The organism is Pseudomonas sp. NPDC088368 (assembly GCF_044753445.1).
GTDB classification, from domain to species: Bacteria; Pseudomonadota; Gammaproteobacteria; order Pseudomonadales; family Pseudomonadaceae; genus Aquipseudomonas; species Aquipseudomonas bambusae.
The window spans coordinates 1-227,530 of record NZ_JBIVNG010000004.1 but is presented as its reverse complement, the minus strand read 5'-3'; the positions used below and the strand labels follow the sequence as shown (position 1 = coordinate 227,530).

Sequence of the window (227,530 nt, the reverse complement as noted above, 5' to 3'; positions counted from 1 at the left end):
TCGAATCGCCGCCCTTGCCCAGAGCCATCACCGTGTCGCCTTCGTCGATGCGCCGCCGCTGGTCGTCGTCCACGTCGGCCTTTTCCAGCTTGATCAGGTGCATGTCGAAGCCAAAGCCCTTGCTCACGCGCAGGGTTTCCAGGCGCACCGGCTGTTCATCGACGGGGAACCGCACCAATTCATCGAGCAGCAGAAAAATCGTCGCACGGGCCAGTTGTTCGCTGATCTGCTGCACCTCGCCGGTCAACAGCAAGGCACTGCCGGGTTTACCGGGGGCGCCTGGTTCGACTTCGCGAAACACACGGGCGGCATGGGGGCCGGTCTGTTCGACCACCACTTGACCGCGGCTCAGACGATTGCGCGCCCCGCCCTCCAGATGCGCCTGTTCGGCGGTTTCCAGTTCGAGGGGAATGCCCAGCAAACGCTCCCACACCGCCAAGGCGCGGGTGCGTTCAATGCTGTCCATCGCCTTGAGGTTGTCCCCCATCAGGGTAAAAGTGCCGTGGGCCAGTTGTTCGCGGTATTGCTCGCTGCGCACCTTATTGGCCAGGTGCAGCGTCAGCACGCCGAGCAGCGCGACTAGCACCAGGACGCCAAGCATGCCGCCGTAAATGCGCAGGAAGATCGAATTCATCGCTCGGCCCGGGCGTAGACGCTCATTTCTTTCGCCGCTTCCGGTACGAACAGGTAACCCTTGTTGCGCACGGTCTTGATCAGCCGCGGGTGAATGGGGTCGTCACCGATTCTGGGGCGGATCTTGGAGATGCGCACGTCGATGGAGCGGTCCTGCCCGTCATAACCGACGCCTCGCAGGGCGGTGAAGATTTCCTCGCGGGATAAAATGCGCCCGGCGTTGCTCACCAGTAGCCACAACAGGTCGAACTCGGCGCTGGTCAGCTCGATGCTGCTGCCGTTTAGCGAGGCTTCGCGCAGGGCGTTGTCCACGACCAAAGGACCGAAGGTCAGCCGCCGTGATTCTTGCGCAGGGGTTTCAGGCGTGTCGCTGCGCCGCAACAGCGCATGAATGCGCGCCAGCAACACACGGGGGTGCACGGGTTTGCAGACGAAATCATCGGCGCCCATGTCCAGCCCCAACACCTGATCGCTGTCGTCGGTCCGGGCCGTCAGCATGAGGATCGGCCCGTCGTAGTCGGCGCGCACCTTGCGGCAAATGCTCAAGCCGTCTTCGCCGGGAAGCATGAGGTCGAGAATCACCAGATCCGGCTGCTCCTCGACAATGCGCCTCGCCGCCCGCGCGCCATCGCCCTCCAGGCTCACTTGCAGGCCATTGTTCTCAAGGTAATCGCGGGTCAGTTCGGCCAGCCGAAGGTCATCCTCGACGATCAGCACCTGCCAGGGTTCTTGCTGCACGTTCCGTGTCTCCTGGTTTCTTCTTATTAATAGAGGGTTCGTTGATCGTGGATGGCGACAAATCATAGGGCGCACTTGGCACCTGTGGGAGCGAATTTATTCGCGAATCGATGGGGCAGACGATACATCTCTGTAGTCTGAACAATTTTTCGCGAATGAATTCGCTCCCACAGGATGAACTCCACTGATGAATGAGAGGTGCATCGCCCTGTTTCTCAACATGACACGCGACATGCAAGACCACCTGCAACGCATCTCTGTTCACCCCGACGCCCGAGACAGAATTTGCACTCGCGCACAACCCGTAGAATTCTTTTTACTCGCGAAAAAACGGTGATCGACGGCCCATCCCAGTGGCTACGCGGCCTACGCGGGATTTCCCCATATCCCACACAAATTACACACAGCTTTATCCACAGGTCATGCGTTGCAATTAGTGTCCGAAACGCATTATCTTGTACCCCGTCGCTGATCGAGACCCTACATGTAGGGTTTCACTGAAAAAACCAAACACAAGTGACCGAGAGATTTCAAGCATTTTTCTCGCGCCCGATGGGTTGAATTATCCCCGTTTCACCGCCTGACCGCTCACACGCGAATGGCAGACACCAGGCTTCATGATCTGCGCGTTACGGTACAAGTGTTGCAACATTAAACCAGCATTCTGCTTCAGATTTTCCGGGTGACGAGCCGTAGAGCCGCACCCTTTTCGGACTTCAAAGCCAGGGTCGGCGCTCCTTCAGCCTTCCCATTCGTTATGAAGTCATTGGGTCGACGTTTGTCGGTCAACTGCTTCAAGACGGAACGGTGGGCATGTGATTCATGCCCAATAAACATTAGAGAACGTGGAGACACCCATGCAAACAGACACAACTCGCGAGAACTCGCCGGCCATCGCGCCGCAGACAGGTGCGACCCAGCAGGACCTGTCCGCGACCGCACCGGGTCAGCTGCGTGTGATCAAGCGTAACGGCACTGTCGTTGCGTACACCGATGACAAGATCACCGTTGCCATCACCAAAGCGTTCCTCGCAGTTGAAGGTGGCACCGCCGCCGCGTCTTCGCGTATCCACGACACCGTTGCCCGCCTGACCGAACAAGTCACCGCGACCTTCAAGCGTCGCATGCCTTCGGGCGGCACCATCCACATCGAAGAAATCCAGGATCAGGTAGAACTGGCGCTGATGCGCGCTGGCGAGCAAAAAGTGGCTCGCGACTACGTGATCTACCGTAACGACCGCTCCAAAGAGCGTGCTGGTCGTGGCGGCGAAGCCCCGGTTCAGGCTCACCCGTCGATCCGCATCACTGCCAAAGACGGCAGCCTGGTGCCGCTGGACATGGGCCGCCTGAACACCATCGTCACCGAAGCGTGTGAAGGCCTGGCTGAAGTCGACGCCAACCTGATCCAGAACGAAACCCTGAAAAACCTCTACGACGGTGTAGCGCTGACCGACGTCAACACCGCACTGGTGATGACCGCGCGTACCCTCGTCGAGCGCGAGCCGAACTACTCGTTCGTGACCGCCCGCCTGCTGATGGACACCCTGCGTGCCGAAGGCCTGGGCTTCCTGGGTGTCGCCGAAAGCGCCACTCACCACGAAATGATCGACCTGTACGCCAAGGCCCTGCCGGCTTACGTCGCAAAAGGTATCGAGTTCGAACTGCTGAACCCTGTGCTGGCCGAATTCGACCTGGAGAAACTGGGCAAGGCGATCAACCACGAGCGCGACCAGCAATTTACCTACCTGGGCCTGCAGACCCTCTACGACCGTTACTTCATCCACAAGGATGGCGTGCGTTTCGAACTGCCGCAGATCTTCTTCATGCGCGTGGCCATGGGCCTGGCAATCGAAGAGAAAGCCCGTGAAGACCGCGCCATCGAGTTCTACAATCTGCTGTCGTCCTTCGACTACATGGCGTCGACCCCGACGCTGTTCAACGCCGGCACCCTGCGTCCACAGCTGTCGAGCTGCTACCTGACCACCGTTCCGGATGACCTGTCGGGCATTTACCACGCCATCCACGACAACGCCATGCTGTCCAAATTCGCAGGCGGTCTGGGCAACGACTGGACCCCGGTCCGCGCGCTGGGCTCGTACATCAAGGGCACCAACGGCAAATCCCAGGGCGTCGTGCCGTTCCTGAAAGTCGTGAACGACACCGCTGTGGCCGTGAACCAGGGTGGCAAGCGCAAGGGCGCTGTCTGTGCCTACCTGGAAACCTGGCACATGGACATCGAAGAGTTCATCGAGCTGCGCAAGAACACCGGTGATGATCGTCGTCGTACCCACGACATGAACACCGCCAACTGGATTCCTGACCTGTTCATGAAGCGCGTCTTCGACGACGGCAAATGGACCCTGTTCTCGCCTTCCGAAGTCCCGGACCTGCACGACCTGACCGGTAAAGCCTTCGAAGAGCGCTACGAGTACTACGAAGCGCTGACCGAATACCCAGGCAAGGTCAAGCTGTTCAAGACCATCCAGGCCAAAGACCTGTGGCGCAAAATGCTGTCCATGCTGTTCGAAACCGGCCACCCGTGGCTGACCTTCAAGGACCCGTGCAACCTGCGTTCGCCACAGCAGCACGTCGGCGTGGTCCACAGCTCGAACCTGTGCACCGAGATCACCCTGAACACCAACAAGGATGAGATCGCGGTCTGCAACCTGGGCTCGATCAACCTGCCGAACCACATCGTCAACGGCAAGCTGGACAGCGAAAAGCTCAAGCGCACCATCGACGTTGCCGTTCGCATGCTCGATAACGTGATCGACATCAACTACTACTCCGTGCCGCAAGCCCGTAACTCGAACCTGCGCCACCGTCCGGTTGGCCTGGGCATTATGGGCTTCCAGGACACGCTGTACCTGCAGCACATCGCTTACGGTTCGGACGCTGCTGTCGAGTTCGCCGACCGCTCGATGGAAGCCGTCAGCTACTACGCGATCCAGGCTTCCTGTGATCTGGCGGACGAGCGCGGTGCCTACGAGACATTCCAGGGTTCCCTGTGGTCCAAAGGCGTGCTGCCGCTGGATTCGCAACAGATCCTGATCGAAGCCCGTGGCCAGAAGTACATCGACGTCGACCTGAACGAAACACTGGACTGGGCGCCAGTCCGTGCCCGCGTTCAGAAAGGCATTCGTAACTCGAACATCATGGCCATCGCACCGACCGCGACCATCGCCAACATTACTGGCGTTTCGCAGTCGATCGAACCGACCTACCAGAACCTGTACGTGAAATCGAACCTCTCGGGCGAATTCACCGTGATCAACCCGTACCTGGTTCGCGACCTGAAAGCCCGCGACCTGTGGGACTCGGTCATGATCAACGACCTGAAGTACTACGACGGTTCGGTTCAACAGATCGAGCGCATCCCGCAAGAGCTCAAAGACCTCTACGCGACCGCCTTCGAAGTGGACACCAAGTGGATCGTCGACGCGGCAAGCCGTCGTCAGAAGTGGATCGACCAGGCTCAGTCCCTGAACCTGTACATCGCTGGCGCATCGGGCAAGAAGCTGGACGTGACCTATCGCATGGCCTGGTACCGTGGTCTGAAAACCACCTACTACCTCCGTGCCCTGGCCGCGACCAGCACCGAGAAATCGACCATCAACACCGGCAAGCTGAACGCCGTTTCCAGCGGCGGCCACGGCCCGGACGACTCGGCGATCACCGCCCCACGTCCAGCCGAAGCAGCCCCGGCAGCCGGCCCGGCGCCAGTGCCAAAGGCCTGTGCCATTGACGAGCCGGATTGCGAGGCTTGCCAGTAATAAACACGCTGGACGCCGCACGTTTCTGAGCGGCGTCCGCGTTGTTGCCGAGTTTTTCGGCCTCCTCACGTACTGACGTACGCTCCGGGGTCCAAAAAACTCGGCGCCTGGCGGTCACTCGCTCAGACTCGCGCTCTTCATGCAGCGCCAGTAAAAAAAGCAAAATCAGGGGCTCAGTCCCCAAGACTTCATGTTCTTTGCGTGCAACGCCTGATACGCAACCAACACTCAAGATCCATCAGGTCAGTCATTACCACTGACCCTCACGCAGGAGACTCATCGTCATGCTGAGCTGGGACGAATTCGACAAAGAAGACGCCGCTGAACCCGCCAAAGGCGCCAACGCTGGCCACGCTTCGGAAGCTGCCATGGACAAACTCGACAGCGCCGGTGGTGCTGCCGCTCGCGACGCACGCGCCGTCAGTGCCAACGACTCCGCTGCCATCGCCCGCGCCAAAGCCGCGCTGGACAAACTCGACATCGCCGAGGGTCTGGCTGAACTCGAAGGCTCCGCCGCCCGCGTTGCTGTCGACGAAAAGCGCATGATCAACTGCCGCGCCGACCTCAACCAACTCGTGCCTTTCAAGTACGACTGGGCCTGGCAGAAATACCTTGACGGCTGCGCAAACCACTGGATGCCGCAAGAAGTCAACATGACCGCCGACATCGCCGTATGGCGTAACCCGGAAGGCCTGACCGACGACGAACGCCGCATCGTCATGCGCAACCTCGGCTTCTTCTCCACCGCCGACTCCCTGGTTGCCAACAACCTCGCGCTGGCCGTGTATCGCCTCATCACCAACCCTGAATGCCGCCAGTACATCCTGCGCCAGGCCTTCGAGGAAGCGATCCACACCCACGCCTACCAGTACTGCATCGAATCCCTGGGCATGGACGAAGGCGAGATCTTCAACATGTACCACGAGATCCCGTCAGTCGCGAAAAAAGCCGCCTGGGGCCTCAAATACACCCGCGCCATCTCCGACCCGGAATTCAACACCGGCACCGTCGAGACCGACAAAGAACTGCTGCGCAACCTGATCGCCTACTACTGCGTTCTGGAAGGCATCTTCTTCTACTGCGGCTTCACCCAGATCCTCTCCATGGGCCGCCGCAACAAAATGACCGGCGTCGCAGAACAGTTCCAGTACATCCTGCGCGACGAGTCCATGCACCTGAACTTCGGCATCGACGTGATCAACCAGATCAAAATCGAAAACCCACACCTGTGGGACGCCGAACTGAAGGAAGAAGCCTCGCAAATGATCCTGCAAGGCACCCAGCTGGAAATCGAATACGCCCGCGACACCATGCCTCGTGGGGTACTGGGTATGAATGCGGCGATGATGGAGGACTATCTGAAGTTCATCGCTAACCGTCGTTTGAGCCAGATCGGGTTGAAGGAGGAGTATCCAGGAACGACCAACCCGTTCCCTTGGATGAGCGAGATCATGGACTTGAAGAAAGAGAAGAACTTCTTTGAGACGCGAGTGATTGAGTATCAGACGGGTGGGGCGTTGAGCTGGGATTGATTTGATCCTGCGTGGAGTCGCATCAAAACCTGAACCCGTCTCATCAAAAATGAGACGGGTGCTACGAAAAGGGTTGCCAACTGGCAGCCCTTTTTGTCTTACCATGGTGGGAATGCAAGGGTTTGCACGTTTGGTTTTGGAGGTCTGCACCTCGCCTGATGGGCGACTCAGTGAGACCCTCCCGAGTGTTCATCGAACAGAACGGAGCCCGAGCAGCTTTGAAGCATGCCGCGTGGGCGAGGTACTGTCGCTTTCTAGGAAACATCCCGGTTGACTGAAAGGTCTGCCGGGATTTTGTCATTTAGGGGGATTTGAATTTTCGGGCTTAAAGTGGCGTCGACTTGTAGAATAGACCCCATATTTTTTTGATGCGCTCAGGAGTCATGGCAGCAATCGCCAGATACTGGGCGTCGTGCTTTGTATAGGGACTGATTTACCCATGGCTGACAAGCTGTCACTCGAAGCGCTGGAGTCCTGGCTCTGGGAATCCGCCAACATTTTGCGTGGTTCCATCGACTCCTCGGACTTCAAAAACTACATCTTCGGCCTGCTTTTCCTCAAACGTTACAACGATGTGTTCGAAGAGCGCGTTGCCAAGCTGAGGAAGGACGAGGGCCTGAGCTTTGGCGATGCCCAGGATGAGATTGAGGACAAATGGGGCAAGTTTCCGATCAGTGCCCGCTGGTTCGATCTGATCTCGCGTACCGAGAATATCGGTGAAGCCCTCGACAAGGCATTCGCGACCATTGAGGCCAACAACCCTGAACTGCAACACGTGCTGACCGCTACGCAGTATGGCGATAAGCGGGTGCTGTCGGATGCCACCTTGCAGCGTCTGCTGCGACACTTTAACCAGTACAAGCTGGGCAATGACGACCTGTACAAGGCCGACATGCTAGGCGATGCCTACGAGTATCTGATCAAGCAGTTTGCCGATGATGCAGGTAAAAAAGGTGGCGAGTTCTATACGCCCAAGGCCGTGGTGCAATTGGTAGTTGAGCTAATTGACCCGCAGCCCGGCCACAGTGTGTATGACCCCACCTGCGGGAGTGGCGGCATGCTGGTGGAGAGCGCCCACCATGTGTCCAACTTGTCCAATGGCACCTTGATGGGCAAGCCTAATGTTCTGCTGTACGGCCAGGAAAAGAACCTCGGCACCTGGGCCATCGCTAAGCTCAATCTATACCTGCATAACATGCATGCCGAGATTGAACGCGGCGATACGCTGGTCGAGCCCAAGCACCTAGACGGCGATTACCTGAAGACCTTCGACCGGGTGATTGCCAATCCGCCGTTCTCGGCAAAATCCTGGTGGGCACCGTTGGAGTGGAGCAACGAGAACGAGCAAGACAGTGGCAAGAAGCCCAAGGCTCCCAACTACAAGCAGGTCAGTGACCCTTATGGTCGCTTGGTCTATGGCGTCCCACCACGGAGTTATGCCGACCTCGCCTTTGCTCAGCATATGTTGGCCAGCCTCAAGGCCGATGGCCGCATGGGGGTTATCCTGCCCCATGGCGTGCTATTCCGCAGCGGTGAGGAAGGCAAGATTCGCGAGGGGCTTCTGTTCGGTACAGATGCGGCCAATGGTAATCAGCCCGGCGATCTGATAGAGGCAATCGTCGGCCTCCCGTCTGCCCTGTTCTACAACACCGGTATCCCGGCTTGCGTTTTGATCTTGAACAAGCAGAAACCCGTTGCGCTGAAGGGTAAGGTCATCATCATCGATGGCAGCCGCGACTACCTCGAAGGGAAAGCGCAGAACAGTCTGCGCGCTGAAGACATCACGCGCCTTGTGAGCACCCACAAGGCGGCATTTGAGCAGCAAGCTGAGGTCGAAAACTATTGCCGGGTAGTGACACTGGAAGAAGTCCGCAGCAACGACAGTAATCTCAATATTTCCCGCTATATCAACAACGGTGAGACCGAAGAAGTCGTGGATGTGGCCGCCACTTTAGAGCAACTGGCGGCACTTTCTAAGGAGGAGGCACAGATTGATGCGCGGCTGAACGGCTATCTGGCCGCGCTGGGGCTGTTGGAGGTTGAGGTATGAAACTGGGGGGTAAGTCTGGCCATCAGCAGCAGGCTACCGCTTCTAAGGATAACTATTCCTCTTGGCTGGTCGTTTCGCTAGCCGAAGTTACCAGGGAGTGTCGATCACGGAATAACGGCCAGCTGGATGACAAGCTACTTTGCGGGGTTCTTAAGTCTCACGGCCTTGTTCCGATGAGGGAGCGGGTGAAAGGTGACTCCACCGACCGCTGTAAACTCGTTGCTCCAAACGCATTTGCATACAACCCTATGCGTTTGAATATCGGATCTATCGCTCGGAACACTGCTGATCGCCGTGTAATGGTCAGTCCTGACTATGTTGTTTTTCAGACTGATCCTGAGCGCGTGTTACCGAACTACCTCGACCATGTTCGGTATTCAGGTCTGTGGAAAAGCTATGTTGGCGCTACTGGCGACGGCAGTGTTCGGGTGAGAATCTATTACGATCAGTTGTCAAACTTTCAGCTGCCACTCCCACCACTACCCGAACAGCAAAAAATTTCCACGATCCTCACAGCTGTTGACGCCAAGCTGGACGTAATTGCCCGCCAGATTGAAACCACACAGTCCCTCAAAATGGGCCTGATGAAAACCCTGTTTAGACGGGGTGTGGGCACGGAAAATGTCAATGGTAGCTGGATACCGCATACCGAGCTTAAGGACAGTGAGCTGGGGGATATCCCCGTGGGCTGGAAGGTTCGTACTCTCGAAAGCGTTGCGACTGTGGAGCGAGGAAAATTCTCTGCGCGCCCGCGAAATGACCCAAAATATTTTGAGAATGGAGATATTCCATTTGTTCAAACTGGCGATATTGCATCCGTACCTAGATACATAGAAAACGCGTCCCAATTCTTGAATGCTGATGGATTAGCGGTCAGCAAGCGCTTTCCGGCAGGCACTATTTTGATCACTATCGCAGCAAATATTGGTGATGTGGCTATCGCCAAAATCCCAATGACTTGCCCAGATAGCCTTGTCGGCATCAAAGCTAACTCGGATGAGTGCGATAACATTTGGCTTTACTATCAACTAGCGAATAACAAAGACTACTTCGACTCTAAATCAACGCAGAACGCACAAAAAAATATCAACTTGCAGGTGCTAAAGCCGTTCTTGCTCGCATTACCTAGCTTGACAGAGCAGCATCGCATCGCGGAGGTTCTCACCGCTCTTGATGACAAGCTTGAAGTGCTTGTATCTCGGCAAACCCAATATCAAACGCTTAAACGCGGCCTGATGCAAAAACTGCTAACCGGCGAGTGGCGGGTCAAGCTCGATAGTCCTAGCTGCATAGCCTGACTCTTTTTTCATGGACGAAATCATCACCATGACCTCGGATCCTGTGCCTGACCTTCAGCGCACCGTGCAGCGCAAGCTCGGGCGCTGCATGTTGCAGTTGCAGCAGTACGAACGGTTGCTCAAAGCCATGGTTGCCCATAGCGAGTTGAGTGGCCCTCCGGAACAGCTTCAAACGATTCGCGACGAAAAGGTTGCCTTTGCCCATAAGAAGACTCTGGGCTTCTTGGTGGGGATGCTGACCGAGAATTATCTGAAGCTTCCGGACTTAGCAGATGAGTCAGAGCAGACAGAGCCTATCGATCAGATATGGATCAGCTTCCGATGCCAGCTGGAGTTACCCGAGGAGCGCTACGCCGAGACAACGGCTGCGCTCAAGGAGCTGGTCGACCTGCGTAATGAGTTGGTACACCACTTTCTTCAGCGCTTCGACCTTTGGGGCTTGGATGGCTGCATAGCTGCGGAGACATATCTCGATGAAAGTTACGAAACTGTCGACGGCCATTACCTGACGCTGCGCGACTGGGCTAAATCCATGGATGAGGCTCGACAGCTCATGGTGTCCTTTATGGAGACCCCGGAGTACAGGGATTTCGCTATCAACGGTATTGGGCCGGATGGCACCGTACACTGGGCTAGCAACGGTATAACCAACTGCTTACGTGAAGCGGAAACCAAGCTGGCTCAGGCAGGGTGGACACCCCTTTTGGAAGCCATTCACTGGATAGCCAAGACCTACCCCGAGCAGACGCCCAAGCGCTATGGCTGCGGAAGCTGGCGTCATGTCATCCATGAATCGCAGCAGTTTGAAATTCGTAAGCAAAGCCAAGCCGATAAAGCCGCTACGGTGGTTTGGTATCGCAGTCGTCCGAGGGAAACCTCCAAGGAACAGGAGTAAGCAATGAGTCAGTCACCAGAGAAAGTCGGGGTCGAGCTGCCCGCTATCAACTGGCTGATCAAGCTGGGCTACACCCATCTGCCTGGTACCCAGGTACAGGTGGAGCATCGTCATCTGGCTCCGGTACTGGATGATGTGTTGCAGGCTCGGTTGCTCATCCTCAACCCATGGCTGGCGAGCGCCCCCGGTGGTATCAGCGCAGCGTTGATCGAGCTGCGTAAGCGCGTCAATGATGAGCTGTTGCCTGCCAACAAGGCGTTCTGGGAACAGGTGGTTCACCGTTCGGATATTCAGGTGAGGGATGTCGAGGGTAAGCCGCGCAGCGTGCGTTTCTTCGATGCCAGTGATGCCAGCAACAACGACTTCCATGTGGTCGATCAGTACGTGGGACGCAATGCGTTTGGGGATGTTTTCCGCCCTGACCTGTTGTTGTTTGTGAATGGCTTGCCGCTCGCCATCATCGAATGCAAAGCCAGCCATCACCGCTTGGACGAAGCTTTGGGCCAGTTGGATGGCTATCAAAGCACCTTCCCTACCCAGTTTGTATTCAACCAGGTCTGTGTAGGGCTTAATCGGCGTGAAGGGCTGTATGGCGCGATCCTGACCAAGCCTGCCTATTACGCCCGCTATCGGTTGCAGGCGCTGGAGACTACCGCTGTTACCGCCCTGTTAGGAGAAGCGCCCAGTGAGCAGGACAGTCTCCTATGGGCATTGTTTGAGCCGAGCCGCTTCCTGCAACTGATCACCCATTTTGTGCTGTTCGAAACCCGCGACGGCAAGACTGTAAAGAAGCTGCCGCGTTATCAACAATGGCGGGCCGTGCGCAAAACGGTGGAGCGCCTGCGCGCACCGAAACCTTCGGGCGGCGTCGTTTGGCACACTCAGGGCAGCGGTAAGTCACTAACCATGGCCCTGCTCGCTCGCATGCTACGGGCCGATAGCACGGGGTTGAACAATCCTACTGTGCTGGTGCTGACCGACCGTAAAGACCTCGATAAGCAGATTTTCGATACTTTCCACTCAGTAGGCATCAATGCCATTCAGGCCGTGTCGGTCGATGGCCTGCTGAAGATGCTGTCCAACGACTACGGCAGCGTGTTCACGAGCACCGTGCAGAAGTTCCAGGAGAACGACCAGCCCAGTGAGCAGGCCGCTGAGACGCCTGACGAAGAAGATGATGCCCTGCAAGCCACCCGCCACCGGCGGATTCGTGTGGAGAAGGACTTCTTCATCGTGCATGAGCGCAATGTCCACCACTTGGTGGTGGATGAGAAAGATGCTCCGATCAATGCCAAGTGGGAAGAAACCAGCCGGGAGAAGGTGCACTTCCGAGTGCTGAGCACCAAGCCCAACTTCTATGTGCTCGTCGATGAAGCTCACCGCAGCCAGTACGACTTTCTCGCGGCCTTTATGCGCGCCAGTTTGCCCAACGCCAAGTTCATCGCCTTCACCGGTACCCCGCTGCTGCAAGAGGACAAACACACGCTGGGCGAGTTTGGCGGTGGCGAGTACATCGACGAATACCGCCTGCATGAGGCAGTGGCGGATGGCGCAACCTTGCCAATCAAGTACCAGGATGCCTGGGTGGCCCTCTCAGCCAATTCTGATCTGGATGCCGCGTTCAAAGAGCAGTTCGCCGATCAGAATGAAGTTCGTCAGCACGAGTTGAAGCGTCAGCTGTTACGCCGTTGGCGTCAGGCCGGTGACCGCATGGAGCAGGTCGCCGAGCATCTGGTTGAGCATTTCCTCAGCAGCGTAAAGGCCAAAGGTTTGAAGGCCATGCTGGTGTGCGATGGCCGCGACATGGCGGTGCGCTACAAGGATCTGCTCGATGCGATCATGGCCAAACGGGTGAACGAAGGGCTGCCCACTTTTGACAGCAAGGTGGTTATTTCTCTGGCCAGCATCACCTCTTCCCGTACGGGCGCCTCTGCCATGGAAGAGGCGGCAGAGTATGAGGTCGACCTCGACAAGATCCAAAGCATTGAGGAACGGGTCAAGGCCGAAGTGAAAGCCGGAAATACCCCAGTGGCCATGCCTTCCGAGCAGATCGGCAACTTTGTCAGCAAACTGTTTCCCCTGCCCTACGGGGAAGAGGCTAAGGGGCTGGATGGCAAACCGCAGGCGAACAACGTCGGGCTGATCATCGTTTCTGACATGCTCCTGACCGGTTGGGATGCCCCGATTGTTGGCACCATGTACCTCGATAAGCCGTTAAAAGAACACACCCTGTTGCAGGCTATCGCACGGGTGAACCGCACGCTGCCCGGCAAAAATGCCGGTTACATCGTGGATTACCAAGGGGTGGTTGATAACCTTGATCACGCGCTGAAAATTTACGGCGGCGACGTGAAGCCTTCGCAGGTTTGGGAAGGTGTTGAAACCGAACTGCCCAAGCTGCAAGCCACGCTCGACCGAATCCTCAAGTTACTGCCGAAAAAGCATGACCCGATAGCGCAGCGCGAGGCCTACAAAGACGACACCGAGCGCTTCCTTGATCCTGCCACCCGACTGGATATGGTCGAAGAGTTCCTCGACCTGGTGAAGCAGTTCAACCGCTCAGTGGACATCATCCTGCCGGATGTTCGCGGCGTACCGTTCAAGCCCTATTTCACCCTGCTAGGTGAGATTCGCCTGATGCTGCGCGACAAGCTTCCCGGAAGTACCTACAAGGAACGCATCACCAAACTGGAGTCCGCGCTGCTGCAACAGCTGCTTGATGAGTACATCGCGGCCAGCCCGGCGAAGAGCCTGCTGGGTCATGAGGTGTCGATTCTGGATGCCAATGATATGGAGCGTTTAAAGAAACTGGCGAGCCCCGGCAGTCGCGCCCTAGTGATGAAAAACCAGCTCAAGCAAACCATCGTCACCGGCAAGGACAAGGATCCAGCATTCTTCGACAAGATCGCCGAGGAACTGGAAAAGCTGCTGGAAGAGGAAAAGGCGGGTCGCATTACTCAGGCCAAGTTCCTAGAGCAGCTGGAGCTGTTCAGCCAGCGTATTCAGGACAAGGACAACACCGGTTTTAATAAGCCAGCGCACTCGGCGGTGTACCACTACCTTGCCGCCCAACTGGCTGAGGGCACGGCAAGAGTGGCAACGACCAAGCTGTTTGAAGATGAAATGCTGAGCCGTGCACTGGCGACTGAAAACTGGAAAAAAATGCCGGATACGCACCCTGATTTTAGAGACCACTTGCGCGGAGTCTTGATGCCTCTGGCGGGGTGGGAGCGCTCAGTGGCGCGTGATCACGCCAAGCGAATCTTCGATATTTTGCTGAAAAACTAACGCGGCGTTACCCATGCCAGTCTTGAATTACGGTAAAACAACTATCGAGTGGTACTTCCAGCCCGATAGCAAACTCAAGCGCCACTACGTGACCGTGGAACGGGGTCGCCCCGTGCTTTTGCGTGGGCCGCTAGTGGATGAGCCCGAGCAAGAAGCTTTGGTGCTCCGCCGTGCGCGCTGGATTCGTGAAAAACTGGCACAGGTGAATCAGCCCCTTGCCAGCGAACCCATCGTGACGGGCAGTCGCCTGCGCTATGCCGGGCGTACGTACTTCACCGAGGTACGGCATACGCCGGACATCCTGAGACCTCGACTCAACTTCACAGCATCACGCTTCATCGTGGATAACCCGGATGCAGCAAGCATCCTACCCGACGTGCTGATGCCGTTGCTTGAGCGGTTCTACCGGGATCGTGCTCATGAGAAGTTGTTGGTACGAGTCCGTCACTGGCAGCGAGAAACCGGGCTTCAAGCCAATGGTGCTCGAATCCGCCACTTCCAAAGCCGCTGGGCCAGCTGCGATGCGAGCAACACCTTGGAGTTTCATCCTCGGATGATGGAGCTACCGGCCAGCGTCCAGGACTATATAATCGTTCATGAGCTGTGCCATACCGTGGAAAAGAACCACACCAAAGCATTCTGGGCGCTGGTGGCCAGCCATATGCCGGATTGGCAGAGGCAGCATCAGGTGTTGGAGCGGGCTGCTTTTGGTGCCACTGTATAGTGGAAAATTATGGTAAGAATCCAATAAATATATTTAAGAGAGTAGACGGATCTATGGCAAAGCGTGAGCTTCCACTTGAGATGGGGAATTTTGTCTGTAAGTTTGGCGATGCAAACTTAATAGATTATTTCGAGGAAATTGTCCTTCCTGCTTTTTCTGATAAAGGCCTGAGTAGGAAATATGGCCAGACATCTTATTTCTTTGAAAAGGTAAAGCTGGTTACGGTCGACGGTCGTGTTCTCCTTGCAGGAAGGATAATTAAGAACATGGTTTTAGAGAGGGAACAGGTCTACGAGGAAGGTAAAGGCCTATTGGCTGAAGCAGATGAGTTGAAATCATCTCCTTCAAGTGTTTTTGTTCTAATTCTCGATGTCCATAGGCTCTTGTATGTGAAAGAGACTAAGTTTGCGCCGAGCTTGGAGAACTTTAAGTCTACTGTAGAGAGTTTTCTGAAAATAAAGCATAAGGAATTTGTGGATGATGCATATGAGCAGAGGCGTGCCGAGGGAGAGAAAGTTACAAAGAAAAGTATCCTCGCCGAAAATTTCCCACCGAGCTTGGAGATTATTCCGCTGACATCAGCCAAGGGTATTGAAGAGTTTATTAAGCAGTACGATGTTCTTCGGTCTGTTACTTATGTCTTTTCTAATCGTAATGATGAACAAGACAATGAGGCGTTTTTTGATGCTGTTCAAAAGCAAAAAGACAGTGTCGGTAGTCAAAAAACTCAAGTCGTTCACAAGAGTACAGATGGATTAAACAAAGATAGCGTTATCGAGGAGGTACAAGCGGCGACAGCGCAAGGCACTCAGCATGTAAAGTTAGCTGGGGTGGATGATGCTGGAAATAAGCTGCTAGGAGATAATGAGAACTTTCAGATCAGGCAGAAAATAGCTTTTGCAACTAAGTTGCCGTCTAAAATGGCAGCAAAACTATTAGCGACATTTAATGATCTTGTCGGTGAAGGGCTGGTTAGGGTAAATGCGCCAGGGCAAAAAGTACTTGAGAAACTGAAAGCATATAGGGATGATTTGGATGAACTCTGATCTCTCACCTAAAGCTCTTTTAGAGGAAAAGTCACTTCTTGAGATATATAAAAAATCTCGGAGAATCCCTTTTAACTCCTTTAATTTCTGGAGCACCATCATCGTGGTTGTGATGGTGGCTATTCAATACTGCCTGCTAGATATTTCTATCACAGAAAAGTTGAAGATGGTTCGTGAGTTTTCTGTCATTGCAGTTGGGATCACAACAACAGTTCTAGGATTTCTATTAGCGGGCTTTACAATATTTGCCACTATCAGTCAGCCAGATATGTTAGTTGCTATGTCTCAACACAGGGAGCAAAAAAGTGGGCTATCATTTTTAAAGTATAATTTCTTTATTTTTATGAGGGTATTTATTTACTACATGGCCTATGCTGTTTTTTGTGTTTTTACTTTAATCTTTGCGATCAAGGGAGGAGTTATCCATTATTTGGTTAATATTTCTCCGATATCGCATGAGATTATTGAGTGGTTACTTGGCTTTTCGTATGTGGCGCTATACGGGGGGATGTACTTCTTGTTAATGCAACTGAAATCATTTATTTACAATGTATATCATTCGGTGATGACTGCTATCCGCTGGAAGGCCTCTTCGTAAGCTTGTCAAAATTTAATCCGGCCTTTCTATCTAGGATCAGTGGCATATTTATAAGTTGATTTATTGGTTCTAGACATTCGTCCCTATAAAGCAATTTCTCAGCGAGGCTCGGCCTCACTAGCGCCTGCAACGTCCCCTGCTCGATGGCTCTTTTCATGGCGCCCCTGCTCTCGCATCAAGCCAATACCCAGGGCTCTGGTATAGCGTAGGGGCATAGTCTGGAGACCAGCTCTAGCCGAGCGGTCACCGACCCTGGGTCAGCCGTGGGGTGTGATTGACCATAACGTCCAATTACACGCAGCCCGCCAATTCCAAACAGCCGGAACAACCTCGCTTTAGCTGTGGCCGCAGCACTAAGGCGTGTCGCGCAAAACTAGCGTTGCAAAACTGCTCACAGCGACGCACGCAATCCAAATCCGCTATCGCGTTGCTCGCTAACGTGGTGCCAGGCATGTCCCCCCAACGCGGATATCACGTGCTCGTATACCGACGGGTGCGGATGTTCATAAGAATTTGGCCCAGCAGCAGCGACGCATGCATGCAGGTTGGGCAAGCCCCGTATGAGCCTCTGTGAGAAATTTCGCTTAGAGCCGTGGTGCGGCAATACAAGCACTCCCACCCGGTCCCGCAACGCACCAAAGTGATTCAATAAAGCCAACAGTCTTCCTTGGTATGCAAGCTCAGCGTCGCCAGTAGCTAGCCAACCAATCTCTAGTTGTGATCTTGTGTGGGGTCTTCTGAGTAGGCTGAACGGAAGCTGAAGGCGGGTGATCATCGGTCGCTGTTGGGGGCCCGCATAGAGCGACATTGAGATACTGTTGGTACCGACCCACAACGCTCTGTAGCACTCGTTCAGCCGGGCACGACCTTTTTCATCACGCGCGTGGCGCACAATCGCTGAACGGGTCATGCGCCCTCCGAATTGAGCTTTGAGCGTCCCGATGAAAGCCTGCATTCGTTGCTTAGAAGGTTTATGGGCATAGGGGGCCAACAACCAGTCGAGCGGCACTCCGTTCACGTCAATGCTAACCGCAGCCCCTGCGGCAACATCCTGAACGGTCCCATTTCTCACAGATCGCTGCTTCACCGCTGACGAAGGCCATTTGATGCTTATGCCACCAACTTCACCCGCCTGAGGTCTCTCCCGTACGGGGTCGGGTAGACGCCATTCGCCCAACGGTCGGTCATCATCCACCGTCCGCACAAAACTGACCGTGCCAACACCACGCCTAATTAGCCATTTCGCAGGATCGACTACAAACTCCAGAAAGGTTCCGGATAGGCCTCCTTTCGCCAGATCACGGATTATGGCAACGGCGTAGTCAGCTGCATTTAGATAAGGAAGCACCACTTCAGCGACCGTAGTTGCCGCAAGCAACCGATCTACGCCGTTGACATGGTCACTGTCCAAGTGGGAGAGAAACAGTAGGTCAATTGGCCCCTGAGCCGCGACACCGAGAATCTCTTCGCTGAGGCGATCCTGCTGGTTGGAGCCGCAGTCATAGACCCAGCGCAGGGTCGCGTTTCCAGCCTGAAGTTGACCGCTGAACATCCCGCCTTGTCCGACGGGATGCTGAATCATGGTGACGTCCATGCGTACTTCTTCCCTACGTTGAATAACCACAAATCTGTCGCTGCCCTCTCCCTACTCAGAGAGCGCCCTCAACCCTTTCATCTACACTAAAGGTCCGCTGCACGACCCCGCTTGAACAAAGGGGCTTGTCGAACATGGACTCAGCCTTTGCGCGCCATCCACACGTCCTGGATAGCATCCCGCATCGCTTCAGAGGCGTTGAAGACGGTCGGACGAAAACGGTTACCAGCTCCAGTCGAGGCATTGATCTCGTATGCTTTTGGTGCATAAGCCGACCAACTATCCGGATCCGGTAGCGACCACTCGAATTGAAGCGGAACAAAGAACTGCGCGTCCGCATCTCCCCGGTAATCAGTGATCTGGACACCCCCGATAGCCTTGCCCTTAGCGATCACTCCAACGCCCGTGTGATACAGAAAAACAGTTGACCCTTTGCCTATGCGCTGCACCGCGTTCTTGCGTGAATAGTAGGCTGCTGCCTTACCTTTCTTGCCATCGCCGAGCATTTCACGCCATGCATCGTCCATGTAGGTGCGGTTGGTGTTAACGATGAAGACACCAGGGTTGGCCTCCATTATCAGATCCAGTTCGGGGTTGTAAGTGTCGAACTGAATGAACGGTTTGCCGCCTACTCGGTACAGCTTGTAGGTCAGGCTGTCGATATGAACACCCTTCTTCGACCAATACTGGATAGCTTCCAAAGTGTCGCGATCCACACCATTGGTTACCACAACGAAGCGCTGGTCTTGGTTGAACTCCTGCTCTTTCAGCGGCGTTTCAAGCCCAAAGTACTCTTGGTGACGAGCATTCAAAGCGCCCTGCAATCGCTGCTGCGCTTGCACCATCGCCTCTAGCTGAACGTAGGTGTAACGACCGAATTTCTGACCGTAGCGCATGACCTGAAGCAGATTCTCCGCGCTCGACTGCCACCGTTTCAGCTCGAAAATGAAAAGAGTACCTTTACGGTCTAGTGCCAGAATATCGGCCTCTTCCTGGAACTGCCGCTCTTGAGCCAGCAACATGAGCTGCTCTTCGGGAATCAACTCGACAAGGTGAGAAGCTAAGAACTCCTCAATGTGCTTTTCGCTAATCCCCAAGGCATCCGGGCGCTCGATAGGGACTCGACGACTGTCCACTAGGGCGGGCACAGTCAGCTCATAAAGCATTGGGGCTAATCCTTAGCGCCTTTATCTGCGGCGACAATGATGGCGAGATATATGAATAAAGCTTGTCCACCGAGTCAACATCTCAGGCGGCAAACATGCCATTATTATGGCATCACACTGACTAGTGTTAGCAAGTACACTCGCTCCGCTAGCCCCTGAAGACTATCACTCGGAAAATTCGTAAATGTTCTCGGTAGCCTGTCGTGCGCTATGTGGAGCTAGAGGGGATGATCTCCTCAGTGCCGCTCAAGGCACATAATCAGGAGAACAATCATGACCCAGAAATCCCAGGCAACCTCGCCCACACCGATGACTACCGAAGCTGCGGCCCGAATCCATTCCAGCGAAGCAAAGGGTAATGGCGGCCGGGTATCAAAGGATAGTTTCACAGCGCGGGCGACTCGCGCGGCTGAAAAGAACAAACGCTGATAAGGAAAACGCGGGGCATCTGCCCCGCCTCTTCACTAGGGACACCCGATGCATTCCAGAGGTCCTCTGCTCAAACTCGGACAATTGCTTCGCAACGTCTTAACCGATGCAGGATTGCGTCCGCTATTGAGCGAGCGCGGCATGGATAAAGACCTAGACGATGCGGCTATCGAGGCCCGTCCTGAATCCACCGCGGAGTTGATCGCCGAGATTGAGCAGGAATTACTTAAAACCGTGCACGCAGAGTGTGGCCCCTCTTGGCATCAGTGGTTGGACGCAGCTTGGCGTCACACCCGCGCAACCATACAACTCCTTGTACAAAACATTGATGAAATGTCTTGGGCTGATGATGAAGGCCAAGACCTTTACCGCGAGACGATTCAACTGCCGTTGTGCAAGGGCCTTCTTCAGTCGGCTCAGCATAGGATGCCAGGACCGCCTCTAAATGAACTGCTCGCGCGCCCCTTCCATACTTGGGTTGAATGGTTCTCTGCACAGTTGGCAATTGAGCAGGCAACCCTGGTAGAACGTCTGGAGCCATGCCTCAGCGTTGAAATGCGTAGCTTGCAACGGTGGCTGCAAGGCAAGCCAATCAAGAAAAGTTTCTGGCCGTTCCGAGAGAAACTGGAAGTGTGTGCAGATGGTGCTCTGCCGGAACGGAAAATCGAGCTTAGTACAGGTTGGCTGATCGTGGCGATTGCCCTGCAAAACATCCCTATCGGTTTGCGAGTAGCCGTCAGCCAATCGCTCCCGCATTCCCCCCCATCGCTTGACGATGTCATCAACCGCTTTGCTCAACGCCAAATGCAGTGGGCTTTTCACGGTATTCGTAAAAAGGCCATACCGCTCATCATTGAAATCGAAGAGTTATTTGCGTCAACAACAGCGCATGCGGAAACCATCCAACTAAACCTTCAACAGCTGCAACAGCTAATCAGGCAAGGCACAGAACACGAGCAAGCGCAGCTCCAATACCAGCATGACTGGCTGGATGCGCGACTGGCTGCTTTTACTCGTCCTCACAGTGAAGCCATAACGCTATACCTGCGAGCAGTCGAGCAGGCTTGGTGGCGAAAAGGAGCCAATCAGAAGGCACTGCTCACAGAGGCACTGCTTTTCGCTGTCGGTGCTGGCGAGCAGCGTGTTGCAAAACACTTCTGGGACAAGACTTTTTTACTAGGCCTCAACCACTGGCCAAAACGCCCATTTGATGAGCAACAACGCCGGAGCCTCGCCTTGGCCTTTGAGCATCGTTTCCAACCATTAAAAGCAAATGATCGCGTGCCACCAGTCATGGAAATGGTGGTTCTGGACAGCCCCTTTCGCGTCACAAGCGAAGCTCTTGAGGCTCCAAACCGAAAAGTTAAATACGCCGCTGGGCGCACACGACGAACACCGCTTATGCAGGCTGTCATGATGGGCACACTGGTTGACGTGCAGGCTCTCTTGGAACACGGTGGAGACCCAAACGACTATATCCCGGAGTCAGGTGAAGGGCCGATCAGTTATGCAATGCGCCGGGCCTGCGACCAGAAAGATCCCGCAATCATGTATCACTTGCTCAGCGCGGGACTGAACGTCGAAACGGTAAACCGCCCCGCCTCCACAAAAAAAGAAACTCCGATGAAATGGGCCATAGAAATGGCTGACGCTGCCGCCGTCGAACAACTACTGCAACTGGGTGCCCAGACTGAAAACTCCTGCGGATATCAAGCCTCGGCGCTGTGCTACGCAATGGCACTATTCCACCCCAGCAAACGACCAGAAACAGCATTCGCTATCGAGCAAGAACTTTACGTCAACGGCAAGACTTGCGGTGATGCGTATGACGCCAAAGAAGGTGTCGCAGTGGACGTTGATCTACCTAGCCGCCGTCTTTCCATGCTCAGCATGATGAAGAACCCTCGTTACCGAAACCTCTTCCAAGCCACTAAGGAATACTATTCACGCCCCTTGGAAGACAGACGCCAAGTCATCGAAGTCCTACTCAAGCACGGTGCCAACCCCAACCGTCGCTACCGAGTTCAACCGGAGCATTTAGCCGAGTGGACCCCAACACTATTCGCCGCAGAAGTTGGGGATCTAGCTCTGTTTGAACTCCTGCTAGGCCATGGCGGTGACGCAGCACTGACCCTTATGCCCGGCAGTAGTCCCTTGCAGACTTATGATGCGTTATGGGTAGCGGTAAGCCATAGCAGACGAGAAATTGTGCAATACCTAACCCAAAGGTTGGGGCCGGACACAAACTACTAGCGGCCCTACTTTAAAACATCATGTGCAGACAGCCCTCCCCCTGCCAACTCAGGCTAGTGGTCGAACGTGGCCTCGACCAACGGGGCGCCTTCCGGTCGACCAGGGGCGCTGGTGACCTACCCCCGAAAGGAGCCACGCCAGACGCGACTTCAATGAGAGAGGCAAATGACCATAACTGCAAATTACGCGCAGGCTGATGAGTAGCAAGAGCCTGGCGGGCTCGAATGCTCGGTAGAATGAGCCCAGCCGCTATCATCCTCAAATGGCGCTGATGAAAAAGAGACATCGATGTGACAGCCCCATGGAAGCAGCGGAAGCTGGCTCCCTCATTCAGGTGGTCGACTGATCATCCAAACCTGCCAGCCACGTGAGTACCTCGGGAGTGACCTTAACCGGGAATACCCAGTTTCGGTAAACCTGCTGGTAATACCCGCTGTGCATCCGGGCTTGAGTCTTGAGCAGGTCACGAATCTGCGGGCTGAATGCAAGCGAGCGAACGGCCAGCGATCCTGAGGGCAACACCCGTGCGGTAACCCACATCCCGTTGATGGTATATCGATACTCCACCAACCGGCACCTTGCGACCCCAGGAACGGACTCGGCAATGGGTATCGCATCTTCTTCGGTTGACCTGACCGGCGCGGGGTACACCCATTTTTTGTGCTCGACCCGGTGCAGAATTTCTTGGCGAATCGCATCCGAAGGTATTGCTTCCTGACTGCCGAGCAGTCTACTCAGGTCTATCTCCAGCGCCCAAAATCCAGCAATTTTTAAACGCTCCAGCTTTTCTTCATCCACGAATGAGGTCACTGCGATCTCAATCAACATGCGCTGCCCACCGCGTAGATCGACCAGGAGATCAGGCCTAAAATTGCCCATCCAAACTTCCTCCTGAATGGCTTCAAAATCCCACCAGCTGGACGAATCACCGAACGCTGGTGGATGATCAGGTAGATGCGGAACTTGAAGACCCATGGTTTCGCGAATCACCTGCTTGCCATAGAGATGCAGTAGCGTTTCGCGTCCAACGACACAACTGGTCTTATTGGAGCTGTGCGCAAAATGGTGTTCGTTCAGGGTGCCCTGACGGGCGATTAATGCCTCACCACATTCGACACACGTACAGGTGCAGGCAAGCCCACGCGGGACTTCTGCGACAGTGACCAACTGCTGCTGGCTGTTTAGGGCAACAAACATCGACATAATGGCGTCCTCCGGCGTTAAGAAGGACTCCAGAGTCACCAACGCTGACTTAATTAACCTCCCCCATACCCCCTTAAAAAGGGTTTTCGGGGTTTTGCGCCATGCTTGATTGGCCCGTACTAGAGCCGTTATGGACGAAAATATGCAAGATCGGCTTAAGCTGTTGCGAGAAGAGCTAAATGCTAATGCCCCTCAAGGAAAAGCGTACGACATCATTGGATACGTAGTTGATGCAACACTCAGGCAAAAGGCTGAGAACGCTACCGAAGTCGTCCGATTTAATCGCGACAATTTTGCCACTGCCTGCCACCCTAGCCGCGATGCAAGGCAAGTGGATGTTGGGAAATGGGTTCCAAAAACCCAAGATTTGCAGGCCGCGTTACAGCGACTGCAACGAGGGCATGCGGGCAAATCCCAAATTGTGCTCTGCGAAGAAATAGGCGGCGGACGAGGGCGAACAAACCAGTACTGGCTGGCCTTAGAGGAAAAACCCGCAATACCCGATCAGGCCACGCTAGCGACTCCAACACACGATCTGATCTACCACCGTTCAACCAAGGGCGAGGTGAAAACGGCACTGATACTGCGCCGACTGTTCAGGGACGGAGAGCTGCGAAACCGCAGCCCCAAAGGCCTGCTTTTCCTTGGAACTGTAATGCTGGCATCCACCATCTGGGTCGTGATGTTCGCCATTTCGCTACTGGGGATGTGGATGTCGAATCAACCCCTGAGTATCGGTCACCTCACCCAACTGATCGTCTCCAGCTCAATGTTCTGGCTGGTGTGGCAAATCGTCTATCAGCCTTGGTGGCGCTTGCTGGATGACCGCGTTGTGAGCGCGCCATTGTGGGTGGCCGCCTTGGCTGAAGATCCGTGTCAATTGGAGATGTACCGCCACGGCGGCGAAAAGTGGATCCGCCTGGTGCGCTTCTCGGCGAACTGCCCGCTCTGCGGTGGTGGTGTCACTCTGACCCACGGTAAACCGGACCAGAGCGTGCCGTTAGTGGGACGCTGCCTGGAAAGCCCTCACTACCATGTGTTCAGCTTCGACCGCAGTCACCTTCTCGGGACCTATATTGGTCCGCCACTGCCCGAGGCATTGAAGTTATCCACTCTAGAGAGCGCGTGATGAAGTCCAAACCTGTCGAATCGACCGTACTGACCTGAGGGTAATTTTTATCATTTGAGCAGGCTGCGCAAAAACCAATGCCAACGGCAGTAGACTTTGCTCCCTGCAATACATCGACACGAGATGAACAGAGCGCGAGCAAGCGTGCGGACCCCGGTGGCAGGCTATTCGTCCCAAGTCAGTGCTCTTGGAGGGCTCTGCTTCTAGCTTTGTCATGCGAGATCGCAGCTGTTGGGCTCATCTATCAGGTACCGACGCTGGCGTCGAACGCGCACCGAACATCCGCTGACGAAAAAGGCGGGGAGATATGCTCCCGATTAAAAGCGCCTAGCGGCATGAAGGGTTTGTGATTGACGCCACGATAGGTGTTTACGACGCCATTGGGAAAACACACCTGATAGTTGGGCTCTATGCCCTAGCCCATTTCACCGAACTGCACGGTCGCGCCGTCAACGGAGCGCAGATTTTTCATGACCTTGCGCAAAACAATACGGCCCAGTCGGGTGAGAGTGAAGCTATTCCATTGCAGAGGGTTCACTGCGAATTTGTTTGCTGTGGAGTGAAAAAGCCTTGGGTCTGCTAGCAAGACGGTGAACACCTGGGGTTCACGCAGGCGTCATGGGTGTCAGCAATTGCGCTTCGATTTGAAACGCATCCTCCACCGACAGACCGTTCATGATGTTTTCGATGATGGTTTCACGCAGGGCGCGAATACCGCTCGGATAAATATTGGCCGGGTCGTGGTAGTGGGCGGCCATCAGCTGTTTCGCCTGCTCACGGGCTACACGCCGAAGGGGCGTGACCGCTTTTTCGCTGTGCTGGCCGTACAGGTCAAAGGCCTGATCAACGGTAGACCAGTCGAAAGCAAAGCAGCGTTGTTGTTCAGCCGCGCAATCGTGTTGCCACATGGCACTGCCGGGGTACTGATCCCCAGCGCTGACGATGATCAGGGTCAAACGCGGCAGGTCGCGCTCCGCAACGAAATCGTAGATCACCCAGAGAATTCGCCCCATGCGCACCGGAATCAGGTTGGCCACTCGTTGATCATCCGGGTAGCGGGTTTGGGCGCACTCAATCAGTTGGCCATAAGTCAGGATCTGCCGGGCGGTGGCGAGTTCAATCAGCAGCGGATACAGCAGTCGGGCGAGTTGGACATCCAGTAAGGTACGGGCCATGGTGTATTCCTTGAAGGGTGTTGAGTGCGCAGCGCGGGGTCGCCTCCGTCTGAGCGTCGGCGCGATCCCATGCCATGAGTAATTGCCCCTATTCCAGGGCTAGCTCAATGGTGACTTTACCATTATTGGCTTCAAGCTTTACGATAGTGCACGCAGTGAGGCCAATACCCAACAGGACCTCCAATCCCTCTTTAACGCAGGTTTGGACCGCCAGCGGGGTCACGGCGCGCAACGCATCGGCGGCGTTGCCAGCGGGTCGGGCCACAGCCCCCACCGGGGCCGTGATCAGGGTCTGGGCAAAGTTCACCAGGGCTTGGACCCGCGAGGCCTGGCCCGAGTTGTTTTCGCGCCAGCGGCGCACCCCCTGTTCGGTGACGCCAGCCGCCTCACCGATTTTTTTGTAGGAGAGGTGGGTGTGGTTTTTGATGCTCTCGACCAAGGCGTCAGTACCGTGGATCAGATCACCCTCGGTGGTGAGTCGGTTCAGCGCGGCGTGGATAGCGTCAACCATGAGTCCTTCCTGTTTGGTAAACTGTTGATATACTATTTACGGTACGCGAGCCTATTTCAGTTGTCAATTACTGCATACCAACACTTTGGTTTACAGGCGCACAGTATTCATCCCATAAGGCGCAAGGTAGGCTGGGGCGTGACGCAAGGTCCGCAGGTACTTGAGACCACCCCGGTGGGCTGGCAGGCGCGGAGGAGACAGAGTCGAACCGCTGTGCGCATAACACGGTTTTGGTTAAACACCAGACAACGCCTGATCACATCAGTCATGCGCGTAACGAGCGCGCAGCGGCGATCATGTGTTTCATTCAGACATCCCGGAACAACTGGCACCCGTCTATCGATCTCAACGATGTGCTGACACCTCAACACACGGCGGCCCCGTCATCTCAGGAGGTGCCTGGCACCTGTGTGGATACCGGCCAGCGCTACGCACGGTAAATTGCGCGGACTCTGACTGTGGAACGCGCAACGTTTGCACACAGACCCCAGACCGGCTTTTCCCGAGGAGTTTTTCCCTTGGCACCGGTCAGGTCGCTACCCCGGATACTTACCCTGTTCAAAGTCACTGGGATGAGCCGAGCAACGTGACGCTTCTGCAACCGACCGCATTGGGCGTACGTACATTGTGATCACTCCCCCTTTTTCCCTCGCAACACGCCCGAAGCACAGGGGAATACTTGGCGTTGAACGCCACAACGGTAACGCGATTTTTTCATCGTAACCTCACCGCGTTACACAAAACATCGCTATAGCCTGCTTTCGACTGTCTGAACTATAGGAAACTATAAAATCTTGTTGGACCCTGGCTGCGTAAGCAGATCCACGGGAAGATCAGGGGGCGGTGGGGGGCTGACGGGGGCTGGATCTGGCGCTCACGGCCCCGAACGACCACCGCACATCACCACCGACTCTCAGGTTCGGGAACGGATAGACAGCTACCCTCTAAACCTATCGAGTATTTCATGCAGGGTGATCCACGGGCGGTCGAACTGAGAATGCTGTTGTTGGCAGCTTTCAGCATGGATAAATCGCTGCTCCGCTGCGACTAGCGCTTGCCGAGCTTGGCAAAATCGGCAGACCAAACCACCATCGAGAATGTGAAACGTCGTATTCCACTGCGTTAATTGCTGTTCCGCATCCATGGCATCAATCCTTCTGATGTCTGTAGCCCTCCTCAAACATATCCTTGCGTGGCGCCGTTTAAATGCTCAATCGGATACCCTCATTTGGAGGCTCACCGATGCTCAACGGCTAGTGGCAAGAAGCAGCGCTCACAGCGCACCGCTGTACCTGAATTTCATTACCAAGGGCGGAATCGGAATCATGCATGTAGAACGCTCTGGTCAGGCGAACTCACAGCTCATGAAACCTCCTCATCCTCGTCGGCGAGAGGAGCGTCCAGATCGATATCGACATTGCGGGTTAGCTCGCCGATACGCTGCAACATCTCAGAACTGATAGGCCTGAGACGATCCGGGTGAGCTTCGATGTCATCATCTAGCGCTTTGAGAGACGCCGCTATGTCGTCGTGCGATAGGATCAAGGCCATGCGATTGCTCCTTGGAAAACTGGCGGAAGTCTCGGTAAGTCGCACTAGCATAGACGCACGGGACGCTGAGTACCGGGCATTGCCCCCTGATATCGAATGGCGTGCATCGCAAGATTCTGCCCTTTGCCTGGCCGCAAGTGAGTCGGTGATATCCGAAGGTTGTTGCAGACCAAAAGCTCACGAACCGGCAGAAGACAGGACATGTGGCCCAGAAGATCAACGGACTGTAACAGGTCTCAGCGTACTTTGGAGCGGATAGCGCTCCTGGTCAAGACCACCATAAGACGCCTTTACGAGCACTGTCCCGACCCCCTGGTTTGATCAGCGGCCCAGCGGACTGATAGCCTTGATGGCAGACGATTATCTTTAGATGCTTCTCACCATTGAGGCTCAATGCGGTGACGGATATCCCGCTGGTCAGGTCATTGAAGGCGGAAAATGCTCGGCTGATTGCCTTGCTCGACGCCCATGGCATCGACTGGAAACCAAAGGCTGAAACGGCGCTGATCCCCTTAACGCCGATGGAGTCATCTCTGCTCAGCACCGAAGGCAAGATCGCTCTCTTTAGCAGCTTATTCAGGGGCCGCACCGACATCTATCCGTTGCGCTGGGAAAGCAAAGGTGGCAAGTCAGGCTACGCACCCGCGTGCGCGAACGAGTGGCGTCCTGGGATATGCGAGAAACCCCGCATCAAATGCGGTGATTGCCACCAACGCCAGTTGCTTGAGGTTACAGATGACGTCATCTTTCGCCATCTGGCCGGGGCCATTGTCGTGGGTGTCTATCCGCTGCTCAAGGACGACACCTGCTATTTTTTAGCCGCTGACTTCGACGAAGCTGAATGGCGGGATGACGCACGCGCATTCGCAGAGTCCTGCCGCGAACTGGGCGTCCCTGTTGCCCTGGAAGTTTCACGTTCGGGCAACGGAGCGCATGCCTGGATCTTCTTTGAAGATAAGGTGCTCGCCAGCGACGCTCGCCGTCTCGGCGCCGCCATCATTAGCCATGCGTGTGAACGAACGCGACAATTGTCGCTCAGCTCCTACGACCGGCTGTTTCCGAACCAGGACACGCTGCCAAAAGGTGGCTTTGGCAACCTGATCGCGTTACCACTGCAAAAGCGCGCAAGGGTCCAGCATCACAGCGTATTCGTTGACGACGATCTTAAACCGTACGCTGATCAGTGGGCATTTCTCGCCACTCTCCAACGTATGAGTCCTGACCGCATCCAACCCATCATTATCCAGGCCATTGGTAACCGCGACCCCGTCGCAGTGGCGTCTGTTGATGACGACGCCGGTGCCACCCCGTGGAAGGATCCGGAGCCAAGTTCACAACAGCTTAACGTCCAGATGCCTGCGACTCTGAACGTCACTCTGGCCAACCTGATTTATTTTGAAAAGGCGCAGTTGCCACAACCACTGGCCAACCGCTTGATCCGCCTCGCGGCATTTCAGAACCCCGAATTCTATAAAGCGCAAGCGATGCGGCTGTCGGTATGGAACAAGCCCAGGGTTATTGGGTGTGCACAGAATTTCCCGAAGCATATTGCCCTGCCTCGTGGCTGTTGGGATGACGTGAAGGCGCTGCTGGAAGCCCATAAGATCGCGCCGTTGATTGCGGATGAGCGCTTCGCCGGAAACCCTCTGGCGATCAGCTTCACGGGCACATTGCGCCCTGACCAAGAAAATGCCGTGACGGCCATACAAGCCTATGACACCGGCATCCTTTGCGCGCCAACCGCGTTCGGTAAAACCGTTACGGCTGCTGCGCTGATTGCCCGGCGGCGCGTCAATACCCTAGTACTAGTGCACCGGACCGAGTTGCTGCGGCAGTGGCAAGAACGCTTACAGGCGTTTCTCGGTGTAGGAAAGGAAGTTGTAGTCACCCTAGGTGGCGGCAAACCTAGGATCACCGGCCAGATCGATATCGCTGTCATGCAATCATTGTCGCGCAAAGGTGAGATCAATGATCTGGTCAAAAACTACGGTCAGGTCATCATCGACGAATGCCATCACCTGTCGGCAGTATCATTTGAAGCCCTGTTACGAAGCTCACCCGCGCGATACGTAATGGGGCTCACGGCGACGCCAATCCGCCGCGATGGGCAACAGCCAATCATCTTCATGCAGTGTGGCCCCATCCGTCATACGGCTTCGCGCCCGGCGAGTGCTCCTCATGACTTATCGGTCATCCCGCACCTGCTCACCGGCCCAATCCAGGTCCCTGAAGGCTCAGGCATCCAAGACGTGTTCAAGCGGCTGGCTGAAGACACCCAGCGCATGGCAGCTATCGTTTCTGCCGTAGTGCAGGCTTATCAGCAAGGCAGAAAGATCTTAGTCCTAACTCAACGCACCGAGCATGTTGAGAGACTTGACCTTGCGCTGCGTGAGCAGGTCGCGAACCTTTATGCATTGCATGGCCGCATGCCCAAGAAACAGCGGGCGTCGTTGCTCAGTGGGTTGGAGTCTCTGGACGAAGAAGCACCTCGCGTCCTCATAGCCACCGGTACACTCATAGGTGAAGGCTTCGACCACCCTGCGTTAGATACCCTGGTGCTGGCCATGCCCATTTCATGGCGAGGAATCCTCCAGCAATACGCCGGGCGCTTGCACCGCGTACATACCGCCAAATCCGACGTCCAGGTCATCGACTTCGTGGATGACGGTAACGTTGCCTTGTTGAGGATGTGGGAGAAGCGCAAGGCCGGGTACAAGGCCATGGGCTACCGACTGGTCGATTCTTCTACAACCCTGTCGCTGCTGTAGGCCCGCTGCGCAAAAACAAAGAACCGGAAACCTGCCTTGTTGAAAATGGGCCGTGCGAGCGGACCGATAGCCGCTACCCTAAAGCCGGTTTGATGTGATTCGACGCGCTAAGGAGACCGTCGTCATGGTGGAACAGTACGACCGCGCTAAACTGCTGGACGAGGTCTGGACAGAGGCGGTGACGATAGTTGCACCACGCTATCAGCTCTCTGATGTGGGCTTGAAGAAGCTCTGTGGCCGACTACAGATCCCCACCCCGCCTCGGGGCTACTGGGCACGGTTAAAGGCGGGCAAGTCCGTGCCGCCGCGCCCTAAACTCCGCGAGTACGTTGGTCACCCGATGAATCTGTTTCGCACGACAGCTCCGCATACCGTGGTTGAGCCTAAGCCGATAGATGAACGGCTCGTACCACTGCTGGCCTTTGAGCGAGCACCTGGCAACCAGATTATTGTCCCTGAGCACGTAAAACGGTGGCATCCGATGACCTCGGCAGCCCGCCTTGCGCTGAAGAAACCTGTCATCGATACCCGCGGTCAGCCCAGTACTCGCGCACCTGCATTAAATATTTGTGTGTCTCCAGCCCTGCAAGATCGCGCACTCAAGCTCATGGACGCCGTTCTAAAAGCACTGGAAACACGTGGTTGTCGTGTCGAACAAGGCAAGCAGCAGGTCGACATCCTGATCATGGGCCGGATCTATCATCTGCGCGCGTTCGAACCCTGCAAACGCAGTCCGTATGTGCCCACGCCTAAGCAGCTAGAGGACAAGGCTCGCGGGCGCTGGAGCTATTGGCCTAACTGGACATACCAGCCGACAGGACAACTCCACCTACTCGTCAATGAGGGGTATGCAGGCAAAGTCATCGATTCGCCAAACAAGCCGGTCGAAATGCAATTGAACACGTTGCTCGAACAGATCATGACTAACGCGGTGGAAGCGCTGGTGAACGCAGAGCAGCAGGCTATTGTCAATGAAAAGCGCCGCCAACTTCGCGAAGCAGCTGTCGAGCGACAACGCATTCAAAATGACGAACGAAAACGCTTAGCCACGTTGGAGTCCGACGCACAGAACTGGCGCCGCGCCCAGGCCATCCGCGACTATCTTGATGCCCTAGAACGCTCGTCGATATCGGTCCCGAAAGCAACGGATCGCACTGACTATGTGCAATGGGCTCGCGCCAAGGCCGATTGGCTGGACCCCTTGATAGGCGATGTGACGGATATACTGGACGAAGATATCAAGGTTCCTTACTAGGAAAGACTGTGATGACTGATCTATCAGAACCCTCCACTGAAAACGAGATCACCTTCGGCAAACTGCTCGCGTTAAAGGCCGAACTACAGCATCAGAAAAAAGACAACTTACGCGAGTGGAACCGGTGGTACAGCGCACTGGATGAAGAAACACGAAAAGCAGTGGATGAGGAGATCGCCAAGTTCTGCGACAGCATCCGGTCGCAATTCGGTAAATCTCAACGCTTTCAACCGCGCAAAAAGTAGCCGATTCAATACCGCCGGGCATGAGTATTCCTATTACCGGCCCGCATCATTTTTACGAAACACAGCCGCATTTACCAACTTACTACGCTCCCCCAAAAAAATAACGATCACTGCACTACTAACTTGCCGAGGAACAAGTAGCATATTACCCCCCGCTGCTGACCATGGTATTTCAATGAATCCCATTTCAACGCATGCCCATCACAGACTAGTCATTGCCACGAATGCCATATTTGACGTGCCGGTGACAGGTTACATCGTAGGAGCGCACTTTGAAGCGTGCTGCTGTATTGGTTCGATTTACCACCACAACGCGTCTCGCGCGGATGGATGGTTACGCGATGGTCATCGCATCAGGACTTCGGATGTCATTCAGGCCGACCGTCGTGAGGGACTCTGGACGTTTCGAACGCAAAGCGGCAGCTTTTACGTGATTGCCACGTTTGAGCGGAGAACGGGACGAGCCTCGTTGGGAATTTTTCTCAAAATTCTTAAAAAAGGCTTTCACATGACATCGCCGCGACTACAGTGAGCCGCGACGGCCCCGTTCGATATCAAGCGAACTCTCACCAAAGCAGGGCCGTGGTGATGTGATCGTAACGCTGGCCTTGCCCTAGTGTCCTGAGAAACAGTCGCCGCTGGTCAAACCTGGCCACTCTTTCACTATCATTGGACAACGCTCGGCGTCACTGGACCATCTCCCCGGTTCGCAAAAGGCTCCAAAGCGGTTCTAGTTCATTCGGACATGAACGCTCAGTCTGCGCAACCAACCAGCGACCGTGTCAGTACATCACAGGACTTAGCCAGGGCATTCGCACGGCGCGGTAACAGCATCCATCTGGTGGCAGTTTAGATCGGTATGCGCCACGGGGCGCGCGCACTGATCTCTAAGAAGAATCAGCAAGTGTTTTGCTCAACCCCAGTGATCGGTCGCTGCCTTGACACCTAGCGATCTTGGCACAAAGAGGGGCTGTAGCCATTCTCAGACAGTGACAATCAGGGGGGCAAACAGCCACAAACACGTGGGACACAGCCAACCGAAAGCGCTTCGCCAACGGGCTCTCTCAACCCCTGTTCTTGCCATCGTCCCCCCCCCCGGATCACGCACCTGCATGAAACCACTCCAGCGGACGGCTCGACCTTACTCGCACCTCCGAGGTCGATGCAGATGCGGGTACGAAAAAACTCACAGGGGGCGATTACAAAAAAAATTTCCCAATTTTTCATACGCAAATAAAGCCGAAAAAATTACCATATGCTATTGATATTTAATAGTTTTTTCACAAATGTCAATCAAGCAAACATTTTTTGTCAATACCATTGACGCAGCCAAAAAAATGTGAGTTTACGAGACGGAAAGCTATCCCTATGATGCCCGAAACCACCATTTTGGACGCATCCCATGAGACCGCCTTCCACCTTTGAAAACAGCCGAACCCAGACACCCAGCCGCCTCCTGAAGAAAGGAAAATACGGCAAGCACATCACCCATTTCCCATCCTTCAAAAACAAAAAGGTTGTGGTGTGCGAGAGCGAGCTTGAGGCGGATTTTTGCGTCTGGCTCGAATACGAAGAGCAAGTGGTCGCTTATGCGCCTCAGCCCGGTACTTTTACGTTTGTAGTGGATGACCGTGCGGTTCGGTATACCCCGGATTTTGAAATTACGTATGGGACAGGTGAGATCAGGTATGCCGAGATCAAGCCTGATCACATCGCCGAAGACACGGGCTACCTCAGGAAAGTAGGCGAGTTCAGGAAGGTGTGCGAGCTAGCAGGCTACGGATTCGATTTGATCACCGAGCGGGACATCCGCATCCAGCCAAAGCTGAGAAATCTTCAGAACCTCTATAACCGGATGCATCTGGTGACAGACACCGAGTTGGGCTACGCACTGGACAGCCTCAGGCAACCCTCCGTTTCTGCCAGCACTGTGCGTTCGTTGCTGGCGCTAACTTACCCGCCCTCCATGAAGTCGATTGCCAAGGCTGTGTTTAGCGGTCTCATGTTGGCCGACCTCGATCAGCCTTTCACGCTGGATACACGCATCGTCTCAGCATTCGCGGGAGCACATGATGCCTATTCCTATCGTTAACGAACGATACCGCTTGAATGGGGCGGAATTTGAAGTTGTTTCGACCGATCAAAAATACGCTCAATTTAGCGCCGTCATTGGCCAGCGGCAGATCTCGTTTACTCACTTCAAAGTGAACGACATGATTGAAAAAGGGGAGTTGGTCAAATCGCAATCAGCGCCCATCGATCAGAGTAAAGCGCCAATCCTGTTGGACATGAGTCCAGCAGAAAGAGCGAAGCATGATAGGAAAATCAGGTACACCCTTGGGGCGCTAGAGGCTCTCGGTAATACCCTGCCTCGTGAAGCAACGAAAGCTTACATTAGTGAGCTGGCAAAACAAATCGACGATCCCTCCCCTCCGAGCTATTCGACGCTGTATGGCTGGACAAAAAAATACAGACAATCGGGCAATAGCACCCTAGGGCTGATCAACAATAAGCACCTCCAGTTGCCTCGTGGGAAAAAACTGGAAGACAAAACAATCGAAATAACGGAAGACATCATCGAGCAGCACTATTTAATCAGAGAACGTCCCAGCGGGCAGTTTGTCTACAACATACTAACCACGGCCATTGCAAAAAATAACGAACACCGACCTTATACTGAGCAAATTAAGGCGCCCTCACGGGCTACATTTTTTCGTATGTTGTCCAGAATCGACTCATACAAGCTAAACCTCCTGCGCGAGGGAAGAGCATACGCTGAGAAAAAGAACAAATATGGGAGGAGCATTCGCAAGTCCCTGCACATGTACCAAAGAATTGAAGCCGACACTCAACAACTTGATCTGATTGTTGTGGATATTTACGGGAAGGTTATCGGGAGACCCTACCTTACCGCGTTCATCGAGTGCAAGAGCAGGATGATCATTGGGTGGGAGCTATCGATGACGCCACCTTGCGCGGCGAAGACGATGAAGGCGCTGAAGATGTCGCTGCGAAGCGATAATCCGATAGCCGGAAAAGGGGAAATTTACTACATCGACAACGGGTCGGAATTTCTGAATGAGTCATTTTTCAATTTCTTCCGCATCTACGGTTCTAAAGTGTTGCCTCTGCCACCGGGGAAACCTGACCAAAAAAGCTTCATAGAACGCTTCTTCCTGACTCTGAACTTGACCCTGATTCACAACATTAAAGGCACAACCAAATCAAGCCCTGCGAAACGTAGGGACTACGATTCTGCAAAAAATGCACGCTTGACTGTAGATGGGATCAGATCAACGTTTAAACGATGGCTAGACGAGTACTACCACCAGCATCCACAGAAAGGCTTATCCGCTACGCCACAAAATGTTTTTGACAAGTCGATGGAAAACGAACTTCCCCCCGACACTTACGCATTAAATGAATTAGACATTACCTGCCGCAAAACAAATGCAAGAACCATTTCAAACGGCAGGGTCACCATGTTCAACCTCCAGTGGTATGGGCCGGGATTGGCCAGACTGGATGACAAGGCGCGAAAATACAAGTGTAAGCCTTTGGTGCATTATGACGAATCGGACCTATCGACAGTATGGCTGTCCATCCCACAAGAACCTGGAGTAATGGTCCAAGCGAACGCCGTGGATCCGGACTATCAAAATGGATTGACGCTTTACGAGCATAAACTTGCCTGTGATGCAATCGATAAACAAGGCCTCGCATTTAGCAAACAAAAGGCTGCTCGCGCCCTGGCGGAAATTTATCTCAGCTTAAGTGAGCTTGAATACGAAAAACCCAAAAGACAAATAAAACAGGTACTGGCTACCACTACCAAAACCGAGGATATGAGCCATCATGCCCTAGACGAAAGCGAACTCGACGATAACCTCTCAGTTCCAGATACGTACATCGCTGCGATGCCAGACACAGCAGAGCCCGACGATGACTTAGAATTTTTCACACTAGAGTAAGCAGCATGACCCCAGAAATCCAGAACAAGATGACTGACTTTTCCAAACACATCGTTGCGCACTGTTACTACAAAGATGCCCTTGCCCAGATACACAAAAGCATTATTACTACAGCTACCCGTCGAGAGCCATCGTCTGTGCTGCTAACTGGGCCCTCAGGCGTAGGAAAATCTACAGTGTGTAAGTATATTGTGCAACAGATCGGTGGCCACAAGGAAGTCGAAACGGAGTGGGGTATTATCCAGACCGTCCCTGCATTCTACTGCGAATTACCGGCAGGCCCTACACTTAAGTCCCTAACTATCACCATGCTAGCTCAGCTGGGTTGCAGCCATCTAACTGGCGACACCCAAGCGTTACTGTACCGACTGGTCACGCTTCTGGAGACGTGTCAAACCAAAGTCATTCTGCTGGACGAGTTTCATCACTTACTCGCAAAAGGCGCTGAAAAAACGAAAAGTCTCGTGTGTGACTGGGTCAAAACTCTCATGAACAAGACCCTCATACCCGTGGTAATCGCAGGGATGCCTGCCTGCGAGTCCATCGTGGATGAATATCCGCAGCTTGCCCGTAGGTACCCGTTCAGGGCGAATCTGCGGCCGCTGGAGTACGCGTCGGCGGATAATCAATCCGACTACCTGAAAGTCCTGAAATCCCTAGGCACGCAAATTAATAAAATAGGCGGGTTCTCGACCTCAATCTATTTAACCGACCAAACGCTTGCAGCAAAAATCTTTGTTGCAAGCGGTGGAAACATGAACTCACTTCGACAGCTGCTTCATGAAGCCTTTCGGATTGCCTTGGAAAGAAACTCTGGCACGTTCTCCGAGCAAGACCTTGGCGACTCGTACGCGTCTCAATTTCTAGAAGGTTCATTGGTAAAAATCAAGAATCCTTTTGCTCTTGAACCGCACGAAGTGAGGAGCATCATTTCGAGGAGTCAACGATGAGCATCTTGAACTTTGTTCCTCGTGCTCGCTCGGAGGAAAGCCCGCGAAGCCTGCTCATTAGAACTGCATACCACAACGGCTTCAAATCGGTCGCAAAAATGATCGCGTCATTGAAAGGCGAACATAATGCCCGGCCTTTCGATTGGCAACTAAATAACTCAAGCATAGCGAAGTTGTTCGCAACGCTTGATACCAATGCACTATCCCCCTTGCCATTTTACAGCAGTGCCTCCCCCATTACGCGCGGCGCACCGGTGATCATAAATGATATCACCATACCATTAACGCTTCTCAAGACGAAAAAACACTCTATTTGTCCTGCATGCCTAGCTGAAGGTTGGCAAAAATACGTTCAGGACTTCGTGATTTTGGAGTCCTGCCCCTACCATCATTACAGTTACATAGAGCAGTGCCCATCTTGCATGCAGGACCTCTCATGGACAGAGTGCAATGGAGTATTTTGCAAGTGTGGATACGACCTACGAAACAGCCCAAAAACATACAAATTCTGTAAATTTGCGGATCAGCTCCTGCTTACTTTCAGAAACAAGAACCAAAATGTCTTTGACTCATTTTTGATAAATCTACAGGCACTCAGATACTTTTACAGCACCACCCATACAGAAGCGAAAGCGATTGCCGAGCTAGCCCTTGATATTGCCGTGAGCCGAGACCCAATGAAAGTCAAGGCTGCCATCCAGCGCTCAATCGATGAGCATGAGCCCGCGCCGGAGCTATTATTTGTGGCTCCGTGGCTGCTGTCGAATGACGAAGAAATCAGAAATATTGCTAACAGCTTCATGCGAAGCCCCATTGATGGTTCGATGCGGGAAACAAGCACCACCCAACTGGGAAAGTTTTGGCTGCGCCGAGACGAGCTGAATGCTGTTGGGATAAATCAATTAAAACTCCAAAACCTTTCAAAGCTTGAATTAATCACGAAAGTAAAAATCAAGACCAACACTCCATTCCAGTATCATTCAAACAACTGGGCGTCCGTGTTCGCATCACTGGGCTCAACTGGCACCCGAACAATTGCCACCAGTACGCCTGCCCATTTTGACGTAGATCAGGCGGCATTGTATCTAGACGTTTATCCAGAGGTAGTGAGGCGGGCTGTTAAGGCCGGCTTTATGACAAAAAATTTGAAAAAAGGCGCTTCTGGAAAAATGCTTATCGACGCAGGAGAGGTTTCTACCTTCCAGCGAAACTACGTTTTTGTAGGGCCGCTGGCCAAGCAGCTAAATAGTCCTAATACGACATTAGCAGCGCGACTCGCAGCAGTGGGAATCTTGCCTGTTTCTGGCCCGAACGTGGATGGGGGTTTGGTAACGATCTACGACAGGTGCACTCTGGACGAGTCTAAAATTTCGACAGCACTTACCGCTGAAACCTACTCAAATAATGCCGGGCGCAAGCTTCACACTATGAAACCCAGTGACGCACACATCAGTTCTACTGATACTGCTAAAATTTTGGGTATTGAGATGCAGCGGTTGAAATATTTGGAGAAAATAGGATTACTTGTTCAAGAAATCCCACCCCAGTTCGTGTGTGAGAATCGACGCTATTTTACCAAAAAATCGGTAAATTCGACTCAAAAAAAATTGAGTAACTCCATCACCGTTGAGAATCTAGCATCCGAGCTTGATCTCTCACCATCAACCTTTGATCGCCGATTCATAAAAAGTGGATTTTCAACTCCAATCGCCCTTGGCAAGCGTCTTCTAGTAAGCAACCGAGATGCATTTGCGATTCGCAAGAACCTTCAAACCTATTGCTCCTGTGACCAAGCAGACAAATACCTAAATGCTCCTAAAGGACATTCCTCCAATCTGATATCAACCGGACGCCTTCGAGCAGTACCTATTTCAGAATCTCGCATACATACCGTTCGTCTGATCAAATGGGCGGACATTCAGGCATTAGCCCTAGCTCTCTGACTTCCTCCCCCAAAATCAAAGATTTCTTTTGTTCTCAACCTATTCCAACCTGGGAGGGTTGACACTCCCTGTATTAGTAAATATATTATTTACTAATACCTGATCAAGAAAGAAAACTGATCAGCAATGCGCTTTACTCAATGTTGGGCTACAGTTCAGTTTTTATTGAGACGACCTACACATTTTCCATTTTTTAATGAGACTCAAATTTATTATATTTGAGACACTGCAATCGAACCCCAATGAACTCAGGGGGTCCATTTCAGACTTTATTGAGACTCCACGTCCTGCTTTCACTGTTTGAAATGAAAGGGGCTGCCAGAGATGGTGGCCCTTTTCTTTTGTGACGTTGAGATATTCTTTTCTTGATCGTTCCCCCGCTGCTTCGCGCGGGAACGATCAGCGCATACGGAACAGTCGCAGTCAAACGTAGGAAATTTCCTAGACAGCGATTATGGCCACTCAGTATCGTTCACGGATTTTCAACGCGTGGCGACGTTATGGATATCGACAAGACCAACAGCGATTGGAGTGAGCAGGAAATTCAGGCCGCAGTCGATGCCTACCTCGACATGCTGCAACGCGAAAAGAAGGGCCTCAAGATCAACAAAGCTCACGAGAATCGCGTGCTTAGGGAAGGGCCCTTGTCGGGTCGTACGAAGGGATCGGTCGAGTTCCGCATGCAAAACATTTCGACCGTTCTGATGGAGCTAAACCAGGAACGCATTATCGGTTACAAGCCTGCGAAAAACGTCGGCGCGAACGTTGTCCGGAGCATCCGCGAAGCTCTCGATGCTTATAATCACATGGCGTCTCCTGAAGACTTCGAACCTACAGCGGACGAGGCTGTACTCGAACAACGGGCGTTGAAGCTAGAAAAGCACCCGTTGAAGACGCCTCCGAGGGGAATTGAAAATCCGCAGCAATCACCCTCTACGGGCAAAGCTTACATTCGCGATCCTGAAGTCAGAGCCTGGGTACGACAGCAAGCTAAAGGCGTCTGTGAAGGCTGTGGCCAGCCCGCCCCCTTTCAAATCAATGAAACCCCATTCCTCGAAGTTCATCACGTTAAGCACCTGGCACATCAAGGCTCTGACCGCCCGAGCAACGCGGTCGCGCTCTGTCCGAACTGCCATCGTCGGTGCCACCACTCCAGCGATAAGCAGGCGTTCACCGATGCTCTCTATGACAGGGTCAAGCGGCTCGTCCGGGAGCCTTGACCTATGATGTTTCGTCAAGACGATGCCTTACCTCATCAGGGACCGGTCAACAACGCTAACGGATCGCATGGCACCAAGCGTCAAGACTGACCGTAGTAATCCCTGTATTTGTCACAGTTGAAGAACAACTCCAACCCTATGCACCACGCGACAACAAAGCCCCAAATGAAGAAGTCGTCGACCTGACTGTCGAGCATGAAGGTCGCGCTTGCACCTGCCATGATGAGCGCAAGGCCAAAATATTTGCGCTGCTGTTGCTGCCTAATTTTGTGGTTGAGCGGGTACCAACTGGTGAGTGTGAGAAAAAGGCCGGAGAGGAAAAGCATCAGGACTTTCCCTCTTGCTTGTCGCTGTAATCACGACCAAACAGCAACCCAAGCCCCGATGTCATCAGAGTAAGCATCACGATGAACGGAACTTCATCCATTACTGGCACCCGAAAAAACGCTGCGACGGCAACACCTGTCAATGTCAGCCCCACCGACTTCCTCAGAACTCGCAGTCTGAGCTTGAATAGCAATAGGTATTGGATCGTCATGCAGATCCCGAAAAGCATCGGGTCGGTCATCGAATCGTGACTCCACTCTGGGCTTCGATCAGCATAGATTTGGCTGAATGCTGCGGCCCGATGCCTCCGTTCATACAAGCCATCGAATGTACCCGCCGCACCAGTGAGGCGTCGGATTCTGCTGGGCTGGATTGGATTCAGGAATGCTGATTGGACGGAAACAGACGAGCCTTACTATTGTTTGGGAGAAGTCCTACGCGCAGGTGCTCATATTGAGGATGTCGAGCCGTGGGGCGGTCTTTATCCCTTCGTCCTCGCCCGATACTCCTGCACCATCTCCTTCGTTACATCCTCCTTAAAGCACAACGGCGAGTACCCGCCCGGCCGACTGTATGCACTGCGTTTCCCACACCTACTTCCATTACGGGCGGCGTTGTAGGGGCATGGGCAGTTGCCGGAGTAGTTGGCGATGGAGTCTTCGATGAGGATTTGGGCGATGGCGGCGTCGGTGAGGCGGGTTTCCTTGGCGTTAACGGTGAAGGCGCTGAGCAGTGCGAGTGCTGCGATGAAGCCGGTTCCTACCTTGGTCATGGCTGTTCCTTAGCGGTGCGGATGGATTTTCCGGACAGCGTTTTACCATGACATCATTGAGCCACCACAATGCTTTTTCGCTGTAGACTGTGATTGCATTCCTACTGCGGTGAATGAGGGTTCTTACAGACGGTTCGTTGTTTTCCGAGCCGAACTTTGCGAAGAACCTACTATCGCAGCCGCCAGCAAGCTGGACTGCTACACGTCAGCCATTTGTTATCGAAACCTCTTAATGGAAGTTTGAAAGCCCACGGATATGGCCAAGAAATCCTCTCTGTTTGATGACCTCTTTGTAATCGCCAGCAAATTGCCTTGGTGGGTGAGTCTTTCGATTGCGCTGATCTCAGGCGTTGGCCTGCACGCGGTAGCCTCGTCTACCCCAGCGCCCTTCTCTGGCGACCCTCATCAGTTTCAGTCGGTCGTTATCGGCAATATGACGCGGGTGGCGGCGGGCATCGGGCAGTACGCGCTGCCGTTCATTTTCGGTTGCGGAACCATCGCCTCGCTCTTCCGCCGTTTCCGATCACGCACGCTGTTGAAATCCGTCACCACCCCAGGCGGCAATACGTTGCTGAGCATCAGTTGGCGCGAGTTTGAGTTGCTGGTGGGTGAGGCGTTGCGTCGTCGCGGTTTCAAGGTGCAGGACACGGGCGGGCGCGGGCCGGACGGCGGGATTGATCTGGTGGCGCGCAAGGACGGTGAAACGTATCTGGTGCAGTGCAAGCAATGGCGCGCGGTGCAGGTGGGTGTGCCGGTGGTGCGCGAGTTATACGGGGCGATGGCGGCCGAGGGGGCTGTCGGCGGGTTCGTGGTGACGAGTGGGACGTTTACCAGGCAGGCGCGGGACTTTGCTTCAGGACGCAATCTGCAACTGGTGGACGGGGACGTATTGCGGCGGTGGATTACCGAGACGAGCAAGCCAAGTCCTCGGCCAACGATTGAAGTGGCGGTCGAGCGTGTTGAGCCTGCGGTCGTTGAGCCGGTCCAGCCCACAGCGGTGGTGCCTGAGCAGGTGCCTGAAGAACTGGTTGCAACACCGGCCGCGCCCAAGCCGCCCGCCTGTCCCCATTGCCGTAAACCGATGGTGATCCGCGTCGCTCGCACTGGCGCAAACGCCGGTGGCGATTTCTGGGGCTGTGGGGATTATCCGAAGTGTCGTGGCATTCGACCTATCTTTGCGCCGATGAAAAACATTTAATTCCCTGACACCCACATAACTTTTTCGCTAATCAATATTTAGCCGGGTTTCATTTGATCCTGAGGCGCTGGGTTCTTACAGTGGCCTCACCTAATCGAACTTGCACACGCAAGAAGGTTTATTTCAAATGTTCAAATCCATCGGCATTATCAGCGCACTCGCTGTGTCTTCATTGATGGCCTCCCCTGCCGTTTTCGCCGAAGAATCTCCTGCCTTCGTGGCCCGCAACGAAGCGCTGCAAGCAAACGTCGAGCAGCACGAAGAAGCCCTGGCCGCGAAGGCCAAGGAGCAGGACAAGACTCAGCAAGCCTCAACCTACGACCCTCAAGTGGAGAACGCCAAACACACCTGACCTGTACGCCGTTACCGTTCTGTCTTTTTCTTTGTTGTGTTTCTGTTGTTGCAACTCTCCGCGTCGTTGCTCCCGACGTGGGGCCCCAAAGCTCCAAACTTCAGCCGCTTTCCCTAGCGGCTTTTTTTCGGCCTTAAAAAGTGACGACCGTAATAATGCTGAAATCACGGGCGTCTGTTGTTTAATTCAAAACAGACTTGAAACCACGTTTCGCTGTCAGATCTTTTTACGGGCAAGCACGCCCTACGGTCATCGGTCTGGCAAACGCATTTCTACCCATCGCCTGCAAGCGTCAGGCAAAATGCGGACCTCTGTAGGAATCAGCCTTTGATGAGGTAGGAATGCGTCTGTTCACCTTGAAATCAGCCTTGATCTGCATCGCTCTGACGTTTGGCCTGAGCGTCGCGGGGGTTCAGGCTGCCACTGACACCAAGCACCCTGCCAAGTCGTCCAAAACCGCTCACTCGTCTAAATCCTCGAAGGCTTCGAAAAAGACTGCGCCCGCCAAACCCACAGGACAGAAGGTCTCGATGCTGGGTGGCAAGTTCGTGTTTTACCTGCCCAAGGACTACGTCAAAGGGCCGATGGAAGAGATCGATGATAAGGCGAAGGCTGCGGGGGTTACCGGCTCGCTGTACATGAACAAACCCGCCAAGCGTGTGGTGATCATCACGGAAACGCCGCTGCCCGACGGCAAGACAGTGCCGTCAAACGATACGGAAACCCTGGACGACATCATCGCGGAAACCCTCGTTCAGCAGCAGTCCAGCTACAAGGATTTCAGTAAGCTGGGTGAGAAGAAGATCGTCAGAAAAGGCCTTGGGCTGCGTCAGCTAGATATCTCAGGCAGCGTCGATGGGGGCAAGGTGCTGAGCACCACCGTCGCCGCGGCCTCCGGCAATCGCACGGCAATGGTCAACGTGATCTCGCTGGCGAAGGATGCCAAGGCTCACGGGGCACTGGTGAAGGGTGTGACGGGAAGCAAATGATGAGCGCTGCTTTTTGGGCAGCGATTGCTGCCTGAAAAGCAGCACCCAAAACTACTGATTCGTGTGCAGCCAGACTTCGATGTCTCTCAGCAATGAAGAAGCCTGTTCAATCGCATCCCTTGCCATAGACTCGCTAACAGGGTCTCCCGAATAGTCGCTCAGGTTGCGCTGCTTACGTAGCCCGTCCAGTGCGATCATCCGTTCCCGCGACAAGCCCATCGTTAACGGCAGTGTCTGGATCATGGTCTGATGGTGTCCCGGCTTGCTGGTCAAAGTGCGAAATCCATTAGCCTGTAGCACCGCGTTGGCGGACTGCATAACCGACTTGTACGCCATGTCGAATCGGCCCTCTGAGCTCATACCGAACAGCTGTGCATCTTCAAGGCTCCTGCGAGCTGCCGCTATTAGCCGGTCGACGTTTGCTGCGTCTTTCGGGATGCTCTCCAATGCCCTTTCAAGCAAGTTTTCCAACGTCATCGTTCACTCCTTGTGAGGATTCAGAACCGCCTCCGAACCGATGACGAACAGCTTAGGCTTGGCCAATACATCACGCACGAACCCACCCTGTTCTGCTAACAATTGGAACCACTCTCGTTCGGCGTATTGCTTTGGGCTGATCTCGCGGCCCAGGCTTTCCTGGAGTGGATACAGCTGGGTGACAAGCTCGCTGAACGACACGCTACCGATGACCATGAGATCAACATCGCTGTCGGAGGTCGCCTTACCGTTTGCGATCGAACCGTAGACGAACGCGATCTTGATCCGTTCGGACAATGGAGCGAGCGCTTGAGCGATGGCCTCCGGTAATCCGTCGGTCTTGCGCAATATGCTGACGAGCTCCGGATAAATGGGGCAATCCGGATTGGCTCGGTAATGCATCTGGTTGCCGACCGAAGCCTTCAACAGCACGCTCGCCTCTACCATCTTGCTGAGTTCTCGACTCAACGTGCCGGAGATCGTACCCGTCAGCCTTGCAATTTCGCGTTGGTGGTATTGCTGCTGAGGGTTCAACAATAGAAGCGCCAGCACCTTCCTTCGGTACTCGGAAAACAGAAAGGATGAAAGCATCGGGGGTCACCAAGGTCGCTGCTTTAAAGGCAGCAATTGAAGCCTTAAAAGCAGCACTTTTCAAGCGACGTCAATCAATCCGGCAACACCACCCTCACGCCCCCCGGATGCGCCTTGATCGCGGCGTACGGTACCACTGACCATTCCGGCCCTTCGCAGGCGCGCATGACGCGGGCGAAATAGGGGCCGACGTAGATGCCTGCTTCGGTGAAGTACCAGGACGGGAAGTCCCAGACGGATTCGTCGGTGTAGTCGCAGTCGTCGTCGGTTTCGGGGGCTTTCATGTCGTCGGGATGGGCCGCTTTCAGTTGGCTGACGAGCCAGGGCGCGAAGGCTTTGCTGCGGTAGTCCGAGTACGTGTCGAAGCTCACGCCGCCTGCTTCATCACGTTCATAGTGGAAGGGCTTGCCTTTGCCGACCCAGAGGACATCTTCCAGCGTCAGTTCCTTTCCGGTGGTCGCGTCGAGGTTAAGGGGCGAATCGCCGAAGTCCGGGTGTGCGCCGCCGCAATCGTAGGAGGTAGAAATGTTGAGGCTGACGACACCCGGCGTCATCAGTTCCGGGGTGACGGACTGGTCGAACTCACCTTCTGTGCGGCTGCCGCCGAGCATGCATTGGTGGTAGCTGACGACTTCATTCCACAGCCGCGAGCGCAGTTGTCGGTTGATTTTCTCGGCCTGCTCGGGGGCGTAACCGGAAGTGATTTCGAACAGGGTGATGCCTGATTCGGGCTCGACCCACCATTGCAGGTCATGCCCCATGAAAGTCTCTTTTTTATCGGCCTTGAGTTTCAACTGGCTGAGGCGCAAGTAGTCGTAGGGGGAATCCCGGTAGATGTCCTGCCAACCGGGCTCGGCGGTGGCATCAGGCGCGGTGATCTTCTTTTCGCTCAATTGCACCTTGTAGGATTTGCCCTTGGAACTGCTCCATTCCCCTGCCCAACCGGCGTCTGCGGATTTATGCAGATGAAGGGTGGGTAAGTCGGGGTTGTCGTCGTAGCTCAAGCCTTCGGTCAGCGTCAGATCCTGCCCGGTCTGTTTGCCGGAAAGCGCCAAATCCTTGTGGTACTTCTCATAGAAGTAGCGCCCGCTGATGTCGTCGGGCTTGGTCAGATCCAGCTCTACCACGATGGGCGATTTACCGAGGGTGCCGGTGAAGACGTGCAGGGCATCAGCGGCATTAGCGAGCGGTGCCATCAACGCGACGAGGCACGTCATCTGAGGGAGAAAGCGTTTCAGGGGCATCAGCCGATCCTTTGAAATGATGCGAATTCGGCGGCTAATCTGGCCGTTGACGCCGCATCTGACAAGGGATCGGAGAACGTTTTTTCCGAAGGTGTGAACCCGTCACTTTCTGCTTTCGACCGCCATGCGCACCGCGAAGCCGAACAGCACCGTGCCCATCAACCAGCGCTGCACGTTAGCCCACGTGGGTTTGGTGGCCAGAAACACCGCAATCGACCCTGCCGCCATGGCGACCATCGCATTGACCGTGAGGCTGACGCCGATCTGCGCGCTGCCCAATATCAGCGATTGGCTGAGCACGCTGGTGCCCGCTCCGACGGTGATGAATTGCGGCAGCAGCGAGAGGTAGAGTACCGCGACTTTGGGGTTAAACAGGTTGGTGAGCAGCCCCATCAGAAACAGCTGTTTATTGCTGTCCTGCGGCAAAGATTTAACCTGAAACGGCGAGCGACCGCCCGGTTTGACCGCTTGCCAGGCGAGGTACAACAGGTACAGCGCGCCCGCGATGCGCAAGGTGTCGTAGGCGTAGGGCACCGCCATGACCAGCCCGGTGATGCCGAATGCTGCGCACAGCATGTAGAAGATGAAACCGATGCCAACGCCGCCGAGGGAAATCAGTCCTGCCTTGCGACCCTGTGAGATCGATCGCGAGATCACGTAGATCATGTTCGGTCCCGGCGTCAGAACCATGCCCAGAGAGATCAGAGAAAAGGCGATGAGGTTCGAGAGTTCTGGCATGAGCGCTGTCCAGCCATTGTAGGAAATGACCCGCTCGAAGGCCGTCGAGTGGGGTTGTGCGCATTCCACGCCAATCCCCGAAGAGCGTCTATAGACAGATTCGGGAAAAAAGCACCCAGACAGATGCCAGGCTTAACGACAGCCGGTGGTGATTATTCGACCAGTAGTGGCTAATTGCTCTTCCCACCCTCAGGGAAGGGGGTGACACTCAGTGTCGTTCGTCGTGGCCGATGTTTCAGTCGGGATGCTGCGTCACTACCCGGTGAAGAGCTATGAACACCTCAGTCCGTAAAGGTCTTTCGTTTGCCCGGCGCATGCATGTGCCGCGCAGCGTGGGGATGGGTATCGGCTTTTTTGCCGTTGCCGCCGCGCTTTACCCGTCACACCCACCGATTTGGGTCTGGGTGGTGATGGTCTTGCATGGCTATGGATGGCCTCACTTGGCGTATCTTCTGGCCAAGTTATCGAAACAGCCCTACAAGGCCGAGCGCCGAAATCTGATGTACGACTCACTGGCCGGTGGGTTCTGGGCAGGGACGATGGGCCTTAGCCCCCTAGCCAGCGTGACCACCTTGTCGATGATGGCCATGAACAACATCGCGGCAGGCGGGCCACGGCTTTTTTTGCAGGGCGCTTTGGCGCAAGTGGTCGGCGGGCTGGTGGCCTACGGCATTTTCGTCCCCGATCTGTTTCCTGACATTAGCCAGATCCAGATCTACGCCTGTCTGCCGATGTTGGTGATCTACCCAATGGCGATTGGCCTGGTGTGCTATCGGGTCGCGGTGAAGCTGTCGAAAAGCAAGAAGGCGCTGGAAAAACTCAGCACCACCGACAGCCTGACCGGCCTGATGAACCACGGTGCCTGGAAAGACCTGCTGCGGGTCGAGTTCAACAATTGCCAGACACTCAAGCGTCAGAACAGCGTGGCGCTGATCGACATCGATCACTTCAAGACCATCAACGACACCTACGGCCATATCATCGGCGACAACGTGCTCAAGCAATTGAGTGGTGCCTTGACCGCGAGCCTTCGGGAAACTGATCTGGCCGGTCGCTACGGCGGCGATGAATTCTGCGTGATCCTGCCCGATACGACGCTCGCGCAAGCCAACGACATCCTCGAACGCCTGCGCCGAACGGTGCACGACCACGCCCACACCGCCCTTCCCGACCTGCGGCTAAGCCTGAGCATCGGCATCGCGGCCTACGGCCCACACCTCACCGACGCGGGTATGTGGCTGCATGAAGCGGACATGGCGTTATACGCCGCGAAAAGCACCGGGCGAAACCGAGTCAGTTCGGCGCCGCCCGGGGTGAGAGCGTGTGGGTCATTGGCGTTTGAGTGAGTCAGCGGCGAAGCCGGGCGATGGTTTGGAAGAGCGTGGGGATGGCGTTTTGCTGGAGGTACTTGTGGATGGCTTGGCGCAACGTTAGTGGGGTGTTTTCAGAAACGTTGGCCGTGCCTGGAGAAGACGGTCCAGTTGTTTGTCCATTTTTTTCGGACGTTGAGGCCGTATTTCGAGGTAATCTCGTTTTCAAGTCATAAACTTCTGTAGAAAGATGTTTGACCCAATTTTTTTGATTCGGTTGGAAATGAGAGAAGCGCGAGCCAAAGTCTTCCACGACTGTGCCGACTGAGGAAAACTTATTGACCATCTGTTCAACAAAATCAAAATTCAGATAATGCAACGCACTGTGTTTGGCATCTAACGCATTGCGCAGAAAACCGGTATCGAATCGCGTGCTCTGGAAGGCTTCGCTTTGTAGGATACGCGCTGCGGTGGCGGCATTCTTATCAGTAAATAAATAAGTCACTTCATGCCCCTCAGAGTCAAAGCTCATGCCCGGCGCCTGCGGCAAGATCCGCTGGCCATTATTATGCAACCGATAGAGAGCAAGGTTTCCCGCCAACTCGTCTACATATGCGAGGTCGACGCCTTGACCGCTTGCAAACTCGTAGACGTCAGCCATCATTTCTCGGTCCATTTTGGTCAGAAATGGCAGCGGATCTATCGCGTTCAACCACGTGGAACTATGGCTGACTGGAGGTTCGTTAAGCTGTCCCGCGAAAAGGCGCGCCATTAATAACGCTCGTCCGCTGATGGACACGGACGCTGCTTGCAAAGCCGGCGCAGTGGCAGGATGAGACATCGAGAGTGCTGGTGAGTCCTTACTTTTCGGCAGCACTGGGTAAGGGGGTGGATAGCCATCCGGAATTGAAATGCTCATGTGATTTCCTCGCATTGGAATCCGCCCTCGATTACCGAAGGCGGACATTTCAGTTAGTAGCTCAAGTTGAACCGCACTCGGTCTTCGCCGGAGGGCTGACTGTTGCGCGCGCCACCCGCTGCTGACCAATGCCGAATAACAGCAATCGATCCAGGTCTGAACAGCTCCCCTTTAAAGCGGTAGCTAGTACCTGAGGAATTAGGAGCAATCTCTTCACAACTATCGGGATTGCTTCCAGAGGCATAGCAGAGCTCCACACGCTCACCAACGCTTTGAGGGAATCCGGTGGTACTCCAATCGATAGATTCGAGCGTATACATCGCGCGCGGCCGAGTATCCATATAGCCGATCGGAAAACTTGCACCCCCAGCTCCCGGAGAAACAACTATTCGATAAGGCATTTTCGACTTCGTCACCGAAAACTCCCCCGCCATCCCCGACATCGACACAAACACCAATGCCAGCGGCAATAGTTTTTTATTCATGATTCACATCCTTATTTCTTGTTCTTTATTTATTCAGGCCGAACAACTCCCGTGAGCCAAACTCACCAAAAGGTTTCCAGTCCTGTTTGTTACGGAGCAAACTTCGTTATTGGATAACTAATCCATACTGACCTCCCTCCGTACGAACCCGGCGTCCATGCCAAACACTTCCACCCCACTCACCGTCGTCTTTCCCAAGGTGACGGGGCGCACTGATTCCGGGGCATTGAGCGCCGCCCGATGAATAACGAAATGGCCGCCTTGCTTTTCACCCACGGCATCGGTGGGCAGGACGACGGCGTTGGGGTGGCGGGCAATGAGGATCGACAGCCGTGCGCTCATGCCCAAACGCAACCTTCGACGGCTGTCTCGATCAAGCGGTGGCAGGCTTACCGTGACGTGGTAGGAAGCACCATTGCCGCGCATGTCGGACTCAATCGCCTGAGCGCCTACACCAGTGATCGTGCCGTGCAGCACTTCGTCGAAGCCGTCACCGCTGATCTCGGCGGGCATGCCTTCACGCAACTGGTTGATGTCGACCTCGTCCACCCTCGCCTGCACCTTCAAACGTTCGACGCTGGCCAGACCGAACAACGCCTGGCCCTGGCTCACCCGCGCGCCTACAGCGATGGGTCGGTCGTTCGAGGTAGACGGGCCGTCCGGCAGACGAAGGACAATGCCGGAGAAAGGGGCCCTGATCTCGCCGCGCTGTTCGAGTGCCAGCAATGCGTCATGCCGGGCACGCGCACTGGCGAGCTGCATGTCCGCGATTTGTCGACGCTCTCCCTTCCCTCGCTTGCCGACCTGAGCCAGCTCGGCTTGAGCCGCCGAGACATCCAGCGATTGCGTGCGCAGTTGCTGCGTCAGGCTGTCGACCTCCATGCGCGGCACAATGCCCTGTTCCAGCAAGGCCTGAGTCTCTGCGAGTTTGCGTCGGGTATCCGCCAGCCCCAACTGACCACTGCTTAGCGCCCGGCGTGCCCTGGCCATTTCGTCGCCGTCAGCCCAGCTCTCAAACACCTGCACAGCGCTTTCGGCCTTGAGACGTTCGGCCAAGGCTTCCCGAATCTGCAGGTGCAACAGGTCGGGGCTGATCCTGAGCAACAACTGATCTTGAGCGACGCGTTGATCGATGGCGAACATGTGCGCTTCGATATGGCCCTCGAAGGGCGCGATCAACGTCATGGCCTCTCCGGGCACGATACGTCCGACCAGACCGATGCGATGCTCCAGCGGAGTCGGCATGACCTCTACCCAGCGCTCCGTTGGCGCTGGCTCATCCTGCCTGCTCCCATAAAGGCCCGCACCTGCGATCAGCAGCGCCAGAACACCCGCCATACCCGCCCTCAGAGCAGCGGGTTTGAGTTTCAATACGTCAGTCATTGAGCGCGATCTCCCAGCTGTCCAGGGTCATGCCCAAGCGTTCATCCAGTCGGGTCTGGGCATTGAGGTAGGCGATCAGCGCATTGAGCACGGCATTCTCGGTGCGACGCAGGTCCTCCTCGAAACTCAAGACCTGAAAGGTGCTGGTGCGCCCGACGTGCAACCTTCGCCTTTCCACAGCCAGTTTTTGCTCGGACAAGCTGCGACTGCGAAGGGCAATTTCGTATTGCCGCCAATGGGTCTGCATCGTACGAATGGCATCGGTGACTTCCTGCTCCAGCGACTGTCGGGCTTCAGCCTGTTGCAGCGCCTGGGTGTCGACAGCGACCTGGGCATGAACCCGTCGCTGGCGTTGCGCAGGGTCGCCAATCGGAATGTCCAGTTGCACGCCTGCGTAGGCATTCCATCGCCTGTCCTGACGTTGCTGTGCATTCGACGAATTACGCTGGCGATCCTCGGCGGCTCCGGCGACCAGAGACAGGTCCCACTGTTGATGATTTTTGGCGATCAACAGGTCGATATCGGCCAGCTCCTCTGCAATGCGCTGTCGCAGGTAGGCGGGCTGACGTTGTCGGGCAATGCTCAAGGCGTGCTCGGGATCGATGTCGATACGCTCGGCGCTCAGATCATCACTGGCGTGCAGCGGTGTGGTGAGGTCAAGCGCCAACAATTTCAGCAGCGCCCGACGGCTCGCCTCCAGATGATGCGAGGCCTGTTCGGCATTGAGTTCCTGATAGGCCAGATCCGCCTCATTTTGCAGACGATCCACCTGCGCCATGCGCCCGGACGCAATCAACGCTTCGTTGACTCGCATCTGCTCGCGCGACCGCTCCAGCGCACGGGTCACAATCCGCAGTTGCTCTTGCGCCTTGAGCAGCTCGCGGTAGGCAGACACGATTTGAGTCACGCTTTGCGCCACCGACGCTTCCAACCCAAGCCGATGGCTGCGTTCGTTCAACCGCGCGCGCTGGCGTGGAGCGGTGACGACGTCCCGCCCCGCGTTCTTCAGTAGCGGCTGCACAACTTCGATGCCCAGGCCCCGCTGTTGCTGGCGGCCTGCGCGATCAGTCCGATCAACCCGTTGCGCCCAGGACAGGCTGAAGCGGGTTCCCCATTCCGTGTTGAGCGAGGCTTTCGGCGTCACGCTGACTTCCTGTCTGCGATCCTCGGATTCACGGCGTGCAAGCTGCCGAGCGCTTAAATGAAAGCGGGGAGAGAAAAAAGCCTCCGCCACCTGCACGTCGAACTTCTGCGCCACCCGCTGCAAGTAGGAGCGGCGAATTTCCCGGTTGGTGCGCAGCCCCAGTGCCACTGCGTCAGCCAGACTCAACTGCAGGCTGCCGACAGTGCCTTGCGACAAGGCCCATTGGCCGCCCTTCGTGGCAGACACGGGTATACTCGGCGCAGACATCGGGGGTTCCGGGCCCACCTCACTTCGCGCCTGATCAATCGAAAGGACGCTGAACACCATCATCAATGGCCGCGCATACCCCATCAGGCGGACAGGCCGGATACACCGGGCTGTCCGGCTTGGGACCGGGCAACGGTCCCAAGCGAGGTGTTTCACAGCGATGAACCCGCCGGTGGCTGAACGCGCTCCAATAGCTCGGCGGCGGACATCGTCCCGAGCAAGGTCAGGATCTCGTCCTCCATCTTGAGCGGCCCATACAGGGCTTCTTCACGGTCCAGATGACCTTGCTGAACGCTGCGATAACCCTCGGGATAGATGCTCTTCTCGATGGGCAACAGCCGGTCGTAATGCTCCAGCAAACCCCGGAAAACGATGCGTCTCTCCACCACACCCCGAGTGGTGGCGATTAATTTGATGAAGATGTCCGCGTCACTCTGGCGTACGGCCTGATAAGCGGCGTAACGCTCGACCAGCGTGTAAACCCCGGAGTCGTCGAACACCACACCGCACAGCGCTTCGCGCCTCAGGCCCGCGAACGGATTGATCGCCGCCGTACGACGATGGCTCTGGGCCAACGCAAATGCCACAGCCTGCTCGGCCTGCTGCAAGCGTTCCGGCGTCGTGAGCTTCTTGAGGTCTTCCAGGGCAGGCGCCTGTCGCCCCAGTTGCTCGACTTCCTCTTCAAAGGTCGCGAACACGCCACGGGGACCGAGCCATTGTCGGTGCATCCTGTGCAGGTCCTCCTTGCTGTACACAGCCTGTTTGTGAACCATTTCATGAAAGCGGTCCATTTCCAGATCGTCGCCGTGGTCGGTGATGCCTGGACGCCCCGCGGTTGCAGGGCTGTGGTCGCTTGAATTGCAGTCAGTCATTGAGGCATTCCTTTTTGTTGTTGAGTCGAGAATCTGTTCAGTTCGTACGGCAGGTGGATCAGTCATCCCTGAGCGCTACAGCGGGTGAGAGTCGTGCGGCCAGTGCCGCCGGGTAGCAGCCGAAAAACAGACCGGTCATCAGTGAGCTGCCGACCCCGAGCAGTAGCGCGTCGAATGACAGGTTCAATGGCCAGCCATTGAGTTGCGTGAATAACCAGGCGATGCCACAGCCGAACGCAGCCCCGAGCAGAGCGCCTACCACCGACAGGTGCGCAGCTTCGATCAGGAACAGTGACCTGATGTCCCGAGGCCGGGCGCCAAGTGCCATGCGCACGCCAATCTCACGACGGCGTTCACGCACGCTCATAAGCATGACGTTCATGACGCCCACCCCTGCCACCAGCAGGGAAATCCCGCCAAGCCCCGCAAGCAGCCAGGCGAAGATGTCGGCCTGACGCCTGAGGCCATCGAGCAGTTGGCGAGGAACCTGTACGTTCACCTCATGCCCGCGCAGTCGCTCCTGCAACTGTCGCTGGAGGGATTGGGCGGCTACGGACGCGTCCACGTTCGGCTGCACCCTGGCGATCACATGTCCCAAGCGGATGGATGAGGACAGTCGGGCCATGCTGTGTGCGGGTATGAAAACTGACGAATCGACGGGCACCGGGAGCAGCGGGTTATGAGGCTGAGGCCTCAGAATGCCGATGATCTGGAATTGATAATCGCCGAGACCCAGCAAGTCTCCGGGCCGTAGGGGACGCGTTTCGATGCCCAATGCGCTGGCAGCTTCGTCGCCGATCACCGCGAACAGCCCACTGCGATCCAGCCGCGAAATGAACCGCCCTGAAGCCAACTCAAGGCTCATGACAGGCATCAGCGCAGCAGAGGTTCCGATCACCGAGGCATCAAGTTCGGCACCGCCCGCCCTGACTTTGACGGCGTATTGGCTGACAGGCGCCAGCTGCATCAGCTCAGGCATCGCGAAGTGAACGGATCGAGTGTCCAAGGTGCCCGGCATTGGCGTTCTGCGCGAATCGAACCCCGGAAAACTCGCAACCAGAACGTCCGTGCCCAGCCCCTTGAAGGTCGCCATCGCGTCGTCCGATGCACTGCGACCGATGTTGAGCAGCGCGACGATCGATGCGCTCCCCACTGCGATGCCCAGCAATCCCAGCCAGGAGCGCTGACCCATCGCCAGCAGGTTGTGCACAGACTCGGCGACCTGCATGGCCCAAGGACCGAGTGCCAGCACGTCAGACCGCGACATGCCCGACACTCTCATACACACGACCTTGAGCCACTTCGACCTTGCGCTCGAAGCGTGCGGCCAAATTCGCATCGTGAGTCACCATGACCAACGTCACGCCTTGCTCACGGTTGAGCGTGAGGAACAGCTCCAGGATTTCGTTGGCACAACAGGGGTCGAGATTGCCGGTGGGCTCGTCCGCCAGAATCAGCGATGGCTGCCCCACCAGAGCTCTGGCAATCGCCACCCGCTGGCGTTGCCCTCCGGAAAGATCCGCAGGCCGATGCTCCGCCCGGTCGGCAAGTCCCACTGCCTGCAATTGTGCCAACGCCAACGCACGTGCCGACTTTCGAGGCACATTTCGATACGCCAGTGGCAGTGCGACATTGTCCAACGCACTCAAGCGCGGCAACAGGTTGAAGGCCTGGAAAACGAAACCTACGTGCCGGTTTCGCCAGGCAGCCAGATCATTGGCGGAAGCGGCCACGATGTCGTTTCCGACAAATCGTGCACTTCCCCGAATGGGACGTTCCAGCAAACCCAGGATATTCAGCAGTGTGCTTTTGCCAGACCCGGACGCACCGACTATCGCACAGGTGTCGCCGTGATCTAGCGTGAAATCGATAGTATCCAATGCGCATAGCGTCGCATTCCCCCGAACATACTGTTGGCTAACGCTGCGCAATTCAAAAAGACGTGATAAACAGGCTTTCAATTCATAACACATGACGTTTCCCTGTCATTGCCCTAAACAGTGCGCATTTATTATTTTATGAATGCCACACAAGCGTCTGCCGGTAATAGCAGCGCCCGTTAACGCCACCCAAGATACTTCCTATTATGCGCACTTGATTCACCGAAACAATCCGTCAAATGTAGGGGGTACTTGGGTTTTTCGTTTGCGTGGAACCACCACATGCAACGCCATGAGTTGAGCGCGGTTCTTCACATCATTCTTTTTCAGCAGTGCGGAAACATGATCACGGGCCGTGTAGTCGCTGATGCCCAACCGTTGGGCGATATCCTTGTTGGTGTAACCCAACAGCACCAGTTGCAAGACCTCATACTCCCGTGGCGTCGCCCGGTTCGCTCGTTGTCGCATAGGCTCTCCCTCCTGCATCGACTTGATGTCGCTTTTCGTGGATGCCGTCCCTGGCACTAAACTTCCCATCGGCGTCGACGGGCGTTTATTGAGCGTTAATTTGTCTTTTTTACACTTGAATTGGATATTCGGCATGAAGGTTATAATTTGCACCGCAAAAGGTAATTAATCCTACACTCCCTGAAGACAAATCCTTGATTTGGTCTTACAAAGGCACGCAACAGGCACAGTTCGGCTCATACGCAAACAAGGTTGCATATGAGGAGTGCGAGTCAGAGGTATAGACAGCGACAATAAACGGAACAATTCTCAAATACAATCACCCGTTACAAATCATGTGAGGACGCGAGCCTTGACTTGGGGTGAGACATTCATAAAACGAAGGGCGAATTGCACCAGAGTAAGTGCAAATCGCCGACGCTAAAAAAGGAAATGGATGACAAGAAATCAGGATGGTGCCTGACTGAACATCTTCATGGCCCGCTCACGAATCTCGTCGGGTGTGAGGTCTTCCTTGTGGGTGCCGATGAACCAGAGATGGCCAAACGGGTCGCGAACGCTGCCGCTGCGATCGCCGTAGAACATGTCCTGAACATCGGTGACGATTGTCGCCCCGGCGTCCACGGCACGTTTGAACTGTTCGTCGACATCGGGCACGTAAAGGTGCATGGCGAAGGATGTTTTGCCGTGAGGATCAGCGCTGGTGAAGCCACCCTGATCACAAGGGTCGGCAAGCATCAGGCGTGAGTCGCCGATCTGCAATTCAGCATGGCCGACACGGCCGTCCGGACTGTCGAGGCGAAACATCTCGTGGGCGCCTAATGCGTTTTTATAGAATTCGATGGCTTCGGCGGCAGGCGAAACGCCCAGGTACACGGTCAGGCTGTGCTGACCGTCGGGGATAGGTTTGACGCTCATGACGGTTCTCCTTGACTGTTCTGTGAGTCATTCGGATAGCGGTCAGGCAAGCGTAGTCCTGACCGGGGCGTCGCTCAACGACGCCCCGTCAGTCAGTGGCCGCAGCGTGCAGGCAGTGCGTCATCCACTTGCATGCCCTTGCGCATGCCGAAGAACATGGCGGTCAGCAAGCCCACGGCGCCCATGATCGCGCAGTAGCCGACGCACACCCATGGGCTCCACGGCATCAAAGCGATCAGCGCCAGCGGCGTGGTGCTGGCCCATAACGCGTAGCTGATGTTGTAGGTCAGCGAGATGCCGGACACGCGAATGTTCGCCGGGAACAGTCCGACCATGACCGACGGCACCACGCCGACGATTCCGCACGCCAGGCCCGCGACTGCATAGGCCAGGCTTATCGGCAGCCACTGGATCACCAGACTGGCATACAGCAGGCCCACGCCCACCGGCAGCAGCAGGCTGTAAAGGACCACTCCGCGCCAGGCGCCGATGCGGTCCACCAGCATGCCAGCGAGCACGCAACCGATGTTGAGGAAGACAATACCGACGCTGCTCAGCGCGAAGGTGTCGCTGGGGCTCATGCCGAAGCGTTGTTGCATCACTGTCGGGGTGATCACCACCAGGGTCACGACTGCCGAAGTCAGCACACAGGTCAGCAGCGCAGCAGGCAACAGCGATTGGCGGTGCTCCCGCACCACGGCGCGCAGGGGCAGTTCGGTCATGCCTTTACGCTGGGCATGCAAGGCAATGAACACCGGCGTTTCGCTCAACCAACGACGCAGCCAGACGCCGATCACCCCGAACACGCCGCCCATCAGAAACGGGATGCGCCAGGCGAAGTCGAGGATTTCTGCATGGCTGAACACCTTGGCCAGCCACGTCGCGGTCAGTGCTCCGATCAAGTAGCCGAACGTCAAACCGGCCTGCAACACGCCCAAGGCATAACCGCGATGGCCTTTAGGTGCATGTTCAGCGACGAACACCCAGGCACTCGGCACCTCACCACCCACTGCCGCCCCTTGCAAGATACGCAGGCCCAGCAGAATCAACGGCGCCCAATAGCCGATGTCGGCATAGGTCGGCATCACGCCGATCAGCAGGCATGGCAGGGCCATCATCATGATACTTAGGCTAAAGACGCGCTTGCGCCCCAGCTTGTCGGCGAAGTGCGCCATCAGAATGCCGCCCAGCGGACGGGCCAGGTAGCCGGTGACGAAGATTCCGAAACTCTGCAACAGCCGCAGCCACTCGGGCATTTCCGGCGGGAAAAACAACTGACTGAGGGTCAGTGCAAAGAACACGAAGATGATGAAATCGTAGATTTCCAGCGCCCCGCCCAGTGCCGCCAAGCCCAGGGTCTTATAGTCGCCCCGGCTGATCGGTTGTGGACGTGGTCGAAGAATGGCTGTCATGAGAGACCCCATTTGGCAGTTAGAACGGCAGTTAGGTGCGACAAAGGCGCGCAGGATAACAAAGCTGACGGGTTGAGGGCGGCTCGCAGACCACCGGCGTTACGTCACATCACAGGGCATACACGCCGGGCGTCATGCCGAACTGCGCACTGAACGCGCTGATGAAGGTGCTGACGCTGTCGTAACCGAGCCGTTGGGCCACACGGTTGACGCTGTCGCCCTCGGCCAGCAATTCAAGCGCTCGCTTCATCCGCGCGACAATGCGCCATTGCATCAGCGACATCCCGGTTTCAGCACGAAAGTGTCGGGTCAATCCGCGACGGGACATGCCGACCCGCCGCGCCCAGTCGTCGAGGCTGGTCTTGTTGGCGGGATCGGCGACGATGGTCAGGGTCATGCCGACCAGATGCGGGCTGCTGGGCATTGGCAGAAACAACGTGTTGGCGGGGGACACCTTCAACTCGTCAAACAACACGTCGAGTTGCCGATGCTGCGGCGCGGTGAGCTCACCCGAGTGATCATTCCAGCCGCCGATGCGTTCGAGCAAGGCGCTGGACAGCGACGTCATGTCGAACACCGTCGGCGTGTTAGGAAACAGCGGACACAGGTCGGGGCGCAGGTAGATCATCCAGCCTTTCGTGGCCTCGTGCACGCGCATGGCGTGGGCGACACCGGGAGGAATCCAGCCAATGTGCCGCGATGGAACGACCCAACTGCCGGTGTCCAGCTCGGCCGTCATGACCCCTTGCCGGACGGCCCACAATTGACCCTCACGATACCGGTGCAACGTTTCGTCACTGCCCGCCTGCAACAGTGCCGTGGTCAGCAGTGGTCGTCCATCCTGGATGCGGCGTTGCAACGGGTACTGTGCTGGCATGGCCCGATTTCCCTGTTGAGTGGCTTGCCGACGGTAGCAAGCCAAAGGGCATGGCGCCAGTTTCAAATGTCGGTCAGTGCACCGATTCCATTGGCATCACCCGTTCCATGTAGAGGCTGCGCAACGCGATGCCGCTGGGGTGCTCGTACGCCTCATCGCGAATCGCAACAAAACCCATCGCTCGGTAGAAATCAGCGGCGTTGAGCGAAGCGTAGAGGTAGAGCCGGGTGAAGTGTTCTTCGGCGGCAATCGTCTCCAGACCGTCCATGAGGCGTTTACCGACACCTTGACCGGCGTGCGCAGGTTCGACGAACACGGCAATCACTTCGCCGCTTTGCCGATCCAGAATGCCGTAGCCGAGCAACTGCCCTTCTTCTTCAGCGATCAATGCGCAACGGGTGGCCAACAGCCGAAGGTACGACTCGGGGGGTGGCGACTCGCTCCATATCTCGACCTGTTCGGGCGAATAGTGGCTGGCGCACAGCTGCCGAACCGCCCGAGTGCGCAGCGACCAGAGCAGGGGAATGTCCGAAACATTGCCGGGTTTGAGTTCGATCATGTCGCGATTCCGGAAGGAGAAAACGCACGAACGGTCGCGTCCGCGCACAGCCATTGAGCCAGAGCGACAGGATGCGCTTTTACATACGACGGTGAAAGGTCCGGGCCTCGTTTCTGGCCGCAAGCTGGCTCCTACGGCCTGCGGCCAGAATCAAAAGCCTGAAGGCGTTGCCCCTTCGCTGGACGAAGACCAAACATCCCGTCGGCGGATGCTGAGAAACGGATTAAAAACTCACCGTCGCGGACAATCTCGCCGTGCGCGGTGCGCCGAGGAACAGGTAGTCGTCGCCCAGGTATTCGCCCACGTCACGCCAGTAACGTTTGTCGAACAGGTTGTCGACCGTCAGACGAAACACGGTGTCGTAGCCCTCGAGCCTGGTGCTGTAGCGGCTGCCTGCGTTGAACACGGTGTAATCATCGACCTTCACCGAGCCTTCGCGGTTGGCGTATTTGCTGGAGCTGTACTGCATGCCGCCTAGCAGCGCGAGGCCCGGAATCGGCAGGCTGTAGTCAGCGGACAGGCTGCCACGGAATTTCGGCACGTTGATCGCCTGATGGTCTTCATAGGCCGCTGTGCCGCTGTCTTCCACGCGAGCCTTGATGGCGGCGGCACTCGCAGATATTTGCAACTGTGAAGTCAGCCAGCCGTTGGCGCTCAGTTCCAGCCCCGTGTTTTTCTGCTGGCCCTGCTGCACGAACGTCAGCGTGCCATCATCGTTGGACTTCGAATACTGGTAGGCCTGACGGGTCTGGAACACGGCCGCCGTGAAACTCATGCGCCGCCAGTCGTACTTGACCCCGGCTTCCAACTGACGAGAGATCGTCGGCGCCAGAATCTCACCGATGTTGGTGTCGAACACCGACGCCGTGGCGCCCAACGAAAGGCCTTTGCTGTAGCTGGTATAGAGCGAAACGTTGTCCACGGGCTTGTAGATCAGGGCGCCCTGAGGCAGAAAGATCGAGCGCTGCGTGTGGCGATTGTCGCTGCCGTCTTCGTTGTAGGCTTTTTCATCGAGGCGCACTTGACGACCGCCAATCACGGTTTGCCATTGCTCGCTGAAACTGATGCGGTCGGTTGCGAACAGACCGTACTGACGGCTGTCCAGACGGCGTTCGGTGTGGCCTACGGGCAGCTCGGACGGGGCGAAGCTTTCCGGCGTTTCGTTGATATTGCCGGACCCGATGTAATTGCTGAAATACGGCCGGGTATCGACCGTGCGGCGAAACGCGCTGGTGCCGAAGGTCAGCTCATGCTTGAGCCAGCCGGTGTTGAACAGGCCCGCCATTGCCGCTTCGATTTCATCGTTGCGGCGCGTGTCGTCGGGGCTGCGGAAGTCGTAGATGTCGTAGCCGCCATTGGTATTGAAATGGCCGGTCACCGGTGTCGCCGAGCAGTCGCTCTGGTAGTAGCAGCCATAGGCGAACGCGCTGTAATCGTCGATCACCACGCGGCTGCGCGAAGCGCTCAGGCTTCCTTTCCAGTCATCACTGAAACGGTATTCATAGCGACCACTCATGTTCAGCGAGTCGATGCCCACCGGGTTCGACCCGCTCTGGTAGCCCAGCAACTTGCGCGGCGAGGCGTCGTGGGGCAGCTCGGTTCCGCCGATGAGTTGATAACCCGGCACCGAGCGTTGCTCTTTGGTCTGGTACTCGACGTCCAACTGCAAGGTCGATTGATCGTTGATGTTCCAGTCGAACGCCAGCGAGGCGAAATCCCTCTGGCCATTGGCGTGTTCGACGTAGGAACGAATGTCTTCGTGGGCGACGTTGGCGCGCAGGCCAAACTGTTTTTCGCTGCCAAACCAGCCGCCGATGTCGGTGGCGATGTAACGCTCGCCGTGCTCGTTGGTGGACACCGTCACCGAACGCACGTTTTCCGGGCGTTTGGTCTTGTAATTGACCACACCCGCAGGCTCCGACACGCCGCTTTGCAAGCCGGACAGCCCTTTCAGCAACTCGACCTGCTCCTTGTTTTCAAGTGCCACGTTCTGCTCCCCGGTGATGCTGCGACCGTTGATGCGATAGCTGTTTGCCGCATTGAGGGAGAAACCGCGCACGACGAAATTTTCGTAATAACCGACTGGCGCGTAGCTGTCCCCCACCGACGCGTCGTTACGCAGCACGTCACTGAGCAACTTGGCCTGCTGGTTCTTGAGCATCTCCTCGCTGAACACCGAAATCGACGCCGGGGTGTCGCGCAAGGGGGCTTCATTGAAACCGCCCACCGACGCGCTGCTGGCCTGGTAGATCGACGCCTGCTCGCCTGAGACCTTCACGGCGTCGAGCGTCAGCGGCTCAGCCTCTTGTGCGGCCAGCCATGGCGAGACGAAGGCAATACTCAGCGGCAGCAGGCGGCGCGGAAAACCGGCTGCAGGTCGGCGTGGGGTGGTCATCGACAGTGAAGCTCCAGGAGGGATTGTTTCTCGGCGCACTTTTTACGTTCTGTATGGTTTTTTTACAACCTCGATACGTCCTCTTTGCACGTATGAAAACGCTCGAAACGGGGACGTCCACTCATCTACACTCGGCGGCCTATCTTGCAGGATATTTCCGTCATGACCCCTTCGCTGCTGCTTGCCGTTCTTGCCTCGGGCTTCATTTACGCCATTTCGCCCGGCCCCGGCGTGCTGGCGGTGTTCGGCATCGGCGCGTCCAAGGGGCGACGCGCGGGTGCGGCGTTTCTCTGCGGGCATCTGCTGGGGGATGTGATCTGGTGCAGCACCGCGCTGGCCGCGATCATCGGCGCCAAGGTCATCGGGTCAACCACCTTCGATGTGCTGGGCGTCATCAGCGGGTTGTTTCTGTTCTGGCTTGGCTGGCGAGCAATTCGCGCCAAACGCAGCAGCGAAGACGAGCCCAAAGCCCCGGCCCGCCATCCGTTCTGGCATGGCATCATGTTTGGCCTGACCAATCCGAAAGCCTACCCGGTGGCAGTCGCGACGTTCACCGCGCTGCTTTCCAGCCGGGTCGATCTGCTGAACTGGTCAATGCTGCCGCTGTTGATTCTGATCAGCACCTTGGGGGGTATCGCGGCCTACGGCATCATCATCGGCGTGGTCGGCGCGCGCCACGTGCGTACCCTGTATCAGCGCCACGAACTGACCATCACGCGGCTGTGCGGGGTGATGTTCATCGGGTTTGCGATTCACGCGTTGACCCACGCGGTGCCGGGGTTGTTGCCGCGCAAGCCCTGACGTTCAGCGTAATGGCGTGGCCGCCGCTTCTTCCGTCAGCCACGCCAAAAACGCCTTCACCTGTGGATCACGCTCACGACCCGGCACGCACACCGCCACATAACGCGGGCCAGGCAGGCTGACCTCCGGCCGGAACGCCACCAACTCTCCGCGCGCAACGCTGTCCGCCACCAGCACAGTGCTCGCCAGCACCAGCCCATGCCCGGCGACTGCGGCGCTCAAGGCGTAATGCTCGTCGTCGAACTGGCGAATTCGCGCCGTTCCCAGCCAGCGCTGGCTACCTGCCGCCTCACACCAGCTTTTCCAGTTGACCGAAAAAGCGCCCGGCATCGGCCAACGCAAATCGATCAACTCCACCCGACTCTCATCCAGCGCGTCCAGCAGACCGGGCGCGCCATAGACGCCGAAACACTCATTCATCAGGTCCTGCTGAAACAGGCTCGGGTCATCGCGGCTGACGGTTCGGATCGCAAGGTCGATGCTGGAATCACGCGACAGATCGACCAGTTCATTGCGCGTGTCGATGTGGACATTGAACTGAGGAAATGCCCGATAAAAACGGCCCAACCGAGGAATCAGCCACGCCGACGCCAGTGCAGGCGTGGTCGACAGCGTCAGGGTTTGAGAAGCCGTTTCAGGGCTGAAGCTTTCCAGGCTGCGACGGATGTCCAGCAACGCCTGATGGCTCTGGCGATACAGCTGCTCGCCCTCTTCCGTCAGCGCCACGCCCTGACCGGACCGAACGAACAGCATCGCGCCCAGCCAGGCTTCCAGCGTCTTGACCTGATGGGAAATGGCCGCGGGCGTCACCGACAGTTCCTCGGCAGCCGCCTTGAAACTGCCCAGCCGCGCCGCCGCTTCGAAGGTGCGCAACGCATTGAGGGGAAGGGTGGAAAACACGGAAAGCTCCCTGCATGAAATGAACTGATGCGGCGTCAATTTATCTCATTTCACCCGACGCCGACGATTCGGTAGGGTGACGGCCATCGTTCTTCACGCCTCAGGATAAAGCCCATGCAAGGCCCCACACGCAAGGTGGTTCAAGCCATCCTCTACGAAGTCATCGCGATTGCCGTGCTGTCGCCCACCCTTTCACTGATCTACGACGACGGCCTGGCCCATGCAGGCGCGCTGTCTGCCATGCTTTCGGCCAGCGCGCTGATCTGGAACATGGTTTACAACTCCCTGTTCGAATACTGGGAAGCCCGCCAGACCCGTCGCACACGAACCTGGGGCCGCAGGCTGCTGCACTCGTTGGGCTTCGAAGGTGGACTGGTGGTGATGCTGGTGCCACTGGTGGCCTGGTGGCTGGAAATCACGTGGTGGAGCGCGCTGGCGACCAACCTGGGTTTGTTCGTGTTTTTCTTCTTTTACGCGCTGGTGTTTCAGTGGGGGTTCGACCGGGTGTTCAACGTGCCCGCTTCGGCGCGCGAACCGGTGTCGGGTTGAGGCATCACTCGATTCGAAAATCGGGGTGCAGGCGTTTCCAGTGCGCGCGCAGTACAGCTTTTTGGCTGTCGATCATTTGACTGTCATTCAACGCCCCCAGCCATAACGCCCGCGCACTGTCCATCACCGCTCTGAGGTTGTAGAGCACCGGGCGCCAAGGAATGTCGCCATAGTCTGCCCATCGCTTGAAATGCTCCATGGAGACCTCGTACCAGTTTTTGGTCTTGGCCATGTTCAAGGCAAATTGGCTTTCGTCAGCGATATAACCTTTGGTCATCACGATGTCGTAGGCCGGTGACAGCTCTGCATGCCGGCCATCCCGGTAAATGATGCTCCAGTTCTTGAGGTGAGCATCGCCGTTCGCCAGCAGAATGTTGACCAACAGACGCCGTGCCATCTGAATCGCGTCCCGCTGCCCATGGATCGAATTCTGGTAAAGCAGTTTGCCGATCTGGTCGTAACTGGCCCTTCGGTATTTGTCATGGGCATACGCATAGAAGATCTGAGCAAAATCCTCCGAATGAACCCTCTGGTTTCCTGGCAACCGATCGTAGCGACGAATCCCATAAGCCTGCTGCTCGTCAGGCAGGTTGATCTGCGGAAAGGCCTCAATATCTGCCATCCTGATCAGCTTTATTTCAGGGATTTCGACACCGGCCAACGCCGCAAGCGTCATTGCCGTGTACTCGTTCAACGGAACAAAAGGGTGAACGGTTGAAGGGGTCTTGATGATCCAGTCGCCGGGCGCGTTGGGATCCCCAGTGATGTAACGACCGTCCTGATCACGCATGGAAAACTTCATCTGTACGCCTGCCAGCGAGAAATGGGCGCGGCTGTCAGGAATATCGATGACCGTCGGCTCGATTTTGCCATGGTGCCGTAAAGCCGACTGAGGAATATCGGCGGACTCCACCCGCTCGGCAATCAGCGCGCCGGGTAAATCACGACCTAGCCAACTGAGCAGCGGAAACTCATTGTCCCGATGCACTTTCATGGCTTGGGTAAGAAAGTCGCGCAACACGCCTTCTGGCAGCAGATTGCTCAGAACCGGATGCAGACGCTGAGCACTGATGTAGGGATGCCGATTCGCTACCTGCTGTGAGAAAACCTGTGGATCGGTGTGAGACAACGTCAGCGGAAACCGTGCGTCATTCCCGATGTAATCAGGTGCCAACGTGAACACGTTCTTGCCGTTGGAATACCCCGCCACATGCCCCACCAACTGCCCATGAAGCGTTAGCCGGAGGGCGGCGACTGTTTCCACTGCCATCAGATGTCTCCCCATGGGCTTTCGTCGTCATGCACGACAGGCGAGCGCTGGTCCACAGGTGGGCGATCCAGATTGGGGTACAGCGGCTCGACGTCCTCCGCAACATCGCTGGCGAGCACTTTTTCTACGCGATTTAGCCTCGATTTGGGAACCAGGACCAAGACCGCGTCCAAGCCTTCCGCGATCTGATCGAGGGTGGCGAGCCTGGGATTGCCACCGGCTTCGATCTTTCCGTACTGCTGACGGGTGAGGCCCGCGCGCAAGGTCATGTCCTGGATTTTCAGGCCCAGGGCCAACCGCTGTTTTCGGATTTGATCAAGCAGAGTGGTTTTCATGGCGCGGTCTCAATTGAGTGGTCTGCACATGCACTTTCATAAAGCTCAATCGCTGAAAAGAGCCATATAGGTTGCAAGAACCACTTTATGAGCCATACAGATGACATTCAAGCATTAAAGAGCCCTATATGGCTCATTATGATAAAAAGAGCCATAAAGGTTACATTTCATAAGCTATTACTGCGCCAATCCCACCTTCAGCAATTTCCCGTCCTCTTCATCCGTCAGCACATACAGGTAACCGTCCGGCCCTTGGCGCACGTCACGAATGCGGGCGTTAAGGTCGCCCAGCAGGCGCTCTTCGTGCACGACTTTGTCGTCCTTGAGTTCCAGGCGGATCAGCACCTGCGCAGAGAGCGCGCCGACGAAGATGTCGTGGTCCCACTGCTTGAATTTGTCGGCGCTGTAGAACGTCATGCCGCTGATGGCCGGGGATTTTTCCCAGACGTGGAACGGGTTGGTCACGCCTTCGACTATCTTGCCTTTGGATTCGGGAATCGGCTGGCCGTTGTAGTCGATGCCGAAGGTGGAAATCGGCCAGCCGTAGTTGGCGCCGCGTTCGATGATGTTGATTTCGTCGCCGCCCATGGGACCGTGTTCGTTGGTCCAGACTGTGCCGTTCCAAGGGTTGAGTGCGGCGCCTTGCTGGTTGCGGTGGCCGTAGCTCCAGATTTCGGGGCGGACATTTTTCTGACCGACGAAGGGGTTGTCGTCCGGGACCGAGCCGTCGGCGTTCAGGCGCACGATCTTGCCTTGCAGCTTGTCGAGGTCTTGGGCGGTGGGCCGGTTGTTGTTTTCACCCAGGGCGATGAACAGATAGCCGCCCTGATCGAAGACCATTCGTGAGCCAAAATGATTGCCCACGGACAACTTCGGTTGCTGCTGGAAAATCCGCGTGAAGCCTTCGATTTTGGTCATGTCCGCCGACAGCCGACCACGTCCCGCAGCGGTCCCGCCAGTCTGGCCATCCGCCGAGGCTTCGGCGTAGGTCAGGTAGACCATCCGGTCCTTGGCGAAGTCCGGAGACAGCACGATGTCGAGCAATCCGCCCTGCCCTTGAACCCACACTTTTGGTACGCCAGAGAGCGGTGCCGAAAGCTTGCCGTCGGGGCTGACCACGCGCAGGCTGCCCGTGCGCTCAGTGACCAGCATGCCTTTGTTGTCCGGCAGGAACGCCACAGCCCACGGGTGTTTCAAGCCCCCCACGACCTCATCCACCGTCAGTGTGCCCTCCTCGCTTTTGTAGGTGGCGGCTGAGGCTTGCAACGAGAGACTGAAAAAGGCTGTTGCACACAGCGTGGCGATCAGGGTCTTGCTGAACAGGCTTCTACGGGACATGGGCGATCCTTTTGCTGAGGTTTTTAGTTGCTGCCGCGCGCGTTGCTGGACGGGCGCGGTGACTGCTGACGAGTAGGGTAGCCGTTGCCAATGCCGCCGTTTTCCAGCGTGGGCATGCGCTGGGGCGACGTGTTCAAGTTCGAGTTGCGCGGGACCGGCGCAATGGGCTGAGTCCCTTGGCGGCTGTTGGGATTGGCGCGGCGAATGGCGCCGTCATCGACGTTGTTGTTGCTGCGGTTGGGGTAGCTGGCCGAGGCCAACAGTCGAGGGGATTGCGCGGAAGGCACATCGGCGTGAGCCACACCGACGCCCAATAGGGCAGTCAGGGAACACAGAGCAAGACGTCGCAGAAAGCTGTTCATCATTGACCTCGTGGGCATGATTGAGTGGCGAGTCCGGTATTGGATGGCGCGGGCGGCCCTAGGTTCGCCACGAGATGCGCAGAGAGATTCGCGGTGCGAGAAAGGATGAGCAACCGGTAGGGCATTTCACTTTGTAACGATGAGTGTCTGGGGAGAGCCTGGGAAAGTCTGGGAGAGCCTGGAAAGCGGGCAGTCGCCTGCCTTCGATGATCGGGGCCGGGATTGGGTGTAACCTCTGCCGACGAAAAAAAGCCGCCGAGTTCCGAACCTGCCATGTCCGACGCCCCCGCCCTCAAGGAAATCTTCAACCACGAACGGCTAAAGCACATTGCCGATGAAACCTTCGCGGTCTATCCGACATTTGATCGCAAGCGCTTTATCGCCCAGGCGACAGAGGGTCTGGACGGCCTGTCCCTCATGCAACGGCTGAACCGGGTCAGCCAAAGCCTGCACGCCGGACTGCCCCAGGATTATCTCGCGGCACTGGACATCCTCTATCAACTGGCCCCGCGCCTGAACAGTGCGTTCGTCAGCCTGATCCTCCCGGAATACGTCGCTTTGTACGGTCAGGAGGACTTTGAACGCTCGATGGAAGCGCTGAAGTTTTTCACTCCCTTCGGCTCTTCTGAATTCGCCGTGCGGCACTTCTTGCGCCGGGATTTCTCACGGGCCATTGAGGTGATGCACGGCTGGTCACTGGACGACAACCCGCACGTTCGGCGTCTGGCCAGTGAAGGGTGCCGCCCTCGCCTGCCGTGGTCGTTTCGGCTGGAAAACCTGATGGTCGATCCCTCGCCTTTGCTGGACATCCTCGACAATCTCAAGACCGATGACAGCCTGTACGTGCGTAAATCGGTGGCCAATCACTTCAACGACATCACCAAAGACAACCCCGAATGGGTGCTCGATCAACTGGAGGGATGGTCGCTGGACAACCCGAACAGCGCGTGGATCGCTCGCCATGCCTTGCGCTCATTGATCAAGAAAGGCGACGTGCGTGCACTGACGCTGATGGGCGCAGGCGAAAAAGCCCAGATTCGGCTGAGCGACTTGAAGGTGACGCCTGAGGCGATCAGCCTGGGCGAGCGTATCGAGCTGACTTTCACGCTGACCTCTACATCGAACGACGCCCAGCGCCTGATCATCGATTACGCGATTCATTACGTGAAAAAATCCGGCGGCACGTCGGCCAAAGTCTTCAAGCTCAAGACGCTGGAACTGGCCGCGGGTGCGTCGATGACCCTGCGCCGCGAACAGGAGGTGCGCAACTTCACCACCCGTGTGCATTACGCCGGACGGCATGACGTGGACGTCTTGATCAATGGTGAATGCCTGGGTCGCAGCGGTTTTGACCTGAACGTGTGACGAAGACAGCCGGTCGGCTGCTGCACAAATCTTCCAGACCTGAGGGTAGGCTGGGCGCTAACGTGTGCAGCCGTGCCTCTTTTTTCAGGAGTCTACATGCCCGAACGCAACTGGATCGATCTCAAGCAGGACGCTTTGTCCGGCATCGAGACGGTGCGCGCGCATTTCGAAGGGCATGCGTACGACCCGCATTGGCACGACAGTTATTTGGTGGGCATCACCGAGCAAGGCGTGCAGCAATTCAACTGCCGTCGTCAGCAGCACAACAGCACGCCGGGCAAAGTGTTTCTGCTCGAACCGGGCGAAATTCATGACGGACACGCGCCGGAAGCGGACGGCTTCACCTACCGCACGCTGTACCTCGACCCGCACTGGATGGACCGGGAGTTGCGCGCCCAATTCGAAGAGGCGCCGGACAACGGGCACGTCAGCTTTGCCGCGACCCTGGCCGACGACAACCGACTGGCCATCGCCACTGCGAACGCCTTCGAAGCCATGCACAGTGGCGAGCTGCGCATCGTACGCCAGACCGCGCTGGACAACCTTTTATCGAGTCTCACGGACCATTTGCGCTGGCGTGCGCTGATCAATCCCGATCCGCGCTTGCCGCTGGTGGCGCAACGGGCGCGGGATTATCTTCACAGTCATCTGCATCAGGACATCGGTCTTGACGATTTGGCGACGGTGACCGGCGTCGACCGTTTTCGCTTGAGCCGGGCGTTCAAGGCCGCCTTCGGATTGGCGCCCCATGCCTACCTCATTCAACTGCGCCTGACCCGCGCCCGCCGACTGCTGGCCCGGGGTGAACTGCCGGTCGATGTCGCGGCGGCGCTGGGGTTTGCCGACCAGAGCCATTTGGGCCGCTGGTTTCAGCGCGCCTACCGCATGACACCTGCCGACTACCGCAAGCGCTGCTCAAATCTTCCAGACTGACACCCGCCCGCGCCGCGATCATCACGGCATGATCCTTCGCTGCCGAGTTGTTCCCCATGCAAACCTTTCTGCCGTTCCTGCTGTTCGCGTTCGTCTCTTCGATCACCCCTGGCCCGACCAACATTCTGGTGCTGACCAACAGCTCCCGATACGGACTGCTGCGTACGCTGCCGATCGTCGTGGGGGGCTGCGCCGGGGCGGCGTTGCTGGTGTTGGTCGTCGGCACGGGGCTGGGCGACGTGCTGGCCCGTCATCATCAAGTGCAGACGGTGATGGCGTGGGTCGGCATCGCCTGGCTGACCTGGCTGGCGTGGCAGATTTTCAGCGCGCCCGCCGAGGCCATTGATCCTGACCAAGCGAGCACTGGGCCGCGACTGGGGCTTTGGAGTGCCGCCAGCCTGCAACTGGTCAACCCGAAAACCTGGATGATGGCGCTGGCCGTGGTGAGCGTGTTTGCCGGGACTGACGCGGATCGGATGCTGCGGGTGATGTGGCTGTCGCTGACGTTCTTTCTGGTGGCGATCCCGTGCATGGCGGCGTGGGCCTACCTGGGCGTGAGCGCTGCGAAGTTTTTCCGTTCGCCGCAGAGCATGAAACGGTTCAATCAAGTCATGGCATTGCTGCTGGTGGCATCGGCGTGGTTGACGTTGGTGGTGTGATTTAATGCCGGTCTTCAACACGTCTCCCGGACCCCGCCATGGCCCCTTTCTACGACGCGCGCGGCAATATCTACGCCGTGATTTCCCCTGAAGCCCTGCGTGCGCTGGGTGTTAATGTGCCGCTGTCTGCCGCCGACGCCGCGCTGGCGCGTCTAAGCTGGGCGCCTCAGGCGGTGGCGGCGATCTGTGACTGGCCTGAAGGCCAGCGGCCGGCGGGCAGCAAGGCTCATCGCTCCGACGGTCTCTTGGTCGGTCCGTTTCAGGACACAGCGCCGTTCGACGTGCTGATCGTCAACACTGACGCCACCCTCGCCGAGCGCAGTGGCAACGGGCTGACCATCTTCTCGCAATCCTTGGCCGACACCGGTCGCACACCGCTGGATCAGACGTTCACGCTACGGGTGCATCACGACAGCGCCGACTCCGCCAGCCCGGTGCCGACGCAAGCGATGCCCGCTGTGATCGACAACGTGTCGGGGTTCTGGCTGGACATCGGCACGCCGGGCTTTGGGGCGAAAGCGGTCGGGGCCATCGGGCCAGGCGTCAGCGAGACCACGCACAATGACGCGCCGGTCAATCGCGTCGAACGGCTCGCCACGCTGCACCCTCACTGGCACACCAGCGTGTTCGTCAGAGTTGGCAACCCTCATTGCGTGACGCTGGTCCCGGACGTGCAGTCCCTGCCCGGTTTCGAGGCGCTGCACGACGCCCCTCTCAACGATGCCCTGACTTGCATCGCCTTCGCTGCGGGCGAATTCGGTGATGGCGACCCCTGCCCAGCTGGCATCAACCTGCAATGGGCCACGCGCATCGCCCCCAACCGGATCATGGCGCGGGTGTTCGAGCGCGGCGAAGGGCCGACCGCCTCTTCCGGGACCAGCGCCAGCGCGGTCGCGTCGGCGGCCTGGCTCTGCGGCTGGGTCGAGGCGGGGCTGGTGGAGGTGGTGATGCCCGGCGGCACAGCACCGATCCGGCTCATCGAGCAGAACGGCCAATTGCACCAGGTCCAGCTGTTCGGCGCGGCCCATTCACAGCACTGACTTACTCCACCGTCGCGCTGTCCTTCCTGAAGACGGCGCAGTTTTATGTGGTCATTTGTGAATTCCAACGCAATCGAATGTGAAATTGCCACTATTCGGATTGCAACCGTCATGACGTTGACTATGCTCTGATCCAACGTGGCTTGGCGCTGACAGCGCGCCGTGCCCGGGCTGCAACAGTCATCGACTATGGAAGTCAGGCGCCGCATATGGACACGCTCGGTCACCCCGCAAATCGACTACCGCTGATCGCTTCGATTGTGATCAGACGACTGGTATTCACATGTTTTAACATTCCCCAACCCTTCTATTACGCGCCCGGCAGCCCTTTTCGGCAGTGCTCATTGCCGTGCGATGTCATACCGCCATGACTCATGCACGACGCCCTCAGGTCGATTTCCGTATCAGCCAATCAAGGAAGACGGTCGCGTTGACCGCGTTTTCGTAATTATCGAGGTGTCTGGCCCATGTTCAATTCCGTCCGCAAGGCTGTCGAAGCCGAGTTACAAGTTTCCACCGCCGCGCTGTGCCAGTCGAAGGCCAAGCTGGCGGCGATCAGTCGTTCCATGGCCATGATCGAATTCACGCCGGATGGCATCATCCTCGACGCCAATGAGAATTTTTGTCTCACCATGGGCTATCAGCCGGGTGAGCTGGTGGGCAAGCATCACCGGATCTTTTGCGAGAAAGCGTTCTGCGACAGCGAGGCCTACGGCAAATTGTGGCGCGACCTGGCCCGTGGCGAACCGCTGTGCGGCGAGTTCATGCGTCTGGACAAATCCGGACGGGAAATCTGGCTGGAAGCGAGCTACATGCCGGTCTATGACACCGACGGCAGGGTTCAAAGCGTGATCAAAGTGGCGTCGGACATCACCGCTCGGGCGCACAAGAGCCACGAAAACCAGAGCATGATCTGCGCGATCGGCCGCTCGATGGCGATGATCGAGTTCTCCCCTGACGGTCGGGTCATCACGGCCAACGAAAACTTCCTCAAGACCATGCATTACACGCTGGCCGAGATCGTGGGTCAGCACCACAGCCTGTTTTGCACCCGCGCCGAAGTGGAGTCCCCGGCGTACAAGGCGTTCTGGGCATCGCTCAATCGCGGCGAATACCACGCTCATCGTTTCGAGCGGGTCGATAAGCACGGTCAGACGGTCTATCTCGAAGCGACGTACAACCCGCTGTTCGATGCCAAGGGGCGTCTGTACAAAGTGGTGAAATTCGCCAGCGACATCACTGAACAAGTGACCGTGCAGCGCAACGCCGCCACCACCGCCCACGACACCTCGGTGCGCACTGACGCCTGTGCGCAGAAAGGTTCCAGCGTGGTGCAGCAAACGGTGGAGGTGATTGAGCAGATTTCCAATGACCTCAACGAGGCGGCGCGCAGCATCGATGCAGTGAACAAACAGTCGGAAATCATCGCCACCATCGTCCAGACCATTCGCGGGATTGCCGATCAGACCAACCTCTTGGCCCTCAACGCGGCCATCGAGGCCGCACGCGCGGGAGAGCACGGGCGTGGGTTTGCGGTGGTGGCCGATGAAGTGCGAGGGCTGGCAGCGCGAACCAGCAAGGCGACCATCGAGATTGTGGACGTGGTGCGACAGAACAACGAACTGGCCAAGAGCGCGGTGTCGAGCATGCAGTCGAGTCTCAGCAGGACGGGTACCGGGGTGGAACTGGCCAATGAGGCCGGGGAAGTGATTCTGGAAATCCAGCAGGGATCGCGGCATGTGGTGGATGCGATCAGTCAGTTCAATTCGACGTTGCGGCTGGATTAAGCCATCACTCGGGAACACTACGCACCTGTGGGGGCGAATCCATTCGCGAAACGGACGATCAGTCAATAAATCTCTGTCGATTGTACTGACGTCTTCGCGAATGAATTCGCTCCCACAGGATCAATCATCCGCCAACATTTATTCGCCGATATCCTCATTCCACAATTCAGGCTTGTCGGCGATGAATTGCTTCATCAGCCCGATGCAGGTGGCGTTGTGCACCACGTCCACTTGCACGCCTCGCGAGCGCAAGAGTGCTTCTTCACCCATGAACGTCTCGTTCTCGCCGACGATGATCTTGCGAATGCCATACAGCAGGATCGCGCCGCTGCACATCGCGCAGGGTGACAGGGTTGTGTAGAGCGTGGCTTCGCGGTAAACCCTGGCAGGCTGGCGTCCGGCGTTTTCGAACGCGTCCATTTCGCCGTGCTTGATTGCGCTGCCTTCTTGCACTCGACGGTTATGACCGCGACCAATGATCTTGCCGTCGTGGACGATCACCGAGCCGATGGGAATGCCACCCTCGTCCAGCCCCTTCTGCGCTTCGTCGATGGCTGCCTGCATGAATGGGTCCATGGTCTCTCCTTCCCCTGTCGATCAAAAAATAGGCCGGACGCTGCTTGCAGAACCCGACGCCTCAAGGCTTGGCTTTTTTCAGCGCGTTGTCCAGCGCGGTCGACACATAGACTTTGAGCAACTCGCTGGAACGGCCTTTCATGTCCATGCCGACGTCGCGCTGCTTGGCGCGGAATTTATTGGCGATGTCAGGCGGCGGATCACCCGCGTCGAGGGCCGTCAGTTCTTCAGGGGTGAACGAAGTCGAGTAGGCAGCGGCGAGGTTTCGATCCCATTCCTGCTGATACTGGGGCTGCAAATACTGAAGTTCGTCCTTGACGATTTCCTGAGCCTTGGTGCGCCCGACGGCTTCGACGATGGTGGTGAACGTCACAGTGCGCGACGCCACCTGATACCCCAACCAGCCGAGGCTCTCGCCCAAATGATGATCTTTGACGAATGCCATCGCATCGGGAGCTGTAGAAGCGTTGGCCGGTGGTTGAACGGAAGGTTGTGCTGGGCGCGAGGCTGATGGATCGGGAGCGGTGTCGCCGGCCAGCGCACAGCCTGACGCCCCCACCAATACGCCAAAAAGCCCTCCGGCCGCTATGTTCAAAATCGTCAACGCAGTCGATCTGCTATATCCCATGTCCTCTCCCCGGCGACTTTTATGTGTGTGATCAACTCACTGACTCCCCCGAACGCTAGCAGTTGAATGGCGGTTTACCAGCCGATCAAACGCCTCCCCGGCGCAAGGCGAGCGGTGCGCTCTGGGGTGAGACCACAGATTTGGAGCAAGGTTGAGAGGAGATTGCAGCCTGCAAGCCTGGCACAGAAGGGAGTGGGCTTGATCACCAAGGGGCCAGAACATCCACATCCCTGTGGTTTCTGGAATCCGCCTCTGTGGGCAAGCTCGTGCCCACAAGGGGAATTGCTCGAAACGACTTACAACCCCGCCGAGACCTTCTTCGCGATGTCAGCAGGCACCCACGCAGTCCAGATTTCCGGGTGGTCTTTCAGGAACGTCTTGGCCACCGCATCCGGCTCCAGACGTTTCTCGCTCATTTCACCCAGGGTTTTGTTCAGTTGATCAATCGGCAGATCGACCTTCTCGAAGAAGCTCACCAGCTCTGGATATTGCTTGTGGAACGGCTCGGACACGCCAATGGCCAAGTGCGCGGCCAATGAGGCCGAGCCGATCGGGTTCGGGTTGGAGGCATCGGACAGCGTCTTCCACGCGGCTTCGTTGAATGGCGGCTCTTCCAGCTTGATCAGCTTGAAACGGCCCAGCAACGGCGTTGGCGACCAGTAGTAGAACAGCACCGGTTTGTTACGGCGAATGGACGAGGCGATTTCCGCGTCCAGTGCTGCGCCCGAGCCGGTGCGGAAGTTCACGTAGGTATCGTTGAGCTTGTACGCCTTGAGCTTCTGGGTGTTGACGATTTCAGAGGTCCAACCCGTCGGGCTGTTGAGGAACCGGCCCTTGCTCGGGTCTTCCGGGTCTTTAAAAACGTCTTTGTACTTGGGCAGGTCAGCCACCGACTTGAGGTCCGGCGCCAAGGGTTTGATGCCTTTTTCCGGGTCACCCTTGATCACGAATTCCGGCACCCACCAGCCTTCGGTGGCGCCTTTGACGATGTTGCCGAGGCCGTAGACCTTGCCTTCGGACTCCGCTTTCACCCACGCGGGGCTGCGACCGGCCCACTCTTCACCGATCACTTGAATGTCGTTCTTGGCCAGCGCCGCTTCGAGGCTGACCGTGCTGCCTGGCAGCTTGTCGGTCGGGTAACCGTAACCCTTCTCGACGATAGTCCGCAGGACTTCTGTGATCAGGCTGCCGCTTTCCCAAGTGATGTCGCCGAAGTGAATGGGCGTGGTCTTTTCAGCGCTGTGCGCGGGCTGGGTCAGAACCGCCAACGCGAGCAGCGAGCCGCCCAGCAAGTGTTTGATCGATGTCATGGTTGTCTCTTTTTAGTTCTGGTTAATGAGGTCGGTCACATCGTCAGCGATCAAGCCCCTCACACGGCAGGCTCGGTCGGCTTCGGCACAGCACACGTTTCATTCAAGACCTGCGCGCACGTCACAGGTTTCAGTTTTTTCACATCGGCTCCCAACCTGTGATCTGCGCGGCGGCTCACAACGCTGGCAATCCCAGGCGTTGCGCGTGTTGTTCGTAATCGAGCAGCACCTGGTAATCCTCTTCGCGGGCGGGCAGCACCTCGCTGATCGCCAGCACCTGCGCAACGTGCGGCAGGGCTTTGAGGGCCTGATTCAACGCGGCCCGAATCGCCCCGGCATCAGCGCCGAGGCGGGTGATATAGGGCAAGCATGGCCCCTCGGCGGTGCGCCCGATCACCTTCACCCCCGCGACCTCCTCGCTGTGATCCCGAGCGAGATAATCGAAGGTCACGCTGTCGATGGCGGCGAGATCCCCGTGCCCTTCCTTGATCGCGGTGAGGCTGTTGCGATGCCCCCCCGTCAACGACACCTGGGCGAAGAAAGTGCCGCCTTCTTGCAGCGGTGCCAACGCGTGGCGAAACAGGTTCATGCCGGAATTGGAGTCCCGGGAGTTGAGCAGCCCGTGACTGCCGCGGAAATCCTCCAGCCGCCCACGCGCATCATCGGCCCGTGCCACCAGCACGCTGCAATGGTTGCCATCAGCGCTGTGGGGCAGTTGATACACCGGACGCCCCACCACCTGAACCTGCCCCCGCAGTTGGGTCATCAGCGGGTAGCCGCAGGTTTGCGTGATCAACAAACGCGGCGAAAGCCACAGCTGCGGCAAATCGAGCGGCTGGGCGTCCAGGGGTTCTGCCCCGAGCAATTCCAGCACGCGGCTCACCCATTGCTCCTGCGCCTCGCGCACGCGGTCAGGGGCAACGTACATCCTTAATTCTGCGTAGCCTTGAGCCATGTCGGGATACCGGTCGGGTGTGAAGTTCGCCAAGGAATACTCGAATCCCCGCGCCCCGCACATAAGGAAAAAGCGGCCCCGCAATTCTGCACATGACCGATACAACGTTGTACATCGAGACCGGGAAAGATGTAGATCGTTTGGTTATGACGACCAAACCAAAAGTGCCACGCGCCCCTCAAGCGTGCGTGCTAGCCTCGGCCATCACTTCCTGCCGTTAACCGGGATGCACATGAAAATCACGCTGTTAGCCGTCTCTCTCGCGGCCCTTTTCGGGTCGTCACTGGCCACTGCCGCCGCACCTGCTTCCGCGTCAAACATCAGCCATGAACAGTTCGCCACAGTGCTCAAGGGCGACTGGCGCGTGCCCAAAAATGCGGCCCGCGATCAGTACCGGCATCCGGAACAGACGCTGACCTTCTTCGGCGTGCGCACCGATCAGACCGTCATCGAAATCACGCCGGGCAATGGCTGGTACAGCGAAGTGTTGGCCCCCTTGCTCAAGGACAAAGGCCATTACGTCGCCGCCATCGTCGACCCTTCGGAAAGCGATTACGCGAAAAAATCCGCCGAGAGCCTCCGGCAGAAATACGCCGCTGACCCTGCGCATTACGGCAAGGTCGATGTCGTAGCGTATGCCCCCAAGGCCCCGGTTTTCGGCAAGCCTGGTTCGGCGGACACCGTGCTGACCTTCCGCAACGTGCACAACTGGGTCGATGAAGGCAATGAAGCCGCCACGTTCAAGGCGTTTTACACCGTGCTAAAACCGGGCGGGACGTTGGGCGTGGTCGACCATCGGGCCAAGCCGGGCACCACGGCCAAGGACAATGAAAAGAACGGCTACCTGCCCACCGATTACGTGGTGAAACTGGCTGAAGCGGCGGGGTTCAAGCTGGCGGATCAAAGCGAAGTGAATGCCAACCCCAAGGACACCAAGGACTACCCCGAGGGCGTCTGGACCCTCCCGCCCGCGTTGGTGAAAGGTGATCAGGACAAGGACAAATACCTGGCGATTGGCGAGTCGGACCGAATGACGTTGCGGTTCGTCAAACCGGGCAAATAGGCTTCAAGAAAACGGCCTGTCGGGCGCAAAAACACCTGTGGGCCAGCTTGCTGGCTCCCACAATGCGATCGCATTTCACTTCATATACCGCGATCAATCATCCGCATTCGGGTCCATATCGGGGAACAGCACCTCGGTGAAGCCGAAGCGGGTGAAATCCTTGACCCGCGAGGGGTACAGACGACCGATCAGGTGATCGCATTCATGCTGCACTACCCGTGCGTGAAACCCTCGCGCTTCGCGCTGAATCGCCTTGCCATCGGGATCGAACCCTTCATAGCGGATGTGCTCGTAACGCTCGACCACACCGCGTAAACCTGGCACGGACAGACACCCTTCCCAGCCTTCTTCCACAGTCGGTTCCAGCGGCGTGATCAGCGGGTTGAGCAGAATGGTCTGCGGCACGGCCTCGGCATCCGGGTAACGCTCACTGCGCTCGAAACCGAAGATCACCAGTTGCAGATCGACGCCAATCTGCGGCGCGGCCAACCCGACGCCCCCCACGCTGCGCATGGTTTCGAACATGTCGTCAATCAGGGTGTTCAGCTCACGCGAGCCGAACATCGACTGGGGTACGGGCGGCGCAATGCGCAGCAGGCGCTCATCGCCCATTTTCAGAATTTCGCGAATCATGGAAGAACCTTTCGAAAGGGGCGGATGCGCCGGTCAGATGCGCATCCTGCCACAAGGATCGATCAGGGTTTATCGGTTTTGAGCGGTTGCAGAGGCTGCAGCGCCGGTTCGTAATCATGATCGTGATCGTGGGTGTGATCCCGTCCCAGACCCGAGACATGCTTCTTCGCAATCACGGTCTCGCCATCGGCATTTTCACCGCCATCGCCCGCCACTTTTTCACCCTTGGCCTTGCCTTCTTCGGACATGTGCTCGATCACGGCATTCATCTCTGCGCCCAGCAGCAAGACCGAAGCGGAAATGTAGAAATACAGGAGCAGAACAATGATCGCCCCAATGCTGCCGTACATGGCGTCGTAGTTAGCGAACGTCTTCACGTAATAGGCAAAGCCCAGCGAGGCCACGATCCACACCACCACTGCCAACACCGAACCGGGCGAGATGAAGCGGAATTCCTGCTTCACGTCAGGCATCAGGTAATACATGGTCGCCACCGAGACCATCAGCAAAATGATGATCACTGGCCAACGCAGCAGCGTCCACAGCGTAACGATGAACTCTTCCATGCCGATCTGCGCGGCGAGCCAGCTCATCACCTGAGGGCCGGTCACCATCAGCGCGGCGGTGGTCAGCAGCATCCCGGCGAAGCCTACGGTGTACAACACCGACAGCGGAATGCGCTTCCAGACCGGACGTCCTTCGGCAACGTCATAGGCGGCGTTCATCGCGCTCATCATCAACCGCACGCCCGCAGAAGCCGACCACAGGGCGATCACGATACCGATGGACAGCAAGCCACCCTTGGATTGTTGCAACTGGTCAATCACGGGGTTGACCTGATCCAGCGCCACGGGCGGCAAGACTAGTTCCGACTGCAGGCGCAGCCAGCTGAAGAAATCGGGCAAATGCAGGAAGCCGATCAGGGCAATCAGGAACAGCAGGAACGGGAACAGCGAGAACAACATCTGATAAGCCAACGCCGAGGCGTAGGTCGACATCTCGTCGTCAAGAAACTCTTTGACCGTTCTGACCAACACGGTTCTCACACGTAGCTGGCGCAAATCCGGGAATATCATGGCGTCTCCTTTCGCGACGTAGACGTATCTGAAGCACATTACCTATACGAGCGGGCAAACGCTTTGAAATTCCATATGCCCTCTGGAACGGGGCGGCTTTTTACATCCAGTTAAGCACTTTTGCCACGGTGAATACGTTGCAGGATGTCTGTTGCAGAATGTTTTGGGCCGGACACAATAACGGCCATCAAAGGATGGCCGCTACAGGTCATGCGGGTATTCGCTTGAGGCTCCTCGTCAGGGCCCGAAGCCGAAGCGCGCAGGCCATCAGGCCTTGTCGACGCCTTTTTTCACGGCATCTTTGGTTTTGCCAACCGCTTGTTGCGCTTCGCCCTTCAGCTCTTGCGCCTTACCCTCGGCTTTGAGTTTGTCGTTGTCGGTGACTTTACCGACGCCTTGTTTGACATTACCGGCTGCTTCGTTGGCCATGCCTTTGACTTTATCGCCAGTGCTGCTCATCGTGTTTCTCCTCGGTAAGAATCAGGTGTCATAACCTCGACATAAGCATTGACCGGCCCCCGTCCGCGAGAGTTTCAATTATTTCAGAGGCGGTTTTTTCATCGGCTGTGAGGCTTTTCAACGCCAGATCCAGTTTGGGCTTTATGTTTGCCGGACAACCCCGGAGAATGCGCGGCCGAACCGGATTGTGACTATCCTGCCCTTTCAGCGGATACACCCTCAGGATCACGAGAAAGCGCTACACAGGAACGTTATGAAAATCGACAAGCAGCAGGCCATCGCGCGCCGCAATGAGCAATTGGGCGGCGCCGTGCTGGGCACCAACAACACCCATTTCGCCGCACTAGACCCCAAGCGCAACATCTGGTGGTTCGACCTTCCCGTCGCGCGTCTGGCGGTCGGTCAATACGAATGGCTGCATCTGCTGCTGCACACGCCGAGCACCGACGAGCTGATTCACCTCAAGGTGACGACCAAGTTCCTGCGTGAGCAAAAGGACGGAGTGGTGATTCGCAACGAAGGCAAACGCAAGTCCACGGTCAGCCTGGAGCTGTCAGCGGACAAGGATTCGTACCTCAAGGACATGCGTCCTAAGGGCGCGAATCTGAGTTTTGCGGGGTTTGTGCAGAAGTAATCGACGGCATACCCAGGCTCACCGGCCTTGTACGCATCACTCTGTAAGAGCGAATTCATTCGCGAAAATGGTCCAGCCGATGCGATGCGTCGCCTGAAATGCCTTCGCGAATGAATTCGCTCCTACAGATTCATATCGCCTGAACAGTGAACCTGCGCACGGCCCAATACCCCACCGCCCCTGCCACACCCGACGCGAATGTTCCCCACGCCCAGTCCACCAGCGCCAGTTGCGAAGGCCAGCCCTGCAAGGTCGCCCAGTTGGTCAAGTCATAGGTCCCGTAGGCCATCAGCCCGAGCAACGCGCTGTATCCTGCTGCGTATTTGAGGCTGCCAGCCCTCACACCTGGCAACACGCCGATCAGCACGATGCCCACGATGTAGACCAGGTAGAACAGCAGCGCCGGGAAAGTCACAGGGGTTTCCAGCATCAACGGCCCCAGCCAGGCGCGATAGGTCGGTCCCATCAATACACCAAGCCAGAGGCCGTCGAGCACCAGAAACGCTGCGAGCGTGGACAGATAAGCGCTGAGAAATCGTTTCATGGGCACACCCCGAGCAAGCCATGAGTCGCACCGGTTGGCGCGCTCATTGGCTGTGACCCGCGTTCATCGACGATAGCTGCAAAAAACGTTGCGCTTTCTCTCGACGGCGATGCGAGCCGCGGGAATGGCGTGAATCAGACCAGTTCGATACGGTCCGCGTGAATCACGATCTGGCCCTGTTTGTACAACGCGCCAATGGCTTTCTTGAAGTTGCCTTTGCTGACCCCGAACAGGTTGCTGATAACCGCCGGATCGCTCTTGTCGCTGACGGGCAGCACGCCGTTGTTCTGGCGCAACTTGTCGAGAATCTTGGTGTTCAGACTGCTCGCCAGTTGTTCGCCCACGGGTTGCAAGCTGAGGCTGATGTTGCCGTCGCTGCGTATTTCCTTGATGAAGCCTTTTTCCTGTTTGCCGGAACGCAGGAACTTGAACACTTCATTCTTGTGAATCAGGCCCCAATGCTTGTTGTTGATCACGGCCTTGAAGCCCATGGACGTTTCTTCAACCACGAGCAGGTCCACTTCCTGCCCCACAGCGTAGTTGGCAGGCACTTTGTCCAGATAGCGGTCCAGCCGCGACGTGGCGGTGATGCGGCGGGTGTGCTTGTCGAGATAGACATGCACCACGCAATAATCCCCGGCTTTTAGCGGACGCTTTTCTTCGGAGTACGGCAGCAGCAGGTCCTTGGGCAACCCCCAGTCCAGGAAGATGCCGATGCTGTTCACTTCCACCACTTTGAGACTGGCGAATTCGCCGACCTGAACTTTCGGTTTTTCCGTGGTGGCAATTAACTTGTCATCACTGTCCAGATAAATGAAGACGTTTAACCAGTCTTCGTCTTCACTGGGAATATCTTTGGGAATATAGCGATTGGGCAGCAATATTTCGCCGTCCTGCGCACCGTCCAGATATAAACCGAAGTTAGTGTGTTTAACCACTTGCAAACTGTTGTAGCGCCCGACTAAAGCCATGTCCAAATACCCTCATTGCGTGGGCGGCATTCTACCCGAGATTGGCGCGGTCTGGCCGGTCGTCCGAGGGCCGTTTCTCAGCAGGCGTTGCGGGCCTTGGAAATCAAGGCATTGGTGGAGGCAGGCGGCCAGAGAAAAGGGAAATCGTCTCCATTCGTCAGATCGACTCAACGATTTCGCGAAAAATTTTCACCCATCGCGGGTCGCATTTTGGTGATGCCCACGCAATTAAAACAGGCAGTTAGCGGGTATTCCCAAGGCATGATTTGCGTCGCAGTCAATACCGTCCTCCCCCACAGGCTGTATATTTACCGCGCAATTTCCCGCGTATTCCGATAAGATGGCCGGCCGTATTAAATTTATATAGGTCAATTGCAGCCATGCGCGTAAAAGCATCCAACTCGAAAGCCAAGCCAGCTCCTGCCGTTGAGACCAGCGATTCGATCAACGCACAAATCGCGGCTTTCCTGAAGTCCGGCGGCGAAATCCAGCAGATCGCAAAAGGCGTCAGCGGCCAGACCTTCGGCACATCGAAACAGATCTCCCTCGGTAAAAAGTAAATTTTTCCCCGCCTCCGCGGTCGACATCCAGGCGCTTTGATCACAAGGCGCCAGGTCCATCGCTCCCCGAATCATTAAGCCCGCTTCTACAAAGCTCTGCTTTACTGTCTCGACACAGGCCACTCGTCTTCGATTGGCGGCTGTAGGTGACAGGCCGGACGATGCCCTGAATGACCCGACGTCTCAGCGGAAATCCGATATGAAGAAATGGATGTTTTTCAGCGCCTTGCTCTGTCTTGGATTGGGTGGCTGTGCAACAAAGGGCTGCGATGTCACGACGGTTGGCAGCGGTTGCCGATCCGACTACCTGCTCTATCAGAACGACATGTTGCAGGCCAAGTGGATCATCAACGAGCGTCGTCAGGACAGCTACGAACTGGCGAGCGCATTGCTGAGCCGTGCAGCCAAACAGGACAAGACCGGGGAAGCCGAGTTTTATCAGGCGGTGCTGCAACTGCGGCTGAACCCTGAAGGCTCGCAGGTGCATGATTTGCTGCAGAGCTCCGCCGACAAGAAATACCCGCTGGCCATCGCGCTGCTCGCGCAACTGTCCGGTTCTGTAGATCAGGACAAGGCCCGTAGCTACCGGGCGAAGTACGACGAACTGGACGTCGCCAAGAGTGGTTACCCGTCATTTCCTCAAGCGCTGATCGTGGTCAACAAGTTGATTTCACAAAATAACTGATCGCGAAGTTCAAATTTTCTGCCATGAATCGACCAGCGGTCGATTCATGCGCGCATTCGCCGGTATGCTTGCGAGGCTCTAGCTCGCGGTTCTTATCGGCGCTCCTGCGTTGCGCCCATCATTCAGATAAGTACCTTCGATCCACTCCTCTGAATCCAAACAGGAGTGAAGCATGCCTTATGCTCGCTGTTTTACCCGCTGGACCGGCGCGCTTCTGACAGGTGCGCTATTGATCCATCCCCCCGCTCGGGCTCAGGTTCTGGAACGTGACCTCGGAGACTTCAGTCTCAAACTCGGCACCACGCCCAGCCGCTCAATGGCTCAGGGGCTGGTGACGCCAAGCGCGGGAGACTCGAAGTTCCACGGTGGCCTGGACCTCACCCACGAAAGTGGTTTCTACTTCGGCCAGTGGTCGCCCAGCGCAGGCCTGGCGCCGAACACCACCCTTGAAGTCGATTCCTACCTGGGCTTCAAGAAACCCTTCGACAAAACCCTGGGCTACGAGCTGGGCGTGATCCGCTACAGCTACCCCAATACCAGTCAGATCGACAGCCACGAGCTGTACGCCGGTTTTCGAATTTTTGACAGCCGCATCGGCACCGCCGTGAGCACCGACGCCGGGCGTCAGGACAGCACGCTGTTTCTCGACCTTGGCGCATTGGGCGGTTTCATACCGTTGGGGCTGGACCTGCGCATGCAATACGGCAATCACCAGCTTGACGCGCCCACGGTCATCGACGGCGGCGGTGTGGTCAGCGGCTACAACGACTGGTCCTTCAATATCTCCCGCCCGTGGCTCGGAATGGACATGAATCTGATGTACAGCGGCTCCAGCCTCAATGGTGCCGATTGCAGCGCTTACAGTGGGCATAACACCCAGTGCGAAAGCGCAGTGACCCTCAAGATCGTCCGCTCGTTCTTCTGATCGGCTGAACCGCCTTGTCCTGACTCGCTCTATAAAAAGGAGACGAACCGGCAAGGAGCGGACATGCGCATTGTGTTGAAGACCTGTATTTCGCTGTGGCTCAGCCTGCTGCTCGTCGCAGGGTGTAGCCAGATTGGTCTGACGTACCGGCATCTGGACCTGATCATTCCGTGGTCACTCAGCGACTATCTGGCGATGCACTCGAATCAGAAAGACTGGCTCGACGAGCGCCTCAAGGAACACCTGACCTGGCATTGCACCACGCAAATTCCTGACTACCTCACGTGGCTTGACCGCCTGCAAAACATGGTCGAAACCAATCAGGTCAATGAAACCCAGCTCAAGGCGCGCACCGCCGAGGCTCGTCAGGCCATTGCTACCATCTCCCATGAAATCACGCCGTCGGCGGTCGAGTTGCTGCGCCAATTGGACGATCAGCAGGTTACCGAGATGGAGGCCGCGTTCGCCAAGGACTTGAGCAAGCATGAAGCGGAATACGTCGATCAGCCCTTGGATCAGCAGATCAGGGACAGGGCGCAGCGCATGGAGAAACGCCTGAACCCATGGGTGGGTAAACTCAGTTCGTTGCAACGGGATCGCGTGATGCAATGGTCGACGTCACTGGGCGAGCAAAACCGGGTCTGGATCGAAAACCGCGCCCATTGGCAATCGCTACTGGTGACGGCCGTCAAACAGCGACAGGCGCCGGATTTCGATCAGAGAATCGCTCGGTTGCTGCAGGATCGCGAGACGTTCTGGACACCGGGGTATCGGGCCGCCTACGACCACACCGAGCAGGCGGCCATTTCGTTAATCACGGATTTGATGGCGCAAAGCTCGCCTGATCAGCGACAGAAGCTGCTGGCAAAGATCGCGGATGTGCGGCAGGACTTTACCAACCTGAGCTGTTTGAAAGGGGTGAAAAAAGCGTCGTGATTCTTTCTTTGTAGCAGTCTGGCTTGCCGACGGCGGCGATGTTGAGTGCGCCACCCCGGCATGCCAGACAAGACGTCAAATAGCGCCCGGCGCTACCTGCGCTTTCAACGACACCTTGTCGAAGGTCGCCGGATCAAGGGCATCGGCCTGCTCGTCCAGTACCTGACGCGGAGGGGCATCGCCCGGGATTCCGCTTTCGATCATCGCCAATAGCCGTGAGCCTCGTTGCGTCAACACAAAATTCTCGCCATTGCCGCCCTCTTCCTCTGGCCGCGATTCTATGAACCCGTTCTTGAACAGCAACGACTCCAGATCGGCAGCACGCTTTTTCAACGCGTCCAGATCCCCGGTATTGTCACCGGCAGCCGCCCTGGCCGCGGCATGCTCTTCGGCGTATTTGCGCGGGGCAAACGGTTTATCAGCGCTGTTTTGGACTTCATGCAACAGTCGCTCGATCAAGTCCCAGTCATATTTGTCAGACATCTTCCAACCTCCAGGAGCAGGGATGAAAGCCCGCGACATCCGGTCGTCGGGCGGCGGTGCTCAGAAGGTGTGACCGGCCTCACTCGCAGCCGTTCAGCCCACGCGCCCAGCGGCTTCGCGCTGAACTTTTGCCTCCAGCGCCCCCTCCACTCCTTACGCAGGCAAGAGATACCGAGGCAATCATGAAAACCCTGATGAGCATCACCGCCGCACTGACGCTGCTCGCGTGCACATCGGTCTGGGCGTGCACACCGGAAGAGGCTGAAGCCAAGCGTGAACAACTGGCGCAGGAAGTACACAAGCTAACGCAGCAGAACCCTGCGAAGGCGAAGGAGTTGAATCAGGAGATCAAAGACATGCAACTGGAGACGTCAGCGAAGGACGTGCCGGACAAATGCCAGTTGATAGATCAGCGGTTGAAGGAGATGGATGAGGCGGCGAAGAAAGCAGAGGGATGATTTGCGTCGCGGGTGCCAATTCTGACGCGGAATGACCCGCTCCTACAGCTCACTGTCGGAGTCAATGGATTCGTGAGGTAGGGGTACAACCGATATTTCTCTATCGGTTGCGCCCTTTTTTCGCGAATGAGTTCGCTCCCACCGTCACGTCATTGGTGCTGACGTTTACTCGGAAACCGGCGGACGGGTCACGCGTTTTTTCAGCGGCGCTAAACCGTCCTGGCTCACCAGCGACTCGGCTTTCGGACGGTTCACCGTCTTGCGCTTGGTCGGGCCCTTGGCGGCGGTTTTCTTCTTGTCACCCTTGGCGTCAGTCTTTTTCTTCTTCACCCCAACAGCCTTGCCCGACGCCTTGACCTTCTTCGGACCGGTGTACGTGCCCTTCACTTCCTTGATGGTGCGGCGCTCGAATTTCTGTTTCAGGTAGCGCTCGATGCTGGACATCAGGTTCCAGTCACCGTGGGTGATCAGCGAGATCGCCAGCCCTTCCGCCCCTGCACGACCCGTACGGCCGATGCGATGAACGTAATCGTCGCCGGTGCGTGGCATGTCGAAGTTGATGACCATGTCCAGGCCATCAACGTCCAGACCACGGGCCGCCACGTCGGTGGCGACCAGAATCTTGACGCCGCCCTGCTTCAGGCGGTCAATCGCCAGCTTGCGGTCTTTCTGGTCTTTGTCGCCGTGGAGCACAAAGGTCTTGTATTCCAGCGCCACCAGACGACCGTAAATGCGGTCAGCCATCGCACGGGTGTTGGTGAAGATTATCGCCTTCTGGTACGTCTCATTGGCCAGCAGCCAGTTCAGCACCTGCTCTTTGTGCACGTTGTGGTCGGCAGTGATGATCTGCTGACGGGTGCCCGGAGCCAGTTCGCTGACGCTGTTGACCTGCAGGTGCTCAGGGTTATTCAGCACCTTGCCGATCATCTCGCGCAGGCCCGAACCGCCGGTGGTGGCAGAGAACAACATGGTTTGCTGACGGTTGGCGCATTCGTTGGCCAGGCGCTCGACGTCTTCGGCAAAGCCCATGTCGAGCATGCGGTCGGCTTCGTCGAGGACGAGCAATTCAACGTGCTTGAGGTCCAGATTGCCGGCATTCAACTGCTCCAGCAGACGACCCGGCGTGCCGATCAGAATATCCGGCACCTTGCGCAGCATGGCGGCCTGAACTTTGAAGTCTTCGCCACCGGTGATCAGACCGGCCTTGATGAACGTGAACTGGGAAAACCGCTCGACTTCCTTGAGGGTCTGCTGTGCCAGCTCACGGGTCGGCAGCAGGATCAGCGCGCGGATGTCGACGCGAACCTTGGCCGGGCCGATCAGGCGATTGAGCATCGGTAATACGAACGCGGCCGTCTTGCCGCTGCCGGTTTGCGCCGTCACCCGCAGATCGCGTCCTTCCAGCGCCAGCGGAATGGCCGCTGTTTGCACAGGCGTAGGCTCGACGAAATTGAGTTCGGCCACGGCTTTGAGCAGGCGTTCGTGCAGGGCGAATTGGGAGAACACGGGTGTTACCTCGGCGGAATACAAAAAAACAGTCGCATAGGTTACCGGTTTAAGCCGACTTCGCCGAGTTTCTTTACCTCAAAGGGCCTATTTTGTTACGGGATTTGCCCTTCTGCCCCTTGAGCATCCTGACAATGCTCTAATCCCGCCCCGTTTTTCATTCAGGAGATCTTGCGCCCATGGACACCTCTCCCTCTGGCTCCGCGTCCAGGAAGTCTGGGACCTGCTTGAACACCAACCCATGCTGCGCACGGCGCTGGGTTTGGTGATGCTGCTGGTCGCCGCCCTCGCCTTGGGCCGACTGGTGCGTTTCATCATTCTGTACGCGATGAAAGCCCTCGGTCGTCAGCCCGCGCTGTTCTGGCTCAATGACTTCCTGCACAACAAAGTCTTCCATCGCCTGGCGCAAATGACGCCCTCACTGGTCATTCAATTCGGCCTCAATCTGGTGCCAGACCTCAGCCCCGCCGCTGCTCATGTACTGGGCAATGTGGCACTGGCCTTCACCATTCTGTTCCTGATGCTCACTGTCGGCGCACTGCTCAACGCCATGCTCGACATCTATGCCCGCACCGAACATGCCCGCACGCGCTCGATCAAGGGCTATGTGCAACTGGCGAAAATGATTCTCTACGTGTTCGCCGCGATCATCATCGTCGCTACGCTGATCGACCGCTCGCCGCTGTTGCTGCTGTCAGGCCTGGGTGCGATGTCGGCGGTGATTCTGTTGGTGTACAAGGACACGCTGCTGTCGTTCGTCGCCAGCGTGCAACTGACCAGCAACGACATGCTGCGGGTCGGCGACTGGATCGAAATGCCTCAGGTCGGCGCCGACGGCGATGTGGTGGACATCACGCTGCACACGGTCAAGGTGCAAAATTTCGATAAAACCATCGTCTCGATTCCAACCTGGCGCCTCATGTCCGAGTCCTTCAAGAACTGGCGCGGAATGCAGCAGGCGGGTGGCCGACGAATCAAACGCAGCCTGTTCATCGACGCCAGCGGTGTGCGGTTCGTTGCCGAGGCCGAAGAGCAAAAACTCACTCAGGTCCGCCTTTTAACCGATTACATGGGCCGTAAAAAAGCCGAACTCAAGGCCTGGAACGAAGCGCAAGGCAACGTCGCCGAACTCTCCGCCAACCGCCGTCGCATCACTAATCTCGGCACCTTTCGCGCCTACGCCCTCGCCTACCTGAAAAGCCATCCGGACATTCACCCCGACATGACGTGCATGGTCCGCCAGATGGAAACCACGGCTCAGGGCGTCCCACTGGAAATCTACTGTTTCACCCGCACGACGAGTTGGGCGGATTACGAGCGGATACAGGGGGATATTTTCGATTACCTGTTGGCCGTGTTGCCGGAGTTTGGGTTGGGTGTGTATCAGCAGCCGAGTGGGTTGGATATGCGGGTTGGACTGTTGGGGCAAGAGCCGTTGTCACCCATGGCGGAGAAACCCTCCATCGCCTCTGCGTTGAAAAATGACAGCATATGATCAATAGTGCAGTCATTGAAAGCAAGGGAGATCACACGATGGCAGTGTTAACTGTTCGCAACGTGCCTGACGAAGTGCATCGCGCCCTGCGCATGCGCGCCGCAGAGCATGGCCGTAGCACAGAGGCCGAAGTCCGAGCCATTCTGGCGCAGGCCGTCAGTCCCGAATCCCGTCTGCTGATGGGGGACGCGCTGATGAACATAGGCCGTCGGTTCCATCTGAGTGATGAGGATGTGGACGCAATGAGCCAGACCCATGATCAAAAACCTGCCGAGCCAATGGGGTTTGAATGATCGTTCTGGATACCAACGTATTGAGCGAGACATTAAGACCGCAACCCGACCCTGCAGTGCGTGGCTGGCTCAATGCGCAACATGCTGAAACTCTGTTCATCTCCAGTGTCACCGTGGCGGAGATGCTGTTCGGGATTGCGGCACTCCCCGAAGGGCGACGCAGGGACATGTTATCGCTGGCCGTTGAGGAGCTTTTGGCATTGTTCGAAAAGCGCGTGCTGCCCTTCGATGCCGACGCCGCCCGCCATTACGCCAGGCTGGCGGTCCTCGCTCGCCGCAATGGTCGCGGATTTCCGACACCGGATGGCTATATCGCCGCCATCGCCAATGCTCGGGGCTTTACCATTGCGTCCAGAGACACTGCGCCCTATGAGGCCGCAGGCCTGGACGTCATTGATCCGTGGGGGTCGAATCGTAAATAAGCGTCATGGTTACAGACATACCCTGTAAACCCTCAAACGCTCGAACAAACAAAAAGCCCGGCATCTGCCGGGCTTTTGATTTTGGTGCAACCTTCATCACTCAATACCGTTGATAGCTCGAACCGAATTCTTTGCGGTTGTCGGCAACGATCACGGTGCTGGACGATTGAGCGGTGAACGGCTTGATGCTGGTTTTATCAGCCGCTTTGGCATCGACGGTGGTTGCGTGGATGTAAGTGGGCTCAAGCACGATGGTCTGGCCAGCAGTAGACGGCTGAGGGCTGGCGAAAGCTGAAGTAGCGGCCAGAACCGAAAGGGCGAAGCCAAGGACGATGGATTTTTTCATGATGAGTCTCTCCGGGAAGTTAGTTGAATCGCTGCGTTGGATTCAATCTAAGCGCTTCGTCAGGACATTAAAAAACATCGTTGTTTATGCTGAACATCACGTGCACTGATGATAGACCGCTTACTATAGGACCCATAAAGTTCTTATATAAGCCGCACCGCGCACATGAAAAAACCCGGCCTTGGCCGGGTTTTGGTGAGTGCGCTCAGGTAGGACTAAGCCTGCACCTTTAATCAGTAGCGCTGATAGCCCGAACCGAACTCTTTGCGGTTCTCAGCAACGATCACGGTGCTGGAAGCCTTGGTATCAAAGGGTTTGACAGCATCTTTGCTAGCGACTTTGCTATCCAGCGTCGACACATTGGTCGCGTCGACAATCGCGCGCTGATACGTTTTTTCAGGGGCGGCGAACGCAGAACCGGCAGCCAGGATCGACAGTGCAAAACCGAAGGCGATGGACTTTTTCATCATTTCAATCTCCAGAGAATCGTAAGTAAGGGGGGTTAATTCGTTTCGTTGGAGCCAATCTATTCGGTCAGCGCACTATTGAAAAACCACGTCTGAACATACTCAACATCACCTCCAATGATGTTAGCGACTGGGATGTCTAGCCCGGCTATTTCAGCGTCAGGCGGTTGTCTTTGGACGCGAAATCGAGGGGGATGTACCTGCCGGCACCGGCCAGAAAAGCCACTCGGTCGGTGCAAAGCGACAATCAATGGGCCATAAAAAACCCGATGACCCGACGCTATGAGCGGGTCTATCGGGTGATGCATTCAGGAGCCGTGAATGCCAAGGGAGAGTCGATGAACGTAAGCAGGGTCTCGCCTGGGCATTAACAGGCGATTAAGCGCAGTCAGGTCATGTGCCTGAAACCTTGAGCCTCCGGTCGGAACAGCCCTCGCCCGTCGCGAACCCTTTTGACCCTCGTCACGTCACTTCCGGACTGGATCGATCAAATCCTCCAAGAAAGTGCTACTAAACATCTAATAAATTGTTTCTTACACCGAAGAACACTAGGCTCTTCGGTCAGGTGCGTTGCGGCTCATTGCGGGTCGCAACTCAGCTTGATCCGCAGCTTGACGATCTCGCGGGTGAATTTGACGGAGACGTTGGCGCTGCTCTTCGGCGCAATCTGCACCCGGCGCGTGCGAGGCGCCTCAGGGCCATTGCTGAATACCGCGCTGCATTTGGCGGGAACCTCGCCGTAGTTGTTCACGGTGATGCTGCCGATGTCGTACGCAGTGTCGTGGCTGTTGTAGTCGATTTCCACCCCATTGATGTGTTTTTCCACATCGATGGGGTAGGCAAAGGCGCTCAGCGGCAACATGGTCAGCAGCACACAACAGATTTTTTTCATGCGGCAGTCTCCGGTTCGGGAGTGCCAGCGTAGGACAAAAGGAACGAAAGATGAAAGCGCCCCGCGTGACCCTTGATCAATGGCGCACATTGCAGGCCGTGGTCGACCAGGGTGGTTTTGCCCAGGCGGCTGACGCCCTGCACCGCTCGCAATCTTCGGTGAGCTACACCGTGGCCCGTATGCAGGATCAGTTGGGCGTACCGTTGCTGCGCATCGACGGGCGTAAGGCCGTGCTGACCGATGCGGGCGAGGTGTTGCTGCGCCGGTCTCGGCAATTGGTGAAAAACGCCAGCCAACTGGAAGACCTCGCTCACCACATGGAGCAAGGCTGGGAAGCCGAGGTGCGGCTGGTGGTCGATGCGGCGTACCCGAACGCACGGCTGGTGCGTGCGTTGACAGCCTTCATGCCGCAAAGCCGTGGTTGCCGCGTTCGATTGCGCGAAGAAGTGTTGTCCGGTGTCGAAGAAGTCCTGCTTGAAGGCGTGGCGGACCTGGCGATCAGCGGCTTCAACATTCCAGGCTATTTGGGCACAGAGATGAGCGCCGTGGAATTCGTCTCGGTGGCGCACCCCGATCATGCACTGCACCAGATGCAGCGCGAGTTGACCTTTCAGGATCTGGAAAGCCAGCTGCAGGTGGTGATTCGCGATTCGGGCCGTAATCAACCTCGTGATGTTGGCTGGCTCGGGGCCGAACAGCGCTGGACCGTGGGCAGCCTGGCCACCGCCGCCAAGTTCGTCAGCAGCGGTCTGGGTTTCGCCTGGTTGCCCCGCCATATGATCGAACGCGAAATCAAAGAAGGCGTGTTGAAAGTGCTGCCCCTGGACAAGGGCGGCAGCCGCAACCCGACCTTCTATCTGTATGCGAGCAAGGACAAGCCGTTGGGGCCTGCGACGCAGATACTCATTGAGCTGATCCAGAAATTCGACACAGCACCATTGGATGCGCCGTTTGTGGCAGCGCAGCCGACGGTGTAGCCGCACATGCACACACCGATCCCCCTGTAAGAGCGAATTTATTCGCGAAAAATGGTCGGGGCACAGATAGGTATCGCCCGGACCGACGCCTCGCGAACAAATTCGCTCCCACAGGCGGCTGTGCTCAATTCCGACAACAAGGACGTCACCCATGCCCTACTTCGAACACAACGGCTGTTCCCTGCACTACGAAGTATTCGGGCAGGGCAGCCCGGTGCTGTTGGTCCACGGCCTCGGGTCGAGTGCGCAGGATTGGGAATACCAAATCCCCGCGCTGGTTGGGCAGCACCGGGTGATCGCAGTGGATGTGCGCGGTCACGGACGCTCCGGTAAACCCCGCGAGCGCTACAGCATTCCCGGATTCAGCGCGGACATCAAAGCCCTCCTCGACCATCTGCAGCCCGGGCCGGTGCATCTGGTGGGGTTGTCCATGGGCGGGATGATTGGCTTTCAACTGGCGGTCGATCACCCGTCGATATTGAAAAGTCTGACCATCGTCAACAGCGCCCCCGAGGTGAAAATCAAAAGCCTCAGCGATGTCCGCCAGTTTTTCAAGCGCTGGTTGCTTGCACGGCTGTTCAGCATGGAGACCATCGGCAAGGCGCTGGGCAAGAACCTGTTCCCCAAACCCGAACAAGCCGACCTGCGGCACAAGATCGCCAAACGTTGGGCACAGAATGAAAAACGCGCCTATCTCGCGAGTTTCAGTGCGATTGTGGGCTGGGGCGTGCAGGAAAAGTTATCGCGAATTCAATGCCCGACGCTGGTCGTTACAGCGAAATATGATTACACGCCGGTGGCGCTTAAAGAGGCGTACGTTAGGCTTATTCATGAGGCGAAGTTGGTAGTCATCGAAGATTCCCGACATGCAACCCCGCTGGATCGACCGGAAGAATTCAATCGGGTTCTTCTTGGGTTTTTAAAGGATGTGGAAGCCACTCCATGATGGAGTCATTGATATGAAAAGCAGATTTCAAAGAATGGCACATACGACGGTATTCGTAGGTGCATTGCTAGCCGCTATGGCGAGCTTCGCGGCAGGAACCGACGACCAGCCACTTCCGCAACTCAACCCTCATGGTCAGTTGGTAAGCGAAAATAGCTTGCAAAGCTTGCTCGATACCGCAACACAAATCGTGAACATCATCCTCGGAGATATTCCGATATCTGTAATTATCGGTTGATTGCGGAACGCTCAAACAACCAAAGCCCTTTGGCTCTCATCTCCCGCCAGATGCAGAGTCAAAGGCCCTCCCTCTGTCCAAATCCCCCCAAACGTGTTTCCCTTACGTCCTGTTTTTTGCAGTCGAAAAATCACTTTTCAGGACGTCTACTCCCCATGCTGAAAAAAATCGCCCTCTCTGCCGCCGCCGTGCTGTTCGCCTCCAACCTGATGGCCGCGCCCGCGCCGCATGTCGTGCTGGACACCAGTTTCGGTCAGGTTGAAATCGAGCTGAACCAGGACAAGGCGCCGATCAGTACCGCGAACTTCCTCAAGTACGTGGACAGCAACTTCTACTCCAACACCATTTTTCACCGCGTGATCCCGGGCTTCATGGTCCAGGGCGGTGGTTTCACCGCGCAGATGGTGCAGAAGCCCACCAACGACCCGATCAAGAACGAAGCCGACAACGGCCTGCATAACGTCCGTGGCACCCTCGCCATGGCACGCACCTCAGACGTGAACTCGGCCACCAGCCAGTTCTTCATCAACGTCGTCGACAACGCCATGCTCGACCACGGTGCCCGCGATTACGGTTATGCGGTGTTCGGTAAAGTCGTCAAGGGTATGGACGTCGTCGATCAGATCGTCAATGTGCAGACCGGCAGCAAGGGCGGCATGCAAAACGTGCCGCTGGACCCGATTTTGATCAAGTCTGCCAAACGCGTGAACTAAGCTTCACACCGTGTACGAAAGCCGGGCACTTGCCCGGCTTTTTCGTTACTGGAACGCACATCACAGGAAAAATGTGAGCAATTGCGTCGCACTGTGGTCAGATCCGGGGACGCACCCAAAGTCCATCAGAATGGAGAGCCCGCTCAAGCGTGGGCGTCATAGCCAATGCTCTATCGTCGTTTCGAAAAACTGATCGATATCTTCCGCGACGCCCCGACCGTCGCTCCGCCCAACCAGGTTGTGTCGTTTTACGTTTATTACCTCAGGCAAGTCTGGCCCAGTTTCGTAGCACTGCTGGTGGTGGGTTTGATTGGCGCGCTGATCGAAGTGTCGCTGTTCAACTACCTGAGCCGCATCATCGACCTGGCACAAGGGGCACCTAACCCGAATTTCTTCAGTGACCACGCGTATGAGCTGATCTGGATGGTGATCGTCGCCCTCGTGCTGCGACCGGTGTTCGTGCTTTTGCACGATCTGCTGGTGCACCAGACCATCGGCCCTGGGATGACCAGCCTGATCAACTGGCAGAACCACAGCTATGTCCTCAAACAAAGCGTGAATTTCTTCCAGAGCGACTTCGCCGGACGCATCGCCCAGCGCATCGTGCAGACCGGTAACGCGTTGCGGGACTCCGCCGTGCAGGCCGTTGACGCCATGTGGCACGTGCTGATTTATTCGATCGGCGCGCTGGTCCTGTTCGCCGAAGCCGACTGGCACCTGATGATCCCGCTGATTTGCTGGATCATCGCCTTCACGCTCTCGCTCTGGTGGTTCGTGCCGCGCGTGAAGGCGCGCTCCGTGGTGTCATCGGAAGCCCGTTCGAAACTGATGGGTCGCATCGTCGACGGCTACACCAACATCACTACGCTCAAGCTGTTTGCCCACACCAACTCCGAGCAGCAGTACGCACGTGAAGCGATCAGTGAGCAGACCGAGAAGACTCAGCTCGCCGGTCGCGTGATCACCGAAATGGACACGGTAATCACGACCCTGAACGGCATCCTGATCGTCTGGACCACGGGCTTGGCCCTGTGGCTGTGGACGCAATCGCTGATCTCGGTGGGTGCGATTGCCTTGGCGACCGGCCTGGTGATTCGGATCGTCAACATGTCCGGCTGGATCATGTGGGTGGTCAACGGCATCTTCGAAAACATCGGCATGGTGCAGGATGGTCTGCAGAGCATTTCCCAGCCGGTGGGCGTCTCGGACCGTGCGGCGGCGCCGACGCTGCAGATCAGCCGTGGCGAGGTGAAATTCGAGCACCTGAATTTCCAGTACGGACCTGGCAAAGGGGTGATCAAGGAGCTGAACCTGGACATCAAGCCGGGGGAAAAAATCGGTTTGATCGGCCCGTCCGGCGCAGGCAAATCGACGCTGGTGAACCTGCTGCTGCGGCTGTACGACGTGCAAGGCGGGCGCATCACTATCGACGATCAAGACATTGCCCATGTGACGCAGGAAAGCCTGCGCTCGCACGTCGGCATGATCACGCAGGATACGTCGCTGCTGCACCGTTCAATTCGTGACAACTTGCAGTACGGCAAGCCCAATGCCACCGATGCCGAACTGTGGGAAGCCATGCGCAAGGCTCGCGCCGACGGGTTCATCCCGCAGCTGTCGGACGCGGAAGGACGCACCGGGCTGGACGCCCATGTGGGGGAACGCGGCGTGAAGCTGTCGGGCGGTCAACGTCAACGTATCGCGATCACCCGCGTGCTGCTCAAGGATGCGCCAATCCTGATCATGGACGAAGCGACCTCCGCGCTGGATTCGGAAGTCGAAGCCGCCATTCAGGAAAGCCTGGAAACGCTGATGGAAGGCAAGACTGTCATCGCCATCGCCCACCGTCTTTCGACCATCGCCAAGATGGACCGGCTGATCGTGCTGGAAAACGGGCAGATCGTGGAAGACGGGTCTCATGCCGAACTGCTGGCGCGCAAAGGGCTGTATGCGCGGTTGTGGGCGCATCAGACCGGCGGGTTTGTGGGCGTGGAGGAGCTTCCATTGGCGCCGCAAACCCTGTAGCTGCGACGGTCAGGCGAATGCGGAAGGTCAACGACAACGTCGCCTGACCCGCCCGCATTCGCCAGCACGCTGGCTCCATTAAAGTGAGCGTCAACGCTCGTTAGCGTGGCGCTTCACTTGGCCTTACGAAACACGAACACCAACCCCACCACGATCAACACCATCCCGAGCAGGCTCAGCAGCGCCAGTCGATTACCGAAGATGAGGTAGTCCATGATCGCCGTCACGGCAGGCACCAGGTAAAACAGGCTGGTGACGTTGACCAGATTTCCCTGGGCGATCAGCCGGTACAGCAGCCACGAGCCGAGCACCGACACCAGCAGCCCCATGTAGATCACTGGGACGTAGAACCCGATGACGTGCTCGAAGTGAAACGGCTGGAACGGCACGAACACCGCACACACCACCATCCCGGCGAAGTACTGCACGGGTAGCGTGCCAAGCGGATTGTCGGTGACACGCTTCTGCATGATCGAGCCGACCGTCATGCTCAGCATGCCGAGCACGCCGAACGCCATCCCGGCCAGCGAGCCACCGTCCCCAATGCCTTGGAACACCACCAGCACCAGCCCCGCAAGGCCTAGGCTCAGGCCAAACATCCGCGAGAAGGAGCGGCTGCGTTCCAGCAAGACGGCGGTGAGGATTGGCTGCACGCCCATGATCGTCGCCATGACGCCCGGCGCCACTTTCATGTCCAGCGCCAGCAGGTAGCAGATCTGATACCCACCCAGCAGCACTACACCGGTGGCGAGTGCGTAACGCATCGACTGGCGGGTCGCTGGCAGTTTGTAGCCCAGACTCGGGATCAGAATGGCCAGCGCGAACAGCGCCACCAGAAAACGAAACAGCAGAAATGCGAAGGGGGTCGCATGGGTCAGCCCCCATTTGGTCACGATAGCGCCGCTGCTCCAGAGCAGGACAAACAGCGTGGTAGTGGCAATCGAGGCCAGAGCTTTGTTGGCAAACATGGTGTCACCTGTGATTCACACAAAATCGGACCCGGCAAAAAAACCGGATTCACTGATGTTTTGTTGGGGTGGCAGGCGTGATGCGACGGCGTGGAGGCAGTCGATCAGCCCAGCGCAACCACGGCAGGGGGCGAGACAGTGCTCGCGACCGGGCCGGTCACAGGAGACGGTGGGGGGTAACGCGTGATGTAGAAGGCTTGCTGGCACCCACGCGGCTCACCCACAGCAGACGCTGTGGTATCGAACACGACTTGCGAGTGGGAAGCAGGCATGGCGCTGGTCTTCTACGGAATGAGGGGTGAGGTGTATCGATCTGCTTCAAGACACCGGGGCTGAATATAACCAGCGCCCGGTGCAGGATGCAACGTTTAGTTATCAGCCGAAGAGCCAGTAGCCCAACAGGGTCAGGACGACCACCGCCAGCACCGGACGCAGGATGCGATAAGCCTTGGGATTGGCGCGCTTGAACTGCTTGACCTTGCCGCTGATGCCATTGCTGAAACGCTTGCTGAAGGCGTAAGCCTGGTTGATGCCCCCAACGCGCTCGTCGTCGGTGTTCTGCGGTGCCGTGGCGCGGCCGAGGAAGGCGCTGACGCTGCGGTTGACCGAGGTCATGAAGCGGTTGCTCAACGGGCGTTCGATGTCGCAGAACAGGATCACGCGGGTGAAGTCGGTTTCGTTCTTGACCCAGTGCACGTAGGTTTCGTCGAACATCACGTCTTCACCGTCGCGCCAGGCGTAGACCTTGCCATCGACGAAGATCCGGCAGTCGTCGGAGTTCGGCGTCGACAGGCCCAGGTGATAACGCAATGAACCGGCGAACGGGTCGCGGTGCGGGTTCAGGTGGCTGCCGCCAGGCAACAGCGCGAACATTGCACCCTTGACGTTGGGGATGCGGCTGACCAGCTCAACGGTTTTCGGGCACAACGCCTCGGCGGAAGGCAGCGGTTTGTCATACCACTTCAGGTAAAAACGCTTCCAGCCTTTCTTGAAGAACGAACCGAAACCGGCGTCGTTGTCCTTGGCTGCGGCACGAATGTAGCCCTCGTCGAACAAATGCATGGCTTCGTCGCGAATGGTTTCCCAGTTGTCGCGCAGCACGTCCAGCTCGGGAAATTTGCTGCGGTCCAGGTAAGGCTTGGACGGCACGCTGGAGAACAGGTACATCAAGGCGTTGTACGGCGCGAACAGTGCGGAGTGGTTCACGAACTGACGCAACACCGGCAAACGCGCCTTGCCGCGCAAATGCACGTAAAGCGTGCTGCCAATGAACAGCAGCAAAATCACCGCCTTGGCAGCGAAAGAAAAGGTCATGAAGCTCTCCTTGGAACAGGGAATTGCCTGGCGTTGATCAGCTTTTGATTCTGGGCGAAGCCCGTAGGAGCCAGCTTGCTCGCGATCGGCCCGGGGTCGCGTCCGACCGTAGCAGTCGCAAAACCCGGCGACTCGGTATGCCTGAACCAATCGGGTCGTCTGATTTCGCTGCCGCTGCGGTCGGGCGCGACCCCGGGACGATCACAAGCAAGCTGGCTCCTACGCCCTTCGGGCAGAAGCAGTGCGGCGAACAGCCAGCCATTTTAATCACTGCAAAACGCCGCCAGATGACCTACATCACATCCCCGGCGGGTCTGGAAGGCGCCCATCATAAGCCTTCGTCGCCCGGGTAAAAAGCCGAAGCGCACGCCAATGCGTTTACTGGGTCAATTCCTGATCCGTGAACAGGTCACTGAACAGCATGCTCGACAGGTAACGCTCCCCCGAATCCGGCAGGATCACGACAATCGTCTTGCCCTGCATTTCCGGCTTCTCGGCCAAACGCACCGCCGCCTGCATCGCCGCGCCGCAGGAAATGCCGCAGAGAATCCCCTCCTCCTGCATCAGCCGCAGGGCCATGGCCTTGGCCTCTTCATCGCTGACCAACTCGACTTTGTCGAGGATCGACAGATCGAGGTTTTTCGGGATGAAACCGGCGCCGATGCCCTGAATCTTGTGGGGGCTGGGCGTGATTTCCTGCCCGGCGAGTGCTTGAGTGATGATCGGCGACACCATCGGCTCGACCGCGACCGACAGGATCGGCTTGCCCTGAGTGTTCTTGATGTAGCGCGACACGCCGGTGATGGTGCCGCCGGTGCCCACGCCCGCGACCAGCACGTCAATGGCGCCGTCAGTGTCGTTCCAGATTTCCGGGCCGGTGGTTTTCTCGTGAATCGCCGGGTTGGCCGGGTTCTCGAATTGCGCAGGCATGAAGTATTTCGCAGGGTCGCTGGCCACCAGTTCTTCGGCCTTGGCGATGGCGCCTTTCATGCCCTTGGCAGGCTCGGTCAGCACCAGCTCGGCGCCGAGGGCCTTGAGGACCTTGCGACGTTCGATGCTCATGGAAGCTGGCATGGTCAGGACCAATTTGTAGCCACGGGCCGCCGCCACGAACGCCAGACCGATCCCGGTATTGCCGGACGTGGGCTCGACAATAGTCATCCCGGGCTTGAGTTTGCCCTTGCTCTCGGCGTCCCAGACCATGTTCGCGCCGATGCGGCATTTGACCGAATAGCCCGGATTACGCCCTTCGATCTTGGCCAGAATCGTGACCCCGCGGGGCGCGATGCGATTGATCTGCACCAGTGGAGTGTTGCCGATGGAATGGGCGTTGTCTGCGTAAATACGGCTCATGACCGGGTCCTTGTGCAGGTGGCGGAAAAGCCCAAAGCCTATGCCTTGGGCGCATATTGCGTCCAGTGCGAACGGATGACATCGGCGACAGTCAACACATCTAGCAGTCACCCTTCCTGAACACCGGAGACATCAGCCATGAAACGTCGCTATAGCTGGCCGCTGTGGACAGTCGTGGGGCTCGTTGTGCTGTTGATCGTCATACACATCGCGTTGCCGTATGTGGTGCGCAATTATCTCAATGAAAAACTGGCGGACATGGGCGACTATCGCGGCCAAGTCACGGATGTCGATCTGGCTCTGTGGCGCGGGGCTTACAAGATCAATGGCCTGAACATCGTCAAAGTCGACGGCAAGGTCCCGGTTCCACTGCTTAAAGTGCCCGTGATCGACCTGTCGGTCAGTTGGCACGCCCTCTGGTACGACCATGCCGTGGTCGCAGAGGTTGCGTTTTTGAGCCCCGAGCTGAACTTCGTCGACGGCGGCAGCAACAAGCAACAGTCCCAGACCGGTGCGGGCACCGACTGGCGTGCGCAGCTGAACAAGCTGCTGCCGATCACGCTCAACGAAGTCCGCGTGACCGATGGCAAGATCACCTTCAGCAACTTCACCTCCACGCCCAAAGTGAAGATCGAAGCCGACAAGGTCAACGCCAGCGTCTACAACATCACCAACGTGGTGGACACCGCCGGCAAACGCGACGCCCGCTTCGAAGGCAAGGCCCTGTTGCAAGGCGAAGCACCGCTGGAATCCAGTGCCACGTTCGACCCGCTCAGCAACTTCGAGGACTTCGACTTCAAACTTCGCGCCACGACTCTGCAGCTCAAAAGCATGAACGACTTCGCCTCCGCCTACGGCAAGTTCGACTTCAACGCGGGCAACGGCGACATCGTCATCGAAGCCCAGGCCAACAAGGGCCAGCTCAGCGGCTACGTCAAACCGCTGTTGCGGGACGTCGACATCTTCAACTGGCAGCAAGACGTCGAAAACAAGAACAAAGGCTTCTTCCGCTCGGTCTGGGAAGCCATGGTCGGCGCCAGCGAAACCGTGCTCAAAAACCAGCGCAAAAACCAGTTCGCCACCCGCGTCGAACTCAGCGGCAGCGTGCATAAGCAGGATGTCAGCGCGTTTCAGGCCTTCCTGCAGATTCTGCAAAACGCATTCGTGCAGGCGTTCAACACGCGGTATGACAGTGGGAAGAGCGAAGCGCAATAAACCGGCTCATTCCGACTCCTTGTCTGGCTCGACACCGTACGCTGGACGTTTTTCGGCTACCAGGACGCCGCTCTGACCTTGGCTCTGCAGGGCGTCCCATCCGAGGCACGCGAGTGCCAACGTGCGCGGCGCCGACTCTCGTCCATTGCTGTACCGGGTAATGCTTCGCGTGCTGACACCCAGGGCTTCAGCGGCCAGCGCCAATGGCAAACCCGTCCTGGCGCGCCACCCGATGAAGATCCGCGTGTTTTCGTCCGTGGCTGCCTGAGCCTGAGCATCCAGATAAAGCGTATCCGCACCGAGCTGGATATCCGGGTCGGGCCATTCGACCGTCCAGCCGTCATCGCCGATCTGTGCCTGCATGAAGGCTGTGGCGTTCTGCAAAGGCTTGAGACCGGGATAATTGCGAACGTCTGCGCTCAGGTCGAGCACGAAGCGTTGATCGTTAATAAACGTGAGCGCCAGCCTGCGATCGGCCAAGGCCTCGACGGCTTTGAGGCGGGGTCGTTTCATGGATGCCATCGTTTCCATTCCTCCATCAATTCACTCTGGTGAACCCTTACCCATTCAAGCGCTTCCTTGAGCACGGCGGCCGGTGCATGGCCGCGCATGGGTTCAACCAACTGCAGGCAAATCAGGACATCCAGCCCCCCACCGGTCAGGTGAACGTGGGGCGGCAGGTGGTCCTTTTCCCGCAGTTGAATCCTGTATTTGTCTCTGAATCTATGTTTGGTCGACATGGCGGGCAATGTATCGCCAATTTGGCGATATCTCAATACGCGTTACAATTTTCCGCCAGTCAAACCCCGACCCGCCATTCAGAGACTGAATAAAGCGTCTGCGTTCACAGTCGGGCGGGGGGCGCGTTATAGTCGCTGCATTCTTTTCGGCGTCCGGGCATCAGTGGCCGCGCCTTGTTCGAGGATTTTCCGATGAAGTTCGAAGGCACTCGCGCCTATGTCGCCACCGACGACCTGAAGCTTGCCGTGAATGCGGCGATCACCCTGGAGCGTCCGCTGCTGGTCAAGGGCGAGCCAGGCACCGGCAAGACCATGCTCGCCGAGCAACTGGCCGAATCCTTCGGTGCGAAGCTGATCACCTGGCACATCAAATCGACCACCAAGGCCCATCAAGGTCTGTATGAGTACGACGCGGTCAGCCGTTTGCGCGACTCGCAATTGGGCGTCGATAAAGTCCACGACGTGCGCAATTACCTGAAGAAAGGCAAGCTCTGGGAAGCCTTCGAGGCCGAGGAGCGGGTGATCCTGCTAATCGACGAAATCGACAAGGCCGACATCGAGTTCCCTAACGACCTGCTGCAAGAACTCGACAAGATGGAGTTCTACGTTTACGAGATCGACGAGACGATCAAGGCCAAGAAACGCCCGATCATCATCATCACCTCGAACAACGAAAAAGAGCTGCCGGACGCCTTCCTGCGTCGCTGCTTCTTCCACTACATCGCCTTCCCTGACCGCACCACGCTGCAACAGATCGTCGATGTGCATTATCCGGACATCAAGAAAGACCTGGTCAGCGAGGCGCTGGACGTGTTCTTCGACGTGCGCAAAGTGCCTGGTCTGAAGAAAAAACCCTCGACCTCCGAGTTAGTGGACTGGCTGAAGCTGCTGATGGCGGACAACATCGGTGAAGCCGTGCTGCGCGAACGCGATCCGACCAAGGCCATCCCGCCGCTGGCCGGGGCCTTGGTGAAAAACGAGCAGGACGTGCAGCTTCTCGAACGTCTGGCCTTCATGAGCCGTCGCGGTAACCGCTGAGGGCCTTCATCATGCTGCTCAACCTGTTCAACGAAATGCGCGCAGCGAAGGTGCCGGTCTCGGTGCGTGAGCTGCTGGACCTGATCAACGCCCTGAAGCAGCGGGTGACGTTCGCCGACATGGACGAGTTTTACTACTTGTCGCGGGCGATTCTGGTCAAGGACGAGCGCCATTACGACAAGTTCGACCGGGCGTTCGGCGCCTATTTCAACGGCCTGGAAAAGCTCGACGATCACTTGCAGGCGCTGATCCCCGAAGACTGGCTGCGCAAGGAGTTCGAACGCTCGCTGACCGATGAAGAGCGCGCGCAGATTCAGTCGCTGGGCGGCCTCGACAAACTCATCGAAGAATTCAAGAAGCGTCTGGAAGAACAGAAAGAACGCCACGCCGGTGGCAACAAATGGATCGGCACCGGCGGCACCAGCCCGTTCGGCTCAGGCGGCTACAACCCGGAAGGCATTCGCGTGGGCGATGCGGGCAAGCGTCAGGGCAAGGCCGCTAAAGTCTGGGATCAGCGCGAGTACAAGAACCTCGATGATCAGGTCGAACTCGGCACGCGTAATATCAAGGTCGCCCTGCGCCGCTTGCGCAAGTTTGCACGTCAAGGCGCTGCGGACGAGCTGGACATCGACGGCACCATCGACCACACCGCCCGCGATGCGGGGCTTCTGAACATTCAGATGCGCCCGGAACGCCGCAACACCATCAAGCTGTTGCTGCTGTTCGACATTGGCGGCTCGATGGATGCCCACGTGAAGATCTGCGAAGAACTGTTCTCGGCCTGCAAGACCGAGTTCAAGCACATGGAGTATTTCTACTTCCACAACTTCATTTATGAATCGGTGTGGAAGAACAACCTGCGCCGCACCTCCGAGCGCACTTCAACTCAGGATTTGCTGCACAAATACGGCGCCGACTACAAAGTGATCTTCATCGGCGACGCTGCCATGGCCCCGTACGAAATCACCCAGCCCGGAGGTAGCGTCGAACATTGGAACGAAGAAGCGGGCTACGTCTGGATGCACCGCTTCATGGCCAAGTTCAAGAAAATTATCTGGATCAACCCCTACCCCAAAGACGCCTGGGGCTACACCACCTCAACCAACATCGTGCGGGATTTGATCGAAGATCAGATGTACCCGCTGACGCTGCGCGGGTTGGAGGAAGGGATGCGGTATTTGGCGAAGTAAGAGTGCTGGCTGGCATCGCAGCCTGTGGGAGCGAATTAATTCTGGGCGGCATTCCGACGATTGGCCAGTACACCTGACACCTGTCTGTTGTCTGCACCTTCTTTCGCGAATGGATTCGCTCCCACAGGGTTCGCATGCGCCAACTGAAGCCGGCATCAGCCAAACTGACGCAAAAATCCCACCTGCTCCCGCCACGCCACGTCCTGCACCACTGCCCTCATCCGTACCTGACTCCCCGGCAGTTTCTGCGCCAGTCGCGCCAGCGAAAGCGGGGTCAGTGCGCCGAGTCGCGGATAGCCGCCGATGGTCTGGCGATCATTGAGCAGGACGATAGGTTGGCCATCCGGCGGAATCTGGATAGCCCCGAGGGGGATGCCCTCGGAGATCATCGGTTTGCCCTGGTAAACCAGCTCCGGCCCTAGCAGGCGTTGGCCCATGCGGTCGGCGCGGCTGTCGAGGGTCCAGTCGCTGTTGAAGGCGTCGAACAGGCTCAGGCCGCTGAACTGGCCGATTTGTGCACCGAGGACGACGTCCAGCGGGCGCTTATCAGTGAGGTCGGGGATGAGGTGATCGGGCAGCGTGTGCAGCTCGAATGCCGCGCCGGAGTAACGCAACGAATCACCTTCGCGCAACGCTTTGCCCGTGCCGTCCAGACCGCCAAGCCCTTCCCTTCCCACCGCTGCGCGACTGCCCAACACGTCAAGGGCATCAAAACCGCCCGGGGCGGCGAGGTAGGCGCGAGCGCCGGTAACCGGTTGCGTGAAGCGCAGTTGCTGGCCCTTGCGGACGAAAAAGCTGCGCCACGGCGCGAGAGAGCGGTCATCGAGCATCGCACCCAGATCGGCCCCCGCCAGCGCGAGGCAGCAGTCGGATTCGGCGACCAGCGTCAGGCCACCCAAGGTGATTTCGATCACGGCGGCATTCAAGGGATTGTTCAGCAGCGTGTTGGCCCACGCCATGGACACCCAGTCCAGCGCGCCGCCCTGAGTCACGCCGAGATGACGCACGCCAAAACGCCCGGCGTCTTGCAGCAGGCACAGCGGCGTGCTGTTTTTGACCGTCAACAGGCTCATGCCAAGGCCTCCAGTGGGGTGTCGTCGCCGCCCAAGCGAATGAATTCGGCGTGATCGATGGGCGCGAAACGCACGGTGTCGCCGGGTTGCATCAAGCTGTAGCCGTCGATGTCGCGGTCGAACAATTTCGCAGGGGTGCGACCGAGGATGTTCCAGCCGCCGGGGGACTCAAGGGGATAAGCCGCTGTCTGGCGCTCGGCAATGCCCACGCTGCCTGCCGCGACGCGTTTGCGCGGGGTTTTGATGCGCGGGGCGGCGAGGATTTCTTCGACCAGCCCCATAAAGGCGAATCCCGGCGCGAAGCCCAGCGCGAACACTTGGTACTCACGCTCACTGTGACGCCGAATCACTTGGTCCACCGGCAGGCCACTGCGTTGAGACAGCAGCGTCAGTTCTGGACCGACGCTGAGGTCGTACCAGACCGGCAGCACATGCTGTCGGCCAGCTTTGGCGGAGTCCGGCGACAGGTCCTCCAGCGCTCGGGCGATCACCTCGCGAGCTTGTTGAGGGCTGAGCGCCATCAGGTCGTAATGCACCATCAGCGTGGTGTACGACGGCACCAGATCGATCAAATGCGCACCGAATCCTTTACGCAGATGCAGGCTGGCGGCGAGCATCCACGGCATATTGGCTTCGTCGATGGCGTCGAACAGGCGCACCATCAGGCAATCGATCGCAACGACTTCAATGCGCAGGTTCATGAGGCGGACGTCTGCCCCAGGGCTTCACGGATACGTTGCACAGCCGCGATGGAGCTGGCGTTGTCGCCGTGCACGCAGAGGGTATCGACCTTGAGCAGCAATTCGCTGCCGTCGCTGGCGATCAGTGCTTCGCCACGGGACAACGTCATGGCCTGGCCGATGATATGTTCGGGATCATGGTGTACGGCCCCCGGCAGGTTGCGCGACACCAGACGCCCCGCGCTGTCATAGGCGCGGTCGGCGAAGGCTTCGAACCAGAGGCTGACGCCGAACTCATCGGCAATGGCCTGCGCCCCGCTGTTGTCGCGCATCGACAGCAGCATCAGCGGCAATTCGGCATTGTAACGGGCGATGCCTTCGATGACCGCACGCAGCTGCGCCGGGTTGGCCATCATGTCGTTGTACATCGCGCCGTGGGGTTTGACGTAGCTCACCCGGCCGCCTTGGGCGCGGGATACACCGTCCAGCGCGCCGATCTGGTAATGCAGGAGGTCTTGAATCTCTTGCGACGAACAGGCCATCGAGCGACGCCCGAAACCCACCAGATCCGGGTACGCCGGGTGCGCGCCGATGGTGACGTTGTGGGTCAAGGCCAAGGCCACGGTCTTGCGCATGACGCTGGGGTCACCCGCATGAAAGCCGCAGGCGATGTTGGCGCAGTCGATGTACGGCATGACCTCGGCGTCCAGACCCATGGTCCAGGCGCCATAGCTTTCACCGATATCACAATTCAATAACAGGCGGCCCAAGGGATGATCTCCTGTGCGGCTGAAGGTTGGGGACGAGGCTTGAGTCTACGCGTGGGAAGCATCGCTTTGCAGCGCTGAAACACGCCTGTCATGTGTAGGCGCATTCTTGGGCGGGAGTGGATGAGGCGTCCAACTAATAAAAGCGGAGGGAGGGGATAAGAAAAAGTGAACGGCAGAACCCGTTCGTCCGACCACCCCATGATCCCTGTAGGAGCGAATTCATTCGCGAGGCGTCGGTACATCCGACAGATCCCTTGTGAATGTACAGGCCTATCGCGAATCAATTCGCTCCTACAGGTGTGGCGGTGCTGGGAGCTAGCTCATTGCCAGTCCCGATTCACCTTGCGCACATGATGCCGTCCCACGAATAGCCAGTCGATGAACAGCACGAAGCTTTCGATCACCAGCGAGAACAGCAGCGCGCAGATCAGACCCCAGCCGATGACTTCGGGCGACAGCAATACCTGCCACGTGTAGCCATTCCACGTTTCGTTGCGAATGTCCGGGTCGGCGGCGGTCAGGACGTGCCAGGCGCGCATGTACCACGGGCCTTGCAGCGCCATCCACTCGCGGTCGAGTACCTGAGTGCGGCCCAGCAGGTTGCTGATGTTGTTGGCATCGGCTTTGAACACCGGGTCGTCGCTGCTGCGGTAATGCTGGATCAGCGCTTGCACGTCGCCATTGAAGAAGCGCGAAGCGGTGTCGTTGTAGCCCCGCATGTTCTGCTGCGCTTCCATCAGGTGCGCTTCGACGCGCTTGCTGTAGTCGCTGATGAAGCCGGGAATCTGCACGCCGATCAACAGGCCTGCCGTGAACAACACCAGTCGCAGATAGCTTCGCAGCATAGGTCCCTCTCAGTCAGGATTGGCCTTCGGCCACGCATTCGCCGCGACGCCACAGGCTCCAGTGGCCGGGCTCGTAGCGATTCCAGGTTTCGTTCTCGGTCAACGGCTCGGTGGCGATCACCGTCACCACGTCGTTGGGCGTGGTTTCGGCCTGAAAATCGACGATCACGTCGACATCCTTGAGCCGTGCCGGACCGAACGGCGCGCGCCGTGTGATGTGCACCAGCTTGGTGGAACAGAAGCAAAACAGCCAGTCGCCGTCACTGAGCAAGCCATTGAACACGCCCTTGCTTCGGTATTCGTTGCAGGCTTGGACCAGCGTCGGCAGCAGCTGTTCGATCTCGACCGGCTCAGGAAACGCCTCGCGCACCCGGTTCAACAGGTCGCAGAACGCGGCTTCGCTGTCGGTGTCGCCCACCGGGCGGTAGAACGTCGCGCTCGGGTGAAAGTCCGCCAACTGGCCGTTATGAGCGAAACACCAGTTGCGGCCCCACAGCTCGCGCACGAAAGGATGGGTGTTGGACAGGCAGACCTTGCCGACGTTGGCCTGACGAATGTGGCCAATCACCACTTCGCTCTTGATCGGGTAGCGCTGCACTAACTGCGCGACTTCCGACTCGCTGCTGGCGGCCGGGTCCTGAAACAGACGCAGGCCGCGCCCTTCATAAAAGCCGATGCCCCAACCGTCGCGGTGGGGACCGGTGCGACCGCCCCGCTGCATCAGCCCGGTAAAGCTGAACACGATGTCGGTCGGTACATTGGCACTCATGCCCAGAAGTTCACACATGCTCAGGTCTCGATGGGGTCAGCGGCTGGCCGACCAGTTACAACTTTGGCTCGACCCGATGACGGCCAACAGTACCGCCGTTGGCAGGTGCTGCCGGGCTGGCAAAACGCGAAGGGCCCGGCGAAGCGAACGGCTCGTCGTCTGTTTCCTGCGCCTTCTGCTCGGCAGCGGCCTGTGCGGCAGCCGCTTCGGCATGGGCCTGACGGGCTTTTTTCTTGCGCAGGAACGGCAAACGGATCAGTGCGAAAATGACGTAAAGGCCCAAGGCGATAGCGCCATAGGTGGAAAGATCGAGCGCGGCGCGCCAGACGTTGTTGCCGACTTTGAGCCCCAGGTCCAGGAAGCTGATGGCCAGCGCCGGAGCGTAGATCTCCTTCGCCGGGTCGATGATGGTCGGGCAGAACAGCAGGACCGCGCCGATCACGCGCAGCGGTTCGCGCAGGTAGCGCCACATCCAGCCAGTCAGCTTGAACCACACCAACAGACAGCCCAACGCGGCGAACGCGTAAAGGCCCCAGGCAATCAGATAATCGTTGTCGGTCATGACGTCCGTGGTAAGGCAGGTAAGGAGGCGCTTATGATAACGACTTTTCGCCAGCCTGGCTTACCCGGCTGCAGTTATCGGTCCACCGCCTCTTCACAGGCGTCCGTCGCAGTGGTCAGTTTCACTTTTGAGAGAGCCCCGCATGCCATCTTCCAACACTGTTCCCCGCGCCCCCGTTGCCCGCAAGGCCGACGGCGCCGACCCGTATGCCTGGCTGCAGAATCGCGACACCGATGAGGTCCTCGATTACCTCAAGGCCGAAAACAGCTATCAGGAACAGCAACTCGCTGATCAGCAGGCCCTGCGCGAAACCCTGTTTCAAGAGATCAAGGGCCGCATCCTTGAAACCGATCTGTCGCTGCCCTCCCCGTGGGGGCCGTATCTGTATTACACCCGGACCACTGAAGGCGACGAGTACGCCCGCCACTACCGCTGCCCGCGCCCGGCGGACGATTCGCAGACCGTCGATGAAAACGCCGAAGAGCTGTTGCTGGACCCGAACGTGCTGGCCAATGGAGGCTTCTTTTCCCTCGGCGCGTTCAGCATCAGCCCGGACCACCATCGACTGGCCTACAGCCTCGACACCAGCGGCGAAGAGGTCTACCAGCTCTACGTCAAGGAACTGAGCAGCGGCGACGTCACCGCCCTGCCCTTCGAAGACTGCGACGGCAGCATGACGTGGGCCAACGACAGCCAGACCCTGTTCTTCGGCGAACTCGACGACACCCACCGCCCGCACAAGCTCTATCGCCATAAGCTGGGTAACGACTCGGCGGAGCTGGTGTTCAGCGAGGCAGACGGGCGTTTCTTCCTGCATTGCTATCGCACCAGCTCCGAGCGCCAGTTGGTGCTGGGTCTGGACAGCAAGACCACCGGGGAAGGCTGGGTGCTCGACGCCAGCACGCCGGACCAGCCGTTCGTGTGCATTGCGCCCCGGAGCGAAGGCCATGAATATTCGGTGGACCATGGTTTGATCGACGGCGCCTGGAGCTGGCTGATTCGCAGCAACCAGGACGGCATCAACTTCGCCCTCTTTCACGCGCCTGAGCAGGCGAGCGGCGTGCCGGAACGCAAGGATTGGCAGACGCTGATCCCCCACAGCGACAGCGTGATGCTCGACGGTTTCAGCCTCAACGCCCGTGGTTTGACCTTGAGCCTGCGCGAAGGCGGCCTGCCCATTGTCGAAGTTCACCCACAGGGTTTGCCGCCCTATCGCGTGCAATTGCCGGACGCGGCCTACAACCTCTATGTGCAGGACACCCTTGAATTCGAGAGCGACAAGATTCGTCTGCGCTATCAATCGCTGAACCGTCCGCCCCAGGTGCGTCAATTGACGCTGGCCACCGGGGACCAGGTCGTCCTCAAGGAAACGCCGGTTCTGGGGGTGTTCGACGCCGATGCCTACGTCAGCCAGCGCTTGTGGGCGACCGCCGCCGACGGCACGCAGGTGCCGATCAGTCTTGTCGTCAAACGCGAACTGGCCGGTCAGCCGGTGCCGCTGTACTTGTACGGCTACGGCGCCTACGGCGAAAGCCTCGACCCGTGGTTTTCCCATGCCCGCCTGAGCCTGCTGGACCGTGGCGTCGCATTCGCCATCGCCCACGTGCGCGGCGGCGGCGAATTGGGCGAGGTCTGGTACCGCACCGGCAAACAGGAGCACAAGCAGAACACCTTCAGCGACTTCATCGCCTGCGCCGAACATCTGATTGCGGAAAATCTGACGTCGGCCGAAAAACTGGTGATCAGCGGCGGCAGCGCCGGGGGGCTGTTGATTGGTGCGGTGGTCAATCAGCGGCCTGAGCTGTTCAAGGCCGCGATTGCCGAAGTGCCGTTCGTCGACGTGCTCAACACGATGCTCGACCCCGATCTGCCATTGACCGTGACCGAATACGACGAGTGGGGCAACCCGCAAGAACCCGACGTCTACGCTCGGATCAAGGCCTACGCGCCTTACGAGAACGTCAGCGCGCAGGCCTACCCGGCGATGCTGGTGATCGCCGGGTACAACGACAGCCGCGTGCAGTATTGGGAGGCGGCCAAGTGGGTGGCAAAATTGCGCGACACCAAGACCGACGACCACCTACTGCTGCTCAAGACCGAACTGGGCGCGGGGCATGGCGGGATGAGCGGGCGGTATCAGGGATTGCGTGACGTAGCGCTCGAATACGGGTTTATCTTCAAGGTATTGCAGCTGGCCTGAGGAACTCTTTGCAGGCCTTTTGTCATATCAGGCTCCCGGGCGTTGAAACGCCCGGCGCCGTTTTTCGGGTCATTTTTCAAACACTCAACAAGAACATGCCATGCCGACATCCTCATCACTGAACAACGAGATCCGCGAGATGCTGATGGACTGCGGTCTGTTCCTCGCGCTCACCCCTGCGGACTTTTCCGCGGCGGCAGGTTACTTCAGCATCAGCAGCATCGAGAAAGGCGAAGCGATCTTCAACGAAGGCGACGCGGGCACATTCATGTGCATCATCCATTCGGGCACTGTGTCGGTGCAAAAGCGCAACGGCGAAGGCGTACCGGTCGAAACGGCGATTCTGCGCAGCGGTCGGGCATTCGGTGAAATGGCCGTGCTGGATGGCGAACGCCGCTCGGCCAGTTGCATCGCCGCTACGTCATGCCAATTGCTGAACCTGGGCAAGGACTCGCTGGACAAGATGCTCAACGAAGCGCCGAAAGTCGCCGCCAAAATCATCCGCGCCATCGCCATCGCCATGTCCAAGCGGTTGCGGATGATGGATGGTCAGGTGTTGGCGCAGCAGGAATAAACGGTTCGACTTACGGGCTTGCCTTCGCAGGCGGCGGCAACCCTGGCAGCGGTTCATCGTCTTTGGGCGGCCCTGGCTGGGGGATTTTTGGCAATAACGGCGGATTGCCTTGCCCGCCTGCGCGGGGAACGCTGGGCGGCGACACTTGTGGATACGGGGTCGGCGTGGCCGTGCCGGGGGAGCCGGACGTGGCGGCAATGGGTTCCGGCGCAGTGAGGACAGGTTGCAAGCTCTCGGCAAATGCTTGAGATGTACCGAGCGCAGCCACGGCAATCGCCGCTAGAATGTACCGCTTCATCGTTGGCCTCCACTGCCAATCTTCTGTCGGGACGCTCAGACTACGCCTGCTCAGCGCTTCGTGCGCTGACAAATTGCACGCCGCGCCCCTGCCACGTCTTTCTCCGGGTTTTTCATGAAACGTTTCGTTCTGCTCGACACCACCCCGATCCCCGACAACGGCGGCGCCTTGTGCCTGTTCGAGTACGGCGAAGACTTCGTGATCAAGATTCAGGGCGGCGACGGCGGCCAGTTGATGAACACGCGCATGCACGGCTCCGAAGATGCTTTGGCGGAAATCCCTTGCAGGAAGGTCGCCTCGCGCTTGCAGCCACGGGTGCTGATCGGCGGTCTGGGCATGGGCTTCACCCTCGCCTCGGCGCTCAAGCACTTGGGCAAGAATGGTGAAGTGGTGGTGGCCGAACTGGTGCCCGGTGTGGTCGATTGGAATCGCGGCCCGTTGGGTGAGAAATCGGGCAATCCTTTGCAGGACCCGCGCGCCAAGGTGGTCGTCCAGGACGTGGCGCAGGTGCTGAAAAGCGAGCCTCAGGGTTTCGACGCGATCATGCTCGACGTCGACAACGGCCCTGAAGGTCTGACGCAAAAGGCGAACAGCTGGCTGTATTCGGCGGGTGGCCTGGCCGCTTGCGCCACCGCGTTACGACCCAAGGGCGTGCTGGCCGTTTGGTCCGCCAGCGCCGACGCCGCGTTCAGCGACAAACTGCGCAAGGCCGGGTTCAAGGCCGAAGAGGTCAAGGTCTACGCACACGGCAATAAAGGGACACGGCATACGATCTGGATCGCGGAAAAACTCAAAGGCTGACGCGCGCGCAAAGCGCTAGAATCGCCCTATTGCCCACAGCACACGTCACAGGTGACACCATGAGTTCGGGAACCCCGACCAACACATCCAAACTCGACCGCATCCTCGCCGACGCTCAACGCGACCGCGAGATGGGGTACCGCGATAAAGCCCTGCGCATGTACCCGCACGTCTGCGGCCGCTGCGCCCGTGAGTTTGCCGGCAAGCGCCTCAGCGAACTGACCGTGCATCACCGCGACCACAACCACGACAACAACCCGCAGGACGGCTCCAACTGGGAGCTGCTGTGCCTGTATTGCCACGACAACGAACACTCGCGTTACACCGACCAGCAGTATTTCTCGGACAGCTCGACCAGCAGCCCGAAAACAGCCAAGGCGACGCACAACCCGTTTGCGGCGTTGGCTGGCCTGATGAAAAACGGCGACGACGCGTAAGCCACGAGCTGCAAGCTGCAAGCTGCAAGCTGCAAGCTGCAAGCTGCAAGCTGCAAGCTGCAAGCTGCAAGCTGCAAGCTGCAAGCTGCAAGCTGCAAGCTGCAAGCAAGAGCGTTGCACGTGAGTTCACCGCTCACTGCTTTTTCTTGCAGCTTGCAGCTCGAACCTCGAAACTGCCCCCTTTTTTACGAGCATCTCCCCCCGTGGCCAACAAACGCTATGCCTGCATCGGCTTGTTCAACCCTAAATCCCCGGAAAACGTCGGATCGGTGATGCGTGCGGCAGGCTGTTACGGCGTGGCCTCGGTGTTTTACACAGGCAAACGCTACGAGCGGGCGCGGGATTTCGTGACGGACACCAAGAAAATTCATCAGGACATCCCGCTGATCGGCATCGATGACCTGAGAAAAATCATCCCCCTCGGCTGCGTGCCTGTCGCCGTCGAGCTGGTGGAAGGCGCCCGTTCGTTGCCTGAATACACCCACCCGGACCGTGCGATTTATATCTTTGGCCCGGAAGACGGTTCCCTCGACAAAGAGATTCGTGACTGGTGCGAAGACGTGGTGTACATCCCCACCACCGGCTGCATGAACCTGGCAGCGACCGTCAACGTGGTGCTTTACGACCGCATGGCCAAGGGCAACAACACCCGCTCCGGCCCGCAATTCGGTCGCGAAACCGACCGTACCTGATCAACGTCCGGCGTCAAACGCATTGAACAGTTTGCCCGCCTGAGAGTCAGCTTTAGGGACCTTACCTTTCATGGAGAACGCATCATGAGCGATACCCCGATCCTTAAACGCGTCGATCGTCAGCTTCACGACCTTCCAGAGCAAAACGTACAGGGGTGGGAGCGCATCGGCTCGCTGGCCGGTGGCGTGTTGATGATGGGCAAGGGTTTGCGCCGTGGCGGCATCTTCGGGTTAGTGCAACTGGCCATCGGCGGCGCAGTCCTCGCACGCGGCATCACGGGGCATTGCTCGGCCAAGTCGCTGCTGGAAAAAAGCCGCAGCGAGATGGACGTGGCCCGCGCACGCATTCAAGAGGCCGGTGCCGAACTGAGCAAGCTGAAAACCAAGGCCGAAGTGGCGGCGGAAGAAGCAGTGGTCAACAGCATCGATGCCGTGAAAGGGCCGAAGGGCGTTTAACACCACGCTCCGTGGCACGCCGCAATGCATGACTGGAGGAGCGAATTCATTCGCGATGGGCCAGTGCAGTCGATACATCAGCATCGCCTGCCCCATTTTCGCGAATGAATTCGCTCCCACAGGTTTGATCGCATTAGGCTCATGAATTGTGGTGTCTGTGAATTAACCGTCGGCAAGCCGGACTGCTACAGGGAAATGTTCACTGCTGCAGTAACGTCGTTGCCAACACCTTTGAAGACTCCCCCATCACCCCCGCGCTGATCTGCACGAAGTCCTCGGTGCTCACCGCGCCCATTCGCATCAACCCCTGTGCAACATCATCCAGCGATTTCTGGTCGTCGGTCTTGCGCCGGATTTCCTGGTCCAGCGCCTCCATCAGCAACGCCGCACGGGTCGTCATGGCCGCATCGACCCGCTCGCCGCGCAAGGTCGTTACCTTGCGCCCGACCCGCGTCATGATCGATTGCCAGTCCTGATACCGGTCCTCGCTCATGCCCCCGGCCCGACGCAGCAGCTCGACCGAGTAATACTCGGTGATGCCCGCCTTAACCCATTCGCTACGATCCTTGGTGCGGATGCGCGCAAACACCTGCACCAGTTCGCGCAGCAAGGGGCTGGCGCCGCTCTCGCTGATCAGTGGCCGGGTGCTGTTGAGGTAGATTGAATCGTGACCGGCGCTGGCATTGCGTGCCATGCCGTCCGCCGCGCCCACCACCAGCAGCTTGCCCGGAATTCGCGGGAAGACGGCCTGCGCCTTCGGCCAGACGAACGTCAGCAGCGTCAGGGTCTCCATCCGCCGCATGCCCTGCCCTTTCGGCGCGCTGACGGTGACGTCGGTGTCGCCGAGGTGTGCACGGCGATTTACCAGATTGCCCGCCAGCATCCAGCCCGTAGGCCGGTCGAACAGGCGTGACACGTTGTCGATGCGGAAGCGGTTCTTGCCAATGCGCGGCCATGAGCTTTCCACGTTTTTCCAGCCGGTGGGCAGATCGACGGTCAAGCGCGCATGCAAATGCACGCCTTCCTGCTGATCGAGGCGGGCGCGCGGCACCAGGTCTTCGCCGCGAAACAACGCCCAGTCAGGGGTCATGCGACTATCGTAGCGCGGTTTTTCGGGCATTGCGTCGGCGGCGTGACGATTGATTTTCACACGCCAGGTCAGCGTGGCCTTCCCCGATGCAGGCTTCCACACCCCGCGCCCTTCTGGCCCCGCGATCCATTGGCCATCGGCGGTGAAGTCACTGAAGTAGCCCTTCTGGCCGAGGTTCATGTCCAGACTGCGCACGGCGCTGCCCTGCTCCAGCGTCAGGCGCACTTCAGCCTGATCACTCTGCGGCAGCAAGGTGACGTGATAATCGAGATCGACGTTCTTCGCGGCGCTGGCCGGAACAGACATCGCCAGGCCAAACGCAAGCATCACAGCACACAGCGGCAGTTGATAACGCACGAGTAGACCACTCCTGTTGCGACAGGCTTTAGGATCGGGGTTAGCTCACAACAGCTCAGCCAGCGCGGAAGATCAGGTAATCCTCCCAGTCGTCCTCGGCGACGCTCTTTTCGCTGAGCATCCGGCCTGACTGGGAAATGCGTTGTTTGTGCACTTGCTCCCGATCCCCGCACACCAAGTGGTGCCAGAGCGGCAGGTCCTTGCCTTCGCTGACCAATCGGTAGCCGCAGGTGGGCGGCAACCACTTGAATTCATCGGCCTGACCCGGCGTGAGTTGAATGCAATCCGGCACCAGGGCGCGACGATTCGGATAATCGGTGCACTGGCAGGTGTTCAGGTCGAGCAACTGGCAGGCGACGCGCGTGTAGTAAACGCTGCCGTCGTCCTCGTCTTCGAGTTTCTGCAGGCAGCACAGGCCGCAGCCGTCGCACAGGGATTCCCACTCGACCGGGTCAAGTTGATCGAGGGTTTTGCGCATCCAGAACGGTTCGACTTTGGCGGCCATGATTTCGAAGGAATCGGTATCGGGTGATGAAAAGGCCGCCAGTCTAGTGGCACAGGGCACGCGGGCCAAGCGCTGGCGACTGTCGGTACACGCGGGCTTGTCAGCGTCAGGCTGTCGCAGTAGCTTTATGCCCTCGCGAATACGGGCTCCATGAGCCTCGCGACACCTGCATCAGACTCATCCTGTTTCGACGATGCCTGCCGTCCACGGCCCATCTGATTGATCCCGTTCGCCACGTTCGCTGGCGGGCGGTCACTTCACTTTTTTCAGGACCGGAATTTCCATGAGCGACAACTCCCGCATTGCCGACTACGCCATTCATTCGCAATTCACCGATCGCTGGTCGCCTCGCGCCTTTACCGGCGAGAGCATTCCGCAGGAAACCCTGCTGAGTTTCTTCGAGGCCGCACGCTGGGCGCCGTCGGCGTACAACTCGCAGCCGTGGCGCTTTCTGTATGCACGTCGCGACACGCCGAACTGGGAGCGTTTTCTGAGCCTTCTGGTGGAATTCAACCAAGGCTGGGCGCAGCACGCGTCGGCGCTGGTGATCGTGATTTCCAAGACCACCTTCACCGCACCAGGCGCCACTGAAGAGACGCCTGCGCTGTGGCACACCTTCGACACCGGTTCGGCGTGGGGTCACCTGGCGCTGCAAGCGAGCCTGAGCGGCTGGCACACCCACGGCATGGCCGGCTTCGATCAGGAGAAAACCCGCAAAGAGCTGAAGATTCCAGAGGGCTACGCCATTCACGCAGCGGTGGCGATCGGCAAACTAGGCGATAAATCGACCCTGCCCGAGTACCTGCAAGCCCGCGAAACCCCAAGCCCGCGCCGTCCGGTGTCTGAATTGGCGGCTGAAGGGGATTTCAGTTTGTAAGGCCCTTACAGCCGACGCATTTGTATCGCCTGATCCATCTTTCGCGAATAAATTCGCTCCCACAGTTGGATCGGCGTCAGGCCACAAACATCTTGGCGCCGCTGCTCTCCTGTGGGAGCGAATTCATTCGCGAATGGGCGTTACAGTCGACGCATTTGTGTCGCCTGATCCATTTTTGGGAGGTCAGATCAGCCTCCAGCCTCAATACCCCTTCGCGAAATCCACCAATCCGCGCAGCGGCTCACCCGCGTTGAACGCTTTCAGGTTCTCGACGAACAATTGGGTCATGGCAGGAGGCGAGGTCGGCGCGGAGCTGTGGCCGGTCAGCAGCAGGCCCCACGCGGTCCAGAACGGGTGACGTTGCGGCAGGGGCTCCTGACGGCACACGTCGATCACCGCGCCTGCCAAGTGCCCTTCCTTCAAGGCATTGACCAGATCGGCATCCACCACCGCCACACCGCGTCCGACGTTGATGAACAACGACGACGGCTTGAATTGGGCGAACAGCTTCGCGTCATAGATATCGTGGGTCTGCGCCGTGTTCGGCAGCAGGTTGATCACGAAATCCGCTTCGCCCACCAGACGTGGCAAATCGTCCATCGAGCCAACTTCCACGAACGGCGCCTGTTCACGGGCAGTCGACGCAACGCCCGACACCTGCACGCCAAACGGCAGCAGGAACTGCGCGACGCTGACGCCAATGTCGCCGGTGCCGACGATCAGCGCCTTGCGGCCCGCCAGGCTGTGGCCCATTCGGTCGTCCCACTTGCGCTCGACCTGGCTGACGAGCCGCGCCAGCACTTCGCGCTCATGCACCAGCATGTAAGTCAGGACGAATTCGGCCATCACTTGACCGAAGATGCCCACGGCACGGGTCAATCGATAGTCGCGGTTGAGGCCAGGCGCGAGCAAGGGGGTGACCCCGGCCCAAGTCGATTGCAGCCACTGCGGCTTGTGACCCTGACGCAGGAGGTTGGCGAGCAAGTCAGGCTGGCCCAGCCAGATCGGTGTATCAGCCGCCATTTTTGACAGCTCGGCGGAATCGCCGCTGCTCAGCACTTCGAGGTCAGGAGCAGCGTTGCGGAGGAGTTCGGTGTAAACGGGGTAATCGTGTTCGGCGATCAGAACGCGCATGGATTCAAAACTCACAAAAACAGACAGGCAACCGCATGGCGTCTGGCCCTTGACGCTCGATCAAAAAAACAGGCCAGAAACGCTCGGCGGTCCGGTAAACCCCTGCGATGACTTGCAGGGTCGAAAGTGGGTCAGATCGGGTCGTTGCGGCGCAGCAACTCTTCAGGCAGGTGCTCGATGTACTCATCTTCGGCCGGCGGCATTTGCAGGTGATAGCCCTGCTTTTCCAGGTTCGCCAGCACTGCGTGAATGTCTTCACGGGCCAGCGCGCGCTCCGGGGAGAGGACCAGATCGAACGCGTGATGCGGCTTGCCGAATGCGCTCAGCAGTTCGACCGGCACGCGCTCAAGCGCATCGCTCTTGAGCACATAGAGGTACATTTCATTTCTGCGTGGGCTGCGATAAATGGAGCAAATACGTTTCAAGGCTGTTCTCCGGCGTTGGCCAGGCTGTCGAGCAGCATCTGGCCCATCAATTCGCGGCGCCAGCCACGCAACGAATCGGGCAGTTTATAGGGACCGTCTGGGAAACCGGTCTTGAGCAGGGCTTCGAGCGTCTTCTTGCGCAGCATCAGCTCCGGCGCCATGTCGAGGTGCTCGGCTTGTTGCTGGCCAATGGCGCGCAGGCTTTTCAGTACGTTCGACGCTTCAATCGGCAATGGCTCAGGCAAGGCTGGCGGCCACAGATCGGGGGTGACACTGCCGGCTTTTTTGATCAGGTCGAGCAGAAACTCGCCATCCTGACGCACGGTCTTGGGGTGCATGTCTTCAATTTTCGCCAACGCCCCGAGGTTATCGGGCTGGGTCTTTGCCAGTGGCCACAACGAATGCTCACGCAGCACCCGATTGCGCGGCTGATTGCGCAGGCGGGCTTGCTGCTCGCGCCAGGCGCAGAGTTCGCGCAGCACGTTCAACTGGGCACGGGACAGTTTCCACGCCAGCTTGGCGTCGCGATAGACCTCGTAGGGATCGGTTTCCCGCCGCAGGTTGGCGACCAGTTCGGCGCCGTCCTCCAGCACCCAGGCGTATTTTTCATCGGACAAGCGCGGGCGCAGCAGGCTGTAGACCTCGGCCAGGTGCACGGCGTCTTCGGCGGCGTAGCTGATTTGCGTGTCCGAAAGCGGACGTTGCAGCCAGTCCGAGCGGGTTTCGCCTTTGGGCAGCTCGATGTTCAGGACTTCCTGCACCAAGCGCGAATAGCCCATCGAGAACCCGAGGTTCAGATAGGCGGCGGCGAGTTGGGTGTCGAACAGCGGCGCGGGCAGGCTGCCGGTCAGGCGCAGCAGGACTTCAAGGTCTTCGCTGCAAGCATGAACGACTTTGATGACGTCAGGGTTTTCCAGCAGGGCGGCCAGGGGTTTCCATGCGTTGATCAGCAACGGGTCGATCAGGTAGGCGCGCGACCCGTCGCCGATCTGCAAGAGCGCGGCGATGGGATAGAAGGTATCGACCCGCATGAATTCGGTGTCGAGGGCAACGAATGGCAGCGTCTGCCACTCTGCGCAGTGTCGGGCGAGGCTGTCGTCGTCGCGAATCCAGTGAATATCGATGGCCACACGGCTCTCCCTTGAAGAATGGCGCGCAGTATATATCGCTATGAGCGTTTACCGGGCATCCGTCCTACAAGTCTCGAACAACTTCATCTTGCGTGTTTGGCGATGGGAGGATGAACCGCGACCGTCCATCGGATCATTCAGCCGTTTTTGCTCAATACGTACACTCGCCACATGGCGTAGCCGGGAAGAAAGTCGTGGTGACCGATGATCCGGAACCCGGCCTCGGCAAACTCCGACTCAATGTCGGCGCGGCACACCACGAAGCGATTGCGCACGGCAGTCGAATCGCCCGAAGCGAGCCTTTGGCATTCTTGACGCTTGCGTCGCCACGCCTTGATGTTGCCATCGACCCACAGCGCAACAATGGCCGTGTCGCGGGTGACGCGATAGAACTCCTCAAGGATGGCCTGGCGCTTGTCCCGATCCGCCACGTGATGGAACAGCCGCATGCAAAAGATGCAATCGACCGCGTTCTCGGACAGCCCGATGGAAAACGCCGAGCTCTGGAACGTGCGAATCCGCTTGCGCACCTCGGCACTCGACTGCGCTTCAGCGATTTCAAGCATGTCGGTGGACGGGTCCGCCGCCAGAATCACCCGATTCGAATGCTCGGCTAATACGGGCCAGAAACGCCCGGACCCAGAGGGCACGTCCAGCACCAGCCCTGGCTCGCTCGCGTCACGGAGCGCCTGACGGGCCAGTTGGGCGTCGCGCCAAAGGCTCAAGCGTCTGGCCAACCCCTGCTCATGGCGCTGCACGTATTGCTGCGCCGGGTGCTGGTCGGTGGTGTGTTCACTCATTCGCCAGTACCCCGTCCGTATAAATCCCCCGGCAGCCGGCAAACATGTCCAGCGCCGGATTATAGACTTGGGTGTGCACTTTCAGCAGGCCCAACATCGAATGGAACAGATTGTCCTGGCTCAACGGTGCATTGCGTTCCTTTTGCAAACAATGCGTGTTCACCGCAAACGACTGCTGATAGTTGTCGGAGAACCAGGCAATCATTGGTACGTGTTTTTGCTGATCCGGCGCCAACATGTAAGGCGTGCCATGCAGGAACAAGTTGTATTCCCCCAGCGACTCGCCGTGATCGGACAGATACAGCATCGCCGTGTCCACTTTATTCTGGTTGCTGCGCAGAATATCGATGAGCGTCGCCAATACATGGTCGGTGTACAGCAAAGTATTGTCGTATCCGTTGACGATACTTTCCCGAGAGCAATTATTCAGGGCATTGCTTTCGCACACCGGTGTGAATTTCTCGAACTCTTTTGGATAACGCTTGAAGTACTCAGGGCCATGGCTGCCCATTTGATGCAGGACCAACACGGTGTCCTTGTCCAGCGTGTCGATAAAATGCTGCAAACCCTGCAGCAGAATCTCGTCGCGGCACTCGTTATTGGCGCACAACGACGGGTCCTTGAGGTTACTGACATCTTGCAGGGTCACACGGTCGCAAGTGCTTTTGCAGCCCGACTGGTTATCACGCCAGATCACGTCGAGACCGGCGCGCTTGAGCACGTCGAGCATGCCCTCCTCGTTCTTCGCCGTGCTCGCGTCGTAATCCTTGCGCCCCATGTTGGAGAACATGCACGGCACCGATACGGCGGTTTCGGTGCCACAGGAGTGAACATCGGTAAAGGTCAGCAGACCGGGCTCTTTCTTCAATTGCGGCGTGGTGTCGCGGCTGTAGCCCAGAATGCCAAAGTTCTCGGCCCGGGCACTCTCGCCCACCACCAGTACCGTCAGCGACTTACGCGGGTGTTGCTGCCAGTCGCTGGCCAGTTGCGCGTCCTGGCCGATGCTGAGGAACGGCTTCTGCGCGGATTTGATCTGCTCGCTCAGGTAACCCACCGACGCACCAATGTAATTGCTTGGCACCACCATCAGGCGCAATTCGTGATGGTTGCGAAACAGCGACGACAGCCCTTGATAGTTCATCAGCGCCACACCACCGATAACGCACGAGCAGACGGCACTCACGACCACTTTGCTCAACACTTCGCGCGGCCAGCGACGGTAGTTGACCGGCACGTTCCACAGCACTACGGATGGCACGACGCCCAGTGCAAACAGATAAATAAACAGTTTTAACGACAGCAGTCCTTGAACTTCGGTGATGTTGGTCTCAGCGAAATTGCGAAACATCCCCGCATCGATCATGACCCCGTATTCGCCCATGTAATACGTGACACCCGCGCTGATCATGAATAAAGCGATCAACACCGGCTTTAATACCTTCTTGAAGGCAAACAACGTCAGAAAAATATTAAAGGCACAAAAAACCATCACGGCAAACGCGCCACGCAATAACAGCCCCTTACCGTTGAAGTCGGTAATGGTAAACAGGTGCTGCCACAGCGTCAGGTTAAACCCGACCAGCAAAAAAACACTGGCGAGCACGGTCACGAGCTCGGGACGAACTGCTTTTACGTTCAGCATGGAGGGATCTGCGTGCCTGAAAAGAGAATGCCGATCAAAAACGAAAACGCTTCTTCGACATCGCAAACTTTAGGCAGAGGGCCATCAATTTTTTGTGAAAAGGATGAGAACAAAAGGTGGGGTTTGACGGCTTTTTTGTAGGAAAAATCTGCGCAACAGATCGTGGCAAAAATCTGAATGAGAGAGCGTTGGCTTGTGGGTAAGGTAGCGGCACTCACTCACAACCATAATCGATTTGCGTATATTTCTATGGATGCTGTATTTTTTTGAAACGTCGGCTTTCAGCTGCCTCCGTCCCGACTATCTGGACGAAGAGGCTTATCGCACACTTCAGCTAGCGTTGATGGCAAACCCTACCATGGGGGATCTGATGCCGAGAACCGGAGGATTCCGGAAGCTGCGCTGGCCCGATTTGCGAAGAGGAAAAGGCAAACGGGGTGGGCTGAGAATGATCTATTACTGGCTGCTCAGTGACGGGCAATTCTGGATGTTCTCCATCTACGACAAGGACGAGCTTGAGAAACTGTCTTCCGATCAAGAACGGCAATTGAAGGAAGTCATCCTCTCGGAACTGAAGAAACGAGGCACGCAATGAGCAAAAAACGCGATCTATTCGCAGAGATGATGCAAGGGGTCGAGGAAATGGCCGCGCATCGACAAGGAAAAATTACCCTGCGCAGCGATACGTTCCTGGAAAAACCTGCGCCAGACGTTTCGGCTCAGGAAATCATCGCTCTGCGGGAGCGTTTGCACATGTCGCAGAACGTATTCGCCAGACGCATTCGCACCAGCGCCAGCACACTGCGTAACTGGGAGCAAGAGAAGTCCTGGCCTAACGCCCAGGCGGCGCTGCTGATCAGGCTGGTCGATAAATTCCCGGACATGGTTGATCGCCTCAACGCGGTCTGAACAAAAAACCGCCCTACGTTGCCGTGGGGCGGTTTCAGATCCACCGCTAATCACGTGCAGAAGCCGCCAAAGCGGCGTCGACAGTCACGTTCTCCAGCGAGGCATGCCTCGCTTACACCGCGCTACGACGATAGCTACGGTAGTTCGGCATCCAGAAGTTACGTTCGATGGCGTCCACCAGCATCTCTTCCGTGGTTTCCAGCGCGACGTTTTCGGCTTGTGCCTGTTTGGCCACGGCCAGGGCGATTTTCTTGCTCACTTCCTGAATTTCTTTCAGTGGTGGCAGGACAGCATCGCCTTTGCCGGTGACCATCGGCGAGCATTCAGCCAGTGCATTCGACGCAGCCATGAGCATTTTGTCGGTGATGCGCGTGGCTTTGGCCGCGATGACGCCCAGGCCGATGCCCGGGAAGATGTAGGAGTTGTTGCACTGTGCGATGTGGAACGTGCGATCGCCTACAGTCACAGGCGCAAACGGACTGCCGGTTGCGACCAGTGCGTCGCCGTTGGTCCAGGTCAGGACTTCCTGCGGGGTGACTTCCACTTTCGAGGTCGGGTTGGACAGCGGCATCACCAGCGGCTTGGCGCAGTGTTTGTGCATTTCGCGGATGATCTGCTCGGTGAACAGGCCGCGCTGGCCCGACACGCCGATCAGCACGGTCGGCTTGCCGTTGGTGACCACGTCCAGCAGTTCAGGGTAGCCCGAACCACTCGACCAGCCCGTCACATCACCCGCTTTCTGCGCCAGGTTTTTCTGGAAGTCCAGCAGGTTGTCCATGCTGTCAGTCAGCAGGCCGAAACGGTCAACCATCATCACGCGCTTGCGTGCTTCGGCTTCGCTCAGGCCTTCGATGACCATGGCCGCGATGATGTGCTCGGCAATGCCGCAACCCGCGGAACCGGCGCCCAGGAACACCACGCGCTGTTGGCCCAGGGTTTCGTTCTTGGCCTTGCACGCTGCGAGCAGCGTACCCACGGCGACCGAAGCGGTGCCCTGAATGTCGTCGTTGAAGCAGCACAGCTCGTCGCGGTATTTCTCCAGCAACGGCATGGCATTGGTCTGGGCGAAGTCTTCGAACTGCAACAGCACGTCAGGCCAGCGACGCTGGACGGCTTCGATGAACAGCGCGATGAAGTCTTCATATTCTTTGCCGGTCACGCGCTTGTTGCGCCAGCCCATGTACATCGGGTCGTCCAGCAGTTCCTGGTTGTTGGTGCCCACGTCCAGCACGATCGGCAGGGTGTACGCCGGGCTGACGCCGCCACACGCGGTGTACAAGGAGAGTTTGCCGATCGGGATGCCCATGCCGCCGATGCCCTGGTCGCCCAGGCCGAGAATGCGCTCGCTGTCGGTGACCACGATGATCTTGATGCGGTCTTTCGTCGCGCTGCGCAGGATGTCGTCGATGCGGTCGCGGTCCGGGTAGGAAATGAACAAACCGCGGTGAGTGCGGTAAATCTTGGAGAATTCCTGACACGCCTGACCCACGGTCGGGGTGTAGATGATTGGCAGCATCTCTTCCAGATGCGAATCCAGCAGGCGGAAGAACAGGGTTTCGTTGTTGTCCTGGATCGACCGCAGGTAGATGTGCTTGTCGAGATCGCTGGCGCACTGCTGGTATTGGCTGTAGGCGCGGGTCGACTGCTCTTCGATGGTTTCAACGTTTTGCGGCAGCAGGCCGATGAGGTTGAAATCCACACGCTCTTGGGGCGTGAACGCGCTGCCCTTGTTGAGGAGTGGCATCTCCAGCAACGACGGGCCAGCGTAGGAGATATACAAAGGTCGCGAGGTCTTGGTCATCAGTAATCGCCTTTTCTCTATTTGCTCTGTCAATACGTGCTCGAAAGGAAACCCCGGAGGTCGGTTTTTCACGACGCTCGACGCAGGTTCCGTCCGAAAAAATGGGGGGAGATGAAAAATCAGGGTGCCTATCTTACTCGTCTCGACGCAATTGCGACATTTTGTCGCTTGAACGATGACCAAATGATGGCGCAGCACGATGGCAGTTGCCCAGTGAAACCCTTGTCAGGAACCCTGAACGCTGATCGACCGCCAATGCGTCCGAATATTCTTGACCACTTCGAGAGGTTGCTCCTAGACTCCGATGCATGCGTATGCAAACCCTTGCAATCCAGATTGCGACGCAGACCACCACAGCGCAAACCCGCTGACTTCAGCGGTCGGGCGCTGTCCGGATAGAACAATAAAAAAAACAGCAGGTGATGGCGATGCAGGCGTCCGAACACCCTCAGAATCCGATATTGCAGGTCGAAGGCCTGTGCAAGTCTTACGGACCGACCCACGCCCTCGGCGGCGTCAGTTTTCAGATCTTTCCGGGCGAGGTGCACGCGCTGCTCGGCGAAAACGGCGCGGGCAAGTCCACGCTGGTGAAGATACTCACCGGCGTCGTGACGCCGAATCAAGGGACGATGCAGTCCGACGCCCGCCCCTACGCGCCCCGCTCCATTCTGCAGGCCCGTGCCAACGGCGTGACCACGGCTTTCCAGGAACTCAGCCTGCTCTCCAACCTGACCGTCGCAGAAAACCTCGCCTTGCCCAAGCAGAGCAAAGGTTGGGCGGGTTTGAACTCCAGGTCACGAAACACCCAGGCCGCCCTCGACACATTGACCGCGTTCGGGCTTGGCGAGCTGGACCCGACCCTGCTGGTCAGCGAACTGTCCCTGGCCGATCGACAGCGGCTGGAGATCGTTAGAGCCCTGAGTCACCGCCCTTCCCTGCTGATCCTCGACGAACCGACCGCCGTTCTGCCCTCCACCGACTGGCTGTTCGACCTGATCCGCAAGGAGACCGCCAAAGGCACCGCCGTCCTTTATATCTCCCACCGCCTCAACGAAATTCGCCAGCTGTGCAGCCGGGCCACCGTGTTGCGCAGCGGGTGCAGCATTGGCACCACGGACCTTCAACACACCGACGACGCGAAGATATTCGAAATGATGGTCGGCCAGCGCATGGCGGCCACGGCCAGGAACGCCAGCCTGAGCGCGTCAGAAGCTTCGCGGCAGAGACCGAGACCGAGACTTGAGGTGGCCGGGCTGGACGCGGGGATGGTCAAGCACCTCAACCTCAAGCTGTACCCCGGTCAAATCGTCGGCGTGGCCGGTCTCGACGGACAGGGTCAATGCGACCTTTTTCACGCTTTGTACGGCCTGATTCCCAAGCGGGCCGGAGAGATCAAGGTCGACGGCAAGCCCGCCACGATCAACTCCCCATCCGCCGCCCTTGCCGCTGGCATTCAGGTCGCACTGTTGCCCGAAGAGCGCAAGACCCAAGGCATCTTTGCTGACCTGGCCGTGCGCTCGAACATGGCGGTCTCGGCGCTGGACCGCATCGGATTGATGGGGCTGGTGTCGCGCAAAAGCGAACGCCAACTGGCGACCCGCGTGGCCAGTCAGGTCGATCTTCAAGAGCGCTATCTGGATTTCCGCATCAACGAGCTGTCCGGCGGCAATCAGCAGAAAGCCCTGCTGGGGCGGGTGCTGCTGACCGGGGCCAATACATTGCTGCTGTTTGACCCGACACGGGGCGTCGATGTCGGCACCAAACAGGCCCTTTATCTGGCCATCGAAGATTTCGCGCGCAAAGGCGGCGCGGTGCTTCTTTACTCTTCCGAGCTGGCCGAACTGGTGCGCTTGAGTGATCGTTGTCTGGTGATCTACGAGGGCCGGATCGCGGCCGAACTCGAAGGCGAGGCCATTGAGGAGACCCGTCTGGTGGCCGCCGCGACAGGGCATCGTCGACACGGCGAAGGAGAAGCGGCATGAGCACACTGTCTTCGCGTCTCAAACGGTTTTCCAAAAGTGGCGCAGGGACAGCGGCGCTGCTGTATGTCGTGCTGTTCGTGGCCTACGCCAGCGTGGAGCGCAGCGCATTGAGTGTGTCCGCGTTCAGCGATCTGGTGAACAACGCCTCGCCGCTCGCGATTGCCGCAGCGGGCGGCACGCTGATCGTGCTGCTGAAGGGGTTCGATCTGTCGGTCGCGGGGGTGATCTCGCTGGTCAACGTGATTCTGGCGAGCTACCCGCTGGAAGACGCGACGGGCGCGTTGGTCAGCCTCGGAATCGCTCTTGGCATCGGTGCGCTGGTCGGTTTGGTGAACGGTGTGCTGGTTGCCTACGGCCGCTTTCAGTCCATCGCCGTGACGTTGGCGACGATGATCATGACCGGCGGTCTGGCGCTGGTGATTCTCGATGCGCCCGGCGGCTCGGTCGCGGAATGGCTGAGCGAAACGCTGACCGACACCGTGGGCGGCATTCCGGTGTCCGGGCTGGTGCTGCTGGCCGTCGTCACTCTGTGGGCCGTGTTACGCAAGACCAATTTCGGCGTCGCACTGTACGCGGTCGGCCAGGATGAACATGCCGCCGCGCTGTCCGGCATTCAGGTGCAACGTACGCGCTGTCTAGCCTTTGTCATCGCAGGCGCCCTCTATGGCCTGAGCGGCTACATGCTGTCTGCACAAACCGCGACCGGCAACCCGAATGCAGGCAACACGCTGCTGCTTCTGACCTTCGCCGCCATCGCGTTGGGCGGCACGTCATTTCGCGGCGGCATGGGCGGGCTCACCGGCAGCATCATCGGCGCGGCGAGCTTGATGTTGTTGCAGAAACTGCTGTTCTCCATCGGTGTGCAATCGTTCTACATCGGCCTGCTGCAGGGCATCGTCATGATCGTTGCGGTCAGCCTGATGAACGCCGGCGAATGGTTCAACCAGCGGAGGGCCTGACATGACGAGCGCACGAATCGAATCGACTGATACCCGACAGGCAGCCCCCGTGAACGACGTCGCCACCGACCATCGCAAGTCCTCGCGGGTCTCCCGTGAAACCCTGAACATCGTCGGCGTTTTCATGCTGTGCGTGCTGGCACTGCTGGCGGCGAAATGGATCAACCCCAACGCAGGGGGTTATCAGCAACTGGAGACGATCCTGATCCTGTGCTCGTTTCTGGTGGTGGTTGCCTTTGGACAAGGCCTGGTGGTGCTGATTGGCGGGCTCGACTTATCCATTCCCTCGGTCATCACCCTAGGCGGCATTCTGACGGCGGTGTGGGTGGGTGCCGACGGCGGCGTACTCAAAACCTGCGCGGTGCTGGGCGTCTGCGCGGTGGTCGGGGTCGTCAACGGGCTGGGCATCGGCGTGTTCAAAGTCCCGGCGTTCATCATGACCCTGGCGATGGGCATCATCGTCTACAGCCTCTGCCTCGGCGCCACGGGTGGTTCGCCCAACGGCGTATCGCCCAAGGCGTTCACCTGGCTCATGAGCGGTCGTGTGGCGGGGATTCCGGTGATCGTGCTGTTCACGATCATTGGCGCCGTGATCGCTTTCATCGTGCAATCACGCACCCGTTTCGGCACCCGGCTTTATGCGCTCGGCTCCAACCCGACCGCCGCACGTTTCGCCGGGCTGCACACCTTGCGCCTCACGGTCATGACGTACGCGTTGTGCGCCGTGCTCGCAGGCATCACCGGCATGCTGCTGGTGGGGTACTCCAACGGCGCGACGTTGCGCATGGGCGACCCGTATCTATTGCCCTCCGTGGCGGCCGTGGTGATCGGCGGATCGTCCATCAGCGGCGGTCGCGGCAGTTTCGTCGGCACCCTCGCTGGCGCGCTGCTGCTCACCATTCTGGACATGATCATTTCCAGCCTCGGCTTTTCCCAAGGCTGGAGGACGGTCATTTCCGGGGCAATCATCCTCTTGGCCATTCTGCTCCAGCACGAAGGTGCGATGGACTGGCTGCGCTCGCTGAGGCACTCCAAACGCAAGACCTGAACGACCTTCACCGAATTTCATAACGGCTAACAACAACCAAAAGGCGGATGAAAATGAAGAGAGCACGTGAATTCAAGGTGTCCCGGCTGCGCGGCAAAATGACGGCGCTGCTTGCCGGGGTGATCGCTCCGTTGATGCTCGGGGCGATGCCGGTGACGGCGAACGCGGCGGTGAAGGATCATTACATTATTTACCTGAGCCTCAGCTACAGCGGCAACGCCTGGCAATCCGAAGCGGCGAATCTGGTGAAGGCGCTGGCCAAGACCCCGCCGTACGACAAAATGGTCGAGCTGCGCGAGGTGATTTCAGGCACCGACGTGCAGGCTCAAATCTCGGCCTACGAGAGCATGATCGCGGCAGGCGCCGATGGCGTGGTGAGCTTCCCGGTCTCCCCCACCGCGTTGAACCGAACGGTCAAACGCGGCTGTGAAAAAGGCACCCTCTTCTACATGTATGACGCCACGGTCACCGAGCCGTGCGCGTACAACGTCAGCTACATCACCGCCGGTTTCGGCGAAAACACCGCTCAGGCGCTGGTCAACGAACTGCATGGCAAAGGCAAGATTTTCCTGAGCCGTGGCGTACCCGGCAACTCGGTGGACAAGCGTCACTACGACGGCGCGATGAGCGTGTTCAAGAAATACCCCGGCATTCAGATCGTCGCCGAGTATTACGGCTATTGGGACGACCGCACGACCCAACAGGAAACCGCCAAGGCCCTCGCCGCGCACCCGGACGTCGAAGGCATCTGGGCGCAGGCGGGCGAGAACGGCGCGCTCAAAGCGCTGCTCGCGGCCAACCACAAGCTGGTGCCGATGACCGGTGAAAACTCCAACGGCTTCCGCCTGGGCCTGGCCAATCCCGACTATCAGGCCAAAGGGCTGCGCGGCGTGTCGTCCGGTTCGCCACCCGCGGCAGCCGGTCTCGCGTTCAAGCTGATGATGGAACAGCTGCAAGGCAAGCGTGAGATGAAAGTCCACAACATCGAGTACGCGCTGCCCTGGGTGCCGGCCGACAAAGTGACCGTATGCAAAGGCGACAAAGTCACCCTCGAATGCAACGCGCTCGCTGAAGGCAAGGTGCCGGATTCGTTCGTGACTGAGGTGTTCGACCAAACGCTGCTGCCGGAAATTTCCTTGCAGTCCGCCACCGACGGCATCCCTACGCCGGGCGCGACCATTCAGCCGCTGCCTGAGGACGCCGCCCGCGCCGCCGCCAATGAGCCGGGCATCAACTGCGCCAAATGCGACGCGCCTCAAGGGCTGTATCACCTGACCAAAACCAAGGCGTTCGACGCGCAGTGAACGCACGCGTGCCTGAGCCTTCGGGCTCGGGCCATGGGAGGGCACACATGACATTGACGCTCAACTCGACCCGTTTCGGCCTCGCTCGACACGCCTACAAAGACGCCGAACACAGCACCACGGACGCCATCGGCATCGGCGTTCGGCTGGATGAATGGGTGGCCTACTGCGGGCAGATTCGCCCGTATTTCGACCAGCTCAACGGCATCATCGGCCAGTTGGGCGGGCTGCTGATTCTGGGCCAGGCGCGAAGCTGCTTCGAGGCCTATTACAACCTCGCGTCCACGCCGCTGGAGCAGATCGAGGAATGCCGTTGCAGCCTGCTAACGGTTCGGCCACCCGCCATGGCCACCGAACATTATCGGCACCTTTCAAAGGCTGCCGCCCACGTGGACGACATCGCACGCTCCCTGCGCCGAACCGTCAACAGCCCCGATCAATTGCGCGACGAAATCCCGCGCATGGTCAAGGCGCTGGAAGCGGCATGTTCGATGCTTCGGTGCGCCGCCGACCCGGAAACCCGCCTTCAAACCGTGGACTTCGCAGACGGCTGCGCCTGCTGCATTCCGCTGCAAGCGTTGAGTAACGCTGAGCAACCTCTTCCGTTCACCCCATAAAAACAACAGGTGACTTATGCCAGGCAATGCTTATTCCATCTGGGTGCTCGAATACAGCGCCGTGGAGCTTTATCCGGTCAGCGGTATCATCTTCGGCGCGCACAATCAGGGCACGCGCAAACTGCCCTACTGCTACGTGCTGATCAAAGGGCATGGCCGCACGATCATGATCGACGTCGGCTACAACAGTAAGGATTACGGCGCCTACCTTGAAAAGAAATTCGGCGTCGGCAACTGGCACTCGCCTACTGAAGTCCTCGCTCAATGCGGCGTGACGCCGGAGGAAGTGGACACGGTGATCCTCACCCACGCGCACTTCGACCACCTTGGCAACACCGACGCCTTCCCCAATGCGACCTTCTACATTCAGGAAAAAGAGCTGGCGAAGTGGATCTGGGTGATGTCACTCCCGCAAGGCCATCAGCACTGGATGATGATCGCCACCGATCCGTCTGACGTGCTGCGCGCCGTCACCCTCGCCAAGGACGGGCGCTTGCGCTGCGTGGATGGCGACATGGCCGACTTCCTGCCAGGCATCGACTTACACGTCGCCTACGACAGCCATACGTTCGCCTCGATGTGGGTGCATGTGCGTAACGACCTGGCCCGTGAATCCCAAGACTCTTACGTGCTGGCGGGTGACCTGGTCTACAGCTACGACAACTTCCTCAAAAACGCTGAAATCGGCAACGGCGAAGTACTCGGCGAGCTGGCGATTACGCCGGTGGGCCTGGCGTCAGGAAGCCAGGAAAATCTGGTGATGGCCACCGTCGCGATGCTCAACGTCGTCGATCAGGACTTCAAACGCTTGATCCCGATCCATGAAGAACGCCTCAAGGATGTCTACCCGTCCCGCCTGACGCCTCAGGGCCTGCAGGTCACGGAGATCTGCCTGGGCGACCAACAGCTGTCAAAGGTGAACAATGAAGCATGAACTTGAAACCCTGACCCAAAGCCGTCCCGTCGCCATCGTCGGGGCCGGTCTGGTCGGTTCCGGCTGGGCACTGGTCTTCGCCCGCGCCGGATTGGCGGTACGGATCTACGACGCCAACCCGGCGATTTCCAACGCCGCCGTGCCGCTGATCGAACAGCAGATCGGCGACCTCACGGCCCACGGTTTGCTGAGCGAACCGGCCGACAAGATCCTGTCGCGGCTGACCGTTTGCGACAGCCTGGCCCACGCCGTTGAAGGCGCGATCTACGTGCAGGAATCGATCCTCGAACGCACCGACGTCAAACGCGCCCTGATGCTCGAACTGGAGGCCGTGGCCGCGCCAGACCTGATCATCGGCAGCTCGACGTCAGGCATTCCTGCTTCAGCATTTGCCTTGGGTTTGAACATCACGCCGAGGGTGGTCATTGCACACCCGGTCAACCCGCCGTACCTGGTGCCCGTGGTGGAAATCGTGCCCTCTCCGGAAACCGCGCCCGAGGTCGTCGAGTTCACGGCCGCGTTGATGGACGCCGTGGGCCAGAGCGTGGTGCACGTGCGCAAGGAGGTCGACGGCTTTGTGCTCAATCGCCTTCAAGCGGTGCTGCTGCGAGAAGCTTGGGCGTTGGTGGAGGATGGTGTTGCGAGTTGCGAGGACATCGACAAGACGGTGCGCGACGGCCTCGGCTGGCGGTGGTCGTTCATGGGCCCATTCGAAACGATTGACCTGAACGCCGTCGGCGGCGTGGCGGATTACGCGCAGCGACTGGGACCGCTCTATCGCGGCATCGCCGATTCGCGTACCCATGAACAGGAATGGAGCCCTGAACTGATCGCGAACATCGAAGCCCAGCGCCGCGAGTTTCTGGCACACGATCAGCTTGAAACGCGGCGGGCGTGGCGTGATCGCGCGCTCATGGCATTCAGCGCCCAGCGGCGAATATTCGAGCGCGACTGAGGGCTACCGCCACCCCTCTTTCAAATGAGGGGTGGCTCACCGGTTATTGCGCTGTCCAGCCGCCGTCCACTTTCAGGGACGTGCCGGTGACCATTCGTGCCGAAGGCCCGGCGAGGTACAGCGCCGCGCCGATCACGTCTTCCATCTTCGCCATGTGCCCCATGGGAATCTTCGAGACCAGAAACGCTTCCTTCTCTGGGGTGTCGACGATCTTGCGCACCATCGGCGTGTCCACGAACGTCGGGCACAGCGTGTTGACCCGAATGCCACGGTCCGCCAGCTCGACGGCCATGGCCTTGGTCAACCCTTCCACCGCATGCTTGGTCATGCAATACACCGTGCGGTTTGGCGAACCGACATGGCCCATTTGCGAAGAGATGTTGATGATCACGCCCGTGTCCGGCCCGGTGTTTTCCAGCATCTTGCGCACGGCCGCTTGAGCGGTGACGAAGCAGGCACGGACGTTGAGATCGATCACCGTGTCCAGGTGCTCGTCGGTGACGTCCAGCATCGGCTCGGGGAAGTTGGTCCCGGCGTTATTCACTAGAATGTCCAGCTTGGGAATTCCGTTGATCACCGCGCGAATCGCGGCGCGGTCGGTGACGTCGCACACCACCGTCGTGACGTTCCCACCCCGTTCGCGAATGACCTCGGCCACCTGGTCCAGATTGCTCTGGGTCCGGGCCACCAAGACCAGCTCAGCACCCGCAGCGCTGAACGCCAGCGCGGTCCCGGCACCAATGCCTGTGCCAGCGCCTGTGATCAAGGCAACTTTGCCGTCCAGCCGAAAGGACGGCATGCCCAACATTTCGTATTCATTTGCCACAGTCTTGTCTCCGGCAGGATTTGTTTCAGGGCTGATTGCATACGTATTCACAGCAAAGCATAAAAGAGTTTTCAGCGCTTTGACAGAGACCCGCGCCTCGACTGTCATGTTTATCCGGCAGTGTGCGGCAAAGCTGACCGACCGCTAATGACGGCTCGATTGAACACAAGATATTTCAACAGAGCCGGAATTCGGTCACGAACGTCGCATAAAGCGGCAAAAAAACGGTTTCACTCTTTCGATCCCTTTCGAGTGAAGGCACAATCCCCGTCCTTTTTCGGCTGGCATTGCTGGAGGCCACGAAATGATCAAAACGCCGTACTACCTTATCGACAAAGAAAAGCTGCTGCGCAACATGGAAAAGATCGCGTACATGCGCGAGCAATCCGGTGCGAAAGCCCTGCTGGCACTCAAGTGTTTCGCGACCTGGTCGGTGTTCGACCTGATGCAGCAGTACATGGACGGGACCACGTCTTCTTCTCTTTATGAGCTGAAGCTGGGCCGTCAGAAGTTCGAAGGCGAAACCCACGCCTACAGCGTCGCCTGGGCAGATGACGAGATCGAAGAGATGCTCGCCAACTGCGACAAGATCATCTTCAACTCCATCAGCCAGCTAGAGCGCCACGCCCCTGCCTGCGCCGAGAAGGTGCGCGGCCTGCGCGTGAACCCGCAAGTCAGCAGCTCCGATTACCTGCTCGCCGACCCGGCGCGTCCGTTCAGCCGTCTCGGCGAATGGGACCCGGAGAAAATCGAAAAAGTGATCGAGCAGATCACCGGTTTCATGTTCCACAACAACTGCGAGAACGGCGACTTCGGCTTGTTCGACAAAATGCTGTCGACCATCGAAGAACGTTTCGGCCATCTGCTGCACAAAGTGGAATGGGTCAGCCTCGGCGGCGGCATTCATTTCACCGGCGAAGGCTACCCACTCGACGCATTCTGCGCACGCCTGAAAGCGTTCTCGCAGAAATATGGCGTGCAGGTGTATCTGGAACCAGGCGAAGCGGCAATCACCCAGAGCGCTTCGCTGGAAGTGACCGTGCTCGACACCCTCTACAACGGCAAAAACCTGGCCGTGGTCGACAGCTCCATCGAAGCGCACATGCTCGATCTGCTGATCTATCGCCTCGACGCCAAGCTGGCCCCGAGCGAAGGCGACCACACCTACATGGTGTGCGGTAAATCCTGCCTGGCTGGCGATATCTTTGGCGAATACCAATTCGATCGTCCGCTGACCATCGGCGATCGGCTGTCCTTCGTGGACGCAGCGGGTTACACCATGGTCAAGAAGAACTGGTTCAACGGCCTGAAAATGCCGTCCATCGCAGTGAAACAACTCGACGGTACAGTTGAAGTGGTTCGTGAGTTTGGTTTTGACGACTACCTGTCCAGCCTCTCGTAAGCTGGCAGAAAGGAGAGAGAAATAAATTGAAGAAGAACGTTCTTATCATTGGTGCGGGAGGTGTCGCCAAGGTGGTGGCCCACAAGTGCGCGCAGCACAACGACGAACTCGGTCGTATTGCTATCGCGTCGCGTAACATCTCCAAGTGCCAGGCCATCATCGACAGCGTGAACGCCAAAGGCAGCCTCAAGCAGCCTGCAGAGATCAAGGCTTACGCCTTGAACGCGCTGGACATCGAAGCGACCAAGTCGCTGATTCTGGAAACCGAATCACAGATCGTGATCAACGTCGGTTCCTCGTTCCTCAACATGTCTGTCCTGCGTGCCTGCATCGACACCGGCGTGGCTTATCTGGACACCGCGATCCACGAAGAGCCGGGCAAAGTGTGCGAAACGCCGCCCTGGTACGGCAACTACGAGTGGAAACACCTCGAAGAGTGCCAACAGAAAAACATCACCGCCATCCTCGGCATCGGCTTCGACCCGGGCGTGGTCAACGCCTACGCAGCCCTGGCGCAGCAAGACTATTTCGACCGCATTGATTCGATCGACATCCTCGACGTCAATGCCGGCTCACACGGCAAATACTTTGCCACCAACTTCGACCCGGAAATCAACTTCCGCGAATTCACCGGACAGGTGTGGAGCTGGCAGAACAGCCAGTGGACCAGCAACACCATGTTCGAAGTCAAACGCACGGACGACCTGCCCGTCGTCGGCGCCCAAGACCTCTACCTCACCGGCCACGATGAAGTGCACTCGATTTCGAAAAATCTCGACGTGCCCAACGTGCGCTTCTGGATGAGCTTCGGCGCGCACTACATCAATGTATTCACCGTCCTGAAAAACCTCGGCCTGTTGTCCGAACAGCCGGTCAAAACCGCTGAAGGCGTCGAAATCGTTCCGCTGAAAGTGGTCAAGGCCGTGCTGCCAGACCCCGCCTCGCTGGCACCGGGTTACACCGGCAAGACCTGCATCGGCGACCTGGTCAAAGGCACCAAGGACGGCAAGGCGCGCGAAGTGTTCATCTACAACGTCGCCGACCACGAAGAAGCCTTCGCCGAAACCGACAGCCAGGGCATCTCCTACACCGCCGGCGTCCCACCGGTCGCCGCCGCCCTCCTCGTCGCCCGTGGCGAGTGGGACGTGAAGCGCATGGTCAACGTCGAAGAACTGCCTGCCAAGGCGTTCCTGAAAGCCCTCGATGTGATGGGTCTCCCGACCCGCGTCAAGGATGAGAACGGCGACCGTCCTTGGGATGAGTAAGTCGTAAGCACGTGCGCCCCGCTGGGGCGCACTTTCCAACACTCCTGTCCAGATCAATGACGGCTCATTGTAATTTCGAGCGGTCAATCCCTTCGCTCCTCGCATCGCCCGTTTCGCGATCCCTCAGCCACACCGCTTGTCTGCGCTGCGGTCAGCCCGCGTAGGCCGGGTAATCCGTGAAACCCGCTTCGGCGCCGCCGTAGAGCGTCGCTGGATTCACGGGGTTCAACGGCCAGCCGTTGACAATCCGCGCCGGTAGATCGGGGTTGGCGATGAACGGACGGCCAAAAGCGATCAAATCTGCCAGCCCCGCGTCGACTAACCGCGCTCCGCGCTCTGCCGTGTAGCGGCCTGCGTACATGATTCGGCCACTGAATGTGCGGCGCACGTCACGTCGAAATGACTCAGGCAGATCGGGGGCATTATCCCAGTCCGCTTCGGCGATCGAGACGTAGGCAACGCCCGCGCGCTCCAGCACTTTGACGGCTTCGATGTAGGTGTCATGCGGGTCGCTCTCGACCATGCCGATGTACACCCGGTCCTGATCGGTGGTGGTAAACAGGGGCGCGAAACGGACGCCCAGACGATCCGCGCCGATGGCCTGCGAAACCGCCTGAACGATCTCGCTCAGAAAACGCAGGCGGTTTTCCAGCGAGCCGCCGTATTCATCGTCCCGCTGATTGGCGTGCTCGGAAATGAACTGATTCACCAGATAACCGTTCGCTGCATGAATTTCCACGCCATCGAAACCGGCCGCTATTGCATTGCGTGCGGCGTCGGCATAAAACCTGACCAGCGCTTTGATTTCGGCCACGCCCAATGCCCGGGGCAGCGATGGCACAACGAGTTCGCCGGCGCCTGCCGAGGTTTCGATGAAAGCCTTGGCGTTGGTCGCCGCAATCGCGGAGGGTGCAATAGGCGCAGCGCCGTCGGGCTGCAAGGCGTGATGGGAAACACGACCTACGTGCCAGAGTTGCGCGAAAATAACCCCGCCATCGCCATGAACCGCGTCGGTCACCTTACGCCAGCCTTCGATCTGCGCATCGGAATAAATGCCGGGCGTCCAGGCATAGCCCTGCCCACGAGGCTCGATCTGCGTGCCCTCAGTGACCATGAAACCTGCCGACGCCCGCTGGCGGTAATACTCGGCCATCAAGTCAGAGGCGACATCTCCTGGCTGGGCGCTTCTTTGGCGGGTCAACGGTGGAAAGGCGATGCGATTTTTTAACGTGTGCCCGCCCAGTTGCACGGGGGTGAACAGCGAAGGATGGTTCATATTCATATTCCGGATCAGTAAATGGGAAGACGTCGAAGCGTGGCGAAAGCGGTCCCTGCCGAGAGGGACCGTGCATTCGCTCACTTCTTGATGAGTACGGTTTTCGGGTTGGTGAACAGCAGTCGACCCTCATGCCCACCCTCTGTGCCGACACCCGACTGCTTATGGCCGCCGAAGGGGATATCCACGCCTTGGGTGTGCATTTCGTTGACCCAGACCATCCCGGTTTCCAGGCGATTGGCCACCGCCACTGCTGCCTGAGTGTCGCGACCCCACACCGAACCGCCGAGGCCGAACGGACTGTCGTTGGCGCGTCGGATGACGTCATCGACATCGTCGTACACGATGATCGGAACGATGGGACCAAACTGCTCTTGCTGTACGATCTTCGCGTCTTCCGGCGGGTTATCCACGACCGTCACGGGGATGAAATACCCCGCACGGGTCTCGTCCACCTCGCCACCCAGAACGACCTTTTGGCCATTCGCCCGGATGTCGTCGAGGAACTCGCGAACTTTCTCGAACTGCATCTTGTTTTGGACGGGCCCGACCGTGACTTTAGGGTCCAGCCCGTCGCCGAGCGTCTGTTGCCGGGCGTAGTCGACAAACGCCGAAACGAAGGCGTCGTGATAAGCGCGATGGATGTACAGACGCTTGATGCCGACACACCATTGGCCCGAGTTGCCAATCGCGCCCCAAAACAGCTGTGGAATGATCGACTTCCAATCCGCGTCGGGCAGGACGATGGCCGCGTCATTGCCGCCCATTTCCAGGGTCAGACGCTTGACTGTCCCTGCCGCTGACCGGATCACGTGCTTGCCAGTTTCGGTCGATCCGGTGAAGCTGATTTTCGCGATGTCCGGATGAGCGGTCATGTGCGGTCCCAGCTCATTGCCACCGGAGACGATCGACAACACACCGGCAGGTAATACCGACTGCGCGATCTGCCCGAAACGCAGGGTTGTCAGCGGCGTGAACGGCGAGGGTTTGATGACCATGGTGTTGCCGGTCAGCAATGCGGGCGCCACTTTCCATAGCGCGAGCAACACCGGGAAATTCCAGGGTGTGATCGCCCCGACCACACCCAGCGGTGTGTGATGCAGTTCGACGATGTGGCTCTCATTGTCTTCGAGGATTTCCACAGGGATGCGTCGCGCCGCGATCTGGCGAATCCAGGAAATCGCCTGGTCCACTTCCGGCTCTGCCATGGTCTTGAGCGGCTTGCCCTGCTCCAGCGTTAGCAGCACCGCGAGCTCATCCCGATGTTTTTGAAGCGCATCGGCGTAGGCGACCAGATAGCGTTCGCGGTCGTCATAGCTCAACGCCGACCAGCTTTTGAAGGCGGCTTTCGCAGCGGCCACGGCCTCATCGAGTTGTTCCACCGTCGCGGCAGGTGCATGAGCCAGCACTTGCCCCGTCGCAGGGTTCATCACGTCGAATGAATCTTGGGCCTCGACAAGTTTACCCGCGATACTCAGGTAATAAGTTCCGTTGAAGAGACTGTCCGATGCGTTTTTAAGAGAAGCAGTTGCCATTATTTAAATCTCCAGATTAGTGGGTCTTAGAGGATGTTGCTTAACCACGTTTCAATACGTCGGGCCACGCGAGTCCCCTCCGATCAATTTAAAGAAGATCCGATAGGAGCAGCCCGTAACACAGAACTAACTAGGGAAGTGACATCAATACCGTGTGCGTCATCGAAAGCGCGTGGTCGAACGGGGTGATCGTTCCCGTGATCTTTGCCATCACGCTAGCGCCTAGCCACAAGTAATACAGTTGGTGACCTGCATGATAGGCATCCCCCTTCAGTACCACGGACTTATCCTGAACGCCCCGTGATAGAGACCGGCTTAGGCAGTCGATCACCCCTGCGGTACCGCGATGAAGCGCCAGCCTCATAGGCTCGGATAAATCAGCGACCTCAGCGCCCAACTTCACCGCCAGGCATTTTCGCGCATCGGTTTCGCCGGTCTGGTTCTCAATCCATTGTTGCCAATACCGGTCAAGCTTCTGACGTTCGGATAACCCGGTGGTAGTGAAGATATACGCCATGTCTTGCAAGTACGTTTCGAAATAGCCATCGAGCAACGCTACACCGAATGCATCTTTAGAACCGAAGTAGTGGTAGAACGACCCCTTCGGCACCTGAGCAGCCTGAAGCACTTCATTGAGCCCCACCGCCGAAAAACCTTTATGGCTCACGAGTAACTTGGCGACATCCAGAATGCTCTGCTTCACGTTTCTTATTTCAGGGACACCCATTTAACTCGCCTCTCAGTAGACCAGTCGTCTAGTGCGTTGAAGCGGATATTAGAAGTCGGAGAAAACATCCACAATGTCGAATCCGCAAGGAATTCGGACATCCAGCCTTACCGCGTTGCGGATTTCGTTATCGCCTGTTGCCAAGCCGGATGTCGGCGCTGACAATCCCCTCACCCCCGTTCAGCTGGAGACCGTGATGCACAGCATTGCGCTGATTGTTTATCCCCGATTTCAGTCGCTCAGCTTATCGCTGGCGTCGGTTTTCGAGTGCGCGAATCTGCTGCGGGGCGAGCAAGCCTACGCGTTTCATCTGGTGTCCGAGACGGGCGGCGCGGTCATGTCATCCCAAGGTTTCTCGGTCAACACAACGCCGATGAGGCCCGAAGGGTACGACACGGTCATCGTCAGCAGCTTCCTCGAACTGAACACTGCCCACACCTCTCTCCTCACGTTCGTGCAGGACGCTTCGGCTCAATCGCGCCGGGTGGTTTCGCTGTGCGTGGGAACATTTGTACTCGCCGAGGCCGGGCTCCTGGACGGCAAACGTGCCACCACCCACTGGTTGCACGCGCCAGCATTCAAACAACGCTACCCTAAGGTTCAACTGGAGCAAGACCGACTGTTCGTGGTCGATGGTGACATCTGGACCGGCGCTGGCATGAGCGCCGGGGTGGACCTCGCGCTGGCCTTGGTGGAGAGCGATCTGGGCGCGGACCTGGCGCGCAAGATCGCACGCAAACTGGTGATTTATCAGCGCCGAGGCAGCGAGCAGTCCCAAGTCTCAGCGATGCTCGAACTGGACCCTAAATCTGATCGGGTACAGTTGGCGATGGCCTACGCCCGGGAAAATCTCACCGATGACCTTTCTGTCGAAGCGCTAGCCGCAGTGGCCAGGCTCAGCCCGCGTCAGTTCAGCAGGGTGTTTCGTGAGGAGACCGGGCAGACGCCAGCGAAGGCCATCGAGCGTCTGCGTGTCGAAGCGGCTCGCGTCATGATGGAAACCAGCCGCCACCCCATCGAAGTGGTGGCGAAAGAGACTGGCTTCGGTGACCGAGAGCGCCTGCGCCAAGCGTTCCTGCGCGCGTTTGGCAAGCCGCCTCAAGCCATGCGCAATGAATTGTTCAGCGCAGCCAGTGGACTGGGCGAATCCCCCATTTGAGTCGGTATCAGACCGAATGCCTTGGGTTTAATACATCGCACCAGACTATCAACTGACAGGTAGCCTTTGACAGCCAGCAGTTTTAATATCAATGTTTGCCTACCAACTGACAGGCAGGTAACAGATCATGACCCTTTCTACATCGCAATCCGATACCCCTCAGCTCACCCGGTTCAAAATCCATGACTGGTTCGATGGCCCTTATCCGGCACGAGTTCGCATTGCCTTGGCGGAGAAAGGACTGCTCCCGCAAACCGAATTCACCTCGGTCAGACTCTGGGAGGGTGAACACAAGCAAGCCGCATTTCTGGCCCTCAACTATTCCGGGACGTTGCCCGTCCTTGAGTTGAGCGACGGCACCCTCATCGCAGAATGCACCGCCATCACTCACTACCTCGACGCGCTGGATGATGACCCCATTCTCACGGGCAAGACCGCGTTGGAAAAAGGCGTCATTCACATGATGACCAAACGTGCGGAAATTGAATTTCTCGATGCGGTCAGCGTGTACTTTCACCACGCCACTCCCGGACTCGGCCCGCACGTCGAGCTCTATCAGAACGCCGAATGGGGCCATCGCATGCGCGATAAGGCGGTCAGAGGCATGCGTTATTTCGACAGCGTGCTCAAACACCAGCCCTTCATTGCAGGCGACGATTTCTCGATGGCTGACATCGCGGTTCTCGGCGGAATGATCTTCGCGGCCCTGGTCAAACTCCCGGTGCCTGAAGAATGTGAAGCGCTGCGCGAATGGCACGCGAGAATGCAGGAACGTGCGAGCGTGCAGGAATGGCGGCGGATGGTTGAGCGTGGGGCGCCGGGGGCATAAGGAACGCTGGCAGATTCGCAAACGGTCTATCGCGGAACGATCACGAGCCTGCAGACCTTGCCCTGAATTTGCCCTATAACCCACGGCCAAAACGAAAAAACCCCTGAAATCTTCAACGACTTCAGGGGTTTTGACGTACTTAATAATGGCGGAGAGATAGGGATTTGAACCCTAGGTACTGTCGCCAGTACAACGGATTTCGAATCCGTTTAACTCACACCACCACACCTAGAGCCCCCCGAAAAACCCCCGTAGAATCAGGCGTTTATAGCATTGACATTCAACCGTCGTCATGCTCAGGAATTGCCTGTAAACTAGATTTGTGGGATCATGGTGGGATTATACCAAAGTGATCCCACCTATAGAAGAAATCAAAAAATGGCCAGCAGAGCAGAATTGGAGCGAAAAATTCGAAACACCAAACCAGACCCAGGGAGAAAACACAGGATTCCATGCGGAGATGGGCTGAGCGTCGTCGTCAACAAAGGAGGCACCAAAAAATTCGTCAGCCGCCTTAGGCTTCTTGAAGGCGGTTCTGCCATCGATTTCGCTCATGAACCGCCTCATCCTGAGCTGACCTTGTCAGAAGCTTTCAAAAAGCACTACGCATTGAAAGAAAAAATTGCGCAAGGGATCGATCCTAGACGGGAGCAGCGGGAGGTCGCGCTGGCAGAGTGGTCAGAGCCAACACTCAATGAGATCGCGGAAAAATACTTCGGGTACGTAGAGGCTGAAAAAAAGCTCCGTGCCTCTTCACTTAAAGACTATCGCAATCGATACACCCGCTGGCTCAAACCGGCCTATGGGCAACTCAAGCTCAAAAATATTGACAGCAAGGCATGCATCCGCCTACTTCAGAAAATCAAGAGCGAGGCAGGGTCAGGGGTCAAGGTCGGGAACAAGGGGGATGGCAAACGAACTGCAAGCATCTGCCGAACCGTGCTAAACCAAATATTTTGTCATGCAGTTTATCTCGGAGAGATGAGTTTAGCGGATAATCCGATGCTGGGCGTTACAGATACAGTCCTTGATACGAAACAGACCCATGTCGGCAAACTCCGCAGATGGCTAAATTTGGAAGAGCTGACTGAAACCTGGATGATGCTCGACACGCATCGTGAGGCTGGATATCTATTTCCCGTGACCACAGTCGCATTACAAATTGCCCTGCTGACCGGGATGCGTCGGCAAGAAGTCGTGGGTATGCAACATAGCGAGCTGGAGCGACTACCTAGCGGTGCAGCTGTTTACCACATTCCAGCGGAACGCATGAAAGGAGGCGCTAAGCATTCTGTTTATCTCACTAGACTGGCGATTTCTCTCATCGAAGGCTTGCCCAAAATTTCAGATCGGGTATTTCAGTCACCACGAACAAGCGAAGAATACGAAGAAAGAACAATAAGTAAAAACACAATGAACAACGGCTTGCTGTCCATCCTGGGAAAGCGAAAAACCGCCCGTCCTGATGGATTTACCCTTTCCATACAACCGTTTGCACCACATGATCTTCGTAGGTCTTTCTCGAGCGGTATTCGTACCCACTTTAAGGCCGCCAAGGGAATCATCCACGCAATGATCGCCCATGGCGCAGACGATAAAGACGAGATTGAATACGACAAGACACTCGACATGATCTACGTGATTTCAGATGAGTCTGCTGAACAGCACCTACTCTGGCAACGTTGGTCAGATCTGATTGAAAGCGCCCTAAAAAAACCGACGAACGGCAAGTAACTATTAAGATCTCTCATCATCACCTTTTCATAGCCATGATTCATTTCGATGGCAAGTTCTTAAGACACCACCGGCATTTACGGAGGTTTACAGAAATCTCCGGTTACGCATAAACTAACTCCATCAACAACAAAAATGGATTAGAAAAATGTCGGAAGCATTACTGGATAGAAAAGAGCTGTGTAAACGAATTGGCTTTTCACACACTTTTGTTTACAAAGAAATCAGAGCTGGAAGATTTCCGATGCATCGCAAAATTGGGAATCGAAGCAGATGGCTTGAGTCGGAAGTAAATGAATGGATCAAAAGCCAGAAAGTAAGCTACTGAAGAACAATCGCGGCTGTACGATTCAGGAAAAAATACCAAACATAGTCATATTTTCGGCAATCTAATCTGCGGCAAGTCGGCGAATAGCAACCCATCGCAGATATTAGACGAGGATATTTAAAATGGTTTGCAAAGAACCAGCTTCATCATATCAGCTGACCGGCGAGCGCTATTGCAAGCGGTCAGCCCCCCCCCAACAGAGGATCAGCAATGGGGATTCAATACTTCAACATCGATGTAGAGCCGAGCCATTATTCCATCGACCTCTTCCTGGTCGAAATGTCCCGGTACCTCTTGAGCCAGCCTGCGCAATGCCCTGAAATCCAGTCTCATTTCGTCGCGTATCATTTCGTATAGCTTCATGATGCTCGCCCTGATAGAATCTAGCCGAGTTTGCAGTCGGGCAGGCGATGAATGATGTAAAATCTCCGAGAGATCCATGACTTGATCCATAACGTTGTAGCTAGATATCACACCCTCCAGCTTGGCTCTCTGCTCGGACGAGGAGCTATTCAATCCATGGAATTCAGCAATCGCTTCCGAATGTAGTTTTTCATACATCTGCTTTAGCAGGTCGATACTTTTATTATCTTTAATATATTTTTCATGAGCCCGCTTGTATTCAGCCAACTCCTTCTTCATTTCCTCAATTCCTAAAATAGTGTATTCAAGCTCTTCGGCAGCTTGCTTCAGCTCTTCTACTTCCGCTTTTATATCAGTGACATCTTTGGATGCCTTTTCAAACTGTTCAAGCTTGAAGAGATTTATAGCGGAGTTGGTTACCACATGAGCCTGTATCTCGCCACTCCACTTGGCTGTTTTAAACAACTCCATGAAAAAGCGCCGAAGAACAAATGGCACCCAAACTGTTATTTCATCCAAAGCAATTTCATAGGAAAAATCTGACACAATACAACTCCGTCACTAGCATAGTAATTTTAGACCTCAATCCTGGCAACTGAACAGCGCCCAGAGGCTTCACCAAGTTTATTTATAAAATCACATTATTCAACAATTACACCTGACCAAATCTAGCCACGCGGCACAGAAAAAGTCAACTAATCTTTATCAAAGGCAGCATGAATTCATAGGCCACTAGTCAATGCTGTTTACATAGTAAACTACATTGTCGTATTAGCGCGTCAACAACATTTACATCGTCAATCACAGTGACGATGTAAAGTGTCAATGTAATTGACCACGTCAGCCATATTGTCGCAACAAAGAAGGCAGCAGAGCAGACTCTCAGTGGCCCCCTTCCAATTGGCTTCGGTCCTTGGCTTCAAACTTCGGGATTGCAAGTATACTAAGCATGCCCCCCAAAAGCTGCGAGAAAGGTAACAAATCCCTAATCCAAGGTCATCCCGCTGCATCCGACCATGGACCCAGTTCCTGATGGACGAGGGGCGTGGTTGAAAAAGGTATAAGACAGGTCCGAGCTGTGATAATCCGTAAATGCTCTGTGGGCGGGGTTGCACAAAAGAAGCAATTTGGACCGCCTCTTCTTTCTACGAGATGAGCCTTTCGCCTCTCCCGCTGGGTGAATTCCGCGACGCGGGTAGATACCCCCTGATCGTACGGTCTGCGGAGTGGCCTCAGCGCATTCTAAGGCAATCGTCACCTGATAAAGCGCTTTTCGGGATATTCGGGATAGAGACTACACGTGAGTGCTCAGATTGGGCCTCTGAGGACTATCACTGTCCGTCAAGGTGCTGCTTGAGCCCGGCTCCAAACAAACACCCGAAGCTAGTTTGAGGTCGCACTCCTATAAGTCGACGCATCGATTCCACACAACCGCTTGAGACTGGTGTGAGATTAAGTGCAGCCGAGTCGTTCCACCGACTCCACACAATCGCCTGAAAGTGGCTTGAGATCGGGTCCCTCCGAGTCGGTGGGCCGATGCCAGACGACCACATCAGACAGGCTTGAGATCGAGTGCATCCAAGTCGGTGCACCGACTCCAGGCAACCGCGTGAAGTGGCTTCAGAACAAGTGCACTTGAGTCGGTCCACCGACTCCAGACAACCGCGTGAATTGGCTTGAGATCAAGTGCACCCGAGTCGCTGCACCGACTCTAGACAACTGAGCCAGTCTGGCTTGAGGTCGAATGCAACCAAGTAGGTTGATCGAATTCGTACAACTAGGAAAGTCAGATCTTGAAGTGACTTCCCCCTAGACAATGCATGGAAAGCAATGGCATCTCACCGGCTGTAGCGGCTCAATATGGATTAAGCCATGGAATACTCGGTGTATGGATCGATCTGTTGTCTAGACTGCGCGAGCACTAGCTTCCGCGTCGAGAATGGACCTCATGTCTTGACCTCAGACAGGTGCGCGATTTCATTACCCAAAACGTCGGATGCCTGCGCACTGATACAGCTCCCGCTCGGCAATCTGTGGAGCGGAGAGGTGTGAGCTATAACGCGCCTGATTTACCCCCGATAGCGACGATGGTAGTCAACAAGCCGACAATATTCCGGATCAGCTTGCACGGCCCCATTCGCCGCGCTAATCGCAACTAGGCAGGTCTCTAGCTCTCGCGGCACCCACGGCAGCTCCCCAGTTATTGTGGCCAAGAAGCGCAATGCCTCCAGGGGATATCGAGTACATAGCCCAGAATCCATTAGTGTCTTGACAATGAAATGCCCATGTTGGAACGGTAAAAGCCAATCTTTAACCATCCCGAAGGCCGCCGGGAACTCGTCCCCGGCCGCCAAGCAAAGCCGAGCCAAAGACTGCCCGATGTTCTCTGTAACAAGCTCTCGCGTTTTCGGCCAAATCAATCGCCAAAATGGCTCTACTCGATTCCGCCAATAATCTTCGCGCTGCTCTGCTGCCCCACCCAGCGCTTGAGCCAGAGACTTAGCCACCTGCTCAAGGCCACTGATAGGCAACTGCGCTATTGCCGTCCGGAATTCATCAGTGCCGTAGCCGGAAACGGGGCCTAGCGCCACATACGTGAGGAATGTGGAAAACTGTGATGCATGAACTCCCAACTCATCGTAGTGCGCCGCAGTCTCTAGCAATTGTGGCTTAATCACGGTTAGGAGTTGCTGATGCAGCCGAGGCGACCATAAAAAGCCTTCCCAGATAGCCCTAGCGTTTTGCGGCTCAGCGGTCCAAGACATAAGCGGGATCAAATGTGACTCTGTCCACGACGGGTCCACCCGATAAAGCGCAATCAGGTTAGCAGCCAAAAGCACGCGTCCATGCTGATACACGCTAAATTGCGTATTACAGATCATTTTGAAAATAGGTTTCAGATCCGCCGGCAACCCGTCTTTGTCCCGAGGTTTCCGGCTGAACCAGATATTAACCAGTGCCTGAGTCGCCATACCTACAGGATGATTAATGGCCTCCGTTACAGGTTCGCTCGACATCCGAGCATCTAGGGCATCCTCATTCGCAAACATCTGAAATATCCGGATGCTGACATCTTGTAGCCGCTGCTCGTCGTACCCTGAGGTTTTAGTGATTGCTTCGAGCCATCCACTCACACCGTGCCCCAGGTCTCGCAAGACATGCTCTGGCATTATCATTACCAGAGCAGCTATAGAACGCCATGATCGCCTTGCTAACCTATCGGCACGCCAGACCTGCAACGCCTCGTTCCACCTTGAGATCGGCCAGACATCTTGTTCTGCTAGATCTTGCAGCGCCAACCCCGCATTCACAGGATGCTTTCGACAGACGTCTCCCCACGTATCTTCATAGAATCCCCACCTTGATGTGGGCGATTGCTGAAGCCATACGACCAAATCTACGCGTTTCGTCGGAGCAATATTAATTTCTCTACTTTCATCGTAGTCTGGATCACCAGTACCACTCATCCAGTGGGAAAACTCGTCGCGCTCATGGCTTCCTAACCGCCAATCCGGAAAGGCTCGTCGTAGGTCTGCCAGGCGAGCATGCGCCAAATCGGTGAGCGCCGCCCCTGACTCTTCAAGTTTTGATAGGTAAAGCCAAACGTCATGCGATTCATACTTCTCCAAGAGCCCCTTATCCAAGCTCATTTCGTACTTTTCTTTCGGAGGACCATTCCGAATAGCGGTTTCGAGCGACTGTAGCGCCTCTTTCGAAAGCTGGTTCCCTTGCAGGACAATTAGCCGGAGCACTTCACGCTTGGTATGCACATCCCAAAGCCATCTAGAATTATCGCGCAGCAACCAGCCTACCCACTCCTCTTGAGACACGTTTGCCCCCTGAGAGACAGCAAAAAAACTTAGTCGTTTAAAAGTGGGATAAGGGACATCAAACCATGTGACTGCCACCCTAGCGGCTCGGGTAGGGTCAATGCTTTTGACGGAACTCCAAGAGTCTCGAAGAAGCTCGATCACTGAAACCCAATCGTGATGCCTACGATTTTGCCAATGCGGAATGATAGAGGGGAGATCCCAAAACGAGCGGTCAGCGTAGTCGCTCGCGGCACCAAGCTCTCTGGCGAGATCAAGTGCATCGCGAAGACACTGCTGAATGTCATCAAGTAGAGCTGGGAGAGCAATTTGCCAATGGTGACCCTCAAGCTCTCCGAGAACTGAGTAGACGTGATCACTGGCAAGTACAAGCTCCCAGTTTACGATTTGGTTAAGATTCGTCGCTGCCGTTCTTGGCTCAGCGCTGGGCTCCTCCTCCTGTTTGTTTTCCCACCGGGAGAGTTCCCGAATCGTGATCCGCGGTGCTAGTAGTGATCGAAACTCCAGCTTTAAGCTTGCAGTGAGCCCGTCGCGCCGAAGCCGCTCTACCCAGCGATACAAATCATTGCCGGGGCCTCCACTCTTGATCAAACCACTCAGCATGATTCGCCATAAAGTCCGCATCACCAAACGTGGTACGCCTGCTGGGGCGTGACGACGAATTTCGTCGAGTTCGCTCACTAGACCTTTTCGTTCAAGCCGGGTGATTAGCTCCAACCGGTCTTCAATCAGATAGCACAGTCGCTCATGTGGGCGACCACCTCCTCCTGCGACCCAGATTGCCAATCGAGGATCATCGAGGTGCCTGGTTAACCAGCGAGCAAGCTGAAACATCACCGCGTCTAAACCAGATTCAGAGTTCAGCGGCGCTCGTAGATCCATTAGGGGGGCTAGCGAGTATCGAGTAGGGCGCCTCACGAGGCTGAACTTCAATTCTTGGTCAACCAAGTGATCAGCCGTAACTCCAAACCCCTCAAGATCCCCGTGCCGGAATCGCGCATCCGTGTAGGTTTCGAGTAGCCAATCGAGTGGCGGGACTGGCTCCAGATCGGCAAAACGACGGGCCGGCAGCCCAGACCTGTCTGATAGAGCCCAAAGCATTCGCCCTACAAAGTCATCCTCACTCGTACTGGCTGAAGGCCTAGCAAGGGCGTGGGTGACGACAATCCGCTCTTTACCAGTGACGCCGTCACGGTAGGTTTCACCCCAAGCATGCAGTGAGTCATGCAACGCTGAATGATCATACGTACCGGCGGGCACACTGTAGAGAATAGGTGAAACACCTTTCGCCTCCCACTCGATCTCCTTCTCGTGCTCTTGGCCTGGGTTGCAATCGGCAAACGCCCAAGCCTTCAGAGTCACCTCTCCGAGCATACGGTCTGCTGCGAGCGCGTCCATCATGTACCGGAGCACAGGATCGTTGATGCTGTATCCAACAAAGCATACGACATAGTTCCTGAACAATTCTCCGACAAACCGAGATGCCCACCTTTCTGTCAGATACGCCAGCCCGAAGTCGCCACTGGTCACGACAAGCCTGTTCAACATTGTCAAATCTGGCTTTTTGGGCAAGACCCCATGAAGATAGACCAAACCATCCCAACGGCTCGCCTTGGGAACCGGGAGCATCGGGGCGGAAAAATATTGATGGCTTTGCCCCATTTTCTTGGCAGCCGCATCAAAAATCCTATCGAAATTCGTCGTTACTAATCGCATTACACCCGTGCGCGTACGCGCCAAACGCAGCATGGCTTCGTGGGTTCTTGTCGCGTTCTTGAGACGGAGATTTGGCTTTAGGGACCGAGCCAATGCCTCCCTGACAGAGTTCCTTTGCCCTGGTAACCGTCGCTCCAGCAGGTCGAGGGTGGCGTCGAACTGCTGTTTATCGAAGGCGCGCTTTTCGATGTCAGAGAAATCGGTACCGACTCCTTTGTAGATTTGTTGCACGAGGCCTTCGAATCCTGGCAGCTTCGCGGGATAGGAGATGCCTGCTCCGCAGAAAAAAACTACTCGGCCATCTTCATGCGCTTGCAAAAGCTCGCTCGGAATCTCGGGCCCGTTGGCAACAAACTGCATTCTTCCCCTCCATGGTCAGCAGTGCGCTCATGAATATCGCACTTCTATATAGAGTCAACCGTTCACTTTGAGAAAATTGCGAACCTTGACTTTCCGTGCAGCAATATCGGCTTTGAGCAACTTGTCAGCGCGCTTTAGCGTACGAGTATCAGTTCTTGATGCGGCATCGCTAAAGGCCTTGATGACAGATCCAAGCTCCTGCAATTCATCGGAACCCAACACGGGAGTGATTCCCGTCGGGCTCCCTAGGAACATTACTACTTGAGTTTCTCGGGAATCGACCGGCCGGAAGCCATAACGCGCATAGATGGGCACCAACTCGACATCACACGACAAGCCCAAAACAGGTGCGATCTCTAGAACCACCTGCATCATTTGGGTCATTACGCCTTGGCGGCGGAACCGCTCGCGCACTGCGGTGTAGTAGATATTGGCTTCAAGTGTTTCAGTCTCCACCAATCCGATCAACATGAATGCGACGACGGCACCATCCTCAGCCACTGCCGTCAGAAGCTCGATCTGTGGTAGGTCGTGATGCGTGATGTATGCATGCATTTCCGCCAAGAGAATTGCTTTGTAGCCCTCATAGAGAGGATGCGATCTGGGCGGGCTCGACATGCTGAGTGCCGTCACATTCTCCCCTACCAGTTCGAGAACAGAATCCCGTATCACTGGAGATACTGGCGTCCTGTGGCGGCTGACTTTAATCATTGATCCAATCCGTGGGCAAGAAGCAGGAAGGCAAAGCTATTACTTTGCTACTACTCTGTCCATCTTGGACCAGCCTTGAGGGCTCAGAGTGAGGTTAGGCGATGCCAAAAATATTCATCGACACGGCTCAATCCCAGGGGGTACGTAATCCAAAGGGTCCTCCTGCCGGTCTCACTCCGGGTAGCTGTGCTCCCCTACCGCAAGCTGCCGCCGTCCTCAGACAGTGAAGGGAGAACTGCCCGCAGAACTCACCACCATAGAGCCTACGCTCGACCCACACGGCGAAGCATCGCATTGGGCACTCCAATAAATTATGCCAATGAGTCCTTCGGAACGAGTTGCTCGCTCGCCACTGCCCCGTCCGAAATCGTCTTAACTTCTGGAGTGTCTTCTTTTGACGCCCTCAGAGTCATTCCCCAATTCCCCTTGTTGCTTAAAATAGGTTGAACGCTCTCCCACCATTCCCAAATATATTTAGCCAACTTTTTATGCTCAGGGTTGAGGACTCCTCTGGGATCATCTCTGTGCATGCAACTTATACCTCGGCGAACCTCATCCAAAGCGTGTTTCACATCATCCACGTCGAAGGCGCCACTCCATCCTCGGGCGGTGGAAACGAGAGTTTGAATCGCCCATAAGCTTTTACGAATATCAACAAACATTTGCCTACTCTCTTTTGATGAAAGGTACTTATCTTCTGCTATGGATAGTTTACTTGCGACTAACAGCCCCTCCAAATTCTGAGAAACCTTCTTTTTAGGCTCATAAAGAAGCTCTCGCTCTCGTTCTGCGATCACCTTAGGCAGTCGATCACTGATCACGTCCTTCCATTTTTCCATGGCCCTAGTCGTACTTATAACGTGGTGTGAGTTTCTTTGCAGCAACTCAAGGACAGAAGTCTCGGGCGGTGGGTTATCGTAATCAAAACTGCCAATGGATGTATTAGGGACTTGATATTGCACAAGAAAAAGTGTAAACCGAGTTCTGCCAAAACTAAAATGCAGAGAAAATCTCCCATCTCTCTTAAAGCCATTAACAGGCTTTTTCTTAGCAGACTTTCTTTTTATGGGGCTACGAATAGACTTGGTCGCATTCCCTGAACCGCCATCGAGTAACGAAACAACTGAATCACCCATATAAAAAACCCTCTATTATTTTTATAGTAAAAACATTATACCATGCATTATTGAATATTTATCGCGACAAGAAAACATATTAGAATTACGCTCAACAATACCACACAAAGAACCGATCAATATTCATAAGCAAAAACAAAAATATAACCTTCCCGCTTTATAAATATAAAGAACAACAAGAATAAATATTTTACATATAAATACAAATACAAGCTCGCACAGACAAAAAGAAAGCCAAACTATCACGAAGTTAAAAACTACACCCACAGCAAAAAAAACACAAACTAGTGATATAATAATATTAGGAAAAGCAAGCTATGTTTCCCACCCCACAAAATACTTTTGTGATGGTAGAAAACTCAAATGCTCAAAACCTGCGGTTTCTGCGCCTCAATAATAAAAACATCAAAATTGGAGTACATCTATGCCTACACCCAAAAAGTCTGGCCGGCCCAAAATTCCGGACAATCAAAAAGCATGCATCGGAGTAAACGTCTATCTAACTCATAACGACTATTCAGAAATAAAGAGACACGCAGATAAGCTCAACTACAAAAGTTTATCTAGATTGATCAAGGACACCTTGCTTATAGCCACTAGAGAAAAGAGAAACACAGATAGACTCATCAACCCCGAGCACGAGGCCTACAAGAGCTATGCGTCGGCACTGGATCAACAAATAGAAGAAGTATTTTTTGTCCTCGGTAATATACCCGTGCCCGATGACCTGCTACGAGAGATAAATCGCCTTAACAAAGTTATACAACAATTCCTAAATCGTATCCAACAATAACAACAAGAGGTTTTAACATGATCCATAAAAAATGCCACTCTTCATCTAGATGCGAAGCAATAATTCGCTACATGTTTGCAGCGAGCATGAAGGCAGAAGACCAGGCGGTACGCCCTCTAATCGAATATTTGGGTGGGAATCTTCTGGCCCCATCACCTTTCGGGCGATTTAACGAACACAACATCCGCGAGGTTGACACTCGAAAAATTGAAGCAGAGTTCAATGCTAAAATGGCCCTGTATAAAGGCACCGGCAGTCAGTTGGTTGAACACCATGTATTAAGCCTCCCCCTCGAAGACACGCTTACGGATCGGCAATTTAAGAACGCGGTGAGAGATTTCTTGGAGTTACTAGGCGCTGACGCGTCGACAACTTGGGTCGCCGCCAGACACTCAGACGCCGAACATAGCCACGTACATATCGCACTGTGCAGAGTGCAGGCCTTGGCAAATGATGGTCAGTTCAGCCATTACGGCCTAATGAGCAACAAAAATGACTATGAGCGCGCAATTGAAGCTGTCAGGCAAGTCGAAAAAAAATATGGCTTAACACAGATCGAGTCACCCGGTGAAGATTTAAACGCTAAAAACCAGGCCGCCATACTCCGTGCTATCGGGAAGTCGGTACTTGCTCAAGCACCTTTAACGGTGTCTGACTTTGTGTTGAACATGGCAGCCAAAGGCGTATGCATGAGAGCGGAGGTCGACTCGGCCGGACAGGTTCATGGGTTAGCATATCGCTTAAATTCCGACGATGGACGCTGGATTAGTGGTAGTAAAATTATGGCATCGAAATTAACGTTTGGATCTCTGAAGGATCTTCTAGATTATTCACCCCAACGTGATGATCGATTGCTAGGTGTCGGGAAATTTACTATTGCCGTCAATGTCGAACCTTTCCGGAGGTCTACAAAAATTAAAAAATTGGCGGTGTTACTCCGCACGGATAAGACTGTGGCAGACAGGATCGGCTACCTACACAGGTACCCGCAACTCGATGAGTTACTTGTCACGAATGAAGCCCGGATCGGAGTCGTTTTTCATATCAATCTTCTCACAAAGAAAAATTCTGCTGAAGCCATGGAATGGGCGGTTTGGGAAGAACTTGTTCGAACCGTCACCCAAAACGCTTTTAGAATGCTAGGAAAAAGCTTTTCCTCGGCAAATTATGAATTCGTTGATTTAGGCCCCGCGTACCGCGAAACACCTCCTGTACAAATTATAGAAATCTCGGGCCTATCGCCGTCAACGATCAATAACATCCTAGAGCGCCTGAGCGCATATCTGAACAGTGATGAATTTCTCCCCGAGGCTAAGGAGATCAACCCCACGAAAGAGAAGCCCAGACGTCCTGATCAGATAGATAGCAGTTTAAGCCAGTATACAAGCTCACAATCGTAATCTGCCGCCTTGCAGATCCTAGCCACTTCCCACCTCAATTCAGTCAGGTTTATCGCGGTGTGGTCTGTGTCCTTCGTAAAATCTCCACAGCCTAACTTAATTGATCAAGCAGGCGGGTGATCAACAAAAACCAGATATATGCCACTCCCGCCATTGCCAATCACGTCAGATTCACTAACCTATATCTATGCAACCTTCATCAATCATCGAGGATGGTATTTATGAGTCCGGAGCTTGAACACAACCTTTTCGCTAAGTATCCAGAACTACTTGGCTATCAAGACGACAGCGGAGTTTACCGTCCCAGGATATGGGGGTTTGAGCACCATGATGGCTGGTACACCCTTTTGGATGTACTCTGCCACAGCATCCAAAAGAGAATCGAATCGTGCCCGCAGCCACAGGTGAGTATAACTCAGGTGAAAGAGAAATTCGGTGAGCTAAGATTCTACTACAGCGGGGGGGACGAACATATTGCTGGGGCAGTGGAGTTTGCTGAGCATCTTTCCTCACGAATATGTGAGGAATGTGGCCAGCCAGGCAGTAAATCTCAAATCAAAAGCTGGATCATCACTCGATGCGAACTGCACCTGCCCAAATGATGTGTCCTGCTTAGTAATATACGGCCCGTGCGTTGTTACACCAGGCGGCTGATGAATGGTCAGTCTCTGATTCCAGCTTCGGCAGGGGATAACTTGATAGCACTGGCATCATAACCGCCCCTGCGTAAGCAAATGGCCCTACGGGCCATTTGCAAAGATCAGAACGTTTTGGAGTACAGCACCGAGCCATTTTCAATAACGTTGATTTTCTGGGGATCAATCATTATGTAACGAGCATCAGTCGGTTGCCCACCTAGCCTTTCACGCTCGACCGATGACACATAGCCATAGATCTCAAACCTGGCGCTCGAACGGGCGGTCTCAATTTTTTTAGCAATTTCTTCAGCATCAATCTTCAGATTCAGTTTTGAACCATTGATAATACCAACTCTAAAATTAGTCGTACTAGGCTGTAAGTAGCAACGCGGCTTTTGCGCTTTCGCGTATGAATTGGGATTGCTCATTTCAGTCTTGGTGTAGTCAAGCTTTTCTGAAAACAAGCACGAGTTACTAGTAAAACTATGGGAATCGAAATCATACGATTTTAAGTCCGCATTAACTATCAGCTTTACTCGAATATTTCCGTTGATTTTTTGGGCCTCATTCTTTACCAGGCTTGCTATTTTGTCCATCAGTTCGCGTTTTTTGAAAGCTTCTTGGCTTGCTGTCAGTTCTGCCTCATACTCATATAGCTCCGGCAGGTCAGATTTTACAAGTATAGACCCGGCAACAGACTTGGCAATTTCGTCCGAGCCTTCTTCCCAGTTCCTCTTGGCCGTGTAAATCTGAATCGCGCTAAGTTTAGACTGAATATTTATGTAGCTTGCATCCTCCGAAAGCGCAGGCGCTGAAAAATTTACGCGAAGTGGCGTGTTCGCGTCCTCCAACTCTTTCTTTGCCTTCATACCCTCTTCAGTCATCCCTTGGGCATTCACAGTCTTGCCCGTAACCACCTTTGAAGTCTCTGGGGTATTGGACTCTTTTTGGCCGCATGCCGCTAACAAAGCACCACCCACGAGAACAGCTGAAACCGTATTGAAGCTTTTTGTAAATTTAACCACTTGTCTGCTCTCCCCGTGCGTCAATCTTCTTCCATGCGGCATTAATTTCAGCAACCGCACGATGGTAATGCTCTTTCTCTACATTTATTTTGTACATTTGAAAACCTAAAAAACCAAGCGTCAAGACTGTCGCAGTATTGGTTAATGTACTAGCAAGATAATTCCAGTCCCCATGCGCCGATTGATACGGAAACCACACATAAATACTCATACATAAAACGAAAGCTCCAAAAATTCGATTACCTGGGAATTTCCTGTAGCGCCCTAACAAATTCATACCAAAGATTAGCGAAAACGCACCAACCACCAAGCCCGTGATATACCCCAGGTACGGGATAGACAAAGCAAGCCCATATACTGTTGCCCAGAGCGCCGCCTTGAACGAGTTATGCATGCCTCTTTGTGATATAGGATCCTCTACAGGGATATGGCTGCTTCTTTTAAAAGCTATGATTTCGCCATTAAAAAAAGCAAGACCTATCCTCGCACCGAGACGCACCGGCACCGCGGAATTTTCAAGACTCACGTTTGAGACTTCACCATTTGATAAATCCTTAAGCCACACATTTTTTGTATGGGTGGTCTGGATTTCGTCGGCATTACCGTGAATATAACTGGCTTCATCATTGCTCAGTACTTCATACACACCGGACTTGAAGCGCATACGCACCCTCTATCGCATATTTAATAAGATATCTAACCTAAAATCTTTCACAAAAGCTTGGCATGTTAACTAATGACCCACCCTGGCAATGATTCGACAGAATGCGTCGCGGGCGCCACTCTCTGGAGTGTAAATGCCCGCCGATGCGATGAACACGAGTGACACCTTAGATCCGCCATTTATTGGCTCAACGCGCGCATTTAGAGGAGCCTTTTTGTCGCTTAAATTCACGTTTTGGAAAGCCGAGATAGCTTTCTTTTCCTTATCTGAGTTCTGAATATAAAAACCGTCACTCACCAATATTTTATACAAACTGTCGTATGCTTTCTCGGGCACAATGCCAGGCAGGACTGACGTAGTGATAAACCTCTTACCGCTGAAAAAGCTGCCTTCTGCCGCAAAATTTTTTTCACAATCGTTCCCGGCTTTTGGAGCGAGGGCACATCCGTTCAAAAACATCGCGGTAATAAGACCAACCGCTGATATGGCGAAAATTCTCAATACGCCATGCTTCTCAGCATTCATTCGTAATTCTTCCTTGTTACTGATATTTATTTATTCGTTGAAGTTAGGCTGCCAACATAGCAAAAAACCATTGCATTTCCTTATGAGAGTGGGATTACGCTGCCGACACTGCCAAGTGACCATACCGGGAGTGGATCAATCTCACTACTGCGGCATATCCACGCCATTTTTTTTAAAAGCATCAATCGTGTCTTGAACAAATATCTCCATGCTGTCCATGTACCGCGTGTTTTCCTCAGGGCCCTTCAGCTCGCTTTTCGGAACTTTCCTTTTTGACGATGCCGGGACAGAGCTTGGTCTCTCATTGGGCCGCTCCGCCAAGCGGTGAGGACTGTTTACCATCTCAACCATGGCGAAGGCTGGCGAACACGGCGGCAACGGATCGAGGTGTCGGCGGTCTTTATGAAAGTTCGCAAAGAAAATCCACCCGAGAGGTGCAAACGAAAGAATTCCGTAATCGCTCCCACTCCGAGTAGTGACCCACAGACTCTCCCTGTTGGAGTGAATCTGGACGATGTCTGACGTTTCGATTCTGTGTCCATCCGCAAAAGTGCCTGCTCCGTCCGCACACACATGTCCCCACACCTCCCCCGTCAACATGGCGGGGCTCTCAACGGCGGCGTTTGTCACGAAGCCTGTGAACACCACGCTGACAGCGTCGGACTTCAGCTTAGCTATTGCGGCCCTGATCTCGTCATTCATCCCGCGTCACTCCTCACGCCAGGTTGGTACAACTGAATACACAGGTGCCGCCCCTCTACTCGAAAAGGGCATGGGCCCATGGCTTCAAATGATGCAAACAGAGAAAACTTCTGAGATATATCTTAACATCGCCTATCGTTGATTCCAAAATACACTACGCGTCGATCCAATGCTAGCTTTGTGATTCAAGGCTAAAAGCGATGGATTTCAACGAGGCTTTTGGCCGCGCTGTGCAGGCTCTGCGCCTTAGCAAAGGGCTTACGCAGAAGGATTTTCTTGGCGCTCTCTCGACCCAGTACCTGTCTGATATCGAGCGAGGAAAGCGCACACCGTCGATCGCGGTACTGGCTCAAATCTGTGAGCGCCTTGAGGTGCATGAGGCTGTGCCGATCATCCTAGCCAAACATTTCATGCGGCCATCTGAACCTCTCAACCGCGCACTCTCCGAGATCGAGATTCAGCTGTCTGCGTCAGGATTCAGTCTTCCAGACTCAAATTTTTGATACGGGGGAGAGCCGCGAAGTGACACCTACTCCTGTTCCCACGGGCTTAGGTCGTCTTACATGAGTGGTCATCCTAGAGTTCATCCAGAGCACGATGCTCGCCCCCCTACAGACGGCATAAATGCAGATTGAACCAGATACCCATATCTCTCATTCAAGTTGAGACAACTCTGTCATCTGCGCACTACCCACCAGCACCAAAAACCGTTTTGTGATAGAGTTTTACCGAAATCAGTAGCCACCAGCGCCACGGGTCCGTTAAATCGCTGGCACTTGTGAATAGGGAGAATATGTGTACGCGGAACTCAACGTGTTGCTCAGATCCGGGGTCAACTCAGCGTCAATTAGGCAACAACTTGCTAAATATTTGGGAAATACAGCAATCTCAGCCAACGATGCAGTGGAAAACACCTCACTAGCTGCCTATCACGGCCTAGTGGTAGGAGCAGCGGCATTCCCATCGGATTCAAAAGTTATATATCTGTGCTTAGTCGAAAACGAAGTACAGGTATATATCTTCGCCAAAACAATATCTCAAATCAAAGAACACTGCGCAAAAGCAGTTAAGCAACTAAAAAAGATGCACGGCTTGGAAATCAAGAAGTCATCCGCAACGATTCTTATCCCAGACAATGGAACTGATATCGACATATTGATTGGCGATGAGAGGGGATGGTTTTCTACGTTTACCAGTGCTCTATTCGAGCGCTGGTTTTCCAAAGGCCTCACCGCAGCAGTTAACGCTACCGGCGCGGTAATTATTTTCAAAGCCGCAGAAAACCCTGCAATAAGTGCTGTAATTGGCCTAATCGCCACCGCGGTGGGTATTGTTTTCGAATCACTTCATTCTGCTTGGCGAGTGGAGTCTTGGAGTTGGAAGGAGTCGAAATGAAAGACAGTCAACCTAACAGGTATAGAGACTCAATATCGCGCGTGGAAGATCAAGTATTTATAGCATTGCAACATTTGCCAAGCCTATATACTGCTGCCCGTGGTACGCTCTGGAGAGAGCAGATCGAAAACTTAGCTGGATCACCCTTCCGCTATAAGCCAGACTTTGAAGTAACCGACCAACGTGGGAGGAAACTGTTCATAGAAGTAAAGTCTGAAAGAGCTATGACTCTCCCAAACATGATACATTTTTCAGCCATTAACGACATGTTCCGCCATCGTCCTGACACGCGTTTCATGGTATTGGTCTGGGGAAATATCCTCACCACTTCAAAATTCTCATCTTTCCCAGAGTTTCAAAACTTGTATATAGAGCACGCTGAAAACGATTATGAAGCGAGGGGATGTGTTTTAAGAGTTTTTGAATCTGCTTTTGACAGATGAGTTCAAACTACAAAGCAATGCTGCGCTTGTCGCTCGGCGGCGAGCGACACGTATGCCGCTCACAATCTACAAAAAATTACAGCGTTTGGTTGCAGTCAATCGATCACTTTCACTATATCGGCATCTATAGGTGGCACAAACGAAGCTCGTTGGCTTAATACCCAGCTACACCTTTCAAATCGTAACTCTTTTTTTTTGCGTAACGTCACCGCGTTACGCATAAATTTTGTGTAATTAACACACTACTGAAAGTCAATTGACTACCCACAGCTCGTCTAGTTTTGTTGTGAAGCTCTGACTCATCAATTCGCGACGCATGGCCCATGTAGGGTCGGACGGCACGCTTGCAGTCCGTAGTGTCCCTCTCCCCCACCTTTCATTGATCTCGTCCAACACGCTCATCACCTTGTCAGCCGCCGCAGGCTGTGAATGAGCGAACAGGTCATCCGTAAACTCACCTGGCTGACGTAAGTCCATCAACAGCACTTCGGCCTTGCTGTATTTGAAGCCTGGACGAAATAGGCGATTGACTGCCTCGGTTGCAGCCTTGGTCATCAACCGAACGTCGTTCGTTGGATATGGCAGCTCAACCAAAGCACCGTTCGCATACTTAGCCTCCTCCGGGTTGAACATCCCGGTTCGAATGCTCACCCGAATTTTCTTGCACAAGGAGTTTTGCATCCTGAGCTTCTCGGCAGCGCGATGGATGTAGGTCGCCACTGCCTCCTTTATGGGCTCGATGTCGGTGAGTCGATTACCAAACATCCTGCTGCAACAGATTTCCTGCTTCGGCGGGTCAGCTTCTCCCAACTCCAGGCAGGATGTGCCGGCAAGCTCGCGCGCGGTTTTCTCAATAACCACGCTAAATTTCTGTCGTAACGTCCAGGGGTCAGCCTTGGCCAAGTCCATCGCGGTCTTGATGCCCATGACCTCAAGGTGCGCTTTCATCCTCTTACCGACACCCCACACCTCACCCACATCGGTATTGCGGAGCGTCCAGTCACATTTGAATTGGTCGCATAGATCGACCACTCCACCCGTTTTGCTCAGTAGGCGCTTCGCGGTATGGTTGGCCAGCTTGGCTAAGGTTTTCGTACGCGCGATACCGACTCCCACAGGGATGCCGGTGCACTTGTAGATTGTCGAGCGGATCTTGCGTCCAAAAGCCGTGAGGTCGCCAGGGATGCCAGTGAGGTCAGCAAAGGCTTCATCGATGCTGTAGACCTCTAGAGCGGGCACCATGCCCTCGATGATTATCATCACCCGCTCGCTCATGTTGCCGTACAAGGCGTAGTTACTGCTGAAAGCGATGACCCCGTTACGCCGCAGATGATCCCTGATTTGGAAGTACGGCTGCCCCATCTTCACAAATGGTTTAGCGTCATACGAGCGTGCGATCACGCAGCCATCGTTATTCGAGAGGACGACAATCGGAGTCCTGGCCAGATCAGGTCTGAAGACGCGCTCACAGCTTGCGTAGAAGCTGTTGCAGTCGATTAGCGCGAAGACAGATTCAGGTTTTGTCATGATCGCGAACACTGAATTTCACTTTGCCCCAAACAACCAGTTCATCGCCTTCCATCACATGACGAGCAGGGTACTTAGGATTTTCAGACATCAACACCACCGTGTTTTCGCGCATATGCAGGCGTTTGCACAGCGGTTCAGAATTGAGCGCTGCTATGACGATGTCCCCGTGCTCTGCGTAGACACTGCGGTCGACGACAACCAAGTCTCCGTCGAAAATCCCCGCACCTTGCATGCTGTCCCCGGCGATCTTGACGAGGTACACGTGCGGCGCACGAATCTCGAACAACTCATCCAATGAGATGTGTTTTTCGATGTGATCGGCTGCCGGAGATGGAAACCCAGCAGGCACATGAAACGAGTAAAGCGGTAATTTTTCCCCACCGCCTGTCAGTGGGCCAAGAATGGTGACGCTCATGATGCAGACTCCGCATTAACTGTATGTATATACAGTTAACGACTTGCAATGCCTGCGGTCAATCACGTATGCAGGATTTTTCGACAGGTGACAGCATGTGCGGACGCTACTCGATCTATGAGCCAATGAATCACGACCTCAAGCAGCTTGCCCCAGAGCAGTTCGTGATCAATGGAGACGACCTATGGTCAATTGAGCGCTCCAACGTGGCTCCCAGCACTCGGGTAGAAATCATTCGGGCAGTAGGTGACGGCCTGAGAGTCGACAAAGTGAAATGGGGATGGTCACCCTTTTGGGCCAAAGGGAAGCGGCTAGAGTCGATCAACGCGAGCGTTGAGACTGTGATGACGGGAAAATCCTTCAAACAGCTCTGGCCACAGGGCCGCGTTTTGACCCCCGCTAACGGTTGGTTTGAATGGGAGAAAAATCTAAAGGATCCCAGACAGAAGCAGCCTTTTTATATCTGCCCAAAGATGAGGCTCCGATGTTTTTCGCCGGACTGGCTGATGCCCACCTAGACCTGGAAACCAACGCCGGAGACGGGTTTGTGATCATCACTGCTGATTCGGACCAGGGAATGGTGGACATCCATGATAAACGCCCCGTGGTCCTCACGCCCGAGCATGCTCGGGAGTGAATTGACCCTAATACCTCGCCGCTGCACGCCGAGAAATTTGCCAGCGGGTATTGTCGTCCTATAGGGGAGTTCGAGTGGTATCCGGTGAGTCGGACTGTGGGTGACGTCCACAATCAGGGGGAACACCTCGTTGAAGAGGTACCAGCTGCGAATTTCTTACGCCCGAATGAGTAAGCAGCTCCCGGGTACCGGTGTGAGGTTCCCTCTGATAGGCGTCAGTGCAGTTCTACTTACCTGCCCGAAGCAACGCTAGAGATGCGGTTTTTCAGCATCCGGTTTATTAGTACGACCTGAACCGCATGCCGACAGCAGTCGAAGCAGGTCCGAAGGCTCTGAGCAACATTTTTATGAATCCGCAGCCAATTAGAAGCCGCAAAACAGAAGGAAGACTCTGAGCTAGCGGCATTCGCCGCAATGCCCCGAGCTTCACCGTAGACGGAGTAGATCCGAAAGCCAGATCAATAGAGCCAGAGAGACATTTGGAAAGAAACTACCCTTTTTCGGTAACTTTCTTCTGCCATCAACTCAGCTATGTGTTCCTGGGCAGCAACTTATGACCCGTCACTTTGGATCTGAGCCCTCAAACAGTCTGGCCACTTCGGCATCCAGTGCATCCGAGGCAATCAAAGCGATTGCAACCATCAGCAGCGCAGAGTCGTAGCTTTGTGTCGAGTCCTTGATCCAACCCATGACAGGTGGCAAGCCAAGCCCTGCGATATTTGCGATCGAGTTGATGAGAGCGAAAGAGGCAGAAGCGGCCGCACCTGAAGCCGTAGCAGCATTTTTTGTCCGAGGACAATGCTTACTCTTAGATCCTAGTCATGAGTTTTGAGGGGTTCTGAGGGTGGACAAACTCACGGATTTCTTCTTATCTGTGAGTTCCAGCATTCATCACATTTACACTACCACCTCGCTAGTGGCGTTAACGTCTGAGGTCAAACGGAGCCTGAGATTCATGGAGAATAACGCCACTTTTGCTCGGACCACCTCGGTCCTCGGGTTCATTTGTCTCGCATGCGTGTCTGCATGCTCGACAGATTTGAACGCCATCAGAGTGAAGCCTGACACTGACATCCCACCAGCAGGGGCACCTTACAACCTGACCTTTACTCAGTACGAGATTACCGTCACGAGGAGAGTCATTGGCTGCACAAAAGATGGTGGTGCAGGGTTAGAGATAGCTATAGATGCGTCGGTAACTCAAAAGGAACAGAGCGACTCTACTCGGCATTACGTCATAGACTTGCAGTCACTCCAGTCGATCTGGAAATCCACAGACATTGAAGCCACGTATTACGACAGCGGAGCGCTCAAAGCAATCAACGCCAGTGCTGAGGACCACACCGGGGCGGTTCTGGTGAGCGCTGCATCGACACTTGGGAAGATCATCGTTACGGCCGCAGCGCCCGCAGGCCCGAGCAATGGATGTGAAAAAACCATAGCTGAGACCATCGCCAAGATTCCTCAAGCTCAAGCTACCGTCAAAGCTAAGACCCAGACACTAGATCAGCTGACCGCGGACTTAAAGGAAACTACGGACATTGCAACCGTTGTAGGCAAGACTTGGGGGCGAAGCGACCGGGATCTTTTTGCCGACAAGATCAAAGCACTCCAAACAGCAAGGAGGGAGCAGGCGGCGGCAAATAGTGAGCTGCAAGCGCTGTTAAGCAAAGTGAGCTTCGTATCCAAGGCAGCTTGGCCTCCTAGCGGCGCAGTCTTCGAGCCTTCAGTAGCGGTCCCCCCGAACAGTCCAAAAGGGGCACCGGCAGCACCGGTTCCGGTTGTAGAAGATTTACCTATCAAAACTGTGCGCGACGTGTGGGGGAATGCCACTCACCCCGCACAAGTGGTGGATGACGTCCGCGTCTACGCAAGGCTTATTAGCACAAGTCCAATGGGCTCAACAGATCCATGCGTCGTCACCTGCAAAGAGGACAGCACACTAGGTTTGAAATACCGAGTGCCGGCCCCTGGTAAGCTGTTGATATGCATCAAGCCTGATTGCAAACCCGAATCCTCGGATGTCATCACCGCAATCGATGGGCCCGTGAGCCAACTCGGGCATGTCTTCGTTTTACCGCTGCACAGCGGGATGTTCACAAACAGAACCGTGGTAGCCGAGTTTGACGATGCAGGTCGACCAACGAAGCTGGGTGTCAAAGACACCTCGGCGGCGGCCGAAACAGCGGCGAACTCCGTTGGATCAATTGTCGATACAGTACTCACTGCCCGGGCAAAAATTATCCCTTCCAAAGTAGACAGAATCAAAAGCCAAACGGAGCTTTTGAAAGCCGAAGCAGAAAACGCAGCGGCCAGAAAGGCTTTGCAGCCTGAACCAAACGCTGAAAAAACCGCGGCCAAAGAGGCTTTTGCTGCTGACACTGCATTACTGGAAGCCCAGGTCGCGAACTTCGAAGCCAACCAGGCTCTCGACGCCGCTATCGACGCAGTTTCGAAATGAGGCCCGACCGATGTCACTAGACGCTGCGTGGATAAAAAATGCCGCCGCCGCCCAAGGTTGGGTTGCAATGGATACAGAATTTGCCCCCGAGTACCCTTTCGAGCCTAACGCCACGATGAGTATGTTCAGTTGGCTGGGGGAGTTGTTCAGTTTCACGCCAGATTACTTCCAACGGAGACCGGCTGACTCTAGCGGGGTCCCTGCCAAGAAAGATTGGAGAGAACTCAACAGCTGTATCACAGCGCCGCTGAACCAGAGAGACATCAATGCGTGCGCATCCTTCGCGACATGCTCAGTGGGCGATGCTCGTGCGCGGATTGCGGGATTACACCCTGGTCAGTCGGCCCCTCTCTTCCACTACTTCTGCACTCTCGGCCGCACGATCACGAGTGGTGCAGATTTTGATTGGATAGCAGAAATGACTCTCCAGAAAGGGCTGCCCTATGCGATATCGGCAAGTGACTCGCTCAGAGACAAGGATGCATGTCCTGCCCTGGGGGTTCCGCAAACACTCGGAGTGTCAGCATTCTACTCCTTCAAAACCGTCGAAGAGGTGAAGCGTGAAATCGCCAAGCATGGTCCCGTAATGGCCAACATGGATCTTAGGGAGGATTTTCATAAGTGGTATCGCAGCGGAATTTATAAGCCCACGGGACTGCAAATCAGATCTCTGCATGCGGTCTGCTTGATAGGCTACGATGACAAAGCCGGATGTTGGATCGGAAAAAATAGCCTTGGAACCGAATGGGGTGAAGACGGAGGTTTTTTTCGCATCGCGTACGGGGCTGCTGGCATTCTTTCCAACGGTGAGCCGGTCTACTCGTTGGATCTCGCCTAACAGATATTAACTTGCGAAGTTACTACAAGGATTGGGTATGGCTTTAGTTTTGGACGAGGCAGAAAAGCAAATCCTTGGCGCGCTGCTCGTAGACTTCGGAGAGCAACGTCGGGAAGCCAACGATCTCCGTAGCGCTTACGAAGGCCCACGAGTTTCACAACTCGCTGCTGCTATTTGCGCGGGAGATATCACGCAAGTCGATTTTGATCTCGCATTCAGAGACCTTGAAAAGAAGAAGCTGATTCGCTCAGGGCCATTCGCCCTTTATGACAATGCTCCAAACAGCGGAATTACGATCATAGGCGGTTATAGTAGAAGAGAATATGCGAGCTTGACTGAATCCGGCTACAAATCCGCCAAACAAACAAGTAACCGTCCCAGCAAACCACAACGCTCGGTCACGCACAATGTGCACATTTCCGGGGGGAGTTTTTCAAACTTCCAACTGTCTACTGGGGACAACGTAAAACAGAACATGTCAATTGATTCTGCAACCAGTAATGAAACACTAGCAAAAATAATCGAAATACTTGAAAGCAAAGGGGATAAAGTGTCAGTAGATGACCGTGCTGAGCTGGTGTCCGCAATTGATGAGGCTAATGACGGGAATGGCGGCGGCGCCAAACGATTGCTGGAAAAGGTTTGCGGTCCGGCATGGACGGCTTTACAACCAGTAATTTGGCCGTTTTTCGGTCAAATTTTGAAGAAAAGCTTAGATCTCGGAGATTGAGTTTTCTCTTGGAAATACAATCACCAAACCGATCTGCAATTTCGGTAGCTGTTAACGATTGCCCTGATGGATCAGTATGAATAGATATCTCCACGTATACGTAGATAAGAAAAGTTGGCCCCGATCTGGCGGTCAGCCGCAATTTCCAACCTCATTTAAAGATGGCTCCAGCAGGCACAAACTTAATATACCCGCGATGCTACTAATGATTGGATATCTGACCACACCCGCTGAAAATACCGGCGTGACTCTGACAGAATTCTGGGCATGGGTTAGGTATCTTGCAGCGATAACTACCGATGACAAAGATCTTAAAGTTACAAAAAGCTTTGCACAGCTGGATGCCCACCAAAAAACCATTCTCAGTGACGACTTTGGTATGGGGGTATCCATGCTATGGCTTACTAAGAAATTCAATTTGGATATAGTCGTAGACGGCCGATACTTTATGGAGCACTACGCCGCACTCCTGGATGTAGAGCAACGAAGAACCGCGAAACGTGGACCGAACAAGACGCCTGACTTCGTCGCGCGCGATGCAGCAGGCCTTTGGCACGTGATCGAATGCAAGGGGACTCAGTCCGGCATCGAATACAGAGAACGCCAGCTCAAAGCGGGAGTAGCTCAGAAACAATCCTTACTATTTCCCAAGGGGCACGTTGGACAGAGGCTTGTATGCGGGCTCGACATAGGCATTGAAGGGTCCAACAGCAGCCATCTCAAGGTCATAGATCCGCCGCCAGATGATCCCGTGACGATAGGGCTCGAAAACTTGCCCAAAGCAGTTGATGCGGCAACCCGAGGCGTTATGTCCAAGGCCCTACGCATGGCAGGATTCGAGACATCGGCAGAGGTAATGGGCGCCTCCGTGGTCATTTGGCCCACTTTGGAGCTAGACCCAGAAAGGCAAGAACAACCCGATGAGGCTCGACTAAAAAAACGTGCCGCACTAGCTGAGGCAGAATTATCGGAGCGGGAAAATCATGTACATCTGTTTGATGACGCGTTCATCGGAAGGGAAACGAAGTTGCAATTGCCTCGTCGCATCCGTGCAGGCGAAAAACTCGTTTCCAGCGTCACCATACGACAAGGAGTGAATCGCGACGCATTGAGCGAATTGGCAGAGCTGGCCGCATCAGGGGAACAAGATGGGACATTCAAAGCCGACTGGCCACATTTTATAGGCCGAAACAGCACATCATGGGAAGATAATGAGGCAATGCTAAAAATAGGAAAACTATTTAGGTCAGAGATTATCTTACAAAGCTAACCTATCTATCCCTGTTGAGCCCACATTCACCGCTGCGAATGGGTCTGTGATAGGTTCATACAACCTGAATAGATCCAGATCGTGTGCCCGAACTGGGACAAGCAATGCCCCTCAAAATCCAGAGACTGTTGCCGCTGACCGAAAACTGACCCGTTAAAGGCTGTTTTGCCGACTAAAAACTGACCCAGGTGTTCAACTGCTTCTCCTCACTTTCCGAGCAGGAGAACACCAGGTGATCAGCATGGAAATGATGGGAAAAATTCGGCGGATGTACGTGCTTGGGAGCTAACCGGTTCATTCGCGGATGCCATTCAGTGTTTTGTATTTATCCCAGGGAATCTCAAGCTGTCTTGCGACGTGGCGATGCCGCGCTAAAGCGCAGATTCGGGCTTGATGGAGCGAGGCACCTTCGTGCCCTAAGCATCCCCAATGGTCATTCTCCTCCACCAGCGGAGGTACCTCAGTGGATTTTTCGATCGCAACCAACATTCGCATCACCAATATCCGAGATTCTTCGCGGTTCAGCTTGTCACTCATCCAAGGGAGATAGTGGGGCATCAAGATCAACCTCCACTCCCTCGACTAGGCTGCGAGCCCTCTGCACCAAACCAGGGTCGAGTGGTTTGAGAGTGTCCGGATTAGCCGCAATATCTTCCAAAATCAATTTCAGGGATTCGGCAACATCCTGCTGGGTAAGGTCTTCGATCTTAAGCGTATCGGTCACACATCACCCCCTCTGAAATGAGCACACCCGACGTAAGGCGTGGGAGTGTGCATACGAGGCATCCCTCACTCACGAGCAGTCTTCAGGACACCTGTATCATCCTAACTCACCGCTCAGTAAAACAGCGAGATGAACGACACCTAGCCTAGGGCGCTGGTTTACAAGTGCATGACCCGCTTGGGATCCTTTATCGCAACGCGATGTTGGTCAGATGGTCTGAACAGACACCACTTCAAAGTATTTGAATTTTTTCTTCCGAGCAGCCGCTTTGGCGTCAATCTCGGCGGTGAGCGTGCTCAGCGTGTCAGCCTCATAAACGAAAAGCTCGGTCGCCCCCTCGAACTCCTTAGAAACTTTCATTGTCACCCGAATTTTGGGCGACAGCGACTTGGCCTTCGGCTTGGGTGTAACAGGCCGCTCAGTAAGCGGAGGCGTCAGCACAGACTCCCCCAAAGAACCGAAAAGCGCGCGCCGCATTTCTTCTTCCAAATCACTCATCTGTAGCCTCTTTGTAACCATTCACCTATCAGCGGTACCGGTGACGTCGCTAGTGCAGGCAGCATAGGAAGTAGCCTCCCTACCCTGCCTCAGCCTGATCAGAGTATCGACTTACGATACCCAGGACTCAACGACATCGCTTCCGTATTCGCCTTTCCACTGCTTCAAAGTCTTGTGGTTGCCGCCTTTCGTTTCAACCACTTCGCCATTGTGCGGGTTCTTATAAACCTTCACTGAACGGGCTCGACGGGCGTTTTTCTGTGGCACTGGCGCAGCTTTTTTAGACGCAGCTTTGGGATCAATGATCGAAATCACGTCTTTCAAGCTCTTGCCGTATTCGGCGAGCAGATCGCGGAGTTTGGTCTCAAATTCAATTTCTTGCTGAAGACCTGCGTCCCCCTTCAAGGCTTCGAGGGCAGCCAGCTGCTCCGCAAGGTGTTGCTCAAGCTGACGGAACTCTGCGAGCTTTGACATATGTATCTCCTGATGAAAATGTCTGTTTTATCTGAATACCATTCTAGCAGGCGCCTAGTCAGCAGTGCTGGACAGCGTCATCAGATGCAAGGACGACTGCCGATATTTAGCGGTTGAGGGGACCCGGTTTATAACTTGGTGTTGTCGCTGACGAGCGTTAGCCCGTTCCACTGACATTTCGTTGACCCATGTCACTGCTTCCACAGTTTATACCAGCGAAGTCTTTGAGCACTTCCACTGGGCCATCGGTGCGCAGGCAAGCGGGTCATCTCCACATCAGCGGGAACACTCTTCAAGCAAACTTGTGATTTCAAGGTGGAAAACCTTCCAGCCAGAAGTGCCTAAAGGCCTCAGATCTCGGGCCGAGGTTGCATCGGGACCTGCCCCCATCCACGGTTAGGAAACCATTCAGAAAGAAACTACCCTTTCTCGGAACATTCTCCGGCAGGTACGTAACCACGCATAGAGCATGAATTTTGAGGACTTGAACACAGGTAGCCGCTGACCCACTTACGCGGTTCGGCTTACGGTTGGGGATTGGTAAAAAAATTCTCAGCTAGCAGCGAAGAACGTCCGTCTATCCAGAGCGCGGTTTATGGGATATGCATGCCGATGACTGGTCGCGAATCAAGGAGTGCCCCGGAGGCCATGAAGGCATCAGCGTAGCGCTAGCTATTGCCCGCCCGCTTGCTTGGTTCGGCGAAGCCCGTGTGTGCAAATGAACCGGCTTCGCCGAAGGCTCCCTGCGGGAGTGAGTTTTGGATTCGTTTAGCTTCGGTCAGTCGCCCGGCTTGTGCTTATGGATAGGGTCAGTCGCCCGGCTTGTGCTTATGGATAGGCAAAGTCGGATGTTTCTTGTCATTAGGCGGATCCACATGCCGCCTGCGATCATCCTTACCATCTTCGCGTTTGGGTTTCGGGCCTGGCTTGATGTTAGTGAACATACCTACTCCTGTAATGAACGTTCGATGAACAGCTGAATAAACATAGCTCAAAGCTTCATCGTGTTCCGGTCGCCATGCACATTCCGGCAGGTTGTCTGCAACGGCGCAGCGGGTTGAGAACTCATTGGCATTACAAACCAGCTTGGCCGACCGCAAAGGTCTCCCGAAGGTGCGCAACCCCTGTATGGCTGCATCGCTCAAGCTGACGCTGATCAACTATCTGAGTTACGCCGTTCAGTATCCGGGAGGACTGACCCATACTGGAACTATCGCTGCGCCACTGACTCGCATAACCACCTGCCCCTAATGGACTTGAGCCTTCATGATCCAGCCTGCCGCCACTGCCAGTCTGCCATTTTTACCACCGAGTAAACTTGGCGAACTCATCCGTCATCACGACTGGACATCCAGTGGCTTGGGCGAGCCTTCCCGCTGGCCGCAGAGTCTCAAGACCGTAACCTCAATGCTGCTCGCATCGCCTGTACCCATCGTGCTGCTCTGGGGCGAGAAAGGCATCATGATCTATAACGACGCCTACTCTGTGTTTGCTGGCGAGCGCCACCCTCGCCTCTTGGGGTCGGAGGTGCGCAAAGGCTGGGCTGAGGTTGCTGACTTCAACGATCAGGTCATGCGAGTCGGCCTCGCTGGCCAGACCTTGGCTTACAAAGATCAGGAGTTGACTTTGTATCGTCACGGGCACGCAGAACAGGTGTGGATGGATCTAGACTATTCGCCTGTCTACGACGAAAGCGGCACACCTGCCGGTGTGATTGCGATTGTGGTGGAAACTACTTCACGTGTCCTAGGGCGCCGCGAGCTTCAACGCAGCGAACAGCGCTTTCGTGCCCTAGTCAATGCAACGACGGATGTCGTTTATCGACTGTCTCCCGACTGGCGTAATCTTCGTCAGCTTGATGGCAAAGGCATTATGGACGACGCCGCACCGTCCAATCTGAGTTGGCTAGACACTTATGTGCCACCTCAGCATCAGACTCACGTCAGGCTCGCGATCGAGGAGGCGATCGGCAGTAAAACTACGTTCAGCCTTGAACATCAGGTGATAGGTTCCGATGGCCAGCTGAGTTGGGTTTCATCACGTGCAGTACCTCTATTCGATGAGCACGGAGAGATTATCGAATGGTTCGGAACTGCGACTGACATTACCTCCCGCAAGGAATCTGAAGAAGCCCTGCGAGCAAACGAACAGCGATTACGGTTCCTTGATGCGCTCGGCAAAGAAACCGCCCGAAGCACCGACGCCGATTCAATCATGGCGACAACGACGCGGATGTTGGGAGAGTATTTGGAGGTATCGGTTTGCGCCTATGCCGATATGGAGTCAGATCAGGACAGCTTCACTATTCGCGGGGACTGGCATGCGCCGGACTCAGTGAGCATCGTTGGTGATTATCGTCTGGCGAGCTTTGGCACACTCGCCATGCACTATCTCCATTCGGGACTGCCGCTGATCTTAGACGACAACGCCAGACAGCTGAACGAACAAGAGGCTGAGGCTTTCCTGAGCATTGGACTTGCTGCGACGATATGTCTGCCATTGGTCAAGGATGGACGGCTCACAGCATTGATGGCCATTCATGACCGAATTCCCCGCGCTTGGACAGAGCGGGAGCTTTCAATCCTGACAGAGGTGGCGGAACGATCTTGGGCACACATCGAACGAGTACGCGCTGAGTCTAGGCGTCATGCGAGTGAGGCACGCTTTCGCCTAGATCTGGAGGCCCAAGTGCTTGAACGCACCGAAGCATTGCGTCAAAGCGAGGCGAATATTCGTCGCACCGAACAAGCTTTGCATCAAGCACAAAAAATGGAAGCGTTGGGGAATCTCACGGGGGGTATAGCCCACGACTTCAACAACCTGCTGATGGCAATCATTGGCAGTCTAGACCTGCTGCGTCGACGAATGCCTGCCACGCCACAGCTCATGCGATTGGTCGATAACGCGCGCACGGGCGCCGAGCGCGGCGCGACTCTGATTGCTCGAATGCTGGCCTTCGCCCGCCGCCAAGAACTCAGAGCAGAAGCGGTGGAACTCAATGAGTTGATCACCGGTATGAGAGAACTACTACAACGCTCACTCGGCCCGACGATCGAGTTACAGGTTACACCCTCGGCAGTTTCCGCATGGGTGCTGACCGATCCCAATCAATTAGAAGCAGCATTGTTGAATCTCGCCGTCAACGCTCGTGACGCCATGAGCGGCCAAGGGCTTATCAAGATCGAGACAAGCCTGCGGAACGCAACGGCATCTGAGGTGCAGCTCAACCCCGGTGAGTATTGGTGCCTTCGCGTCATCGATGCAGGGACGGGGATGGATGAGGACACATTGAAGCGCGCGACTGAGCCTTTTTTCACCACTAAAGGTATCGGGCAAGGCACTGGTCTCGGCTTGTCGATGGTGCATGGTTTGGCTCTTCAGTCTGGGGGCATCATGCGCTTGCTCAGCGGCTTGGGAGTCGGTACCACCGCTGAGCTGTGGTTCCCGGCGATTGAAGCCCCGGACCTGCCCCCCGACTGCGTCGGCAAACACAGCGAAATTCAAGAAGTTGCTCACAACGTCGTGTGGAATATTTTAGCGGTGGATGACGATGAGCTGGTGCTCCTCAATACGGTGGAGATGATCGAAGACATGGGGCATCGAGTTTGGTCAGCCAACTCAGCGCTACAGGCCCTGGATTATCTGAACCAGCAGAAGTTCGACATGATTATTTCCGATCACGCCATGCCGCACATGACGGGCGCACAGCTCGCTTCAGCGGTGTACGACCGGTGGCCGGGCACACCGATGATTTTAGTCTCAGGTTATTCGGACCTAGTGACCGGGCTTCCGCAGAAAATACCGCTGCTTGCCAAACCTTTCTCTCAAGCTCAGTTGATGGATGTGATGAGTACCGTCGCCGAGATTAGGGACACGCCGTCTGATGCATCTTCTCGTGACCTCTAAAGTCTCGGCGCGAGGGAAAAGTGCTCCTAACTCACGTTCCGAAACTGCCTGAGCCAAAAAAGTCTATTTCCATCGTCTTACAGTACGGAATGGGCGGCAGTGACCTCGCCTTTCATCCGGGATTTGCCTCTAACCTTGCAACTCATGACGTTGCGCAGCAACGACCAGTTCAACACGACAGTTTACGGCTACGATGATCGCCTCAGGGGGGTGAAGGGCACACGGAAGGTAGTGTTTCTAAATCGCAACGACGTCGTGCATTTGGGCTTTGCGCCCGGAGCCTAGTTTTGCCTACGTACGGCCATCGAGCCAGATGTCCGGCGGGAGTCGGATCCTTTCAGATCATCGCCTATGATATTCCCGAAGAGTGTGCTGCCTACTACTATCCTGAATCCAATGCGCTGGTCCCTCTTTGGCATTACGCCCGGCGCAGCAAAGTTTCCGCAGCGAAATCAGTACCAATCATTTTGCTGCACGCACAGCCAGATGCCTACAATCTCGACCACGCAGTACCCGAAGCGGACCATGTCGTGTAACGAATGATTGGGCAGAGGAACCGATATGGAGAATGTTGAGTGGGGACTGACAGCCGCGCGAACCCAGTTCGCCGTTACCATTAGCTTCCATATCGTGCTGGCGGCGTTCAGCATCGGCCTGGCGAATTTTCTTCTGGTGCTGGAAGCCCTATGGCTCTGGCGGCGGCAGCAGGTGTACCTGGACATCTACCAATACTGGCTGAAGATTTTCGCGCTCAACATCGCCATCGGTACTGCATCAGGTCTCATGCTGGAATATCAGTTCGGTCTTAATTGGTCGCGACTCTCCGCCCAGGCAGGAGAAATCCTCGGACCCCTGATGTTCTACGAAGTGATGGCCGCATTTTTTCTGGAAGCGGGATTTCTGGGCATTATGTTGTTCGGCATGAAGAAGGTGGGACCTCGCCTGCACTTGTTCGCCACTGGCGCAGTGGCCGTCGGCTCTATCATCAGTGCGTTCTGGGTCTTGTCGGCAAATTCGTGGATGCACACCCCGCGTGGTTTCAGCATCGGCGCCGATGGCCGGTTCCTCGCGCAGGATTGGTGGGCAATCATTTTCAATCCCTCTTTTCCGTACCGTTTCACACACATGTTGCTCGCGACTTTCTTGGCTACCGCCATGCTGATCGCAGGGGCAAGTGCGTGGCAACTGCTGCGCGACTCCGCCAACCTCCGTGCCCGTGTACAGTTTTCAATAGCGCTGTGGACAGTTGCCGTAATGGCACCGTTGCAAATTGCTGTAGGCGATCTTCACGGCGAAAACACCCTGAAATTCCAGCCGCAGAAAGTGGCCGCTATGGAGGGTGCGTGGACCCGTACTGCCGCCGGTGCCGGTGAACCGTTGCGCTTGTTCGCCTGGCCTGACATGGCCGAGCGGCAAAATCATTTTGAATTAGCGATTCCCCGTATCGCCTCGCTGTATCTTCGCCATGATTTGAGCAGCACGATCAAACCGCTGACTGAGTTTGCGCCGCAGGACATCCCCCCTGTTGCTGTCGTGTTTTGGGCCTTTCGCTTGATGGTCGGCCTGGGGTTACTCATGCTCGCACTGGGGATTACCGGCCTCGTGCTGCGCTGCCGCCACCGCTTATACAGTACGCGCTGGATGCAGCGCTGCTGCTTGCTGATGGCGCCAGCCGGGTTCATGGCCATGATCAGTGGCTGGGTGGTTACCGAAGTCGGCCGACAGCCATTTACGATCTACGGCTTGCTGCGAACGGCGGACAGCGCATCAGCGGTTCCGAGCGATCAGGTCATTGGTTCTACGCTTACGATTCTGTTTTTTTACGTGGTGGTGTTCGGTATTGGCTTGTCGGTGTTGCTGCGCATTCTGCGTCAACCCGCCAAGACAGGAGAGCAAGGACCCCAACCGACGCTACCAGACGAAATCCGCAGATCATGAGGGCCACCATTGATGGACGGTGACGTGATCATTTTGCTTTCGGCAGCGGCGCTTGCATTTTCGGTGCTCAGCTACGTGTTGCTCGATGGGACTGACCTGGGAGTAGGTATCCTGCTGGGATTAACGCCATGCCCTGAACGACGTCGCGTCATGGCGGTGTCTATCTTGCCGATCTGGGATGCCAACGAAACCTGGCTGGTATTGGGTGGTGGAGGACTGTTGGCCCTGTTCCCCTTGGCGTATGCCGTCCTACTACCTGCGTTGTACCTGCCGTTTATTGCGATGTCCCTCGCTCTCATTATCCGAGCAATGGCACTGGAGTTCCGAGACTACGCGGATAACGCCTACATCAAGCGGCGCATCGATGGGCTTCACCTATGCGCCTCCGTAATCGCAGGGGGATGCCAAGGAGCGGCGCTGGGAACGCTAGTGCAAGGAGTCTCCAACCAGAACAACGAATTCATTGGAACAGGCTGGGAATGGGCCAGCCCTTTCGCTCTGTACTGCTCGGTGGTGTTAGTCGTCGGGTATGCCTGGCTGGGAGCGTGCTGGCTTTACTGGAGAACCGAATCGGCGTTGCAACAAACATCGCGCTGGCAGGCGCAAATCCTGGCTGTCGTTACTGTCGTGCTGATGACCGTATTGCTGATCTGGACGTCCACCCTGAATCCAGACTATGCCCAGCGACTAAAGATGCCCGTTGTGATGTATTCGACCGTCGGAGTGAGCCTCACGGCGTCTCTTGCATTTTGGATCAGCTTTCGAGCCCGGTACGACGTGTTACCGCTAGTCTGTGCTCTGAGTCTCTTTGTACTGGGGTTCGCGCTGATGGTGATCACGATTTTCCCATTTATCGTTCCACCCAACCTTACTCTCAAAGCGGCTGCTTCAAGTGCTACAAGCCAGAAGTTTATGCTGGTCGGCTTTGCCATACTGATGCCCGTAATCTTCTTCTACAATACGTTCGGTTTTCGCGTTTTCAGCGGGAAGACTCAGTCGGCTAGGAGTTAATTGCCATAATGACCTCAATCAGACGCAGATCGCCATCCCCCCTCATCATCATCGGCTTACCTCTGAAGGCTTGCTGACATTCCTTTAGGCAGGACGTCATACCATATCAGTGATGCCAAATCGCCAAGCCTAGGCTGGGCTGGGCTGGGCTGGGCAATTCAGGCACCGCATCGCAATAGTATTTGGCAAGTTCAGCAAAACCCGAATTTCGTGCGGCAATGTATCGAGCATGAGATTGGGTCATGCTATTGGAGTTTAAGCAGTGCCTCCTTCCCGAACGGGTAAATGATGTGTAAGTGCGAGATCTCACTACATAGCGGGGTGGAGGTACCTCTCCGATGCCGGAAGTTTTCAGAACAACAGAGCATCTCCGGATGCATAGCTATCGTAATGCTTACAAACTCGAAGGGGCCGATAGACCTCAACAGGCCTATGAACTTGGCGTAAACTCCTAGGCGGTGAAGCCAGTCATGTTTCGAGACTTCGTCGCAGCGGTTGCTGACTTAGGAATCTTCTAGGCAATGCTCAATGAGCCGCCACCTGGGTCCGCGTGAACAGCGCTCCAGTCGTCCAAGGCATGAGCGGAGTGATCGGCACAATCATTGGAGCGCGCGTTGATGAATCCTGCTGGGATAGTCAAGTATCTGGAACAACATGGACTGTTGCTTGCAACCGCCGAATCCTGCACGGCGGGGCGTATCGTCGCCCTGCTAGCCGAAGTGCCAGGTAGCGGCTCGCTGGTAGAATGTGGCTATGTTGTCTACTCCCCCGAAGCTAAGCAGCGACTCTTAGGTGTAAATCCTAGGACTATTGCTCACTTCAACCTGACGAGCGTCGAGGTTGCTCGGGAAATGGTGATAGGTGCGCTGCGGGACAGTCCAGCCAATGTAGCAATCGCAACTACTGGCTTATGTGGAACTGAGGATGTGGACGGGATTCCGGCGGGCACTGTCTGCTTTGCATGGGGATTCGTACATGAGGACCGCGTGAGCGTGTTCACACGCAAACATCGCTTCTTCGGGGATCGTGCGACTCTCCAGCATGAGGCTGCAATCCATGCGCTGGAAATGCTACCTCACTTCCATGCCCGGATGAAGGCAGGAGAATCCGCTTAAAAAAGGTCAATCACCGCCGCTTGCCCCTTATCCAGCTGTTTGGTTTTTGACTGACTTATCTGACGATCTGCTTGTCCACCGTTTACAACAAAACAGACAAGGAAAACGCCATGGTCATGTCATTACTGGAACTACGACACATCATTGAATCAGGTCTTCTACCGCTCAAATGCCGATGTACGGCAGATGCGAATGGAGATCTAACCATTGAGTTAATGGACGAGTATGCCGGTACGAACTTGGTGACCGGTGGCATCCCGATTGCGAGTCTTCAAACGAGCCGGGATATCGCAAATCTGATCGCACAGTTGAGATCTGAAATTGCTTCATCAGCGTCTGGCTTCAACCGATCCCGAGCCTGATTGCCTGCAAGCGTTCGAATACCGCCCGGATGGTCGCCAAGCCTTGGCCTGGCGACCATGAGGATCAATTAGCGGCATCACCACCGTGCGCTTTAGCCAACGCTTGTGCGTGAGCCAGATGATCTTTCAGCTTTGGCAAGGTCTCGGCAGCAAAAGCTTTGAGTTCAGCATCCTTGCCATTGGCTGCCTCATCTTCGAAAATCTTGATCGTCGCCTCATGAGCCTTGACCTGATTATTTGCATAGGCCTGGTCGAACGACTTGGCGCTGCGCAGCTCCAGGATCATCGACTTGGCCTTGTCCATAAGTTGCGCATTATCGGAAACCTTCAGCTTTTTCGAATCCGCTATCGATTTGAGCTTGGCATTCGCGGCAGTGTGATCTTTGATCATCATTTCAGCGAAGCTTTTCACGTCGGCGGCACTGCCCTTTTCCTGCGCTAGCTTACCGGCTTCCACTTCAGCAACGCCTTTGGCAGAAGCGTCTTCCACGAAATCATCGCTGTCCTGAGCGGCATATGCCTGGCCGGCCAGCGTCACCATAAGCGCAAGAGCTGATGTTTTAATGAAATGTGCCATGTGATCAGTCCTTTATTGATAAACGAGAAGGCGATTGCCCACCTTTTTGAGCAATCCGCTGGGTCCATGGTTCCGTCAAATTGAAAAGAACCAATCTCCAAACGCCATTCGTCGGCAGCACGAAGATCAATCTGGAACTGTTAATTCACGCGCTTGGTCGAGCTTAACAACCGGACCTGAACGTCCGGGATAACAGTTCTTCTATTATCAATGGATGAGGAAACTTCCCATGGCTAGAACCACTGTCGACGACCTGTTCATTCATGAACTCTCTGACGTTTATAGCGCAGAAAAGCAGATCACCAAGGCCCTTCCCCGGCTTGCCCGAGCAGCAACAAATCCTAAACTTGCCGAAGCTTTCACCTCACACCTTGAGGAAACACATGGTCAGATCGAACGCATCGATCAGCTTGTGGAGCAGGCAGGTTTGAAGCTCAAGCGAATGAAGTGTGTTGCCATGGAAGGTCTGATTGAGGAAAGCAAAGAGCTGCTCGATGAGATTGAAAAAGGCGAAGTGCTCGATGCCGCTCTGATAGGAGCCAGCCAGAAGGTCGAACACTACGAAATCGCCTCGTACGGGACGCTGATCGCGATGGCCAAACACTTGGGCATGACCGATGCCGCAAATCTGCTGGCAGAAACCTTGGCCGAGGAGAAGGCGGCGGATGAAAAGCTGTCAGCGATCGCGGAGCAAGGTGGTAACCAGGCTGCCACGCTTGCCAAAAGATGAGTCATAAGCTCTTGAGACATTCAAGGTGCAAAGACAGAAGGTCTGTTTCGACCCCTACGAACCGTCTAACGAAACCGAGTACCAACGCGCTGTTGGATTTCAATCTCATGTTGAAACGTTGAAACGTTGAAACGTTGAAACGTTGAAACGTTGAAACGAGGGATGATCATTGCTCTCTTTGTTCAACGCTTCAAGGGGGGATTGACTAAACCGCTGTAGCAAAACGCCACGTTATCGTGAGTGCAAAACTAGCCAGTGGCTGCACGGGCTGCCTGAATAAATGGTCAATACTCCCATTTGCCCACCTCCGGTGGGCTTTCTTTTGTGCATGCGCCATTCCGGTCCCCAGACTTCTGACCGTTCGTCATACGAAGCATGAAACGCCCGAAATTTTTCTAGCTGCCTTGTTTCGAAACTTATGCAAGCGTTGTTGCCCGCAGAGGCAATGCGCCCTAAACCTGAGCCAGAGGAAAGCCTAATGTTTCTACACAATAAGCGCCTTCAATACACCGTACGTGTCTCTGAACCCAACCCAGGCCTTGCAAACTTGCTTCTTGAGCAATTCGGCGGGGCTCAAGGCGAACTCGCCGCCGCAGCACGCTACTTCACTCAAGCATTAGCTGAGGAAGATCCAGGTCGTAAGGATCTGCTGATGGACATTGCTACTGAAGAGTTGAGTCACCTAGAGATCGTCGGCTCAATCATTGTCATGCTCAACAAGGGGGCTAAAGGTCAGCTCGCTGAGGGGGTCCAGGAGGAAGGTGAGCTTTATCGTGCCATCAACGGTGCCGGCAACGATTCGCATATCACCAGCATCCTCTACGGTGCAGGCGCGCCGCTGGTGAACTCCGCCGGCGTTCCATGGACGGCGGCTTACGTGGATTCGATCACTGAGCCCACTGCGGACTTCCGCTCGAACATCGCGGCTGAAGCCCGCGCCAAGATCGTGTATGAGCGGTTGATGAACGTAGTAGACGACCCTGGCATCAAGGATGCTCTGGGCTTCCTAATGACGCGTGAAATCGCGCACCAGCTCTCGTTCGAAAAAGCCCTGCATTCCATCCAGCCAAATTTCCCTCAAGGCAAGTTGCCAGGCATGCCTGAGTTTTCTCGCACCTATTTCAGCATGTCCAATGGCGAGCCAAATGTACGGGGCCCATGGAACAGCGATGCGGACTTCCAGTATGTCGAGAATCCACAGCCCGCGGTCGATGGTGGCGATGGGAAAGCTACGGTTGAGTTGACTGAAGCGGATGCTGTGACCCTAACGATGATGAAAGAACGTACCAAATCAGACCTTACCGCAAGTCCCGTAACAGGCGCAGATCTTGGCTCTGGTATGGCTCCGGGCAAAGACGTTAATTGATTTCTCCGAGGGATTGGATGCCTGTCATGCAGGCATCCCTTTTTCATTTCCGGAAGGATTCGGACATGAATACGCTCGAAACACATTTCGCAGATTACTGATTGACCGGCCTCCTGCTCATTACTAGTTCCGGTCTCATTACATTGTTCCCGGGCTGCGGGAGGTCGGTTTAGCGGCCAGATTCATTACTGCGCTTAGGGCCTGGGCTGAGGAACACCGGATGGATATTCACAACGCCGTTCGGACTCGCTTCAGAGAGGCCAGCGCGCAAATGTTGGCAGCAAGGTACCGAGGGGTTGCAGCAGGGTTATATGGCGCACAAGGCGCTCAGCTCCATAGGGCACGCAGCTCAGCATTTTCAGAGCGCACCCCGCGAGTTGAAACTCTCTAAGGAAACCTATGAAAATCGCTTGTCTTGGCTGGGGCTCTCTGATCTGGAATCCAGGAGAGCTAGTACTCGCATCCGAATGGCAATCTGACGGTCCTCTTTTGCCAATCGAATTCTCTCGCGTGGGAGATGCTGGCGAAATGGCGACTGCAATTTGCCTAAATGCGCCACCATGCCAAGTGCTATGGGCGCCGCTGACCTTCCAACACCTTGACGAGGCAGTAACCGCCTTACTTAGACGGGAGAAAATCCCTTTGATCGAGAGGATGGCGTGGGTGTGTTCACCATTAACAGCCTGACCGTAGGGGTTCTGGGTAAATGGGCGGCTGATCGCCAATTAGATGCAGTTATCTGGACCGCATTGCCGCCTCGCTTCGAAGGAGTAGAAGGACTCATTCCCTCGCTTGACGACGTCCTTTCGTACCTGATCAGCCTGGATGGGCAAACGCTGGCACGTGCGAAATTTTATATGGAAAACGTGCCCGAACAGATCGAGACGCCATATCGAAGGGAGATCAAGAAACTAGGCTGGGATTAAGCCCAGCCAAATGAACTACGCCGCTTTTTAGGGAGGAGCGCAACCGTCGGCAGCGTGTAAACCTCACAAGGAGAATCGTATGCAATGTTACCTCTGTGGGCTTGATGCCCAAAACGAATTGAGCCCGATGGGCGAGCTTGTAACGTGCCGGGACTGTGGCATCTACAAGGTATCCGGAACCGTGCTCAGGGAGCTTAGGTTCAGAAAGCTTAATTTTTCTAAGATGCGTGACGACCTTCATCGGCAACGTCAGTACAACGCTACCACTGTCGCCGAGATCAATAGCGAAACCGCGATCTGGGCATGAACGTCGCTGAGTGCAAGGTTTCCAACCACGCTGACTGTTGTTGAGCGTGAAGACCTTTCGCTTGGCCATGCTGAAGCATGAGTGGGAATGAGTGACCTGCCGCAGTCAACTCACGTGGGCAGATGCCCCCTTCAGCCTCGGCGACACGAGACATCGAACGAGAATCTGCGATGAGAATTACCGCGTATACCAAATCATCCTTTGTAAGCAAATTAACCTGCCTGAGCATAACCCTGACGGCATTGGCGGCCTGCTCTGATCATCGTTCACCTTCCCCCGTCGATGCTCTGGGAAAGCCGACAATGCCGATGACCAAAGCCCTTGAGACAGGCGCTGACATTTTGCAAAGTCGTGCCCCGGTCGACCAGTTAAATGCTTACCTGGACGGATTCCACTTCTATAACGGTAACCGCCAGGCACAGATGGAAGCGCATCACTACTGTTCGGTGCTGAACGAGGAAGTCATCCAGTGCGCCATCTTCGACGGTAACACCAAGGACGCTAAGCTGATGGGCGTTGAGTACATCATCAGTGCAGCACTCTTTGCCCAGCTGCCAGAAGGTGAAAAAGCGTTATGGCACAGCCACAAACACGAAGTGAAATCAGGTCAGCTCATCGCGCCCGGTATTCCTGAACCTGCTGAACACGCACTGATGGAAAAGCTCGTGAACACCTATGGCAAGACTTGGCACACCTGGCATACCGACCAGGACAAAACGCTTCCATTGGGAGTGCCTCAACTCATGATGGGCTTCACGGCCGACGGACAGGCAGATCCACAAATGGTCAGCGAACGAAACAAACGATTCGGCATCAGCAGTGAAGCCAATCGAGCCGCACGCGCGGATATTGCCACGCCGGAACCTTTATCTGGGGCCGACGCCTGGCGGCATGGAAAGGTCATACAGATCGAAGACCCGACCGGCGCTTCTCACGCGGCGCCTACTCAGCATTCGCGGGGAGACTAGGTCAGCAAATCGTTTGACAGGACCAACCCGCACAGCAAGCGCATATCTCTCGAAACGCTGTCGTGAGAACCTTTGCCAATTCCATAGAAACCGCTATTGCCATGTGCTGCCATCGAACGATGCCTGCACCGGTCGCAGCATGAAATACTCTACGAGCAGTTTGTGATTTCGAAAATTGGTGAGTCCAGACGTCGGCCACAGGAATCCAGTGAGATACACCTAAAAGGAATGCTTGGTGCTCGAAGAACAGATCCGCGCACTCCGCCTTCCCAAATCGCTTCAGAACGAAATCGATGACTTGGTGCGTGCACTCAACGCGGCCAAAGAACGGGAAGCAATCGAGCGGGAAGGTGCCATGCAAGTGGCGTTCATTCTCGGACTGGAAAAGGCGAAAACTCTACGCCCCGCTGACATCAAAGCGCTCTATATGATATTCGACGACGCAGTTCAGGCTCGGCTCCGATCCGCTTCACACCTTCCTTGATCACAGAGGCATCGCTGAACCGCCTCGGAGCGTATGCACGCGCCAGGCTGCGCATGCATTGCGATTTATACGTGCTTTACAGTACGCGTCTTCACTGTGGAGGAGCTATATGACCTGTGAGAGCTACTGCTGAGCAATTGCCGGCGCCCCATAATCAGGACGTTCCGTCCAGTTGAAGTACCGTTTATCCTGCACTTCTGAACTTCAGACCGCTTGTCAATCTCCGCTATTTACCCATCGACAATAGCCACGTACCTCGGAGATTGATTATGAGAGCACTCACCTATCATGGCGCACACGACGTAAAAGTGGACACAGTGCCCGATCCTACCCTTGAGGAAGCGGACGACATCATCCTGCGCGTTACTGCCACTGCCATCTGCGGTTCTGATCTGCATCTGTATCGAGGCAAAATCCCGACCGTTGAACACGGCGATATTTTCGGCCATGAGTTCATGGGCATCGTTGAGGAAACCGGATCTGGAGTCACGGCGGTACAGCCGGGGGACCGCGTGGTGATCCCTTTTGTAATCGCTTGCGGCTCGTGTTTCTTTTGCCAGCAAGATCTTTTTGCAGCCTGTGAAACCACCAATACGGGACGTGGCGCGATTATCAACAAAAAAGCCATTCCGCCCGGAGCGGCACTGTTTGGGTTCAGCCATATGTATGGCGGAATCCCTGGTGGGCAGGCTGAATATGTCCGAGTACCCAAAGCCAACACAGGCCCATTCAAAGTGCCGGGCACGCTTGCGGATGAGAAAGTTCTATTTCTCTCGGACATTCTGCCCACCGCGTATCAGGCGGTTACCAATACCGGCATCGGTCAAGGCTCCAGCATTGCCATTTACGGCGCCGGGCCAGTCGGACTGCTCAGTGCTTCGGTCGCTCGGATGCTGGGGGCCGACCGTATTTTCATGGTCGACCATCATCCCTACCGGCTCGCCTACGCCCAGCAGGCATACGGTGTGATTCCAATCAACTTTGATGAAGACGACGACCCTGCGGATACCATCATCCGCCAGACACCTGGCATGCGTGGCGTAGACGGTGTGGTTGATGCGGTGGGCTTTGAAGCGAAAGGCAGTACCACCGAAACCGTCCTCGCCACGTTAAAGCTGGAGGGAAGCAGTGGCAAGGCGCTGCGTCAATGTATCGCTGCTGTACGGCGGGGTGGGGTTGTTAGCGTGCCGGGAGTTTACTCCGGCTTCATTCACGGATTCCTGTTTGGCGACGCCTTCGACAAAGGCCTGACGTTCAAAATGGGCCAGACTCACGTGCAACGCTTCCTGCCTGAGCTGCTGGAGCACATCGAGACTGGGCGGCTTTCTCCCGAAGCCATCGTCACTCACCGAATGTCATTGGAGCAGGCCGCCGAGGGCTACAAGCTTTTCGATAAAAAGCAGGAGGATTGCCGCAAGGTCATTCTGACGCCAGGTGGAAACAACGTTGCAGTGCCGGAGATCGAGCCCACCGCAACGTCAACTGTGCCTGCCGTCTGACCGGTTGGGGAGGTGTGATATGGAATCAACATTATTGTGGGTTGCCATTGCCGTCCTCGTGCTGCTGGTGGACCTCTGGGCCATTGCAAGTGTCTGGCACACTACCAAATCGTCGGGCACGAAGTTTGGATGGGCGATTTTGATCATCGTATTCCCCTTGGTTGGACTCGTTATCTGGGGCATTGCGGGGCCGCGAGGCGTGGCAGAGCCGCCGACTTCCAAGGAGCACAGCAAAGGATGATTCACTCTGGCGTCCGCTGGGAATCCCGCCAGCGGACGCCCCTGATGAGTACATTCGAGAAACGCCTGTCCTCGGCCCCGGGTAAGGCTTGAGTCATTTTGCTCGGAGCGCCTTAATCAACTCGGCCTTGGTCATTTTCGAGCGTCCAGGGACATTGCGAGACCGCGCCTCTGTCATGAGACTGGCTTTACTCTGATTTTCAAACGACGACTGCGTGTCGCGGCCATGACGACTGCGGGTTTGCGCAGCCCTCTTGCCCGAATCAGATTTGGCTTTAGCCTTGGCTGAAGCAGATGTGGTCTTACCTGCCCCCCCTGCCTTGTTACCTCCGCCTGACTGCTTGTTCACCGTTGCCCAGGCACGGGCCTCGGCCTCACCTTTTGGCGTGCCCTTCTCTTTGTAGCTTTCTTCGATATGCTCCGCTTTGCGTTTTTGCTCTTCGGTGTACTTGTCTTTGCTTCCACGTGGCATGGCTGATCCCTCCGAGTCGAAAATCGAGGCCGCGTGGACGCGCCTCTGCCACTAAAGAAGTCGATTCTTTCAGGAAAGTTCACCGAGTTTTCCCCCCGTCCTCGGTTTATCCTCGGCAACCTAAAAAATCAGACGGAACGGCTCTCAAATCGAATTTGTCCATTGTTCAGTTGAACGGAGACGCCCGTGGATATCAAGGTTCAAGCACCACCTCACGGGGCATAGGCGTACTCAGGATGAGCAGATTGAACGACTTGTGGCGACGCAAACGAGTAGCCACCTCAAGGACGAATTCTTTGCGGTCATGTCGCACGAGCTGAAACATCCTCTGAACCTCATCCAGTTGAACGCCGAGCTGCTGCGGCGCCTGCCGCAGGCCAAAGGCTCAAACCCGGCTGCAAAGGCTGAATACTATCTGCGAGGCGGTTGCCAGACAGGCTCGGATTATCGATGACCTGCTCGACGTGGCTCGCGTGCATGCTGGAAAACTCAAGCTTAAAAAGCAGCCGCTGGACCTGGGTTTGATCCTTCAGGGTCTCCATGCCGTGGTGATCAATGGTCATCATCCGTGTGAGGTCACGTTGAGTCTGCCGCATGAGTCCGAACAACGGATGATCGTGAACGCAGACGCAACACGGCTCGGAACTGATCATCTGGAACCTCGTCAACAACGCGATCAAACTCACGCCGGGTTGAGGCCATGTCAGATTGACTGCCCTTGCTCACGAAGTCATGGCACAGCTGGATATTCAGGACAGCGGCGTAGGTTTGAATGAATACGACCGGAACAATGTATTCGATCTGTTCAGCCAGGCGGAGCATCAACACGCGACCCACCAGCGTGAGGGGCTCGGAATCAATCTTTCCCTGGTGCGTCAACTGGTGAAGGCCCATGTCGGTTCGGTCGATGTTTTCTCCGAAGGCATTGGGAAGGGATGCACATTTACCGTTCGGCTGCCGTTGTCCACGACTCCGCAGTTGCCCGCGAAGGGTCGTGACACTCCAGAGGACTCAGGCCGACTCCAAGGCCTGAGAGTGCTGTTGGTAGATGACTCGAAGGACGTGCTGGACGTCCTCGAAATGTTGCTTGAAATGGAAGGTGCCGACCTAGCGGCGTTTTCAGATCCCTTGCAGGTACTAGAGGCTGCCAAAATGTACGGTCACCAGTTCATTTTTGCCATCCGGCAGATGCCCCCAATTTGAGATGACGCCTGCGATTGCGCTGACCGGATACGCCACCGCCGGTGACCAGGAAAAGACGCTGCAAGCCGGGTACGATAACCATGTCGGCAAGCCCATTTCTCATGACACTTTTGTCGACATTATCGATGAGGTTTACAGAACAAAGCTCGATAAGGGCAAGCCCCTGCGCTTGGGGCTTGAGATGGCTCAGTCGCGATCTCATGGAGATTCTGATCAAGAAAGCCAACATCCAGAACGCGGCGAGCCTAGTCGTCAAAGCGGCCTGAGAGCACTGCCGCCATAGGCTGAATGGAAGAGGCAAATGCGTCAACTCTGTTCGCACTATCGAACCAATGCCGGAACGCCGGACGGAAAAAAGCCCGCTAGGGTGGCGGGCTTAAAGACCAAAAGGAGTAGCTCCTACCCTAATCGGCGGGAAGTGAAGAAATCGTGAAAACCGTTTTATAACTAATTCTCATTAAGTAAAAGCCGATGAGTGGATCGCTGATGCCGAAGGCTACATTTCGCAGCATCTCAGGCGGAGACTGCACATATCCGGCGAGAAGGTCATTGCGATGCAAACGTGCCGATGCCAGCTGGCGAAGGGATCTGAGTTCGCAGGGCGTCGCGGACAGCATCCGGCGACAGGCCCCCACTGACGTTGAGTGCTAGGTCCGTTTGCGCCCATGAGCCTGCATTAACAGCCGTATGTGCCTGAACCGGGGAGATTAGCTTGGAATGGAGAAAGGCGATTTCAGCCGTGACAAAATGGACTGCATAGGCGGTACCCCAGCCGATAATACTCATACCCAACGCGACGATAGTCTTCCGCAATCCAGGACACATCGACCCTACCTTTCAATGGCAACTCAGTGATCCTAGCTGGCGGAACGTAAAACGGAAAGTAGATGGCCGGAGTGAAGGACGACTGGGACCCAGAGGCTGCTTTCGGACAGGAGCGGTCAGTCGAGTAGGTCGCGTCGAGGATGACCCATTAGTACAAGTCGATAGACGCTTGGCTTTATAATTTCGGCGATTGATAAACGGCATGCCCTTGGTGGGATCGAGAAAACGCGACATAAATTTCCAGCGCCTGATATAACGAGACTAACCACCACGCAGGCTTGTTACGCTCTCTGATAGAGTTAATCCTCAGATAGGGTGACAGCTGCGACTGGTAACAATCACGTTTTATCCTTGACCTTCTGGCCTTCCGGGCCAAGGTGTAGCCAGCAGCTTTCGACCATAAGCGCCCAGTTAGCGGAATTACTATGCCGCTCTCTCGCGTGCAGACGCTTGCGTCAGGATTCGTAGGAGCATACCGTTGCCAGACGCGTTGACCTCGCACGCGCTTTACGTTCACATCGACGATCAAGAGGAGAGAACATATGCTCTCGGACCTTGAAATCAAACATCTGCTGGAAAACGCATTTTTGCCGGATAGGTGTATTTGCAACCTCGATCCCTATGGTTCAGTCAGTGTCCAAATCTACGGCTATGGCACCCAAGAGCTACTGCTTACGGTTGCAGGAATTTCTCGGATTGAAGTGGCGTCTACCCGCTCCGTCGCCAACACTGTTGGCCAGATACGAGAAGAAATACGTCTTAGGGAGATTGTTGGCGAACGCAACACTGGCACAGGCCAGAGGTAGGGCTGTGCTTTGATTAGTGAGTGCTAAGCCTAGAATCATCTATCGGTCAGATGCGAAGACTGTTCATCGCGTGCGAGGGCAACATAGTTCGCGAGTAATGAGCATTTTGTATCCCCTGCCAAGACCAGTCTCGTCGTCTGGTCAGGTTTAGGGTCACTTTCGAGTGCGGCAGCTTCCTGGTTTTCCTAAAACAACGTGACGATGCTGCGATGCGAGCAAAAACGCTTCCCAATGCGTATCCAAGATTGAAAGCCGCTTTTTAACCTCCATCGAGTAACCACTTCGGCCGATGCATCAACTTAAGCTGGTAAGGGTCCGTAGGCACGGTAGGTATCTATAAGCGTGTCAAATAGCGAGATGTCCGATCGGCTTCTGGCAATCAACTGAGCACCTGCCACGGCCGAAAAAATTGCCCGGGCCCGTTTCTCACTGTCTTCTGGCTCGCATACGTTGGCCGCTACGAGAAGCCTGCTTAGCCAGGCAACATTCACCTCCGCGAAACCCTGAATTTCCTGCGTCATCTCTGCCGGCAGATTGTCGGTTTCAGCGCCAACAAAGCTGCCCAGACAGAGACGGTTATCGGCCTCCAGTGAGCGACGAAATATCTCGGGAAAACGACGCAGGGCATCGAGAGCATCTGGCGTTTCCAGAGAGATCACTTCAAGTGCGGCAGCGCCGTCTTCCCAATACCGCCTGGCGACAGCTACACCAAGATCAGCCTTGCTCGGGAAATGGTAGTAAATACTTGCGGGCTTGATTCCAACCTCAGTGGCCAGATCGCGGAAATTCAAGCCGTTGTAGCCTTGAGACTGGGCGATGTTTCGTGCCGCCAGCAGAATGGCTTCTCGGGCGTTGATCGTCATTGCTTTGCCTTTGTCTTTGGATGGGTTATCGGAAGATCGCCATGCTAAATCAAAAAGCCTACCTTTTGTTAGGTAGCGGCGATAAGGAACGGTCACCGACAGATGAGACGCCTTGTCACACATCCCTGCATCCCCCGCGCGCCGGGTCACTAATAGCTCCGTCGGGAGCGCCATGCATTGCGATCCCGACGACTCTACTCACCCAGCAAGATGTCACTCAGACGGCGAATCCAGCTCCGGAATTCCGCTGCTCCGATCAGCATAGGCAGCCTGGAAGCTAGGACGTTTCTGCCAGCGCTGCCAATAGGCATCGAGGAACTCGAAACGCTCATCCAGAGGGGTGGCGTTCACCGGGAACTTGGAGAAGGCAATCGCAGTTGCCAGCGTGATGTCAGCGAAGGTTGGAGCATCGCCGCCAAGCAACCATTCACGGCCATCGGACAGATGACGATTGACCAACGCTGCATGGGCCAAGGCTTCCTTGCGACAGTGCTCGCCCCACGCCTCATTCTTTGTCAGTTCAAGCTTGAAGCCCAACCCGGTGTGCAACACGTGAAACGCCGTCACGATCCGATACAGGATATGCACCCAGACCCGGTTATCCCACATGTTATCGAGTCCTTGCTCCAACGCGGTCTCGCCCATGATCTTGCGGCCCGGATAGGACTGGTCGAGATAGCGAACGATAGCGGCCGTTTCGGAAATGAAGCTGCCATCTGCGAGTTTCAGCGTGGGCGTTTCACCCCATGGGTTCATATTGAGGTGACGCCACCCGCGCTGTTCGCCCCCGGGTGCCATGTCATAAATCGTTTCTTCGAACTGGTCCGCTATTCCCTTTTCGTGCATGAACAGACGCAGTCGTTGAGGGTTGGGAAAAGCGGATGGCGATGTGAAGAGTTGCAGTTTAGCGGTCATGGTCAGCTCCAGAAGGAAAAGGAAGTTTCTACCTAACGTTCGTTAGGTGTGGCTAAATTATCCCTGGCCTTCCGACATGTCAACACCTACCTAACATTTGTTAGTTTTGCAGGGTTGCTGATTCCCGAGCGCGCATGACCACTAGCTCGCGCGAGGAATACCGGCGAGGTCTGACCATGACGTGCAACGCATTTCGTAGAAAGAAGCAGTTGAACCTGCATACCCAGTTCAGTGAAGCATGAGGTAAGGTTGAGGTGTAAAAGAGACAGCGGGATGAGGAAGCTATCTCCCCAAGGCCGCCCCTCGCGACTGTCCGTTATGGGTCGGAAGCCGCCCCTGGGCGAGTTCCGCGTAGCGGGTTTATCAGGTATGTACCGCCTGGTGAAGGAGATCAGGCTCTGACAGCTTGTTTTACCATTGTTGTAAACAGCGGAATTGAAATGACGGCAGTCAAGCAGGTGCCTTTCGTATCTCTTCACACAGGCGCGGCGGTCAAACCAGCTCGTCTTGCTGCTTCTTCATAGAGCAAAAGTTGGTGGACCCGCTGGGGGGGGGAGCCAGCTGGAGGATCTACTTATTTCTCCCAACAATCCCATACTCCAGCCTAGGGATTGAGTACCCATTTGCTTCATTGCCGGAAAAGGTCTATGCATAGATGTCGCCTATGCGATTACTTGGGCATCGGTCATCCCGCTGCCTGCTGCGTGATTGTCAAAAGCACCCTTCTACAAATCTGCGAGCCTCAGCCATCCCATTGGCTTCGGAACCAGCCCCTCAACGAACCAGTGTTGCCTCCGGATCAAATATGAAAAGCGCAGACCATTGGCTCAACTACCTCGTCTCCGAAGACGTCGTCTTGGCACGCTCAAAGCTGAAAGGCGAATGGGGTGTTCAGTTAGAACAAAGCGAAGGTGCATACTTTCATTTCATCAGTGACGGGACTGCGTACGTCCAGATCGACGGCGAACCAGAAGTTACTTTGAAGGCTGGCGACCTCGTCGTTTTTCCTCAAGGGGCACCTCACTACCTTCGCAGCGCTCCTGGCAGCAAAACCCTTCCGTTGAGAGAATTTATCGGAAACACCGAGGCGCGAGACAGCAAGGACCCACACGCTACAGGTCTACTGTGCGGCGCCTTCGGGATAGCTCGGTATCTCACGATGCCAGCGGTTAAATCTCTACCTGCGCTTATGCACCTACAGGCCCAATCCGAGGGAGCAACCGCCCCGTTTATAGTGACGCTCAGGCAGCTATGTGAAGAAGTTGAAAACGTCAGGATGGGCAGTGAAGTGGTTGCCAGGCATCTGCTCTCCACGCTGTTCGTGTACGTCCTGCGGCAATGGTTTGATGACCATCCTCTGTCCGATACGAGCTGGTTTTCATCGTTGCAGAACCAACAAATTGCCAGAGCATTGGCGTGTATCCATCAGAATCCCGCGGCAACCTGGACAATCGATGGCTTGGCTCATGAAGCCGGGATGTCACGTTCGCTATTCGCCAAGCAGTTTCACGAAAGCGTCGGGGAAACCCCTCATTTGTATCTGACACGCTGGCGGATCGGTATCGCAGTTCAGCTACTGAACCAAACAGACATTACCGTCAGCGAGCTGGCCGAACAAACGGGCTACCGTTCTGAATACTCGTTTATTCGCGCCTTCAAACAGATCCGCGGGATTACTCCTACTCAGCACCGGCTGACTCGGGTCGCCGCGAAGACCCTACCGGTTTCTCCCTGTGCGCATACAGCCCAGCTCCAAGTTCTTGCGCGGTGACGCCTGTAGCTTTTCATGCGACACACCACCCGTGATCAAGTCAATGGAACTGAGCTTTCCATCAACAGATCATCGCTTGAGGAGGAAAAGAAACCGATTCCGCGGGTGCGGTCGACCGGACAATTGATCTTTCAGGAAAAACGCCGTCTTTTACACCAGCGAGTCGCTCAGCGAGCAGTTCAAATGGCACCTCCCGCACCACTTCTTTCTTCCACTCACGCCTGCCGAGGCTGTCAAGAAGACTCTCCCCAGCGGATACCAATCTTCGCCAACTGTCGCGATCAGAGGCCGGTATGTCAGGCCAGTCGTCTATACGGATGACTTCACGGTCGATCGAGGTCCGCGACTCAAGCCCCACGGAGCGAGCATCTCCACCTATAACCATCACTGTGTCAAAGACTTGGGGATTTTCCTCCAGGTCATCACGCATCCCTGCACAAGCGACTTCGGCATCGAGCTTGGCGGATGATTCTGCATCGACTGCGTGTCTGATTACGGTGGTCAAGATTCTTCTTTTCTCTGCTAGCTGGACGAGATGGTGCGCCACTGCCCCCTCGATGTCGCACACCACTAGACGCTTGCAGGCGAGAGGCAATTGGATGAATCCCAGCCAGGCACTGAGTGCAGCGCACGGCAAGCTCGCCGCATCTGACCAACTCACTGTTGGAGGAACTCGCATGAGGACGTGCGCGGGGACCGCCGTATACTCGGCGAAAGCACCCGCTCTTTTAGGGTTCTGGTGGTAGGAAACACGCCTCCCCAACCATTTCTGGGATACGCCCTCACCAACAGCCACAACCACGCCAGCACCGTCGACACCAGGTACCTGCCCTAAACGCCACTCGGCACCAGCGCCCTCCAACGATCTCCAATCGAGAGCGTTCAGGCCAATCGTCACGTTGCGTACGAGCACATCTCCGGGCTCCATGGCAGGGAGTGGCAGCTCGATCAAAAACAGATCATCTGGATCGGCGCTGCCTTCCCAAACCCAAGCGCGGTGTGTCATTGGCACCATAGCTCACCTGGTCAAAAAATCGATCACGACATTAGGTCTCCGCCCTCTCCCACATGAGTTATTAGCGCCCCACAGTGACTAAGCGGATGGACTGATGCTCAGAGCCTTGAATACAGATTAAGCATTACAAGCATCATGCATGATTCACTAAACCGCGTACAATAATTCGAACCCATTCTGCGACTCGGGACACTGGCAACACATTTCCCCCGAGCGGCAAATCATTGCCTACTAGGCAGGGGGTCTAGGGTGAAAAACCATGCGCTGACCGGGATCTGTTGAGAAATTAAACTGGCCCATGATTTGCTTTATATGCCATTCAACATACTATCCCTGGAGGTCAGAAATGAATGGAATCACCGGAACCAGCAGCGTCCATCATGTAGTTCGCCACAAGGTGGAAAAAACTGAGCCTAAAACGGATGCCGATGCATTTGCAGCCGCAGCAGCTAAAGGCGCTGGAGCGATTGAACGGAATCAGGTGAACAACTCGGCAAGCGCTGAAAGCGACGAGCGAGTCCACGAAGCGTTCGCCAAGATGAAAGTCGCTATGCAGAACACGCCACCGACCACTCAAGACATAACCGACGTGACGGAAGCTGCTGGCCAAGGCAAGAAGTCGGCATCTCAACAGTTCATGGATTTCATGCACCTTACCCCGCGCGAAAAAATCAGGGCTGGCATGCTCGCAGAACTGGGAATCACCCAGGAAGAATACAACGCCATGTCTCCCGACGATAAAGCCAGGATCGACAAGAAAATTGAGGAGATGGAGAAGAAAGAGGCGCAACAAAAAATTGTCGAGGCATCAACCTCTGAACCTACGTCCCATACGTCGAATTCGTCATTGAGCAGCACTGGTAGCGGGCAGTCAGCGTCGAACAGCGGCCAGGACCAACAAGGCAAAGACAAGAGCCTTGCGGACCTTCTCGCGTCGTGAACACTTAGCTAAAGGACAGGCCGGCGTTGCAGCGTCACTGCATGCCGGCGATGTCTTGTCTCCCGCTCTGATCAGGAACGCTGCTGAAGCTCGGGATGCTCAGCCCAATACTGCCTGGCAACTGTGGCGCCCTGAGCAATAAACGAGTCAAAAGCCTCGGGGCTGTATTCTCCGCTTTCATCTGACGTATAGAGTGAATACAGGTCCTGGAAAACACTGTCACCTTTCGCATTGGTGGCAACGACACCTTTCACAAATTCATCGATAGAAAGGCCCGAATTCTTCGAGGTGTTGATCTCGTCGAAGAGCTTGGCGGCAGCATCCGACGATACGCCTACCCGCTTGAGTTGCTCGGAAAACTCTTTAAGGCTGAGGGCATTGTCGTGATCCGCGTCTCCTTGAACGAAGATCTCTGGAGCAGTTGCCACACTCATCGGCATGCTGCTCAGCTTTACGGAATAAGTGGACACCTCTGAAACTGAGCCATCACTTAACCTAACGACGGTGGAAGGCTGAGGGTCAGAAGGTGCGCTTTTGGCCGGTGTCGACGCAGCTTGCTCGTCCGCTTTGGCAGCCGCATTGGCCGTGTACGAGGATGTGGATGAGTTGATCCCTGAAATCGTCATATTCGAACTCCCTGAGATTAAATTGCAGTCATCAGGTAATCGTCAGAGTGGTGGAAATCTTGAGATAAAAATCGCCTGCGGATTGATCACTGTACGCCACAACCGATGAGGTTTCTCATACTACATTAGTGATGCGTTCACCACCTCTTCAGGTATTTACGCAAAGAGGTGGTGTGCGTCCACCTTTGCCACAGCGCCGGGGCAAAGTTGAGAGGAGCGCTGAGGTGATCAGAACTCTTGCGCAGTGGGGCGCAGCACGATTTCGTTGATGTCAACTTCAGCCGGCTGCTCAATGGCGTAGGCAATCGCACGAGCAACAGATTCCGCCGGAATTTCAAAGTTTTTCCAGAACTCCTGCACGCTCGCGGCCGTTTCTGGGTCGGTGCTGTTGTGCTTGAGTTCCGAACGGGTAGTGCCCGGCAGAATGACGGTGGTACGAATGTTTGGACCCACCTCGGCGCGCAGGCCTTCCGAGATCGCGCTGACTGCAAATTTGGTCGCGCTATACACCGTACCGATAGGTGCAAAGACTTTGCGGGCAGCGACAGAAGAGATGTTGATGAAATGGCCCGAATCACGCTTCTGGAAATGCGGAAGTGCAGCAGCAATGCCGTAAAGGACGCCTTTGATATTGACGTCGATCATCTGGTCCCACTCGTCAACCAGCAGCTTGCTCATAGGTGACAAGGGCATGATGCCGGCGTTGTTAACCCAGACATCAATGTGCCCGAACTGGGTGATCGCCTTTTCAGCCAGAAGGTCGAGATCATCGCGATGGGTGACGTCGGTGGCTACGGCGATTGCCTGGATATTCTGGGTTTTCAGATCCGCAATGATCGCCTCTAGTTTGTCGATACGACGTGCAGCCAAAACGAGTTTGGCGCCCATGCTGCCAAGGTGGCGAGCTGTAGCCTCGCCAAGTCCGCTGCTTGCGCCGGTGATGACTACGACTTTGTCTTTGATGCCGATATTGGACATGGAAAATTCTCACTAAGAAAGATCGGGTGTACGACAAGCCTGATGCGAGTTGGCGAAGACGGCCGGAGACCAAAAGTCGAGCCAGAAAAAAGGCGCCCGCTGCAACGGGCGCCCTCTTCTTTCAGTACCGTCCCACAGCAGGCGCGGCTTACAGCTTGGCCAGGAACTGGTCGACGGTCAGATCAGCGTGACCGATCAGCGGGAACGAGTAGGTCAGAGCAGCGGCGTGCTCGCCGCGATTGAACTCGGCGGTTGCATCATTGATAAACGTGACGTGGTAGCCCTCTTCGAATGCATGACGGCCAGTACTCTCAACGCATTTGTGCGAAGTCAGACCGCACAGTGCGATTTTCTGAATGCCACGGGCTTGCAGTTTTTCTTGCATGTCAGTGCCACGGAACGAATTCCACAGGCGGTGTTGGCTGATAACGATGTCGCCTTCTTGAGGACGCAGTGGCTCGTAGAACTCCGCACCCCAAGTGCCTTTCCAGAAGTACTGCTGATCACGGGTGTTTTTGTGCAGGTACGAGTGCAGGAAAGGGACGTCGTCGAAGCTGTGCTCATCCACACCATGCGGTGCATAAATGATTTGCAGGCCAGCCTTACGCGCACCTTCAACTAGACGCATCAGGTTAGGAAGGAAGCTCACGCGCTCCATTTCGTCCTTGATGCCGTCGTGGAGCTTGCCGCCTGGCGAGAGGAAATCGTTCAGGGGGTCAATGATAACCAGGGCAGAAATGTCGCGTGGATATTCAGTACTCATCTCAATTCACCTTTTGCATTAAGAGCATCATTTAATGAGCCGACATAGGCTCGGTTTTCCGGAGACATCGACGCTCCGGAACAGTCGCTTATGCTGCATATACAACATATAAAGCGTAAAAAAGGCCGCACGGAGTGCTGCATATACAACTAAACAAGCAAAAAAAGGTTACTGCCCGTAGAACATTTCGTTGCCGACATTCATGACAGCTGCGGCACCGCCCTCGCCCAACAAAGTTCGAGCCTGTTCCTGCGCAGCTTGCCAGGCGGGATAAACATCGTGCAGCAGCTTCGTCCCCACCTTCGTCAGCACCACCGGCCGGCGGCGCCCGCCTTCATCACTGGCCGATTCCTCGATCCAGCCACCGTCGAGCAGCAGCTTGATATTGCGCGTGAGCGTCGAGCGATCCTGATGGGTGAAGCGCCCGATTTCCGCTCGGCTGGCCGACTTCAGGTTGAAGATCGCGACCAGCAGGGCGAACTGTGCAGAGCCAATATCGTAGGGGCGGAGCACGTCGTCATAGACGCTGGACAGCACCCTGGCGATCAGTCGCGTTCGCGAGATCATGCAGTCATTGACCATCTCATTGAGAACTGTGTCTGACATCACGAACACCTGGGCAAATACGCCGACGACAACCTATGGACTGAAATGCTGGTCCTTTCAGTTTCAGAACCGAGCTGATAACCTATAGTTGCATATGCAACACATATCGTCAAAAGGTTTTTCATGCGGCCCTCTCCTTCCATCCAACAACGTCGCCGGCGCTAGTCGATTACGACGCACAGACAGTTCGTCAACAAGGCTGGAGGGCTATCGGTCAAGCGCGTCACGGACGGCAGAAGATGTGGTTAGTAGCTTTGAGGAAAGCTTGGTCCCCAGCTTTTCTTGGACCTCAACCTGTGCTTGGGCCCAACCGTCGTATGCTGTTCTGTATTTGAGTGCACCTGTTGGTGTCAGCTGGAGCCCGAATGAACGCTTGTCGATAACGACTCCTTCCGGCATGTCCACCGTTTCTACGAAACCTGCCGAGATCAGGGGTTTCAGGCCACGACTCAATGTGCTCCTGTCCATACCCATCAAGTCCGCAAATTCGAGATTCGCAATAGGCCCCACATGGTGCAGACGCTGAAGAAATGAAAACTGCGGTGCGGTGACGCCATATGGGGACAGATGAGCCTCGTAGATAGCAGTCATCTGACGGGCAAGCTGCCTCACATTCGAACAAAGACACACACTGTTAATTGATTGGCTGCTCATCGTCCTCAACTACTCGAATCTGGTGGGCGCATCTTGTTGTTGAGAGGCGCCAAGGTCAACGCTTGCAATCGGCATCCGCTCACTCACCCGCAACAAAGGCAGACTCTGCTGAAGTCTTCAATCGAGTTTCGATCATCAGCCAACGGGTGAGAACAAGTGCTGCGATTGCAACTGCCGATGCCACCCATGCCGCTGCTCCGAAGCCAGACTGGAAGGCGGTTCTCAACGCCGCTAAAACAGATTCTCCAGAAGCCACGGGCAGTGTGGCAAGCAACGCCGTCGTGTCCCCTGCGGAGAAACGTTTAGCGATCAATGCGGCGCTTGCTGATGACATTCCAAAACTCTCAGCCATCGGAAGAAATCTGATCAGCATGAACGAAACCAATACCGCTCCCAGCGCAGCGACCGAAAACAGCAGAGACGTGAAGCGAACCGTGGAAGCAATTCCCGACCCTACCCCGGACTGATTAGGAGGAACAGCGCCCTGCACAGCCTTGGCGGTCTCACCATTCAGGATTCCAGCACCTGTACCCGCGGTGATCATGGCCAACGCAAAAGCGTAGTAAGGAGCTTCCGTGTCCGCGAGTAGCGCCATGGCGATATTTCCCATGGCAGTGATGCAAAGCCCCGCTGAAAGGATAGCCCGCGGCGTCACGGCCAGCTTCGCACCTAGCCGTGGAACCAAGAACATCGGTAGAGCGAATGGCAGCATTGAAACTCCAGCGATCACGGGAGCAAAGCTGAAGGCGTTTTGCAGGTAAAGCGGCAGGTAGAAGATCATTACCTGAGCGCCCGCGGCATAACCGACCATTGCAAAAGCTGCGCCGGCAAAATTGGGAGCGCGGACGATATCGAAGTTGACCATCGGGTTGGACTGCTGCTTCTCAACGATTCCGAACACCAGCAGAAGCACCAAGCCTGCAAACACCCTCCAGAGGATTTCCAGAGTGAACCACCCGACCGTATTTCCATCGATGACGGCCCAGATGAGTAAAAACAGCGCTGAACTCAATGTGAGGATCCCTAAGTAGTCCAGCCTCTTGGCATCGGGGTCCCGCGACTCAGGAATGATTTTCAGCGTTGCAACGACAAGGACGGTGCAGATGGGGACATTGATCAAGAACGCCCAGATCCAGCCAAAGGCGCTGGATATCACACCTCCCACGATTGGACCGCAGGTAATAGCCGCTCCCATGCAAGCGCCCCAAAACGCATAAGCCTTGGCACGCTCCGTTCCCTGGAAGGTGTGATTGATGATAGCCATTGATGCCGTTAACAAGAGGCTGGCACCCACACCCTGGACCGCTCGCGAGAGATTCAACATCAACGGCGATACAGCTAAGCCACATGACAGCGACGCCAATCCAAAAATGATCATGCCGATCACAGCCGATAGACGACGGCCGACTTTGTCGCTGAACGAACCAGCAGCGATTAGCAGCGCGGCGAAAGGCAATACATAACCCGTAATGACCCACTGAAGATCAGAGAAGTCGGCGTTCAGTGAGGCCGCTATCGTCGGCAGAGCCACCGCCACCACGTTGTTATCGAGCATTACCAGGCAGGAAACCATGGCGATGACGATCAGGATCATTCGGCGATTGGGTAGGTCGGAGACGGTGCTGCTCACGGTTGATTCCTTTGGGCAAATACGTTGTTAGCGGGTCAACCTGCTCGCCCTGAGGAGAACGATACGGCGTCGAAAATGGTGCTAGACGGCCGGTGAAAGCAGGCAAAGATCCAGGCGAGGAAAACCACAACAGAAAAGTAGTTGCATATACATCGATGCATATGCACTTATATTGCCCTTTCTAAGAGTTGTCCAGCCTCACGCTCATCAATCAGATTGCGAATTCCGGAAAGGGGCAGATGTTCAAACTCTGTGTGACCAGCTGTGCGGCGGGGCTCAGCCCGCCGCACGTAACTTGTCATCGCGTGTTCGCGGCTTGCTCAATGGCATGCACTACACCGCTCACGTCAGTGAGGAATGGAGTGTGCCCCGTGTCGAGGGTGATTTCTTTTTTGACAGGTGTTGAGGCGACCATACCGGCTTGGAGCCATGGGCTGACGACTTGGTCCTTGGAGGTATGGACGTAGAATTTTGGAACCGCACCGTACGCGTCTGAGGTCAATCTCACAGGCGTGGCCAATGGCCCCAGAGGCTCATCCAAGATCAGACCGGGGATGGCCTGACGCAGCTGCTCACTGCCATCGTTAGCGAACAGATCAGCGCGAGCGCCTTGCGCGACGGAAGCGATCCCGTGTTCCTTATCGATGTTGAGCTGAGGTCCGATTTTAGCATCCTTGTCCCCCGTTGCCAGAGACAGCAGCGAATCACCGTCCTTGGGCAGATAGGCAGCCAGGTAAACCAGAGATTGGATCTTCTTGGGCTTGGCCTCGGCAACGTCAGAGATGACGATTCCGCCGAAACTGTGGCCAACCAGGACAACCGGTGTCTTGGCGCTGCTTATGGATTTCAGGACGGTGTCGCGGTACAGATCAAGACTTACCTTGTCCGGACCGGCGGGGTTCCCGGCACGCCCAGGAAGCGTTGGTACGATGACTTGATAGCCGTCGGCTTTGAGGCCGGCCTCGACGCCTTGCCAGATGCCTGCGTTTTCAAAAGCGCCGTGCACCAGTGCAATCGTGGGCTTGGTGTCGGCATGAGCAGTGCCGAGTGTGGCAAGGCTGCTCAGTGCCAGGAGTGCTGCAAATTTCTTCATAAGGACCTCAGTATAATTGCCCGCCCTTGGCCGACAGCCACTCGTCCGGCGCGAGAGGCGAAGGATTGAGGTGTCTGGGAAAGGGAAAACGAGTAAGACAAGGCCTTCATCTGCGAGTGAAGATGAAGGCCGTTTGTGCCCTGGCTCGGGCGATCGCGTTAACCTCTCAAACGCGCGGTAGGCACAGTGATTTCAACCTTGCCGGTCGTCACGTCGTAGACCAGCCCCGTGACCGTCGCGTCGCCGGGCATATTCGGATTGGCTTTGAGTGCCGCCACGTCGATCTCTACCGATTTGTAGGGATCATCGATTGCCAGGGCATCCAGCTTGTCCTCTTCCACGCCCATGTACTGCGCAAGCAGGTGGGGCGCATGGCGGAAGCAACCCGTAATACCGCACTGGGTATGGTGCAGTACAACCAGATTCCAGCCTTCTCCAATGGCATTGCCGCCGACTTTCGAGACGGTGCCGAGAATCCCCATGGTCTGAAACAGCTCGGGAGTCACACGCCCGCCCACGTTGCGGATGATGGCGGCTTCGCCCGCTTCGAGCTTGAAGATGTCCATCGGATCTACGCGAGGATCCACGCAGCCAATGATCATCGTCTTCTGCGAAGGGATGATTTTGAGATCTGCGGAAAAGCCACTTTCCACATATTCAGCATTTCGTTCGGTCAGGGCCTTGATGAAGTCCATGATTGCCTCCGTCGTTCGAGTGGTGATGGATTAGCGCGGCTGAGGCAGCTTGGTCAGCATCATCGCTTGGACCTGCTGCGGGTTCGCAGTGAATTTCTCGTGAATACCGCGCGATTGGGCGCCCGCAACGATTTCATCGTTGGTACCCGCTTCGATGGCATTCAGGGCGTCGGTGACAACTTCAAGCGGGCTCAAACGAGGCTCGGGCATCTTGGCCCCCATCTCTGTTTCTGCCTGCACGGCTAAAACACCCACCACTTGAGTACCCTGGCCGCCCAGCTCGGCGCGGATGCTACGGGTCACCGACAGACCCGCGGCCTTGGATGCCGAGTAGGTCGCTGCCATCGGCAGGCTGATCAGCGAGAGCATCGACAGCATGTTCAGAACGGCGCCCCCAGACTTTGCCAATACCGGAGTGAAGGCTCGGGTCATGGCCAGCGGGCCGAAGTAGTTCACTTCCATCTCCAGACGAGCGTCATCAATGCTGGATGCCGAAATTGCGCCGTCGAACGCGGCGTAGCCGGCGTTGTTGATTAGCAGCGTGACATCGTTTGCCACGCTGGCAGCGGCGGCCACCTGGTCAGCATCGGTCACGTCTAATGGCAGCGGGACTAGGCGGCTGTCGCCAACCTTCAGAAGCTCACCCAAAGAGGCAGTTTCACGTGCGGCGACGTAGATTTTGGCGACGCCGCGCTTGAGCAGTTCTTCGACAAATGTGCGACCAATACCACGGTTGGCACCAGTGACCAGAGCAACAGAGTTTTCGATTTTCATGATGGTTTCCAAATATGCGATGAGTATTAATCAGTCAGGGAAACCGGCTCGTCCTATACGATCCGGTCAATTCAATTTCACTTGCCGTTGAGCTTGTCGGCGTGCAGGCGGGCGAATTCGCCAACGGTCATCGAACGACGCCCAGTGATTTTTTCGATGTTGTTGTCAGCGCCAGCCATACGGCCGTTGTGGTAGTCGCGCATCGCGCCGTCCAAGTGCTGAACGATGTATGGCGGCACGCCCATTTGGGCGATGGACTCGACATATTCCTCGACCGGCAGATCCTGGAAGACGATCTTGCGGCCGAGCGCTTCGGACAACTCAGCAGCCATCTGCTCGTGGTCCATTTCGACCGGACCGGACAGGTTGATGGTGGTGCCGATGTGGCCTTCAGGGTTCTTCAGCAGCGCTGCGATTGCACGGCCCTGGTCGTCTGCGGCTATTGGCGAGTGACGACCCTTGCCCACCGGCATGCGCAGCACGCCTTGTTGCAGGAACGGCAGCTGCCATGGGTACAGCAGCCACTCCAGGAAGTAGGTTGGACGCAGGTGAATGACTGGAACACCGGACCAATTCAGGATCTCTTCGGCGATGTAGGTGTCACGGCAGGAGTTACTGGTGGACTCGCGGTTGGCCGAGCGTTGAGACAGGTTGAGCACCGTTTGGACACCGGTCTCCCGCGCCGCCTGAGCGAAGTTTACCGTGGCGTTGATCAGGCCCGGTTGTACTGGCCACACAAGGTAGGCGGCGTCCACACCTTGCATCGCATCACGAACGGTGTTGATTTCGAGCAGGTCTCCGACGACCACTTCAGCACCTAATGCTTTCAGCGCATCAGAGCGCTCATCAAGCTTGTGCACCATGGCTCGGACATCGAGGCCCAGAGCGATGGATTCACGAACGGCGGCACGACCTGTGTCGCCAGTAGCACCTGTGATCAGAACTTTCTTGGACATGAGATTTAGATCCTAAAAATAAGGGTTTGGCCGTATTGGGGTCACGTGTCAGTTCGGGTTAAGTGCCGTAGCGCCTCGTCTCCGATGGAGCAAATATCGTCGTTTAGCGAGGCGGCCGGTAGCCGTCGGTTTGGTCTAACATCTATCTCAAATCAGCATTAATTAACCTCCTTTCATGGCATGATTCAAAACTGGAGGGTGCACATCCCCCGTAATCCGAAATCGCCTCATGGATAACCGGATGTACGCGAATGCACTCACCAAAGGGGTCTAATGAAATGGCTGGAGCATTGCGAAAATGGCGCTGAAAGACATCGTTGCGTTGCGCATGTACACACGAGTGGCTCGGCTGGGCAGCTTTTCGGCGGCTGCTCGCGAAAGCGGGCTTGCGCAATCTCAGGTCTCGCGAATGATTGCCGAACTGGAAGCCAATCTCGGCGCGCGCCTGCTGTCCCGAACCACGCGCGCGGTGGCACCTACAGAGGCAGGCCTGGAATTTCTCATGCGCATCGAGCCCATACTGGCGGCGGTCGACGATGCCGAGAACAGCGTTCGGGAAACTGGAGAGCTTCGTGGATTACTCCGGATCGGGATGCCGGCCACAATGGGTATGCGTGTCGTTATTCCCAGACTTTCGACGTTCACTGAACGACACCCATCTCTGCATCTGGAACTACTGCTTGAAGACCAGTGGCAAGACATGGTGAAGGACGCCGTCGACGTAGGCATCCGGGTTGGCCAATTGCCGGATCTCTCAGGGACTGCGAAACAGATTGGCTTGATGCGACGGGCTTTGGTGGCGTCACCAAGCTACCTTGAGCGACACGGCTACCCTCAATGTCCAGATGACATCGAGAATCATCGAATCGTGGGCGGGCCAGCAGGCTCCCAGGTCACTTCCTGGCATCTGGAGCGCGACGGCGTAAAGTCCTCTGTGCACCCCAATGCCCAGATTTCGATCAATAACACGGCAGGAGCACTGACTGCCGCCGTAGGTGGTCTGGGGATTGTTTCCACCACATCCTGGGCGTGCGCCGCGGAGTTGAAAAGCGGAACGTTGGTGCAGGTGCTTCCTGAATGGAAAATGGCAGAACTGCCGGTTCATGCCTATTTTCCGATGGGAAGAACAACCCGCATGTCTGCCCGCGTGTTCGTCGAGTTCCTCGCAGCGGTGCTCGCGGAAGATCTGTAAGGTCTAGAGGAGCCGCCGCTTCACCGATCACGCGCTGATGATTTCAAACTCACTGCGCGTCCATTTTCTGAAGTCCTCCGGCAGCTTCGATGGCGTTGAAAGCATGCACCGTTTGAAGAACTGTCTCGTCAGGGGTAGCGAGGCTGTACGCCATATAAACGCCGATTTCTAGGTCGTTTAGTGGGATAACAGCTTCGAGGTCAGTAAAGGGGATGTCCGCTTTTTTGCAGAACCCGATCGCCTCAGACTCTGGCAATGCGATCATCTGAACTTCCCTCAGTTGGAAGAGATGGAAGTTCTGATCGTTCGTCGCGGATAGGACCAACTTAGAAAAACCATGCTTGGCAAGATAATCCGATCGCGCATCGCCTCTGACAGCGCCAACGACGTACTGCCTTGCCTGCTCGATATCGGAGGCCCGAATCTCATGTCCAGAGCGGAACTTGTAAAGGTGAATAGTGACCCGCTTCAGACGCCCGACCCACTTGAACAGTTCTTCCCTTTCAGGGGTTCGCGCGATCGGATAAATCAAAACGTTGGGCTCCGCCAAGGCAAGACTGTAAGCACGTGCCCAAGGATAAAGGCTGAATTGCACATCCAGAAGGCCCGCCTTATCCAGAGTGTCACGCACAATATCACTCGCCGGCCCCGACACTCGGCCATGATTGACGAAGGTATACGCTGAGTCTTCAGTAACAGCTTCGATTGTGGTGGCGAAAGCGTGATGCGCGAGACTTAAACTGAACGCCAAAACGAACAGTCGAACCAGCATTTTCATTGACTCCGTTCAAACGCTTACCCGATCCCGACCTTGGCCTTTAGCGCGGTACAACGCGTCATCAGCTTGTTTCAGGAGTTGGTCGAAGTGCTGCATCCCCCCATGATCGAACACGGCGACACCAATGCTTAGCGTTACGTACTGGGAAACGCTTGAGCTTCGGTGAGGTAGCTTTCGCTCTGCCAACACCTCTCGCATCTTGTCAGCGGTCATGAGCGCTTCGTCAAGTTCTACGCCAGGCAGCAACACGGCAAATTCCTCGCCACCATATCGCGCTGCAAGATCACCTTTCCGGCGAAAAATCGTTTTGAGGACATCTGAAACAAGCCTCAGACATTCATCCCCTTTTGCATGCCCATATGTATCGTTATAGAGCTTGAAAAAATCTACGTCACACATCAAAACAGACAGCGGCGTTCCATTGATCTTCGCCAACTCGAACTCGTGCATCTTCATTTCTTCGAACTGTCGTCTGTTTGCCAGCCCCGTCAACGCGTCACGCCTGGAGAGGTCCTCCAAACGGCGGTTCACCGCTTCCAGCTCCTGGGTACGTTCATGAACGAGGCTAGCCAGCCTCTCACGGCTCTGCTGCATCGCTTGCTCGTCGGCACGTTGACGGACCAGGTGCGCCTTCAGCTTGTCCTGAAGCCGATTCACCCCCTCCTTCAAAAGGCTTAGTTCATCTTCAAGCGTTGGCGGTCGATCCAGTACCAGCTCCTTACCCAACGTATCCGTTGAAAGCTGGCCAAGGTGCAGTGCAATACGCCGCACATGCTGTGTCACAGACCGGTTGAACATCGTCATGATCAAGCCGGCCAAGGCTAGGGACTGAATTAGCTGGGTCGCTACGATACTGAGTACCTCTTTCCAAAGGCGGTGCCACAAAAGCGCCTCATTACCTTCGATGATCAAATCGCCGACCACTTCCGATGCACCCTCATAGGGGTGAACCACCAAGTCACGTTGGAGCGAAGGTACCAATGACGAGTCGACAAACTCGGACTTGCGCTTTTCCAAGATCTCTACGGCCTTTCCTGGCCGGACGATCCTCAGTTGTACCCTACCGAGTGGAGAAGCCTGCCCTACGCTCATGAGTTGTGAGGCGATGGCATCCCGATCCATTTCCCAGACCGCTTTTGAAAGCGTTCCTTCAAATACCTCGTCGATCAGCTCAAGCTCGGCGCGCATGCTGCTCAAATTCGAATTCCACGCGAACCAAGTGCGCACGCATACAGCCGCAACGGTGAAGAATGCGCAGAATATAAGCGTCGCTAAAACGAGCCGAAGGCTAAGAGAATGCCTCACAGCCGCCGTTGATGAGGTGCCATTGAACCCCTCATCTGGATTAGCGAGCATTGCCAGCGACCTCATCTGGACCGCCTTGCACTCCACACCATCGCAGAAAAGTGAATCCTGTCATTATCGAAATCCCTCTCACTGGAACTACAGGTCGGCACCTGAAAATGCTCAAGCGCCGGTCTCTCTCAGCACTACATTCACGCGACCTGCGAAACTCACACGTGCAAAGGCTCAACGGGACGGTCCCTCCCGTTGGTTTCAAAGCCTGGTAATATCAACTCCTCACAGCCGAAGGCTTGCTAATGCAGAGAAACACGTGAAAACCGTCGAGCGCACACGCGATGGCCTCGTTGATCTCCCATAAGGGGAATACTGTTGCTAGCTGACTTTTGGTTTGGGCATCGGCTTGAGACGCAGATAAATGCTTCACCAATTCGCCACAAGGGCCGAGCCGATCTGCGCCTTCACCCCAGCACCCTGAATATTTAGCTGCTTGAGTGACCTGGTTCAGCAGGTCCAGAAAATCGCGCCCACTCCCAAGTGCAACCACCTCATCGGAGGAGACGACAAGCCGTTCCGCCCATGTAAGGCGATGGCGGGGAAGCAACACCCGGTCCCCGATTTTAAAGTGACCAGCAGCACATCCCACAGACTGTACCGTGCCTACCCCCCAGCAACCCGGGACACAGGGAAGTGCTGGAAGTGAAGACCGCCGTCCGCTTAAGAATTGCAAGTCATCTTGACTAATGTGCGAGAAGTCCATGCGGACCAATAACTCAGAACCCCAAGGCATCGAAGGCTCTTGGATTTCGACTAGAGCGATAGCGCCTGCGGGCGCTACGTAGGCGTAGTTGAGAACGGCGAGCATTGGAGGTGCTCCTAGCGCGCCTTCAACAGATAAGAAGTCTCAGTTGAACTTGGACGCGATGAGTCGCTTGACGACCTGGCTATCGAGGAGCGACGAATTGAAAATGCCAAGGGCTTAAAAAGCACCCATCGGAGAAAACCAACCGACCTTTCCTTGATCATGATTACTTCCTCGGCATTAGCATTTGGGCAGACGGACGATCAATCTGTCCTGGAACTCGTGACCTACGCCGGCGATAGATATCCGGCATTTGCCTCCGACAAAGTCGATTTCACCCAGCGGCCAGCATCATCAATGATGACTTCCTCACGGTTCTCGCGCAGCGCTTTGAGGGTAAGTTCTACAACCGTGTCTGGACTCGTCTTGGGCGCCTGAACACCGGCCGCCATATCGGTATCGATATAGCCAGGGTGCACGCCCATGACGAAGGTTTTCTGGGCGCGAAGCTCGTTGCGCAGACCATTAGTAAGGGACCATTGACCCGCCTTCGAGCTGCTGTACGGGCCAGATTCCTCGATATTCAACCAGCTCAGGACGGAGAGGATGTTGATCATCGCGCCCCCTCCTCGTTTGGCCAGCACCGGTGCGAACGCTCGCGCCATACGTAGCGTGCCAATGGTGTTGATTTCGAAATGCTGCCGGAGGCTGCTGATGCTGTCGTCTGCGAGCAATGCGCCGTATTTAAGGTAGCCTGCATTGTTGATGAGCAGGTCAATATCGGGACATTGGATGGCAGCACGAGAGACACTTACTGGGTCGGTGATATCCAACTCCACAGGCACCGCTCTCGTAATATCCAAAGCCCTCACGTCTCGTGCGCCGGCGTAGACTTTCGCGGCACCACCTTCAAGAAGAGCATTCACGAAGGCCCTTCCTAGGCCCCTGTTTGCGCCCGTCACCAGTACCGTTTTCCCCCAAAGATCCATGGTGTTTCTGCCTTATTATCCTGATTCGACCGGAGTGAGTGGATCGTGAAGAGCAAAGCGTCTAGCTGCGTCGGCTACGTTAAGCTGTCTAAAGCACAAAGAGCTTCCAGCTGCCGACCCATCTCGAATTGCCCTCAACGCGTCAGAGGTAAATCAACAAAATCCATGACGCTTATCATGCTTAAACGATTATTCGAGCATGATGGCCATACTGCTATTCGTCAACTATTTTCCCTGCTTTTTTGACAGGCCGATGATGGGCCTCCTTCTGCAAAAGCTTTATACGCGATCGCAATTGATCTCATCGATTCATCCAGCTTCACCGCGGACGCATCACCCTTTGAGCTTTTCGATAAACGCTCGAAGCAGGTGCTGGCCAAACTGCCATTCGCCCAATCCACTCTGGCCGTTTATATGTCCTTGATTTCCGACTGAACAAAGGTCGCTCCTCCACTGCTCAGCTTTGGTGATGGCATAGCCATTTGTGTCGTAAGGGTCATCGGTGCTGCACACGATGAGGGATGGAAACCGTAAAGGGGTGACCGGGACCTTCGTGAAGCTCGGCGTAGAATCGACAAACCCCTCTGTTGCAGGGTCAGGCACTGCAACTAAAAACGCTCCTGCTGCGGCCAGCGACGATTTCTGCTGCCAAAATGCAACCAGCAGACACCCCAGACTGTGGGCCACCAGAACGGGTGGACAGTCACAGGCACCTACTGCCAATTCCAAGGCTGCGATCCAGTCGTCCAGATCTGGAGCATCCCAGCTTCCGGGTTGCAGCCGCCTAGTGGACGGATACGTCTCCTGCCATCTCGACTGCCAGTGAGTCGAGCCGGAGTCGCCAAATCCAGGGACGATGATGAGATCTACCATGCTGTGCTGCCTATTCCGTAGTGAGTTCGTCGCGATTTATGAGCGGCGGCTGAACAGCGATGAGGTTCAACAACGCTCGGCCTGAGATCTCTCCTAAAACGCTTGCGATAAATCGATCCGGCATCATCCCCAAGCCCTACCCTTTGTGTAATACCTATCAGACCAAGCAGTTCGATCGTCATACTTTCGCAGCGATTGCATGATGGGTATACTGTTTAAATCAACGACTTTATTTGCGAGCTTTGGAGGGGTGTATGCGATATCCGGCTGAGGAAACCGCAGAAAAGCATCAACGAATTCTTGAGCAGGCATCTGTCCTGTTCCGTGAGCGGGGTTTCTACGGCGTCAGCGTCAGTGAGGTCATGAAGGCGACCGGGCTCACGCACGGCGCTTTCTATAATCATTTCGAATCCAAAGATGATTTGATCGCCAAAACGATTGGTGACGCATCCTCTAAAGCATTGGCCTCGATGAAGGAAGCAGAACACACCCCGGAAGCGATGCAGGAGTACGTTCAGAACTACCTGACCGAATGGCATCGGGACGACCCGGGTATGGGCTGCTTGATGACCGCCCTCGCGTCTGAAGTTGCCAGAGAGCCTTCTGTCCAACCAGCGTTTACCCGGCACCTCAAGGGTGTGCTTGCCAGTCTCATGGCGCCTTTTGCGAAATCAAAAAAACGCAACGTTCGACGCGACGCGATCCATAAAATTTCCACGATGGTAGGAGCGATCGTTCTCGCACGCGCGGTTGACGACCCGGTATTGTCGGAGGAGATCCTACGAGAAGTGCGCAACTCGCTGGATTAATGAATCCCGAGGTCAGACAGGGATGTCACACTCCACCAACCGGTCACGGACGGCATGGATCCCTGCATAGCTGGTTGTGAGACGCGGAGTAGCACCCGCTTGAAATCCGGGGGTTAGTGAGCGTCACGCGCCTCTCGCAAAATTTCATCCGAGAGCCTTTCGTTGTTCACCGCCCGGGCCAACGTCAACGCCCCCACCATGTTCACGACCATCCGAATTGACTCTGCTCTAGGCTCCGGCGAATCCAGCTCTGCGTACAGTGGCGCCAGATGATCCAAGACAGCCTCCAGATGTTCTGTGAACGCAGCCTTTCCTACCGGCTGGCGCCCGATCTCCGATCCCAGGGCAGCCATGAAACAGCCCGCACCAACATCATCCCGATGCTCTTCGCTCAGGTAGCTTTGCAGGTAAGACACCAGTGCTTTTTCTGGCTGGTCGCCGGCTTCGAGTTGCTCCTTGTTACACTCCGACACGTACGCAAGGCAGCTCTCGATCAAATCATCCTTGGATCTGAAGTAGTTGTAGAAACCTCCGTGGGTCAACCCGGTAGCCTTCATAACGTCGCTTACGCTCACGCTCACGAAGCCATGGCGTCTAAACAAGATGGAAGCCTGGTGGAGTATCTGCTGACGCCTTTCGGCGATTTGCTCTGCTGAGTAACGCATTCATTTCTCGGTAAATAACAGTCATCAAACCTTATACATATCATGCTTGATGACTCATTGCACGGCGACTCTACGAGCGGTGACAGCGGCATCTTGAAGCCTCTCACCATGTCAGAAAATTACGGCAAACCTCGCACGTTGACCCGGCTACGCCCAACGAATTGTTTAATGATGGAGCTTCAGAAGCGCTCGCTCGCGCAAGCGAATGTGCCCAGCAGCAGTCAGGCGGATGCTTCTGCTCACTTCCGATTAGTCATGAACACTCACAGCCATGACCAAGCGGAGCTTGTTCTCCCGCAGGTTGCGCGCAAAATTCTCCGCCATTTTTCCGAAGCGATCGCCCATTACCAGTTTTAACGTGGGCCCTTGATTCGCAGCTTGCATCGCAGGCAACTGGAACCGATCAAACCATTGGATGAGTTCCTGTGTAACGTCTCGCCAGATCTTGATCTCAAAGCCTGCATCGTGAAGTACAGAACGCGTCTGTTCCTCAGTCAGCAGGACACTGTCCTCGGCCTTCTCGGCCCAAGGAACCGGATATGTCGGAGCCTGGCCTTCATCACCGGCAAGCACGTCGAAGAAGCCGAACTCGCCTCCTGGTTTCAGTACCCGCCTGATTTCTTCATATACCCGCCCCCTGTCCGCAATGTTCATCACCACATGCTGGGTGTAGACGACATCGAAGCTCTGACCCTCAAGGTCCAGGTTCAACAGGTTGCCAACTCGATATTCCAGACGCTCATTCATCCCGCTTCGGTCCGCGAGAAGGTTTGCCACGGTGACGAATGACTCGGTCAGGTCTACACCTGTCACGTGGCAGCGGTACTTTTCGGCAGCGTATCGCGACGGGCCGCCCAGACCAGAACCGGCGTCCAGTACGCGCGAATCCGCAGTCAAGGTAAGCAGTTCAAAGAAGTCGGCCGTGGTCTTGAGACCTCCGCTATGAAACTGATCGATCCCGGCGAGTTGATCGCTCGTGATTGGACCATCGCCCAACTCCTCAAGGAGCTTCTCCACCCTTGCAACCAAATCCAGAGACTCGGTGCGGCCTTCGTAATGGTTACGAGCCGCTTCAGTCTTGTCTCTCACACCCAGTACTCCTATTCGTAGAAAAAAGATCACCCGGAAGTCAGCGGGCAGGTTGATCCAGCAGTAGCGCCAGCGGCGATAGCGGACCCACGGGGATAAATTCAAAGGTCATTAGGCCGGCTCTGTCCAACGGCATCTTGGCAAACATGTCCCGAGCCTCGGCGACATCTGTAACGTTCAAGACGAAAACCACTCCGCTTTTGTCCGTGCGCACGTTCCATTGCTCAATCTTGCCGGCGAGACTGAGCTTGACGGTCTCGCGAACCTCCTCGGGGAGCACGGCGCTGACAGCTTCGGGCGTTGCTGTGGTCGTGAGCGATCCAATCGCGATGATCTTAGTGGTGGGTACCTTTGGCAGCTGCTGTGCGGCAGACGCCAGACTCGGAGTCATATATCCCCCTGCAACGATAGCCCCTATCAATACGGACTGCTGGAGACGCTGAAACAACGCGTTGGTGAGTTTGCCTTTGCCATTCATGTTGTGACTTCCACTCAAGTAGTTGGGTTTTTCGGTCAGTCAAGCGCTGTTTTCGCAGACGTCGGCTACCGCACTCCGCGCCGATTTGAGCTTTCGCTCTGGAGCAGAGGGAGGGGCAGCTCTAAGGCACGCCCCTTCGCTAAACAACCCACAACCACAACACCCGCTGGGACGATTCCTTGTCGACCTAGGCGACAAGGGCAATGAACTACGAACTCAGAAATAGAGAACGCATAACATTATGATCATCATTAAAAACACTTTCCATCGCCACGTGTGACAACTACGGTAGTGATCGCGCCACCGCTGGCCGCTGCGGTCTACCGAGCTAGCCACCAGGCGCTCATCCGCCGACATATGACATCTCAATACGGCCCGAAGCCCTTCCCGTGTGAGGACGCACCTCGCTTCTGCGCAATTCGGAGTAGCGGTTGGATCGTCCACGCCAGATGCTAGCGATCTCCCCGGAGATCACCTGATCCGACATGCCGCCATGGATCAGCGCGCGTAAATCATGGCCAGCAGACGCAAAGAGACAGAGGTAGAGTTTTCCGTCAGCTGACAAACGAGCCCGGGTACATGAACCGCAAAAAGCGCCGGTTACGCTGGCGATGAAACCAACCTCTCCACTACCGTCTGCGTATGCCCAGCGTTGGGCAGTTTCACCCTCAACAGTTGGCTCAAGTGGCCGTAGGGGAAACTCATGATTGATCTGGGAAATGATCTGCTCAGACGGCATGACTTCACCCATGTTCCAGCCGTTAGACGTCCCCACATCCATGTACTCGATAAAGCGCAGAATGATGCCGCTTGATCTGAAGTACCGGGCCATCGGCAGAACTTCCTGCTCGTTGGTGCCACGCTTTACTACCATGTTGATCTTGAGGGGGGTCAGACCTACCGCCTGGGCTTGTTCGATTCCATCCAGCACGCTTGCGAGCGGATAGCCCACGTCATTCATCCGTTGAAAAAGCAGGTCGTCCAGCGCATCGAGGCTGACCGTCACCCTTGATAATCCAGCGTCACGTAGCCCCTTTGCTTTACGTGCGAGAAGAGAGCCGTTGGTGGTCAATGTGAGGTCCAATGGGTTGCCGGACAGCGTCCGAATAGAGGCCAGTCGTTCGATCAAAGACTCGATGTTCTTTCGAATCAGAGGCTCGCCACCGGTCAGCCGAATTTTTTCAACGCCCTGACTCACAAAGAGCCGGGCGAGGCGCTCGATCTCTTCAAACGAAAGCAACGCGCCACTGGGAAGGTATGCATGATCTCGGCTAAAAACCTCACGCGGCATGCAGTACACGCAGCGAAAGTTGCACCGGTCTGTCAGCGATATCCGCAGGTCGCGTAAAGGGCGTCCACGCTGGTCCAAAATGGAAAGGCCAGAGGTTTGGTCATAATTCATGTGGGAGACCGCCATCAAATCAATGAGCGGGATAGTGTCTAAGGCGTTCAGCATTCAGGTATCTGCCGTCAGGGCCAGGGATGGCCTCCAGGTCATCCAGAGCGTGCACACCGAATACGCCGGAAAGCAGCGCGGTATCCCTTACCGCGCTGAAAGCCTCCACCGTGCCGTGCGGAAATCACTCGATGTCAGCGATCACTGACTAAACGAGGGCCAGAGGATGAGCCCTTCTGAATGATCTCCGGGGGGGTAAACACACTCAGAGGTGGCAGCGGCCCATCGTATTTCTCGATACCCACAAGGCAACTGTTTGCCGAAGGCCCCTGAGCCAGGCTCGATGTGCCGATGTCATTGGTTACCGCATTAGGGTTACCGTGGATCTCAAGGCTGAGCGGATCTGAAACATCCAGGATGTCGTACCACGCACCGGTGGCAATCTGAATGACACCTGGTCTTAAATCATCCGACAGGATCGCGCCGGCCAGAAAAGAACCGCGGTCGTTGAAGACCCGAACGATATCGCCGTGCTGGATGCCCTTAGCACGCGCATCAGTGGTATTCATCCGCAGGGGTTCGCGGTCTTTGATCTTCGACTCTTGACTGGTCACGCCGTGGTCAAACTGACTATGCAGCCGAGTTGCAGGTTGGTTCGACAGTAAATGGAATGGGTAGGTTGTCGCGAGCGGACTGCCCAGCCACTCGCTCTTTTCATACCACGCAGGATGCCCTACGCAATCCGCATAACCGAAATCTGCAATGGTTTGCGAAAAGATCTCGATCTTTCCTGAGGGAGTATTCAGTGGGTGTTTGTCTGGGTCAGCCCTGAAGCGCTCCAGTACCTGATCGCTGTCCTTCAATAACGGCTTAAGATCGATCGGAGGCCCCTCGCGGAACTCTTCGAAACTAGGAAGAGTGACACCAGCACCGGCCGCGTTCTTCTGAGTGACGTCATAAAGGTGTTTCACCCATTGGCTCGCATCCCGTCCCTCGGTGAACTGGTCGAAGAAACCAAGGCGCTGAGCGAGTCCCGAGAAAATCGAGTAATCATCACGCGCACCCAGAAATGGGCTGAGAGACTGGCGCATTGGGGTCAGCCAGTTGTCCATGCTCCCGCCCGCAAAGTCATCACGCTCCAACGGGGAAGTGCTTGGAAAAACGATGTCGGCAAACCGTGCGGTCGTTGTCCAGTTGATCTCATGGGTAATGATCGTTTTAGGGTGACTCCAGGCACGCCTGAAGCGGTTGATGTCTTGGTGATGGTGAAACGGATTGCCACCGACCCAATAAACCAGCTCGATATCTGGATAGGTCAGGTTTTTGCCGTTATAGGTAAATGCCCCGCCGGGTGACTCCAACATGTCCGTCACTCGCGCCAGCGGAATGAAATCGGACACTGCATTTTTGCCCTGTGGCAGGGAGCCTACGGAGAAAGGCATCATGCGCCTTTGCATCGTGCTCATCTTCCCGACGCCGGCGCCCATGAGCAATCCACCGCCCGGCAAGCCGATGTAGCCCAGCGCCGAAGCGAGAGCGATACCGGCCCAATAGGTCTGCTCGCCGTGCTCTGCACGTTGAATGGAAAATGACAGACCGATCATGCAACGGTCAGCGGCCATGAGCCTGGCCAGCCGCACAATGTCTCCCGCAGGTATTTCGGAATTCCGCTCGGCCCATGCAGCATCTTTGGGGATGCCGTCAGTTTTACCCATGACATAATCGGAAAACACATCGAAACCGACGCAGTAACGGCTCACGAAATCCTTATCGTAGATATCATCGTCGATAAGGGTGTGGACCATCGCTAGCATGATAGCCACGTCGCTGTTAGGACGTGATGGAAGCCACTGCGCCCGTACCTTGGGATGGATGTCATCACGAATTGGGCTGATGTTGATGACATCGATACCAGCATCCGCAATGGCGCCAAAATGAGCTGACGCGTCATGGGCGCCAGTGCCTCCAGGATTGACCTGCATGTTGCGGGTCGCTGCGCCTCCGAAGTAGACGATCCTTTTGCAGTGTTTGGCGACCTCCTGAGTAGTCGAAACCTCCATGCCCGCCTGGAACGCGTTGATACCGAATATGTGTGGGATAAGCACTTCAGCCGCGGCGTAGGAATAGGTGTCCACCGAATCCGTATAGCCGCCGAACCCTCGCAGGAATCTATGCACCTGGCTCTGGGCATGGTGGAAGCGACCCGCACTGGCCCACCCGTACGAACCACCGTAAATAGAGCGGTTCCCTTTGCTGTCGCGGGCTTCGGTCAACGCCTCTGCTGCGATGTCCAGCGCCTCCTCCCAGCTAACGGCTATGAACGGCTCTTTACCTCGTTGGGTGGTATCACTATTACGACGATTTTCGTAGTAACCCTTCCGGATCATTGGCTGTGAAACCCGACAGCTATGATCTTGGGTTGAGGACAGTGATCGTCCGAGCGCGGACGGCTCGGCATCCTCCGGTACCGGAGAGATCGTGATATTGCCATCAGCTGCTTGGTGAGCGTAGTAATTGCCCCAGTGCGTAGCCGTAAGTAGTGGAGTTGTGGCGTTTTTCATCTATCGCTCCCGTTAAGCTGAATAGCTTTATCTTAGTGGTGGTAAACAGCTCCTTTTTTTAGACGCAAACGACCGCGATCGAACGGGACGGATACGATCGACGGTTGGCCCAATCATTGGGCCCAGTAGGTCAGCAGAGAAATGAGTGGATAGTCAGAATCCGCGTGCGGTTACGCCTATAGTGATAAAAAGAATGTCCCAGCAGCGACCACTCAATCATCGCTGTCCTTTTTCTAAAGCTGCCTCGATGACGACCGCTCTTGATGGCGGTCGATCACGCTACAGCTATGAGAAGAGTCAACAACCCTTCCCCCATTGGGTCTCCAATGGCGGTGCACACCAGGTGGAGACGACGAACCATGCCGCTTCATATTAGACAGCTGGACAGTCACCCGCCTTGGATGCAGGCCACATGTGCGCTACACATCCAGCACGAAGCGGGCTAATGTCTTGAGTCAGAGCGTAGGACTCAGGGTCAAGACAGGCAACGTCAAATGCTCCAACTAAAATGACAAATCGTCTTTATTTGGGAAGCCTATGAACAACGCCGACCATTGGCTCAAATATCTGAACGCGGAAGGTTTCGTCATCGCTCAGTCGAAGGTTAAAGGTGACTGGGGCATTGAAATGGAACAGCGTGAAGGCACGTATTTTCATTTTTTGGCGCAGGGAACGGCGTATTTTTCTCTTGATGGCGGGCCGCAAATCAGGCTTGAGCCCGGTGACGTTGTGGTGCTTCCACAGGGAGCGACTCATCAGATGCGTAGTTCGCCCCAGAGTAAGGTTGCGTCGCTCGGCGAGTTCGTGAAAAACATACAGACGCTCTACAGCAAGGAATCTGACGCAACCATCGTAGTGTGCGGTTCTTTCGGTGTTGACCGGTATATGGTGATGCCGGCGATAAAATCTTTACCGCCCTCCATCCACCTACGAGCCGAATCGAGTGGCGTGACGACGCCGACCTCCGAGCTGCTAAAGCAACTCCAAAGTGAAGTGGAGAATGCCAGGATCGGTAGCAAGTTGGTGGTGAGGAATCTTCTCTCAAACCTTTTCATCTACATCCTCAGGCAGTGGTCCGAGTCCGAAAAAGCTCACGTAGGCTCCTGGTTTTTTGCTATGCAGAATCGCCACATTGCGAAGGCACTCGCATGCATTCATCAGAATCCGGAAATTGACTGGAGTCTCGATAGTCTAGCGAGCGAAGCCGGCCTTTCACGCTCGTTATTTGCCGAACAATTCCGTGAGTCTGTTGGCGAAACGCCCTACAGCTACCTGACGCGTTGGCGCCTTGGAATAGCTGCTCAGCTTCTTGCCCAAACCGATCTGAGCATCGAGGAAATTGCGCAAAAAACCGGGTATCGATCCGAGTATTCGTTCAATCGAGCATTCAAAAAAGCCAGAGGTCGAACGCCGACCAAAGAGCGTGAGCGCCGGCAATCACCCGAGAATGGACCGCCTATCGCGATTGTATAAGGAAGCTGATCTCTCACACGGTTTTGGCGCGGGACTTCAGCGCGGCAAATCCGTCAATGACCGAACCCAGAGCGCTCATGGCCGGGAGCAAAGCATCGGCGATCGCGACTGCTTTCGCGGTAGGTCGCACTCCTCTCCCTTCTCTTACGAACAGCCGATCGTCAAAGCAATTGCGCAAACGGACCAGCGAGGCACTGACGGCTGGTTGTCCTACACTTAGGTGCTCGGCGGCGCGAGAAACATTCAGCTCGCGGAAGACAACCATGAAAACCACCAGGAGGTTCATATCTACCTTCATCAGGTTTTTCTCGTACATGTGCATCGCTTTTTCTCGTCTCCACCTTTTTTAATCCTGAGCCGTCTCGGTAACTGAGACGGTGGTTTACGGCTAACCGCATCCCAAAATCAGCCATGAAGGTTCGGCGACGAGCGCCGTGCTCATCACCCTTCTTAGGATGCTCAGGCCGTGATTGCCTGGATACATTCTCCCCAACGGCTCTAGAAATCACGAATTGAATGCCTTGAATGCGGGTATCATCATTAATGATGACCATCATGCTTGATCGGTGTCAATCGCAACGCGATCCTACCTCCCGACTGCCCTTGTATCTAATAGTCATACCCCTACGAATCGGGGCTTAGGAACGCTTGACTGGTCTGAAAACACTCCAGTAGATTCGATTGCTGGCATATGCCAATAATTGGCTATTTGAGCTATTTATCGCTTAACCTGGAGCATCACTTTATGAGAATTCTGATCGTGGGAGCCGGCGCTACCGGCGGCATAATCGGGGCACACCTGATTAACGCTGGCCGCGACGTGACCTTTTTGGTCCGGGAGCAAAGAGCTGCTCAACTGGCGCGAGATGGACTTCAGGTCTTGAGTGCAAACGGCAACATTGAGCTGGCACCCCAGACTGTCATCGCCTCATCGATACAAAGCTCGTATGACATCGTTTTGCTCGCTGTTAAGGCGTATGCCGTTGAAGGAGCTTTGGAAGACATGGCGCCCGCGGTAGGACCTGAAACCGTGATCCTTCCGTTGCTCAACGGCATGCTCCACGTGGATCTCATTGCCGATCGTTTTGGAAAAGACCGTTTGCTGGGTTGCGCCTGCAAGGTGGCGACAAGCCTGGATGAAAAAGGGAGGATCGTGCAGCAAGGTGCATTCTTTGACCTCGCTTATGGAGAGCTGAATGGAAGCTCTTCGGCCAGACTTGACCGGGTAGATGCATTCTTCCGAGACGCACAATTCACGACGCGGATATCTCCAAGAATTCTTCGAGATATGTGGGAGAAATGGGTTCTGCTTTCGTCCATGGGAAGCATTAACTGTCTGATGAGGGGGAGTATCGGCGAGGTGGCCGCAGCGAAAGGCGGCATCGAGTTCGCAAACACTGTCATCGACGAGGTAGTGTCAGTGGTAAAGGCAACCGGCGTCGCACCTAGTGACGAATTTCTAGTCGAGGCCCGCCGCCTGCTCACACTGCGGGACTCTCAGCAGACGTCGTCCATGTATCGCGATCTGGTAGCAGGACGCCCAATCGAAGCAGACCAGATTGTGGGCGACATGCTCACGAGAGCCACGCGCGCTGGCATCAAGACACCGTGCCTGGCAATGGCTTACGCAAACTTGCAGGTCTACCAGAGCCAACAGCTGTAATACGCACCGAAAGCATCACCAAAGGCAGCACACTATCTCGTACATGTGCTGCCTCTTACTTTTAGCCCAGCTCACGAAGTCGGAATGAATGGCGGGCAGCAATCAAAACACTCGCCAGGCGAGCGACGTCATCATCGCTGGTCCGCCAGGACGAAAGGCTCAATCTAAATGCTGCTTTTCCGCCCCAGGATGACATGCCAAACCAAACCTCACCCGAGTTGTGCGCCCAGGCTTGAACCGCTTGAGTCTCAGCATCGGTCTCGCCTCTAACGAGCACTTGATTCAAAACAACTCGGTTTATGACTTCAAAACCCTCCGCTCTCAGCGTTTCGGCAAGCCGGCTGGCTTGGGAGCAGTGCTGCTCGACCATTTCCGCTACGCCCTTGCGACCAAGCGTTCTCAATGCCGCCCAAACCGGAACTCCGCGCGCACGGCGAGAAAAGTCGAGCGTGAGATTCTTTTGGGCATTTATGCTGCCTGAAGCATAAACGGCGTCGCTGTTAAGGGTCTCCGCCAAACTGGTTGCATCCCTGCAAATCGCCATCGCGCAATCGTAGGGTGTGTTCAACCACTTGTGCCCATCCACCGTCCAGCTGTCTGCGTCTTCGCAGCCAGCGGTGTAGTGACGAAGCTTCTCCGACACGCGAGCCCACAACCCAAACGCACCGTCAATGTGTACCCAAGCCCCAGCTGCACGTGCTTTAGGAATGATTTCACTGAAAGGATCAAATTCCCCCGTGTTCACCTCACCGGCCTGCAAACACAGGATCGTACGTTCATCCAGCAAAGGCATGCGCGCTGGATCAATTCTTCCAAATTCATCCACGGGGGCCACAAGCAAACGAGAGGCGCCGAATCCCAGGACCCTCAAGGCCTTCAAGATGGTGATATGGCTTTTCTCTGATATCACCACACGAATTTCTGGAGCGCCAAAGACGCCATTCTCATCGGGATTCCACCCGGCCCGGATCAGTAAAGCGCGACGTGCAGCAGTGAGACATGTGAGGCTGCAAACACTTGCCGAGGTACCAAATCCGACAGCGCTTTCTCGGGGCAGATCCAGAATGTCGAGAATCCATTTTCCGGCGACCTCTTCGATAGCCGCGCTTGCTGGGGCGGTCATACTGGTACCGGCGCCATTGTCCCACGCGAGCATCAAGCGCTCTGCGGCCGCGGCGACAGGCAACGCGGCACCCACCACAAAACCAAAGTACCTTGGGCCGTTGGTAGCAACGGTTGCGGGTGACCCGACCTCATCGAGCAAGGCGATAGTCGTTGACTCAGAAGTACCATGTTCAGGCAGCGACTCGTCAAACGCAGATAAAGCGTCCAGAGCCGATTGGGCCGGAAACACTCGCCGCGAATCGATGCCAGCAATGTAGATTTGAGCCCGCGCATCAGCGTCTAGGACTAATTCTGCTTCATTGTTTTTCATGACCAGTCACCTGTGAAAAATTCACCCCTTTGCCAACGCAGAGGGGCCGGTTATCAGTTCAGCGCCCGGCGCATCTCGTGCAAGATCTCGCCTGACAATTCTCCATCGTCGACGGCCCTGGCTAGGATGATTGCCCCCACCATCCCAGAAAGGGTTCGTATCGCGCTGGCTCGGCTGACGTCCGAACTCAGCGTTCTATTTGCCGCCATCAGTCCTTCCAGAACGCCCTCTATGTGGCGAGTGAACACAGGCTGAATGGACGGTTCATGCGCTGCATCCGACCCCAGAGCAGCGATCATGCATCCGGTGCCTACCGCATCTCGGTGCCATTCACTTACATAGTCAAGGATGTGTGAAACCATGGACTCTGTACCCTCCCCGACCTCCGCCATCTTCTTCAACGACTTCGCAGAGGCATCGTGAAGGCACTCGTTTATCAGAGCCTCCTTCGAATCAAAGTGGTGGTAGAAAGCCCCTTGGGTCAGGCCACTCGCTTTCATGATCTGGCCGACGCTGACGCTTCCAAAACCATGTTCGCGAAACAGGACGGAGGCCACTTCAAGAATTCGGCGGTGCCTCTCAGCGGTCTCCTCTGCTGGGTAACGCATAAAAATCTTCTCCAAATGGATCAAGGGGGGTTGACACCAAGCAGTACGGTCATCATGCTTGGCCCATCGAAACATGATGACCGTACTGCTTTAACGAATCATAACATGACAACCGTAATGCTTCACCTGGTTTGCTAACGCCCTACAACCTTTGTCTATTACCTTGGAGAAGATGATGAAAACCTATCTGGTTACTGGCGCCACTGGCGCGACGGGTGCACCGGCTGTCCAACAACTGCTGGAAAAAGGCCACCGTGTAAATGCGTTTGTGCATCGTGAAGACGAGCGCTCGCAAAAGCTGAAGGACCTGGGTGCGACCATTTTCGTCGGCGACGCACTGAAGCTCAAAGAGCTGCGCCCCGCCATGAAAGGCGTTGACGGTGCCTATTTCTGCTACCCGTTGACCAATGGCCTGGTGGAAGCAGCGGCGATCTTTGCCCAGGCGGCGAAGGAAGAAAACGTCAAGATCGTCGTCAACATGTCGCATAAGCAGTCGCGCCCTGATGCTCGCAGCCAAGCGACCCTGAATCATTGGCTGTCCGAGCAGGTGTTCAACTGGTCTGGCGTACCGACCACTCACCTGCGAGTGACGTTCTTTGCTCAGTGGATGCTGTACACCGCTGCTCTGATTCGCGAGGGCCGTTATCTGACCCCTTTCGACGCCGACAGCCGTTTTGCACCTATCGCCGCGTCTGATATCTCCAAGATCATCGTTGGCATCCTGATCAACCCAGAAGCTCATGCGAACAAGGTCTATCCAATACACGGCCCGATCGAGTACAGCCATCAGGAACTCGCTGACGTGCTCGCCAAAACCTTGGGCAAAGAAGTTCGATTTGAACAAGTCTCCCCAGACGAATTTGTGAAAACCCTCGGCTGGGACGGCGATCCTTCTTACGCTGCGCACTTCACCGCAGTGAAGGTCGATCAGCAGGAGAAGCGCCTGGAAGGCCTGGACACTACTGGTGCTGAAATCATCGGCGGCCCACTGCAAACGCCTGCTGAATTCATCGAGGAGCACCGTCACCTGCTGGCTTAATCCAGCTGACTCGCGCCTTGGTAAGATCTACAGGTCTTCCAAGGCGTTTTTGTCTTGATTACTTCAATCGTGCTCTTAGATCCTGCAACGAGCGCGATATGAACGTAACCGGCTAGATTTAGATCACTCATCACTCTCCATCCCAGTAGTCGACAGCATCCCGCTCCCTTGCAACTATTGAGAATCTTGAAAGCCCCTCCGCCGCATTCGCACTGTCCATAACCATATATTTGTTCGAATCAGGATACTCGCAGATATCGGGTGACTCCTGTGTACTAATGGCTAAATAACGAAGCTCATCGCTACTGGTATTAATGATTTGATGCGCGGTGTCCGGACCACCCGGCGGACATGCAATGACATCGCCAGCAATCACAGGGAAGCGCTCTGCGCCTATCCGGATCTCGCCCGTCCCGTGCAGGATATAAAACATTTCTTCGTTGACCCGGTGACTATGAAACGGGCTTGAACGCATCCCAGGCTCAAGAGCGATCAGCCGTGAGCCTAGCTTGCGCGAGCCCAGCATCCTTCCGACACGAGCATGTTTTTGACGGTATTTCGATGCTGACTCGCCTGAAGGAATAAACGGCTCCAGCAGGGGAACAAGCTCGATTTTATTCAGATTTAGTATTGCAGGGCGCATAGTTTCATCACTCATGCCTAATGGCTTACCGGCGATCAGTATCGCGTTTCTTGCCTGACATGTTAGACGAGCCCACCGAGCAATCACGGAACCGAGAAATAAAGACTATTTGTAATTTTTTTTGGATTTTTTGCAGTTGCGCTATCTGTCACTGAGCAGCAGATTAAAAGGTTAATCCGAACTGTATTTGGTAGCCTACCGATCAGTTCCATGAGCAGATCAACAGCTGCTACAGTGATCCCAACGCGTCGCCCCTTTTCTTCAGCAGCCTGTCCAGACAGGCTCACCTGCAATGACTGCCGACCCCGGGGGAGATTTTGTATGCCGAACAAAAATGCGCCTTCATCGCTGGAAGTATGGAATCACCGCTGGAAAATTTGCGGGCAACGAGTGGTATGTCGTTCTTGCGGTGCCAAGCAATGTCCCGACATTGACGGTGAGCCCTTCCCCCATTTCGAGACTTGCCCAGCTCTCGATCAGGCCGCTCATTTTCCTTGGGCTGATCTTAACCAAATCCTACGCGCAGATTTGGCACCAGTCCGACGCAAGCTTCACTAAACAGGCCGTTTCTCATCGTCCTCCCTCATAGCGCTGATCTTCTCTCCTTCTGAGCCTTCAATCTCAGCGATTCCATGACGCGGGCGCTCATCAAGCTTGCGGGCGGCAGTCCCTAACCGCACTTAGACGGCCCAAGACCGCACCATAGAATTACAAACATCATTTTCATTGATTATCCAAATCGTGCGATCGAAATTGCTTACCAAACATGATGATCATAATGTTATATCCAGAACGCGCAATCCCCCCGGGAGCGTCTATTTCCTAGCTTGCCGCCGTTCAAGAACTGCCCGAAAACAGATCATGAGCGCCTATAGCCAGCCTTTAGCTAGCCAATTAATCCGACTTCTGAAGAGAACCTATGAAAACTGTTCATCACCTCAATACCCGCATCCGCCCTCTCGCCGGTGCCGTGGCGATGGCAATGGCTGGCCTGCTGGCCCTGAACCTGTCTGGCTGCGATGACGCCAGTGGAAAAGCCGCTGATTCAGCGGTTGCCGCTGGCGCTGTGGTGTCCGCCGCGACCGTTGTGCAGAAAGCCGTTGTCGAAACTCAAGAGTTTTCCGGCCGCATGGAGGCCATTGAGCGCGTCGACATTCGTGCCCGGGTCCCTGGTTTCATCACCAGCGTCAACATCACGCCCGGTGCCATCGTCAAGAAAGGTGAGGTGCTCTTCGTCATCGATCCCCGCCCTTATCAAGCCGAAGCTGATCGTACTGAAGCCGCTGCGGCTGCCGCACGAGCAAAGGTCGAGCTAGCGCGTATCGAGCTGACCCGTTCCCAGAAGTTGATCGGCGAGAAAGCCATCGCACAACGTGAGCTGGACGAAAACCTGTCCAACTTCAAACAGCTGGAAGCCAGCGCCCGTGCTGCCGCAGCCGAGTCAGACAATGCCAAGCTCAACCTGAGCTATACCCGCGTGACCTCGCCCATCGATGGCCGAGTCGGTAAGGCCGATATCACGCTGGGCAACCTCGTGGATACCAGCGCCGTACTGACCAAGGTGGTCTCCGACGACAAGATCTACGCCTCCTTCGACGGTGACGAAGACACCTACCTGCGCGTCGGTGCCGCTCACCATGGCGGCAAGGATGTCAGCGTCAGGGTCGGCTTGGCCAACGAGCAAGGCTTCCCCCACGAGGGCAAACTCGAATTCGTCGACAACCAGCTCGACCCGCAAACCGGTGGCGTGCGCATGCGCGCCATCTTCACCAACGCCGACAAGACCCTGGCCCCAGGCCTGTTCGCCCGAGTGCAGTTGCTGGGTGGCACCAATGGCGGCAATGAAACCCAAGCCATCCTGATCAACGAACGCGCAATCAGCACTGATCAGGATCGCAAATTCGTCTTCGTAGTTGATGCTCAAGGCAAAGCCGAATATCGCCAGGTCACCCTCGGTAACACCGTCGATGGCCTTCGTGTCGTTCGCAGCGGTTTAAAAGCTGGCGAGCAAATTGTGGTTAACGGCTTGGTGCGGGTGATGCCAGGTGCACCACTGGCACCACACATGGTTTCGATGGATTTTAATCCTGATGAACCTGTTGCCCAGACCACTCCCGAAACCAAACCTGACGCAAAATCCAAGGGTTGATCGATCATGAAATTTTCGAAATTCTTCATCGACAAGCCCATCTTCGCGGCGGTGCTGTCGATCATCATTTTCGTGGCAGGGCTCATCGCGCTGTTTACGCTGCCTGTCGCTGAGTACCCGGACGTCGTTCCACCCGCGGTGCAGATCCGCGCCCAATACCCAGGCGCTGACGCGAGGGTTATTGCCGAAACGGTTGCCACCCCTCTGGAACAAGAGGTCAACGGCGTCGACAACATGCTGTACATGTCCTCGCAATCTACTGCCGACGGCAACCTGCTGCTGACGGTGACCTTCAAGATTGGCACCAAGGTTTCGCAAGCCGAAACGGACGTGGAGAACCGCGTGCAACGGGCCTTGCCACACCTGCCTGAAGAAGTTCGTCAGATCGGCGTCACTACCATCAAATCTTCGCCCAGCCTGACCATGGTGGTGCATCTGACCTCGCCGGACGGTCGTTACGATGACCAGTACCTGCGTAACTACGCCACGATCAACGTCAAGGACCAGCTCGACCGTATTGCCGGCATTGGCCAAGTGCAGTTGAACGGTTCAGGCGACTACGCCATGCGTATCTGGCTCGACCCGGTGAAAATCGCAGCGCGCAACATGACCACCATTGACGTCACCGACGCCATTCGTGAGCAGAACGTGCAAGTGGCCGGCGGCGCAATTGGTCAGTCCCCATCGAAAGGCAGCGACTTCCAGCTTTCCGTAAAAACCCAAGGTCGCCTGCAAACGCCTGAAGAGTTCGGCAACATCATCGTACGCACAGGTGCCGATGGTGCCCTGACCCGTCTGCGTGACGTCGCTCGCATCGAATTGGGTGCCAACGCTTACAACCTGCGTGCCCGTCTCAACAACCAACCGGCTGTGGCTCTGGTTATCTTCGAGGCGCCAAACGCCAACGCGCTGCAAATGGCCAGCGATATTCGCGACCGCATGGAGCAACTGAAGGCCGACTTCCCACCAGGAATGGAATACAACATCGTCTATGACACCACTCGCTTCGTGCAGGACTCAATCAATGCGGTGATTCACACGCTGCTGGAGGCCATCGCGCTGGTTGTGCTGGTCGTGATTATCTTCCTGCAAACTTGGCGTGCCTCGCTGATCCCGCTGCTCGCTGTTCCGGTCTCGGTGGTCGGTACCTTTGCCGTGATGCTCGGTTTCGGCTTCTCGATCAACACCCTGTCGCTGTTCGGCCTGGTGCTGGCCATCGGTATCGTCGTCGACGACGCCATCGTGGTGGTCGAAAACGTGGAGCGGAACATCGCCAGCGGCCTGTCGCCACGTGAAGCTACTATCCAGGCCATGAAGGAAGTAAGCGGCCCGATCATCGCCATCGCGCTGGTGCTCTGCGCCGTGTTCGTGCCGATCGCTTTCGTGCCTGGCCTGTCCGGTGAATTCTACAAGCAGTTCGCGCTGACCATTGCCATCTCCACCGTTATCTCGGCATTCAGCTCCCTGACCCTGGCGCCAGCGTTGTCGGCTGTCTTGCTCCAGGCCCATGACGCGCCAAAAGATGCACTGACCCGCGTCATCGACAAGCTCTTCGGTCGGTTCTTCCGGGCGTTCAATCGTTTCTTCGGGCGCTCGTCCGAGCGTTATGAAATGGGCGTCAAAGGCACCCTCAAACGAAAGTCCGGCTCCATCGCCATCTACCTGCTGCTGGCGGCCTGCGCCGGTCTGATGTTCAAGCTGGTTCCTGCGGGCTTCGTGCCGCTGCAAGATAAGGGCTACCTGATCGGTATCGCGCAACTGCCGACCGCTTCTTCGCTCGACCGTACCGACGCCATCATCCAGCGCATGGGTGCAATTGCGACCGCAACACCGGGCGTACGCCATGCAGTTCAGTTCCCGGGCCTTTCGGTCAACGACTTCACTGCATCATCCAGCGCCGGTATCCAGTTCAGCAACCTGCAAAGCTTCGATCAACGCGGTTCCAAGGACATGAGCGCGGGCGCAATTGCCGGAGAGTTGAACAAGCGCATGGCGTCGATCGAAGACTCATTCATCCTCGTCGTACCACCGGCTCCGGTGGATGGTCTGGGCACCCTCGGCGGCTTCAAGCTGATGGTCGAAGATCGCGGTAACGTCGGTTACGACGCACTGAACAAGGCAACCCAGGAACTCCAGGCCCGGGCTCGCAAAGCGCCTGAACTGGCGGGTGTTTTCACCGGCTTTCAGATCAACGTGCCGCAGATCTACGCCGACATCGATCGTGACAAGGCCAAGCAGTTGAACGTGCCTCTGCAAACGATCTACCAGACGCTGCAAGTCAACCTTGGTTCGGTGTACGTCAACGACTTCAACCGTTTCGGTCGTACCTACCAGGTGCGGGTGCAGGCCGATGAGCAGTTCCGCAACCACGTGGAAGACCTGAAAAAACTGAAGATCCGCAGCACCAATGGCGACATGATTCCCCTCGCCTCGTTGATGCGCGTTTCCAACACCTACGGTCCGGAACGCGTGCAACGCTACAACGCGTACGTATCGGCCGACCTCAACGGCAGCCCTGCTCCTGGCTATTCGTCCGGGCAGGCACAAGCGGCCATCGAACGTCTGGCGAAAGAAGTGCTGCCTAAAGGCATCACCTACGAGTTCACCGACCTTGCGTATCAGGACATCTTGGCCGGCAACACCATGTTCTATGTATTCCCGCTCTGTGTGCTGCTGGTGTTCCTGGTGCTCGCCGCGCAGTACGAAAGCTGGACCTTGCCACTGGCCGTGATTCTGATTGTTCCGATGTCGATCCTCTGTGCACTGCTGGGCGTGAAGCTGACCGGCGGCGACAACAACGTTTTCACCCAGATCGCGCTGTTCGTACTCGTGGGACTGGCATCCAAGAACGCGATCCTGATCGTCGAGTTCGCTCGCGAACTTGAGCACTACGGCCGCACAACGGTGCAAGCCGCGCTAGAGTCTTGCCGCCTGCGTCTGCGTCCGATCCTGATGACCTCGATCGCATTCATCATGGGCGTACTGCCTCTGGTGTTCTCGCACGGTCCTGGTTCGGAAATGCGTCATGCAATGGGTGTGGCCGTGTTCGGCGGAATGCTCGGCGTAACCTTCTTTGGACTGTTCCTGACACCTGTTTTCTACGTGCTGATGCGCTCGCTGGCCAAGTTCCTTAGCCGCAGCAAAACCACCACCCCGATGGTCGTTCCTCACGCTCTCGAAGAGACTCATTAATATGAACGCCAATATCTTCATCAAACGTACCGGTGCAGTTCTCATAGCGTTGGCACTGGCCGCCTGTTCAGCACCCGAGTTCAAACAGCCGGAAATCGATGTACCACACGCGTTCAAGGAAGCTTCGGATACGCCTGTGACCGCGCCAGATGGTACCCGGTGGCAGACCGCGAAAGCTGCTGAAGCGCAGCCGCGCGGTGAGTGGTGGCTGGCCTTCAATGATCCAGCCTTGACCGCCCTGATCAACGAAGCAGCGAAGAGCAACAACAACCTGGCCGAAGCGACTGCAAGGCTGAAGCAGGCGCGTGCCATCGCTGGTATCGCTGAAGCGGATCGGATGCCGCAGATCGGGCTCAGCGCTGGCGCGCAAAGAAACCGTGAGTCGCCCAACAGTCTGCCTGCCGGCAGTGCTGTAGGAGCCCACACGACCTATCAGGCCAGCCTGACGGCCAGCTATGAGGTTGACCTGTTCGGCCGAGTGTCGTCCAACGTCAACGCTGCCAACTC

The 227,530-nt window shown here is 56.1% G+C and carries 220 protein-coding genes and 3 pseudogenes (1 of these 223 cut by a window edge); 108 read left to right on the top strand and 115 right to left on the bottom strand.

The features are described from left to right. Together ACIQAL_RS10100 and ACIQAL_RS10095 are read right to left on the bottom strand one after the other, a co-directional pair. Positions 1–634, bottom strand: partial view of an ATP-binding protein gene (locus tag ACIQAL_RS10100; protein WP_401144917.1) — the start only. Its footprint begins 1,007 nt before the window's first position; the window shows 634 of its 1,641 coding nt (coding positions 1–634); its start codon is at positions 632–634; the stop codon falls past the left edge of the window. Further along, on the bottom strand, positions 631–1,371 hold the full coding sequence (locus tag ACIQAL_RS10095) for a response regulator (RefSeq protein ID WP_401144915.1): 741 nt from the start codon (positions 1,369–1,371) through the stop codon (positions 631–633). The genes ACIQAL_RS10100 and ACIQAL_RS10095 overlap by 4 nt, the downstream gene beginning before the upstream one ends. A gap of 857 nt (positions 1,372–2,228) precedes the next feature. On the opposite strand from ACIQAL_RS10095, the gene ACIQAL_RS10090 reads away from it, so the two are divergent. The 9 genes from ACIQAL_RS10090 to ACIQAL_RS10050 all read left to right on the top strand — a co-directional run bounded on the left by ACIQAL_RS10090 (position 2,229) and on the right by ACIQAL_RS10050 (position 16,575). Further along, a complete protein-coding gene (locus ACIQAL_RS10090) occupies positions 2,229–5,144 on the top strand; it encodes a ribonucleoside-diphosphate reductase subunit alpha (RefSeq protein ID WP_401144913.1) in 2,916 nt (971 codons plus the stop codon). Positions 5,145–5,428: 284 nt separating this feature from the next. Next, positions 5,429–6,676 carry a ribonucleotide-diphosphate reductase subunit beta gene (locus tag ACIQAL_RS10085; protein ID WP_341962976.1) on the top strand — a complete coding sequence of 416 codons (1,248 nt, stop codon included), beginning with the start codon at positions 5,429–5,431 and terminating at the stop codon, positions 6,674–6,676. Positions 6,677–7,115: 439 nt separating this feature from the next. Next, a complete protein-coding gene (locus ACIQAL_RS10080) occupies positions 7,116–8,726 on the top strand; it encodes an N-6 DNA methylase (RefSeq protein ID WP_401144911.1) in 1,611 nt (536 codons plus the stop codon). Then, entirely contained in the window at positions 8,723–10,024 is a 1,302-nt protein-coding gene (locus tag ACIQAL_RS10075; protein ID WP_401144909.1) for a restriction endonuclease subunit S, read from the top strand. Before ACIQAL_RS10080 ends, ACIQAL_RS10075 begins: the two co-directional genes overlap by 4 nt. Positions 10,025–10,034: 10 nt before the next feature. Then, the gene (locus ACIQAL_RS10070; RefSeq protein ID WP_401144907.1) at positions 10,035–10,919 is read left to right on the top strand and encodes an OST-HTH/LOTUS domain-containing protein; all 885 of its coding nucleotides are present in this window, start codon (positions 10,035–10,037) and stop codon (positions 10,917–10,919) included. 3 nt (positions 10,920–10,922) lie between these two features. Further along, positions 10,923–14,207, top strand: coding sequence for a type I restriction endonuclease subunit R (locus ACIQAL_RS10065; RefSeq protein ID WP_401144905.1), 3,285 nt, complete (start codon positions 10,923–10,925; stop codon positions 14,205–14,207). A gap of 13 nt (positions 14,208–14,220) precedes the next feature. Next, positions 14,221–14,931 (top strand): SprT family zinc-dependent metalloprotease, encoded by a 711-nt coding sequence (locus ACIQAL_RS10060; RefSeq protein WP_401144903.1) that lies wholly within the window; start codon positions 14,221–14,223, stop codon positions 14,929–14,931. Positions 14,932–14,984: 53 nt separating this feature from the next. After that, positions 14,985–15,977 carry a hypothetical protein gene (locus ACIQAL_RS10055; protein ID WP_401144901.1) on the top strand — a complete coding sequence of 331 codons (993 nt, stop codon included), beginning with the start codon at positions 14,985–14,987 and terminating at the stop codon, positions 15,975–15,977. Continuing rightward, on the top strand, positions 15,967–16,575 hold the full coding sequence (locus ACIQAL_RS10050; RefSeq protein WP_401144899.1) for a hypothetical protein: 609 nt from the start codon (positions 15,967–15,969) through the stop codon (positions 16,573–16,575). The genes ACIQAL_RS10055 and ACIQAL_RS10050 overlap by 11 nt, the downstream gene beginning before the upstream one ends. 391 nt (positions 16,576–16,966) lie before the next feature. Here ACIQAL_RS10050 and ACIQAL_RS10045 read toward each other — a convergent pair whose 3' ends face one another. Together ACIQAL_RS10045 and ACIQAL_RS10040 are read right to left on the bottom strand one after the other, a co-directional pair. Beyond that, a complete protein-coding gene (locus ACIQAL_RS10045; protein WP_401144897.1) occupies positions 16,967–18,169 on the bottom strand; it encodes a hypothetical protein in 1,203 nt (400 codons plus the stop codon). Positions 18,170–18,309: 140 nt separating this feature from the next. Then, the gene (locus tag ACIQAL_RS10040; RefSeq protein ID WP_401144895.1) at positions 18,310–19,335 is read right to left on the bottom strand and encodes a hypothetical protein; all 1,026 of its coding nucleotides are present in this window, start codon (positions 19,333–19,335) and stop codon (positions 18,310–18,312) included. A 273-nt stretch (positions 19,336–19,608) separates the two neighbouring features. Between ACIQAL_RS10040 and ACIQAL_RS10035 the strand changes: the two genes are divergently transcribed. Both ACIQAL_RS10035 and ACIQAL_RS10030 read left to right on the top strand, forming a co-directional pair. Continuing rightward, on the top strand, positions 19,609–19,764 hold the full coding sequence (locus ACIQAL_RS10035) for a hypothetical protein (RefSeq protein ID WP_401144893.1): 156 nt from the start codon (positions 19,609–19,611) through the stop codon (positions 19,762–19,764). A 48-nt stretch (positions 19,765–19,812) separates the two neighbouring features. Beyond that, complete coding sequence (locus tag ACIQAL_RS10030) at positions 19,813–22,017, top strand: ankyrin repeat domain-containing protein (RefSeq protein WP_401144891.1); 2,205 nt, start codon at positions 19,813–19,815, stop codon at positions 22,015–22,017. 330 nt (positions 22,018–22,347) lie between these two features. Here ACIQAL_RS10030 and ACIQAL_RS10025 read toward each other — a convergent pair whose 3' ends face one another. Then, on the bottom strand, positions 22,348–23,220 hold the full coding sequence (locus tag ACIQAL_RS10025; protein ID WP_401144889.1) for a hypothetical protein: 873 nt from the start codon (positions 23,218–23,220) through the stop codon (positions 22,348–22,350). Positions 23,221–23,350: 130 nt separating this feature from the next. Here ACIQAL_RS10025 and ACIQAL_RS10020 point away from each other — a divergent pair, with 130 nt between their 5' ends. After that, positions 23,351–24,349, top strand: coding sequence for a hypothetical protein (locus ACIQAL_RS10020; protein WP_401144887.1), 999 nt, complete (start codon positions 23,351–23,353; stop codon positions 24,347–24,349). A 605-nt stretch (positions 24,350–24,954) separates the two neighbouring features. Here the strand turns inward: ACIQAL_RS10020 and ACIQAL_RS10015 are convergent. The 3 genes from ACIQAL_RS10015 to ACIQAL_RS10005 form a co-directional block, all read right to left on the bottom strand. Next, positions 24,955–25,524 (bottom strand): hypothetical protein, encoded by a 570-nt coding sequence (locus ACIQAL_RS10015; RefSeq protein ID WP_401144885.1) that lies wholly within the window; start codon positions 25,522–25,524, stop codon positions 24,955–24,957. An 88-nt stretch (positions 25,525–25,612) separates the two neighbouring features. After that, positions 25,613–26,035 carry a hypothetical protein gene (locus ACIQAL_RS10010; protein WP_401144883.1) on the bottom strand — a complete coding sequence of 141 codons (423 nt, stop codon included), beginning with the start codon at positions 26,033–26,035 and terminating at the stop codon, positions 25,613–25,615. A gap of 1,362 nt (positions 26,036–27,397) precedes the next feature. After that, positions 27,398–27,586 (bottom strand): type II toxin-antitoxin system PrlF family antitoxin, encoded by a 189-nt coding sequence (locus ACIQAL_RS10005; protein ID WP_401144881.1) that lies wholly within the window; start codon positions 27,584–27,586, stop codon positions 27,398–27,400. 398 nt (positions 27,587–27,984) lie between these two features. Here ACIQAL_RS10005 and ACIQAL_RS10000 point away from each other — a divergent pair, with 398 nt between their 5' ends. The 8 genes from ACIQAL_RS10000 (at position 27,985) to ACIQAL_RS09965 (ending at position 39,938) form a co-directional block, all read left to right on the top strand. Further along, a complete protein-coding gene (locus tag ACIQAL_RS10000; protein WP_401144879.1) occupies positions 27,985–30,354 on the top strand; it encodes a TOTE conflict system archaeo-eukaryotic primase domain-containing protein in 2,370 nt (789 codons plus the stop codon). Positions 30,355–30,478: 124 nt separating this feature from the next. Continuing rightward, a complete protein-coding gene (locus tag ACIQAL_RS09995) occupies positions 30,479–31,609 on the top strand; it encodes a hypothetical protein (protein ID WP_401144877.1) in 1,131 nt (376 codons plus the stop codon). 11 nt (positions 31,610–31,620) lie between these two features. Then, positions 31,621–31,854, top strand: coding sequence for a hypothetical protein (locus ACIQAL_RS09990; RefSeq protein ID WP_401144876.1), 234 nt, complete (start codon positions 31,621–31,623; stop codon positions 31,852–31,854). A 1,402-nt stretch (positions 31,855–33,256) separates the two neighbouring features. After that, on the top strand, positions 33,257–33,946 hold the full coding sequence (locus tag ACIQAL_RS09985) for a Tn7 transposase TnsA N-terminal domain-containing protein (protein ID WP_401144874.1): 690 nt from the start codon (positions 33,257–33,259) through the stop codon (positions 33,944–33,946). Beyond that, positions 33,927–35,825, top strand: coding sequence for a hypothetical protein (locus ACIQAL_RS09980; RefSeq protein WP_401144872.1), 1,899 nt, complete (start codon positions 33,927–33,929; stop codon positions 35,823–35,825). The genes ACIQAL_RS09985 and ACIQAL_RS09980 overlap by 20 nt, the downstream gene beginning before the upstream one ends. 5 nt (positions 35,826–35,830) lie before the next feature. Next, on the top strand, positions 35,831–36,775 hold the full coding sequence (locus tag ACIQAL_RS09975; protein WP_401144870.1) for a TniB family NTP-binding protein: 945 nt from the start codon (positions 35,831–35,833) through the stop codon (positions 36,773–36,775). Then, positions 36,772–38,718: a TniQ family protein gene (locus tag ACIQAL_RS09970; protein ID WP_401144868.1), complete on the top strand. Its 1,947-nt coding sequence runs from the start codon at positions 36,772–36,774 to the stop codon at positions 38,716–38,718. The genes ACIQAL_RS09975 and ACIQAL_RS09970 overlap by 4 nt, the downstream gene beginning before the upstream one ends. Before the next feature lie 500 nt (positions 38,719–39,218). Next, a complete protein-coding gene (locus tag ACIQAL_RS09965; protein WP_401144867.1) occupies positions 39,219–39,938 on the top strand; it encodes an HNH endonuclease in 720 nt (239 codons plus the stop codon). An 80-nt stretch (positions 39,939–40,018) separates the two neighbouring features. Here ACIQAL_RS09965 and ACIQAL_RS09960 read toward each other — a convergent pair whose 3' ends face one another. The 3 genes from ACIQAL_RS09960 to ACIQAL_RS09950 form a co-directional block, all read right to left on the bottom strand. Further along, positions 40,019–40,264: a hypothetical protein gene (locus ACIQAL_RS09960; protein ID WP_401144865.1), complete on the bottom strand. Its 246-nt coding sequence runs from the start codon at positions 40,262–40,264 to the stop codon at positions 40,019–40,021. Next, positions 40,264–40,506 carry a hypothetical protein gene (locus ACIQAL_RS09955; protein WP_401144864.1) on the bottom strand — a complete coding sequence of 81 codons (243 nt, stop codon included), beginning with the start codon at positions 40,504–40,506 and terminating at the stop codon, positions 40,264–40,266. The genes ACIQAL_RS09960 and ACIQAL_RS09955 overlap by 1 nt, the downstream gene beginning before the upstream one ends. A 240-nt stretch (positions 40,507–40,746) precedes the next feature. Then, the gene (locus ACIQAL_RS09950) at positions 40,747–41,037 is read right to left on the bottom strand and encodes a hypothetical protein (RefSeq protein ID WP_401144863.1); all 291 of its coding nucleotides are present in this window, start codon (positions 41,035–41,037) and stop codon (positions 40,747–40,749) included. Positions 41,038–41,293: 256 nt separating this feature from the next. Between ACIQAL_RS09950 and ACIQAL_RS09945 the strand changes: the two genes are divergently transcribed. The 3 genes from ACIQAL_RS09945 (at position 41,294) to ACIQAL_RS09935 (ending at position 43,576) form a co-directional block, all read left to right on the top strand. Continuing rightward, positions 41,294–42,235 carry a restriction endonuclease gene (locus tag ACIQAL_RS09945; protein WP_401144861.1) on the top strand — a complete coding sequence of 314 codons (942 nt, stop codon included), beginning with the start codon at positions 41,294–41,296 and terminating at the stop codon, positions 42,233–42,235. Between the two features lie 127 nt (positions 42,236–42,362). After that, positions 42,363–42,587, top strand: coding sequence for a hypothetical protein (locus tag ACIQAL_RS09940; RefSeq protein ID WP_166597623.1), 225 nt, complete (start codon positions 42,363–42,365; stop codon positions 42,585–42,587). 341 nt (positions 42,588–42,928) lie between these two features. Beyond that, a complete protein-coding gene (locus tag ACIQAL_RS09935) occupies positions 42,929–43,576 on the top strand; it encodes a polyribonucleotide nucleotidyltransferase (protein WP_401144859.1) in 648 nt (215 codons plus the stop codon). Between the two features lie 51 nt (positions 43,577–43,627). On the opposite strand, the gene ACIQAL_RS09930 is transcribed toward ACIQAL_RS09935, so the two are convergent. The 4 genes from ACIQAL_RS09930 to ACIQAL_RS09915 form a co-directional block, all read right to left on the bottom strand. Then, positions 43,628–44,053: a DNA-binding protein gene (locus ACIQAL_RS09930; RefSeq protein ID WP_401144857.1), complete on the bottom strand. Its 426-nt coding sequence runs from the start codon at positions 44,051–44,053 to the stop codon at positions 43,628–43,630. A 3-nt stretch (positions 44,054–44,056) separates the two neighbouring features. Further along, positions 44,057–44,644 carry a nucleotidyltransferase domain-containing protein gene (locus tag ACIQAL_RS09925; protein ID WP_401144855.1) on the bottom strand — a complete coding sequence of 196 codons (588 nt, stop codon included), beginning with the start codon at positions 44,642–44,644 and terminating at the stop codon, positions 44,057–44,059. 74 nt (positions 44,645–44,718) lie between these two features. Continuing rightward, complete coding sequence (locus ACIQAL_RS09920) at positions 44,719–45,888, bottom strand: hypothetical protein (RefSeq protein WP_401144853.1); 1,170 nt, start codon at positions 45,886–45,888, stop codon at positions 44,719–44,721. A gap of 102 nt (positions 45,889–45,990) precedes the next feature. Next, the gene (locus tag ACIQAL_RS09915; RefSeq protein ID WP_401144851.1) at positions 45,991–46,626 is read right to left on the bottom strand and encodes a LysE family translocator; all 636 of its coding nucleotides are present in this window, start codon (positions 46,624–46,626) and stop codon (positions 45,991–45,993) included. Positions 46,627–46,898: 272 nt separating this feature from the next. Between ACIQAL_RS09915 and ACIQAL_RS09910 the strand changes: the two genes are divergently transcribed. Next, positions 46,899–47,972, top strand: a complete 1,074-nt coding sequence (locus tag ACIQAL_RS09910; protein WP_401144849.1) for a diguanylate cyclase — start codon at positions 46,899–46,901, stop codon at positions 47,970–47,972. A 1-nt stretch (position 47,973) separates the two neighbouring features. Here ACIQAL_RS09910 and ACIQAL_RS09905 read toward each other — a convergent pair whose 3' ends face one another. The 13 genes from ACIQAL_RS09905 to ACIQAL_RS09845 form a co-directional block, all read right to left on the bottom strand. Next, positions 47,974–48,855, bottom strand: coding sequence for a hypothetical protein (locus ACIQAL_RS09905; protein ID WP_401144847.1), 882 nt, complete (start codon positions 48,853–48,855; stop codon positions 47,974–47,976). 53 nt (positions 48,856–48,908) lie between these two features. Next, complete coding sequence (locus tag ACIQAL_RS09900) at positions 48,909–49,340, bottom strand: hypothetical protein (RefSeq protein ID WP_401144845.1); 432 nt, start codon at positions 49,338–49,340, stop codon at positions 48,909–48,911. A gap of 117 nt (positions 49,341–49,457) precedes the next feature. Beyond that, positions 49,458–50,723, bottom strand: a complete 1,266-nt coding sequence (locus ACIQAL_RS09895) for an efflux RND transporter periplasmic adaptor subunit (RefSeq protein ID WP_401144843.1) — start codon at positions 50,721–50,723, stop codon at positions 49,458–49,460. Beyond that, the gene (locus ACIQAL_RS09890; RefSeq protein ID WP_401144841.1) at positions 50,716–52,113 is read right to left on the bottom strand and encodes a TolC family protein; all 1,398 of its coding nucleotides are present in this window, start codon (positions 52,111–52,113) and stop codon (positions 50,716–50,718) included. Before ACIQAL_RS09890 ends, ACIQAL_RS09895 begins: the two co-directional genes overlap by 8 nt. Before the next feature lie 173 nt (positions 52,114–52,286). Beyond that, a complete protein-coding gene (locus ACIQAL_RS09885) occupies positions 52,287–53,006 on the bottom strand; it encodes a hypothetical protein (protein WP_401144839.1) in 720 nt (239 codons plus the stop codon). A gap of 58 nt (positions 53,007–53,064) precedes the next feature. Next, entirely contained in the window at positions 53,065–54,273 is a 1,209-nt protein-coding gene (locus ACIQAL_RS09880) for an ABC transporter permease (protein WP_401144838.1), read from the bottom strand. Continuing rightward, entirely contained in the window at positions 54,260–54,979 is a 720-nt protein-coding gene (locus tag ACIQAL_RS09875) for an ABC transporter ATP-binding protein (RefSeq protein WP_401144836.1), read from the bottom strand. Before ACIQAL_RS09875 ends, ACIQAL_RS09880 begins: the two co-directional genes overlap by 14 nt. A gap of 126 nt (positions 54,980–55,105) precedes the next feature. Beyond that, the gene (locus ACIQAL_RS09870) at positions 55,106–55,354 is read right to left on the bottom strand and encodes a LuxR C-terminal-related transcriptional regulator (protein ID WP_166597650.1); all 249 of its coding nucleotides are present in this window, start codon (positions 55,352–55,354) and stop codon (positions 55,106–55,108) included. A 447-nt stretch (positions 55,355–55,801) separates the two neighbouring features. Further along, the gene (locus ACIQAL_RS09865) at positions 55,802–56,272 is read right to left on the bottom strand and encodes a VOC family protein (RefSeq protein ID WP_401144834.1); all 471 of its coding nucleotides are present in this window, start codon (positions 56,270–56,272) and stop codon (positions 55,802–55,804) included. A 92-nt stretch (positions 56,273–56,364) separates the two neighbouring features. Next, positions 56,365–57,684 carry an MFS transporter gene (locus tag ACIQAL_RS09860; RefSeq protein ID WP_401144832.1) on the bottom strand — a complete coding sequence of 440 codons (1,320 nt, stop codon included), beginning with the start codon at positions 57,682–57,684 and terminating at the stop codon, positions 56,365–56,367. 109 nt (positions 57,685–57,793) lie between these two features. Beyond that, positions 57,794–58,561 (bottom strand): AraC family transcriptional regulator, encoded by a 768-nt coding sequence (locus tag ACIQAL_RS09855; protein WP_401144830.1) that lies wholly within the window; start codon positions 58,559–58,561, stop codon positions 57,794–57,796. A 73-nt stretch (positions 58,562–58,634) separates the two neighbouring features. After that, positions 58,635–59,120: a GNAT family N-acetyltransferase gene (locus ACIQAL_RS09850; protein ID WP_401144828.1), complete on the bottom strand. Its 486-nt coding sequence runs from the start codon at positions 59,118–59,120 to the stop codon at positions 58,635–58,637. A 223-nt stretch (positions 59,121–59,343) separates the two neighbouring features. Continuing rightward, positions 59,344–61,515, bottom strand: a complete 2,172-nt coding sequence (locus ACIQAL_RS09845) for a TonB-dependent siderophore receptor (protein WP_401144827.1) — start codon at positions 61,513–61,515, stop codon at positions 59,344–59,346. A 162-nt stretch (positions 61,516–61,677) separates the two neighbouring features. On the opposite strand from ACIQAL_RS09845, the gene ACIQAL_RS09840 reads away from it, so the two are divergent. Next, positions 61,678–62,316 carry a LysE family translocator gene (locus tag ACIQAL_RS09840; RefSeq protein WP_401144825.1) on the top strand — a complete coding sequence of 213 codons (639 nt, stop codon included), beginning with the start codon at positions 61,678–61,680 and terminating at the stop codon, positions 62,314–62,316. Positions 62,317–62,319: 3 nt separating this feature from the next. Here ACIQAL_RS09840 and ACIQAL_RS09835 read toward each other — a convergent pair whose 3' ends face one another. Next, positions 62,320–63,216 carry a LysR substrate-binding domain-containing protein gene (locus ACIQAL_RS09835; RefSeq protein WP_401144823.1) on the bottom strand — a complete coding sequence of 299 codons (897 nt, stop codon included), beginning with the start codon at positions 63,214–63,216 and terminating at the stop codon, positions 62,320–62,322. Positions 63,217–63,330: 114 nt separating this feature from the next. Here ACIQAL_RS09835 and ACIQAL_RS09830 point away from each other — a divergent pair, with 114 nt between their 5' ends. Beyond that, complete coding sequence (locus tag ACIQAL_RS09830; RefSeq protein WP_401144821.1) at positions 63,331–63,765, top strand: PACE efflux transporter; 435 nt, start codon at positions 63,331–63,333, stop codon at positions 63,763–63,765. Between the two features lie 4 nt (positions 63,766–63,769). Here ACIQAL_RS09830 and ACIQAL_RS09825 read toward each other — a convergent pair whose 3' ends face one another. The 4 genes from ACIQAL_RS09825 to ACIQAL_RS09810 form a co-directional block, all read right to left on the bottom strand. Further along, positions 63,770–65,035: a type II toxin-antitoxin system HipA family toxin gene (locus tag ACIQAL_RS09825; RefSeq protein ID WP_401144819.1), complete on the bottom strand. Its 1,266-nt coding sequence runs from the start codon at positions 65,033–65,035 to the stop codon at positions 63,770–63,772. Beyond that, entirely contained in the window at positions 65,035–65,370 is a 336-nt protein-coding gene (locus tag ACIQAL_RS09820) for a helix-turn-helix transcriptional regulator (RefSeq protein WP_401144818.1), read from the bottom strand. Before ACIQAL_RS09820 ends, ACIQAL_RS09825 begins: the two co-directional genes overlap by 1 nt. 177 nt (positions 65,371–65,547) lie before the next feature. Continuing rightward, a complete protein-coding gene (locus ACIQAL_RS09815) occupies positions 65,548–66,693 on the bottom strand; it encodes a PQQ-dependent sugar dehydrogenase (protein WP_401145307.1) in 1,146 nt (381 codons plus the stop codon). 38 nt (positions 66,694–66,731) lie between these two features. Beyond that, positions 66,732–67,070 (bottom strand): hypothetical protein, encoded by a 339-nt coding sequence (locus tag ACIQAL_RS09810; protein ID WP_401144816.1) that lies wholly within the window; start codon positions 67,068–67,070, stop codon positions 66,732–66,734. A gap of 273 nt (positions 67,071–67,343) precedes the next feature. On the opposite strand from ACIQAL_RS09810, the gene ACIQAL_RS09805 reads away from it, so the two are divergent. From ACIQAL_RS09805 to ACIQAL_RS09780, 6 genes and pseudogenes are all read left to right on the top strand, one after another. Continuing rightward, the gene (locus ACIQAL_RS09805; protein WP_401144814.1) at positions 67,344–68,435 is read left to right on the top strand and encodes a DNA alkylation repair protein; all 1,092 of its coding nucleotides are present in this window, start codon (positions 67,344–67,346) and stop codon (positions 68,433–68,435) included. Positions 68,436–68,531: 96 nt separating this feature from the next. Further along, positions 68,532–69,368 (top strand): AraC family transcriptional regulator, encoded by an 837-nt coding sequence (locus ACIQAL_RS09800; protein ID WP_341962937.1) that lies wholly within the window; start codon positions 68,532–68,534, stop codon positions 69,366–69,368. 56 nt (positions 69,369–69,424) lie between these two features. Beyond that, entirely contained in the window at positions 69,425–70,027 is a 603-nt protein-coding gene (locus ACIQAL_RS09795) for a LysE family translocator (protein WP_401144812.1), read from the top strand. 38 nt (positions 70,028–70,065) lie between these two features. Continuing rightward, on the top strand, positions 70,066–71,067 hold the full coding sequence (locus ACIQAL_RS09790) for a diaminopimelate epimerase (protein WP_401144811.1): 1,002 nt from the start codon (positions 70,066–70,068) through the stop codon (positions 71,065–71,067). Positions 71,068–71,534: 467 nt separating this feature from the next. Next, positions 71,535–72,320: pseudogene (locus ACIQAL_RS09785) on the top strand (PAS domain-containing protein); the annotation flags it as partial. Beyond that, the gene (locus ACIQAL_RS09780) at positions 72,315–72,854 is read left to right on the top strand and encodes a methyl-accepting chemotaxis protein (protein ID WP_371928604.1); all 540 of its coding nucleotides are present in this window, start codon (positions 72,315–72,317) and stop codon (positions 72,852–72,854) included. The pseudogene ACIQAL_RS09785 and the gene ACIQAL_RS09780, both read left to right, overlap by 6 nt. A gap of 138 nt (positions 72,855–72,992) precedes the next feature. On the opposite strand, the gene ACIQAL_RS09775 is transcribed toward ACIQAL_RS09780, so the two are convergent. The 4 genes from ACIQAL_RS09775 to ACIQAL_RS09760 form a co-directional block, all read right to left on the bottom strand. Next, the gene (locus ACIQAL_RS09775) at positions 72,993–73,430 is read right to left on the bottom strand and encodes a nucleoside deaminase (protein ID WP_166597599.1); all 438 of its coding nucleotides are present in this window, start codon (positions 73,428–73,430) and stop codon (positions 72,993–72,995) included. Positions 73,431–73,491: 61 nt separating this feature from the next. Continuing rightward, on the bottom strand, positions 73,492–73,875 hold the full coding sequence (locus tag ACIQAL_RS09770) for a hypothetical protein (protein WP_401144808.1): 384 nt from the start codon (positions 73,873–73,875) through the stop codon (positions 73,492–73,494). A 479-nt stretch (positions 73,876–74,354) separates the two neighbouring features. Further along, positions 74,355–75,368 (bottom strand): ABC transporter substrate-binding protein, encoded by a 1,014-nt coding sequence (locus tag ACIQAL_RS09765; protein ID WP_166597597.1) that lies wholly within the window; start codon positions 75,366–75,368, stop codon positions 74,355–74,357. A 175-nt stretch (positions 75,369–75,543) separates the two neighbouring features. After that, a complete protein-coding gene (locus tag ACIQAL_RS09760; protein WP_401144806.1) occupies positions 75,544–76,296 on the bottom strand; it encodes a phosphate/phosphite/phosphonate ABC transporter substrate-binding protein in 753 nt (250 codons plus the stop codon). Between the two features lie 259 nt (positions 76,297–76,555). Between ACIQAL_RS09760 and ACIQAL_RS09755 the strand changes: the two genes are divergently transcribed. Continuing rightward, entirely contained in the window at positions 76,556–77,386 is an 831-nt protein-coding gene (locus ACIQAL_RS09755; protein ID WP_401144804.1) for a class I SAM-dependent methyltransferase, read from the top strand. A 93-nt stretch (positions 77,387–77,479) separates the two neighbouring features. Here the strand turns inward: ACIQAL_RS09755 and def are convergent, their stop codons facing one another. The 3 genes from def to ACIQAL_RS09740 all read right to left on the bottom strand — a co-directional run bounded on the left by def (position 77,480) and on the right by ACIQAL_RS09740 (position 79,554). Continuing rightward, positions 77,480–78,019 carry a peptide deformylase gene (gene def / locus ACIQAL_RS09750; protein ID WP_401144802.1) on the bottom strand — a complete coding sequence of 180 codons (540 nt, stop codon included), beginning with the start codon at positions 78,017–78,019 and terminating at the stop codon, positions 77,480–77,482. 62 nt (positions 78,020–78,081) lie between these two features. Beyond that, positions 78,082–79,095, bottom strand: coding sequence for a YihY/virulence factor BrkB family protein (locus ACIQAL_RS09745; RefSeq protein WP_401144800.1), 1,014 nt, complete (start codon positions 79,093–79,095; stop codon positions 78,082–78,084). Positions 79,096–79,362: 267 nt separating this feature from the next. Continuing rightward, complete coding sequence (locus ACIQAL_RS09740) at positions 79,363–79,554, bottom strand: CsbD family protein (RefSeq protein ID WP_166597592.1); 192 nt, start codon at positions 79,552–79,554, stop codon at positions 79,363–79,365. A gap of 253 nt (positions 79,555–79,807) precedes the next feature. Between ACIQAL_RS09740 and ACIQAL_RS09735 the strand changes: the two genes are divergently transcribed. Then, on the top strand, positions 79,808–80,188 hold the full coding sequence (locus ACIQAL_RS09735) for a hypothetical protein (protein ID WP_401144798.1): 381 nt from the start codon (positions 79,808–79,810) through the stop codon (positions 80,186–80,188). A 130-nt stretch (positions 80,189–80,318) separates the two neighbouring features. On the opposite strand, the gene ACIQAL_RS09730 is transcribed toward ACIQAL_RS09735, so the two are convergent. Both ACIQAL_RS09730 and ACIQAL_RS09725 read right to left on the bottom strand, forming a co-directional pair. Next, the gene (locus tag ACIQAL_RS09730; protein WP_401144796.1) at positions 80,319–80,732 is read right to left on the bottom strand and encodes a DUF2177 family protein; all 414 of its coding nucleotides are present in this window, start codon (positions 80,730–80,732) and stop codon (positions 80,319–80,321) included. A 134-nt stretch (positions 80,733–80,866) separates the two neighbouring features. Further along, the gene (locus tag ACIQAL_RS09725; protein WP_401144794.1) at positions 80,867–81,703 is read right to left on the bottom strand and encodes a S1 RNA-binding domain-containing protein; all 837 of its coding nucleotides are present in this window, start codon (positions 81,701–81,703) and stop codon (positions 80,867–80,869) included. A 380-nt stretch (positions 81,704–82,083) separates the two neighbouring features. Between ACIQAL_RS09725 and ACIQAL_RS09720 the strand changes: the two genes are divergently transcribed. The 4 genes from ACIQAL_RS09720 to ACIQAL_RS09705 all read left to right on the top strand — a co-directional run bounded on the left by ACIQAL_RS09720 (position 82,084) and on the right by ACIQAL_RS09705 (position 84,809). Beyond that, on the top strand, positions 82,084–82,263 hold the full coding sequence (locus tag ACIQAL_RS09720; RefSeq protein WP_166597588.1) for a hypothetical protein: 180 nt from the start codon (positions 82,084–82,086) through the stop codon (positions 82,261–82,263). Positions 82,264–82,462: 199 nt separating this feature from the next. Continuing rightward, positions 82,463–82,948 (top strand): hypothetical protein, encoded by a 486-nt coding sequence (locus ACIQAL_RS09715; protein WP_341962920.1) that lies wholly within the window; start codon positions 82,463–82,465, stop codon positions 82,946–82,948. Between the two features lie 172 nt (positions 82,949–83,120). Next, on the top strand, positions 83,121–83,873 hold the full coding sequence (locus tag ACIQAL_RS09710; RefSeq protein ID WP_401144792.1) for a TorF family putative porin: 753 nt from the start codon (positions 83,121–83,123) through the stop codon (positions 83,871–83,873). Between the two features lie 63 nt (positions 83,874–83,936). Continuing rightward, positions 83,937–84,809 (top strand): DUF6279 family lipoprotein, encoded by an 873-nt coding sequence (locus tag ACIQAL_RS09705; protein ID WP_401144790.1) that lies wholly within the window; start codon positions 83,937–83,939, stop codon positions 84,807–84,809. Positions 84,810–84,884: 75 nt separating this feature from the next. On the opposite strand, the gene ACIQAL_RS09700 is transcribed toward ACIQAL_RS09705, so the two are convergent. Next, positions 84,885–85,292 (bottom strand): transcriptional regulator, encoded by a 408-nt coding sequence (locus ACIQAL_RS09700; RefSeq protein ID WP_166597584.1) that lies wholly within the window; start codon positions 85,290–85,292, stop codon positions 84,885–84,887. Positions 85,293–85,474: 182 nt separating this feature from the next. Between ACIQAL_RS09700 and ACIQAL_RS09695 the strand changes: the two genes are divergently transcribed. Beyond that, positions 85,475–85,750, top strand: coding sequence for a hypothetical protein (locus ACIQAL_RS09695; RefSeq protein ID WP_401144788.1), 276 nt, complete (start codon positions 85,475–85,477; stop codon positions 85,748–85,750). 165 nt (positions 85,751–85,915) lie between these two features. Here ACIQAL_RS09695 and ACIQAL_RS09690 read toward each other — a convergent pair whose 3' ends face one another. After that, positions 85,916–87,256 (bottom strand): DEAD/DEAH box helicase, encoded by a 1,341-nt coding sequence (locus ACIQAL_RS09690; RefSeq protein WP_341962913.1) that lies wholly within the window; start codon positions 87,254–87,256, stop codon positions 85,916–85,918. A 223-nt stretch (positions 87,257–87,479) separates the two neighbouring features. Between ACIQAL_RS09690 and ACIQAL_RS09685 the strand changes: the two genes are divergently transcribed. From ACIQAL_RS09685 to ACIQAL_RS09675, 3 genes are read left to right on the top strand one after another with little or no spacing between them, the layout of a single operon-like run. Further along, complete coding sequence (locus ACIQAL_RS09685; RefSeq protein WP_401145305.1) at positions 87,480–88,751, top strand: mechanosensitive ion channel family protein; 1,272 nt, start codon at positions 87,480–87,482, stop codon at positions 88,749–88,751. A 38-nt stretch (positions 88,752–88,789) separates the two neighbouring features. Further along, on the top strand, positions 88,790–89,044 hold the full coding sequence (locus tag ACIQAL_RS09680) for a FitA-like ribbon-helix-helix domain-containing protein (RefSeq protein ID WP_401144786.1): 255 nt from the start codon (positions 88,790–88,792) through the stop codon (positions 89,042–89,044). Next, the gene (locus tag ACIQAL_RS09675) at positions 89,041–89,466 is read left to right on the top strand and encodes a type II toxin-antitoxin system VapC family toxin (protein WP_401144784.1); all 426 of its coding nucleotides are present in this window, start codon (positions 89,041–89,043) and stop codon (positions 89,464–89,466) included. Before ACIQAL_RS09680 ends, ACIQAL_RS09675 begins: the two co-directional genes overlap by 4 nt. A 100-nt stretch (positions 89,467–89,566) precedes the next feature. Here the strand turns inward: ACIQAL_RS09675 and ACIQAL_RS09670 are convergent, their stop codons facing one another. The 3 genes from ACIQAL_RS09670 to ACIQAL_RS09660 form a co-directional block, all read right to left on the bottom strand. After that, positions 89,567–89,812, bottom strand: coding sequence for a hypothetical protein (locus ACIQAL_RS09670; protein ID WP_401144782.1), 246 nt, complete (start codon positions 89,810–89,812; stop codon positions 89,567–89,569). A 233-nt stretch (positions 89,813–90,045) separates the two neighbouring features. Beyond that, positions 90,046–90,279: a hypothetical protein gene (locus ACIQAL_RS09665; RefSeq protein WP_401144780.1), complete on the bottom strand. Its 234-nt coding sequence runs from the start codon at positions 90,277–90,279 to the stop codon at positions 90,046–90,048. Between the two features lie 577 nt (positions 90,280–90,856). Continuing rightward, positions 90,857–91,171 (bottom strand): 3-phosphoglycerate kinase, encoded by a 315-nt coding sequence (locus ACIQAL_RS09660; RefSeq protein ID WP_401144778.1) that lies wholly within the window; start codon positions 91,169–91,171, stop codon positions 90,857–90,859. Between the two features lie 50 nt (positions 91,172–91,221). Here ACIQAL_RS09660 and ACIQAL_RS09655 point away from each other — a divergent pair, with 50 nt between their 5' ends. The 5 genes from ACIQAL_RS09655 (at position 91,222) to ACIQAL_RS09635 (ending at position 96,070) form a co-directional block, all read left to right on the top strand. Continuing rightward, the gene (locus ACIQAL_RS09655; protein WP_401144776.1) at positions 91,222–92,148 is read left to right on the top strand and encodes a LysR family transcriptional regulator; all 927 of its coding nucleotides are present in this window, start codon (positions 91,222–91,224) and stop codon (positions 92,146–92,148) included. Between the two features lie 151 nt (positions 92,149–92,299). After that, positions 92,300–93,094 carry an alpha/beta fold hydrolase gene (locus ACIQAL_RS09650; RefSeq protein WP_401144774.1) on the top strand — a complete coding sequence of 265 codons (795 nt, stop codon included), beginning with the start codon at positions 92,300–92,302 and terminating at the stop codon, positions 93,092–93,094. A 13-nt stretch (positions 93,095–93,107) separates the two neighbouring features. Further along, complete coding sequence (locus ACIQAL_RS09645) at positions 93,108–93,332, top strand: hypothetical protein (protein WP_401144772.1); 225 nt, start codon at positions 93,108–93,110, stop codon at positions 93,330–93,332. Positions 93,333–93,487: 155 nt separating this feature from the next. Next, the gene (locus ACIQAL_RS09640; protein WP_166597574.1) at positions 93,488–94,045 is read left to right on the top strand and encodes a peptidylprolyl isomerase; all 558 of its coding nucleotides are present in this window, start codon (positions 93,488–93,490) and stop codon (positions 94,043–94,045) included. 165 nt (positions 94,046–94,210) lie between these two features. Next, positions 94,211–96,070, top strand: a complete 1,860-nt coding sequence (locus ACIQAL_RS09635; protein ID WP_401144769.1) for an ABC transporter ATP-binding protein — start codon at positions 94,211–94,213, stop codon at positions 96,068–96,070. Between the two features lie 113 nt (positions 96,071–96,183). Here the strand turns inward: ACIQAL_RS09635 and ACIQAL_RS09630 are convergent, their stop codons facing one another. The 3 genes from ACIQAL_RS09630 to cysK form a co-directional block, all read right to left on the bottom strand. Continuing rightward, entirely contained in the window at positions 96,184–97,038 is an 855-nt protein-coding gene (locus tag ACIQAL_RS09630) for a DMT family transporter (protein ID WP_166597572.1), read from the bottom strand. A 375-nt stretch (positions 97,039–97,413) separates the two neighbouring features. Further along, complete coding sequence (locus ACIQAL_RS09625) at positions 97,414–98,352, bottom strand: aspartyl/asparaginyl beta-hydroxylase domain-containing protein (RefSeq protein ID WP_401144767.1); 939 nt, start codon at positions 98,350–98,352, stop codon at positions 97,414–97,416. A 378-nt stretch (positions 98,353–98,730) separates the two neighbouring features. Next, a complete protein-coding gene (gene cysK, locus ACIQAL_RS09620; RefSeq protein ID WP_166597569.1) occupies positions 98,731–99,705 on the bottom strand; it encodes a cysteine synthase A in 975 nt (324 codons plus the stop codon). A gap of 138 nt (positions 99,706–99,843) precedes the next feature. Here cysK and ACIQAL_RS09615 point away from each other — a divergent pair, with 138 nt between their 5' ends. Then, entirely contained in the window at positions 99,844–100,920 is a 1,077-nt protein-coding gene (locus ACIQAL_RS09615; protein ID WP_401144765.1) for a DUF748 domain-containing protein, read from the top strand. 6 nt (positions 100,921–100,926) lie between these two features. Here the strand turns inward: ACIQAL_RS09615 and ACIQAL_RS09610 are convergent, their stop codons facing one another. Together ACIQAL_RS09610 and ACIQAL_RS09605 are read right to left on the bottom strand one after the other, a co-directional pair. Next, on the bottom strand, positions 100,927–101,433 hold the full coding sequence (locus ACIQAL_RS09610; protein ID WP_401145303.1) for a DUF2442 domain-containing protein: 507 nt from the start codon (positions 101,431–101,433) through the stop codon (positions 100,927–100,929). Then, positions 101,430–101,660, bottom strand: a complete 231-nt coding sequence (locus tag ACIQAL_RS09605) for a DUF4160 domain-containing protein (RefSeq protein WP_401144763.1) — start codon at positions 101,658–101,660, stop codon at positions 101,430–101,432. The genes ACIQAL_RS09610 and ACIQAL_RS09605 overlap by 4 nt, the downstream gene beginning before the upstream one ends. 192 nt (positions 101,661–101,852) lie before the next feature. Here ACIQAL_RS09605 and ACIQAL_RS09600 point away from each other — a divergent pair, with 192 nt between their 5' ends. Both ACIQAL_RS09600 and ACIQAL_RS09595 read left to right on the top strand, forming a co-directional pair. Then, entirely contained in the window at positions 101,853–102,698 is an 846-nt protein-coding gene (locus tag ACIQAL_RS09600; protein ID WP_166597566.1) for a MoxR family ATPase, read from the top strand. A gap of 11 nt (positions 102,699–102,709) precedes the next feature. After that, complete coding sequence (locus ACIQAL_RS09595; protein ID WP_401144761.1) at positions 102,710–103,888, top strand: VWA domain-containing protein; 1,179 nt, start codon at positions 102,710–102,712, stop codon at positions 103,886–103,888. Between the two features lie 155 nt (positions 103,889–104,043). Here ACIQAL_RS09595 and ACIQAL_RS09590 read toward each other — a convergent pair whose 3' ends face one another. The 6 genes from ACIQAL_RS09590 to ACIQAL_RS09565 form a co-directional block, all read right to left on the bottom strand. Continuing rightward, the gene (locus ACIQAL_RS09590) at positions 104,044–104,961 is read right to left on the bottom strand and encodes a biotin-dependent carboxyltransferase family protein (protein WP_401144759.1); all 918 of its coding nucleotides are present in this window, start codon (positions 104,959–104,961) and stop codon (positions 104,044–104,046) included. Next, on the bottom strand, positions 104,958–105,662 hold the full coding sequence (locus tag ACIQAL_RS09585; RefSeq protein ID WP_401144757.1) for an allophanate hydrolase subunit 1: 705 nt from the start codon (positions 105,660–105,662) through the stop codon (positions 104,958–104,960). Before ACIQAL_RS09585 ends, ACIQAL_RS09590 begins: the two co-directional genes overlap by 4 nt. Then, complete coding sequence (locus tag ACIQAL_RS09580) at positions 105,659–106,411, bottom strand: 5-oxoprolinase subunit PxpA (RefSeq protein ID WP_401144755.1); 753 nt, start codon at positions 106,409–106,411, stop codon at positions 105,659–105,661. Before ACIQAL_RS09580 ends, ACIQAL_RS09585 begins: the two co-directional genes overlap by 4 nt. 320 nt (positions 106,412–106,731) lie before the next feature. Next, positions 106,732–107,256 (bottom strand): DUF2937 family protein, encoded by a 525-nt coding sequence (locus tag ACIQAL_RS09575; protein ID WP_401144753.1) that lies wholly within the window; start codon positions 107,254–107,256, stop codon positions 106,732–106,734. A 13-nt stretch (positions 107,257–107,269) separates the two neighbouring features. Next, positions 107,270–108,043, bottom strand: coding sequence for a class II glutamine amidotransferase (locus tag ACIQAL_RS09570; RefSeq protein ID WP_341962884.1), 774 nt, complete (start codon positions 108,041–108,043; stop codon positions 107,270–107,272). Positions 108,044–108,080: 37 nt separating this feature from the next. Next, positions 108,081–108,587, bottom strand: coding sequence for an MFS transporter (locus tag ACIQAL_RS09565; protein WP_401144751.1), 507 nt, complete (start codon positions 108,585–108,587; stop codon positions 108,081–108,083). 142 nt (positions 108,588–108,729) lie between these two features. On the opposite strand from ACIQAL_RS09565, the gene ACIQAL_RS09560 reads away from it, so the two are divergent. After that, the gene (locus ACIQAL_RS09560; protein WP_401144750.1) at positions 108,730–110,787 is read left to right on the top strand and encodes a S9 family peptidase; all 2,058 of its coding nucleotides are present in this window, start codon (positions 108,730–108,732) and stop codon (positions 110,785–110,787) included. A 100-nt stretch (positions 110,788–110,887) separates the two neighbouring features. Beyond that, on the top strand, positions 110,888–111,361 hold the full coding sequence (locus tag ACIQAL_RS09555; protein ID WP_401144748.1) for a cyclic nucleotide-binding domain-containing protein: 474 nt from the start codon (positions 110,888–110,890) through the stop codon (positions 111,359–111,361). Between the two features lie 10 nt (positions 111,362–111,371). Here ACIQAL_RS09555 and ACIQAL_RS09550 read toward each other — a convergent pair whose 3' ends face one another. Continuing rightward, the gene (locus ACIQAL_RS09550; RefSeq protein ID WP_401144746.1) at positions 111,372–111,659 is read right to left on the bottom strand and encodes a hypothetical protein; all 288 of its coding nucleotides are present in this window, start codon (positions 111,657–111,659) and stop codon (positions 111,372–111,374) included. Positions 111,660–111,773: 114 nt separating this feature from the next. Here ACIQAL_RS09550 and ACIQAL_RS09545 point away from each other — a divergent pair, with 114 nt between their 5' ends. From ACIQAL_RS09545 to ACIQAL_RS09530, 4 genes are all read left to right on the top strand, one after another. Next, complete coding sequence (locus ACIQAL_RS09545; protein WP_401144744.1) at positions 111,774–112,460, top strand: spermidine synthase; 687 nt, start codon at positions 111,774–111,776, stop codon at positions 112,458–112,460. 59 nt (positions 112,461–112,519) lie between these two features. Next, positions 112,520–112,897: a YajD family HNH nuclease gene (locus ACIQAL_RS09540; RefSeq protein WP_341962875.1), complete on the top strand. Its 378-nt coding sequence runs from the start codon at positions 112,520–112,522 to the stop codon at positions 112,895–112,897. Between the two features lie 203 nt (positions 112,898–113,100). Beyond that, the gene (locus ACIQAL_RS09535; RefSeq protein ID WP_166597551.1) at positions 113,101–113,589 is read left to right on the top strand and encodes an RNA methyltransferase; all 489 of its coding nucleotides are present in this window, start codon (positions 113,101–113,103) and stop codon (positions 113,587–113,589) included. A gap of 84 nt (positions 113,590–113,673) precedes the next feature. Beyond that, complete coding sequence (locus ACIQAL_RS09530; protein ID WP_401144742.1) at positions 113,674–114,045, top strand: DUF2892 domain-containing protein; 372 nt, start codon at positions 113,674–113,676, stop codon at positions 114,043–114,045. 199 nt (positions 114,046–114,244) lie between these two features. On the opposite strand, the gene ACIQAL_RS09525 is transcribed toward ACIQAL_RS09530, so the two are convergent. Together ACIQAL_RS09525 and ACIQAL_RS09520 are read right to left on the bottom strand one after the other, a co-directional pair. Then, positions 114,245–115,462: a hypothetical protein gene (locus tag ACIQAL_RS09525; protein WP_401145301.1), complete on the bottom strand. Its 1,218-nt coding sequence runs from the start codon at positions 115,460–115,462 to the stop codon at positions 114,245–114,247. Positions 115,463–115,547: 85 nt separating this feature from the next. After that, complete coding sequence (locus ACIQAL_RS09520) at positions 115,548–115,997, bottom strand: YcgN family cysteine cluster protein (RefSeq protein WP_166597549.1); 450 nt, start codon at positions 115,995–115,997, stop codon at positions 115,548–115,550. Between the two features lie 283 nt (positions 115,998–116,280). Here ACIQAL_RS09520 and ACIQAL_RS09515 point away from each other — a divergent pair, with 283 nt between their 5' ends. Continuing rightward, complete coding sequence (locus ACIQAL_RS09515) at positions 116,281–116,874, top strand: nitroreductase family protein (protein ID WP_401144740.1); 594 nt, start codon at positions 116,281–116,283, stop codon at positions 116,872–116,874. A gap of 201 nt (positions 116,875–117,075) precedes the next feature. On the opposite strand, the gene ACIQAL_RS09510 is transcribed toward ACIQAL_RS09515, so the two are convergent. The 5 genes from ACIQAL_RS09510 to ACIQAL_RS09490 form a co-directional block, all read right to left on the bottom strand. Then, entirely contained in the window at positions 117,076–118,008 is a 933-nt protein-coding gene (locus ACIQAL_RS09510; RefSeq protein ID WP_401144738.1) for a D-2-hydroxyacid dehydrogenase, read from the bottom strand. Positions 118,009–118,139: 131 nt separating this feature from the next. Beyond that, complete coding sequence (locus tag ACIQAL_RS09505; RefSeq protein WP_401144737.1) at positions 118,140–118,433, bottom strand: YcgL domain-containing protein; 294 nt, start codon at positions 118,431–118,433, stop codon at positions 118,140–118,142. Then, the gene (gene rnd, locus ACIQAL_RS09500) at positions 118,430–119,563 is read right to left on the bottom strand and encodes a ribonuclease D (protein ID WP_401144736.1); all 1,134 of its coding nucleotides are present in this window, start codon (positions 119,561–119,563) and stop codon (positions 118,430–118,432) included. The genes ACIQAL_RS09505 and rnd overlap by 4 nt, the downstream gene beginning before the upstream one ends. 137 nt (positions 119,564–119,700) lie before the next feature. Beyond that, the gene (locus ACIQAL_RS09495) at positions 119,701–120,363 is read right to left on the bottom strand and encodes a class I SAM-dependent methyltransferase (protein ID WP_401144734.1); all 663 of its coding nucleotides are present in this window, start codon (positions 120,361–120,363) and stop codon (positions 119,701–119,703) included. After that, positions 120,356–122,005 (bottom strand): phosphoethanolamine transferase, encoded by a 1,650-nt coding sequence (locus ACIQAL_RS09490; protein WP_401144732.1) that lies wholly within the window; start codon positions 122,003–122,005, stop codon positions 120,356–120,358. Before ACIQAL_RS09490 ends, ACIQAL_RS09495 begins: the two co-directional genes overlap by 8 nt. 253 nt (positions 122,006–122,258) lie before the next feature. On the opposite strand from ACIQAL_RS09490, the gene ACIQAL_RS09485 reads away from it, so the two are divergent. Together ACIQAL_RS09485 and ACIQAL_RS09480 are read left to right on the top strand one after the other, a co-directional pair. Further along, the gene (locus ACIQAL_RS09485; protein ID WP_401144730.1) at positions 122,259–122,600 is read left to right on the top strand and encodes a toxin; all 342 of its coding nucleotides are present in this window, start codon (positions 122,259–122,261) and stop codon (positions 122,598–122,600) included. Beyond that, complete coding sequence (locus ACIQAL_RS09480; protein ID WP_401144728.1) at positions 122,597–122,914, top strand: helix-turn-helix domain-containing protein; 318 nt, start codon at positions 122,597–122,599, stop codon at positions 122,912–122,914. Before ACIQAL_RS09485 ends, ACIQAL_RS09480 begins: the two co-directional genes overlap by 4 nt. Before the next feature lie 112 nt (positions 122,915–123,026). On the opposite strand, the gene ACIQAL_RS09475 is transcribed toward ACIQAL_RS09480, so the two are convergent. Next, positions 123,027–124,715 carry an NAD-dependent malic enzyme gene (locus ACIQAL_RS09475; RefSeq protein WP_401144726.1) on the bottom strand — a complete coding sequence of 563 codons (1,689 nt, stop codon included), beginning with the start codon at positions 124,713–124,715 and terminating at the stop codon, positions 123,027–123,029. Between the two features lie 428 nt (positions 124,716–125,143). On the opposite strand from ACIQAL_RS09475, the gene ACIQAL_RS09470 reads away from it, so the two are divergent. From ACIQAL_RS09470 to ACIQAL_RS09440, 7 genes are read left to right on the top strand one after another with little or no spacing between them, the layout of a single operon-like run. Continuing rightward, entirely contained in the window at positions 125,144–126,697 is a 1,554-nt protein-coding gene (locus ACIQAL_RS09470; protein ID WP_401144724.1) for a sugar ABC transporter ATP-binding protein, read from the top strand. Then, entirely contained in the window at positions 126,694–127,656 is a 963-nt protein-coding gene (locus ACIQAL_RS09465) for an ABC transporter permease (RefSeq protein WP_401144722.1), read from the top strand. Before ACIQAL_RS09470 ends, ACIQAL_RS09465 begins: the two co-directional genes overlap by 4 nt. A gap of 1 nt (position 127,657) precedes the next feature. Beyond that, on the top strand, positions 127,658–128,704 hold the full coding sequence (locus ACIQAL_RS09460) for an ABC transporter permease (protein WP_401144720.1): 1,047 nt from the start codon (positions 127,658–127,660) through the stop codon (positions 128,702–128,704). A 53-nt stretch (positions 128,705–128,757) separates the two neighbouring features. Next, entirely contained in the window at positions 128,758–130,008 is a 1,251-nt protein-coding gene (locus ACIQAL_RS09455) for a sugar ABC transporter substrate-binding protein (RefSeq protein WP_401144718.1), read from the top strand. A gap of 47 nt (positions 130,009–130,055) precedes the next feature. Continuing rightward, positions 130,056–130,625 carry a hypothetical protein gene (locus ACIQAL_RS09450; RefSeq protein ID WP_401144717.1) on the top strand — a complete coding sequence of 190 codons (570 nt, stop codon included), beginning with the start codon at positions 130,056–130,058 and terminating at the stop codon, positions 130,623–130,625. Positions 130,626–130,641: 16 nt separating this feature from the next. Continuing rightward, the gene (locus ACIQAL_RS09445) at positions 130,642–131,559 is read left to right on the top strand and encodes an N-acyl homoserine lactonase family protein (RefSeq protein ID WP_401144715.1); all 918 of its coding nucleotides are present in this window, start codon (positions 130,642–130,644) and stop codon (positions 131,557–131,559) included. Continuing rightward, complete coding sequence (locus tag ACIQAL_RS09440) at positions 131,549–132,514, top strand: 3-hydroxyacyl-CoA dehydrogenase (protein ID WP_401144713.1); 966 nt, start codon at positions 131,549–131,551, stop codon at positions 132,512–132,514. The genes ACIQAL_RS09445 and ACIQAL_RS09440 overlap by 11 nt, the downstream gene beginning before the upstream one ends. A 43-nt stretch (positions 132,515–132,557) precedes the next feature. Here the strand turns inward: ACIQAL_RS09440 and ACIQAL_RS09435 are convergent, their stop codons facing one another. Then, the gene (locus ACIQAL_RS09435; protein WP_401144711.1) at positions 132,558–133,340 is read right to left on the bottom strand and encodes an SDR family NAD(P)-dependent oxidoreductase; all 783 of its coding nucleotides are present in this window, start codon (positions 133,338–133,340) and stop codon (positions 132,558–132,560) included. 304 nt (positions 133,341–133,644) lie between these two features. On the opposite strand from ACIQAL_RS09435, the gene ACIQAL_RS09430 reads away from it, so the two are divergent. Then, the gene (locus ACIQAL_RS09430) at positions 133,645–134,742 is read left to right on the top strand and encodes a carboxynorspermidine decarboxylase (RefSeq protein ID WP_401144709.1); all 1,098 of its coding nucleotides are present in this window, start codon (positions 133,645–133,647) and stop codon (positions 134,740–134,742) included. Between the two features lie 26 nt (positions 134,743–134,768). Continuing rightward, complete coding sequence (locus ACIQAL_RS09425) at positions 134,769–136,007, top strand: saccharopine dehydrogenase family protein (protein WP_401144707.1); 1,239 nt, start codon at positions 134,769–134,771, stop codon at positions 136,005–136,007. A gap of 151 nt (positions 136,008–136,158) precedes the next feature. On the opposite strand, the gene ACIQAL_RS09420 is transcribed toward ACIQAL_RS09425, so the two are convergent. The 3 genes from ACIQAL_RS09420 to ACIQAL_RS09410 form a co-directional block, all read right to left on the bottom strand. Beyond that, positions 136,159–137,283, bottom strand: a complete 1,125-nt coding sequence (locus ACIQAL_RS09420) for an alkene reductase (RefSeq protein ID WP_401144706.1) — start codon at positions 137,281–137,283, stop codon at positions 136,159–136,161. Between the two features lie 80 nt (positions 137,284–137,363). Next, complete coding sequence (locus tag ACIQAL_RS09415) at positions 137,364–138,818, bottom strand: aldehyde dehydrogenase family protein (protein WP_401144704.1); 1,455 nt, start codon at positions 138,816–138,818, stop codon at positions 137,364–137,366. 130 nt (positions 138,819–138,948) lie between these two features. Continuing rightward, entirely contained in the window at positions 138,949–139,545 is a 597-nt protein-coding gene (locus ACIQAL_RS09410; protein WP_401144702.1) for a TetR/AcrR family transcriptional regulator, read from the bottom strand. Positions 139,546–139,741: 196 nt separating this feature from the next. Here ACIQAL_RS09410 and ACIQAL_RS09405 point away from each other — a divergent pair, with 196 nt between their 5' ends. From ACIQAL_RS09405 to ACIQAL_RS09390, 4 genes are all read left to right on the top strand, one after another. Then, complete coding sequence (locus ACIQAL_RS09405) at positions 139,742–140,704, top strand: GlxA family transcriptional regulator (RefSeq protein ID WP_401144700.1); 963 nt, start codon at positions 139,742–139,744, stop codon at positions 140,702–140,704. 127 nt (positions 140,705–140,831) lie between these two features. After that, the gene (locus ACIQAL_RS09400) at positions 140,832–141,533 is read left to right on the top strand and encodes a glutathione S-transferase (protein ID WP_401144698.1); all 702 of its coding nucleotides are present in this window, start codon (positions 140,832–140,834) and stop codon (positions 141,531–141,533) included. Positions 141,534–141,911: 378 nt separating this feature from the next. Then, a complete protein-coding gene (locus ACIQAL_RS09395) occupies positions 141,912–143,267 on the top strand; it encodes a tyrosine-type recombinase/integrase (protein ID WP_401144696.1) in 1,356 nt (451 codons plus the stop codon). Between the two features lie 148 nt (positions 143,268–143,415). Continuing rightward, a complete protein-coding gene (locus ACIQAL_RS09390) occupies positions 143,416–143,595 on the top strand; it encodes a helix-turn-helix transcriptional regulator (protein ID WP_401144694.1) in 180 nt (59 codons plus the stop codon). Positions 143,596–143,799: 204 nt separating this feature from the next. Here ACIQAL_RS09390 and ACIQAL_RS09385 read toward each other — a convergent pair whose 3' ends face one another. From ACIQAL_RS09385 to ACIQAL_RS09370, 4 genes are all read right to left on the bottom strand, one after another. Beyond that, positions 143,800–144,504 (bottom strand): hypothetical protein, encoded by a 705-nt coding sequence (locus ACIQAL_RS09385; RefSeq protein WP_401144692.1) that lies wholly within the window; start codon positions 144,502–144,504, stop codon positions 143,800–143,802. A 1,523-nt stretch (positions 144,505–146,027) separates the two neighbouring features. Then, positions 146,028–149,864, bottom strand: a complete 3,837-nt coding sequence (gene dsr1 / locus ACIQAL_RS09380) for an anti-phage defense-associated sirtuin Dsr1 (protein WP_401144690.1) — start codon at positions 149,862–149,864, stop codon at positions 146,028–146,030. Positions 149,865–149,918: 54 nt separating this feature from the next. Then, entirely contained in the window at positions 149,919–150,575 is a 657-nt protein-coding gene (locus ACIQAL_RS09375) for a GNAT family N-acetyltransferase (protein WP_401144688.1), read from the bottom strand. Positions 150,576–150,886: 311 nt separating this feature from the next. Then, the gene (locus ACIQAL_RS09370; RefSeq protein ID WP_401144686.1) at positions 150,887–151,711 is read right to left on the bottom strand and encodes a hypothetical protein; all 825 of its coding nucleotides are present in this window, start codon (positions 151,709–151,711) and stop codon (positions 150,887–150,889) included. Between the two features lie 810 nt (positions 151,712–152,521). Between ACIQAL_RS09370 and ACIQAL_RS09365 the strand changes: the two genes are divergently transcribed. Beyond that, the gene (locus tag ACIQAL_RS09365) at positions 152,522–153,904 is read left to right on the top strand and encodes a relaxase/mobilization nuclease domain-containing protein (RefSeq protein WP_401144684.1); all 1,383 of its coding nucleotides are present in this window, start codon (positions 152,522–152,524) and stop codon (positions 153,902–153,904) included. Positions 153,905–154,125: 221 nt separating this feature from the next. Further along, on the top strand, positions 154,126–154,506 hold the full coding sequence (locus ACIQAL_RS09360; protein WP_401144682.1) for a hypothetical protein: 381 nt from the start codon (positions 154,126–154,128) through the stop codon (positions 154,504–154,506). Between the two features lie 158 nt (positions 154,507–154,664). Here the strand turns inward: ACIQAL_RS09360 and ACIQAL_RS09355 are convergent, their stop codons facing one another. From ACIQAL_RS09355 to ACIQAL_RS09340, 4 genes are all read right to left on the bottom strand, one after another. Beyond that, positions 154,665–155,627 (bottom strand): hypothetical protein, encoded by a 963-nt coding sequence (locus ACIQAL_RS09355; RefSeq protein ID WP_401144680.1) that lies wholly within the window; start codon positions 155,625–155,627, stop codon positions 154,665–154,667. Further along, the gene (locus ACIQAL_RS09350; RefSeq protein ID WP_401144678.1) at positions 155,560–156,231 is read right to left on the bottom strand and encodes a hypothetical protein; all 672 of its coding nucleotides are present in this window, start codon (positions 156,229–156,231) and stop codon (positions 155,560–155,562) included. The genes ACIQAL_RS09355 and ACIQAL_RS09350 overlap by 68 nt, the downstream gene beginning before the upstream one ends. Positions 156,232–156,300: 69 nt before the next feature. Further along, positions 156,301–156,756, bottom strand: coding sequence for a hypothetical protein (locus ACIQAL_RS09345; RefSeq protein WP_401144676.1), 456 nt, complete (start codon positions 156,754–156,756; stop codon positions 156,301–156,303). Between the two features lie 144 nt (positions 156,757–156,900). After that, positions 156,901–157,458 carry a hypothetical protein gene (locus ACIQAL_RS09340; protein WP_401144674.1) on the bottom strand — a complete coding sequence of 186 codons (558 nt, stop codon included), beginning with the start codon at positions 157,456–157,458 and terminating at the stop codon, positions 156,901–156,903. Positions 157,459–157,658: 200 nt separating this feature from the next. Here ACIQAL_RS09340 and ACIQAL_RS09335 point away from each other — a divergent pair, with 200 nt between their 5' ends. The 3 genes from ACIQAL_RS09335 (at position 157,659) to ACIQAL_RS09325 (ending at position 159,296) form a co-directional block, all read left to right on the top strand. Next, complete coding sequence (locus tag ACIQAL_RS09335; RefSeq protein ID WP_401144672.1) at positions 157,659–157,961, top strand: helix-turn-helix domain-containing protein; 303 nt, start codon at positions 157,659–157,661, stop codon at positions 157,959–157,961. A gap of 292 nt (positions 157,962–158,253) precedes the next feature. Then, positions 158,254–158,853 carry a hypothetical protein gene (locus ACIQAL_RS09330; RefSeq protein WP_401144670.1) on the top strand — a complete coding sequence of 200 codons (600 nt, stop codon included), beginning with the start codon at positions 158,254–158,256 and terminating at the stop codon, positions 158,851–158,853. Continuing rightward, on the top strand, positions 158,850–159,296 hold the full coding sequence (locus ACIQAL_RS09325) for a hypothetical protein (protein WP_401144668.1): 447 nt from the start codon (positions 158,850–158,852) through the stop codon (positions 159,294–159,296). Before ACIQAL_RS09330 ends, ACIQAL_RS09325 begins: the two co-directional genes overlap by 4 nt. 252 nt (positions 159,297–159,548) lie before the next feature. Here the strand turns inward: ACIQAL_RS09325 and ACIQAL_RS09320 are convergent, their stop codons facing one another. After that, the gene (locus ACIQAL_RS09320; RefSeq protein ID WP_401145299.1) at positions 159,549–160,823 is read right to left on the bottom strand and encodes a Y-family DNA polymerase; all 1,275 of its coding nucleotides are present in this window, start codon (positions 160,821–160,823) and stop codon (positions 159,549–159,551) included. Further along, the gene (locus ACIQAL_RS09315; RefSeq protein ID WP_401144666.1) at positions 160,810–161,241 is read right to left on the bottom strand and encodes a LexA family protein; all 432 of its coding nucleotides are present in this window, start codon (positions 161,239–161,241) and stop codon (positions 160,810–160,812) included. The genes ACIQAL_RS09320 and ACIQAL_RS09315 overlap by 14 nt, the downstream gene beginning before the upstream one ends. 95 nt (positions 161,242–161,336) lie before the next feature. On the opposite strand from ACIQAL_RS09315, the pseudogene ACIQAL_RS09310 reads away from it, so the two are divergent. From ACIQAL_RS09310 to ACIQAL_RS09290, 5 genes and pseudogenes are all read left to right on the top strand, one after another. Further along, positions 161,337–162,052: pseudogene (locus tag ACIQAL_RS09310) on the top strand (SOS response-associated peptidase). Positions 162,053–162,722: 670 nt separating this feature from the next. Then, a complete protein-coding gene (locus tag ACIQAL_RS09305) occupies positions 162,723–164,339 on the top strand; it encodes a hypothetical protein (protein ID WP_401144665.1) in 1,617 nt (538 codons plus the stop codon). Positions 164,340–164,349: 10 nt separating this feature from the next. After that, positions 164,350–165,177, top strand: coding sequence for a C1 family peptidase (locus ACIQAL_RS09300; protein WP_401144663.1), 828 nt, complete (start codon positions 164,350–164,352; stop codon positions 165,175–165,177). A 37-nt stretch (positions 165,178–165,214) separates the two neighbouring features. Then, positions 165,215–165,907 (top strand): hypothetical protein, encoded by a 693-nt coding sequence (locus ACIQAL_RS09295; RefSeq protein ID WP_401144662.1) that lies wholly within the window; start codon positions 165,215–165,217, stop codon positions 165,905–165,907. Between the two features lie 205 nt (positions 165,908–166,112). After that, positions 166,113–167,177: a hypothetical protein gene (locus ACIQAL_RS09290; protein ID WP_401144660.1), complete on the top strand. Its 1,065-nt coding sequence runs from the start codon at positions 166,113–166,115 to the stop codon at positions 167,175–167,177. Between the two features lie 529 nt (positions 167,178–167,706). Here the strand turns inward: ACIQAL_RS09290 and ACIQAL_RS09285 are convergent. The 4 genes from ACIQAL_RS09285 to ACIQAL_RS09270 form a co-directional block, all read right to left on the bottom strand. Next, positions 167,707–167,901 carry a type II toxin-antitoxin system PrlF family antitoxin gene (locus ACIQAL_RS09285; RefSeq protein ID WP_401144659.1) on the bottom strand — a complete coding sequence of 65 codons (195 nt, stop codon included), beginning with the start codon at positions 167,899–167,901 and terminating at the stop codon, positions 167,707–167,709. Between the two features lie 207 nt (positions 167,902–168,108). Next, positions 168,109–168,399 (bottom strand): hypothetical protein, encoded by a 291-nt coding sequence (locus tag ACIQAL_RS09280; RefSeq protein WP_401144657.1) that lies wholly within the window; start codon positions 168,397–168,399, stop codon positions 168,109–168,111. A gap of 111 nt (positions 168,400–168,510) precedes the next feature. Continuing rightward, complete coding sequence (locus tag ACIQAL_RS09275; protein WP_401144656.1) at positions 168,511–168,873, bottom strand: histone-like nucleoid-structuring protein, MvaT/MvaU family; 363 nt, start codon at positions 168,871–168,873, stop codon at positions 168,511–168,513. 809 nt (positions 168,874–169,682) lie between these two features. Further along, positions 169,683–169,817: a hypothetical protein gene (locus tag ACIQAL_RS09270; protein ID WP_401144654.1), complete on the bottom strand. Its 135-nt coding sequence runs from the start codon at positions 169,815–169,817 to the stop codon at positions 169,683–169,685. Between the two features lie 322 nt (positions 169,818–170,139). On the opposite strand from ACIQAL_RS09270, the gene ACIQAL_RS09265 reads away from it, so the two are divergent. From ACIQAL_RS09265 to ACIQAL_RS09240, 6 genes and pseudogenes are all read left to right on the top strand, one after another. Next, positions 170,140–172,779 (top strand): PAS domain-containing protein, encoded by a 2,640-nt coding sequence (locus tag ACIQAL_RS09265; protein ID WP_401144653.1) that lies wholly within the window; start codon positions 170,140–170,142, stop codon positions 172,777–172,779. A 135-nt stretch (positions 172,780–172,914) separates the two neighbouring features. Further along, positions 172,915–173,315, top strand: a pseudogene (locus ACIQAL_RS09260) (formate dehydrogenase); the annotation flags it as partial. Positions 173,316–173,340: 25 nt separating this feature from the next. Beyond that, on the top strand, positions 173,341–174,717 hold the full coding sequence (locus tag ACIQAL_RS09255) for a cytochrome ubiquinol oxidase subunit I (protein ID WP_401144652.1): 1,377 nt from the start codon (positions 173,341–173,343) through the stop codon (positions 174,715–174,717). Between the two features lie 24 nt (positions 174,718–174,741). Then, positions 174,742–175,728: a cytochrome d ubiquinol oxidase subunit II gene (locus tag ACIQAL_RS09250; RefSeq protein WP_401144650.1), complete on the top strand. Its 987-nt coding sequence runs from the start codon at positions 174,742–174,744 to the stop codon at positions 175,726–175,728. A gap of 617 nt (positions 175,729–176,345) precedes the next feature. Next, a complete protein-coding gene (locus ACIQAL_RS09245; RefSeq protein ID WP_401144648.1) occupies positions 176,346–176,843 on the top strand; it encodes a CinA family protein in 498 nt (165 codons plus the stop codon). Between the two features lie 110 nt (positions 176,844–176,953). Further along, positions 176,954–177,205, top strand: a complete 252-nt coding sequence (locus ACIQAL_RS09240) for a DUF1652 domain-containing protein (protein ID WP_401144646.1) — start codon at positions 176,954–176,956, stop codon at positions 177,203–177,205. A gap of 64 nt (positions 177,206–177,269) precedes the next feature. Here the strand turns inward: ACIQAL_RS09240 and ACIQAL_RS09235 are convergent, their stop codons facing one another. Beyond that, on the bottom strand, positions 177,270–177,782 hold the full coding sequence (locus ACIQAL_RS09235) for a DUF4142 domain-containing protein (RefSeq protein WP_401144644.1): 513 nt from the start codon (positions 177,780–177,782) through the stop codon (positions 177,270–177,272). A gap of 229 nt (positions 177,783–178,011) precedes the next feature. Here ACIQAL_RS09235 and ACIQAL_RS09230 point away from each other — a divergent pair, with 229 nt between their 5' ends. The 7 genes from ACIQAL_RS09230 (at position 178,012) to ACIQAL_RS09200 (ending at position 184,303) form a co-directional block, all read left to right on the top strand. Further along, the gene (locus tag ACIQAL_RS09230) at positions 178,012–178,512 is read left to right on the top strand and encodes a ferritin-like domain-containing protein (RefSeq protein ID WP_401144642.1); all 501 of its coding nucleotides are present in this window, start codon (positions 178,012–178,014) and stop codon (positions 178,510–178,512) included. Positions 178,513–178,990: 478 nt separating this feature from the next. After that, positions 178,991–179,878 carry a manganese catalase family protein gene (locus tag ACIQAL_RS09225; RefSeq protein WP_401144640.1) on the top strand — a complete coding sequence of 296 codons (888 nt, stop codon included), beginning with the start codon at positions 178,991–178,993 and terminating at the stop codon, positions 179,876–179,878. A gap of 665 nt (positions 179,879–180,543) precedes the next feature. Continuing rightward, positions 180,544–180,804, top strand: a complete 261-nt coding sequence (locus ACIQAL_RS09220; protein WP_401144639.1) for a hypothetical protein — start codon at positions 180,544–180,546, stop codon at positions 180,802–180,804. A gap of 477 nt (positions 180,805–181,281) precedes the next feature. Continuing rightward, positions 181,282–182,079: an OBAP family protein gene (locus ACIQAL_RS09215; protein ID WP_401144637.1), complete on the top strand. Its 798-nt coding sequence runs from the start codon at positions 181,282–181,284 to the stop codon at positions 182,077–182,079. Between the two features lie 235 nt (positions 182,080–182,314). Further along, complete coding sequence (locus ACIQAL_RS09210) at positions 182,315–182,563, top strand: hypothetical protein (RefSeq protein ID WP_401144635.1); 249 nt, start codon at positions 182,315–182,317, stop codon at positions 182,561–182,563. Between the two features lie 269 nt (positions 182,564–182,832). Then, positions 182,833–184,062 carry a zinc-dependent alcohol dehydrogenase gene (locus tag ACIQAL_RS09205; protein WP_401144634.1) on the top strand — a complete coding sequence of 410 codons (1,230 nt, stop codon included), beginning with the start codon at positions 182,833–182,835 and terminating at the stop codon, positions 184,060–184,062. Positions 184,063–184,081: 19 nt separating this feature from the next. Beyond that, entirely contained in the window at positions 184,082–184,303 is a 222-nt protein-coding gene (locus ACIQAL_RS09200) for a PLD nuclease N-terminal domain-containing protein (RefSeq protein ID WP_401144632.1), read from the top strand. Positions 184,304–184,396: 93 nt separating this feature from the next. Here ACIQAL_RS09200 and ACIQAL_RS09195 read toward each other — a convergent pair whose 3' ends face one another. Both ACIQAL_RS09195 and ACIQAL_RS09190 read right to left on the bottom strand, forming a co-directional pair. Beyond that, positions 184,397–184,774, bottom strand: coding sequence for a termination factor Rho (locus tag ACIQAL_RS09195; RefSeq protein WP_401144631.1), 378 nt, complete (start codon positions 184,772–184,774; stop codon positions 184,397–184,399). A 335-nt stretch (positions 184,775–185,109) separates the two neighbouring features. Next, positions 185,110–185,427 (bottom strand): hypothetical protein, encoded by a 318-nt coding sequence (locus ACIQAL_RS09190; protein WP_401145335.1) that lies wholly within the window; start codon positions 185,425–185,427, stop codon positions 185,110–185,112. Between the two features lie 79 nt (positions 185,428–185,506). On the opposite strand from ACIQAL_RS09190, the gene ACIQAL_RS09185 reads away from it, so the two are divergent. The 3 genes from ACIQAL_RS09185 to ACIQAL_RS09175 all read left to right on the top strand — a co-directional run bounded on the left by ACIQAL_RS09185 (position 185,507) and on the right by ACIQAL_RS09175 (position 187,608). Further along, positions 185,507–185,977: an ATP-binding protein gene (locus tag ACIQAL_RS09185; protein WP_401144629.1), complete on the top strand. Its 471-nt coding sequence runs from the start codon at positions 185,507–185,509 to the stop codon at positions 185,975–185,977. Between the two features lies 1 nt (position 185,978). Then, the gene (locus ACIQAL_RS09180) at positions 185,979–186,260 is read left to right on the top strand and encodes a hypothetical protein (RefSeq protein ID WP_401144628.1); all 282 of its coding nucleotides are present in this window, start codon (positions 185,979–185,981) and stop codon (positions 186,258–186,260) included. Positions 186,261–187,344: 1,084 nt separating this feature from the next. Beyond that, positions 187,345–187,608 carry a DUF1652 domain-containing protein gene (locus ACIQAL_RS09175; protein ID WP_401144626.1) on the top strand — a complete coding sequence of 88 codons (264 nt, stop codon included), beginning with the start codon at positions 187,345–187,347 and terminating at the stop codon, positions 187,606–187,608. Between the two features lie 299 nt (positions 187,609–187,907). Here the strand turns inward: ACIQAL_RS09175 and ACIQAL_RS09170 are convergent, their stop codons facing one another. Next, positions 187,908–188,471 (bottom strand): TetR/AcrR family transcriptional regulator, encoded by a 564-nt coding sequence (locus ACIQAL_RS09170; RefSeq protein WP_401145297.1) that lies wholly within the window; start codon positions 188,469–188,471, stop codon positions 187,908–187,910. A gap of 213 nt (positions 188,472–188,684) precedes the next feature. Beyond that, on the bottom strand, positions 188,685–189,386 hold the full coding sequence (locus ACIQAL_RS09165; protein WP_093458052.1) for a glutathione S-transferase family protein: 702 nt from the start codon (positions 189,384–189,386) through the stop codon (positions 188,685–188,687). A gap of 805 nt (positions 189,387–190,191) precedes the next feature. Between ACIQAL_RS09165 and ACIQAL_RS09160 the strand changes: the two genes are divergently transcribed. Beyond that, positions 190,192–191,157 carry an AraC family transcriptional regulator gene (locus tag ACIQAL_RS09160; RefSeq protein WP_401144624.1) on the top strand — a complete coding sequence of 322 codons (966 nt, stop codon included), beginning with the start codon at positions 190,192–190,194 and terminating at the stop codon, positions 191,155–191,157. A 61-nt stretch (positions 191,158–191,218) separates the two neighbouring features. On the opposite strand, the gene ACIQAL_RS09155 is transcribed toward ACIQAL_RS09160, so the two are convergent. Continuing rightward, positions 191,219–192,172 carry an alcohol dehydrogenase catalytic domain-containing protein gene (locus ACIQAL_RS09155; RefSeq protein WP_401144622.1) on the bottom strand — a complete coding sequence of 318 codons (954 nt, stop codon included), beginning with the start codon at positions 192,170–192,172 and terminating at the stop codon, positions 191,219–191,221. A 346-nt stretch (positions 192,173–192,518) separates the two neighbouring features. Here ACIQAL_RS09155 and ACIQAL_RS09150 point away from each other — a divergent pair, with 346 nt between their 5' ends. Beyond that, on the top strand, positions 192,519–193,112 hold the full coding sequence (locus tag ACIQAL_RS09150; RefSeq protein ID WP_401144621.1) for a hypothetical protein: 594 nt from the start codon (positions 192,519–192,521) through the stop codon (positions 193,110–193,112). Between the two features lie 71 nt (positions 193,113–193,183). On the opposite strand, the gene ACIQAL_RS09145 is transcribed toward ACIQAL_RS09150, so the two are convergent. The 10 genes from ACIQAL_RS09145 to ACIQAL_RS09100 form a co-directional block, all read right to left on the bottom strand. After that, positions 193,184–193,738 (bottom strand): hypothetical protein, encoded by a 555-nt coding sequence (locus ACIQAL_RS09145; RefSeq protein WP_401144619.1) that lies wholly within the window; start codon positions 193,736–193,738, stop codon positions 193,184–193,186. A gap of 228 nt (positions 193,739–193,966) precedes the next feature. After that, complete coding sequence (locus tag ACIQAL_RS09140; RefSeq protein ID WP_401144617.1) at positions 193,967–194,716, bottom strand: SDR family oxidoreductase; 750 nt, start codon at positions 194,714–194,716, stop codon at positions 193,967–193,969. 148 nt (positions 194,717–194,864) lie between these two features. Beyond that, a complete protein-coding gene (locus tag ACIQAL_RS09135; RefSeq protein WP_401144615.1) occupies positions 194,865–195,479 on the bottom strand; it encodes an isochorismatase family cysteine hydrolase in 615 nt (204 codons plus the stop codon). 168 nt (positions 195,480–195,647) lie between these two features. Then, positions 195,648–196,085: a MarR family winged helix-turn-helix transcriptional regulator gene (locus tag ACIQAL_RS09130; RefSeq protein WP_401144613.1), complete on the bottom strand. Its 438-nt coding sequence runs from the start codon at positions 196,083–196,085 to the stop codon at positions 195,648–195,650. Between the two features lie 207 nt (positions 196,086–196,292). Beyond that, positions 196,293–196,676 (bottom strand): MarR family winged helix-turn-helix transcriptional regulator, encoded by a 384-nt coding sequence (locus ACIQAL_RS09125; protein ID WP_401144611.1) that lies wholly within the window; start codon positions 196,674–196,676, stop codon positions 196,293–196,295. A 142-nt stretch (positions 196,677–196,818) separates the two neighbouring features. Further along, on the bottom strand, positions 196,819–198,369 hold the full coding sequence (locus ACIQAL_RS09120) for an MFS transporter (protein ID WP_401144609.1): 1,551 nt from the start codon (positions 198,367–198,369) through the stop codon (positions 196,819–196,821). Positions 198,370–198,667: 298 nt separating this feature from the next. Then, positions 198,668–199,462: an alpha/beta fold hydrolase gene (locus tag ACIQAL_RS09115; RefSeq protein WP_401144607.1), complete on the bottom strand. Its 795-nt coding sequence runs from the start codon at positions 199,460–199,462 to the stop codon at positions 198,668–198,670. A gap of 158 nt (positions 199,463–199,620) precedes the next feature. Further along, positions 199,621–200,157, bottom strand: a complete 537-nt coding sequence (locus tag ACIQAL_RS09110; protein WP_401144605.1) for a carbonic anhydrase — start codon at positions 200,155–200,157, stop codon at positions 199,621–199,623. Positions 200,158–200,187: 30 nt separating this feature from the next. Then, the gene (locus tag ACIQAL_RS09105; protein ID WP_401144603.1) at positions 200,188–200,931 is read right to left on the bottom strand and encodes an SDR family NAD(P)-dependent oxidoreductase; all 744 of its coding nucleotides are present in this window, start codon (positions 200,929–200,931) and stop codon (positions 200,188–200,190) included. A gap of 77 nt (positions 200,932–201,008) precedes the next feature. Beyond that, positions 201,009–201,887 (bottom strand): NmrA family NAD(P)-binding protein, encoded by an 879-nt coding sequence (locus tag ACIQAL_RS09100; protein ID WP_401144601.1) that lies wholly within the window; start codon positions 201,885–201,887, stop codon positions 201,009–201,011. Between the two features lie 298 nt (positions 201,888–202,185). Between ACIQAL_RS09100 and ACIQAL_RS09095 the strand changes: the two genes are divergently transcribed. Beyond that, complete coding sequence (locus ACIQAL_RS09095) at positions 202,186–203,079, top strand: LysR family transcriptional regulator (protein WP_401144599.1); 894 nt, start codon at positions 202,186–202,188, stop codon at positions 203,077–203,079. Positions 203,080–203,128: 49 nt separating this feature from the next. Here ACIQAL_RS09095 and ACIQAL_RS09090 read toward each other — a convergent pair whose 3' ends face one another. The 5 genes from ACIQAL_RS09090 to ACIQAL_RS09070 form a co-directional block, all read right to left on the bottom strand. Next, entirely contained in the window at positions 203,129–203,851 is a 723-nt protein-coding gene (locus ACIQAL_RS09090; RefSeq protein WP_401144597.1) for a substrate-binding periplasmic protein, read from the bottom strand. A 15-nt stretch (positions 203,852–203,866) separates the two neighbouring features. Continuing rightward, a complete protein-coding gene (locus ACIQAL_RS09085; RefSeq protein WP_401145295.1) occupies positions 203,867–205,045 on the bottom strand; it encodes a GGDEF domain-containing protein in 1,179 nt (392 codons plus the stop codon). 385 nt (positions 205,046–205,430) lie between these two features. After that, the gene (locus ACIQAL_RS09080; RefSeq protein WP_401145293.1) at positions 205,431–205,949 is read right to left on the bottom strand and encodes an alcohol dehydrogenase catalytic domain-containing protein; all 519 of its coding nucleotides are present in this window, start codon (positions 205,947–205,949) and stop codon (positions 205,431–205,433) included. A gap of 299 nt (positions 205,950–206,248) precedes the next feature. Beyond that, positions 206,249–206,950: an SDR family oxidoreductase gene (locus ACIQAL_RS09075; protein WP_401144596.1), complete on the bottom strand. Its 702-nt coding sequence runs from the start codon at positions 206,948–206,950 to the stop codon at positions 206,249–206,251. A gap of 333 nt (positions 206,951–207,283) precedes the next feature. Beyond that, positions 207,284–207,823 (bottom strand): RBBP9/YdeN family alpha/beta hydrolase, encoded by a 540-nt coding sequence (locus ACIQAL_RS09070; RefSeq protein WP_401144594.1) that lies wholly within the window; start codon positions 207,821–207,823, stop codon positions 207,284–207,286. 254 nt (positions 207,824–208,077) lie between these two features. Here ACIQAL_RS09070 and ACIQAL_RS09065 point away from each other — a divergent pair, with 254 nt between their 5' ends. Then, positions 208,078–208,632 (top strand): TetR/AcrR family transcriptional regulator, encoded by a 555-nt coding sequence (locus tag ACIQAL_RS09065; protein WP_401144593.1) that lies wholly within the window; start codon positions 208,078–208,080, stop codon positions 208,630–208,632. A gap of 113 nt (positions 208,633–208,745) precedes the next feature. Here ACIQAL_RS09065 and ACIQAL_RS09060 read toward each other — a convergent pair whose 3' ends face one another. The 5 genes from ACIQAL_RS09060 to ACIQAL_RS09040 all read right to left on the bottom strand — a co-directional run bounded on the left by ACIQAL_RS09060 (position 208,746) and on the right by ACIQAL_RS09040 (position 214,821). Further along, on the bottom strand, positions 208,746–209,297 hold the full coding sequence (locus ACIQAL_RS09060; RefSeq protein ID WP_401144591.1) for a TetR/AcrR family transcriptional regulator: 552 nt from the start codon (positions 209,295–209,297) through the stop codon (positions 208,746–208,748). A 249-nt stretch (positions 209,298–209,546) separates the two neighbouring features. Then, complete coding sequence (locus tag ACIQAL_RS09055) at positions 209,547–210,386, bottom strand: class I SAM-dependent methyltransferase (protein ID WP_401144589.1); 840 nt, start codon at positions 210,384–210,386, stop codon at positions 209,547–209,549. 40 nt (positions 210,387–210,426) lie between these two features. Further along, positions 210,427–210,864 carry a hypothetical protein gene (locus ACIQAL_RS09050; RefSeq protein WP_401144587.1) on the bottom strand — a complete coding sequence of 146 codons (438 nt, stop codon included), beginning with the start codon at positions 210,862–210,864 and terminating at the stop codon, positions 210,427–210,429. 343 nt (positions 210,865–211,207) lie between these two features. After that, entirely contained in the window at positions 211,208–212,320 is a 1,113-nt protein-coding gene (gene moaA, locus ACIQAL_RS09045) for a GTP 3',8-cyclase MoaA (RefSeq protein WP_401144585.1), read from the bottom strand. A gap of 134 nt (positions 212,321–212,454) precedes the next feature. After that, positions 212,455–214,821, bottom strand: a complete 2,367-nt coding sequence (locus ACIQAL_RS09040) for a molybdopterin-dependent oxidoreductase (RefSeq protein WP_401144583.1) — start codon at positions 214,819–214,821, stop codon at positions 212,455–212,457. Positions 214,822–215,358: 537 nt separating this feature from the next. On the opposite strand from ACIQAL_RS09040, the gene ACIQAL_RS09035 reads away from it, so the two are divergent. Next, positions 215,359–216,294: a cupin domain-containing protein gene (locus ACIQAL_RS09035; RefSeq protein WP_401144581.1), complete on the top strand. Its 936-nt coding sequence runs from the start codon at positions 215,359–215,361 to the stop codon at positions 216,292–216,294. Positions 216,295–216,307: 13 nt separating this feature from the next. Here the strand turns inward: ACIQAL_RS09035 and ACIQAL_RS09030 are convergent, their stop codons facing one another. Further along, positions 216,308–216,610, bottom strand: a complete 303-nt coding sequence (locus ACIQAL_RS09030) for a LysR family transcriptional regulator (RefSeq protein ID WP_401144579.1) — start codon at positions 216,608–216,610, stop codon at positions 216,308–216,310. Between the two features lie 429 nt (positions 216,611–217,039). On the opposite strand from ACIQAL_RS09030, the gene ACIQAL_RS09025 reads away from it, so the two are divergent. Continuing rightward, the gene (locus ACIQAL_RS09025) at positions 217,040–217,957 is read left to right on the top strand and encodes a ketopantoate reductase family protein (RefSeq protein WP_401144577.1); all 918 of its coding nucleotides are present in this window, start codon (positions 217,040–217,042) and stop codon (positions 217,955–217,957) included. A 61-nt stretch (positions 217,958–218,018) separates the two neighbouring features. Here the strand turns inward: ACIQAL_RS09025 and ACIQAL_RS09020 are convergent, their stop codons facing one another. Then, complete coding sequence (locus tag ACIQAL_RS09020; protein ID WP_401144575.1) at positions 218,019–219,392, bottom strand: pyridoxal phosphate-dependent decarboxylase family protein; 1,374 nt, start codon at positions 219,390–219,392, stop codon at positions 218,019–218,021. Between the two features lie 53 nt (positions 219,393–219,445). Then, entirely contained in the window at positions 219,446–220,000 is a 555-nt protein-coding gene (locus ACIQAL_RS09015) for a TetR/AcrR family transcriptional regulator (RefSeq protein WP_401144573.1), read from the bottom strand. Between the two features lie 175 nt (positions 220,001–220,175). On the opposite strand from ACIQAL_RS09015, the gene ACIQAL_RS09010 reads away from it, so the two are divergent. Then, positions 220,176–221,039 carry an NmrA family NAD(P)-binding protein gene (locus tag ACIQAL_RS09010; protein WP_401144571.1) on the top strand — a complete coding sequence of 288 codons (864 nt, stop codon included), beginning with the start codon at positions 220,176–220,178 and terminating at the stop codon, positions 221,037–221,039. 130 nt (positions 221,040–221,169) lie between these two features. Here the strand turns inward: ACIQAL_RS09010 and ACIQAL_RS09005 are convergent, their stop codons facing one another. After that, positions 221,170–221,682, bottom strand: coding sequence for a cupin domain-containing protein (locus ACIQAL_RS09005; protein ID WP_401145291.1), 513 nt, complete (start codon positions 221,680–221,682; stop codon positions 221,170–221,172). Between the two features lie 919 nt (positions 221,683–222,601). Between ACIQAL_RS09005 and ACIQAL_RS09000 the strand changes: the two genes are divergently transcribed. The 3 genes from ACIQAL_RS09000 to ACIQAL_RS08990 form a co-directional block, all read left to right on the top strand. After that, complete coding sequence (locus ACIQAL_RS09000; protein ID WP_401144569.1) at positions 222,602–223,831, top strand: efflux RND transporter periplasmic adaptor subunit; 1,230 nt, start codon at positions 222,602–222,604, stop codon at positions 223,829–223,831. Between the two features lie 6 nt (positions 223,832–223,837). Continuing rightward, a complete protein-coding gene (locus ACIQAL_RS08995) occupies positions 223,838–227,023 on the top strand; it encodes an efflux RND transporter permease subunit (protein ID WP_401144567.1) in 3,186 nt (1,061 codons plus the stop codon). A gap of 1 nt (position 227,024) precedes the next feature. Continuing rightward, positions 227,025–227,530 (top strand): TolC family protein (locus ACIQAL_RS08990; RefSeq protein WP_401144565.1); only part of this gene is annotated, 506 nt, incomplete at its 3' end.

Excerpts from the sequence above, each read along its gene's own strand:
- ACIQAL_RS10090 (WP_401144913.1), top strand. The coding sequence starts at position 2,229 with ATGCAAACAGACACAACTCGCGAGAACTCGCCGGCCATCGCGCCGCAG.
- ACIQAL_RS10085 (WP_341962976.1), top strand. The coding sequence starts at position 5,429 with ATGCTGAGCTGGGACGAATTCGACAAAGAAGACGCCGCTGAACCCGCC.
- ACIQAL_RS10080 (WP_401144911.1), top strand. The coding sequence starts at position 7,116 with ATGGCTGACAAGCTGTCACTCGAAGCGCTGGAGTCCTGGCTCTGGGAA.
- ACIQAL_RS10075 (WP_401144909.1), top strand. The coding sequence starts at position 8,723 with ATGAAACTGGGGGGTAAGTCTGGCCATCAGCAGCAGGCTACCGCTTCT.
- ACIQAL_RS10070 (WP_401144907.1), top strand. The coding sequence starts at position 10,035 with ATGGACGAAATCATCACCATGACCTCGGATCCTGTGCCTGACCTTCAG.
- ACIQAL_RS10065 (WP_401144905.1), top strand. The coding sequence starts at position 10,923 with ATGAGTCAGTCACCAGAGAAAGTCGGGGTCGAGCTGCCCGCTATCAAC.
- ACIQAL_RS10060 (WP_401144903.1), top strand. The coding sequence starts at position 14,221 with ATGCCAGTCTTGAATTACGGTAAAACAACTATCGAGTGGTACTTCCAG.
- ACIQAL_RS10055 (WP_401144901.1), top strand. The coding sequence starts at position 14,985 with ATGGCAAAGCGTGAGCTTCCACTTGAGATGGGGAATTTTGTCTGTAAG.
- ACIQAL_RS10050 (WP_401144899.1), top strand. The coding sequence starts at position 15,967 with ATGAACTCTGATCTCTCACCTAAAGCTCTTTTAGAGGAAAAGTCACTT.
- ACIQAL_RS10045 (WP_401144897.1), bottom strand. The coding sequence starts at position 18,169 with ATGGACGTCACCATGATTCAGCATCCCGTCGGACAAGGCGGGATGTTC.
- ACIQAL_RS10040 (WP_401144895.1), bottom strand. The coding sequence starts at position 19,335 with ATGCTTTATGAGCTGACTGTGCCCGCCCTAGTGGACAGTCGTCGAGTC.
- ACIQAL_RS10035 (WP_401144893.1), top strand. The coding sequence starts at position 19,609 with ATGACCCAGAAATCCCAGGCAACCTCGCCCACACCGATGACTACCGAA.
- ACIQAL_RS10030 (WP_401144891.1), top strand. The coding sequence starts at position 19,813 with ATGCATTCCAGAGGTCCTCTGCTCAAACTCGGACAATTGCTTCGCAAC.
- ACIQAL_RS10025 (WP_401144889.1), bottom strand. The coding sequence starts at position 23,220 with ATGTCGATGTTTGTTGCCCTAAACAGCCAGCAGCAGTTGGTCACTGTC.
- ACIQAL_RS10020 (WP_401144887.1), top strand. The coding sequence starts at position 23,351 with ATGGACGAAAATATGCAAGATCGGCTTAAGCTGTTGCGAGAAGAGCTA.
- ACIQAL_RS10015 (WP_401144885.1), bottom strand. The coding sequence starts at position 25,524 with ATGGCCCGTACCTTACTGGATGTCCAACTCGCCCGACTGCTGTATCCG.
- ACIQAL_RS10010 (WP_401144883.1), bottom strand. The coding sequence starts at position 26,035 with ATGGTTGACGCTATCCACGCCGCGCTGAACCGACTCACCACCGAGGGT.
- ACIQAL_RS10005 (WP_401144881.1), bottom strand. The coding sequence starts at position 27,586 with ATGGCCTTGATCCTATCGCACGACGACATAGCGGCGTCTCTCAAAGCG.
- ACIQAL_RS09995 (WP_401144877.1), top strand. The coding sequence starts at position 30,479 with ATGGTGGAACAGTACGACCGCGCTAAACTGCTGGACGAGGTCTGGACA.
- ACIQAL_RS09990 (WP_401144876.1), top strand. The coding sequence starts at position 31,621 with ATGACTGATCTATCAGAACCCTCCACTGAAAACGAGATCACCTTCGGC.
- ACIQAL_RS09985 (WP_401144874.1), top strand. The coding sequence starts at position 33,257 with ATGAGACCGCCTTCCACCTTTGAAAACAGCCGAACCCAGACACCCAGC.
- ACIQAL_RS09980 (WP_401144872.1), top strand. The coding sequence starts at position 33,927 with ATGCCTATTCCTATCGTTAACGAACGATACCGCTTGAATGGGGCGGAA.
- ACIQAL_RS09975 (WP_401144870.1), top strand. The coding sequence starts at position 35,831 with ATGACCCCAGAAATCCAGAACAAGATGACTGACTTTTCCAAACACATC.
- ACIQAL_RS09970 (WP_401144868.1), top strand. The coding sequence starts at position 36,772 with ATGAGCATCTTGAACTTTGTTCCTCGTGCTCGCTCGGAGGAAAGCCCG.
- ACIQAL_RS09965 (WP_401144867.1), top strand. The coding sequence starts at position 39,219 with ATGGATATCGACAAGACCAACAGCGATTGGAGTGAGCAGGAAATTCAG.
- ACIQAL_RS09960 (WP_401144865.1), bottom strand. The coding sequence starts at position 40,264 with ATGCTTTTCCTCTCCGGCCTTTTTCTCACACTCACCAGTTGGTACCCG.
- ACIQAL_RS09955 (WP_401144864.1), bottom strand. The coding sequence starts at position 40,506 with ATGACCGACCCGATGCTTTTCGGGATCTGCATGACGATCCAATACCTA.
- ACIQAL_RS09950 (WP_401144863.1), bottom strand. The coding sequence starts at position 41,037 with ATGACCAAGGTAGGAACCGGCTTCATCGCAGCACTCGCACTGCTCAGC.
- ACIQAL_RS09945 (WP_401144861.1), top strand. The coding sequence starts at position 41,294 with ATGGCCAAGAAATCCTCTCTGTTTGATGACCTCTTTGTAATCGCCAGC.
- ACIQAL_RS09940 (WP_166597623.1), top strand. The coding sequence starts at position 42,363 with ATGTTCAAATCCATCGGCATTATCAGCGCACTCGCTGTGTCTTCATTG.
- ACIQAL_RS09935 (WP_401144859.1), top strand. The coding sequence starts at position 42,929 with ATGCGTCTGTTCACCTTGAAATCAGCCTTGATCTGCATCGCTCTGACG.
- ACIQAL_RS09930 (WP_401144857.1), bottom strand. The coding sequence starts at position 44,053 with ATGACGTTGGAAAACTTGCTTGAAAGGGCATTGGAGAGCATCCCGAAA.
- ACIQAL_RS09925 (WP_401144855.1), bottom strand. The coding sequence starts at position 44,644 with ATGCTTTCATCCTTTCTGTTTTCCGAGTACCGAAGGAAGGTGCTGGCG.
- ACIQAL_RS09920 (WP_401144853.1), bottom strand. The coding sequence starts at position 45,888 with ATGCCCCTGAAACGCTTTCTCCCTCAGATGACGTGCCTCGTCGCGTTG.
- ACIQAL_RS09915 (WP_401144851.1), bottom strand. The coding sequence starts at position 46,626 with ATGCCAGAACTCTCGAACCTCATCGCCTTTTCTCTGATCTCTCTGGGC.
- ACIQAL_RS09910 (WP_401144849.1), top strand. The coding sequence starts at position 46,899 with ATGAACACCTCAGTCCGTAAAGGTCTTTCGTTTGCCCGGCGCATGCAT.
- ACIQAL_RS09905 (WP_401144847.1), bottom strand. The coding sequence starts at position 48,855 with ATGAGCATTTCAATTCCGGATGGCTATCCACCCCCTTACCCAGTGCTG.
- ACIQAL_RS09900 (WP_401144845.1), bottom strand. The coding sequence starts at position 49,340 with ATGAATAAAAAACTATTGCCGCTGGCATTGGTGTTTGTGTCGATGTCG.
- ACIQAL_RS09895 (WP_401144843.1), bottom strand. The coding sequence starts at position 50,723 with ATGACTGACGTATTGAAACTCAAACCCGCTGCTCTGAGGGCGGGTATG.
- ACIQAL_RS09885 (WP_401144839.1), bottom strand. The coding sequence starts at position 53,006 with ATGACTGACTGCAATTCAAGCGACCACAGCCCTGCAACCGCGGGGCGT.
- ACIQAL_RS09880 (WP_401144838.1), bottom strand. The coding sequence starts at position 54,273 with ATGTCGCGGTCTGACGTGCTGGCACTCGGTCCTTGGGCCATGCAGGTC.
- ACIQAL_RS09875 (WP_401144836.1), bottom strand. The coding sequence starts at position 54,979 with ATGTGTTATGAATTGAAAGCCTGTTTATCACGTCTTTTTGAATTGCGC.
- ACIQAL_RS09870 (WP_166597650.1), bottom strand. The coding sequence starts at position 55,354 with ATGCGACAACGAGCGAACCGGGCGACGCCACGGGAGTATGAGGTCTTG.
- ACIQAL_RS09865 (WP_401144834.1), bottom strand. The coding sequence starts at position 56,272 with ATGAGCGTCAAACCTATCCCCGACGGTCAGCACAGCCTGACCGTGTAC.
- ACIQAL_RS09860 (WP_401144832.1), bottom strand. The coding sequence starts at position 57,684 with ATGACAGCCATTCTTCGACCACGTCCACAACCGATCAGCCGGGGCGAC.
- ACIQAL_RS09855 (WP_401144830.1), bottom strand. The coding sequence starts at position 58,561 with ATGCCAGCACAGTACCCGTTGCAACGCCGCATCCAGGATGGACGACCA.
- ACIQAL_RS09850 (WP_401144828.1), bottom strand. The coding sequence starts at position 59,120 with ATGATCGAACTCAAACCCGGCAATGTTTCGGACATTCCCCTGCTCTGG.
- ACIQAL_RS09845 (WP_401144827.1), bottom strand. The coding sequence starts at position 61,515 with ATGACCACCCCACGCCGACCTGCAGCCGGTTTTCCGCGCCGCCTGCTG.
- ACIQAL_RS09840 (WP_401144825.1), top strand. The coding sequence starts at position 61,678 with ATGACCCCTTCGCTGCTGCTTGCCGTTCTTGCCTCGGGCTTCATTTAC.
- ACIQAL_RS09830 (WP_401144821.1), top strand. The coding sequence starts at position 63,331 with ATGCAAGGCCCCACACGCAAGGTGGTTCAAGCCATCCTCTACGAAGTC.
- ACIQAL_RS09825 (WP_401144819.1), bottom strand. The coding sequence starts at position 65,035 with ATGGCAGTGGAAACAGTCGCCGCCCTCCGGCTAACGCTTCATGGGCAG.
- ACIQAL_RS09820 (WP_401144818.1), bottom strand. The coding sequence starts at position 65,370 with ATGAAAACCACTCTGCTTGATCAAATCCGAAAACAGCGGTTGGCCCTG.
- ACIQAL_RS09810 (WP_401144816.1), bottom strand. The coding sequence starts at position 67,070 with ATGAACAGCTTTCTGCGACGTCTTGCTCTGTGTTCCCTGACTGCCCTA.
- ACIQAL_RS09805 (WP_401144814.1), top strand. The coding sequence starts at position 67,344 with ATGTCCGACGCCCCCGCCCTCAAGGAAATCTTCAACCACGAACGGCTA.
- ACIQAL_RS09800 (WP_341962937.1), top strand. The coding sequence starts at position 68,532 with ATGCCCGAACGCAACTGGATCGATCTCAAGCAGGACGCTTTGTCCGGC.
- ACIQAL_RS09795 (WP_401144812.1), top strand. The coding sequence starts at position 69,425 with ATGCAAACCTTTCTGCCGTTCCTGCTGTTCGCGTTCGTCTCTTCGATC.
- ACIQAL_RS09790 (WP_401144811.1), top strand. The coding sequence starts at position 70,066 with ATGGCCCCTTTCTACGACGCGCGCGGCAATATCTACGCCGTGATTTCC.
- ACIQAL_RS09775 (WP_166597599.1), bottom strand. The coding sequence starts at position 73,430 with ATGGACCCATTCATGCAGGCAGCCATCGACGAAGCGCAGAAGGGGCTG.
- ACIQAL_RS09770 (WP_401144808.1), bottom strand. The coding sequence starts at position 73,875 with ATGGCATTCGTCAAAGATCATCATTTGGGCGAGAGCCTCGGCTGGTTG.
- ACIQAL_RS09765 (WP_166597597.1), bottom strand. The coding sequence starts at position 75,368 with ATGACATCGATCAAACACTTGCTGGGCGGCTCGCTGCTCGCGTTGGCG.
- ACIQAL_RS09760 (WP_401144806.1), bottom strand. The coding sequence starts at position 76,296 with ATGTACGTTGCCCCTGACCGCGTGCGCGAGGCGCAGGAGCAATGGGTG.
- ACIQAL_RS09755 (WP_401144804.1), top strand. The coding sequence starts at position 76,556 with ATGAAAATCACGCTGTTAGCCGTCTCTCTCGCGGCCCTTTTCGGGTCG.
- def (WP_401144802.1), bottom strand. The coding sequence starts at position 78,019 with ATGATTCGCGAAATTCTGAAAATGGGCGATGAGCGCCTGCTGCGCATT.
- ACIQAL_RS09745 (WP_401144800.1), bottom strand. The coding sequence starts at position 79,095 with ATGATATTCCCGGATTTGCGCCAGCTACGTGTGAGAACCGTGTTGGTC.
- ACIQAL_RS09740 (WP_166597592.1), bottom strand. The coding sequence starts at position 79,554 with ATGAGCAGCACTGGCGATAAAGTCAAAGGCATGGCCAACGAAGCAGCC.
- ACIQAL_RS09735 (WP_401144798.1), top strand. The coding sequence starts at position 79,808 with ATGAAAATCGACAAGCAGCAGGCCATCGCGCGCCGCAATGAGCAATTG.
- ACIQAL_RS09730 (WP_401144796.1), bottom strand. The coding sequence starts at position 80,732 with ATGAAACGATTTCTCAGCGCTTATCTGTCCACGCTCGCAGCGTTTCTG.
- ACIQAL_RS09725 (WP_401144794.1), bottom strand. The coding sequence starts at position 81,703 with ATGGCTTTAGTCGGGCGCTACAACAGTTTGCAAGTGGTTAAACACACT.
- ACIQAL_RS09720 (WP_166597588.1), top strand. The coding sequence starts at position 82,084 with ATGCGCGTAAAAGCATCCAACTCGAAAGCCAAGCCAGCTCCTGCCGTT.
- ACIQAL_RS09715 (WP_341962920.1), top strand. The coding sequence starts at position 82,463 with ATGAAGAAATGGATGTTTTTCAGCGCCTTGCTCTGTCTTGGATTGGGT.
- ACIQAL_RS09710 (WP_401144792.1), top strand. The coding sequence starts at position 83,121 with ATGCCTTATGCTCGCTGTTTTACCCGCTGGACCGGCGCGCTTCTGACA.
- ACIQAL_RS09705 (WP_401144790.1), top strand. The coding sequence starts at position 83,937 with ATGCGCATTGTGTTGAAGACCTGTATTTCGCTGTGGCTCAGCCTGCTG.
- ACIQAL_RS09700 (WP_166597584.1), bottom strand. The coding sequence starts at position 85,292 with ATGTCTGACAAATATGACTGGGACTTGATCGAGCGACTGTTGCATGAA.
- ACIQAL_RS09695 (WP_401144788.1), top strand. The coding sequence starts at position 85,475 with ATGAAAACCCTGATGAGCATCACCGCCGCACTGACGCTGCTCGCGTGC.
- ACIQAL_RS09680 (WP_401144786.1), top strand. The coding sequence starts at position 88,790 with ATGGCAGTGTTAACTGTTCGCAACGTGCCTGACGAAGTGCATCGCGCC.
- ACIQAL_RS09675 (WP_401144784.1), top strand. The coding sequence starts at position 89,041 with ATGATCGTTCTGGATACCAACGTATTGAGCGAGACATTAAGACCGCAA.
- ACIQAL_RS09670 (WP_401144782.1), bottom strand. The coding sequence starts at position 89,812 with ATGAAAAAATCCATCGTCCTTGGCTTCGCCCTTTCGGTTCTGGCCGCT.
- ACIQAL_RS09665 (WP_401144780.1), bottom strand. The coding sequence starts at position 90,279 with ATGAAAAAGTCCATCGCCTTCGGTTTTGCACTGTCGATCCTGGCTGCC.
- ACIQAL_RS09660 (WP_401144778.1), bottom strand. The coding sequence starts at position 91,171 with ATGAAAAAAATCTGTTGTGTGCTGCTGACCATGTTGCCGCTGAGCGCC.
- ACIQAL_RS09655 (WP_401144776.1), top strand. The coding sequence starts at position 91,222 with ATGAAAGCGCCCCGCGTGACCCTTGATCAATGGCGCACATTGCAGGCC.
- ACIQAL_RS09650 (WP_401144774.1), top strand. The coding sequence starts at position 92,300 with ATGCCCTACTTCGAACACAACGGCTGTTCCCTGCACTACGAAGTATTC.
- ACIQAL_RS09645 (WP_401144772.1), top strand. The coding sequence starts at position 93,108 with ATGAAAAGCAGATTTCAAAGAATGGCACATACGACGGTATTCGTAGGT.
- ACIQAL_RS09640 (WP_166597574.1), top strand. The coding sequence starts at position 93,488 with ATGCTGAAAAAAATCGCCCTCTCTGCCGCCGCCGTGCTGTTCGCCTCC.
- ACIQAL_RS09635 (WP_401144769.1), top strand. The coding sequence starts at position 94,211 with ATGCTCTATCGTCGTTTCGAAAAACTGATCGATATCTTCCGCGACGCC.
- ACIQAL_RS09630 (WP_166597572.1), bottom strand. The coding sequence starts at position 97,038 with ATGTTTGCCAACAAAGCTCTGGCCTCGATTGCCACTACCACGCTGTTT.
- ACIQAL_RS09625 (WP_401144767.1), bottom strand. The coding sequence starts at position 98,352 with ATGACCTTTTCTTTCGCTGCCAAGGCGGTGATTTTGCTGCTGTTCATT.
- cysK (WP_166597569.1), bottom strand. The coding sequence starts at position 99,705 with ATGAGCCGTATTTACGCAGACAACGCCCATTCCATCGGCAACACTCCA.
- ACIQAL_RS09615 (WP_401144765.1), top strand. The coding sequence starts at position 99,844 with ATGAAACGTCGCTATAGCTGGCCGCTGTGGACAGTCGTGGGGCTCGTT.
- ACIQAL_RS09610 (WP_401145303.1), bottom strand. The coding sequence starts at position 101,433 with ATGAAACGACCCCGCCTCAAAGCCGTCGAGGCCTTGGCCGATCGCAGG.
- ACIQAL_RS09605 (WP_401144763.1), bottom strand. The coding sequence starts at position 101,660 with ATGTCGACCAAACATAGATTCAGAGACAAATACAGGATTCAACTGCGG.
- ACIQAL_RS09600 (WP_166597566.1), top strand. The coding sequence starts at position 101,853 with ATGAAGTTCGAAGGCACTCGCGCCTATGTCGCCACCGACGACCTGAAG.
- ACIQAL_RS09595 (WP_401144761.1), top strand. The coding sequence starts at position 102,710 with ATGCTGCTCAACCTGTTCAACGAAATGCGCGCAGCGAAGGTGCCGGTC.
- ACIQAL_RS09590 (WP_401144759.1), bottom strand. The coding sequence starts at position 104,961 with ATGAGCCTGTTGACGGTCAAAAACAGCACGCCGCTGTGCCTGCTGCAA.
- ACIQAL_RS09585 (WP_401144757.1), bottom strand. The coding sequence starts at position 105,662 with ATGAACCTGCGCATTGAAGTCGTTGCGATCGATTGCCTGATGGTGCGC.
- ACIQAL_RS09575 (WP_401144753.1), bottom strand. The coding sequence starts at position 107,256 with ATGCTGCGAAGCTATCTGCGACTGGTGTTGTTCACGGCAGGCCTGTTG.
- ACIQAL_RS09570 (WP_341962884.1), bottom strand. The coding sequence starts at position 108,043 with ATGTGTGAACTTCTGGGCATGAGTGCCAATGTACCGACCGACATCGTG.
- ACIQAL_RS09565 (WP_401144751.1), bottom strand. The coding sequence starts at position 108,587 with ATGACCGACAACGATTATCTGATTGCCTGGGGCCTTTACGCGTTCGCC.
- ACIQAL_RS09560 (WP_401144750.1), top strand. The coding sequence starts at position 108,730 with ATGCCATCTTCCAACACTGTTCCCCGCGCCCCCGTTGCCCGCAAGGCC.
- ACIQAL_RS09555 (WP_401144748.1), top strand. The coding sequence starts at position 110,888 with ATGCCGACATCCTCATCACTGAACAACGAGATCCGCGAGATGCTGATG.
- ACIQAL_RS09550 (WP_401144746.1), bottom strand. The coding sequence starts at position 111,659 with ATGAAGCGGTACATTCTAGCGGCGATTGCCGTGGCTGCGCTCGGTACA.
- ACIQAL_RS09545 (WP_401144744.1), top strand. The coding sequence starts at position 111,774 with ATGAAACGTTTCGTTCTGCTCGACACCACCCCGATCCCCGACAACGGC.
- ACIQAL_RS09540 (WP_341962875.1), top strand. The coding sequence starts at position 112,520 with ATGAGTTCGGGAACCCCGACCAACACATCCAAACTCGACCGCATCCTC.
- ACIQAL_RS09530 (WP_401144742.1), top strand. The coding sequence starts at position 113,674 with ATGAGCGATACCCCGATCCTTAAACGCGTCGATCGTCAGCTTCACGAC.
- ACIQAL_RS09525 (WP_401145301.1), bottom strand. The coding sequence starts at position 115,462 with ATGCTTGCGTTTGGCCTGGCGATGTCTGTTCCGGCCAGCGCCGCGAAG.
- ACIQAL_RS09520 (WP_166597549.1), bottom strand. The coding sequence starts at position 115,997 with ATGGCCGCCAAAGTCGAACCGTTCTGGATGCGCAAAACCCTCGATCAA.
- ACIQAL_RS09515 (WP_401144740.1), top strand. The coding sequence starts at position 116,281 with ATGAGCGACAACTCCCGCATTGCCGACTACGCCATTCATTCGCAATTC.
- ACIQAL_RS09510 (WP_401144738.1), bottom strand. The coding sequence starts at position 118,008 with ATGCGCGTTCTGATCGCCGAACACGATTACCCCGTTTACACCGAACTC.
- ACIQAL_RS09495 (WP_401144734.1), bottom strand. The coding sequence starts at position 120,363 with ATGAGTGAACACACCACCGACCAGCACCCGGCGCAGCAATACGTGCAG.
- ACIQAL_RS09490 (WP_401144732.1), bottom strand. The coding sequence starts at position 122,005 with ATGCTGAACGTAAAAGCAGTTCGTCCCGAGCTCGTGACCGTGCTCGCC.
- ACIQAL_RS09485 (WP_401144730.1), top strand. The coding sequence starts at position 122,259 with ATGCTGTATTTTTTTGAAACGTCGGCTTTCAGCTGCCTCCGTCCCGAC.
- ACIQAL_RS09480 (WP_401144728.1), top strand. The coding sequence starts at position 122,597 with ATGAGCAAAAAACGCGATCTATTCGCAGAGATGATGCAAGGGGTCGAG.
- ACIQAL_RS09475 (WP_401144726.1), bottom strand. The coding sequence starts at position 124,715 with ATGACCAAGACCTCGCGACCTTTGTATATCTCCTACGCTGGCCCGTCG.
- ACIQAL_RS09470 (WP_401144724.1), top strand. The coding sequence starts at position 125,144 with ATGCAGGCGTCCGAACACCCTCAGAATCCGATATTGCAGGTCGAAGGC.
- ACIQAL_RS09465 (WP_401144722.1), top strand. The coding sequence starts at position 126,694 with ATGAGCACACTGTCTTCGCGTCTCAAACGGTTTTCCAAAAGTGGCGCA.
- ACIQAL_RS09460 (WP_401144720.1), top strand. The coding sequence starts at position 127,658 with ATGACGAGCGCACGAATCGAATCGACTGATACCCGACAGGCAGCCCCC.
- ACIQAL_RS09455 (WP_401144718.1), top strand. The coding sequence starts at position 128,758 with ATGAAGAGAGCACGTGAATTCAAGGTGTCCCGGCTGCGCGGCAAAATG.
- ACIQAL_RS09450 (WP_401144717.1), top strand. The coding sequence starts at position 130,056 with ATGACATTGACGCTCAACTCGACCCGTTTCGGCCTCGCTCGACACGCC.
- ACIQAL_RS09445 (WP_401144715.1), top strand. The coding sequence starts at position 130,642 with ATGCCAGGCAATGCTTATTCCATCTGGGTGCTCGAATACAGCGCCGTG.
- ACIQAL_RS09440 (WP_401144713.1), top strand. The coding sequence starts at position 131,549 with ATGAAGCATGAACTTGAAACCCTGACCCAAAGCCGTCCCGTCGCCATC.
- ACIQAL_RS09430 (WP_401144709.1), top strand. The coding sequence starts at position 133,645 with ATGATCAAAACGCCGTACTACCTTATCGACAAAGAAAAGCTGCTGCGC.
- ACIQAL_RS09420 (WP_401144706.1), bottom strand. The coding sequence starts at position 137,283 with ATGAACCATCCTTCGCTGTTCACCCCCGTGCAACTGGGCGGGCACACG.
- ACIQAL_RS09415 (WP_401144704.1), bottom strand. The coding sequence starts at position 138,818 with ATGGCAACTGCTTCTCTTAAAAACGCATCGGACAGTCTCTTCAACGGA.
- ACIQAL_RS09410 (WP_401144702.1), bottom strand. The coding sequence starts at position 139,545 with ATGGGTGTCCCTGAAATAAGAAACGTGAAGCAGAGCATTCTGGATGTC.
- ACIQAL_RS09405 (WP_401144700.1), top strand. The coding sequence starts at position 139,742 with ATGCACAGCATTGCGCTGATTGTTTATCCCCGATTTCAGTCGCTCAGC.
- ACIQAL_RS09400 (WP_401144698.1), top strand. The coding sequence starts at position 140,832 with ATGACCCTTTCTACATCGCAATCCGATACCCCTCAGCTCACCCGGTTC.
- ACIQAL_RS09395 (WP_401144696.1), top strand. The coding sequence starts at position 141,912 with ATGGCCAGCAGAGCAGAATTGGAGCGAAAAATTCGAAACACCAAACCA.
- ACIQAL_RS09390 (WP_401144694.1), top strand. The coding sequence starts at position 143,416 with ATGTCGGAAGCATTACTGGATAGAAAAGAGCTGTGTAAACGAATTGGC.
- dsr1 (WP_401144690.1), bottom strand. The coding sequence starts at position 149,864 with ATGCAGTTTGTTGCCAACGGGCCCGAGATTCCGAGCGAGCTTTTGCAA.
- ACIQAL_RS09375 (WP_401144688.1), bottom strand. The coding sequence starts at position 150,575 with ATGATTAAAGTCAGCCGCCACAGGACGCCAGTATCTCCAGTGATACGG.
- ACIQAL_RS09370 (WP_401144686.1), bottom strand. The coding sequence starts at position 151,711 with ATGGGTGATTCAGTTGTTTCGTTACTCGATGGCGGTTCAGGGAATGCG.
- ACIQAL_RS09365 (WP_401144684.1), top strand. The coding sequence starts at position 152,522 with ATGATCCATAAAAAATGCCACTCTTCATCTAGATGCGAAGCAATAATT.
- ACIQAL_RS09360 (WP_401144682.1), top strand. The coding sequence starts at position 154,126 with ATGAGTCCGGAGCTTGAACACAACCTTTTCGCTAAGTATCCAGAACTA.
- ACIQAL_RS09350 (WP_401144678.1), bottom strand. The coding sequence starts at position 156,231 with ATGCGCTTCAAGTCCGGTGTGTATGAAGTACTGAGCAATGATGAAGCC.
- ACIQAL_RS09345 (WP_401144676.1), bottom strand. The coding sequence starts at position 156,756 with ATGAATGCTGAGAAGCATGGCGTATTGAGAATTTTCGCCATATCAGCG.
- ACIQAL_RS09340 (WP_401144674.1), bottom strand. The coding sequence starts at position 157,458 with ATGAATGACGAGATCAGGGCCGCAATAGCTAAGCTGAAGTCCGACGCT.
- ACIQAL_RS09335 (WP_401144672.1), top strand. The coding sequence starts at position 157,659 with ATGGATTTCAACGAGGCTTTTGGCCGCGCTGTGCAGGCTCTGCGCCTT.
- ACIQAL_RS09325 (WP_401144668.1), top strand. The coding sequence starts at position 158,850 with ATGAAAGACAGTCAACCTAACAGGTATAGAGACTCAATATCGCGCGTG.
- ACIQAL_RS09320 (WP_401145299.1), bottom strand. The coding sequence starts at position 160,823 with ATGACAAAACCTGAATCTGTCTTCGCGCTAATCGACTGCAACAGCTTC.
- ACIQAL_RS09315 (WP_401144666.1), bottom strand. The coding sequence starts at position 161,241 with ATGAGCGTCACCATTCTTGGCCCACTGACAGGCGGTGGGGAAAAATTA.
- ACIQAL_RS09300 (WP_401144663.1), top strand. The coding sequence starts at position 164,350 with ATGTCACTAGACGCTGCGTGGATAAAAAATGCCGCCGCCGCCCAAGGT.
- ACIQAL_RS09295 (WP_401144662.1), top strand. The coding sequence starts at position 165,215 with ATGGCTTTAGTTTTGGACGAGGCAGAAAAGCAAATCCTTGGCGCGCTG.
- ACIQAL_RS09290 (WP_401144660.1), top strand. The coding sequence starts at position 166,113 with ATGATTGGATATCTGACCACACCCGCTGAAAATACCGGCGTGACTCTG.
- ACIQAL_RS09280 (WP_401144657.1), bottom strand. The coding sequence starts at position 168,399 with ATGAGTGATTTGGAAGAAGAAATGCGGCGCGCGCTTTTCGGTTCTTTG.
- ACIQAL_RS09275 (WP_401144656.1), bottom strand. The coding sequence starts at position 168,873 with ATGTCAAAGCTCGCAGAGTTCCGTCAGCTTGAGCAACACCTTGCGGAG.
- ACIQAL_RS09270 (WP_401144654.1), bottom strand. The coding sequence starts at position 169,817 with ATGTTCACTAACATCAAGCCAGGCCCGAAACCCAAACGCGAAGATGGT.
- ACIQAL_RS09265 (WP_401144653.1), top strand. The coding sequence starts at position 170,140 with ATGATCCAGCCTGCCGCCACTGCCAGTCTGCCATTTTTACCACCGAGT.
- ACIQAL_RS09255 (WP_401144652.1), top strand. The coding sequence starts at position 173,341 with ATGGAGAATGTTGAGTGGGGACTGACAGCCGCGCGAACCCAGTTCGCC.
- ACIQAL_RS09245 (WP_401144648.1), top strand. The coding sequence starts at position 176,346 with ATGAATCCTGCTGGGATAGTCAAGTATCTGGAACAACATGGACTGTTG.
- ACIQAL_RS09240 (WP_401144646.1), top strand. The coding sequence starts at position 176,954 with ATGGTCATGTCATTACTGGAACTACGACACATCATTGAATCAGGTCTT.
- ACIQAL_RS09235 (WP_401144644.1), bottom strand. The coding sequence starts at position 177,782 with ATGGCACATTTCATTAAAACATCAGCTCTTGCGCTTATGGTGACGCTG.
- ACIQAL_RS09230 (WP_401144642.1), top strand. The coding sequence starts at position 178,012 with ATGGCTAGAACCACTGTCGACGACCTGTTCATTCATGAACTCTCTGAC.
- ACIQAL_RS09225 (WP_401144640.1), top strand. The coding sequence starts at position 178,991 with ATGTTTCTACACAATAAGCGCCTTCAATACACCGTACGTGTCTCTGAA.
- ACIQAL_RS09215 (WP_401144637.1), top strand. The coding sequence starts at position 181,282 with ATGAGAATTACCGCGTATACCAAATCATCCTTTGTAAGCAAATTAACC.
- ACIQAL_RS09205 (WP_401144634.1), top strand. The coding sequence starts at position 182,833 with ATGAGAGCACTCACCTATCATGGCGCACACGACGTAAAAGTGGACACA.
- ACIQAL_RS09200 (WP_401144632.1), top strand. The coding sequence starts at position 184,082 with ATGGAATCAACATTATTGTGGGTTGCCATTGCCGTCCTCGTGCTGCTG.
- ACIQAL_RS09195 (WP_401144631.1), bottom strand. The coding sequence starts at position 184,774 with ATGCCACGTGGAAGCAAAGACAAGTACACCGAAGAGCAAAAACGCAAA.
- ACIQAL_RS09190 (WP_401145335.1), bottom strand. The coding sequence starts at position 185,427 with ATGATCAGTTCCGAGCCGTGTTGCGTCTGCGTTCACGATCATCCGTTG.
- ACIQAL_RS09185 (WP_401144629.1), top strand. The coding sequence starts at position 185,507 with ATGGCACAGCTGGATATTCAGGACAGCGGCGTAGGTTTGAATGAATAC.
- ACIQAL_RS09180 (WP_401144628.1), top strand. The coding sequence starts at position 185,979 with ATGACGCCTGCGATTGCGCTGACCGGATACGCCACCGCCGGTGACCAG.
- ACIQAL_RS09175 (WP_401144626.1), top strand. The coding sequence starts at position 187,345 with ATGCTCTCGGACCTTGAAATCAAACATCTGCTGGAAAACGCATTTTTG.
- ACIQAL_RS09170 (WP_401145297.1), bottom strand. The coding sequence starts at position 188,471 with ATGACGATCAACGCCCGAGAAGCCATTCTGCTGGCGGCACGAAACATC.
- ACIQAL_RS09165 (WP_093458052.1), bottom strand. The coding sequence starts at position 189,386 with ATGACCGCTAAACTGCAACTCTTCACATCGCCATCCGCTTTTCCCAAC.
- ACIQAL_RS09160 (WP_401144624.1), top strand. The coding sequence starts at position 190,192 with ATGAAAAGCGCAGACCATTGGCTCAACTACCTCGTCTCCGAAGACGTC.
- ACIQAL_RS09155 (WP_401144622.1), bottom strand. The coding sequence starts at position 192,172 with ATGGTGCCAATGACACACCGCGCTTGGGTTTGGGAAGGCAGCGCCGAT.
- ACIQAL_RS09150 (WP_401144621.1), top strand. The coding sequence starts at position 192,519 with ATGAATGGAATCACCGGAACCAGCAGCGTCCATCATGTAGTTCGCCAC.
- ACIQAL_RS09145 (WP_401144619.1), bottom strand. The coding sequence starts at position 193,738 with ATGACGATTTCAGGGATCAACTCATCCACATCCTCGTACACGGCCAAT.
- ACIQAL_RS09140 (WP_401144617.1), bottom strand. The coding sequence starts at position 194,716 with ATGTCCAATATCGGCATCAAAGACAAAGTCGTAGTCATCACCGGCGCA.
- ACIQAL_RS09135 (WP_401144615.1), bottom strand. The coding sequence starts at position 195,479 with ATGAGTACTGAATATCCACGCGACATTTCTGCCCTGGTTATCATTGAC.
- ACIQAL_RS09130 (WP_401144613.1), bottom strand. The coding sequence starts at position 196,085 with ATGTCAGACACAGTTCTCAATGAGATGGTCAATGACTGCATGATCTCG.
- ACIQAL_RS09125 (WP_401144611.1), bottom strand. The coding sequence starts at position 196,676 with ATGACTGCTATCTACGAGGCTCATCTGTCCCCATATGGCGTCACCGCA.
- ACIQAL_RS09115 (WP_401144607.1), bottom strand. The coding sequence starts at position 199,462 with ATGAAGAAATTTGCAGCACTCCTGGCACTGAGCAGCCTTGCCACACTC.
- ACIQAL_RS09110 (WP_401144605.1), bottom strand. The coding sequence starts at position 200,157 with ATGGACTTCATCAAGGCCCTGACCGAACGAAATGCTGAATATGTGGAA.
- ACIQAL_RS09105 (WP_401144603.1), bottom strand. The coding sequence starts at position 200,931 with ATGAAAATCGAAAACTCTGTTGCTCTGGTCACTGGTGCCAACCGTGGT.
- ACIQAL_RS09100 (WP_401144601.1), bottom strand. The coding sequence starts at position 201,887 with ATGTCCAAGAAAGTTCTGATCACAGGTGCTACTGGCGACACAGGTCGT.
- ACIQAL_RS09095 (WP_401144599.1), top strand. The coding sequence starts at position 202,186 with ATGGCGCTGAAAGACATCGTTGCGTTGCGCATGTACACACGAGTGGCT.
- ACIQAL_RS09090 (WP_401144597.1), bottom strand. The coding sequence starts at position 203,851 with ATGCTGGTTCGACTGTTCGTTTTGGCGTTCAGTTTAAGTCTCGCGCAT.
- ACIQAL_RS09085 (WP_401145295.1), bottom strand. The coding sequence starts at position 205,045 with ATGCGCGCCGAGCTTGAGCTGATCGACGAGGTATTTGAAGGAACGCTT.
- ACIQAL_RS09080 (WP_401145293.1), bottom strand. The coding sequence starts at position 205,949 with ATGCCTTGGGGTTCTGAGTTATTGGTCCGCATGGACTTCTCGCACATT.
- ACIQAL_RS09075 (WP_401144596.1), bottom strand. The coding sequence starts at position 206,950 with ATGGATCTTTGGGGGAAAACGGTACTGGTGACGGGCGCAAACAGGGGC.
- ACIQAL_RS09070 (WP_401144594.1), bottom strand. The coding sequence starts at position 207,823 with ATGGTAGATCTCATCATCGTCCCTGGATTTGGCGACTCCGGCTCGACT.
- ACIQAL_RS09065 (WP_401144593.1), top strand. The coding sequence starts at position 208,078 with ATGCGATATCCGGCTGAGGAAACCGCAGAAAAGCATCAACGAATTCTT.
- ACIQAL_RS09060 (WP_401144591.1), bottom strand. The coding sequence starts at position 209,297 with ATGCGTTACTCAGCAGAGCAAATCGCCGAAAGGCGTCAGCAGATACTC.
- ACIQAL_RS09050 (WP_401144587.1), bottom strand. The coding sequence starts at position 210,864 with ATGAATGGCAAAGGCAAACTCACCAACGCGTTGTTTCAGCGTCTCCAG.
- moaA (WP_401144585.1), bottom strand. The coding sequence starts at position 212,320 with ATGCTGAACGCCTTAGACACTATCCCGCTCATTGATTTGATGGCGGTC.
- ACIQAL_RS09040 (WP_401144583.1), bottom strand. The coding sequence starts at position 214,821 with ATGAAAAACGCCACAACTCCACTACTTACGGCTACGCACTGGGGCAAT.
- ACIQAL_RS09035 (WP_401144581.1), top strand. The coding sequence starts at position 215,359 with ATGAACAACGCCGACCATTGGCTCAAATATCTGAACGCGGAAGGTTTC.
- ACIQAL_RS09030 (WP_401144579.1), bottom strand. The coding sequence starts at position 216,610 with ATGTACGAGAAAAACCTGATGAAGGTAGATATGAACCTCCTGGTGGTT.
- ACIQAL_RS09025 (WP_401144577.1), top strand. The coding sequence starts at position 217,040 with ATGAGAATTCTGATCGTGGGAGCCGGCGCTACCGGCGGCATAATCGGG.
- ACIQAL_RS09020 (WP_401144575.1), bottom strand. The coding sequence starts at position 219,392 with ATGAAAAACAATGAAGCAGAATTAGTCCTAGACGCTGATGCGCGGGCT.
- ACIQAL_RS09015 (WP_401144573.1), bottom strand. The coding sequence starts at position 220,000 with ATGCGTTACCCAGCAGAGGAGACCGCTGAGAGGCACCGCCGAATTCTT.
- ACIQAL_RS09010 (WP_401144571.1), top strand. The coding sequence starts at position 220,176 with ATGAAAACCTATCTGGTTACTGGCGCCACTGGCGCGACGGGTGCACCG.
- ACIQAL_RS09005 (WP_401145291.1), bottom strand. The coding sequence starts at position 221,682 with ATGCGCCCTGCAATACTAAATCTGAATAAAATCGAGCTTGTTCCCCTG.
- ACIQAL_RS09000 (WP_401144569.1), top strand. The coding sequence starts at position 222,602 with ATGAAAACTGTTCATCACCTCAATACCCGCATCCGCCCTCTCGCCGGT.
- ACIQAL_RS08995 (WP_401144567.1), top strand. The coding sequence starts at position 223,838 with ATGAAATTTTCGAAATTCTTCATCGACAAGCCCATCTTCGCGGCGGTG.